General features: G+C 55.5%; 239 protein-coding genes, 1 tRNA gene and 1 pseudogene (1 of these 241 only partly in view). 60 read left to right on the top strand and 181 right to left on the bottom strand.

Going from position 1 to position 230,686, the window contains the following annotated elements:
• Together DFR30_RS03635 and DFR30_RS03630 are read right to left on the bottom strand one after the other, a co-directional pair.
• Positions 1-1,311, bottom strand: the 5' portion of a protein-coding gene (locus tag DFR30_RS03635; protein WP_132971377.1) for a lipid biosynthesis B12-binding/radical SAM protein. 159 nt of this gene lie to the left of the window's left edge; only the first 1,311 of its 1,470 coding nucleotides appear in the window; its start codon is at positions 1,309-1,311; the stop codon falls past the left edge of the window.
• A gap of 23 nt (positions 1,312-1,334) precedes the next feature.
• Positions 1,335-1,739 (bottom strand): cupredoxin domain-containing protein, encoded by a 405-nt coding sequence (locus DFR30_RS03630; protein ID WP_165869079.1) that lies wholly within the window; start codon positions 1,737-1,739, stop codon positions 1,335-1,337.
• Positions 1,740-1,854: 115 nt separating this feature from the next.
• On the opposite strand from DFR30_RS03630, the gene DFR30_RS03625 reads away from it, so the two are divergent.
• Positions 1,855-2,271 (top strand): SRPBCC family protein, encoded by a 417-nt coding sequence (locus DFR30_RS03625; protein ID WP_165869078.1) that lies wholly within the window; start codon positions 1,855-1,857, stop codon positions 2,269-2,271.
• 579 nt (positions 2,272-2,850) lie between these two features.
• On the opposite strand, the gene DFR30_RS03620 is transcribed toward DFR30_RS03625, so the two are convergent.
• Complete coding sequence (locus DFR30_RS03620) at positions 2,851-3,402, bottom strand: hypothetical protein (RefSeq protein WP_132971374.1); 552 nt, start codon at positions 3,400-3,402, stop codon at positions 2,851-2,853.
• A 356-nt stretch (positions 3,403-3,758) separates the two neighbouring features.
• Here DFR30_RS03620 and DFR30_RS03615 point away from each other — a divergent pair, with 356 nt between their 5' ends.
• Together DFR30_RS03615 and DFR30_RS03610 are read left to right on the top strand one after the other, a co-directional pair.
• Positions 3,759-5,261 (top strand): di-heme oxidoredictase family protein, encoded by a 1,503-nt coding sequence (locus tag DFR30_RS03615; RefSeq protein WP_132971373.1) that lies wholly within the window; start codon positions 3,759-3,761, stop codon positions 5,259-5,261.
• 265 nt (positions 5,262-5,526) lie between these two features.
• Complete coding sequence (locus tag DFR30_RS03610; protein WP_132971372.1) at positions 5,527-6,528, top strand: carboxypeptidase-like regulatory domain-containing protein; 1,002 nt, start codon at positions 5,527-5,529, stop codon at positions 6,526-6,528.
• Positions 6,529-6,682: 154 nt separating this feature from the next.
• Here DFR30_RS03610 and msrA read toward each other — a convergent pair whose 3' ends face one another.
• From msrA to DFR30_RS03590, 5 genes are all read right to left on the bottom strand, one after another.
• Positions 6,683-7,174 (bottom strand): peptide-methionine (S)-S-oxide reductase MsrA, encoded by a 492-nt coding sequence (gene msrA, locus DFR30_RS03605; protein WP_207891797.1) that lies wholly within the window; start codon positions 7,172-7,174, stop codon positions 6,683-6,685.
• Positions 7,164-7,625, bottom strand: a complete 462-nt coding sequence (gene msrB, locus DFR30_RS03600) for a peptide-methionine (R)-S-oxide reductase MsrB (protein ID WP_132971371.1) — start codon at positions 7,623-7,625, stop codon at positions 7,164-7,166. Before msrB ends, msrA begins: the two co-directional genes overlap by 11 nt.
• Before the next feature lie 11 nt (positions 7,626-7,636).
• Positions 7,637-8,110, bottom strand: a complete 474-nt coding sequence (locus DFR30_RS14750; protein ID WP_424565398.1) for a flagellin N-terminal helical domain-containing protein — start codon at positions 8,108-8,110, stop codon at positions 7,637-7,639.
• A complete protein-coding gene (locus DFR30_RS14745; protein ID WP_424565397.1) occupies positions 8,028-8,309 on the bottom strand; it encodes a flagellin N-terminal helical domain-containing protein in 282 nt (93 codons plus the stop codon). The genes DFR30_RS14750 and DFR30_RS14745 overlap by 83 nt, the downstream gene beginning before the upstream one ends.
• A 484-nt stretch (positions 8,310-8,793) precedes the next feature.
• Positions 8,794-9,939 carry a Fic family protein gene (locus tag DFR30_RS03590; protein ID WP_132971370.1) on the bottom strand — a complete coding sequence of 382 codons (1,146 nt, stop codon included), beginning with the start codon at positions 9,937-9,939 and terminating at the stop codon, positions 8,794-8,796.
• Positions 9,940-10,324: 385 nt separating this feature from the next.
• Here DFR30_RS03590 and DFR30_RS03585 point away from each other — a divergent pair, with 385 nt between their 5' ends.
• Both DFR30_RS03585 and DFR30_RS03580 read left to right on the top strand, forming a co-directional pair.
• On the top strand, positions 10,325-10,525 hold the full coding sequence (locus DFR30_RS03585) for a type II toxin-antitoxin system VapB family antitoxin (RefSeq protein WP_132971369.1): 201 nt from the start codon (positions 10,325-10,327) through the stop codon (positions 10,523-10,525).
• The gene (locus DFR30_RS03580) at positions 10,522-10,884 is read left to right on the top strand and encodes a type II toxin-antitoxin system VapC family toxin (protein ID WP_132971368.1); all 363 of its coding nucleotides are present in this window, start codon (positions 10,522-10,524) and stop codon (positions 10,882-10,884) included. The genes DFR30_RS03585 and DFR30_RS03580 overlap by 4 nt, the downstream gene beginning before the upstream one ends.
• Before the next feature lie 131 nt (positions 10,885-11,015).
• On the opposite strand, the gene DFR30_RS03575 is transcribed toward DFR30_RS03580, so the two are convergent.
• The 7 genes from DFR30_RS03575 to guaB all read right to left on the bottom strand — a co-directional run bounded on the left by DFR30_RS03575 (position 11,016) and on the right by guaB (position 18,997).
• On the bottom strand, positions 11,016-12,005 hold the full coding sequence (locus DFR30_RS03575) for a phosphotransferase enzyme family protein (RefSeq protein ID WP_132971367.1): 990 nt from the start codon (positions 12,003-12,005) through the stop codon (positions 11,016-11,018).
• 30 nt (positions 12,006-12,035) lie between these two features.
• Positions 12,036-12,869, bottom strand: coding sequence for a class I SAM-dependent methyltransferase (locus tag DFR30_RS03570; RefSeq protein ID WP_132971366.1), 834 nt, complete (start codon positions 12,867-12,869; stop codon positions 12,036-12,038).
• A 27-nt stretch (positions 12,870-12,896) separates the two neighbouring features.
• Positions 12,897-13,268, bottom strand: coding sequence for a transcriptional regulator (locus DFR30_RS03565; RefSeq protein ID WP_207891796.1), 372 nt, complete (start codon positions 13,266-13,268; stop codon positions 12,897-12,899).
• Positions 13,265-14,296 (bottom strand): DUF1835 domain-containing protein, encoded by a 1,032-nt coding sequence (locus DFR30_RS03560; RefSeq protein WP_132971364.1) that lies wholly within the window; start codon positions 14,294-14,296, stop codon positions 13,265-13,267. Before DFR30_RS03560 ends, DFR30_RS03565 begins: the two co-directional genes overlap by 4 nt.
• Positions 14,293-15,336 (bottom strand): hypothetical protein, encoded by a 1,044-nt coding sequence (locus DFR30_RS03555; RefSeq protein ID WP_132971363.1) that lies wholly within the window; start codon positions 15,334-15,336, stop codon positions 14,293-14,295. Before DFR30_RS03555 ends, DFR30_RS03560 begins: the two co-directional genes overlap by 4 nt.
• Positions 15,337-15,910: 574 nt before the next feature.
• Complete coding sequence (gene guaA / locus DFR30_RS03550; protein ID WP_132971362.1) at positions 15,911-17,491, bottom strand: glutamine-hydrolyzing GMP synthase; 1,581 nt, start codon at positions 17,489-17,491, stop codon at positions 15,911-15,913.
• 45 nt (positions 17,492-17,536) lie between these two features.
• Positions 17,537-18,997 (bottom strand): IMP dehydrogenase, encoded by a 1,461-nt coding sequence (guaB, locus tag DFR30_RS03545; protein ID WP_132974364.1) that lies wholly within the window; start codon positions 18,995-18,997, stop codon positions 17,537-17,539.
• Between the two features lie 250 nt (positions 18,998-19,247).
• Here guaB and xseA point away from each other — a divergent pair, with 250 nt between their 5' ends.
• The 4 genes and pseudogenes from xseA to DFR30_RS03525 all read left to right on the top strand — a co-directional run bounded on the left by xseA (position 19,248) and on the right by DFR30_RS03525 (position 22,265).
• The gene (xseA, locus tag DFR30_RS03540; protein ID WP_132971361.1) at positions 19,248-20,591 is read left to right on the top strand and encodes an exodeoxyribonuclease VII large subunit; all 1,344 of its coding nucleotides are present in this window, start codon (positions 19,248-19,250) and stop codon (positions 20,589-20,591) included.
• Positions 20,591-21,454, top strand: a complete 864-nt coding sequence (locus DFR30_RS03535; protein WP_132974363.1) for a M23 family metallopeptidase — start codon at positions 20,591-20,593, stop codon at positions 21,452-21,454. Before xseA ends, DFR30_RS03535 begins: the two co-directional genes overlap by 1 nt.
• An 18-nt stretch (positions 21,455-21,472) precedes the next feature.
• Positions 21,473-21,628, top strand: a pseudogene (locus DFR30_RS03530) (helix-turn-helix domain-containing protein); the annotation flags it as partial.
• A gap of 250 nt (positions 21,629-21,878) precedes the next feature.
• Entirely contained in the window at positions 21,879-22,265 is a 387-nt protein-coding gene (locus DFR30_RS03525) for a helix-turn-helix domain-containing protein (protein ID WP_132971360.1), read from the top strand.
• A gap of 15 nt (positions 22,266-22,280) precedes the next feature.
• Here DFR30_RS03525 and DFR30_RS03520 read toward each other — a convergent pair whose 3' ends face one another.
• From DFR30_RS03520 to efp, 21 genes are all read right to left on the bottom strand, one after another.
• Positions 22,281-22,694, bottom strand: a complete 414-nt coding sequence (locus DFR30_RS03520; protein ID WP_165869077.1) for a hypothetical protein — start codon at positions 22,692-22,694, stop codon at positions 22,281-22,283.
• A 14-nt stretch (positions 22,695-22,708) separates the two neighbouring features.
• Positions 22,709-23,443, bottom strand: coding sequence for an MlaA family lipoprotein (locus DFR30_RS03515; protein ID WP_132971358.1), 735 nt, complete (start codon positions 23,441-23,443; stop codon positions 22,709-22,711).
• 34 nt (positions 23,444-23,477) lie between these two features.
• Positions 23,478-24,872, bottom strand: coding sequence for a ribosome biogenesis GTPase Der (der, locus tag DFR30_RS03510; RefSeq protein ID WP_132971357.1), 1,395 nt, complete (start codon positions 24,870-24,872; stop codon positions 23,478-23,480).
• Between the two features lie 3 nt (positions 24,873-24,875).
• Entirely contained in the window at positions 24,876-26,030 is a 1,155-nt protein-coding gene (gene bamB, locus DFR30_RS03505) for an outer membrane protein assembly factor BamB (RefSeq protein WP_132971356.1), read from the bottom strand.
• Positions 26,027-26,677 (bottom strand): YfgM family protein, encoded by a 651-nt coding sequence (locus tag DFR30_RS03500; RefSeq protein ID WP_132971355.1) that lies wholly within the window; start codon positions 26,675-26,677, stop codon positions 26,027-26,029. Before DFR30_RS03500 ends, bamB begins: the two co-directional genes overlap by 4 nt.
• Positions 26,678-26,734: 57 nt before the next feature.
• Positions 26,735-28,018, bottom strand: a complete 1,284-nt coding sequence (gene hisS / locus DFR30_RS03495; RefSeq protein ID WP_132971354.1) for a histidine--tRNA ligase — start codon at positions 28,016-28,018, stop codon at positions 26,735-26,737.
• A gap of 5 nt (positions 28,019-28,023) precedes the next feature.
• Positions 28,024-28,893 (bottom strand): RodZ domain-containing protein, encoded by an 870-nt coding sequence (locus DFR30_RS03490; RefSeq protein ID WP_132971353.1) that lies wholly within the window; start codon positions 28,891-28,893, stop codon positions 28,024-28,026.
• On the bottom strand, positions 28,883-29,617 hold the full coding sequence (pilW, locus tag DFR30_RS03485; protein WP_165869076.1) for a type IV pilus biogenesis/stability protein PilW: 735 nt from the start codon (positions 29,615-29,617) through the stop codon (positions 28,883-28,885). The genes DFR30_RS03490 and pilW overlap by 11 nt, the downstream gene beginning before the upstream one ends.
• Positions 29,618-29,649: 32 nt before the next feature.
• Positions 29,650-30,729, bottom strand: a complete 1,080-nt coding sequence (rlmN, locus tag DFR30_RS03480; RefSeq protein ID WP_243640667.1) for a dual-specificity RNA methyltransferase RlmN — start codon at positions 30,727-30,729, stop codon at positions 29,650-29,652.
• Positions 30,730-31,072: 343 nt separating this feature from the next.
• Positions 31,073-31,267 carry a Fe-S cluster assembly protein IscX gene (iscX, locus tag DFR30_RS03475; RefSeq protein WP_481557200.1) on the bottom strand — a complete coding sequence of 65 codons (195 nt, stop codon included), beginning with the start codon at positions 31,265-31,267 and terminating at the stop codon, positions 31,073-31,075.
• Between the two features lie 18 nt (positions 31,268-31,285).
• Complete coding sequence (fdx, locus tag DFR30_RS03470) at positions 31,286-31,624, bottom strand: ISC system 2Fe-2S type ferredoxin (RefSeq protein ID WP_132971349.1); 339 nt, start codon at positions 31,622-31,624, stop codon at positions 31,286-31,288.
• 11 nt (positions 31,625-31,635) lie between these two features.
• Positions 31,636-33,510 (bottom strand): Fe-S protein assembly chaperone HscA, encoded by a 1,875-nt coding sequence (hscA, locus tag DFR30_RS03465; protein ID WP_132971348.1) that lies wholly within the window; start codon positions 33,508-33,510, stop codon positions 31,636-31,638.
• A gap of 3 nt (positions 33,511-33,513) precedes the next feature.
• Positions 33,514-34,062 (bottom strand): Fe-S protein assembly co-chaperone HscB, encoded by a 549-nt coding sequence (hscB, locus tag DFR30_RS03460; protein WP_132971347.1) that lies wholly within the window; start codon positions 34,060-34,062, stop codon positions 33,514-33,516.
• Positions 34,063-34,083: 21 nt separating this feature from the next.
• Positions 34,084-34,407 carry an iron-sulfur cluster assembly protein IscA gene (gene iscA, locus DFR30_RS03455; RefSeq protein WP_132971346.1) on the bottom strand — a complete coding sequence of 108 codons (324 nt, stop codon included), beginning with the start codon at positions 34,405-34,407 and terminating at the stop codon, positions 34,084-34,086.
• Positions 34,408-34,420: 13 nt separating this feature from the next.
• Positions 34,421-35,641 carry an IscS subfamily cysteine desulfurase gene (locus tag DFR30_RS03450; protein WP_132971345.1) on the bottom strand — a complete coding sequence of 407 codons (1,221 nt, stop codon included), beginning with the start codon at positions 35,639-35,641 and terminating at the stop codon, positions 34,421-34,423.
• A 38-nt stretch (positions 35,642-35,679) separates the two neighbouring features.
• Positions 35,680-36,828: a cysteine desulfurase family protein gene (locus DFR30_RS03445; protein WP_132971344.1), complete on the bottom strand. Its 1,149-nt coding sequence runs from the start codon at positions 36,826-36,828 to the stop codon at positions 35,680-35,682.
• Between the two features lie 19 nt (positions 36,829-36,847).
• Complete coding sequence (iscR, locus tag DFR30_RS03440) at positions 36,848-37,336, bottom strand: Fe-S cluster assembly transcriptional regulator IscR (RefSeq protein WP_132971343.1); 489 nt, start codon at positions 37,334-37,336, stop codon at positions 36,848-36,850.
• Between the two features lie 216 nt (positions 37,337-37,552).
• Positions 37,553-38,398 carry a serine O-acetyltransferase gene (gene cysE, locus DFR30_RS03435; protein ID WP_132971342.1) on the bottom strand — a complete coding sequence of 282 codons (846 nt, stop codon included), beginning with the start codon at positions 38,396-38,398 and terminating at the stop codon, positions 37,553-37,555.
• Between the two features lie 227 nt (positions 38,399-38,625).
• A complete protein-coding gene (gene trmJ / locus DFR30_RS03430) occupies positions 38,626-39,366 on the bottom strand; it encodes a tRNA (cytosine(32)/uridine(32)-2'-O)-methyltransferase TrmJ (RefSeq protein WP_207891794.1) in 741 nt (246 codons plus the stop codon).
• The gene (gene epmA, locus DFR30_RS03425) at positions 39,359-40,360 is read right to left on the bottom strand and encodes an EF-P lysine aminoacylase EpmA (RefSeq protein ID WP_243640666.1); all 1,002 of its coding nucleotides are present in this window, start codon (positions 40,358-40,360) and stop codon (positions 39,359-39,361) included. The genes trmJ and epmA overlap by 8 nt, the downstream gene beginning before the upstream one ends.
• Positions 40,347-40,916 (bottom strand): elongation factor P, encoded by a 570-nt coding sequence (gene efp / locus DFR30_RS03420; RefSeq protein WP_132971340.1) that lies wholly within the window; start codon positions 40,914-40,916, stop codon positions 40,347-40,349. The genes epmA and efp overlap by 14 nt, the downstream gene beginning before the upstream one ends.
• Positions 40,917-40,958: 42 nt before the next feature.
• On the opposite strand from efp, the gene epmB reads away from it, so the two are divergent.
• Both epmB and DFR30_RS03410 read left to right on the top strand, forming a co-directional pair.
• Entirely contained in the window at positions 40,959-41,963 is a 1,005-nt protein-coding gene (gene epmB / locus DFR30_RS03415) for an EF-P beta-lysylation protein EpmB (RefSeq protein WP_132971339.1), read from the top strand.
• Positions 41,964-42,168: 205 nt separating this feature from the next.
• On the top strand, positions 42,169-43,965 hold the full coding sequence (locus DFR30_RS03410; protein ID WP_132971338.1) for a hypothetical protein: 1,797 nt from the start codon (positions 42,169-42,171) through the stop codon (positions 43,963-43,965).
• A 183-nt stretch (positions 43,966-44,148) separates the two neighbouring features.
• Here DFR30_RS03410 and DFR30_RS03405 read toward each other — a convergent pair whose 3' ends face one another.
• Entirely contained in the window at positions 44,149-44,670 is a 522-nt protein-coding gene (locus DFR30_RS03405; RefSeq protein ID WP_165869075.1) for a GNAT family N-acetyltransferase, read from the bottom strand.
• A gap of 222 nt (positions 44,671-44,892) precedes the next feature.
• On the opposite strand from DFR30_RS03405, the gene DFR30_RS03400 reads away from it, so the two are divergent.
• The gene (locus tag DFR30_RS03400; RefSeq protein ID WP_165869074.1) at positions 44,893-46,980 is read left to right on the top strand and encodes a putative bifunctional diguanylate cyclase/phosphodiesterase; all 2,088 of its coding nucleotides are present in this window, start codon (positions 44,893-44,895) and stop codon (positions 46,978-46,980) included.
• Here the strand turns inward: DFR30_RS03400 and DFR30_RS03395 are convergent.
• Positions 46,977-48,200 carry a DUF1015 domain-containing protein gene (locus DFR30_RS03395; RefSeq protein ID WP_132971335.1) on the bottom strand — a complete coding sequence of 408 codons (1,224 nt, stop codon included), beginning with the start codon at positions 48,198-48,200 and terminating at the stop codon, positions 46,977-46,979. The two genes, DFR30_RS03400 and DFR30_RS03395, sit on opposite strands and share 4 nt — an antisense overlap.
• Before the next feature lie 110 nt (positions 48,201-48,310).
• Here DFR30_RS03395 and DFR30_RS03390 point away from each other — a divergent pair, with 110 nt between their 5' ends.
• Entirely contained in the window at positions 48,311-48,634 is a 324-nt protein-coding gene (locus tag DFR30_RS03390) for a TusE/DsrC/DsvC family sulfur relay protein (RefSeq protein WP_132971334.1), read from the top strand.
• Between the two features lie 32 nt (positions 48,635-48,666).
• Here DFR30_RS03390 and parC read toward each other — a convergent pair whose 3' ends face one another.
• From parC to DFR30_RS03340, 10 genes are all read right to left on the bottom strand, one after another.
• Entirely contained in the window at positions 48,667-50,910 is a 2,244-nt protein-coding gene (parC, locus tag DFR30_RS03385) for a DNA topoisomerase IV subunit A (RefSeq protein WP_132971333.1), read from the bottom strand.
• 71 nt (positions 50,911-50,981) lie between these two features.
• On the bottom strand, positions 50,982-53,513 hold the full coding sequence (locus DFR30_RS03380; RefSeq protein ID WP_132971332.1) for a PilZ domain-containing protein: 2,532 nt from the start codon (positions 53,511-53,513) through the stop codon (positions 50,982-50,984).
• 105 nt (positions 53,514-53,618) lie between these two features.
• Positions 53,619-55,505: a DNA topoisomerase IV subunit B gene (parE, locus tag DFR30_RS03375; protein ID WP_132971331.1), complete on the bottom strand. Its 1,887-nt coding sequence runs from the start codon at positions 55,503-55,505 to the stop codon at positions 53,619-53,621.
• A gap of 61 nt (positions 55,506-55,566) precedes the next feature.
• Positions 55,567-56,145: a CNP1-like family protein gene (locus DFR30_RS03370; RefSeq protein ID WP_165869073.1), complete on the bottom strand. Its 579-nt coding sequence runs from the start codon at positions 56,143-56,145 to the stop codon at positions 55,567-55,569.
• 85 nt (positions 56,146-56,230) lie between these two features.
• Positions 56,231-56,671: an Hsp20/alpha crystallin family protein gene (locus DFR30_RS03365; RefSeq protein WP_132971329.1), complete on the bottom strand. Its 441-nt coding sequence runs from the start codon at positions 56,669-56,671 to the stop codon at positions 56,231-56,233.
• Positions 56,672-56,867: 196 nt separating this feature from the next.
• Positions 56,868-57,788, bottom strand: a complete 921-nt coding sequence (locus DFR30_RS03360; RefSeq protein WP_132971328.1) for a GIDE domain-containing protein — start codon at positions 57,786-57,788, stop codon at positions 56,868-56,870.
• A 17-nt stretch (positions 57,789-57,805) separates the two neighbouring features.
• Positions 57,806-58,390: a LemA family protein gene (locus DFR30_RS03355; RefSeq protein ID WP_132971327.1), complete on the bottom strand. Its 585-nt coding sequence runs from the start codon at positions 58,388-58,390 to the stop codon at positions 57,806-57,808.
• 83 nt (positions 58,391-58,473) lie between these two features.
• The gene (locus DFR30_RS03350; RefSeq protein WP_341539289.1) at positions 58,474-59,085 is read right to left on the bottom strand and encodes a DUF3501 family protein; all 612 of its coding nucleotides are present in this window, start codon (positions 59,083-59,085) and stop codon (positions 58,474-58,476) included.
• A gap of 18 nt (positions 59,086-59,103) precedes the next feature.
• Entirely contained in the window at positions 59,104-60,438 is a 1,335-nt protein-coding gene (locus DFR30_RS03345) for a heterodisulfide reductase-related iron-sulfur binding cluster (RefSeq protein WP_132971326.1), read from the bottom strand.
• A gap of 164 nt (positions 60,439-60,602) precedes the next feature.
• Positions 60,603-61,022 (bottom strand): rubrerythrin family protein, encoded by a 420-nt coding sequence (locus tag DFR30_RS03340; protein ID WP_132971325.1) that lies wholly within the window; start codon positions 61,020-61,022, stop codon positions 60,603-60,605.
• A gap of 249 nt (positions 61,023-61,271) precedes the next feature.
• On the opposite strand from DFR30_RS03340, the gene DFR30_RS03335 reads away from it, so the two are divergent.
• The 6 genes from DFR30_RS03335 (at position 61,272) to folE2 (ending at position 66,345) form a co-directional block, all read left to right on the top strand.
• On the top strand, positions 61,272-61,829 hold the full coding sequence (locus DFR30_RS03335) for a hypothetical protein (protein WP_132971324.1): 558 nt from the start codon (positions 61,272-61,274) through the stop codon (positions 61,827-61,829).
• A 195-nt stretch (positions 61,830-62,024) separates the two neighbouring features.
• Positions 62,025-62,252: an exodeoxyribonuclease VII small subunit gene (locus DFR30_RS03330; protein WP_341539301.1), complete on the top strand. Its 228-nt coding sequence runs from the start codon at positions 62,025-62,027 to the stop codon at positions 62,250-62,252.
• The gene (gene ispA, locus DFR30_RS03325) at positions 62,218-63,138 is read left to right on the top strand and encodes a (2E,6E)-farnesyl diphosphate synthase (protein WP_243640665.1); all 921 of its coding nucleotides are present in this window, start codon (positions 62,218-62,220) and stop codon (positions 63,136-63,138) included. Before DFR30_RS03330 ends, ispA begins: the two co-directional genes overlap by 35 nt.
• 72 nt (positions 63,139-63,210) lie before the next feature.
• Positions 63,211-65,103: a 1-deoxy-D-xylulose-5-phosphate synthase gene (dxs, locus tag DFR30_RS03320; protein ID WP_132971321.1), complete on the top strand. Its 1,893-nt coding sequence runs from the start codon at positions 63,211-63,213 to the stop codon at positions 65,101-65,103.
• A gap of 28 nt (positions 65,104-65,131) precedes the next feature.
• The gene (gene queD, locus DFR30_RS03315) at positions 65,132-65,518 is read left to right on the top strand and encodes a 6-carboxytetrahydropterin synthase QueD (protein WP_132971320.1); all 387 of its coding nucleotides are present in this window, start codon (positions 65,132-65,134) and stop codon (positions 65,516-65,518) included.
• Positions 65,515-66,345 (top strand): GTP cyclohydrolase FolE2, encoded by an 831-nt coding sequence (folE2, locus tag DFR30_RS03310; RefSeq protein ID WP_132971319.1) that lies wholly within the window; start codon positions 65,515-65,517, stop codon positions 66,343-66,345. The genes queD and folE2 overlap by 4 nt, the downstream gene beginning before the upstream one ends.
• 15 nt (positions 66,346-66,360) lie before the next feature.
• Here folE2 and DFR30_RS03305 read toward each other — a convergent pair whose 3' ends face one another.
• The 3 genes from DFR30_RS03305 to thiL are packed head-to-tail and all read right to left on the bottom strand — an operon-like array spanning position 66,361 to position 68,447.
• Positions 66,361-66,972 (bottom strand): hypothetical protein, encoded by a 612-nt coding sequence (locus DFR30_RS03305; RefSeq protein WP_132971318.1) that lies wholly within the window; start codon positions 66,970-66,972, stop codon positions 66,361-66,363.
• A 43-nt stretch (positions 66,973-67,015) separates the two neighbouring features.
• On the bottom strand, positions 67,016-67,495 hold the full coding sequence (locus DFR30_RS03300; protein ID WP_132971317.1) for a phosphatidylglycerophosphatase A family protein: 480 nt from the start codon (positions 67,493-67,495) through the stop codon (positions 67,016-67,018).
• A complete protein-coding gene (thiL, locus tag DFR30_RS03295) occupies positions 67,488-68,447 on the bottom strand; it encodes a thiamine-phosphate kinase (protein WP_132971316.1) in 960 nt (319 codons plus the stop codon). Before thiL ends, DFR30_RS03300 begins: the two co-directional genes overlap by 8 nt.
• A 190-nt stretch (positions 68,448-68,637) precedes the next feature.
• Between thiL and DFR30_RS03290 the strand changes: the two genes are divergently transcribed.
• The gene (locus DFR30_RS03290; RefSeq protein WP_132971315.1) at positions 68,638-69,144 is read left to right on the top strand and encodes a GlcG/HbpS family heme-binding protein; all 507 of its coding nucleotides are present in this window, start codon (positions 68,638-68,640) and stop codon (positions 69,142-69,144) included.
• Positions 69,145-69,177: 33 nt separating this feature from the next.
• Here DFR30_RS03290 and DFR30_RS03285 read toward each other — a convergent pair whose 3' ends face one another.
• The 3 genes from DFR30_RS03285 to DFR30_RS03275 all read right to left on the bottom strand — a co-directional run bounded on the left by DFR30_RS03285 (position 69,178) and on the right by DFR30_RS03275 (position 72,771).
• A complete protein-coding gene (locus tag DFR30_RS03285) occupies positions 69,178-69,525 on the bottom strand; it encodes a hypothetical protein (protein ID WP_132971314.1) in 348 nt (115 codons plus the stop codon).
• A gap of 101 nt (positions 69,526-69,626) precedes the next feature.
• A complete protein-coding gene (locus tag DFR30_RS03280; RefSeq protein WP_132971313.1) occupies positions 69,627-72,191 on the bottom strand; it encodes a putative bifunctional diguanylate cyclase/phosphodiesterase in 2,565 nt (854 codons plus the stop codon).
• A 124-nt stretch (positions 72,192-72,315) separates the two neighbouring features.
• Complete coding sequence (locus tag DFR30_RS03275; protein WP_132971312.1) at positions 72,316-72,771, bottom strand: YaiI/YqxD family protein; 456 nt, start codon at positions 72,769-72,771, stop codon at positions 72,316-72,318.
• A 283-nt stretch (positions 72,772-73,054) separates the two neighbouring features.
• Here DFR30_RS03275 and rhlE point away from each other — a divergent pair, with 283 nt between their 5' ends.
• Entirely contained in the window at positions 73,055-74,380 is a 1,326-nt protein-coding gene (gene rhlE / locus DFR30_RS03270) for an ATP-dependent RNA helicase RhlE (RefSeq protein WP_132971311.1), read from the top strand.
• Here rhlE and cfa read toward each other — a convergent pair.
• From cfa to glyA, 8 genes are read right to left on the bottom strand one after another with little or no spacing between them, the layout of a single operon-like run.
• Entirely contained in the window at positions 74,377-75,504 is a 1,128-nt protein-coding gene (cfa, locus tag DFR30_RS03265) for a cyclopropane fatty acyl phospholipid synthase (protein ID WP_279386912.1), read from the bottom strand. The genes rhlE and cfa overlap by 4 nt on opposite strands.
• 60 nt (positions 75,505-75,564) lie before the next feature.
• Positions 75,565-76,038: a transcription antitermination factor NusB gene (gene nusB, locus DFR30_RS03260; RefSeq protein WP_132971309.1), complete on the bottom strand. Its 474-nt coding sequence runs from the start codon at positions 76,036-76,038 to the stop codon at positions 75,565-75,567.
• 5 nt (positions 76,039-76,043) lie between these two features.
• Entirely contained in the window at positions 76,044-76,520 is a 477-nt protein-coding gene (gene ribH, locus DFR30_RS03255) for a 6,7-dimethyl-8-ribityllumazine synthase (RefSeq protein ID WP_132971308.1), read from the bottom strand.
• Between the two features lie 30 nt (positions 76,521-76,550).
• Positions 76,551-77,666, bottom strand: a complete 1,116-nt coding sequence (gene ribBA / locus DFR30_RS03250) for a bifunctional 3,4-dihydroxy-2-butanone-4-phosphate synthase/GTP cyclohydrolase II (RefSeq protein WP_132971307.1) — start codon at positions 77,664-77,666, stop codon at positions 76,551-76,553.
• 9 nt (positions 77,667-77,675) lie between these two features.
• Positions 77,676-78,347 (bottom strand): riboflavin synthase, encoded by a 672-nt coding sequence (locus DFR30_RS03245; RefSeq protein ID WP_132971306.1) that lies wholly within the window; start codon positions 78,345-78,347, stop codon positions 77,676-77,678.
• Between the two features lie 21 nt (positions 78,348-78,368).
• A complete protein-coding gene (gene ribD / locus DFR30_RS03240) occupies positions 78,369-79,514 on the bottom strand; it encodes a bifunctional diaminohydroxyphosphoribosylaminopyrimidine deaminase/5-amino-6-(5-phosphoribosylamino)uracil reductase RibD (protein ID WP_132971305.1) in 1,146 nt (381 codons plus the stop codon).
• Complete coding sequence (nrdR, locus tag DFR30_RS03235; RefSeq protein WP_132971304.1) at positions 79,507-80,028, bottom strand: transcriptional regulator NrdR; 522 nt, start codon at positions 80,026-80,028, stop codon at positions 79,507-79,509. The genes ribD and nrdR overlap by 8 nt, the downstream gene beginning before the upstream one ends.
• A 28-nt stretch (positions 80,029-80,056) precedes the next feature.
• The gene (gene glyA, locus DFR30_RS03230; protein WP_132971303.1) at positions 80,057-81,310 is read right to left on the bottom strand and encodes a serine hydroxymethyltransferase; all 1,254 of its coding nucleotides are present in this window, start codon (positions 81,308-81,310) and stop codon (positions 80,057-80,059) included.
• A gap of 435 nt (positions 81,311-81,745) precedes the next feature.
• Here glyA and DFR30_RS03225 point away from each other — a divergent pair, with 435 nt between their 5' ends.
• Positions 81,746-83,152 (top strand): cytochrome-c peroxidase, encoded by a 1,407-nt coding sequence (locus tag DFR30_RS03225; RefSeq protein ID WP_132971302.1) that lies wholly within the window; start codon positions 81,746-81,748, stop codon positions 83,150-83,152.
• A gap of 108 nt (positions 83,153-83,260) precedes the next feature.
• Here the strand turns inward: DFR30_RS03225 and DFR30_RS03220 are convergent, their stop codons facing one another.
• Positions 83,261-85,255: an EAL domain-containing protein gene (locus DFR30_RS03220; RefSeq protein WP_132971301.1), complete on the bottom strand. Its 1,995-nt coding sequence runs from the start codon at positions 85,253-85,255 to the stop codon at positions 83,261-83,263.
• A 263-nt stretch (positions 85,256-85,518) separates the two neighbouring features.
• On the opposite strand from DFR30_RS03220, the gene ettA reads away from it, so the two are divergent.
• A complete protein-coding gene (gene ettA / locus DFR30_RS03215; RefSeq protein WP_132971300.1) occupies positions 85,519-87,183 on the top strand; it encodes an energy-dependent translational throttle protein EttA in 1,665 nt (554 codons plus the stop codon).
• A gap of 35 nt (positions 87,184-87,218) precedes the next feature.
• On the top strand, positions 87,219-87,821 hold the full coding sequence (locus tag DFR30_RS03210) for a hypothetical protein (protein ID WP_132971299.1): 603 nt from the start codon (positions 87,219-87,221) through the stop codon (positions 87,819-87,821).
• A 30-nt stretch (positions 87,822-87,851) separates the two neighbouring features.
• Here the strand turns inward: DFR30_RS03210 and DFR30_RS03205 are convergent, their stop codons facing one another.
• The 7 genes from DFR30_RS03205 to dapA all read right to left on the bottom strand — a co-directional run bounded on the left by DFR30_RS03205 (position 87,852) and on the right by dapA (position 98,512).
• Entirely contained in the window at positions 87,852-88,457 is a 606-nt protein-coding gene (locus DFR30_RS03205) for a protein-methionine-sulfoxide reductase heme-binding subunit MsrQ (protein ID WP_132971298.1), read from the bottom strand.
• A gap of 16 nt (positions 88,458-88,473) precedes the next feature.
• A complete protein-coding gene (gene msrP / locus DFR30_RS03200; RefSeq protein ID WP_132971297.1) occupies positions 88,474-89,418 on the bottom strand; it encodes a protein-methionine-sulfoxide reductase catalytic subunit MsrP in 945 nt (314 codons plus the stop codon).
• Positions 89,419-89,563: 145 nt separating this feature from the next.
• Positions 89,564-93,454 (bottom strand): phosphoribosylformylglycinamidine synthase, encoded by a 3,891-nt coding sequence (gene purL, locus DFR30_RS03195; protein ID WP_132971296.1) that lies wholly within the window; start codon positions 93,452-93,454, stop codon positions 89,564-89,566.
• Positions 93,455-93,541: 87 nt separating this feature from the next.
• Positions 93,542-95,569, bottom strand: coding sequence for a HAMP domain-containing methyl-accepting chemotaxis protein (locus DFR30_RS03190; RefSeq protein ID WP_165869072.1), 2,028 nt, complete (start codon positions 95,567-95,569; stop codon positions 93,542-93,544).
• 116 nt (positions 95,570-95,685) lie between these two features.
• Positions 95,686-96,468, bottom strand: coding sequence for an MBL fold metallo-hydrolase (locus DFR30_RS03185; protein WP_132971294.1), 783 nt, complete (start codon positions 96,466-96,468; stop codon positions 95,686-95,688).
• Between the two features lie 3 nt (positions 96,469-96,471).
• Positions 96,472-97,596 (bottom strand): outer membrane protein assembly factor BamC, encoded by a 1,125-nt coding sequence (bamC, locus tag DFR30_RS03180; RefSeq protein WP_165869071.1) that lies wholly within the window; start codon positions 97,594-97,596, stop codon positions 96,472-96,474.
• Positions 97,597-97,621: 25 nt separating this feature from the next.
• A complete protein-coding gene (dapA, locus tag DFR30_RS03175) occupies positions 97,622-98,512 on the bottom strand; it encodes a 4-hydroxy-tetrahydrodipicolinate synthase (RefSeq protein ID WP_132971292.1) in 891 nt (296 codons plus the stop codon).
• A gap of 178 nt (positions 98,513-98,690) precedes the next feature.
• On the opposite strand from dapA, the gene DFR30_RS03170 reads away from it, so the two are divergent.
• Genes DFR30_RS03170 through DFR30_RS03155 form a run of 4 tightly spaced genes read left to right on the top strand, consistent with a single transcriptional unit; the run spans position 98,691 to position 102,250 of the window.
• Positions 98,691-99,773, top strand: a complete 1,083-nt coding sequence (locus DFR30_RS03170; RefSeq protein ID WP_132971291.1) for a galactose-1-phosphate uridylyltransferase — start codon at positions 98,691-98,693, stop codon at positions 99,771-99,773.
• A gap of 15 nt (positions 99,774-99,788) precedes the next feature.
• On the top strand, positions 99,789-100,319 hold the full coding sequence (locus tag DFR30_RS03165; protein WP_132971290.1) for a glycine cleavage system transcriptional repressor: 531 nt from the start codon (positions 99,789-99,791) through the stop codon (positions 100,317-100,319).
• Positions 100,320-100,324: 5 nt separating this feature from the next.
• Positions 100,325-100,804: a peroxiredoxin gene (locus tag DFR30_RS03160; RefSeq protein WP_132971289.1), complete on the top strand. Its 480-nt coding sequence runs from the start codon at positions 100,325-100,327 to the stop codon at positions 100,802-100,804.
• Positions 100,805-100,834: 30 nt separating this feature from the next.
• Entirely contained in the window at positions 100,835-102,250 is a 1,416-nt protein-coding gene (locus tag DFR30_RS03155; RefSeq protein WP_132971288.1) for a PhoH family protein, read from the top strand.
• Between the two features lie 65 nt (positions 102,251-102,315).
• On the opposite strand, the gene DFR30_RS03150 is transcribed toward DFR30_RS03155, so the two are convergent.
• The 7 genes from DFR30_RS03150 to DFR30_RS03120 all read right to left on the bottom strand — a co-directional run bounded on the left by DFR30_RS03150 (position 102,316) and on the right by DFR30_RS03120 (position 110,062).
• Positions 102,316-103,389, bottom strand: a complete 1,074-nt coding sequence (locus DFR30_RS03150) for an AI-2E family transporter (RefSeq protein ID WP_132971287.1) — start codon at positions 103,387-103,389, stop codon at positions 102,316-102,318.
• Positions 103,390-103,393: 4 nt separating this feature from the next.
• Positions 103,394-103,786, bottom strand: a complete 393-nt coding sequence (locus tag DFR30_RS03145; RefSeq protein WP_132971286.1) for a Crp/Fnr family transcriptional regulator — start codon at positions 103,784-103,786, stop codon at positions 103,394-103,396.
• A gap of 8 nt (positions 103,787-103,794) precedes the next feature.
• The gene (locus DFR30_RS03140) at positions 103,795-104,703 is read right to left on the bottom strand and encodes a LysR family transcriptional regulator (protein WP_132971285.1); all 909 of its coding nucleotides are present in this window, start codon (positions 104,701-104,703) and stop codon (positions 103,795-103,797) included.
• A gap of 188 nt (positions 104,704-104,891) precedes the next feature.
• Positions 104,892-106,070: a methyl-accepting chemotaxis protein gene (locus tag DFR30_RS14780; protein WP_132971284.1), complete on the bottom strand. Its 1,179-nt coding sequence runs from the start codon at positions 106,068-106,070 to the stop codon at positions 104,892-104,894.
• 83 nt (positions 106,071-106,153) lie between these two features.
• Positions 106,154-106,747, bottom strand: coding sequence for a methyl-accepting chemotaxis protein (locus DFR30_RS14730; RefSeq protein WP_424565405.1), 594 nt, complete (start codon positions 106,745-106,747; stop codon positions 106,154-106,156).
• Positions 106,748-107,463: 716 nt separating this feature from the next.
• The gene (locus DFR30_RS03125; RefSeq protein WP_207891791.1) at positions 107,464-108,393 is read right to left on the bottom strand and encodes a DUF302 domain-containing protein; all 930 of its coding nucleotides are present in this window, start codon (positions 108,391-108,393) and stop codon (positions 107,464-107,466) included.
• 154 nt (positions 108,394-108,547) lie between these two features.
• Entirely contained in the window at positions 108,548-110,062 is a 1,515-nt protein-coding gene (locus tag DFR30_RS03120) for an OmpP1/FadL family transporter (RefSeq protein WP_132971283.1), read from the bottom strand.
• Positions 110,063-110,357: 295 nt separating this feature from the next.
• Between DFR30_RS03120 and DFR30_RS03115 the strand changes: the two genes are divergently transcribed.
• Positions 110,358-111,719 carry an OmpP1/FadL family transporter gene (locus DFR30_RS03115; RefSeq protein ID WP_132971282.1) on the top strand — a complete coding sequence of 454 codons (1,362 nt, stop codon included), beginning with the start codon at positions 110,358-110,360 and terminating at the stop codon, positions 111,717-111,719.
• Between the two features lie 224 nt (positions 111,720-111,943).
• Here the strand turns inward: DFR30_RS03115 and DFR30_RS03110 are convergent, their stop codons facing one another.
• Together DFR30_RS03110 and DFR30_RS03105 are read right to left on the bottom strand one after the other, a co-directional pair.
• Positions 111,944-112,174 (bottom strand): sulfurtransferase TusA family protein, encoded by a 231-nt coding sequence (locus tag DFR30_RS03110; protein WP_132971281.1) that lies wholly within the window; start codon positions 112,172-112,174, stop codon positions 111,944-111,946.
• 171 nt (positions 112,175-112,345) lie between these two features.
• Entirely contained in the window at positions 112,346-112,720 is a 375-nt protein-coding gene (locus tag DFR30_RS03105; protein WP_243640664.1) for a rhodanese-like domain-containing protein, read from the bottom strand.
• Between the two features lie 56 nt (positions 112,721-112,776).
• Between DFR30_RS03105 and DFR30_RS03100 the strand changes: the two genes are divergently transcribed.
• The 6 genes from DFR30_RS03100 (at position 112,777) to soxB (ending at position 118,585) form a co-directional block, all read left to right on the top strand.
• Complete coding sequence (locus tag DFR30_RS03100; RefSeq protein WP_132971280.1) at positions 112,777-114,300, top strand: beta-barrel assembly-enhancing protease; 1,524 nt, start codon at positions 112,777-112,779, stop codon at positions 114,298-114,300.
• Between the two features lie 286 nt (positions 114,301-114,586).
• The gene (gene soxX, locus DFR30_RS03095) at positions 114,587-114,967 is read left to right on the top strand and encodes a sulfur oxidation c-type cytochrome SoxX (RefSeq protein WP_132971279.1); all 381 of its coding nucleotides are present in this window, start codon (positions 114,587-114,589) and stop codon (positions 114,965-114,967) included.
• A 42-nt stretch (positions 114,968-115,009) separates the two neighbouring features.
• Positions 115,010-115,474, top strand: coding sequence for a thiosulfate oxidation carrier protein SoxY (gene soxY / locus DFR30_RS03090; RefSeq protein WP_132971278.1), 465 nt, complete (start codon positions 115,010-115,012; stop codon positions 115,472-115,474).
• 22 nt (positions 115,475-115,496) lie between these two features.
• Positions 115,497-115,808, top strand: coding sequence for a thiosulfate oxidation carrier complex protein SoxZ (gene soxZ / locus DFR30_RS03085; protein ID WP_132971277.1), 312 nt, complete (start codon positions 115,497-115,499; stop codon positions 115,806-115,808).
• A gap of 52 nt (positions 115,809-115,860) precedes the next feature.
• Positions 115,861-116,697 carry a sulfur oxidation c-type cytochrome SoxA gene (soxA, locus tag DFR30_RS03080; protein WP_132971276.1) on the top strand — a complete coding sequence of 279 codons (837 nt, stop codon included), beginning with the start codon at positions 115,861-115,863 and terminating at the stop codon, positions 116,695-116,697.
• Between the two features lie 133 nt (positions 116,698-116,830).
• Positions 116,831-118,585, top strand: coding sequence for a thiosulfohydrolase SoxB (gene soxB, locus DFR30_RS03075; protein WP_132971275.1), 1,755 nt, complete (start codon positions 116,831-116,833; stop codon positions 118,583-118,585).
• Positions 118,586-118,665: 80 nt separating this feature from the next.
• Here soxB and DFR30_RS03070 read toward each other — a convergent pair whose 3' ends face one another.
• The 5 genes from DFR30_RS03070 to DFR30_RS03050 form a co-directional block, all read right to left on the bottom strand.
• A complete protein-coding gene (locus DFR30_RS03070; RefSeq protein ID WP_132971274.1) occupies positions 118,666-119,580 on the bottom strand; it encodes a YfdX family protein in 915 nt (304 codons plus the stop codon).
• Between the two features lie 167 nt (positions 119,581-119,747).
• The gene (locus DFR30_RS03065) at positions 119,748-120,293 is read right to left on the bottom strand and encodes a hypothetical protein (RefSeq protein WP_132971273.1); all 546 of its coding nucleotides are present in this window, start codon (positions 120,291-120,293) and stop codon (positions 119,748-119,750) included.
• Between the two features lie 316 nt (positions 120,294-120,609).
• Complete coding sequence (locus DFR30_RS03060; RefSeq protein ID WP_132971272.1) at positions 120,610-121,962, bottom strand: APC family permease; 1,353 nt, start codon at positions 121,960-121,962, stop codon at positions 120,610-120,612.
• 103 nt (positions 121,963-122,065) lie between these two features.
• A complete protein-coding gene (locus DFR30_RS03055) occupies positions 122,066-122,794 on the bottom strand; it encodes a Crp/Fnr family transcriptional regulator (protein ID WP_132971271.1) in 729 nt (242 codons plus the stop codon).
• Positions 122,795-123,883, bottom strand: a complete 1,089-nt coding sequence (locus DFR30_RS03050; RefSeq protein WP_132971270.1) for a VIT1/CCC1 transporter family protein — start codon at positions 123,881-123,883, stop codon at positions 122,795-122,797.
• Between the two features lie 178 nt (positions 123,884-124,061).
• Between DFR30_RS03050 and eno the strand changes: the two genes are divergently transcribed.
• Positions 124,062-125,366, top strand: coding sequence for a phosphopyruvate hydratase (gene eno, locus DFR30_RS03045; RefSeq protein ID WP_132971269.1), 1,305 nt, complete (start codon positions 124,062-124,064; stop codon positions 125,364-125,366).
• Between the two features lie 147 nt (positions 125,367-125,513).
• Here the strand turns inward: eno and DFR30_RS03040 are convergent.
• The 15 genes from DFR30_RS03040 to DFR30_RS02970 all read right to left on the bottom strand — a co-directional run bounded on the left by DFR30_RS03040 (position 125,514) and on the right by DFR30_RS02970 (position 137,621).
• Positions 125,514-125,589: transfer RNA gene (locus DFR30_RS03040), tRNA-Lys, on the bottom strand.
• 66 nt (positions 125,590-125,655) lie between these two features.
• Entirely contained in the window at positions 125,656-126,921 is a 1,266-nt protein-coding gene (locus DFR30_RS03035; RefSeq protein ID WP_132971268.1) for a YeeE/YedE family protein, read from the bottom strand.
• Between the two features lie 27 nt (positions 126,922-126,948).
• Entirely contained in the window at positions 126,949-127,635 is a 687-nt protein-coding gene (queC, locus tag DFR30_RS03030) for a 7-cyano-7-deazaguanine synthase QueC (RefSeq protein ID WP_132971267.1), read from the bottom strand.
• Positions 127,619-128,296 (bottom strand): 7-carboxy-7-deazaguanine synthase QueE, encoded by a 678-nt coding sequence (gene queE / locus DFR30_RS03025; RefSeq protein ID WP_132971266.1) that lies wholly within the window; start codon positions 128,294-128,296, stop codon positions 127,619-127,621. Before queE ends, queC begins: the two co-directional genes overlap by 17 nt.
• A gap of 51 nt (positions 128,297-128,347) precedes the next feature.
• Positions 128,348-129,196 carry a tol-pal system protein YbgF gene (ybgF, locus tag DFR30_RS03020; RefSeq protein WP_132971265.1) on the bottom strand — a complete coding sequence of 283 codons (849 nt, stop codon included), beginning with the start codon at positions 129,194-129,196 and terminating at the stop codon, positions 128,348-128,350.
• Complete coding sequence (gene pal / locus DFR30_RS03015; protein WP_132971264.1) at positions 129,183-129,716, bottom strand: peptidoglycan-associated lipoprotein Pal; 534 nt, start codon at positions 129,714-129,716, stop codon at positions 129,183-129,185. Before pal ends, ybgF begins: the two co-directional genes overlap by 14 nt.
• Positions 129,717-129,762: 46 nt before the next feature.
• Complete coding sequence (gene tolB / locus DFR30_RS03010; RefSeq protein ID WP_207891789.1) at positions 129,763-131,070, bottom strand: Tol-Pal system beta propeller repeat protein TolB; 1,308 nt, start codon at positions 131,068-131,070, stop codon at positions 129,763-129,765.
• Positions 131,067-131,933 (bottom strand): cell envelope integrity protein TolA, encoded by an 867-nt coding sequence (tolA, locus tag DFR30_RS03005; protein WP_132971263.1) that lies wholly within the window; start codon positions 131,931-131,933, stop codon positions 131,067-131,069. Before tolA ends, tolB begins: the two co-directional genes overlap by 4 nt.
• 55 nt (positions 131,934-131,988) lie before the next feature.
• Positions 131,989-132,423, bottom strand: coding sequence for a protein TolR (gene tolR, locus DFR30_RS03000; protein ID WP_132971262.1), 435 nt, complete (start codon positions 132,421-132,423; stop codon positions 131,989-131,991).
• A 9-nt stretch (positions 132,424-132,432) separates the two neighbouring features.
• On the bottom strand, positions 132,433-133,107 hold the full coding sequence (tolQ, locus tag DFR30_RS02995; RefSeq protein ID WP_132971261.1) for a protein TolQ: 675 nt from the start codon (positions 133,105-133,107) through the stop codon (positions 132,433-132,435).
• Positions 133,097-133,513 carry a tol-pal system-associated acyl-CoA thioesterase gene (ybgC, locus tag DFR30_RS02990; protein ID WP_132971260.1) on the bottom strand — a complete coding sequence of 139 codons (417 nt, stop codon included), beginning with the start codon at positions 133,511-133,513 and terminating at the stop codon, positions 133,097-133,099. The genes tolQ and ybgC overlap by 11 nt, the downstream gene beginning before the upstream one ends.
• 237 nt (positions 133,514-133,750) lie before the next feature.
• Entirely contained in the window at positions 133,751-133,999 is a 249-nt protein-coding gene (locus DFR30_RS02985) for an EF-hand domain-containing protein (protein ID WP_132971259.1), read from the bottom strand.
• A 276-nt stretch (positions 134,000-134,275) separates the two neighbouring features.
• Positions 134,276-135,649: a sigma 54-interacting transcriptional regulator gene (locus tag DFR30_RS02980; protein ID WP_132971258.1), complete on the bottom strand. Its 1,374-nt coding sequence runs from the start codon at positions 135,647-135,649 to the stop codon at positions 134,276-134,278.
• Between the two features lie 24 nt (positions 135,650-135,673).
• Positions 135,674-136,177: a hypothetical protein gene (locus tag DFR30_RS02975; RefSeq protein ID WP_132971257.1), complete on the bottom strand. Its 504-nt coding sequence runs from the start codon at positions 136,175-136,177 to the stop codon at positions 135,674-135,676.
• Complete coding sequence (locus tag DFR30_RS02970; protein ID WP_132971256.1) at positions 136,170-137,621, bottom strand: HAMP domain-containing sensor histidine kinase; 1,452 nt, start codon at positions 137,619-137,621, stop codon at positions 136,170-136,172. Before DFR30_RS02970 ends, DFR30_RS02975 begins: the two co-directional genes overlap by 8 nt.
• Positions 137,622-137,712: 91 nt before the next feature.
• Between DFR30_RS02970 and DFR30_RS02965 the strand changes: the two genes are divergently transcribed.
• The gene (locus tag DFR30_RS02965) at positions 137,713-138,246 is read left to right on the top strand and encodes a hypothetical protein (RefSeq protein ID WP_132971255.1); all 534 of its coding nucleotides are present in this window, start codon (positions 137,713-137,715) and stop codon (positions 138,244-138,246) included.
• Positions 138,246-138,797, top strand: a complete 552-nt coding sequence (locus tag DFR30_RS02960) for a TlpA family protein disulfide reductase (protein WP_132971254.1) — start codon at positions 138,246-138,248, stop codon at positions 138,795-138,797. The genes DFR30_RS02965 and DFR30_RS02960 overlap by 1 nt, the downstream gene beginning before the upstream one ends.
• A gap of 5 nt (positions 138,798-138,802) precedes the next feature.
• Here DFR30_RS02960 and DFR30_RS02955 read toward each other — a convergent pair whose 3' ends face one another.
• Positions 138,803-139,138 (bottom strand): TusE/DsrC/DsvC family sulfur relay protein, encoded by a 336-nt coding sequence (locus tag DFR30_RS02955; protein WP_132971253.1) that lies wholly within the window; start codon positions 139,136-139,138, stop codon positions 138,803-138,805.
• 179 nt (positions 139,139-139,317) lie between these two features.
• On the opposite strand from DFR30_RS02955, the gene DFR30_RS02950 reads away from it, so the two are divergent.
• Positions 139,318-140,289: a molybdate ABC transporter substrate-binding protein gene (locus DFR30_RS02950; RefSeq protein ID WP_132971252.1), complete on the top strand. Its 972-nt coding sequence runs from the start codon at positions 139,318-139,320 to the stop codon at positions 140,287-140,289.
• 162 nt (positions 140,290-140,451) lie between these two features.
• Here the strand turns inward: DFR30_RS02950 and DFR30_RS02945 are convergent, their stop codons facing one another.
• On the bottom strand, positions 140,452-140,658 hold the full coding sequence (locus DFR30_RS02945) for a hypothetical protein (protein ID WP_132971251.1): 207 nt from the start codon (positions 140,656-140,658) through the stop codon (positions 140,452-140,454).
• 17 nt (positions 140,659-140,675) lie between these two features.
• Positions 140,676-141,116, bottom strand: a complete 441-nt coding sequence (locus tag DFR30_RS02940) for an HIT domain-containing protein (protein ID WP_132971250.1) — start codon at positions 141,114-141,116, stop codon at positions 140,676-140,678.
• A 71-nt stretch (positions 141,117-141,187) separates the two neighbouring features.
• Here DFR30_RS02940 and DFR30_RS02935 point away from each other — a divergent pair, with 71 nt between their 5' ends.
• Genes DFR30_RS02935 through DFR30_RS02925 form a run of 3 tightly spaced genes read left to right on the top strand, consistent with a single transcriptional unit; the run spans position 141,188 to position 144,462 of the window.
• On the top strand, positions 141,188-142,600 hold the full coding sequence (locus tag DFR30_RS02935) for an FGGY family carbohydrate kinase (RefSeq protein ID WP_132971249.1): 1,413 nt from the start codon (positions 141,188-141,190) through the stop codon (positions 142,598-142,600).
• Entirely contained in the window at positions 142,590-143,357 is a 768-nt protein-coding gene (locus tag DFR30_RS02930; RefSeq protein ID WP_132971248.1) for a glycerophosphodiester phosphodiesterase family protein, read from the top strand. The genes DFR30_RS02935 and DFR30_RS02930 overlap by 11 nt, the downstream gene beginning before the upstream one ends.
• Positions 143,335-144,462, top strand: coding sequence for a glycerol-3-phosphate dehydrogenase/oxidase (locus tag DFR30_RS02925; RefSeq protein ID WP_132971247.1), 1,128 nt, complete (start codon positions 143,335-143,337; stop codon positions 144,460-144,462). The genes DFR30_RS02930 and DFR30_RS02925 overlap by 23 nt, the downstream gene beginning before the upstream one ends.
• A gap of 19 nt (positions 144,463-144,481) precedes the next feature.
• Here the strand turns inward: DFR30_RS02925 and ruvB are convergent, their stop codons facing one another.
• From ruvB to DFR30_RS02880, 9 genes are all read right to left on the bottom strand, one after another.
• Positions 144,482-145,519 carry a Holliday junction branch migration DNA helicase RuvB gene (gene ruvB / locus DFR30_RS02920; RefSeq protein WP_132971246.1) on the bottom strand — a complete coding sequence of 346 codons (1,038 nt, stop codon included), beginning with the start codon at positions 145,517-145,519 and terminating at the stop codon, positions 144,482-144,484.
• 95 nt (positions 145,520-145,614) lie between these two features.
• Entirely contained in the window at positions 145,615-147,534 is a 1,920-nt protein-coding gene (locus DFR30_RS02915; RefSeq protein WP_132971245.1) for a bifunctional metallophosphatase/5'-nucleotidase, read from the bottom strand.
• A 188-nt stretch (positions 147,535-147,722) separates the two neighbouring features.
• Positions 147,723-148,325: a Holliday junction branch migration protein RuvA gene (ruvA, locus tag DFR30_RS02910; RefSeq protein WP_132971244.1), complete on the bottom strand. Its 603-nt coding sequence runs from the start codon at positions 148,323-148,325 to the stop codon at positions 147,723-147,725.
• Positions 148,322-148,849, bottom strand: coding sequence for a crossover junction endodeoxyribonuclease RuvC (gene ruvC, locus DFR30_RS02905; RefSeq protein WP_132971243.1), 528 nt, complete (start codon positions 148,847-148,849; stop codon positions 148,322-148,324). Before ruvC ends, ruvA begins: the two co-directional genes overlap by 4 nt.
• Before the next feature lie 3 nt (positions 148,850-148,852).
• Positions 148,853-149,596 (bottom strand): YebC/PmpR family DNA-binding transcriptional regulator, encoded by a 744-nt coding sequence (locus tag DFR30_RS02900; RefSeq protein WP_132971242.1) that lies wholly within the window; start codon positions 149,594-149,596, stop codon positions 148,853-148,855.
• An 80-nt stretch (positions 149,597-149,676) separates the two neighbouring features.
• Positions 149,677-150,777 carry a quinolinate synthase NadA gene (nadA, locus tag DFR30_RS02895; protein ID WP_132971241.1) on the bottom strand — a complete coding sequence of 367 codons (1,101 nt, stop codon included), beginning with the start codon at positions 150,775-150,777 and terminating at the stop codon, positions 149,677-149,679.
• A gap of 295 nt (positions 150,778-151,072) precedes the next feature.
• Positions 151,073-151,516: a dihydroneopterin triphosphate diphosphatase gene (gene nudB, locus DFR30_RS02890; RefSeq protein WP_132971240.1), complete on the bottom strand. Its 444-nt coding sequence runs from the start codon at positions 151,514-151,516 to the stop codon at positions 151,073-151,075.
• 4 nt (positions 151,517-151,520) lie between these two features.
• Entirely contained in the window at positions 151,521-153,353 is a 1,833-nt protein-coding gene (gene aspS / locus DFR30_RS02885; protein ID WP_132971239.1) for an aspartate--tRNA ligase, read from the bottom strand.
• A gap of 84 nt (positions 153,354-153,437) precedes the next feature.
• Positions 153,438-153,707, bottom strand: a complete 270-nt coding sequence (locus DFR30_RS02880; protein WP_132971238.1) for an FmdB family zinc ribbon protein — start codon at positions 153,705-153,707, stop codon at positions 153,438-153,440.
• A 196-nt stretch (positions 153,708-153,903) separates the two neighbouring features.
• On the opposite strand from DFR30_RS02880, the gene DFR30_RS02875 reads away from it, so the two are divergent.
• Positions 153,904-155,706 (top strand): ABCB family ABC transporter ATP-binding protein/permease, encoded by a 1,803-nt coding sequence (locus DFR30_RS02875; RefSeq protein WP_132971237.1) that lies wholly within the window; start codon positions 153,904-153,906, stop codon positions 155,704-155,706.
• Positions 155,707-155,714: 8 nt separating this feature from the next.
• Here the strand turns inward: DFR30_RS02875 and DFR30_RS02870 are convergent, their stop codons facing one another.
• From DFR30_RS02870 to pomA, 3 genes are read right to left on the bottom strand one after another with little or no spacing between them, the layout of a single operon-like run.
• Entirely contained in the window at positions 155,715-156,302 is a 588-nt protein-coding gene (locus DFR30_RS02870; RefSeq protein ID WP_132971236.1) for a PilZ domain-containing protein, read from the bottom strand.
• A gap of 14 nt (positions 156,303-156,316) precedes the next feature.
• Positions 156,317-157,753: a MotB family protein gene (locus tag DFR30_RS02865; RefSeq protein ID WP_132971235.1), complete on the bottom strand. Its 1,437-nt coding sequence runs from the start codon at positions 157,751-157,753 to the stop codon at positions 156,317-156,319.
• Between the two features lie 38 nt (positions 157,754-157,791).
• A complete protein-coding gene (gene pomA, locus DFR30_RS02860) occupies positions 157,792-158,568 on the bottom strand; it encodes a flagellar motor protein PomA (protein WP_132971234.1) in 777 nt (258 codons plus the stop codon).
• A 138-nt stretch (positions 158,569-158,706) separates the two neighbouring features.
• Here pomA and DFR30_RS02855 point away from each other — a divergent pair, with 138 nt between their 5' ends.
• On the top strand, positions 158,707-159,582 hold the full coding sequence (locus tag DFR30_RS02855; protein WP_132971233.1) for an SDR family NAD(P)-dependent oxidoreductase: 876 nt from the start codon (positions 158,707-158,709) through the stop codon (positions 159,580-159,582).
• A 51-nt stretch (positions 159,583-159,633) separates the two neighbouring features.
• On the opposite strand, the gene DFR30_RS02850 is transcribed toward DFR30_RS02855, so the two are convergent.
• The 7 genes from DFR30_RS02850 to rluD all read right to left on the bottom strand — a co-directional run bounded on the left by DFR30_RS02850 (position 159,634) and on the right by rluD (position 166,919).
• Entirely contained in the window at positions 159,634-160,215 is a 582-nt protein-coding gene (locus DFR30_RS02850; RefSeq protein WP_132971232.1) for a porin family protein, read from the bottom strand.
• Positions 160,216-160,436: 221 nt separating this feature from the next.
• On the bottom strand, positions 160,437-163,034 hold the full coding sequence (clpB, locus tag DFR30_RS02845) for an ATP-dependent chaperone ClpB (protein WP_132971231.1): 2,598 nt from the start codon (positions 163,032-163,034) through the stop codon (positions 160,437-160,439).
• A 91-nt stretch (positions 163,035-163,125) separates the two neighbouring features.
• Entirely contained in the window at positions 163,126-163,626 is a 501-nt protein-coding gene (gene def, locus DFR30_RS02840) for a peptide deformylase (protein WP_132971230.1), read from the bottom strand.
• A 3-nt stretch (positions 163,627-163,629) separates the two neighbouring features.
• Positions 163,630-164,151, bottom strand: coding sequence for a glycine cleavage system transcriptional repressor (locus tag DFR30_RS02835; RefSeq protein WP_132971229.1), 522 nt, complete (start codon positions 164,149-164,151; stop codon positions 163,630-163,632).
• 39 nt (positions 164,152-164,190) lie between these two features.
• Positions 164,191-164,979, bottom strand: coding sequence for a ZIP family metal transporter (locus DFR30_RS02830; protein WP_132971228.1), 789 nt, complete (start codon positions 164,977-164,979; stop codon positions 164,191-164,193).
• A 231-nt stretch (positions 164,980-165,210) separates the two neighbouring features.
• Complete coding sequence (gene pgeF, locus DFR30_RS02825; protein ID WP_341539300.1) at positions 165,211-165,942, bottom strand: peptidoglycan editing factor PgeF; 732 nt, start codon at positions 165,940-165,942, stop codon at positions 165,211-165,213.
• Positions 165,943-165,971: 29 nt separating this feature from the next.
• Entirely contained in the window at positions 165,972-166,919 is a 948-nt protein-coding gene (rluD, locus tag DFR30_RS02820; RefSeq protein WP_132971226.1) for a 23S rRNA pseudouridine(1911/1915/1917) synthase RluD, read from the bottom strand.
• A gap of 72 nt (positions 166,920-166,991) precedes the next feature.
• Here rluD and DFR30_RS02815 point away from each other — a divergent pair, with 72 nt between their 5' ends.
• Complete coding sequence (locus tag DFR30_RS02815; RefSeq protein WP_132971225.1) at positions 166,992-167,750, top strand: outer membrane protein assembly factor BamD; 759 nt, start codon at positions 166,992-166,994, stop codon at positions 167,748-167,750.
• A 202-nt stretch (positions 167,751-167,952) separates the two neighbouring features.
• Here DFR30_RS02815 and DFR30_RS02810 read toward each other — a convergent pair whose 3' ends face one another.
• The 4 genes from DFR30_RS02810 to sucC form a co-directional block, all read right to left on the bottom strand.
• Entirely contained in the window at positions 167,953-168,291 is a 339-nt protein-coding gene (locus DFR30_RS02810; RefSeq protein ID WP_132971224.1) for a P-II family nitrogen regulator, read from the bottom strand.
• A gap of 79 nt (positions 168,292-168,370) precedes the next feature.
• Positions 168,371-170,035 carry an NAD+ synthase gene (locus DFR30_RS02805; RefSeq protein ID WP_279386872.1) on the bottom strand — a complete coding sequence of 555 codons (1,665 nt, stop codon included), beginning with the start codon at positions 170,033-170,035 and terminating at the stop codon, positions 168,371-168,373.
• Positions 170,032-170,907 (bottom strand): succinate--CoA ligase subunit alpha, encoded by an 876-nt coding sequence (sucD, locus tag DFR30_RS02800; RefSeq protein WP_132971223.1) that lies wholly within the window; start codon positions 170,905-170,907, stop codon positions 170,032-170,034. The genes DFR30_RS02805 and sucD overlap by 4 nt, the downstream gene beginning before the upstream one ends.
• The gene (gene sucC, locus DFR30_RS02795) at positions 170,904-172,076 is read right to left on the bottom strand and encodes an ADP-forming succinate--CoA ligase subunit beta (protein WP_132971222.1); all 1,173 of its coding nucleotides are present in this window, start codon (positions 172,074-172,076) and stop codon (positions 170,904-170,906) included. Before sucC ends, sucD begins: the two co-directional genes overlap by 4 nt.
• Before the next feature lie 100 nt (positions 172,077-172,176).
• On the opposite strand from sucC, the gene DFR30_RS02790 reads away from it, so the two are divergent.
• The 10 genes from DFR30_RS02790 (at position 172,177) to DFR30_RS02745 (ending at position 182,048) form a co-directional block, all read left to right on the top strand.
• Complete coding sequence (locus tag DFR30_RS02790; RefSeq protein ID WP_132971221.1) at positions 172,177-172,398, top strand: PP0621 family protein; 222 nt, start codon at positions 172,177-172,179, stop codon at positions 172,396-172,398.
• Positions 172,399-172,403: 5 nt separating this feature from the next.
• Positions 172,404-174,005 carry a sensor histidine kinase gene (locus DFR30_RS02785; RefSeq protein ID WP_132971220.1) on the top strand — a complete coding sequence of 534 codons (1,602 nt, stop codon included), beginning with the start codon at positions 172,404-172,406 and terminating at the stop codon, positions 174,003-174,005.
• A gap of 68 nt (positions 174,006-174,073) precedes the next feature.
• On the top strand, positions 174,074-175,417 hold the full coding sequence (locus tag DFR30_RS02780; protein ID WP_132971219.1) for a sigma-54-dependent transcriptional regulator: 1,344 nt from the start codon (positions 174,074-174,076) through the stop codon (positions 175,415-175,417).
• A gap of 356 nt (positions 175,418-175,773) precedes the next feature.
• Positions 175,774-176,217, top strand: a complete 444-nt coding sequence (locus tag DFR30_RS02775) for a pilin (protein WP_132971218.1) — start codon at positions 175,774-175,776, stop codon at positions 176,215-176,217.
• Between the two features lie 237 nt (positions 176,218-176,454).
• A complete protein-coding gene (pilB, locus tag DFR30_RS02770) occupies positions 176,455-178,170 on the top strand; it encodes a type IV-A pilus assembly ATPase PilB (RefSeq protein WP_132971217.1) in 1,716 nt (571 codons plus the stop codon).
• Between the two features lie 3 nt (positions 178,171-178,173).
• Positions 178,174-179,394, top strand: a complete 1,221-nt coding sequence (locus DFR30_RS02765) for a type II secretion system F family protein (protein WP_132971216.1) — start codon at positions 178,174-178,176, stop codon at positions 179,392-179,394.
• Between the two features lie 46 nt (positions 179,395-179,440).
• A complete protein-coding gene (locus DFR30_RS02760) occupies positions 179,441-180,316 on the top strand; it encodes a prepilin peptidase (RefSeq protein WP_132971215.1) in 876 nt (291 codons plus the stop codon).
• A gap of 1 nt (position 180,317) precedes the next feature.
• On the top strand, positions 180,318-180,983 hold the full coding sequence (gene coaE, locus DFR30_RS02755) for a dephospho-CoA kinase (protein ID WP_132971214.1): 666 nt from the start codon (positions 180,318-180,320) through the stop codon (positions 180,981-180,983).
• A 92-nt stretch (positions 180,984-181,075) separates the two neighbouring features.
• Positions 181,076-181,846, top strand: a complete 771-nt coding sequence (gene zapD / locus DFR30_RS02750; RefSeq protein WP_165869070.1) for a cell division protein ZapD — start codon at positions 181,076-181,078, stop codon at positions 181,844-181,846.
• Between the two features lie 7 nt (positions 181,847-181,853).
• Positions 181,854-182,048: a DNA gyrase inhibitor YacG gene (locus DFR30_RS02745; protein WP_132971212.1), complete on the top strand. Its 195-nt coding sequence runs from the start codon at positions 181,854-181,856 to the stop codon at positions 182,046-182,048.
• A 145-nt stretch (positions 182,049-182,193) separates the two neighbouring features.
• Here DFR30_RS02745 and DFR30_RS02740 read toward each other — a convergent pair whose 3' ends face one another.
• From DFR30_RS02740 to DFR30_RS14635, 5 genes are all read right to left on the bottom strand, one after another.
• Complete coding sequence (locus tag DFR30_RS02740) at positions 182,194-182,637, bottom strand: hypothetical protein (protein WP_132971211.1); 444 nt, start codon at positions 182,635-182,637, stop codon at positions 182,194-182,196.
• Entirely contained in the window at positions 182,637-183,620 is a 984-nt protein-coding gene (locus DFR30_RS02735) for a Nudix family hydrolase (protein ID WP_132971210.1), read from the bottom strand. Before DFR30_RS02735 ends, DFR30_RS02740 begins: the two co-directional genes overlap by 1 nt.
• The gene (argJ, locus tag DFR30_RS02730; protein ID WP_132971209.1) at positions 183,589-184,806 is read right to left on the bottom strand and encodes a bifunctional glutamate N-acetyltransferase/amino-acid acetyltransferase ArgJ; all 1,218 of its coding nucleotides are present in this window, start codon (positions 184,804-184,806) and stop codon (positions 183,589-183,591) included. Before argJ ends, DFR30_RS02735 begins: the two co-directional genes overlap by 32 nt.
• Positions 184,807-184,823: 17 nt before the next feature.
• Entirely contained in the window at positions 184,824-187,529 is a 2,706-nt protein-coding gene (gene secA / locus DFR30_RS02725) for a preprotein translocase subunit SecA (RefSeq protein ID WP_132971208.1), read from the bottom strand.
• A gap of 115 nt (positions 187,530-187,644) precedes the next feature.
• On the bottom strand, positions 187,645-188,571 hold the full coding sequence (locus tag DFR30_RS14635; RefSeq protein WP_132971207.1) for a M23 family metallopeptidase: 927 nt from the start codon (positions 188,569-188,571) through the stop codon (positions 187,645-187,647).
• A gap of 36 nt (positions 188,572-188,607) precedes the next feature.
• Here DFR30_RS14635 and DFR30_RS02715 point away from each other — a divergent pair, with 36 nt between their 5' ends.
• Complete coding sequence (locus tag DFR30_RS02715) at positions 188,608-189,048, top strand: DUF721 domain-containing protein (protein WP_132971206.1); 441 nt, start codon at positions 188,608-188,610, stop codon at positions 189,046-189,048.
• Positions 189,049-189,065: 17 nt separating this feature from the next.
• Here the strand turns inward: DFR30_RS02715 and lpxC are convergent, their stop codons facing one another.
• The 18 genes from lpxC to mraZ all read right to left on the bottom strand — a co-directional run bounded on the left by lpxC (position 189,066) and on the right by mraZ (position 207,920).
• Entirely contained in the window at positions 189,066-189,980 is a 915-nt protein-coding gene (gene lpxC, locus DFR30_RS02710) for a UDP-3-O-acyl-N-acetylglucosamine deacetylase (protein WP_132971205.1), read from the bottom strand.
• A gap of 182 nt (positions 189,981-190,162) precedes the next feature.
• A complete protein-coding gene (gene ftsZ / locus DFR30_RS02705; RefSeq protein WP_132971204.1) occupies positions 190,163-191,317 on the bottom strand; it encodes a cell division protein FtsZ in 1,155 nt (384 codons plus the stop codon).
• Between the two features lie 76 nt (positions 191,318-191,393).
• On the bottom strand, positions 191,394-192,629 hold the full coding sequence (gene ftsA / locus DFR30_RS02700; protein ID WP_132971203.1) for a cell division protein FtsA: 1,236 nt from the start codon (positions 192,627-192,629) through the stop codon (positions 191,394-191,396).
• Positions 192,630-192,636: 7 nt separating this feature from the next.
• A complete protein-coding gene (locus DFR30_RS02695) occupies positions 192,637-193,416 on the bottom strand; it encodes a cell division protein FtsQ/DivIB (RefSeq protein WP_165869069.1) in 780 nt (259 codons plus the stop codon).
• Positions 193,406-194,359 carry a D-alanine--D-alanine ligase gene (locus tag DFR30_RS02690; RefSeq protein ID WP_279386871.1) on the bottom strand — a complete coding sequence of 318 codons (954 nt, stop codon included), beginning with the start codon at positions 194,357-194,359 and terminating at the stop codon, positions 193,406-193,408. The genes DFR30_RS02695 and DFR30_RS02690 overlap by 11 nt, the downstream gene beginning before the upstream one ends.
• Complete coding sequence (murB, locus tag DFR30_RS02685; RefSeq protein WP_424565404.1) at positions 194,356-195,252, bottom strand: UDP-N-acetylmuramate dehydrogenase; 897 nt, start codon at positions 195,250-195,252, stop codon at positions 194,356-194,358. The genes DFR30_RS02690 and murB overlap by 4 nt, the downstream gene beginning before the upstream one ends.
• Positions 195,252-195,428, bottom strand: a complete 177-nt coding sequence (locus tag DFR30_RS14225) for a hypothetical protein (protein WP_165869068.1) — start codon at positions 195,426-195,428, stop codon at positions 195,252-195,254. Before DFR30_RS14225 ends, murB begins: the two co-directional genes overlap by 1 nt.
• Positions 195,425-196,870: a UDP-N-acetylmuramate--L-alanine ligase gene (murC, locus tag DFR30_RS02680; RefSeq protein ID WP_132974355.1), complete on the bottom strand. Its 1,446-nt coding sequence runs from the start codon at positions 196,868-196,870 to the stop codon at positions 195,425-195,427. Before murC ends, DFR30_RS14225 begins: the two co-directional genes overlap by 4 nt.
• On the bottom strand, positions 196,870-197,943 hold the full coding sequence (gene murG, locus DFR30_RS02675; protein WP_132974354.1) for an undecaprenyldiphospho-muramoylpentapeptide beta-N-acetylglucosaminyltransferase: 1,074 nt from the start codon (positions 197,941-197,943) through the stop codon (positions 196,870-196,872). Before murG ends, murC begins: the two co-directional genes overlap by 1 nt.
• A 2-nt stretch (positions 197,944-197,945) precedes the next feature.
• Entirely contained in the window at positions 197,946-199,151 is a 1,206-nt protein-coding gene (ftsW, locus tag DFR30_RS02670; protein WP_132971200.1) for a putative lipid II flippase FtsW, read from the bottom strand.
• Positions 199,148-200,512 (bottom strand): UDP-N-acetylmuramoyl-L-alanine--D-glutamate ligase, encoded by a 1,365-nt coding sequence (gene murD, locus DFR30_RS02665; protein WP_243640659.1) that lies wholly within the window; start codon positions 200,510-200,512, stop codon positions 199,148-199,150. The genes ftsW and murD overlap by 4 nt, the downstream gene beginning before the upstream one ends.
• A 104-nt stretch (positions 200,513-200,616) precedes the next feature.
• The gene (mraY, locus tag DFR30_RS02660) at positions 200,617-201,699 is read right to left on the bottom strand and encodes a phospho-N-acetylmuramoyl-pentapeptide-transferase (RefSeq protein WP_132971198.1); all 1,083 of its coding nucleotides are present in this window, start codon (positions 201,697-201,699) and stop codon (positions 200,617-200,619) included.
• 1 nt (position 201,700) lies between these two features.
• A complete protein-coding gene (locus DFR30_RS02655; protein ID WP_243640658.1) occupies positions 201,701-203,056 on the bottom strand; it encodes a UDP-N-acetylmuramoyl-tripeptide--D-alanyl-D-alanine ligase in 1,356 nt (451 codons plus the stop codon).
• Entirely contained in the window at positions 203,053-204,576 is a 1,524-nt protein-coding gene (locus DFR30_RS02650; RefSeq protein ID WP_132971197.1) for a UDP-N-acetylmuramoyl-L-alanyl-D-glutamate--2,6-diaminopimelate ligase, read from the bottom strand. Before DFR30_RS02650 ends, DFR30_RS02655 begins: the two co-directional genes overlap by 4 nt.
• Positions 204,573-206,279, bottom strand: a complete 1,707-nt coding sequence (locus DFR30_RS02645; RefSeq protein ID WP_132971196.1) for a peptidoglycan D,D-transpeptidase FtsI family protein — start codon at positions 206,277-206,279, stop codon at positions 204,573-204,575. The genes DFR30_RS02650 and DFR30_RS02645 overlap by 4 nt, the downstream gene beginning before the upstream one ends.
• Positions 206,276-206,539: a cell division protein FtsL gene (gene ftsL / locus DFR30_RS02640; protein ID WP_132971195.1), complete on the bottom strand. Its 264-nt coding sequence runs from the start codon at positions 206,537-206,539 to the stop codon at positions 206,276-206,278. Before ftsL ends, DFR30_RS02645 begins: the two co-directional genes overlap by 4 nt.
• Complete coding sequence (rsmH, locus tag DFR30_RS02635; protein ID WP_132971194.1) at positions 206,536-207,465, bottom strand: 16S rRNA (cytosine(1402)-N(4))-methyltransferase RsmH; 930 nt, start codon at positions 207,463-207,465, stop codon at positions 206,536-206,538. Before rsmH ends, ftsL begins: the two co-directional genes overlap by 4 nt.
• Before the next feature lie 5 nt (positions 207,466-207,470).
• Positions 207,471-207,920, bottom strand: a complete 450-nt coding sequence (gene mraZ, locus DFR30_RS02630; protein ID WP_132971193.1) for a division/cell wall cluster transcriptional repressor MraZ — start codon at positions 207,918-207,920, stop codon at positions 207,471-207,473.
• Positions 207,921-208,261: 341 nt separating this feature from the next.
• Between mraZ and DFR30_RS02625 the strand changes: the two genes are divergently transcribed.
• Complete coding sequence (locus DFR30_RS02625; RefSeq protein ID WP_132971192.1) at positions 208,262-209,167, top strand: MBL fold metallo-hydrolase; 906 nt, start codon at positions 208,262-208,264, stop codon at positions 209,165-209,167.
• Positions 209,168-209,234: 67 nt separating this feature from the next.
• On the opposite strand, the gene ssb is transcribed toward DFR30_RS02625, so the two are convergent.
• Positions 209,235-209,681 (bottom strand): single-stranded DNA-binding protein, encoded by a 447-nt coding sequence (gene ssb / locus DFR30_RS02620; RefSeq protein WP_132971191.1) that lies wholly within the window; start codon positions 209,679-209,681, stop codon positions 209,235-209,237.
• A gap of 169 nt (positions 209,682-209,850) precedes the next feature.
• Entirely contained in the window at positions 209,851-211,266 is a 1,416-nt protein-coding gene (locus DFR30_RS02615; RefSeq protein WP_243640657.1) for an MFS transporter, read from the bottom strand.
• 47 nt (positions 211,267-211,313) lie between these two features.
• Here DFR30_RS02615 and uvrA point away from each other — a divergent pair, with 47 nt between their 5' ends.
• From uvrA to DFR30_RS02600, 3 genes are all read left to right on the top strand, one after another.
• The gene (uvrA, locus tag DFR30_RS02610; RefSeq protein ID WP_132971190.1) at positions 211,314-214,163 is read left to right on the top strand and encodes an excinuclease ABC subunit UvrA; all 2,850 of its coding nucleotides are present in this window, start codon (positions 211,314-211,316) and stop codon (positions 214,161-214,163) included.
• Positions 214,164-214,330: 167 nt separating this feature from the next.
• Positions 214,331-214,888 carry a hypothetical protein gene (locus DFR30_RS02605; protein ID WP_132971189.1) on the top strand — a complete coding sequence of 186 codons (558 nt, stop codon included), beginning with the start codon at positions 214,331-214,333 and terminating at the stop codon, positions 214,886-214,888.
• Positions 214,833-215,417 carry a TlpA family protein disulfide reductase gene (locus tag DFR30_RS02600; RefSeq protein ID WP_207891788.1) on the top strand — a complete coding sequence of 195 codons (585 nt, stop codon included), beginning with the start codon at positions 214,833-214,835 and terminating at the stop codon, positions 215,415-215,417. The genes DFR30_RS02605 and DFR30_RS02600 overlap by 56 nt, the downstream gene beginning before the upstream one ends.
• 15 nt (positions 215,418-215,432) lie before the next feature.
• Here DFR30_RS02600 and DFR30_RS02595 read toward each other — a convergent pair whose 3' ends face one another.
• The 31 genes from DFR30_RS02595 to DFR30_RS02445 form a co-directional block, all read right to left on the bottom strand.
• Positions 215,433-216,020, bottom strand: coding sequence for a hypothetical protein (locus DFR30_RS02595; RefSeq protein WP_132971188.1), 588 nt, complete (start codon positions 216,018-216,020; stop codon positions 215,433-215,435).
• Between the two features lie 18 nt (positions 216,021-216,038).
• Positions 216,039-216,770 carry an SAM hydrolase/SAM-dependent halogenase family protein gene (locus DFR30_RS02590; protein WP_132971187.1) on the bottom strand — a complete coding sequence of 244 codons (732 nt, stop codon included), beginning with the start codon at positions 216,768-216,770 and terminating at the stop codon, positions 216,039-216,041.
• A gap of 191 nt (positions 216,771-216,961) precedes the next feature.
• Positions 216,962-217,357: a 50S ribosomal protein L17 gene (gene rplQ, locus DFR30_RS02585; RefSeq protein WP_132971186.1), complete on the bottom strand. Its 396-nt coding sequence runs from the start codon at positions 217,355-217,357 to the stop codon at positions 216,962-216,964.
• Positions 217,358-217,381: 24 nt separating this feature from the next.
• The gene (locus DFR30_RS02580) at positions 217,382-218,395 is read right to left on the bottom strand and encodes a DNA-directed RNA polymerase subunit alpha (protein ID WP_132971185.1); all 1,014 of its coding nucleotides are present in this window, start codon (positions 218,393-218,395) and stop codon (positions 217,382-217,384) included.
• Between the two features lie 24 nt (positions 218,396-218,419).
• Positions 218,420-219,046, bottom strand: a complete 627-nt coding sequence (rpsD, locus tag DFR30_RS02575) for a 30S ribosomal protein S4 (RefSeq protein ID WP_132971184.1) — start codon at positions 219,044-219,046, stop codon at positions 218,420-218,422.
• Between the two features lie 15 nt (positions 219,047-219,061).
• On the bottom strand, positions 219,062-219,451 hold the full coding sequence (gene rpsK / locus DFR30_RS02570) for a 30S ribosomal protein S11 (RefSeq protein WP_132971183.1): 390 nt from the start codon (positions 219,449-219,451) through the stop codon (positions 219,062-219,064).
• 24 nt (positions 219,452-219,475) lie between these two features.
• On the bottom strand, positions 219,476-219,832 hold the full coding sequence (gene rpsM, locus DFR30_RS02565) for a 30S ribosomal protein S13 (protein WP_132971182.1): 357 nt from the start codon (positions 219,830-219,832) through the stop codon (positions 219,476-219,478).
• A 118-nt stretch (positions 219,833-219,950) separates the two neighbouring features.
• Positions 219,951-220,064 carry a 50S ribosomal protein L36 gene (gene rpmJ / locus DFR30_RS02560; protein WP_132971181.1) on the bottom strand — a complete coding sequence of 38 codons (114 nt, stop codon included), beginning with the start codon at positions 220,062-220,064 and terminating at the stop codon, positions 219,951-219,953.
• A gap of 21 nt (positions 220,065-220,085) precedes the next feature.
• Positions 220,086-221,444 (bottom strand): preprotein translocase subunit SecY, encoded by a 1,359-nt coding sequence (secY, locus tag DFR30_RS02555; RefSeq protein WP_424565396.1) that lies wholly within the window; start codon positions 221,442-221,444, stop codon positions 220,086-220,088.
• Positions 221,445-221,449: 5 nt separating this feature from the next.
• Positions 221,450-221,884 (bottom strand): 50S ribosomal protein L15, encoded by a 435-nt coding sequence (gene rplO, locus DFR30_RS02550; protein WP_132971179.1) that lies wholly within the window; start codon positions 221,882-221,884, stop codon positions 221,450-221,452.
• Between the two features lies 1 nt (position 221,885).
• Positions 221,886-222,071 carry a 50S ribosomal protein L30 gene (rpmD, locus tag DFR30_RS02545; protein WP_132971178.1) on the bottom strand — a complete coding sequence of 62 codons (186 nt, stop codon included), beginning with the start codon at positions 222,069-222,071 and terminating at the stop codon, positions 221,886-221,888.
• A 3-nt stretch (positions 222,072-222,074) separates the two neighbouring features.
• Entirely contained in the window at positions 222,075-222,581 is a 507-nt protein-coding gene (gene rpsE, locus DFR30_RS02540; protein ID WP_132971177.1) for a 30S ribosomal protein S5, read from the bottom strand.
• Between the two features lie 15 nt (positions 222,582-222,596).
• Entirely contained in the window at positions 222,597-222,950 is a 354-nt protein-coding gene (gene rplR, locus DFR30_RS02535; protein ID WP_132971176.1) for a 50S ribosomal protein L18, read from the bottom strand.
• 19 nt (positions 222,951-222,969) lie between these two features.
• Complete coding sequence (gene rplF, locus DFR30_RS02530; RefSeq protein WP_132971175.1) at positions 222,970-223,503, bottom strand: 50S ribosomal protein L6; 534 nt, start codon at positions 223,501-223,503, stop codon at positions 222,970-222,972.
• A gap of 13 nt (positions 223,504-223,516) precedes the next feature.
• Positions 223,517-223,912, bottom strand: coding sequence for a 30S ribosomal protein S8 (rpsH, locus tag DFR30_RS02525; protein WP_132971174.1), 396 nt, complete (start codon positions 223,910-223,912; stop codon positions 223,517-223,519).
• 29 nt (positions 223,913-223,941) lie between these two features.
• Complete coding sequence (gene rpsN / locus DFR30_RS02520) at positions 223,942-224,247, bottom strand: 30S ribosomal protein S14 (protein WP_132971173.1); 306 nt, start codon at positions 224,245-224,247, stop codon at positions 223,942-223,944.
• A 12-nt stretch (positions 224,248-224,259) separates the two neighbouring features.
• Positions 224,260-224,799 (bottom strand): 50S ribosomal protein L5, encoded by a 540-nt coding sequence (rplE, locus tag DFR30_RS02515; protein ID WP_132971172.1) that lies wholly within the window; start codon positions 224,797-224,799, stop codon positions 224,260-224,262.
• Positions 224,800-224,813: 14 nt separating this feature from the next.
• The gene (gene rplX / locus DFR30_RS02510; RefSeq protein WP_132971171.1) at positions 224,814-225,134 is read right to left on the bottom strand and encodes a 50S ribosomal protein L24; all 321 of its coding nucleotides are present in this window, start codon (positions 225,132-225,134) and stop codon (positions 224,814-224,816) included.
• A 15-nt stretch (positions 225,135-225,149) separates the two neighbouring features.
• The gene (gene rplN / locus DFR30_RS02505) at positions 225,150-225,518 is read right to left on the bottom strand and encodes a 50S ribosomal protein L14 (protein WP_132971170.1); all 369 of its coding nucleotides are present in this window, start codon (positions 225,516-225,518) and stop codon (positions 225,150-225,152) included.
• Between the two features lie 34 nt (positions 225,519-225,552).
• A complete protein-coding gene (gene rpsQ, locus DFR30_RS02500) occupies positions 225,553-225,816 on the bottom strand; it encodes a 30S ribosomal protein S17 (protein WP_132971169.1) in 264 nt (87 codons plus the stop codon).
• Positions 225,813-226,016, bottom strand: a complete 204-nt coding sequence (rpmC, locus tag DFR30_RS02495) for a 50S ribosomal protein L29 (protein WP_132971168.1) — start codon at positions 226,014-226,016, stop codon at positions 225,813-225,815. The genes rpsQ and rpmC overlap by 4 nt, the downstream gene beginning before the upstream one ends.
• On the bottom strand, positions 226,016-226,429 hold the full coding sequence (gene rplP / locus DFR30_RS02490) for a 50S ribosomal protein L16 (protein ID WP_132971167.1): 414 nt from the start codon (positions 226,427-226,429) through the stop codon (positions 226,016-226,018). Before rplP ends, rpmC begins: the two co-directional genes overlap by 1 nt.
• Before the next feature lie 15 nt (positions 226,430-226,444).
• Entirely contained in the window at positions 226,445-227,128 is a 684-nt protein-coding gene (gene rpsC, locus DFR30_RS02485; protein ID WP_132971166.1) for a 30S ribosomal protein S3, read from the bottom strand.
• Positions 227,129-227,153: 25 nt separating this feature from the next.
• Positions 227,154-227,489, bottom strand: a complete 336-nt coding sequence (gene rplV, locus DFR30_RS02480) for a 50S ribosomal protein L22 (RefSeq protein ID WP_132971165.1) — start codon at positions 227,487-227,489, stop codon at positions 227,154-227,156.
• An 11-nt stretch (positions 227,490-227,500) separates the two neighbouring features.
• Positions 227,501-227,773 carry a 30S ribosomal protein S19 gene (gene rpsS, locus DFR30_RS02475; protein ID WP_132971164.1) on the bottom strand — a complete coding sequence of 91 codons (273 nt, stop codon included), beginning with the start codon at positions 227,771-227,773 and terminating at the stop codon, positions 227,501-227,503.
• A gap of 18 nt (positions 227,774-227,791) precedes the next feature.
• Entirely contained in the window at positions 227,792-228,619 is an 828-nt protein-coding gene (rplB, locus tag DFR30_RS02470) for a 50S ribosomal protein L2 (protein WP_132971163.1), read from the bottom strand.
• Positions 228,619-228,915, bottom strand: coding sequence for a 50S ribosomal protein L23 (gene rplW, locus DFR30_RS02465; protein ID WP_132971162.1), 297 nt, complete (start codon positions 228,913-228,915; stop codon positions 228,619-228,621). Before rplW ends, rplB begins: the two co-directional genes overlap by 1 nt.
• Positions 228,912-229,514 carry a 50S ribosomal protein L4 gene (gene rplD, locus DFR30_RS02460; protein WP_132971161.1) on the bottom strand — a complete coding sequence of 201 codons (603 nt, stop codon included), beginning with the start codon at positions 229,512-229,514 and terminating at the stop codon, positions 228,912-228,914. Before rplD ends, rplW begins: the two co-directional genes overlap by 4 nt.
• A gap of 11 nt (positions 229,515-229,525) precedes the next feature.
• Positions 229,526-230,167: a 50S ribosomal protein L3 gene (gene rplC / locus DFR30_RS02455; protein WP_132971160.1), complete on the bottom strand. Its 642-nt coding sequence runs from the start codon at positions 230,165-230,167 to the stop codon at positions 229,526-229,528.
• 10 nt (positions 230,168-230,177) lie between these two features.
• Positions 230,178-230,489: a 30S ribosomal protein S10 gene (gene rpsJ / locus DFR30_RS02450; protein WP_132971159.1), complete on the bottom strand. Its 312-nt coding sequence runs from the start codon at positions 230,487-230,489 to the stop codon at positions 230,178-230,180.
• A gap of 100 nt (positions 230,490-230,589) precedes the next feature.
• Positions 230,590-230,686, bottom strand: a 97-nt coding sequence (locus tag DFR30_RS02445; protein ID WP_078453405.1) for an EF-Tu C-terminal domain-related protein, incomplete at its 5' end; no start/stop codon positions are given.

The raw sequence follows: 230,686 nt of genomic DNA, 5'->3' as shown, positions 1-230,686 counted from the left end.
CGGTGGCTCCATGCCTGGCAACACCCAGTTACCTGCCTCTCGTGCCTGCTGTTGCAGGTAGGCGGGCAGGAAGTCCGCAATAGCGGGTTCAATATAGAACGCCGGGGTGAGTCCGATGTCGCTGCCAGTCATTTTTCCGGTGGAAATCAACTGCCCGGCCAGTGGTGTACCCGGATAAACGCGTACACCTGTCATGGCAACCACCGCCGTTGGCCGCATTTCTCGCAGGGCGTGACAGGTATTTCGAATACTGGATTCTGTTTCACCGGGACCGCCAAATATAAGTGTGTGGCAAACACGCAGCCCAGCATCAAGACAATATTGGTTGGCACGAACGACGGTAGCGGCATCAAATGATTTACCCAGCCGCTTGAGTTGGTCGTTATCCACGGCATCGGTGCCAAGTTCAATACCCTCGCAACCGGCCTGTGCCATGAGTTGCGCCTGTCGCCTGTCGAGCTTAACGGGCGTGGCGTAACAACTCCATCTGACGTTCAGTTTGCGCCGCAGGATTTCCTCGCAAATGCCTTCGACATGACCGCGCGGGAAGTTCAGGATGGAATCAACAAAGAAGACAGGGTGTGGGCCATACTTGAGTAACAGCTCCTCGATTTCGTCAACGACATCACGGGCGTCACGTACACGGAACCGGTTGCCTTCCAGTAACGGGTAGGTGCAGTAGTTGCATTTAAATATGCAGCCGCGTTTGGTCTGGATGTTGCCAGTGCCGCCACGACGCACGTAACGGGCATAATCAAACAGGTGGCGTGCCGGCCGCAGCCCATCGCCTTGATTTGTATCCGTCTTCACGGGAGTTTGAACGTGTATACCGTTTGCATGGTCGTGCTTTCGAGCCAGGACGCCGGGTACAATACCCGGGTCATGATTACTATCCAGTGCATCGAGTAATGTGACAAAGGCCTGTTCACCTTCACCCTTGATGCCGAAATCTGCATCAAGTACCTGCATATAGGCCTCGGGTAAAATCGAAAAACCAGAACCCCCGAGTACGACCATTGCGGGAGTGATATCACGTATCGCATCAATAACTTCCCGGTGCAGGGCCAGGTAGTCAACCGTCAGCGGGTAGGCGGCATTATCGACATTGCGCAGCGACAAACCAATGACGTCCGGTTTGAAGGTTCGAATCTTCTGTTGCAGCGCATGTATTGGCCGACTGCCGAAGCAGAGGTCCGTAACGGCTACCTGGTAGCCTGCCTGTCGAACTGCCGTCGCGATATAGGCAAGGCCGAGCGGAAAAATCGGGTCCGGGATATGCTCCCTGTTAGCAGATACGAGTAAAACCCTCACTCACTTTTATCCTTGTCTGGCCATTACCTGACAATCAGGGTTCCTTCCATGCCACGAGCGCGATGGCTCTTCATGAAGGGCAGTTTTTTGGCGCAGTAAAACGTGTAGGTCCCCGGTTTTTCAGGGGTAAATTCGACCATAGATGTCGAGCCGGCGCTCACATTGATGTCGATATCCAGTCCGGCTGCCGTATCCTGCAGAGTAAAGTTATGTGGGGTGATGCCATCCTTGTTAATCAAGGTCAGGATAACCGGCTGGCTGGACTGGACTTCAATGCTGTCCGGGTCGAAACGGTAGTCCCCGAGCGTCAGGGTAACTGCCTGAGATGTGCCTTCAGCATGTACCTGGAAAGCCAGGGCCGGAAAAAAGAAAATGCCGATTAGAACAAGTATCGGTACAGCGGACTTGCTGAAGACGTCTCTTCTCATGGCGGCCCTCCGGCAACGCATGGTGAAATAACGGCTTGTCGTCGTTACAACGTTTAAAGTATAGGCAATACTTCAGTCCATGCCTTGTATGAGTCCGACCCGGGGGAAAAGTTTCATGGCCTGTGTGAAACAGGCAGGCCGTTTCACCTGCCTCTTGAGCGGCTTGTTCCTGGCAGGCCCGGTAATGGGCGCGGGAGATAGTATCGATGCGGATGGCTGGAGGTTGGTTGAGACGGTTGCCGAAGGCCAGATTTATCACCGTGAAATCGAGGGCTCGTCCGTTCCCTGGGCAATGCTCGTGACGACCTTCGATACCCCGCCCGAACGTGTGCACGCTGTGGTAGTGGATTACGATCATTTTGCGGAATTTATCCCAAACGTTTTCAAAAGCCGGGTTATGGCACATGAGGGCAGGACACAGTGGGTCTATCATCACCTGCATTTCCCCAAACCAATTACCGATCGCATCTATCTCATCAAAAGTACTGATCGTAAATGCCAGGTACAGCAACCTTGCTACCGGGTCGAATGAGCGCTGGATGATTGCTCGTTTCAGGATATTGATTTCTCGGCAGGAATTCAGCCGAATGCGTTCTCGGGGTTCCGGGAAGTGCGATCCACTGACAATCCGAACACCTGCCGTGGTTGCGTAAGCACAGCATCTTGAATTAAACCGTTGGCGCCCGGCAGCCCGATCGAATTTCTGACTGCCGGTATCTCTGCGAATAGAGCGCCACTGAAAAAACACATTAGTAACGAGATTGAAATCGACCAAATAGTCGATAATCGAAAAGATCGCATGGTCGAAATACGGTGAGAAAAAATAACTATGGCAAGTCCTCCAACTTTTCTATCTCGGCCTTCCGGCTGGCCTTAAACGCAAGGAGTGTGGGAAGTATTAACACCCGTTACCTACCAACGTCCATCGCTATTGAAACACCATTTCGCCCTTTTTTCACCTCGGACACGCTGGAATCCTCCCCAGACCGCTGCGTACGACCCGGTGAATTTGCACAACTATACCGATCACCCGTTTGAGTCTCTGAGCCTGCGTCATCGCCATATTTTACTTGGGCTCTTTTATGATCAGGCTCCTTGACCTGCCCCGATTTTATTCCTGCTGCTTGAGGCTGTCGGCTGCCACCTGCAGACGCGATGCCTGTTCTGTCTGCCCGATTTTCTGCAGCTGTGCGATGTACCGCTGCAGGATATTGGCCAGCGAGGCCTGTTCCTTTTCGCTCAGCTGAGCGGACATCGGTAACGTTTGCTCGAGCAGCCGGGCACCTTCCGGCCATCGCCCCTGCCCCGCCAGAATCAGCACCCTTTCAAGTTGCCGGCCGGCGAATTGCAGGCTGCCCGAACCGGACAACGTCTGTTCCAGTGACAGTGACTGGTCAAGCAGCTCAGCCGCTTCTGCGTACTTTGCCTGCTGCCGCTTGATACCCGCCAGCCTGTACAACCTCTCTGACCTGACCTGCGGGGTAAGAATATCGTTTCCTGGTTCTCCCAGGGCACGTTGGCAGTGTTCTTCGGCAAGTTCCAGTGCGCCTATCCCCAATGCCTTTTCACAGACGCTGGCCTCTGCCTCCAGTTGGCTGGCCGCGTTATCGCAGGCACTGGCAAGGCCTGCCAGCGACATGATGATCAGGATTCTGGTTAACACGTAGCTCTACCACTGGATTGTGTCTAAAGCGCGTAGATTACCCTACCGAACTGCGGATGGCACGGCCTTGAGGGGAAAAAATCAAATAAATTCAATAAACTCGGCATACTCACAAAATCTTGATAATTGTTTCGTATACGTATCAAAAACTACAGACAGGGCTGGAAGAATTCTCTAGATTTGTTCTAAGAATCAATCTAACTAGCCGATTCCAGACCAGATTGAACGGGGAACGCGATTTACGGGTGGAAAACAGCAGCAGTGTCCTTGCCGCCCCGGGTACCCCCCGACAGCAGGTTGTCACGACAATTTAACAAGTCCGGTTTAAGGACTTCCATCGATCGGAGGAACACAAAATGACACGCACATCCACTTCTATCGCTGTATTGCTGGGACTTGCAGCGTCACCCTTTAGCGCATTTGCCGCTACCGAAAAACAGTGTCCACCCGGACTCGAGGCGGACTCGCCGACGGTCCCTTTATCCCTGGAACAGACGGACATCAACAGCGGCGCGCTCAGTTTCGACGAGATCAACGATCACGGCGAACTGTTGTTTGTCACCAAGTTCAACACCTGTGACGGCCGCGGCCGTCCCGAGACCACCGGCGGTGGTGCCAAACGTGCTATTCCGACATTTGACGATGAAGGTAGAGCCGTGGGCGCTAACATTGTTGCTAAAACCCGTTCTTCCGCGCCTGACTCTGATGCCTGTGCTGGCTGTCATGCTCAGCCGGAGCCAGGTGGTGCCGGTGACTTCGTAGCCAACGTGTTCGTGCTCGCACAGACACTGGATCCACTCACTCAGGATATCGATGCAACACACGCCAATGACCGAAATACGCTTGCCATGCACGGTTCCGGCCCGATCGAAATGCTGGCCCGTGAAATGACGGTGGAACTGCAAGCCGCGGCTGCCGGTCTGCCTGACGGCGTCCACACCATCAGCTCCAAGGGCGTTGATTTCCAGATCGAGATCTCCGGCGGTGCCGTGGTCGCCACCGATGGCGGTATTGACCACGATCTGATTATCAAGCCCTTCCACCAGGCCGGCAAGGTCATCTCGCTGCGTGAATTCTCCACCAACGCCATGAACCACCACCACGGCATGCAGGCCGAAGAGCGCTTCGATCTGAACCCGGCCAAGGGCTTCGATCCGGACTACGATAACGACGGTTACGAGCGCGAGCTGACCATCGGTGACCAGACTGCGATCTCGATCTGGCAGGCCCAACTGTCCACGCCGGTGCAGGTGAAGCCCAGGGGCAAGGCAGCACGTAAGCAGGTCAGGAAGGGTGAGAAAATCTTCGACGACGTCGGTTGCACATCCTGTCACGTACCGGAAATGGCATTGAGCAGTCGTGACTTTGTCGAACCCAACCCGTTCAACCCGCCGGGCACCTGTGCAGGCGCGGCTGACGGTTGCCCCGATTATTCCTTCGACATGACCAAAGACGGTGACAAGCCACGCCTGAAGAAGGGCCGCAACGGCACGGCCATTATCCGTGCCTATACCGACATGAAACGTCACAACCTGTGTGACGATCCAGGTCCGGGCGCCATCCGCTGGTTCTGCAACGAGGAACTCGCGCAAGGACGTCCGGATGACGCCTTCGAAGGCAAGCCGGGCACCGAGTACTTCCTGACCCGCAAGCTGTGGGACGTCGGTAATACCGATCCCTATGGTCACCGCGGTGACGTTACTACAATCACTGAGGCTATTCTGCTTCACGGTGGCGAAGGTCGTGCCTCGCGCGATGCCTTCGAGGCAAGCTCTGTTGACGATCAGAAAGCCGTTGTGGCATTCCTGAAGACCCTGCAGATCGTACCTCAGGGTGATGATGACGAAGACGACGACTAGCAATAAGCTTATAATAGTATGAGGATCCTGCAGGAGTGACCAGTTGGTCGCTCCTGCAGGTAATCATTGTTCAGAAAAAGGCTGAGAATCAACATAGTCGGGAGATACCACCCGCACCCGGCATAGTTGCTTGCCATGGTGTACCTGATAGACTACTTTCAGTCCTTGCCCGGCGGGAACTTCGTTGTGCTCAAGCGTGTGCTCGTGCACCGAGCCACCACCCTGATTCCCGAAAAAATACAAGAATGATGGGGGAGTTGGATTTATGCGTTTTAATCGAGGAAGGCGATCGTTCCTCCTGGGGACCGCGGCCACGTTTGTTGCCGATTTTGTGCTGCTGGTGCCTGGCTTGCTTTCAGGCAGATCCGTTCGCGCTGCCGGACAGCCCGTCAGCGCCGATTCAACCGTCATCACGGTTGATTCCACAGTTATCGATGTTTCTCAGGGTGCCGCGTCCGGGGCATTGGCACTGGTGACCGGGACCACGTTCAACACATCTGGTACACCGGAACAAGGGGTGCGGGTCAGGGCCCTGGATCCGGCTACACGTAACGAATTCGCCAGGGTGTTCAGTGACGCCAACGGCCAGTACAGCCTCAACCTGGATCCGGGAATTTATGAAATCCGGGCCAACAAATCCGGCTGGGGCGCGATCAGCATTGCAGTAACCGCTGGCGCAGGGGCGACGCACATCGTGGATTTCGGCAACGGTGCACCACCGCCCCCACCCCAGGAGGGAACGGGACTGGTGACCGGGACCACGTTCAATGCATCAGGCACACCGGAACAAGGGGTGCGGGTCAGGGCCCTGGATCCGGCTACACGTAACGAATTCGCCCGGGTGTTCAGTGACGCCAACGGCCAGTACAGCCTCGACCTGGATCCGGGAATTTATGAAATTCGGGCCAATAAATCCGGTTGGGGCGCTACCAGCCTCGGAGTAACTGTCGTCGCCGGAGCGACGCACACCGTGGATTTTGGCAGTGGTACAGCGCCGCCGCCCCCACCCCCGCAGGAAACGGCGCTGTTAACCGGAACCACATTCAACGCATCCGGGGCACTGGAAGAGGCAGTACGGGTCAGGGCCCTGGACCCGGCTACGCGAGACGAATTCGCCAGAGTATTCAGTGATGCCAACGGCCAGTACAGCCTCGACCTGGACCCGGGCACTTATACCATCCGGGCGAACAAACCCGGTTGGGGCGCTATCAGCATGGCAGTAACTGTCGTCGCCGGAGAGATACGGATACTTGATATCAGTCCGTAAGTTGTGCCGTACTGGCGACCCGAGCCATGGCATCCGCCCGCCGGGTTTGGCCGCGGGCACTACCGGCCAGGCTTCCATTCACGGGCCCGGTACACTCAATCGAGTGGCCAGTCCCACGATCAGGCTGGAATAGTCCTGTCGAACCCGACACGTATCAATCCAGCACCCAGTCCGGTCGCGGAAAATGGCAGGTGTAGCCATTGGGCACGCGCTGCAGGTAGTCCTGGTGTTCCGGCTCAGCCTCCCAGAAATCGCCCGCCGGGCTGACTTTGGTCACCACCGCTCCCGGCCAGCGGCCCGATGCATTCACATCCTCGATGGTTTTCAGGGCAGTCTGCCGTTGTTCCTCGCTGGTGTAGAAAATCTCCGAACGGTACGATGCCCCGCGGTCGTTGCCCTGGCGATCCGGCGTGGCGGGGTTGTGAATCTGGAAAAAGAACGCCAGCAGTTTGCGATAATGGGTGACTTCGTTGTCGAACGCGATCTCGATTGCCTCGGCATGGCTGCCGTGATTGCGGTAGGTCGCATGGGCTACATCGCCGCCGCTGTAACCGACGCGCGTGCGCACCACGCCCGGCTGTTTGCGGATCAAATCCTGCATTCCCCAGAAACAGCCGCCTGCCAGAAGTGCCTTTTCAATCGCCATGATTTTCTCCCGTGACCAGCGGAATATATTCCGCGTAGCCCTGCGTCGCCATTTCGTCCAGTGGCACAAAACGCAAGGATGCCGAATTGATACAATAGCGCAGCCCGCCGCGTTCCGAAGGCCCATCGGGAAAGACATGCCCCAGATGACTGTCGCCATGGGTCGAACGCACTTCGATACGAATCATGTTGTGACTTGAGTCGCGCACCTCGTTGATGAAATCATCCGACACCGGCTTGCTGAAGCTGGGCCAGCCACAACCCGCATCGAACTTGTCCGCCGAGGTAAACAGCGGTTCACCGGACACGACATCGACGTAAAGGCCCGGCGCTCCGTTGTGCAGATACTCGCCGCTGCCTGGCCGTTCGGTGGCGCTTTCCTGGGTCACACGAAACTGCTCGGCATTGAGTCTGGCAATGGCTTCCGGGTCTTTTTTATATCGTTGTGCCATGTCCTCACCTGCTAATGTTCGGATTGATGCAGAAACTCCAGAAAAGTACGCGCAATGATTGACTCATGAATGGGCGCATGGAACAAGAAAATAATGATCGCGCCAACATCCACTGTAATGAATATTTGACCACTACCACTACCTAAACCTGCTCCGCCTGGAGGCGGGGAGGATGGGGTAGTGGTGGCCGCCGTCAAATCGGTCATCGCTATTTCTATTTGATTATTGTCCGTACCATCCATCCCTACCTGAAATTTCAGCGTGCTGCCGCTGGACAGCAGGCGCGTACCATTGAACTCAGTGTTCTGCACGATGCGGGAGATTTCCTGAGTAAGCTGGTTGACCTCAGACTGGAGGCCGCTGCGATCCTCCACCGTGTCGTTGGCGGCCTGTACGGCAATTTCACGTATCCGCTGCAGGCTGTCGCTTATCTGTGCCAGGGAATCCTTCTGCCGTTTGCGCAAGGGAAATACCATCGCTGGCATTGCGGATTGCCTGGTTCATGCCGCGGATATCGGCGGTCATGCGTTCAACGCTGAACAAACCAGCCGCATCGTCCCTGGCGCTGTTGATTCGCAGGCCCGAAGACAGCCTCTGGAGAGAGACTTTGACTGACTGTTGAGCACTGGATAAATCGCGTTGCGCAGACAACGAGGCACCATTGGTATTGATAACCAAGGCCATGCTTGTTCTCCGATTCTTGTTTTAATTTAAATTCGCAACACCTGAGTTGCTGCATTTTTATACGCATAGTGGATGTGCCATCGCAGGATGGTACTCACCACTTCAGGGACATCTAACGGCTTGATTGGTGGCAGCTTTAGGGTGTTTGCGAAAACATGCTGAAGTGCGTCGAATATGGAGCCAATTTAGGTGGATATTTTCATCTTGCAGTGGCCCAGATGAGATATGGCCGTATCATGTGCCTGTTGAATACGTTAGTGCTGCAGCTACGGATCAATACTCAGTACCGTTCCTGGCTCAGTTTTCAGTGCAACTCAACATAAATCATTTGTGTAGACGGCCTACCCCCACTCTATTATCAATAAGCCTTTTTTAACTTTTATTTTCAATGATTTATTTTCCTGCTAAATGATAATGCCATGAAAAATACCATCCTCAGAAAATCCTTCTAATTGACACAAAAATCGCTGAATCACACAGAGAATCATTTCCCCTCCGAGCTAAATCCATCCGGCCCGACAACGGTCAACGCGTAACGTGTTGTTCTGCCACCACCCGGTAACGGCATGATAATCCCCTTGACAACCAGATCAGAAAGATCACGGCTGGCCGTTCGGTTGGGGCATTTGGTGATTGCTTCATATTTTTTTGTCGTTATTCCGCCTTCAAAACCCTTACGGCCTTCAGCGAACACCCGCGACACCATCCTGGCCTGCCGGTCATTCAACTGATTACCATAGACTTCATAAAAACGTGTCTTGGTCAGTACAAAGTTTACTTCTTCCCTGGCAATGTCCTGTGCCTTGATTATTGTGTCTGCGAAATAATCCAGCCAAACGTTAACATCCAGGCTTCCACGGCTCACTTTCTCAAGTTGCAAGTAATAGGTTTTTTTGTCTGCCTCTATCGCCGTAGCAAGACAGGCCGTGGTCGGATAGCCAAGAGATTGCGAAAGCGCATGGTCAGCAATCGCCCTGCCGACTCGACCATTACCATCATCGAAGGGGTGAATCACTTCAAACCAAAGGTGTGCAATTCCTGATCTGGCAATCCCAGACATCTCCTTATCCCTATTCGAAGGGCAAGTCTGACTGTACCAGTCGAGGAATCTCGCCATTTCATCAGGCACCCGAGTCGCTGGCGGGGCCTCATAGTAAACCTTTTCCCGTCCGTACGGACCACTCACAATTTGCATTGGAGAAGGATCGTTGCGGTATGCGCCTCTTAAAACAGGCGTGTATCGCTGTTCCGGGACAGCCATGGATTGCCACTTCCCCAGCAGGTCATGCGTCAGGGGTGTCTGCCAGTTCTTGCGTACATCCACCAGCAACGAAGCAGCCCCCGCTGCTTTCTGGTCTGAGTTGTCCGGTAGCGTATCCGATGTAATCAGAGAAAGTAGTGACGACCTGACCGATTCTCTGTCCAGATCCTCGCCCTCAATGGCGCTGGTTTTGATGGCCTCGGAAAGCATCAAGTCAATCGCGGCATCCTCTTGAGATGCCATCGGTAGTGCATCAAAGCTGCCAGCCAGGCGCTCTGAATTTATGCGAAATGCAAGCTCCCGATCTTCGAGTGCTCTCTTGTCATAGCGAAAATCTGGCCAGCCTGGTTGTTGCCATATCCATCTCATGGCGTGATTCTAGCACTTATTCACGCCACATTATAGATATATTTGGCGTGTTTATAGCCCTAAATCACGCCACACTCGTTCGAAAAGCGCATCAAGGTGCAGACCGCTAATACCATGATTACGCCGATGTGCCATGCATGGTATTACTGCCTTCTACGTTACAGCGCGTGGAAAATACCATGAAAAATACCATGTTCGGGAAATGCTACTAATTAACACTAAACATTAAAGCCCTATAGGCCACAAGTCCGCAAGTTCTGTTATCAGTTTTTGTTGATGGCCGTGACCTGGGCGCGAGTCAACCAAATCACCTTGCATAACTTATGCATCTTATATATCATCAATTGATGCTATTATTGATGCTTGGCAGTCAGGAGGGTCACCCATGAGAACCACATTGAATATAGATGACCAATTACTGGAAGAGGCTCAGCGGATTACCGGGGTGAGCGAGAAAGTTGCACTGGTCCGTGAAGGTTTGCGCGCCTTGATTGAACGGGAAAGCGCTCGCCGATTAGCTCGACTGGGAGGAAGTGAGCCCCAACTGAAACCGGTACCTCGTCGCCAATCCGATACCGCAAAGTGATCCTGGTCGATACGTCCATCTGGATTGACCATCTGCGCGCCGGGAATAACCACCTTATCGAATTGCTTAATAGTAACCAGGTACTGCTGCACCCTTTTGTCATTGGTGAACTGGCATGCGGGAATTTGCGCAACCGCGAAGAGATTCTCAGACTGCTGAATGACCTTCCGCAATCGCCTGTCGCCTCTCCGGAAGAGGCATTGCACTTCATAGAACAAAATCAGCTGATGGGAAAGGCTATCGGCTACATTGATGTCCATCTACTGGCTGCAACCGCATTAGCGGAAAATACCCGGCTTTGGACAAGCGATAAGCGACTGAAAAAAGTTACGGTCGGGATGAAACTGGCGTTTGATTAAATACGCGCCAGTGCGCGTATAGAATACCATGTTCAGTAAACCCTTTAATAAATACCAAGCGCGCGCAATTCAGCTATTTGTGGAAGCGCTTATTACGAAGACTGATTTGATTGAAGGTAGGAACCCGTCTTTCAGAAAAGTTCCAAATCCTGAGCAATCTTTCGCAAGCGACTGAAGGCCGCTTCGTAGTACTCGTCATTGAGCCAGCCATCGCCGTGCCGATCCCCTACCCTGGTGCGAAAATCAAGCAGCCAAAGTATTTTGAGCGCCACGAATAGCGTGACATTTCTTGCCGCCTCGTCAGGCAGATACCTGTGCTTGCGGTAACCACGCAGTAAGGCTTTCCAGGCACTATCTTGTTGTTCTGTATCCTGTAATCGTGTACGAATCAAAAACAGCGCAACACCCAGATCATACAGGCGCCAGCCGATGCCGCTATCGGCAAAATCAAACACGGTTATCTCTTGATTGTCTGAGAATACGGCATTATCCATATGCAGATCGCCATGAATGATACCCGTATCTGCCGACTGTCCAGTAAGCTGGGATAGCTTTGTAGTCAGTTGCCCGGCAAGTGTCTGTAGAAAATCGCGGTCTTGTTCTCTATCCAGGAGTCTTGGCAGTACTGATTGTACATTCCGATTGACCATACGTTGGATATCCATATCGCCGCGTACACCGGGCATATTAAGGTCATCGGCCGCACTATGAAATCTGCCGACCCAAGCACCTAACGCTTCCATCTGCGATTCAAATTTGGCATCAATCTGCTTGCCCTGGCCACCACTGAACAATACCGCATAGCGAAGCCCTTCAGGTGCCTGGATATGGTGTATGGTTTCGCCCGCTCGATCAGCGACCGGACACCCGACCGAGACATTTTGCTCTCTCAATGCCTGCAGCAAACGGACTTCACGCTGTATGGCCGCATACTCGGAGTAACACAGCGAATAGATGCGAAGAAAATACAAACTGTCCGCAGCATTGACCCGGTAGGTATCGTTGACACCGTATTTGTGTAACCGGCAACTGACCGGGGAATCCAGCCTGTAGCGCGACAGTATCTGTTCCTGCAATGCCTGCGCTGACAGAATTGAGGCCTGCACCTTAAAGGTGTTCATGTATCAGATCACCGTCCAAGATGGATTCCGTCAGCTCTGGGGCTTTTTCGCATAAACATAGTACTGCGTCGTGTCATTCCAAACCCCTTCTTCAGTATTGCGATGCTCCATTTCCCGAATATAAACATGCCGGGCCCGCTCCAAAACGTCCGGCGGCGTCACGGCCACCGGATGCGGGTACTGCCCGATGGGATAATCCGTCTCATTGATCCAGGCATCGATCGCCTCTTGCAGGCTGAGGTAGTGACCGGATTCGATAATTTTTATATCAATGTCTTCGTAGCCGACCCGGTTCAACAACCCGGTGATAATTTCGACACTGCCATACGGCGAGTGCGCCAGATACTCCACACCCTGGGTCTTGAGCGCCTGGCGGGCCACATAACCCCACACATAACTGGTCTCCGGCCATGCATGGAATCCGATCCGGCCGCCAGGTTTCAGCAATTCGCACCAGTGATTCAGCGTCTGCTGTTTGTCCGTCATCCAGAAAAACGCCGAGGCGCAATAGATGCGGTCGAAATACGCTTGTGTGTGTTGCAGCCGCTCTCCATCTGCCTGAACAAAGCGGACATGGGAAAGGCCCGAATCCTGCAACAGGGCCGTGGCTTTGTTGATCATACCGCTCGAAATATCAACGCCCAGGACTTCGCCTGTTTCACCCACATACTCGGCGGCATGAAAGGCCGCAGCACCGGTACCGGTGCCGACATCCAATACGCGGCCGGCTGCCGGTGGCGGGTAATAGTCGACCAGTTGCTGCGCCTGCTCGCGATGCGGCAGACTATCGTTGTAGTTTTCGCTACGATGATCGTAGGAATCGGTAATCAATTTGTGATAAGCATGAATATCAGACACGGACATGGTTGGCCCTCCGCAGGATCAATGAGTTCATTCGTGCAACAAACGCAGAGAGCCGGTTATGCCATCGGAGGGATCCTGCTCAGTACCGGGTTCCAGATTCAATAATGCATTCAATTGCTGAACATACGACTCAAAAGCGCGCTTGCCGGCGGCGCTCAGCCGGTACTGCGTCTGCGCTCTACCTTTTCCCTGATGCTTACGCGCCAGCAGATACCCGCCGGCCAGCAGTTTTTTTACATGCGCATCCAGATTACCGTCGGTGATGTCGAGCACATTCTTCAACTCAGTAAACGTCGCCTCGCCTCGGGTTGCCAGAAAAGCGGCCAACCGGGTGCGAACCGGTTGATGCAACAGAGTGTCAATGCCTTTCGATGCTGATCGCGTGCGTTCGTCTGTCATGATCCTTTCTCGACGATTGACCTGCGATCACTATCCCAGCACCAGATCGATTTATCCGGATGCAGGTGTACTCCGCCCTTCCAGCGATCCGGGGGATTAAGTTCAATCCAGTTGGCCTCGCTGTTCAGTACTGACCGACCAAACGGTGTTAGCTCAAGCTGCTGTTCACGGAAGGTATCATCCGCTGGCACATCAGGGGGTCGAACAAACGGGCTACCGGACGAAGTTCTCAGCAAGGCATTCTCTACGTTGGTTAGCCCCTCGATAAGGTTCCAGAAGCCCCAGTCACCCAGATACGGTGCAGCCTCCAACTGCTGATGGGCTGCAAACAACCTGCCTGGTCGGACAATACCGAAATCGACCAGTTCCAGAATCTGCCGTTCATGACGTGACAGGCCATTACGGCTGTCGGGAAACTCTTCCAGATGGCGTTCAAGCGCGGCTTTGAGAAACGGCAATACGGACAGGTCCGAGTGCATGAAGGTCTGCAACGGTAAGGGTGTTTCCGAGGTAAACGCCCGCCAACCCTGCTGCCCGAGTGTCAGTTGTTCTTCTGTGACAGGTTGTTCCGACCCAGCCAGCGTTGCCATCTGCTCGGCATTGAGCTGGCCGAGACCATAAAACGGTTCAATGCCCGGGAAACGGTCGATACAGATCAAACCGAGTTCTGTCTCACCCCAGTCAGCTTCGGCAAATCGATCCAGCAATTGCAATAACTGAAGCTGATCGTACAGGTCATGCTCCAGCCAGATCGTCACACGCCTGAAGCGCCGAAAGTCCCGCACCCGATCATCGCGTTCCCGGAACCCCTGCAGAATCACCTCATAGTTGCCAACGGGAGGCTGGGCCAGAAACCGTGCGCGCACCGCTGCCAGTTCGTCCGGGGTGAGCTCGCCCGGCACCGGTCCATCGTGCAGGATATCGCGCCACGGCAGGACAGGTTCGTGAATGCCGGCTGCGCGCATGATTGCGGCAGCACTGTCCCCGTTGGTGATACTGAGCGTGGTTTTTTCCATGGGTGCGCTCATGACTGAATCTGCGACAGCTTGATTTTAAGGTCAACGATGAGCTGGCCGTCTGCGATCTCGGGTTGAAGCGCATTCACCCTGATACGTGAATGCTGTCTCCTTAGCCGACATTCATCTTCGCCGATTCGATAACGACCATCCGGTAGCCCATCGACAAAAACGACATCCAGATCCTTGCTCAGCTGCAGCAGGGGCGCACTATCGGTAACCGATTCAACCGGATCGCCTGATATTGACCAACGTATCGGAACTGATGTTCCCACTGGTAGATGAACAATCCACTCTCCGGTTCGATCCATATTCTGGTCGGTGTATTCGGCAAGTGAGATCGGTTGTCCGGCGGGCGTCTCGACGCGGTCAAACCAATGGATGGCCATAGCCGCAGGCACCAGCACGGCTGCCACCCAGACAAGACTCAAAATCACCTGCATGGCAAATTGGCGCACCAGCACCGGTTTGTCGATAACCAGCGCAAATAAAGGCAGACCCATACCAAACACACTGGCCGCGACCCATTCCTGCTCGATACGTGGCAAACCAACAGCCAGTAACGCCAGTCCAGCGACAATCAGCAAGCCCCCCGCCCAATCCATCGGTTGCGCGGAAAACAGGCCATTGATGAACACCGCAATACCGGCCAGCACGATGGCAATACCCAGAAACACATAATCACCGCCGAAATAGTTGGCGCCGGCATTGACCACAACGATCAGGGCAATCAGTAACCACCAGATTTTGGTGACCTGCCGTTGGACAAACGTGATACTTTCATTTCGCTGACGGCGTTTTTCGCGGGTCAGGTGATAATCCAACAGCCCCACCGCAAAGAGTACGCTTCCGACAAACAGATTCTGGGCGGCAACCCGCATCCAGTGCACGTTCAACCAGGACGCATTAAACAGGTCGTTGGTAAAAATCACCAGCAATGCGGCGGTCAGTCCCCACAGTATCAGGCTGTGCCGCTCTACACGAACACCCTCGTGCCCGGTTTTCATCATGGCGTGGATCTGGTTGAGTGTCTGCTGTGAGGGTGATGACATGATTAAACCCATTTACTCTGTTTTTCAGAGTACCTTCCACTCCGAAAAACAGAGTGTCAAGTGCAATGGAATCTGCTGAAGTGGAATCGGGGTGAAAACCCAGGGAGTGAATCAAGAAAATCGCCTGCTTAACATGCACATTCGCGCACCATTTATAAACTTGCCGGCTTCTGCGAATGGGACTTCGAAGCGCTCGTCTTTACCAGCCGAAATTCAAGCTCATGCTATTTGAGCTCGCTTGTCATAGCGGAATTCCGGCCAGTCAGGTCGTTATCCTATCCAGTTCATGCGGCACATCCATATGCGACGACCTGACGTGTGGCCTTCGGCCGTGGTAGACCTTGTCACTTTGTCATGGCGTGATTATAACCCACAAAAACCACACCCTAGATCAAGAGCGGGTATCAGAACTGTGCTGACTAATACCATGACTGCATCAAATCGCCTCTCATGGTATCGATGCTTTCTCCCTTACTACACGCAAAAATACCATGAAAAATACCATTGATGATGCGAATATATTGTCGATAGAGAGTATTTTTATTATTCTAAATCAATAAGTTATTAATTCTACCTACTCCCACTCAATCGTCGCCGGCGGCTTACCGGAGATATCGTAGGTCACGCGAGAAATACCCTGTATTTCATTGATGATGCGCCGTGAAACGTGATCAAGAAATTCATACGGCAGATGTGCCCAACGTGCGGTCATGAAGTCGATCGTTTCCACGGCGCGTAACGCCACCACGTAATCATAGCGGCGACCGTCGCCGGTCACGCCAACCGACTTGACCGGCAGGAATACGGCAAACGCCTGACTGGTCTTGTCATAGAGATCCTGCTTGCGCAGTTCCTCGATGAAGATGTGATCGGCAAGCCGCAGGATGTCGGCGTATTCCTTTTTGACTTCGCCAAGGATACGCACGCCCAGACCCGGACCCGGGAAGGGGTGGCGATACACCATGTCGTAGGGCAGGCCCAGTTCCACCCCCAGCTTGCGCACTTCGTCCTTGAACAGTTCGCGTAGCGGTTCCAGCAGCTTGAGTTTCATGTGCTCGGGCAAGCCACCGACATTATGGTGTGACTTGATCAGGTGCGCCTTGCCGGTTTTCGCACCGGCCGATTCGATGACGTCCGGGTAGATGGTGCCCTGCGCCAGCCACTGCGCGTTCTTCAGCTTGTTGGCTTCTTCCTCGAAGACTTCAACAAACAGGTTACCGATGATCTTGCGTTTCTTCTCCGGGTCGGACTCACTGCCCAGCGCATCAAGAAAACGTTTTTCGGCATCGATACGGATCACCCGCACCCCCATGTGTTCGGCAAAGGTGGCCATCACCTGGTCACCTTCCTGGTGGCGCAACAGACCGGTATCGACAAACACACAGGTCAGCTGCTCACCAATCGCCTTGTGCAGCAGTGCCGCGACAACAGAAGAATCCACGCCACCGGACAGGCCCAGCAGGACTTCTGCATCACCCACCTGTTCACGCACCGCCTTGATGCTTTCCTCGACGATGTTGTCCGGCGTCCATAACACCTCACAACCACAGATATCGACAATGAATCGCCGCAGGATTCGCTCACCCTGACGCGTGTGTGTGACTTCCGGGTGGAACTGAAGACCGTAGTAACCGCGTTCGTCATCCGCCATGCCGGCAATCGGCGCAGCATCTGTGCTCGCCATGAGTTTGAAGCCCGGCGGCAGCTCGACCACCCGGTCGCCGTGACTCATCCACACATCCAGCAAACCATAGCCTTCGTCACTGGTGTGGTCTTCGATGTCTTTCAGCAGCCGGGTATGTCCGCGCGCGCGTACCTGGGCGTAGCCGTACTCGTGGTGGTCGGCATTTTCAACCTTGCCGCCCAGTTGCGCTGCCATGGTCTGCATGCCATAGCAAATACCCAGTACCGGCACACCCAGTTCGAACACCAGCGCCGGCGCAGTGGGCGCCTCACCTTCTGTCACGGTCTCGGGGCCGCCGGACAGGATAATGCCGTGCGGGTGGAAGATGCGTATTTCCTCGTCTTCCATATCCCAGGGATGTATTTCACAGTACACGCCGATTTCACGCACACGGCGCGCAATCAGCTGGGTGTACTGGGAACCGAAATCGAGAATCAGGATGCGGTGGGAATGGATATCGTGATCAGACACAGTATGGTTCCGTAATGGGTTGTGGCGCGTGGCCACGAAAACCGCTCAGGAGCGATAGTTGGGTGCTTCCTTGGTGATCTGTACATCGTGCACATGGCTCTCGGCCATGCCCGCGCCGGTGACACGTACAAATTCGGGTTTGGTGCGCATTTCTTCGATAGAGGCACAACCCGTGTAACCCATGCTGGAGCGCAGACCACCCATTAGCTGGTGGATAACCGGCTGCAATGGACCTTTGTAGGGCACACGACCCTCGATACCTTCCGGCACCAGCTTGTCGGTCTCGCTACCTTCCTGGAAGTAACGATCACTGGAGCCGGTCTGCGATGACATGGCGCCCAGTGACCCCATACCACGGTAGGACTTGTAGGAACGGCCCTGGTACAGCTCGACCTCACCTGGCGCTTCCTCGGTACCGGCAAACATACTGCCGACCATGATTGACCAGGCACCGGCCACGATAGCCTTGGCCATGTCACCCGAGTAACGTATACCGCCATCGGCGATCAACGGGATACCGGTGCCTTTCAGTTCGTGCGCAACATTGGCGGCAGCCGTTACCTGCGGCACACCCACGCCGGCGACAATACGCGTGGTGCAGATCGAGCCCGGACCGATACCGACCTTGACTGCATCCGCGCCTGCATCAACCAGCGCGCGTGCCGCAGCTGCCGTCGCGATATTACCGCCAATAACCTGCAAATCCGGGTAGTGCTTTTTAACCCAGCTGACCCGGTCGAGTACACCCTGCGAGTGGCCGTGCGCGGTATCCACCACCACCACATCGACACCGGCATTAACCAGCGCGTCAATACGCTCATCGGTTCCGGCTCCAACGCCCACCGCCGCGCCGACACGCAGACGAGCCTGGTCGTCCTTGCAGGCATCGGGCTTGTCGCTGGCTTTCTGTATGTCTTTTACCGTTATCAGGCCACGCAGGCGAAAAGCGTCATCCACCACCAGCACCTTCTCGATACGATGCTGGTGCAGCAGTCGAATGACTTCATCTCGTTCAGCACCTTCACGAACCGTCACCAGCTTGTCGCCACCGGTCATGACAGAGGCCACCGGGGCGTCGAAACGTGTCTCGAAGCGGGTGTCACGGTTGGTGATAATCCCCACCAGCTTGTCACCCTCAACTACCGGCACGCCGGAAATGCCATGCTGCCGGGTCAATTCCAGCACTTCACGAATACTGGTATCGGGTGCAACAGTGATAGGATCCTTGATGACCCCGCTTTCGTATTTCTTGACCCGCCGCACCTGATCGGCCTGCTGTTCGATGGTCATGTTCTTGTGCACGATGCCAATGCCACCTTCCTGCGCCATGGCGATCGCCAGCCGCGCTTCGGTGACGGTATCCATCGCCGCCGAGATCAGCGGCAGATTCAGTTCGATATCACGCGTCAGGCGCGTTTTAAGGCTGACATCGCGGGGCATTACCGAAGAATGTGCAGGTAACAGCAGGACATCATCAAAAGTCAGGGCGTGTTCGGTAATACGCAGCATGCAGGCACCAGGGTCAGGTCGGAAATGAAGCCGCTAATTATAGGTTCCGGCGGCCTCCGGGTAAACCGGATAAATCCTTGTCTGTCACAGGAAAATACCCGATTAGCCCGTCCATCGAACCAGCACCCCTGCCGCAGAGCACTGATCGGCCGCCTTGCACATGCCCGCATCCAGAGCCTGGCGGATATTCCCGGGCCGGAGTAACCCTCAAACCCCACCCCTGCCCCCTTTAAGCTAAAATGCCCCAATGACACAGCCCACCCGTAACATCCTGACGGTCTCTCGCCTCAACCAGGAGGCACGCGAACTGCTCGAAACCGGCCTTGGGCGCCTGTGGGTAGAAGGCGAAATCTCCAACCTCGCCCGTCCCGCTTCCGGACACCTGTATTTCACTCTCAAGGACGCCAGGGCCCAGGTCAGCTGTGCGCTGTTCCGGAATCGTGCCGTGCGGCTGCGCTTTAGCCCGGAGAATGGCGCCCAGGTATTGATCCGTGGCCAGGTCAGCCTCTACGAGGCACGTGGCAACTACCAGCTGATTGTCGACCAGATGGAGGAAGCGGGGGATGGTGCCCTGCGCCGGGCCTTCGAGGAGCTGAAAACCCGGCTATTCAACGAGGGCCTGTTCGACGAGGCCGGTAAGCAACCGCTACCCGATCTGCCTCGCTGTATTGGCGTCATCACTTCGCCGAGCGGGGCCGCCATACGTGATGTACTGACGGTACTGAAACGTCGCTTTCCCGGTATCCCGGTGATTATTTACCCTACCCGGGTGCAGGGCGAAGGCGCGGCAGAAGAAATTGTCGCCGCATTACGCACCGCCAACAAACGCGCGGACTGTGATGTTCTGCTGCTCACCCGGGGCGGCGGCTCACTGGAAGACCTGTGGCCGTTCAATGAAGAGAAAGTCGCCCGCGCCGTTGCCGCCAGCTCATTGCCGCTGGTTTCTGCCGTCGGCCATGAAGTCGACGTCGTGATCACAGATTTTGTCGCCGACGCACGCGCCGCCACGCCCTCTGCCGCTGCCGAGCTGCTCAGCCCGGACAGGGATGAAGTCATCACGCGAGTGAAGCAACTCGCCATCCGCCTCAAGCAACAGGTCACAAGGCGGTTGCAGCGGCAGCACGAGCAATTTGACTGGTTAGTGCGCCGCCTTCAACAACGCCACCCGGGGCACTACCTCGACCAGCAGATACAGCGGCTGGATGAACTTGAACAGCGGCTCAATCGCGCCATGCAGCAACAGATCACCCAGCGGCAGGCCCGGCTGCAAACAGCGTCCGCGAAACTCCGGCAACATCACCCCGGCCGTCTTCTGGAGAGTCTGGAAGCTCGCAACCGGGATTTGGCACAGCGCCTGCGATACTGTATAAATATACAGTTATCGAAATACCGGGGGGAACTGGCCACCCTGTCCCGCACACTGGAAACGGTCAGCCCGCTGGCTACCCTGCAGCGCGGATATTCGATTACACTCGCCGCCAGTAATGGCAGTATTATTACAGATAGTGGCCAGACCAGGCCGGGAGATACGCTGGAGACCCGACTGGCAAAAGGTCGTATTTTCAGCACAGTAACCGATACGGAATCATGATGAGAACCGGACCAACAAAAACCCTGCGCTACCTGCTGGCCACCTGCCTGCTGTATCTGTCGCCTGCCTTTGCGCTACAACTTCCGGAAAACCACCCGGTTCCCGGTGGTATCGCTGTCATTGCACTGAACGGTTACGAGGGAATTACAAAAGCCACCTATAACAACAAACCGGTGATGCTGGTAAAAGATAACGGGGGCAAACCTGCCGCCCTGGTCGGGTTGCCACTGGCCACAAAACCCGGCGAACATAAACTCGTGATTCAGGAACAGACCGGCAAAACAGAGGAAATCACTTTCAGGGTAACGAAACGGGATTATGAACGGCAGTACATCACGCTCAAAAACAAGCATATGGTCAATCCGGAAAAGCGTGACATGACACGTATTGGCAAGGAACAGCGACGTATCCGCAAAGCGCTGGCGAGCTGGTCTCCGCAAGTGCCCGAAACGCTGCAACTGACGCTACCGGTTAATGGCCCGGTAAGCAGCACCTTCGGCCTGCGGCGCTTTTTCAACAACCAGCCGCGTAAACCACACAGCGGACTTGATCTTGCCGCCCCGGAAGGGGCACCCGTCAAGGCCTCTGCCAGTGGTCGCATCGTTGATACCGGTGAGTTCTTTTTCAACGGCAACACTGTATTTATCGATCACGGACAGGGGCTTGTCACCATGTACTGCCACCTGTCCCGTATCGATGTAAAACCCGGCCAGCCGGTACACGGTGGCGACATTATCGGCGCAGTGGGTAAAACCGGGCGCGTCACCGGGGCACACCTCCACTGGAGCGTCAGTCTCAACGATGCCCGTATCGACCCGGAATACCTGCTCCGGGAACCCTTGCCCGGGCAAGCGGCTCACTAACGCAGAAAGCCGCACCAGATGACAAGTGACAGGCCCGCAGCAAATCCTGACATTCGTCAAACCCTGTCATTGAACCTGCGCCTGTTTCGCCTGCTCAATGGCTGGAGTCAGGAACAGCTGGCTGAACACAGCGGGCTGCACCGAACCTATATCGGCGCAATAGAGCGCCGGGAAATCAGCGCCGGCATCGATAACCTGCAAAAGCTGGCCCATGCACTCGGCACATCACCCAACTCCCTGCTGGACCCCATGTGTCGCGATCTGCCGAACGGCATTCGGGAAACCGCACCGGCCTATATAGGCCGACGGAATGCACAAGTCACACTGTCACCTTCACGAAAAATACAGAATGTAGTCGATATGCGGCAATTTGCCCTATTTCGTCTGTGGACGCTGTTCCTCCGCTCCCCTGTAATAGATCCCCATGAAAGCCAATGCAAGGAAGCGGCTGGCCCAGCGAGTGCGATTGATGCGCACCCGGCGCGGCTGGTCACAGGAAGTACTCGCCGAACTCAGCGGACTCAACCGCAGCTACATCGGCGCTGTCGAGCGCGCCGAGCATAATATCGGCCTGGACAATATCGAACGTATTGCGGAAGCCCTTGAAACCGGTCTACCGGAATTACTTGATAGTGCAACGCCGGTAGCTGCCATACCGCCCCCGCCAAAAGCGGGTACCCACACAACAGCTCAATCGCCTGTTATTGTGCACCGAAAAATATTTCTTGAGCTGCTCAGGCAATGCGGTGAGACACATCGCGAACTTGTGCTCGTCTATCTTGAGCGGTGCGGCGTAACGGTAAGGGATTAACGGACTACAAGGCTCTCAGCGCAGCTGGACAACTTCGCCATATTCATGCCGACCTCGCCTGAGATTTTTATACTGACGAATCATAAGTATCATCTTGTCTATCGCTGCTGCATCGATGTGCGTGAGCGCGAGTCCCACCCGAAGTGGAACGCCATCCGGAACCGGATCACCGATCTCGATAAAATTACGCAACCCTTCCACTGCCCGGGAGCCTTCCAGTATTAACCGCTGCAACTCGGCTTTCAGCGTCACAAACTCACAACGCCAAACTACCTCACCCCCTTCGAAAGGACCTGTGAATACCAGTACAGCGTGGTCTTTGGTCTGATCGACAACCAGGCAGGACATGCCGGATTGTTTAAGGTAGCCGGCAAAACGCCGGGCATCTCCATTGCGGAGACCGCTATCCCTTCTTTCCCGCTCTGACATCATCCTGGATTCGCCTAGTCATTGAAGAGTTCGTCATCAAAGAAGTCCGGCTCAGGTGGGTTACCGTCATAAATTTCGAACCAGCGTTTTTGCCGGTAGGCCGTCCTGACCTGCAGGTAGGCATCCACCGAGCCGGCATCAAGTACACGCGAGGCAGAAAGAAGTTCTGAGCGCTTATTCACAGCAAACAGGCTATACCAGCCCAGCCGCACCCAGCCATTTGTCCGCATATTGACCGGTTCCATGGCCCAGGCGGGCGGCAAGCCCGCGGTATCTCGCAGCGTGCTGGGCCCGAGGACAGGTAAAACAAGATACCAGCCTTCTCCGATACCCCAGACACCAAAGGTCTGACCAAAGTCTTCATGGTGTTCCTCCATGCCCCAGGGCGTGGATACGTCAATCAACCCGGCTACACCGAATATGGTATTAAATCCAAAACGCATGGTATCACTGGCGGCCTGTTTCGGTTTCCACTGCAACAGGTCATTGACAATGACAATCGGCTCATAAATATTACCGAAAAAATTGCCAACGCCCGTGCGTACCGGGGAAGGAACATAGTCCCTGTAGTACTCTGCAACCGGTTTGATCAGCTTTCTGTCCAGCGTATCGTTGAACCGGTACACCACACGGTTCGCGCTTTCCAGGGGATCATTGGCTTCTTCATACGGCGATGTCACTGCGCAAGCATGCAGCAGCATAGTGAACACACCCGCCAGTATGATCCGCCCCTGTTTTAGTTTACTCACGTTTTCCACCCGTTCCCGTTGTGGTGCATGATTATTATTTCTTGACGTGTCGCAGCATCCGCTTGCGCTGACGCTGCTGGCGTGGCGTAAGCTTGTTGCGCTTATCCTTGTACGGATTATCACCGGTCTTGAACTCGAACCGTATCGGTGTACCCACAAGTTTCAAAGCCGAGCGAAAATAGTTATTCAGGTAACGCTTGTAAGTATGCGGCAAACGTGAAGTCTGGTTGCCGTGTATCACAATAACCGGCGGGTATTGTCCACCCTGGTGCGCATAACGCAACTTGATCCGCCTGCCCCGCACCAGTGGTGGCTGATGATCATGGACCGCCTTCTCAAGCAACTGTGTCAGCTCGGAAGTCCCCACCTTTATTGAAGCTGACCGGTGCGCAGTTTTTACCGCCTTGTAAAGATCTCCCACACCACTGCCGTGCAGGGCGGATATAAAGTAGCGCTCGGCAAAACCAAGAAACGGCAAGCGCCGGTCCAGCTGGTTCCGGTACCAGTTGCGCTGGTCTTCATCCAGACCATCCCACTTGTTCACCGTCACCACCAGCGCAGTACCACTCTCCAGTATGTGACCGGCCAGCGTCGCATCCTGTTCGGTCACCTCACCCGCATGTGCGTCCAGCACCAGCAATGCCACATCGGCATCGTTTATGGCCTGCAATGTCTTTATGACACTGAACTTCTCAATCGTTTCGCTGACCTTGCTGCGGCGCCGCACACCCGCTGTATCAATCAGCGTATAAGGCTCACCATCACGCTCGAAGTCAATATAGATACTGTCGCGTGTGGTTCCGGGCTGGTCATAAGCGAGTACCCGCTCTTCGCCAAGCATGCGGTTGGTGAGTGTTGACTTGCCAACATTCGGGCGCCCTACCACCGCGATACGAATCCCTTTGTGCGCCCGCTTTTCTGCCTCGACTTCTTCATGTGCCGGGAAATCCGCCAACACCCGGTTAATCAGCGAGGTAACCCCGTGTCCCTGTGTGGCAGCAATCGGCACGGGATCGCCCAGGCCAAGCGCGTAGGCATCGGCAACAATAGCATCAGTATCCTGCCCGTCGGATTTATTCAGGGCAAGCCAGGCGCGCTTACCGCTACGACGAAGGCGCTCGGCAATTTGCTCGTCGCTCAGGTTAAGACCATCACGCGCATCGAGCAAAAAAATGACCGCATCAGCCTCATCGACAGCTTGCCACACCTGATCAGCCATCAAACTGTCTAGCCCCTCCTCACCCCCGACCAGGCCACCGGTATCAACGACCAGGTAGGGGCTGTCGCCGACCCGGCCGTTCCCGTACTGGCGGTCGCGCGTCAGCCCCGGGAAGTCTGCCACCAGCGCATCCCGGCTACGGGTAAGCTGGTTGAACAGAGTCGACTTGCCGACATTCGGCCGGCCGATCAGCGCAATAACAGGCAGCATAATCTACTCGACAGGTTTCAGCCGGTACATCACCAGCTTGCCACCGGCGCCCAGCACCAGCAAGCGGTCACCCAGCGCAACTGCCGGCACAAGAATGCCGGCGCGTTCAACCCGTTCACGACCTGCAAGCGCACCATCGATACGGGATAACAGGTGAATGTAACCTTCAAAGTCCCCGACTGCGATATAGCCACCAACAACTACGGGCCCTGTCAGGAACCTGCGTTGCAGGTCACTGTTCTTCCATAGTGATGCGCCGGTGCGTCGGTCCAGCGCCCACACATTACTGAGTTCATCGGTCACATAGACCTGTTGATAATCAACTGCAATGCCGGCATACGCCGACATCTCCCGGCTCCATAACAGCCGGCCATTTTGAAGCGAGACTGCAGCGAGCTGGCCCTGGAAACTTGCCACATACAGGACACCATCACGCACAACGGGATCCGCATCGACGTCGACCATACGCTGAAGTTCCGAACGCCCGCTCGGTACAGCAACGGCCGCCTCCCACAACTGTCGTCCGGTGCGCACATCCAGGGCTACCAGCTTGCCATTGGCAAATCCTGCCATTAGCAGTCCGCCTTCGACCAGCGGGGTACTGGTGCCCCGCAACGACAACACCGGTACGGTACGGTCATGGATCCAGATACGTTTCCCGCTCTCTGCATCCACACCGGTCAGATTGCCATCGACCGTCTGCACGACGACAACACCCTCGTAAACCCGCGGCACCGAAAGTACTTCGCTCGAAACCGGCGCTGTCCACAACTGTTCGCCAGTTTCCGTATCGAGCGCAAGCACGCGTGCGTCGCTGGTTCCCACCAGCACGAGACCTTCATCCACGCCAGGGCCTGCAGAGACAGGTACATTTATCTTTTTACGCCAGACCGGCTCACCATCTTCAAGCAGGTAGGCTGACACCCGTCCTCTGCGATCAGCTGTGTAGACCCGCTCACCGAAAATTGCAGGAACAAGCTTGACCCGCTGCCCGTCGGTTCCCACACCGGTATCACGACTCCACAGGCTGCGCAGGGTCAGCTGCTCGTCAAACTTCTGCAGTTTGGCCGGCGGCTCACTGTTATCCTTGTCACCAAACCAGGAACAACCGCCCAGCAACATCAGTGCAAAAATAGCAAATACTGCATTTCGCATCATTGTGCCGCTGCATCCTTGCCTGCCAGGTTTTCATACTTCACCCGCAGATAAGCAACATTGGGCGCTGTAGCCGGAAGCAAGGCCAGCGCATCGCGATACGCGGCAGCAGCCGACGCCGTTTCACCCTGCGCAAATGCAAGGTCACCTTCAAGCTCTGCGTAAATAGCCTGGTATTCACCGACGCCTGTGGTTTCTGCCAGTACCTTCGCGGCCTGAGAGTAGTCCTTTTCATCTATCAGTACGCGCACCAGCCGGCTTCGTGCAATATTTTCGAGCTGGGGTGTCTTGGCGTGTTCCAGCGCCCACTCAAGCTGGGCTTGTGCAGCAGCCAACTCGCCGTCCTGGACAGCAAGTTTTGCAAGCACCAGGGCTGCCAGTACTGCATAACCCGAACCGCTGGACTGACTGATCAGTTGGCTGGCCTGGTTGCGAACCATTTCCAGATCATTCTGTTTCAAAGCCGTCTGCATCACGGCATAACTGTTTGATGCGTTTTCTGCCTGGGTATCCTTCCAGTTCATCCAGGCCCTGGCACCGAATATCAGTGAAAGCCCCAGTAATGCACCTGTGATCAGCGAACTGCCATTCTCTTTCCACCATTTTTTCAGGCTTTCGATTTGTTCTTTTTCCGACGCATGAACGTCCATCGGACTGTCTCCTCATTGTGACTGGCAGATATCAACCGGATACCTGCCAAACTGAAATTAATCTGTCCCGTGACCGAACAACTGCGCAACATGCACGGGGAGATCATCGAATAATACCGACTGCTGCTCACTGCGCTCCCTTAGCGGCTTGATCCCTGCCTCGCCACGCACCACTTCATCTTCACCGATGACCAGTGCGTACTGCGCACCACTGCGGTCGGCCTTCTTGAACTGGCTCTTGAAACTGCCGCCGCCGCAATGTGTCTGCACACGCAACCAGGGCAAGCTGTCACGTAGGCGTTCGGCGATCAGGAACCCTTCCCGTTGCGCCGAATCACCCATGGCGACGATATAGAGGTGCGGCTCGGCAGCAGGGAACACCGCCTGCTGGTTTTCCAGCAGCGCAATCAGACGCTCAAGTCCCATGGCAAAGCCCACGGCCGGAGTGGCCCGACCACCCAGGTACTCCACCAGTGCGTCGTAACGCCCGCCTGCACAGACGGTACCCTGTGCGCCCAGCTGGTCAGTAACCCACTCGAAAACTGTACGGCCATAATAATCAAGTCCACGCACCAGCCTCGGGTTGATCTCATAAGCCACACCGGCTGCATCCAGCAGCGAAAGAAAAGCTTCAAAATGCGCTTTTGAGTCATCATCAATATAATCAGACAACTGCGGCGCTTCACCGAGCAACGCCTGTATATCCGGGTTCTTGCTGTCCAGTATACGCAGTGGATTGGTTTCCAGCCTGCGCTGGCTGTCGTCATCAAGCTGCTCGAAATTCGCCTTCAGGTATTCAACCAGTGCGGCCTTGAAGCGGGTGCGCGCCTCTACCGTACCGAGCGAATTCAGTTGCAACGTAACATCACCCAGTCCCAGGCGTTTCCAGAATCGCGCTGTCATGATGATCAGTTCGGCGTCGATATCGGGGCCTTCCAGACCAAAAACCTCGACACCAACCTGGTAGAACTGACGATAGCGCCCCTTCTGCGGCCGCTCGTGCCGGAACATCGGACCGGTATACCAGAGTCGTTGCACCTGGTTGTTGACCAGTCCGTGCTGTATGCAGGCACGTACACAACTGGCTGTTCCTTCGGGACGCAGTGTCAGGCTGTCGCCGTTGCGATCCTCAAAGGTATACATCTCTTTCTCGACTATATCTGTCACTTCGCCGATCGAGCGTTTGAAAAGCTCGGTTTTTTCGACAACAGGCATGCGAATTTCGCGGTACCCGTACGATGACAGCACCTCTCGCAATGTATCCTCGACAAACTGCCAGACCGGTGTCTGGTCTGGCAAAATATCATTCATGCCACGAATGGCTTGCAAGGTATTCGACATTATTATCAGTTTTCCAGCTTGATACGTGCGACCTTGCCACGCTGGTAGGGGGTCAGGTCAACAGGCTTGCCACGCCACGTCATCTTCACCCCTGGCGCATTGCCGAGCAAAATATCGATCGGGGGCTCTGCCCGTACAATACGCTCGGTACCGGCATGCTGCGTCCCGACAACCAGTTTGCGCTGTCGTGATGTCATTTCAACCCAGCTATCCTCGGTAAAGCGCAGCACAAGTTCGGCCGGGCCCTGTGCTTTTGTCCGAACCACTTCTTTTGTAGTATCCGGCACCGCAACTGACGGCGCTTGCGCACGCTCCGGCTCCGGCGGTTTTTCCGTCAAAAATACGTCTGGTGCTTCTTCACTTCCCTCTTCAGGTAATGGCAATGCACCCGCATCAGGCACCTGGGTATCCGAAGGGGGAAGCTGTAACGAGTTGTCGACTGGCTGGCCACCCTGTCCTGACCAAAGCCGTTCCAGTGCGGGCGCGCCGTACAGCAGTACCATACCCAGCACCAGCAGAATCAGTCCCCACATCAGCACACGGCCAAGCGGGATGGAGGGCACGCGATAATGCTTGCGCGCAACCTGTCTTGGAACCGGTCGATGTTCTGTCGCCTGGGGCAATCTTGCAACCAGCGCGGCCTCGTCCAGGCCAACACAACGCGCATAGGAACGCACGTAGCCACGGATAAAAGCAGCGGCAGGCAAGGCAGCCTCATCGCCAGCCTCAAGCGCCTGGATCACTTCAACACGCAGGTGCAGCTCGGAGGCAACTTCGCCCATCTCCATTCCGGCTTCTTCGCGCCCCTTTGACAAGCACTTGCCAATGGCAGAAAGACCGCTTTCGGCCGACTTTTCCGTGTCGTTATCGACCACTTTGCTTACGCTCCCAATCAACCAGCAGGCCAGCCTCTTTGGAATCGGGATAGCGGTTTCTCAACAACAACGCATAACTGGACTGTGCATCAGAGTCACCCAGCGCCTGTTCTGCCAGTACCCCGTACCACAGGAACTCGGGCGTCAGGGGATCTACCTCCTGCAATCGCTGCAGGTAAGCGCGCACACCCAACCAGTTCTTGCGCACAAAATTGATGCGCGCCATCTCGCGCAATGCCGGCTTGTACTTCGGATTCACTTTTAAAGCCTTGCGGAAATATTCTACTGCCTTGTCCTGTTTTGACTGACGGAGAGCACACAACCCGGCATTGGTCAGTGTCGTTTCTGGCCGACGATACAGGGGATCCTTCAGTGCCGTGGTGAACATCCGGTCGGCTTCTTTATAGCGGCCGCTGCGACACAGGAACTGACCATAGTTATTCAGGGTAAGGGAATCTTTCGGGTCAAGGGCATAAGCCTTCCGGTAGTGTTTCTCGGCCTGCTTTTCCTCACCCAGACGCTCGTAGAGCACTGCAATCGCCGAATGTGCAGGCTGGTAGGACGAGTCCTGCCGGACAGCCTTCTCCAATGCTTCCATGGCAGGCTCGTACATCCCTTCACGCATATACCCGACACCCAGCCGTGTATTGGCTGAAGCCGGTGTCTGGTGACCGTCGCGTGTAGCTTGCCCCGCCGGTGTACATGCCGACAGCGCCAATACCATGACAATACACCCTGCTACGAACCGACTCACCATTACGATAGATCCCCTGTTACTTCAATTCCCATCCGTTCACGGCGTCGCGTCCGGTCCGTGAAGTCCCCCGCCAGTTGCCCGCAGGCTGCGTCGATATCATCACCACGGGTTCTCCGGGTAATGGTAACAATGCCGGCGTTATGCAGAATATTTCTGAAGCGCTCGATCTGTTGCTCGCTGCTACGCCGGTAACGTGTACGCGGGAACGGATTAAACGGAATCAGGTTGACCTTGGAAGGCACCTTGCGCAAACGCTTTGCAAGCGCCCTGGCATGCCGGTCACTGTCATTCACACCGTCCAGCATGACGTACTCAATGGTAATTCGACGTCGCCCCTCACCTACATATTCCTTGCAGGCCTGCAGGACTTCGTCGATATGGTACTTGATGTTGAGCGGCACCAGCTTGTTGCGCAGCTCATCATCCGGCGCATGCAGTGACAGTGCCAGAGAGATATCTGACTCCTCTGCCAGGCGTTTCAGTCCGGGCACAACTCCCGCCGTACTGAGTGTTACGCGTCGCTTGGACAGGGCGTAGGAGAAATCGTCCTGCATCAATGACACGGCGACCATGACATTATCAAAATTCAGCAAAGGTTCGCCCATACCCATGAAGACAACATTGGACACAGGCAATATGTCATCCATGGCCAGTAAACGTGAGGCAGTCCATAGCTGACCAATGATCTCCGCTGCCGTGAGGTTCCGGTTAAAACCCTGCTGAGCAGTTGAACAGAAACTGCAATTAAGCGCGCAACCGACCTGTGAAGATATGCACAAGGTGGCGCGTTCCGCTTCAGGGATATAAACACTTTCGATAGAATTTCCGTCATCCAGTTCGAACAGCCATTTGCGTGAACCGTCGGCAGACTTCTGGTCGGCAGCCACCCTCAGGCCACGCACTTCGGCATCCTGCTTCAGGCTGTCGCGCAACTTTTTACTGAGATTGGTCATTTCGTCAAACTCACTGACGTTCTGCTGGTAGATCCACTTCAGCAGTTGCTGGGCACGAAACGGCTTTTCGCCACGCGCAGCGAACCATTCGGCCAGCGCCGGACGATCGAAATTCAGCAAATTCATCTTGTCTGTCATACTGCCAACGTTGAGTCTGTGCCTTACCCGCGCGCCTCTATGTAAAATGCCGGGAAATCTGAAACTTAGCTAATAAAGCTGAATCGGGTAGTGTACCTGTTCCGAAGGTGAACAGGCAATCGGGGATCGGCGCAGCTGGAGGCGAACACTTCGCCAGGAAGCTGCTGGGCGCCTGATTGTAATAATTTGATAAATAAGAGAATATTACAGAGTTATGTGTGTTTCGCTATGGCCAGCCGGGGCAGGGTGACAGAAACATACTGACCCGAAGCATTCTGGAGCCCGGCGTGCAGGCCACCTTGCCTGCAGCCAGCTTCGACAAAGCACTGAACTACTCGCGCTCCTCGATCCAGGCCATCTGGATGGCTTCCAGGATCTTCTCACCGGAATGCTCGGGATCGTCATCAAACTCATCGAGCCCGATTACCCACTCGCGCAATTCGGTAAAACGTACTGCCGTCGGGTCTATATCCGGGTATTTTTCGTCCAGCTCAATAGCAATATCGAGTGAATCGATCCATTTCAGTCCCATGGCGCCTGTCCTCTAGTGATTTTCACTGACCATGTTGATGGTGTACTTGGGAATTTCCACCACCAGGTCTTCATTATCCACCTTCGCCTGGCAGCTAAGGCGTGAATCGGGTTCCAGACCCCAGGCCTTGTCGAGCAGGTCATCCTCATTTTCGTCAGATTCTTCCAGTGAATCGAAACCTTCCCGCACATACACATGGCAGGTGGTGCAGGCACAGGATTTCTCACAGGCGTGTTCGATCTCGATACCATTGGCCAGCGCAGCGTCACAAATTGTGGTGCCGGGCTCAGCCTCGACCACCGCGCCTTCCGGACAGATCTCTTCGTGTGGCAGGAAAATAATTTTTGGCATAGTACCTTGCTCTATTTGAATTCATCGACAGCGTGGCCGGTCATGGCCTTGCGGATGTTGGCATTCATGCGGCGATCCACGTACACGCTGCTTGCGGCTTCGAGGTTTTCGATGGCCTGTTTAATGGCACGGTGGTCATCACCATCGCGCGCCGTGCGCAGCTCATCGACAGCTGCATCGATTTTTGCCCGCTCATCGTTATCCAGGAACTCGTTACCGTCTGTATCGAGAGCGGCCTGAATGGCTTCCAGTACACGATCAGCCTCCACCTGCTGCTCACGCAGGCGCCGCGCCTCCATGTCGTCTTTTGCATGCTCCATAGAGTCACGCAACATGCTTTCCACCTCGGCATCCGTCAGCCCGTAGGAAGGCTTGACCTCGATGTGTGTCTGCACACCACTGGTTTCCTCTCGCGCGGTAACACTGACCAGCCCGTCGGCATCAACCTGGAAGCTGACCAGGATACGTGCTGCACCAGCCGCCATTGGCGGAATATCACGCAATTCGAATCGCGCCAGTGAGCGGCAATCCTCGACCAGTTCGCGCTCGCCCTGCACCACGTGCAGTGCCATGGCTGTCTGGCCATCCTTGAAAGTAGTGAACTCCTGGCCACGCGTCACCGGGATAGTGGTGTTGCGTGAAATGATTTTTTCCGTCAACCCACCCATGGTTTCGATACCCAGTGACAGTGGAATGACATCGAGTAGCAGCATCTCATCATCCGGCTTGTTGCCGGCCAGGATATCCGCCTGGATGGCGGCACCCACAGCAACCACCTTGTCAGGATCGATGTCCACCAGTGGTTCGCGCTCGAAAAATTCACCCACCCTGGAGCGCACTGCCCGCACCCGGGTGGAACCGCCTACCATCACCACCCCGGCAATATCTTCGCGATCGACACCGGCATCGCGTAATGCACGGCGACATGGCGCCAGCGTCTTTTTGATCAGTGGCGCGATGATCTCGTCCAGCTGCAAGCGTGTCAGCTCCCCTTGCCACAGGCTGTCGTCATCGAGTTTCAGCTCGATGATGGTTTGATCCATGTCAGTCAGGGCTTCCTTGGCACGACAGGCTTCATGCAACAAGCGGCGCTGCAAACCATGATCAGGACTACCCGCAATACTGGCCTGCCGCATTATCCACTCGGCAATGAGGCGATCCATATCGTCTCCACCCAGCGCACTGTCCCCGGCCGTGGCCAGCACTTCAAACACCCCCTGGTTGAGACGCAGTACAGAAACGTCGAATGTTCCGCCACCCAGGTCATAGACAACAATAACGCCATCCGAGTCCTTGTCGAGACCGTAAGCCACGGCTGCTGCCGTTGGCTCATTGAGCAAACGCATGACATTGAGACCGGCCAGCTTGCCTGCATCCCGGGTTGCCTGGCGCTGGGCATCATCGAAATAGGCCGGCACAGTAATCACCACACCGGTCAGCTCACCACCCAGCGTCGATTCGGCACGTTCACGTAGTACCCTGAGAATTTCGGCGGACACCTGTACCGGACTCTTGTCACCTGCAACGGTACGAATCAACGGCATACCGGACCCGGCGGCTACGAACTCATAGGGCAGTTCGGTACCGAGGCGTTTTATGTCATCAACCCCGCGCCCCATGAATCGCTTCACAGAAACAATGGTGTTGAGCGGGTCTTGTGCAGCCTGTTCATACGCAGACCGCCCGACATCAACGCTACCGTCTTCACGGTAGTGGACGACAGAAGGCAGCCGATGGCGACCTTGTTCGTCCGGCAGGGTCTCGGCCACACCATTGCGCACGCTGGCAACCAGCGAGTTGGTGGTGCCAAGGTCGATACCTGCTGCCAGGCGATGCTGGTGGGGCGCGGTCGACTGGCCGGGTTCGGAAATCGTCAGTAATGCCATAGGTCAGAGAAGTTCGTCTTCGAGGTCAGCTTCCAGTTCCTGCACTTCATTTTGCAGGCGGGTAAAAAACTGCATTTTCTGCACCAGCGCAACAGCCTGTTCGATATCACCTTCATCGGTATCGAGCACCTGCGCAAGTTCACTTTCCAGCGCTTTATACAGTGCGTCGATCTCTCTGGCCAGTACATCGAGTGCGTCCAGGGGGTCATCCACCGCATGGATTTCACCAAGCCGTTCTCGCAACTCCATCTGCTGCATAAGAAATGCCGGGTCGGCCTGCATGGTCTGCTGGTCGTCGATACTTCGCCCGCGCAATTCCAGCAGGTAGCGCGCACGCTTTAACGGATGCTTCAACGTCTGGTAGCCTTCGTTGATATGCGTCGCATGCTGCATGGCAATGCGGCGCTCCTGCTCTCCGGCACTGGCAAACCGGTCCGGGTGAACACTACGCTGCAGATCCCGGTAGCGCTCATCCAGCGCCGACCGGTCGAGGGCATATTGCTGCGGCAGGGAAAACAGCTCGTAAAAATTCTGCGTCAATACTGACGACATGGAAAATACCCCGCCGCCGGACTAGATAGTGAAACTTTCGCCACAACCACACTCGTCCTTGACGTTGGGGTTGTTGAATTTGAAGCCTTCATTGAGGCCTTCCTTGCCAAAGTCGAGTTCAGTGCCGTCGAGATATAACAAACTCTTGGGGTCCACGATAACCTTCACACCATGGTCCTCGAACACGGTATCCGTATCTTCGACCTCGTCCACGAACTCAAGCACATAGGCCATACCGGAACAACCGGATGTACGCACACCGAGTCGCAGGCCCACACCCTCGCCTCGCTGATCAAGAAAACTCTTGACGCGTTCCGCAGCAGCTTCTGTCAGAGTAATCGCCATAATATCTCTCTCCTCAGTGCGCAGCCCACTGGACGGAGTCCAGGTCAATGCCATCCTTGTACATGTCCCAGAGCGGTGAAAGGTCGCGCAATTTCCCGATTTTCTCGCGCACCAGTTTAATCGTGTAGTCGATTTCTTCTTCCGTCGTGAAGCGACCGATAGTAAAGCGGATTGAACTGTGCGCCAGCTCGTCATTACGCCCGATCGCACGCAACACATAGGATGGCTCCAGGCTGGCGCTGGTACAGGCAGAACCTGACGAGACCGCCAGATCCTTGAGCGCCATGATCAGGCTTTCGCCTTCGACAAAGTTGAAACTGATGTTGAGGTTACCCGGAATACGATGGTCAAGATCACCATTGACATAGACTTCCTCGATATCCCTGAAACCCTCATAAAGCCGGTCACGAAGTTTGGCGAGACGCACATTTTCCTCGGCCATTTCATCCTTCGCGATACGGAAAGCCTCACCCATACCGACAATCTGGTGGGTCGGCAGGGTGCCGGAACGCATGCCGCGCTCATGACCACCACCGTGCATCTGTGCTTCCAGGCGAACGCGGGGTTTGCGTCGCACAAACAATGCGCCCATACCCTTGGGGCCGTATATCTTGTGGGCCGAGAAGGACATCAGGTCAACTTTCATATTCTGCAGGTCGATTTCGACCTTGCCTGCGCTCTGTGCGGCATCGACGTGAAACACGATTTTGCGATCACGACAGATTTCACCTATGGCAGCGATGTCCTGGATTACACCAATCTCGTTGTTGACGTGCATGACACTGACAACCGTGGTGTCTTCGCGCATTGCAGCCTTTAACTTTTCAAGGTCCAGCAACCCGTTGGTCTCCGGGGTCAGGTAAGTCACCTCAAAACCTTCGCGCTCAAGCTGGCGGCAACTGTCCAGCACCGCCTTGTGCTCGGTCTTGACTGTAATTATGTGCTTGCCCTTCTTGGCGTAAAAATGCGCAGCGCCCTTGATTGCCAGGTTATCTGACTCGGTTGCGCCACTGGTCCAGACAATTTCTTTCGGGTCAGCATTAACCAGCGCGGCCACATTGCGGCGCGCTTCCTCAACCGCCTTGTCAGCTTCCCAGCCGAAACTGTGCGAGCGCGACGCCGGGTTACCAAACTTGCCGTCCGGCGTCAGGTAGCTGCACATTTTTTCGGCAACACGCGGGTCGACCGGCGTTGTCGCAGAGTAATCGAGATAAATTGGCGTTTTTACAGTCATGATTCATTACACCTGAGATTCAAGTTACATTTCCGGGATTACCAGCCGGCAACCTGTCCGGCCTTCTGGACCCATTGCTGTTGTTGCCCGATCTGGTTCAACACTGCGTCGATATCCTGCTGCGTGGTATCACGCCCCAGGCTGATGCGAATGGCACCGCGTGCGAGTACCGGCTCAACACCCATAGCCAACAGCACATGGCTGGCTTCGTTGTTACCGCTCGAGCAGGCAGAGCCACTGGAGACCGCGATACCCGCGCGATCAAGCTGCATCAGCAGCGCCTCACCATCGATTCCGTTAACCGCCAGCTGTACTGTATTGGGCAAGCGTTCTGCCTGTTGCGCAAATATCGTTATCTGCGGGTAGCGCGCCAGGCCAGCCTCCAGCGCATCACGCAGGCTTCGCAGGTATTCGCTGTCCGATGCCTGTCGCTGCAGCGCCAGTTCCGCTGCCGCACCAAAACCGACAATACCGGCCACGTTCTCCGTTCCGGCGCGGTAACCGCGCTCCTGGCCACCACCATACTGAAGTGGCGTCAGTTCCAGCGCCTTGTCGTACACCAGGGCACCAACACCCTGCGGTCCATAAATCTTGTGCGACGACAAGCTCATCAGCTGCACGCCACTGTCAGCAAAATCTGCCGCCAGTCGGCCGACCGCCTGGACAGCATCGGTGTGCATGACAGCGCCAGCCCTGCGTGCATAATCTGCAATAGATGCAATGTCCTGTATGGCGCCGGTTTCATTGTTTGCCATCATCACCGACACAAGTCGGGTGTCAGCCGTAATATTCTGTTGCAGTGCCGCTTCCGTCACCCGGCACTGTGTATCCACACCCAGCAAGTCTGTCTGCCAGCCGCTATCTGCCAGATGCCGGGCCATCTCCAGCACCGACGGGTGTTCAATCGAACTCACCGCAATACGTCCAGGTGTACGCCCGGCGGTTACCGCGTGCAGGGCCAGATTGTTGGCCTCGGTGCCACCACTGGTAAAAATCACCTGGGAAGGCTGCACTCCGACCAGCTGCGCCACCTGTTCGCGAGCGGCTTCGATCATGGCCCGTCTGGCACGCCCAAACTGATGTGTGCTGGAGGGATTGCCCGGCAAACCATCCATGCAGGCCAGCATGGCATCTCGCACCGGTCCGGCGAGTGGCGTGGTGGCGTTGTAATCGAGATAGCATTTCATGCCTGCTGCCCCGTCCGCGTCAGCGCGACTCCAAAGTCGGGGCCGGGCGCACAACATCAACCTCAAGCTCATGCTTTACAGCTGTTCCGGTACCCGCAGACCCCGAAGTATCCTGCTCAACCAGTTGGGCCAGTGAAATGTCACTCAGGAATGTAAAAATCTGTTCACTGAGTTCCGTCCACAAATCGTGGGTCAGGCAGCGCTGCCCGCCCTGGCAGTTCTCCTGCCCTCCGCAGCGCGTCGCGTTGACACTTTCATCAACTGCAGCTACCACGTCGGCGACCGCAATATTTGCTGCGTCCCCACTCAACAGGTAACCGCCACCGGGGCCGCGGGTACTGGACACCAGTCCATTGCGGCGCAAGCGAGTGAAAAGTTGCTCCAGGTACGAGAGAGAAATGCCCTGTCGCTCGGAAATTGCCGACAACGTGATCGGTCCCTGGTTCGCGTGCAGCGCCAGATCCAACATTGCCGTAACGGCGTAGCGCCCCTTGCTGGTCAATTTCATGCCAACCTGCCTCTATTCAAGCCTTGGAAAACCTTGCTAAAGTGCCATAACTGAGTAAAACAGTCAAGAATTACCAACCCGCCGGAAACAGGGGTTGCAGGGGACTGACAGACAACACATTGATGTACAGGGACATCCCTCCCGCAACGAGGGAATTTGGGCGATTCTAACCAGCAAGATCATACTCCGGGCCGCTATTCCTGCCGCCAGACCCGGTCAATTCGCTTTGCTGTCATCCTCGCTGCCAGAATTTTCATCCGCCACGGATTCCGGCTCATCTTCACCGGTTTCGATGGGAGGCGTAGCGCAGGTCGCCTGGCTATCCAGCTCGCAGGCGCCAAGATCCGGCATCTGCATATCCCCCACCTCGGCGCCGAGACTCTTCAAACTACGGCACATCTCTTCCAAACGCTTGTCCATGACATGAATGTGGTCGAGCATGTTGTTGATCGCATTGGCGACCGGGTCAGGCATGTCCTGTGTACTACCATAGGCATCGAAGCCCATTTTCCTGGCAATGGCCTCGCGGCGCTTTTGCTGGTCAGTGCGCGTACCACCTACCACGCGCCCGGGCACACCAACTACCGTGGAACCTTCGTGGATATCCTTGACGACAACAGCGTTGGAACCAATACGGACATCATCACCGATAAGAATTGGCCCCAGCACCTTCGCGCCTGCACCAATCACCACGTCATTACCCAATGTCGGGTGACGTTTACCCTTCTCCCAGCTGGTACCACCCAGTGTGACACCGTGGTAGAGGGTGCAGTCATCCCCGATCTCGGCAGTTTCGCCAATAACCACTCCCATGCCATGATCGATGAAGAAACGTCGCCCGATAGTCGCCCCCGGGTGGATTTCGATACCGGTAAGCCAGCGGGTGAGATTGGACAGCACCCGGGCCAGCAATGGCAGCCCGTTGTTCCACAGAACATGCGTGAGACGGTGCATCATCACCGCATGAAAACCCGGGTAGGTGGTAATAACTTCAAACCGGGTGCGCGCGGCCGGGTCGCGATCAAATACGCAGTTGAGGTCTTCCCGCATTCGCTCCCACATAAATCACCCGGTCCGGAAATAAGCAGTTCATTATAGGCACCTTCTGCCAGCGCGCCAATTCATCCGGTTTTGAACCCGCTTCATTCCGATGCCTTGATCCGAAAGATTTACTGCCCGTAATGAAGCCCGCAGGGTCGCTACGGGCATTGCGGAGCCATCTCTGTCAGGCTGGCGCGAGACGTGAAAAGATGGCTTCGCTTCGCTCGCAATGACACCCGTCTGGCAGGTTAACCGGAGTTTTCCGGGGCTTTCCGGTTTGCGGCCGTCAGGATACCGCGCAGGATATTGATTTCGTTCTGGTCCGGACGGGCGCGGTTAAAAAGCCTGCGCAGGCGGCGCATTAACTGGCGGGGGTTATCCGGATCAAGGAACTCCAGCTCGACCAGCGTCTGCTCCAGGTGCCGGTAAAACTGCTCCATTTGTTCGGATGTGGCGTAATCCCTGTCGATGTCAGACTGTGAAGTGCCGGCGCCAGCCAGTGCAGCCACACGCAATTCGTAACAAATGACCTGTACAGCAGCAGCGATGTTCAGTGAAGGATACTCAGGGTTCACCGGTATCTGCACCAGATAATGACAGAGATCCAGCTCTTCATTGGTCAGACCGGTACGTTCACGACCAAACAAAATCGCCACCCTGCCGGTATCCGGGTGGGTGCATACCTGTTCCGCACAACGCCGGGGATCCAGTATCGGCACTGGCAGTGAACGGCTACGCGCACTGGCACCGACAACCAGTGTCGCGCCAGCGATTGCCGCCTCAATAGAATCAAACTGTCGTACAGCAGCCAGCACATCGTCTGCACCTGAGGCACGCGCTGTGGCCTCGGCACAGGGAAACTGTTTGGGATTGACCAACCGCAGATCCCGCAGGCCCATGTTTTTCATGGCGCGTGCGGTCGCACCGATGTTGCCGGGATGACTGGTTTCGATCAGCACGACAGCCGGTTGCAGCATGTTTTCAGACATGGTCCAGACCAAACGGCATAACAGCATCGATTGCAGATGCACCGGTAGCGAGCATCAGTAAACGGTCAAACCCAAGCGCCACACCACTGCACTCCGGCAGACCGTGCGCGAGCGCGCCGATCAGGGCAGCATCTACCGGCATTTCTGCCTGTCCGCGCTGTACACGGCATCGGTTCTCTGCCTCAAATCGCTGCGCTTGCTCTTTTGCATCTGTCAGTTCGTGAAACCCGTTTGCAAGTTCTACACCGCCGGCATACAGCTCGAAGCGCTCGGCCACCGGGTAGCGCCCATTCCTCACCCGCGCCAGTGATGCCTGCGACGGCGGATAGTCATATACAAACTGTGTTTTGTGGCCGAGCCGCGGCTCCAGCCAGTGCGTCACAACCAGGTCCAGCCAGCCGTCCCGATCTGTATCATCAAGGGCCGGTAATGTCTCTATTCCAAGCTTTTCCGAGGCAAACCCCCGGAATGCGCAGGTATCATCAAGCCAGGGATCGAGTCCGGTTTCTTCTAAAAACCAGTCCCGGTAACCGATGCGACGGGCAGCGCGATAATCGACCAGCCCGTCAAGGACCTCGACCAGCAAGTCATCTATTTCGTCCATCAGCGCATGATGGTCAAACCCCGGCCGGTACCACTCCAGCATCATGAATTCAGGATTATGCCGCGCACCGTGCTCGCCGTTACGGAACACGTGCGCAAGCTGGAAAATCGCTCCACTTCCTGCGGCAAGTAATCGCTTCATGAAGAACTCGGGGGAACTGCACAGGTAAAGTGGCTTGCCATGTGCCGCTCCGGGTCCGGTGTAATCAGTCTGAAAGGAGTCAATGGCCGGATCGGTTGTAGCCGCCGATGCCAGTTGCGGGGTATCAACCTCCAGCACATTCCGCTCATGGAAGAAACCGCGGATACGCGCCATTACTGTGGCCCGCAACAGCAGCACTTTCTTACTGGCACCGGGTCGCCAGTCTGCAGGGATATCAGTCCCTGGCACGGCCGACGTATTCGCCGGTACGGGTATCAACCTTGACGATTTCTCCGACATCGATGAACAGCGGGACGCGCACTACCGCGCCGGTCTGTAGCGTAGCCGGCTTGCCTCCGCCGCCCGAGGTATCACCGCGGACCCCGGGGTCGGTTTCCGTGACTTCCAGTTCCACAAAGTTTGGTGGCGTTATACTAATCGGTACACCGTCCCACAGGGTGACCAGGCAGGAGTCCTGCTCCTTAAGCCATTTCTTCGCCTCGGCCACTGCCGCTTCACCGGCGGCTATCTGCTCATAGCTGTCCGGATCCATGAAGTGCCAGAACTCGCCATCGCTGTACAGGTACTGCATATCGGTTTCCATGACATCCGCCGCTTCCACTGTCTCACCCGATTTGAAAGTACGCTCAATGACCCGACCGGTCTTGAGATTGCGGATTTTCACCCGGTTGAATGCCTGGCCCTTGCCAGGCTTCACAAACTCGTTTTCAATGATGGAACAGGGGTCGTTATCGAGCATAATCTTCAGACCGCCCTTGAATTCATTTGTACTGTAGGTCGCCATGGAGCACCTTGTGTTGTCGATATCAGGAAAAACTGGAGCCGTATGATACCGCGAAGCCTGCAACGGCAACAGCCGCCCCTCTGGCAGACGCTGCTGGGCCAGTGCATCACCGATGTGGAAACACTGTGGGAACTGCTGGATTTGCCACGGGCCCTGCTGCCAAAGGCAAAAAGTGCTGCACGGCAGTTTCGCCTGCGCGTACCGGTCGGCTTTGTACAACGCATGCGCCGGGGCGACCCCGATGACCCCCTGCTCAGGCAAATACTGCCACTCGGCGAGGAACTGGTCGAAGCACCCGGCTACGAAGTCGACCCGCTGGAGGAACAGAATGCCATGCCGGTCCCCGGCCTTCTGCACAAATACCCCGGGCGCGTATTACTGACGCTGACCGGTGCCTGCGCGGTGAACTGTCGCTATTGCTTCCGCCGTCATTACCCTTACAACGAAGCCAATCCGACCCGCGAACACTGGCCCGCCACACTGGACTACCTGGCACAGCGCGAACAGATCAGTGAGGTAATTCTAAGCGGCGGCGACCCCTTGACGCTGACTGATGCCCGACTGAAGGATATGGTCGAGGAGCTGGAACTGATCCCCCATCTGACTACGCTGCGACTACATAGCCGCGTTCCGGTTGTGCTGCCGGAACGCGTCGACAGTGCATTGCTCGACTGGATGTCGACCACCCGTCTACGCATCGTCGTGGTGATCCATTGCAACCATGCCAACGAAATCAACGCTGTGGTGGCAAGCGCCATGCAGCAAATGAAAGCAGCCGGCGCCACCTTGCTCAACCAGTCCGTCCTGCTGCGGGGTGTGAATGATGACGCTATAACCTTGTGCAAGCTTGGCCAGCGACTGTTCGAGGCCGGCGTCCTGCCCTACTACCTGCACCAGCTGGACCCGGTTCAGGGTGCCAGCCATTTCGCTGTCAGTGATATAGAGGCACAACAACTGATGGGAAAAATACGTTCCCTGACATCGGGTTACCTCATTCCACGACTGGTCAGAGAAATACCCGGAGAAAGCGCGAAAATCCCCCTCTAGTACATCCCGGCAACAAGCCACCGAAAAAAACACCCCTGTATCCCGGTTTTTATTCGTATTGAACAGGCATACCCCTGACGTCTCGCAACACCCTGCGGCTATTCAGTTTTCCCGCGACATGACGATAGCCCGGATACGGGATGCCATTATGGCAGCAGCACGCCTGCTTCCCGCCATGCAAAAATAACCAGCGGACGAATTGCCCATGCAACTTTCAGTACCGAACCGTACCAGCCCGAAAAACGGCTCATTCGACAGCCAGCCAAGCAGTGTAAAAAACTGGATTGAGCGCCTTCCCATGGCCAATGTGGGAGAAACAACTAAATTGCTGTTCGAGGCACTGAACGATCTCAACCACCAGGATATTCCTGCCCAGCAACGCTTCAAGACGCTTGAACTCCTCCAGGAACCGGTTCGCTTCGTCACAGACCACATGAAAAAACACGTTGTCGGCAAACCACTGCCGCCAATGATGAAAAATCTGAAGATTGCACATCTGTCACGTGAAATCACCCATGCGCTGGCCACCGGGTACAAGGTGCTGGTTATGGAGCAGATTGCCGGCGTAGGCCGCAAGGACAGGAAGTTGCTGGTCACTGCCATTCACCGGTCAGTAAAGCTGCTTGGTGTCGTGTTGCTTAAAGCCTTCCAGGTTTACGAGCCTTACCCGGAATCGGTCTGGCTGGAAATTCATTCGTTATATCGCTACGCAGAAAGCAACGGCCTGCATCGCAATAAAGTCATGGACGTTGTTGCGGCCGTTCAACACACATCAACTGTCACAGACTGCTACAAACAAATTTTACTGCTCGCGCTGGCCTGCCCTTATCGCCTTCGCCATGGTGAAGCTGAAGATATCTATAATGCACTGGAAGACTGGGCAAAATTCAGCGACCTTAAAATGCTCGAAGAAAAACCGAACGCACTCTTTTCCGTAAATCTGGATAGCGATGAGCCTCCCAGTTATCTTGTCCTCAGGGATACCAACGAGAATTGCGGTACTACCCGAACCCTGGATACAGGCCGCCTTGCAGAGCATGCCCGCAAGGCCATAAGCGAAACCCGGGAAAGTCGCCCGACCGGCATTAAACTGTCCACAATCAAGCACCTGATGCTGGTATGGGGTGTTATGCCAAAACGCCGTTATTCCCGTGTAAAAGACCAGTCACAGGTCATCGTGTCGATGGGGTTGAGTTCTATCCACTATTTTGTCAGTGGCGAGGCCGTCTTCAACCAGACACCCGTCAGCAAAAAGTGTCACACCGATCTTTCCGCCGACCCGGGGCCCGTCCCGCATATTCAGGAACCTGCCAGCTTTGGCGCACGTGATGTAAGGGCAAGCGAAGGTAATATGCCTGACGTGTGGGAAATGAACTACCGGATTGAAGGAGAAGCGCTGCCCTCCAATCTGGAAACGGCTGTAGCCCGTGCGGCTTCCGGGATGCAGATCAACACCAGCCACCGCACCCAGAACTGGAAAATGGTCAATATCAGCGCCGGCGGATACTGCCTGTTGTGGGACAACCTTGAAACCACCCGTGCCCAGGTAGGCGAATTGCTGGGAATCCGTGAAGAAAGTGACCCGGATACATTTCACTGGCGGCTGGGCGTAATTCGCTGGCTGAAATTTGCCGACAAACGCGGGCTGGAACTCGGTGTACAAATGCTGTCACCGGGCGCCGTTGCAATTGCCGGACAGCCTGAACAGCGGGGAACGAAAAACCATGAATTTACCCGCGGCTTGCTGCTACCTGAAATTGCCAGCATACAGCAGAGCGCAACCCTGTTGCTGCCCTCACCACCCTTCAGGGTCGGTGACTCGGCCGTTATCAACTGCCATGGAAAAAATGTCCGCGTTGAGCTGACAAAACTGGTGGAGAACACCGGCAGCTTTGCCCAGTTCCAGTTCACGGCACTGGGCGAAATAAAGCTCCCCGGTCAAAAGAAACCCGCTTCAAAAACGATGAGTAGCGACTTCGATGATGTCTGGGAGCTGTTGTAGCCTTGACACCGGTCCATACCGGATAGCAGGAAAACAGAGGCTTTTCCAGGGAACCTCTGATTAATCCGTCATGCCAGCGCAGAGCCTGTGCCGGACTCGATCCGGTACCGGCATCCATCTCATTGAAACCACCGGATTCTGGCATACGCCAGAATGACGGAATATGAATTAATCAGAGTTCCCCTAGAATAATGCCTTGAACAAGTCGGGATACTCGACAACTCCCCCACCTGACAGGGCACCATCGACCAATTCCATTGCCGTCAGGGCATCATCCGGTATTGGCAGATTACAGGTCACGCCCCATTCAGATGCCGGCCTGAATCCGAAGCGCAAGTAATAATCGGGGTGCCCGGCCACCACGATGGCGTTGTAGCAAAGCGGTTTGGCTCGTGCAACGGCAGCATCGATAAGTTCCGAGCCAATACCCCGGTGTGATTGCGAGGGCACGACCGACATCGGACCCAGTGCAAGTATTTCGCTTTCACCCTGATCGGAAACAAGCTTGACCCTGGACAACACCACATGGCCAACAATACGGCCATTGAGCTCTGCCACCAGCGACAGGTCCGGTATGAAGGTTGGTGACTTTCGTAATTCACCAATGAGTTGCGCCTCGGCCTCACCTTCAAAAGCACTGAGATTCACGACATCAATCGCGCTGAAGTCGTCGGGAGTTTCAGCCCGCACCCTGATCTGTTGCATACCCTGTCCCCGGCTGGTCCTGTGCGGCCTCATAGGCTGGCCGTATGTCTTCATGCTAGCAGGAAACCTGTTTATGTAAAAGGGGTTACGACGCCAGCAGGAATGGCTATTTGGTCACGATCAGGAGGTAAAGAATGTAGCCCATGCTGCCGAAACAATGTAAGCGCACTACCAGCCAAAACAGCTGGCGAGAAAAAACTGAATTCAGGAGCACTATACCCTATGGACAAGGACCAAACTCTGCGTCTGCTGATCGTTGAGGAATCCCGCAACGATGCAGAAGCCCTTGCCAATATCCTAAGAAATGCCGGGCAGGCATCCCGCCTGGACTATGCTGAAGACTGTAATGGCATAAATACCCTGCTGGACAAACATATTCCGGATCTTGTGCTGTGTGCCATGGGACTGGAATCGGCATCACTCCCCGATATAGCCGCTCTTCTGAAACAACGTGAAGTCCCTGCTCCATTGGTCGCTATCGGCGAAACAGCCGATGAGGCTGAAATTATCGAGGCCATGCGTCAGGGTGCGTCCGACCTGTGTTCTTACGACCAGCCCGAGCACCTGCAACTGGTTGCCCAGCGCGAACTACGCCAACTCAGCTCAACCAGCAAGGGTCATAATTTCGAAGCCCGTTTCCACGAAAGCGAGAAGCGCGCCCGCTCGCTGATGGAAAGCTCACGTGATGCCATTGCCTACGTACACGAAGGCATGCATATCTTCGCCAACAGTTCCTACCTGGAAATGTTTGGTTTTGAAAACATCGATGAGATTGAAGGCACGCCGATTCTCGATATGGTTGCACCGGAAGAGCACGGAAAATTCAAGGAATTTCTGCGCAATTTCAGCAAGGAAGAAGCCACGGAAGATTCATTGAAGACACACGGACAGCTGCCTGACGGGAAACAGTTCGATGCTTTAATGGAGTTCTCTCCTGCCAGCATTGAAGGCGAGGCCTGTACACAGATCATCATTCGCAACCAGGCAGGATCCAGCAAGGAGCTTGAACAAAAAATCAAATTCCTCAGCAAACAGGATGTACTCACCGGCCTGTTTAATCGCCAGTACTTTATCGAAGAGCTTGAGCTGGCTGTTACAAATGCCGTAAGCGGTTCGGAAAATGCCGCGTTGATTTACCTGCTGGTAGACAACTTCAAGGACATCAAGGATAACATTGGCATAGGTGCGGCAGACATGGTCATCAGCGACATCGCCGACCTGATGCGTGAGCACACACAGGACACTGATATTGTCGCACGCTTTGGTGATCACTCTTTCGCCATCCTGCGCAAGGATTGCGACCACGAATCAATTTCTGCATTAGGGGGAAATCTTCGCCAGTCTATCGAAGACCACATTGCCGACATTGAAGGAAAATCAATAACGACAACCTGCAGTATCGGCATGAGCATTATCAGTGAAAGTTCGCCGTCAGCTCACGAAGTTATTTCCCGTGCAGACCTGGCCTGTGAGGTTGCCCGTTCCTCGGGCGGTAACAAGATCCATTTGCACAACCCGGTGGTCGACGAGAAAATCGGCAAGGAACGCGACCAGCAAATGCATGCCTTGATAAAGGATGCACTGGAACACAACCAGTTCCGGCTGCTTTTCCAGCCAATTGTCAGCCTGCAGGGCGATACCAGTGAGAAATACGAAGTCCTGCTGCGCATGATTAACGATGAGGAAGAACATATTCTGCCCAGTCAGTTCCTGCCAATTGCCGAGCAAACCGGTCAGACTGCAGAAATCGACTTTTGGGTTATCGAGAATGCTATCAAGACGCTATCGGAACATCGCTCACAGGGCTCAGACACCCAGTTTTTTATCAAGGTCTCGGGGCAAACACTGCTGGATGAAAAACTGGTGGATTTTGTCAGTAACAGCCTGAAAGAACATCGCCTGCCGGGTGACGCACTGGTATTCGAGCTCTCCGAAAAAATCGCTTCCCAACATCTGAAACAGGCGAAAAGCTTTGCCAAGGCATTGCAGGAACTGCACTGTAAATCCGTACTGGAGCACTTCGGCACCAGCCCGAACTCCTTCCAGTTACTCAAGCATATGCCGGTCGATTATCTGAAGATAGATGGTTCTTTCATCCACAATCTGGCCAGTGATACTGATAACCAGGCAATGGTGAAATCGATACTGGACACTGCCAATTCGATGAACAAGCAATGTATTGCAGAATATGTTCAGGATGCACACAGCCTGGCTGTTCTCTGGCAGAGCGGCATCAACTTTATCCAGGGTAACTTCCTGCAAGAGCCAAGCGAAACACTCAGCTACGATTTCACCGGGGAAGTCGCCTAGTCGAGTACGTGCGAAACCAGCCCGTCTGCCAGCTTGGGCTCGAACCAGGTTGACTTGGGCGGCATCACTTCGTTGGCATCGGCCACCGCCATAAGGTCTTCCATGGTCGTGGCGAACATGGAAAATGCGACAGCCATCTCACCACTGTCCACGCGTTTCTCAAGTTCACCCAGGCCGCGGATCCCACCGACAAAATCAATGCGGGGGTCAGTACGCGGGTCACTGATATCCAGCACCGGTTCCAGCAGGTTGTCGGCCAGCAGACTGACATCGAGGCGCGCCACCGGGTCTTCGGGAATTCGTTCCGGGTGGATATTCAGGCGATACCACTGGCCTCCAAGGTACATTCCAAACTCTCCCGGCCGTGATGGCGATACCGGTTCCGCAGACTGGTTGACGTCATACGCTGTGGCAATCTTCTCCAGCAGCTGCATTTCACTCAGTCCGTTGAGATCTTTAACCACCCGGTTGTAATCCAGGATCTTCATCTGTTTGTGCGGGAAAATCACTGACAGGAAATAACGGCTCATGGCATCGGGTGGACCATTTTTGCTGGCCGCCACGCGTGATGCCGCTGCCGAACGATGGTGGCCATCAGCAATATAAATCGCCTCCATCGCCTCAAACCCGTCCGTGAGTCTGTCGATGGTTGCCGGGTCATCGAGCACCCAGAAGGTATGCCCGATACCATCGTCTGCAACCAGGTCATATTCCGGTGGGTTATTTGTTGCCGAGTCAATCAGCGCATCAATATCGTCCTGTGACCGGTATGCCAGCAGAACCGGGCCGGTCTGTGCATTCAGTGCCTCGATCTGGCGCACGCGATCATCCTCCTTGGCGGGACGGGTAAACTCGTGCTTGCGAATACGGTTTTTGTCGTAATCGGCAACGGATGCAACGGCAACCAGCCCGGTCTGTACATGATCTCCCATGGTCAGACGGTAAACGTAATAGACCGGCTTGTCTTCGCGCCTGAGCACACCCTCCGCGACCAGCTTGTTGAGGTTTTCCGCGGCCTTGGCATATACCGCAGGATCATAAGGATCTGTGCCCGGCGGCAGGTCGATCTCAGCCTTTGAAATGTGCAGGAAGCTCAGTGGGCGGTCAGCTGCCCGTTCGCGGGCTTCCTCGCTATTGAGAACATCGTAGGGCGGCGCAACCACATCGTTGGCGCGTTCTGGTACCGGCCGCAGGCCGGCAAAGGGACGAATCAGGGACATAGCACCTTATCCTGGCTGAAAATGAACGGTCGCCATTCTACCCGCACGCTGCCGCCAGCGCACTGACTATACTTAAAGCGGGTATCAACAGAACGCAGAGGAGCACTATCATGGGACAACAACTGCGAAACGTGCCGCGCGATGAATCCGGGCTGTTATGCGACCCACACGACTGGACGCCGGAGCTTGCCCGGGAGCTTGCCCGGGAAGACGGAATTGAAGAACTTTCCGAGGAGCACTGGCGACTTATCGAGTCTTTGCGCAACTACTATGCAAAGTACCATGTCCCCCCCTCCAGCACCCGGATCTGCCACGACACACATCTGACAGCAGAAGCCACGCATCATCTGTTCCCGAATTGCCTTGAAGCCTGGCGAATTGCCGGCCTGCCGGATCCAGGAGAAGAGGCAAAAGCCTACCTGTCAGCCGAATAATTTACCTCTGTGTCTACAGGGTGACGGCGGCTCTATTCAGCAAATGCCCTGTCGACCCGCTGCAGGCCACGTGGCAGTTTCTTGCCCTTGCGGCCCCGATCCCCCTGGTATAGCGCCAGCTCTGAGGCTTTCAGTTTCAGGTGCCGTTTACCCGCATGCAGAACCAGCGAACCATTCTGCGGCACGCTCACCACGGCGACCATACGCTCCTCGCCGGCGGCCAGTTTCTTCGCATTGACACCCTGGATCTTGATACCTTTACCGCGATTAAGGCGCGGCACTTCCACAGTCGGGATAACCAGCATATGGCCCTGCAGATCAATGGCCGCCAGCTGGTCAGCTTCCGGGTCGACTACCGGAACCGGTTGTAGCACTCGCGCATGCTTCGGCACCGACAGCACGGATTTCCCGGCCTTTGTACGCGCATACAGATCACCGATGCGAGCCACGAAACCATAGCCGGCATCGCTCGCCAGCAGATACAGGCTGTCTGCATCCCCGGCCATAACACCCACAAAATGAGCACCGTCCGGCGGGTTAAACCGGCCGGTCAGCGGCTCACCCTGACCACGTGCCGAGGGCAGGCTGTGAGCAGTCAGCGTATAGGCCCGGCCTGTAGAGTCAAGGAATACGACCTGCTGGTTACTACGGCCCTGCGCTGCTGCGAGAAAACTGTCACCGGCCTTGTAACTGAGCGCTTCAGGATCGACTTCGTGTCCCTTAGCAGCACGCACCCAGCCTTTCTCCGACAATACAATGGTTACCGGGTCACTGGGTACCAGCGCAGTATCATCCATAGCCTGCGCGGCCGGACGACTCACCAGCGCAGAACGGCGGTCGTCACCGAATTTTTCGCTATCGGCGGTAATTTCTTTTTTTACCAGCGTGCGTAAACGCTGTTTAGATGACAGGGTCTTCTGCAAACTGTCACGTTCGGCAGCCAGCTCTTCCTGCTCACCACGGATTTTCATTTCTTCCAGTTTTGCCAGGTGTCGGAGTTTGAGGTCCAGAATGGCATCCGCCTGCCGCTCGCTGAGTTTGAATCGTTTCATCAGCACCGGTCGTGGCTCATCTTCGCCACGGATAATGGCAATAACTTCATCGATATTCAGGTATGCGACCAGCAAGCCATCAAGGATATGCAGACGATCGAGCACCTTGTCGAGACGATACTGCAAACGCCGCGTCACCGTGCCAACCCGGAATTCCAGCCATTCTTTCAGCAGCGTGCGAAGGTCCTTGACAGCCGGACGGCCGTCCAGCCCGATCATATTCATATTGACGCGGTAACTGCGCTCCAGATCGGTTGTCGCGAACAGGTGCAGCATGATGGTATCGATATCTACCCGGCTGGAACGCGGTACAATAACCAGCCGGGTTGGATTTTCGTGATCGGATTCATCGCGCAGATCTGCAACCATCGGTAACTTCTTCGCCGTCATTTGTGCCGCAATCTGCTCCAGCACCCGTGCGCCAGATACCTGCCAGGGCAATTCGGTGACAACAATATCCCCACTCTCCGACTCGTAGCGTGCACGGATTCGTACGCTACCACTCCCGGTATGGTACGCGCGCACCAGATCATCACGCGGCGTAATAATATCTGCCCCTGTCGGGTAGTCGGGACCCTGGATATATTCACACAGGTCATCCACTGTCGCCTTAGGCTTCTCCAGCAGGTGAATGGCGGCGGAAGCCACCTCGCGCAGGTTATGTGGAGGGATATCTGTCGCCATCCCGACGGCGATACCGGCTGCGCCATTCAGTAGCACCACCGGAAGGCGTGCGGGCAGCAGGATCGGTTCCTGCAAGGTACCGTCGAAGTTGGCCGTCCAGTCAACAGTTCCCTCACCCAGTTCGGCCAGCAGGACTTCTGAAAAGGCCGAAAGACGTGCCTCGGTATAGCGCATGGCTGCAAAGGATTTAGGGTCGTCCTGCGCACCCCAGTTGCCCTGCCCGTCAACCAGGGGGTACCGGAAAGCAAAGGGTTGCGCCATATGCACCATAGCTTCGTAACAGGCAGTATCACCGTGTGGGTGAAACTTGCCCAATACATCGCCTACCGTACGTGCCGATTTTTTAAACTTGGCCCGTGCCGACAGGCCGAGCTCGGACATAGCGTAGACAATGCGCCGCTGTACCGGCTTCAGGCCATCGCCGATGTGTGGCAGGGCACGATCGAGAATGACATACATGGAATAATCCAGGTATGCCTTTTCGGTAAAGGTGTGCAGTGGCAGCGTTTCCGTGCCTTCGACAAGAGTATCTGTGGACATACCGGTTCCGTCATTCAGTACAAGGACCGGGCCATTGTACCGATGCAGGCGCTGGAAGGTGAACCCGTGTTTTAGGACTCCGGCTTCACAAGCCCTCGCCGGGCCCCCGACTGGCGGGAGATATCGATGACTTCACCGCATCCCACTACGGAATGCGCCAGGTCCGAGAGCTTGATCGCACGATGCTTCGACTGCTCCCTCACTGAAGCAACCAGCTTGTCGACTGACTTCTCATCCAGAGCATGAACAAACGTAGTCACAATCTTCAGACAACGCCAGTCCTCCCTCCCAACCAGTTGCTGGAGGTAGGTCTCACGCCCGGCATCACTGGTAAAATCGAGTTCGGTCGCGGCATGGATATAAGTCTCACCGGTTTCCTCATCCCGCTCCCGATACAGATACAGCTCAAGCTCAAAGGGTGCCGGAGGCTCCTGTGATGCCTTCTGCCGACGGACAAGAATCTGAATCGCGTCATACAAGGTTGTGACAACACGACGATCGTTGACGCAACGGAAATCGTGCCCGCTTTCGGTCTCAAAGAAATCAAGCAGTTTGTTGCCACCTTCCGGGACACCCACAAATTGCAGATGTGCGCCACCTTCCGCATTTCGACCCAGGAAAAACGGAATGGTAGGCGTATTGGCGGCCAGTAGCGACTCGTACAACCTCGATGTTGTTGCACTCCAGATATCACCGGTATCCACGCCAAGCTTGTGCTCATTCTTGGTGATCAGCTCAACGAAGAATTCCTTGAGACCTTCTTTCGCACTACCCAGAACACGCTCCAGCATGATCACCGTGCCCTCGTCATTATTGACCGAGTTGACCACCAGGTAGGGAATATCCATGAGGTTGGCACCGGACTTCTTCTGCTGCAGGGACACCAGCCCCACCTTGACCGGCGCACCGGGCTTGACGGCAAGGCACTTGTTCAGCTGAATACGAATCCCCCGCGTTGAAATGTCCTTTGACAACCCCTCCAGGCTGCGATCACCGATTTTCACGTCCACACGGGTCTCGGCCAGATAGCGATCTTCACGACGCCGCTCGACATAGCCAAAGCGCACCAGGTCAGTCTTGAGTAACTCGCGTGAAGGATCCAGTGATTTTTTCACCCCGCCATCTGAAAGATTCCGGCATTCGGGACCAACCCAGGCTTGCAGTCCATCAATCGACTTATCATTCATGGACAGGCCCGTGTACTTATGGGTCATATCCACCACGTAGGCGACAAAGAACAGGCGCGCCAGCTGCTCACGCAATACCTTCATCCGGGATTCAGACTTGTATTGCAGACGTTGCGAGATTTCATCGATTTTCTTACCTGATGCCTGCAGTAACGGCATACTGCCGACCTGCACTTTCACAACACTGTATTCCGGCTGACTGGCGGCGTAATAGATGAAGCGGTAGAAATCAGCATCTGTTGCAAACTCGAAATCAGCTGCAGAATGCAGGCGTAAGCGGTCATCACCATCGCCCTTGTGGCGATACATCGCCATGACAAACTCACCCTTCTCCGCCAGCCGCTCAAGCCGCGCCGGGAGAGCAAGGGGACTGAAGTCATAATTATCAACATCCGTACAGAAGAAACGCGCCAGGTAGGTATTGCCCTCACTCATGGCAACCGCCTGCACGCGTAAAGTATCTGCCCCGGTTTTCTCGACAAATACCGGCAGCTGGGTGATACTTTGCGCATGGCAGCGCTCGTAATACCAGCTCAATGTCGACGTATACTCATCATCCACATCCAGCTTGTAGCGTCGCCGGTTTTCCTCGATAAATCCTGAAATAAAATCTGAAAACCCGGCCGGCCCGTCAAGATCCACGCGGCGCAGAAACAGGGTGCTATCAGCTTCATGCGTTTGGATACGGACAACCCGATATAGGACATCATCGAACTGTACATTGCCTGCCTTGTCGTGCAGGCCAGTCAATGATACCTGGAGTTTCTGGTCTTCCTGGAAGGTGGTCAATCCTTTAATGCGAACCTGGATACCACAGACAGAAATATCACGGGTGATACCATCGCTACGAATGTTGCCGCTCTGTAACCTTACCTTGGAGGCGAACTGGAGACGGGGATGGTCTCTCTTGCGAAAGTACCCGAGTGGCAACGATTCAGGATTGTCCGCAATAACCGGTTGTATATCCTCAACAGCGTCAACGCCATCCACCCTGGCACGTTCACGCGCAGCATCACGCGTTCTCTGCAGGCGTCGTTTTTCAATTTCCTGACGGCGAAGTTCTGCTTCATCACGTGCATTTATCTGCGCCTGAAGCGTGTGTGCTCCCCCGACAATTGACTCAAAAGTGCCGACGGTATACACGCCGTTGTTCTCGTGCAGGCCGCGTTCGAACATCTGGAAGGAAAGATCATCAAGATAATGGATACGATCATTGAAAGCATAACGCCGACATTCGCCAGCCACCTTTCCGCGCATGTCGATAGTCTGGAAACAGGGGCGGGTAAGACGGGATTCTTCAACACGCCTGAGAAAATGCCCGGTATCCGAATCCTCGACGACGATCTCGGTAACCAGCTCCTTTTGCTCCGAGGTCGTATCGGCACGCCTGAAATGCTTGACGATTATCTCGCCCATATCTCTCCCGTAACCCCGGGCCACAAAAGCTTCAGGGCACCGTCAATTCTTTCTGTGTTTTCATAGAGTTAAGTCAGGCCTGCAATGCTGCTGGCCGATGCTGAACTATATATCGGCAAGATTGCCGTTTTTCTCAAGCCAGCTTCGGCGATCAGGCGCACGCCCCTTGGCGAGCAACAGGTCGAGAATACAGTGACTGTTATCACCTGGCTCAACCGTAAGCTGCACGAGACGGCGGGTATCCGGATCTATAGTGGTTTCACGTAGTTGCATGGGATTCATTTCACCCAGGCCCTTGAAGCGCTGCACGTTAATCTTGCCCCTGATGCCTTCTGCGGCAATCCGGTCCAGCACACCCTGTTGCTCCGCATCATCGAGTGCATAGAACACCTGCTTGCCAACATCTATACGGTACAGTGGCGGCATGGCGACAAACACATGGCCTGCCTCGACCAGGGGCTGGAAATGGCGCAGAAACAGAGCGCACAACAAGGTCGCAATATGTGCACCATCCGAGTCTGCATCGGCCAGGATACAGATTTTGCCATAGCGCAGGTTCTTCAGCTCGGGGGAACCAGGCTCTACGCCAATGGCCAGGGTAATATCGTGCACTGTCTGGGAAGCCATCACTTCGGAGGAATCGACTTCCCAGGTATTGAGGATCTTGCCACGCAAGGGCATGACCGCCTGAAACACACGGTCGCGCGCCTGTTTGGCAGAACCACCGGCCGAATCACCTTCAACCAGAAACAGTTCGGAGCGTGCCAGGTCATTGTTGCTGCAATCCGCCAGTTTGCCGGGTAATGCCGGACCACTGGTCACCTTCTTGCGCACTACCTTCTTGCCTGCACGTTGCCGGGTCTGCGCATTCTGTATTGCCAGCTGGGCAATCTGCTCACCGGCCTCGGTGTGCTGATTGAGCCACAGGCTGAAAGCATCCTTGACCACACCGGAGACGAAGGGTGCACACTCCCGCGAAGACAGCCGCTCCTTGGTCTGGCCGGAAAACTGCGGCTCGCGGATTTTTACAGAAAGAATATAGGCGCAGCGTTCCCACACATCATCCGGTGCCAGCTTGATACCACGCGGCAGCAGGTTCCGGAATTCGCAAAACTCGCGAATGGCCTCGGTCAACCCCATACGCAAACCATTTACATGTGTACCGCCCTGCGCGGTCGGGATAAGGTTGACGTAGCTCTCGGTAACCAGCTCGCCACCCTCCGGCAACCATGCCAGGGCCCACTCGGCTGCTTCTTCATTACCTTCCATGCTACCGGTAAACGGCTCCTCGGGGATACGAACTGCATCACCCAGCGCATCGACCAGGTAATCGCGCAAGCCATCCTCATAGTACCAGACCTCTTTCTCACCACTTTTTTCATCGATCAGGGTGACTTCCAGTCCTGGACTCAACACGGCCTTGGCGCGCAGTACATGCTTCAGTCTGGGCAGTGAAATCTTTGCCGAATCAAAAAATTTCGGATCGGGCCAGAAACGAAGGGTTGTACCGGTATTCTGCTTGCCGACCTTGCCCACTTCGTCCAGGCCGGACACCTTCTCGCCATTTTTGAATGCCAGGTTGTATTCCTTGCCGTCCCGTCGCACCCACAGTTCCAGGTGCTTCGATAACGCGTTCACCACCGACACGCCAACACCATGCAGGCCACCCGAGAAACGGTAGTTTTTATCCGAGAATTTACCGCCGGCGTGCAGCCGTGTGAGGATAACTTCGGCACCGGAAACGCCTTCCTCAGGATGGATATCCACCGGCATACCACGGCCATTATCCTTCACCTGCAGGGAGCCATCCTTGAACAGTGTCACCGCGATCTTGCTGGCGAACCCCGCAGTTGCCTCATCGACACTGTTATCAATAACTTCCTGGGCGAGATGATTCGGCCGGGCGGTGTCAGTGTACATCCCCGGGCGCTTGCGGACCGGGTCCAGGCCGCTCAGGACTTCAATGGAGGCGGCATCGTATTGGCTGGCCATGACGTTTCAGACTTCGTGAGTTGATCAGGGCGCCCATGCTACAGAAAGCGCCGCGCTTGTTCTATTCCTCTTCGCCATAGAAAAAATTATCAGGATTTGGCGCACGCAAGCGCCGGAGCACAGGGCCCGGCTTGCCAGGCGCTGGCGACGGGCAGATAAAATGGTCGTACAAAACTTTCAGATAAGCTTCCGCTCCACGTTCGCCACCACGGATATAGCGCCAGCGCGAATTCATCGCCAACTGAAACCCGGCCTGCCCTCCAAAGGCATAGCGACGGTACTGTCCCCTCGAACAGCGTATTCCCTCATAAATCACATTGGTTGCACCGGATCTTGATTTAATAATAGCGGTATAGCGTACTACACCGTCTTTTCCGACACTGACGGAGGCCGGATCAATCAATAACCGGAACGGATAATTTTTTAGCAACAGGTCAACTTCTATCAGGTCACGGGATTCAACATCCGGGTAGGCGGGCAGTACCAGTCCCTGCTCCTCCCAGGCTTTACCCTCGACAAAACCGGCGCTGCCCTCCTCACCGTACAAATCACCAAATACAGGATCCTCGCCAGCAGCCGTCACGGACAGGACGACACAACCCAGCACAAGAACCCCGGCGTACCCTATATTCTTGATCATCATCACCACCGGAATATCGACCAGCAGAGTGTAACAAAAAACCCCGGCCAGAGGCCGGGGCTGTCGAGGAACTGCCAGGTATTGATCAGCTCTGTACTTCGATGCGCTTGGGCATCACCTTGGTCTGCTTGGGAATGATGATTTCAAGCACGCCATCCTTGCATTTGGCACTGATAGCCTCAGCATCAGCACCATCGGGCAGGCTGAAACGACGGTAGAAATTGCCACGTACGCGTTCGATGCGTTTGTAGCCTTCCCGCTCTTCCTCGTTTTCAATCTTGCGCTCACCCCTGATAGACAGAACACCGTCTTCCATATTGACTTCAATGTCCCTGGCTTCTACGCCAGGCACATCCGCATGGATAACATAACGGTCATCTTCTTCCTTGATATCCACTGCCGGCACCCAGTCACTGGTTGCAAGCGGACTTCCCTCTTCGCCATAACGGTTGGTATCAAGCATACGGCTCATCTCGCCCTGCAATTGGTTCAAAAGACTCCAGGGTTCGTATCTCACTAAAGACATGGTTGCATCTCCTCTTCAAGAATCCACTTCGCGTGATACCGGCATGGCATCCGCTGATGACTGAAAAATGGGAACGCCTCACCCCATTTTCAAGTCCTGCAGTGATTTTTTTTCGCCCGCATGCAGATCCGCACCCGGTGGCTTAAAATTGCTTTTCATGAGGAAAAAGCCCCCGGCAGGAGGAAGGCCGCTACAATCAGAACCTGACAGAGAACATAATCAGTAAAATTGCACAGGCTATCGAAAATCCTGCCAGGGCAGCAACAGCACGTCGTCGGTAACGGCTGGATAACAGGGGCTGTGGACGCGCAGCCATCAGAAAGGGATAGCGATCCGATTCACCGGCACGCACACAGTTCAGGGCAGGTTCGGCGGAGCGCCTTGCACGATCCTGAACAACCTCCCGGTGTGCTGACTGGCGAGCCTGTGCCCATTCATTCTCGTCGATGCCACCGTCGCCATTGCTGTCAAAGCGGTCCACGAGAACACCCTGATCCTGCTTCCATCGTCGCAGCAGAGCCAGAACTTCTTCACTGACACTGCTGTCGGTGCTGCGAATCGTGTCAAACCAGCCCAGCAAGTAGAGATAACCTTCATCGATACGCTTTTCCTGATAACGGTATCGCCTTCCAACCAGCTGCCCGAACAAACCACGCTTTTGCCTGCCTGCTGTCGGCCGTTGACTACTGCCGTACCATGTCTTGCGTGCCGATTCGGTGACATCTGCACCTCTTGGGTCGACAAGGCATTCACCTGTTTCATCATAAAAACAGAACGGGGTTTCACTGGTACCCGATTCCACTTCAACCCAGTTTGTCGAGTTCCGCGATCCCCGGCGCTCCTCATCGATACGGAAGCTGTACCAGACACAGGGTAGCCCCGTCAGTGGCGCCAGGACCTGCTGCCCGGGAAAACAGCGCGCAGAACCTTCCAGCTCCACGTAGCCCTGCGGGGCCGATCGAACCTTTGCAGTTGGCGTATCTTCAATAATGCGGGCGCTCTGGAAGTTTTTCCACACCAGCCAGAAACACCACAGGGCAGCCACGAGGGTGAACAGCACAAACAGTGTAAAATGCAGCGTCGATATCGTCTTGAGATCACCCAGGATACCCGACATAGGAGGGATAACCGGCTTCAGCCGTTGAACAGACGACCGACATTTACATCGGCAGTCTCTTCGTCACTGAACTCGAGTAATTCGAAAGGCCCAAAACCGAATTTGCTGGCAATGATGACATCCGGAAACTGTTCGATACGGATATTATTGAGGTTGACGCTTTCGTTATAGTACTCACGCCGGTCGGCTATGCTGTTTTCCAGGGCCGAAATACGATCCTGCAAATGCTGGAAAGTCGTATCCGCCTTAAGGTCCGGGTAGGCCTCGGCCAGCGCAAACAGGTTGCCCAGTCCCAGCCGAAGCCGGGATTCGGCGGCCCCCAGTGCCGGCATATTTCCACCTTCCCGGGCCTGCGCGACCTGCGATCGGGCCTCCATGACTTTCTGCAACGTCTCCTGCTCGTAACCCATGTACTGCTTGCAGACTTCCACCAGCTTGGGTAATTCATCATGACGTTGCTTGAGCAGGACGTCGATATTTGACCAGGCCTTGGATACATTGTGTTTGAGCGAGACCAGCCGGTTGTAGATCTGGATGCCGTACACCAGCACGACAACCAGTACAAGCCCGATGACAATCCAGAAAATGCTCCCTGTGCTCATGCTGTACTCCCTGTGTATTTAGGTGAACCTGCAGGGGAGTTTAACGGCAACTCGTCGTTTTTTCTTGAAAAAGTGACTGGTGGTCAGTCGAGATCAACTACCAGGGCAGCGCGTATATTTTCTGGCAGTGGCTCCAGCTGAACCGTGTAGGCAGCATGGCTGATACCCGCACCGAGAGCAGCACCCTGTTTGGCGGCCGCCACCATGTCAGGCGTCAGCTCAAAGCGCATAAAATGTACCGAGGAGGTCTTCTCCTCGTTTTCACGCTCCAGGTCTTCGTCGGCAATCGCAAACACCGGATCGAAACCCTCGACACGTAACCACACCTCGTCCTCGATACCTTTCAGTTCGGCCAGCTTGTTGCGCCGCACATCTTCATCCGGCACCTCGATCATAAAGGTGGCCTTCAGGTTACTGCCATCCGGAATCAACGGATTGTACGCATCCAGTTCTTCCTGGATACCTTCACTTTCAAAGATGCGCTCAACGCGCAACATTTCCTGGATCTGGTACTGCATGGTCAGGCGATCTTCAAAGTAGAGCGCCGCTATATCACCCAACGGCAAACGACGATTCTTCTTGTGTGCCATCAACTGCTGACGAAACTCGTTACGCAGGGTCGAGTATTCTTCCAGACTATAAAGATCCGAACGTGAAAGTTTTTGCATGGAGGCCTCGCCTTCGATTGTTTTCATGTCAGTTACCGGGCAATGTCAAATGCCGTACGCCATACGCAACAGCTTGAGCGGGTGGTCCGGCGCCTTGCCATTCTCCAGCCCGTTCTCGATCTGGTGACCGGCCATCGGGCAGTCACTGGAATAGTGGTCAGGGCTTGCCTTCTGCACACGGTTCACGACAGGCTTGCCAATCTTCATGGAAATTTCGTGGAACTCTTTTTTCACTGCGTAGGTACCATCGTGCCCCGAACAACGCTCGATGGCATCGACGCTGGTATCCGGCACCAGTTGCAACAGCTCGCGGGTTTTCATACCGATATTCTGTACACGCAGATGGCAGGCAACGTGATAGGAAATATTACCGAGGCTGTGACTGAAGTCCGTTTTCAACAGGTCATGCTTGTGACGGATCATCAGGTACTCGAAGGGATCATAGATAGCGTCACGCACCTTCGCCACATCCTCATCATCCGGGAACATCAGCGGCAGCTCCTGCTTGAACATCAACACACAGGAGGGAACCGGTGCGACAATGTCCCATCCCTTGTCAACCAGGGAAACCAGCTGTGGTATGTTTACCTCTTTCGCTTTCTCCACGGCCTGCAGATCACCCAGCTCCAGCTTGGGCATTCCGCAACAACGCTCGGTATCCACCAGGCGCACAGGGATGTCGTTGTGCTCAAATATTGCAATCAGGTCTTCCCCAAGATCCGGCTCGTTGTAGTTGCCGTAACAGGTGGCAAACAACGCCACCTTGCCTCGCGTCGGACCGGCTTCGGGAGCAGCATTAGCGTCCTGGTTTCGGGTAATCTCCACGCGACTGCGCAACTTGTCACTGTGGTACTCAGGCAAGTGCGCATCGGGATGGACTTCCAGCAACTCTTCCAGGACGCGCCGCCCCACCTTGTTATGGTTTACGGCATTGACGACGCCGCTGACCACGGGAATACCGGCAAGCATGCCAACTGTGTCGGTTGAACTTAAAATCCGGTCACGTACCCGCGTCTTGCCCTGCGCATGTTTTACCGCCTTGGCGCGCAACATCAGGTGCGGGAAATCGACATTCCATTCATGCGGCGGCACATACGGGCACTTGGTCATATAACACATGTCACACAGGTAACAGTGATCCACCACCTGCCAGAAGACGCGCTTGTCCACGCCATCGAGTTCCATGGTTGATGATTCGTCAATGGCGTCAAACAGGGTGGGAAATGCATTACAAAGACTAAAGCATCTTCGACACCCGTGACAGATATCGAACACCCGCTCAAGCTCCTGCACCAGCAGGTTTTCATCGTAGAAATCAGGGTTTTTCCAGTCCAGCGGGTGACGAGTAGGGGCTTCCAGATTGCCTTCACGAACAGACATCGCAAATCTCCGGGCTATTCAGGGTGGCCCGGGGCGGGCCAGAAAATTCGGGGCTCCCCGCACCGGCGCGTAGCGCCGGGAGGGAAATCGGGCCGGGAAAACACCAGGAGGGTGTTCCCGGCCCTACCGGTTTCTTCATCAGAAACCGGCAGCAGACACAGCCATCAGTCGTCCAGTGCGTCCAGCGCCTTCTGGAAACGATTGGCGTGTGAACGCTCGGCCTTGGCCAAAGTCTCAAACCAGTCGGCAATCTCGTCAAAACCTTCATCACGTGCAGCCTTGGCCATCCCCGGGTACATATCGGTGTACTCGTGAGTCTCGCCGGCAATAGCCGCCTTCAGATTATCGCTGGTGCCGCCGATCGGCAGACCGGTTGCCGGATCACCCACCGCTTCCAGGTACTCCAGGTGACCGTGGGCGTGACCGGTTTCACCTTCGGCAGTGGAACGGAACACAGCAGCAACATCGTTATAACCCTCAACGTCAGCCTTGGCTGCAAAATACAGGTAACGACGGTTAGCCTGAGACTCGCCGGAAAATGCAGCTTTCAGATTGTCTTCGGTTTTACTTCCTTTCAGGTCCATGTTTGGTGCCTCCGGATAGATGAAAAAATCGTTCGTGTCGCTATTTAGACTGAATCTAAACTGGGGAAGAATTTAGCTCAGTATCTTGTGTCTGTCAATTGCTTATTCACGCACCATAATACAGGTGTTAGTGTTGACTTGTCGGTGTTTTTCGACTCACCGGTGACCCGCTTTTATGCCCGGCAGCGCCGACGATCCAGGATACCCGGGTAAGCCAGCCGGCACCTGAACTTTTGTGGCAGATTACAGATGATAAGGAGTTTCAAGGATATTTTGATTTACACCGCGATCGTCCTGTTCGCGTCGATTGTGTATTTCGTATATGTCTATACAGTCTATCCGCCAATACCTGAGCGCGAAACATTTCTCAGCGAGATGGGAGAGAGCTTTGGCGAGGCCGGGTTATGGGCGTTGCTGTTTATTTACGCGCGCACCCTGTTGAAACTGGTGATGGGCAAAGGCGCGCTTGCAAAGCGCTTGCTTCCGGACTATTCCCCACCCGCCACCGCATCGCTTTTCCAGCATTTACTGGGTTTTTTAGATAGAACCCACGTCTACGTCGGAATCGCAACAGTGGCAATTATCCTGTTGCACATTGCACTGATGGGAACCGCACCTATGCGGGTTTTGTTCTTTCCGGCTGTGTTGGCGCTGGTCATCTGGCAAGGGTTATTTGGCATGTTCCTTACATGGCGGTATTCGCCAATAGAGTTAAAGAAACTCTCCTACCTGGTTCACGCCCAGCTTTTCACAGGTGTCATGATCGGCATATTCGCCTATTTCGGGCACCTGCTGATTGATAGTTGAGATGCAGTGCCCGCTTTGACACGGGATATTGCCGAGGGGCAAGTTATGGGCAAAGGTGGTCTTTCATTGGGCATACACGGAACAGATCCGGGAGGGGGTGGGTGACATGGCGGGCATGTTTGACCTTCCCGACCCGCACTTGTAACGTACGCTCCCGGATAACGGAGAGCCGACGTGGCAAAACGCAGCAAGAAAATGCCTGACTTTGAAACAGCCCTCGCGGAGCTGGAAAGCCTGGTCGAACAAATGGAACAGGGTGACCTGAGCCTCGATGAGTCGCTGAAACAGTTCGAGCGCGGCGTACAACTCACTCGTGCCTGCCAGACCGCGTTAAAAGAAGCCGAACAAAAAGTACAAATCCTGCTGGAAAAGGATGGCCAGGCAGCGCTTGAGCCTTTCCAAAGTGACACAGACCCTGACTGACCTGGACAGCTTTCTGGCTGACTGCCAGCAACGCGTTGAAGCAGCGCTCCGGCAATTCCTGCCCGATACGGATACACTCCCGACACAGCTGCATGCCGCCATGCGTTATGCCGTGCTTGATGGTGGAAAACGTATTCGCCCGGTACTGGTGTATGCCGCCGGCCATGCGCTGGGCGCCCGCGGCAAACAACTCGATGTCGCCGCCTGTGCCATCGAGTGTATCCACGTATATTCTTTAATACACGATGACCTGCCGGCCATGGACGACGATGACCTGCGCCGCGGCAAACCCAGCTGCCACAAAGCATTTGGTGAGGCGGAAGCCATACTGGCCGGCGATGCCCTGCAGGCCCAGGCTTTTTACCTGCTGTCCCACGCGGACATGGGTGGTATACCGGCACCACAGAGACTGGCCATGATCGAACGCCTCGCGTTGGCCTCCGGCTCGCGCGGTATGGTCGGCGGGCAGGCCATAGACCTGGCGGCTGTGGGCAAAACGCTGGGTATCGCCGAACTGGAAGATATGCACATTCACAAAACCGGTATGCTGATACGTGCTGCTGTGCTGCTGGGTGCGCTATGCGCTGAGAATGCCGACGAAACCCTGACACGCGCGCTCGACCACTATGGCAAGTACATCGGACTGGCCTTCCAGGTGCAGGATGACATACTTGACGTCACCGGCAATACCGAGCAACTGGGTAAGCAGGCGGGTGCCGATCGCGCCCTGGACAAACCCACCTACCCCGCCCTGCTGGGGTTGGCAGGGGCCCGCGAACGCGCCCAGGAGCTGCACAGTGCCGCTCTCGAGGCACTGTCCGATCTGGACGAAAACGCCGATCCGTTGCGCTGGATTTCACAATATATTGTCGAACGGAGCACCTGAAGCAGGTCGATTTGCTTGCCTCGCAGCCCGTCAACACCGATAATTGACCGCTTCCCTGCCGTCCAGCGTTGCATGAAAACTGTAGACCCAAACAGCCTGTTGAACCAGATCGACTCACCCGCAGATCTGCGCCTCCTTGACATGGCCCAGTTACGCGCACTGGCGCGTGAATCCCGCCAGTTCATGATTGAATCGGTGTCGTCCACCGGTGGCCATCTGGCGGCCAACCTGGGTACGGTGGAAGTGACACTCGCACTGCACTATGTTTTCAATACGCCGGATGACAAGCTGGTGTGGGATGTGGGCCACCAGAGCTACCTGCACAAGATTATCACCGGCCGCCGGGAGCAGATGAGCAGTATCCGCCAGAAAGGCGGGCTGGCCGGGTTTCCCAAGCGCGATGAAAGCCCTTACGACGCCTTTGGAGTCGGGCATTCCAGCACCTCTATCAGCGCCGCACTGGGTATGGCTATTGCCGCTACACAGGAAGGCAACAACCGGCGTGTAGCCGCCATTATCGGTGACGGCGCCATGACGGCCGGTCAGGCCTTCGAGGCGCTTAACCACGCCGGTACGCTGGATGCCAATCTGCTGGTGGTACTGAATGATAACGACATGTCGATTTCGCCCAATGTCGGTGGCCTGTCCAATTACCTGGCGCGTATTCTGTCCGGTCGCACCTACGCCACCATGCGCGAAGGCAGTAAAAAAGTCCTGCAGAAAATGCCCACCGTATGGGAGCTGGCGCGACGTGCCGAAGAACACATGAAGGGCATGGTTATACCCGGCACCCTGTTTGAAGAACTTGGCTTCAATTATATTGGCCCTATCGACGGCCATGACCTGGACGCAGTTGTTACCACCCTGCGCAATGTGCGCCAACTGAATGGCCCGCAACTTCTGCACGTTGTCACCCGCAAGGGCAAAGGCTATGCCCCGGCAGAAAACAACCCCTGCAAATTTCACGGCATTGGCAAATTTGATCCTGAAACGGGCGAAAGTCAGGGTGGTGGCACTCCCACGGGGAAAACCTACACCCGCGTATTCTCGGACTGGATCTGTGACATGGCCCTTGCCGATGACAAGTTGGTCGGTATTACACCGGCCATGCGTGAAGGCTCCGGGCTGGTGGGATTTTCCGAACAGTTCCCTGATCGTTACTTTGATGTCGGTATTGCCGAGCAACACAGTATCACCCTGGCTGCCGGACTGGCCTGTGAAGGTATCAGACCGGTGGTCGCGATCTACTCCACATTCCTGCAGCGTGCCTACGATCAACTGATCCACGATGTCGCCCTGCAAAACCTGCCCGTTCTGTTCGCCATAGACCGGGGTGGACTGGTCGGGGCGGACGGGCCGACCCACTCGGGTAATTTCGACCTGAGTTTCCTGCGCTGCATCCCCAACATGCTGCTGATGGCACCAGCTGACGAAAACGAGTGCCGCAAGATGCTGTCGACCGGTTTCAGGCATGAGGGGCCAGCAGCCGTGCGTTACCCGCGGGGTACCGGGCCGGGCGTGGAGGTCGATTCCGACCTGGATACCCTGGAAATCGGTAAGGCGCAGGTATGCCGCAAAGGTAAGGATGTGGCCCTGCTGGCCTTCGGCAGCACACTGACCGCAGCGCTTGAAGCCGGGGAAAAACTGGATGCCACCGTAGTCAATATGCGCTTTATCAAGCCTCTGGACGAAGCCTGTGTATGTGAGCTGACGGCTAACCACCGCATGTTGGTAACACTGGAAGACAACGCTATCAGCGGTGGCGCCGGTAGCGCAGTAGCCGAATCCCTGGCTGCCCACGACATCACTATCCCCTTGACTCACCTTGGAATTCCGGATCATTTCATTGAGCACGCCAGTCGTGAGGAGCAGCTCGCCGAATGTGGCCTGGATAGCGACAGTATTTACCACAGGATCCAGCGGGAACTGGCGGCACGAATTGCAACGCTGCGTGCGGTCGACTAAAATCCTACCTTTTCAGTCAGGAATTAGTGTGGCCGCCTGTTATACCCTGAAAATTGTTACGGACTTCGCCTCTGCGCATACTCTGCGTGAGTACCCGGGCGCCTGTGCGCGTATGCATGGCCACAACTGGAAAGTCGAAACCGAAGTTCGCGCCAGTTCGCTGGACAAGATGGGCATGGGCGTGGACTTCAAGGTCATCAAACAGGCCACCCGCGACATCGCGGCCAAACTGGATCATCGCTACCTGAATGATCTGGAGCCATTCACTGACATTAACCCGACAGCTGAAAACATCGCCGCATATTTTTACCAGGAACTGTCGGCGCAACTGAACAACGAAAGCATCCGCGTTCATGCTGTCACGCTATGGGAAACTGAACGCGCCTGCGTGCGTTACGCTGAGGATGAATCATGAGTAAATCAACGGCTGCCACCGTCAACAACCCCATTGCTGACGTACAGAACAGCGCTGACACCCGCCACATCGCCATCGACAAGGTCGGCATCAAGGACATTCGCCACCCGGTGCGGGTAAAAGACCGCAGCGAAGGCGAACAGCACACCATTGCCAATTTCAACATGTACGTGAACCTGCCGCACAATTTCAAAGGTACACACATGTCACGCTTCGTGGAAATTCTCAACCTGCACGAGCGCGAAATCGGCGTCGAGTCGTTCAAGGAAATGCTCGGCGAAATGGCCGAACGTCTGGAAGCCGAAGCCGGTCACATCGAGATGAGCTTCCCTTATTTCATCAACAAAACCGCGCCGATATCGGGTGTACAAAGCCTGCTCGATTACGAGGTTTCCTTTATCGGGGAAATCTCCGACGGTAAACCAAAAATGAAAATCAAGGTCATCGTACCGGTCACCAGCCTTTGCCCCTGCTCGAAAAAAATCTCGGAGCGCGGCGCACATAACCAGCGTTCACACGTAACAGTCACCGCTACCACGCGTGATTTTGTCTGGATAGAGGAACTGATCGACATGGTCGAGGGCCAGGCTTCATGTGAACTCTACGGCCTGCTCAAACGCCCGGATGAAAAATACGTCACGGAAAAAGCCTACGACAACCCGAAGTTTGTGGAAGACATGGTGCGGGATATCGCCGCTGCGTTGAATACAGATGACCGTATCAGCGCCTATATCGTGGAATCAGAAAACTTCGAGTCCATACACAATCACTCGGCCTATGCGCTGATCGAACGCGACAAGGAAAAGGATCAACTGGTCGACAGTTGATTGTTGCAAACGTTCTCAGGTCGCTCCTGCGAACAGGTAGGCAATCCCGCCCGCAAACAGCGCCGGAGGCAGCATCCGGTAACGCGGCAACTGCTCCAGCAGTTTAAGTATTACCATGCCGAAGAAGATGCAGAAAATATAAACCGGCACTACCCGGAAAGATGTCAGGTGATAGACATCGGAGGGAAGATAATACGCATAATAGTTATTCATCAGCTGCAGAAACAGAAGATTACCACTAACCTCAAAGACAAAAGGTGCCTCGAAGCTGACAATCAGAGCCTTGGTACCGGTGCTGCTCCAGCGACCTCCCAGCTTCAGATCCAGAGACTGACCGGTAAAGTAGAGGTGTACGCCGTAAGCAGTCCACACGAAAGCGGCCAGCGCCGAGACGTTGCTGTCGTGTAGCGGAAAGACCCGGTATTCCCACAGTTTGCCACCAAACAACTGCTCGTAAAGCGGATTGATCAGCGATTCAGCCACGACCGCAAGCAGGAGAACCGCCGATGCTGTCAACGCAAGCCGGTAGCCATCAATAACCAGCCGTCCACCTATCAAATAGCGATTGATAGCAAACGAGGCCGCTATCAGCGCCAGTGAGAACAGTAATGCAGAAAATATTTCCATATGAAATGCCGTATCAGCAAATACTCCAGGCTTCCAGAATAAATCAGACGACCAGCTTGGCAACCCACAGCACCACAACCACCATCAGGCCCGCCAGTATGTCATCCAGCATGATACCGAGGCCACCGTGCACTTTTTTATCAACCCAGCCAATCGGCCAGGGCTTCCATATATCGAAAAACCGGAACAATACAAACCCGGCCAGGATACCGGTCCAGCCCTCGGGGGCCATTATCATAGCGACCAGGTAACCGGCAAATTCATCCCAGACGATACCGGGATGGTCATGAACGCCCAGTGTTTGTGATGCACGTTGACAGATCCATACGCCGGCCAGCGAGATAAGCACTGTTGCCGTCAAATATCCTGCGAAACTCAACTGATCCAATAGCAGAAACAAGGGGACCGCCACCAGCGTACCGGCTGTTCCCGGTGCACGTGGCGAGAGCCCTGAGCCGAAGCCGAATGCCAGCCACAAAACAGGATCGGAAAAAACCCTCCGTGTATCGATGCGCTCAGTCATGGTTGTTTGCGAAATGATCGAAACCCCCGACCTTCAGCGTACAGGGCGAACCGTCCTCGTGCACACAGCGAATACCCGGTTGTGGCTCGATAATACCGATTTCTGCAATAGATACCGCGCTATCTTCTGCTGCCTGGTATACCTGCTCAACACGATCAGCATCTACGGTAAAACATAATTCGTAATCATCCCCGCCATTCAGCTGGCAGGTCAGCGCAGACTCAACATCCAGTGACAGTAATGCCTGTGAACGCGGGATGGCATCAACATTTATCTGTGCACCACAAGCACTGGCATCCAGCATATGCTGAATGTCAGCCAGTAGCCCGTCGGACACATCAATCGCCGCCTCGGCAACACCCGCCAGTGTCATACCCAGGGCAATTCTTGGCTCCGGCCGGTTCAGGCGGGCAAGCAACGCTGCTTCAACTGCTTCACCTGCCTGTAACTGCTGCAAGGCAAATGCCGCATCACCCGGCGTGCCGGTAATAAAAATATGTTGCCCGGGTTTTGCTGCATCACGTCGCAGTGCCCTGGCGGCATCGACTTGCCCCTGTACCTGCACCGTCATCGAAAGTGGACCGCGCGTGGTATCCCCACCCACCAGCGCCACATGAAACCGGTCTGCCAACGCAAAAAAGCCTTCAGCAAACCCGGACAACCAGGCTTCATCAGCTTTCGGCAGGGTCAGCGCCAGTGTCGCCCAGCGCGGCTGCGCGCCCATTGCAGCGAGGTCACTGAGGTTAACGGCCAGGGCTTTATGACCAATACTGACCGGATCGGTCTGATCGGGAAAATGGCGACCGGCAACCAGCGTATCCACAGCCACCACCAGCGCACTTCCCGCATCCGGCATCAGTATTGCGGCATCATCACCGATACCCAGCAACACACCCGGTGCGGCCAGCTCACGCTGAAAAAACCGGTGAATAATTTCGAACTCAGAAACCATCAGGAAATTGTTTCGCCAGATCTGGCCAGTATCCGGCTTTGCTCCCTGTCATTGATCTCTGTCTCGCAACCACAATCAGGCACCGAACACACCTCGCAAATTCAAAGACACAGTCTAGCATCCGCGGCACTTGTGGCCTACGTGCACAACGCGGGATAATTCACCCCAATTCAGCCAGGGAGACAGTACCATGCCACACTACATACCACGTTCAGGGAACAGCCTGTTGCTTGCCCTCATGCTTGGCAGCACAAGCACATGGGCCGCCGATATTCTGGTACAACGCACCATCGGTATGGAACTGGCCCGGGATGTTGTCAACGAGGCAGTACTTGCCTGCCGCAAGGCCGGTTACCAGGTCAGCGCTGTCGTTGTTGACAAGGATGCCTCACTTCGTGCGGCACTGCGCGATGATGCTGCACCCCGGTTCACCCTGGATATTTCACAACGCAAAGCCAACATGGTCATCATGGGCGGCACCGAAAGTGGTGCTGTGGTAGAAAACCGCTCTGATATCCGTAACGAGCTGAACCAGATTGATGGCCTCATCATGTTAAAGGGCGGGCTACCGATCATTGTTGGTGGTTACCTGGCTGGTGCAGTCGGTGTCAGTGGTGCACCCGGTGGCGACAAGGACGAGAGCTGTGCGCGAGCAGCACTTGAAGCACTTGAAGATCGTATCGCTTTTTCAGACTAGACCCCAGATCTGGTCGGACAGCATGGGCAGACTCTAGGCGGCCCAGCCCTTGAAAATACTGCGCACGATTTCCCCGAGGAAGTTAATATAGGCCCATACGAAAACTGAAACAGCTATCAGGCCAATCAAGCCGAGCAAAATGGTGAGTCCTTCCTCTCGCCGCCAGCCTCGCTGTATCCAGTAGCCCTGTAAGCCAGCAGCACCTGCACCAGCACCTGTGACCAGGATAATATCCTTGTTCGGCAAGTCCATCGGCAGAAGAAAAATAAAGAAGAAAATGAATGCCACACCCAGCGGGATAAGCGAGAATAACCACAGCCCGACTTCTTTCTCGTCACGATGTGACTCTATAAGGTGCTCGATCTTGTCCGGTACGTGCACGGTATGCCCTCCAGGACGACATCTCGGCCCCCAGCAGAGGCGAGTACGGTGAGGATAATTCTAGCTGATCAGGCAAAACTGTCCAGTCCGGGCTACCGGATTTATGCAACATCTCCGGCTTTGTGTAACGCCGTAACCCTGTGTGACATTTCACGAAGCCAGCCTCCCAGCTTGACCGCAGGCAAGGGTTTACACACATGGAAACCCTGGACCAGATCACAGCCTTGAGACTGTAATTGTTCCAGCACCTTCCTGCTTTCAACACCTTCTGCGACCACGGTGAGGCCCAGATTATGCGCGAGATCAATAGTGGAATGCACAATCATGGCATCGTTCTCATCATGGCCCATGTTGATAACAAAAGACTTGTCGATTTTAAGTTCCTTGACCGGCAGTTTTTTCAGGTAAGACAATGAGGAAAAACCTGTGCCGAAGTCATCGATTGCAATACTGACCCCCATTTCCTTGATGCGCGACAACAGCTGTGCTGCATTGTTCAGGTCAGACATCATGGCACTCTCTGTAACTTCAAGTGTCAACTGTTCCGGATGGGTACCGGTTTCGGTCAAGAGACCATGCACCACTTCCGGCAAAGTGGTGTCACGCAGATCATAAGCTGAAAGATTTACCGCCACACCAATATCAATGCCATCTCTGCGCCAGTCTGACAACTGCCGCAAAGCCCGCGCAAGTACCCAGCGCGTCAATTGCTGGATAACACCGGTCTGCTCAGCCATGGGAATAATCCGTCCCGGTGGCACCATGCCATGTTCAGGGTGCTCCCAACGCAACAAGGCTTCCACAGAACTGACCGACTGATTAACGAGGTTTATTTTTGGCTGGAAATGAAGATCGAGGTGGTCATTACTTATGGCATCCTTGAGATCCTTGACCAGCTGCAAACGCAGCAAGCTGTTTTCATCCTGGGTATCATCATAAAATACCGTGCGTTTCCCGGTATGTTTTGCCGTATACATGGCAACATCTGCATGGCGCATCAGAACCGATACATCGATCCCGTCTTTGGGGTAGATAGCCACACCCACACTACCACCGACATAGAGTTTGTGACCACCAACCTGGAATTCCTTCTCCAGCGCCCTGGCGATAGCCACAGATGTCCTGGCACAATCACCCTGGTTGGTACACTGAAGGATGACCGCAAATTCGTCACCACCCAGGCGCGCCGTTAAACCGCAGTCTCCAATAGCCTCGGATAATCTCTTTGAAACGGCCTGCAGTATCAGGTCACCAACCGGATGGCCGAGCGTATCGTTAATTTCCTTGAAGTGGTCCAGATCCATTATCATCAGACCAACATTCCGGTCAAGCCGGCTTGCCTTTTTCAATGTCTCGGTCAGCTCTTCAAGCAGATAAGCCCGGTTCGGCAAGCCGGTCAGGCTGTCGTGCAAAGACTGGTATTCCAGTGCCAGGCGGCGGCGCTGCACATCGCTGCGCATATTTTCAAATGCTGTAACCAGCTGTTGTATTTCCCGTGTCCTGGCCTCCGGCACTTCGAAAGGTCGATCGGATTTAACATCGACATCCAGCGACAAGGCATGGGAGATACGCGCTATAGGGCCGAGGAGTATCCGGTCCAGCACGGTATAACCGCTAATCACCAGGACAAAAAGCAATCCGGCGAGCACCCACAGGGTCACACTCACCGTTCTGCCGGCTGTTCTCAGCTGATCAACTTGCTGATTGGATTTTTTCTCAACCGCCAGCTCTACCGCCAGTAATGCCTGCCAGATATTATCAAATAATGGCTGCACAATATCCCGTAAAAAGGGCAAATCAGTGCGCCAGTCATCAGAAGAGTACATGGCACTGACTTTCTGAAAGTATTCATACCAGTTTTCGGAATTTAGCCGCATCACCGCAAGTGCATCACTGGTCTGAAAACCAAGATCACCGCTTACATCCATTTTGGTGAGTTGTCGGAGGTTCTCCCTGATCTGCTGGTAGAGTAACCTGACATTGTATGACTGCCTGGCCATACCTTCCTGACTGGCTGTAAATGCCCCGAAACGGTTGGCCACCATCACTCGATAAAAACCGATCATTTGCCGCCAGCGGTCACGGACCCCGTTCAGCAGAAGAAACTCCTGTGATGCGAGAATATTGCTGTTATCGCTGACGAGTTCCGAGAGCGCCAGGTTAACTGCCGTCACAAACGCGTCATTGGCTGGCAGCATGAAACCAGACATCAGGTGCATGGCCGGATGTAGCTGCTGCGGGTCGTTTCGAATTTCCATCAAATGGTCAAGCTGCAGCTGCAGCTTGCCAAGTTTCTCTTTGAGTTGTATGGCCTTCTCTGCACTTCCCTGGCTACCAGATTGAATTTTTGCGAGTTCGGCAGCTTTTTCCCTGGCTTCCCTGATTTCCTGGAGTACTTGTTTCTGAATATCATCCGATGGCGAAATCATGTACCTCTGAAGGGCAAAATTAGTCTGCCAGACTGAACTGCGTATAGCAGTGCCGAGGGACTGGATATTGTTTCGCAGCTGCAGGCTGCTGGTGGAAGACTGCGTCGCCTTGCCCAGCATCCATACCGCCCAGCCGACTGACAGGGTAACAACAATCACGACTGCCAGTGCCACAACCAGATACCGGCCGCTCAAGGTATTCAGATCAAGCCATTTTCCCGGTTTCCTGTCGGCCACTACTAACCCCTGCTATTTCCTCAGAGTTACCCACCACAAGTCATCGACCGACAAGAAAAATACTTTAGACATCCACGGGTTAAGCAACCTACAGGTTTACCATCCTGTCAAGTTTACCGCCGCTCTAGCCCGGCTTCGCGAGCAATCGATCCAGCTGGTTGGCAAATGCCTGGCGGTCGGCCTGACTGAAGGATGCGTGCCCGCCGGTATCAATCCCGCTACTGCGCAGGGTGTCCATGAAATCCCGCATATTGAGACGTTGACGAATATTCTCTTCCGTATAAAGCTCACCACGCGGATTCAGCGCACGGCACGCTTTCGCGACGACTTCAGCCGCCAGTGGAATATCCGCTGTTATCACCAGATCACCGACTTCGGCATGCGCTACGATATAGTTATCGGCTACATCGAAACCGGCGCCGACCTGGATAGCGCGAATGTGGCGGGACTTTGGAACCTGCAGTGGCTGGTTGGCTACCAGCATCAATGGCACACCCGTCCGCTCTGCAGCACGGAACAGTATTTCCTTGATGACTTTAGGGCAGGCATCGGCATCAACCCAGATCTGTTTCAGACGCATTGTTATCCCGGCAAATGCAACATCAGAACCATTATACGGACCTGTATGCCTTCCCTCATAATCAAAATTCCCGCCCAACACAAATTTCTGGTAGAATAACCGCATTCCGGGTGCCTGACCGGTTAGCACCCATTTGAGCGGCCATGAAAAGCTGCCGGAATGTCTTGAGCCGTTTGCCCGCTTTACCGGGCCTCCCGCAAGCAAGAATCCCTTTATCCAGCCCGAACCGGCTCCCGCCAGCCAATGCTGCCTATGGGAGGGCAAGACTGGAGTTATTACCCCAATGTCATTTGATACCCTCGGCCTGTCGGCCGAACTCCTGCGTGCGATCAGCGAGCAGGGCTACAGCGAACCTACACCTGTTCAAAGCAATGCAATTCCTGTCGTACTCGAAGGCAAGGATGTCCTGGCCGGTGCGCAAACCGGCACCGGTAAAACAGCCGGCTTTACCCTGCCTCTGCTGCAGCGTCTCAGCAGCAGCCCTGCTGACAAAGGTCGCCGCCCGGTGCGCGCACTGGTGCTGACGCCAACACGGGAACTGGCCGCCCAGGTCGCTGAAAGCGTGCAGACCTATGGCCGTCACCTGCCGCTGAAATCGGCCGTCATTTTTGGCGGAGTCAAGATCAACCCGCAAATCGAGAAACTGCGCCGCGGTGTCGATATTCTGGTGGCGACACCGGGACGCCTGCTGGACCATGTCAGCCAGAAAACAGTTGATCTGTCACAGGTCGAAATCCTGGTGCTCGATGAAGCAGACCGCATGCTCGATATGGGCTTTATTCACGACATCCGTAAAGTGATGGCCCTGTTACCCGATAAACATCATCGTCAGACACTGCTGTTCTCTGCCACTTTCTCCAATGAGATCAAGCAACTCGCCAACCGTCTGCTCGACAACCCCGAACTGATAGAAGTGGCGCGTCGCAACACCACTGCCGAACGTATCGAACAGAAAGTCTATCCTGTCGACAAGCTGCGCAAACGCGAGTTGTTGAGCTTTTTGATCGGCTCACGCAACTGGCGACAGGTGCTGGTCTTCACCCGCACCAAGCACGGCGCCAACCGTCTTGCCGAACAACTTGAAAAAGACGGGCTGACTGCTGCCGCAATCCACGGCAATAAAAGCCAGGGGGCACGTACGCGAGCGCTGGCCGGCTTCAAGAGCGGTGACGTGCGCGTACTGGTTGCCACCGACATTGCTGCGCGTGGGCTGGATATAGACCAGTTGCCGCATGTAGTGAACTACGAGCTGCCCAATGTCCCGGAAGATTACGTGCATCGTATTGGCCGTACCGGTCGTGCCGGCAACGAAGGCGAAGCCATTTCTCTGGTATGCATCGACGAGCACAAATTGCTGCGAGACATCGAGCGGTTACTGAAGCGCGAAATCCCGAAACAAGTACTGGAAGGCTATGAGCCGGACCCGAGCATCAAGGCAGAACCGATCCAGAACGGTCGTAATGGCAAGGGCCACTCCAGACAGGGGCACCAGGGTGACAACCGTAATCGTGGCAACGGCGCGTCCAAAAGACCGGGCAGTGGCCGGCATAAAGCACCTGCAGCGCGTGCCAAATCCAGGCAGAGGCAGCCACAGGCCGGCAGAGGTTAGCGGATAGACGTATAACCGCCCTCCACTCCTTTCTTGCTATAAACAATTTGCCACAGCTGGTTTCGGCGCGCCCGCGCCGAACCGGCTGATGACAGCAGAAAATAGCGCCACATGCGATAGAAACGGTCGTCATAGCCAAGGCTGTCAAGCTGCTCCCGGTGCTCATCGATATTCGCCATCCACGCCATCAGGGTCGGGTCATAATGGGTGCCCATATTGTGCAGGTCTTCCATGATGAATACGCCACTGACCGCCTTGTCGATCTGTTCCGGGACGGGAAGTACACCACCTGGGAAAATGTATTTATTGGTCCAGGGATCAACATCCGTGGCTCGCGTGTTTGTACCTATGGTGTGTAACAGAAACAGGCCATCATCTTCCAGGCAACGCTCCACCATTTTCATATAGGTGCGATAGTTTTTCGGGCCAACATGTTCGAACATGCCGATTGAGATTATACGGTCGAAATGCTCATTGACATCGCGATAGTCCTGCAAGCGCAGATCAACATCGAGATCCTTGTAGCGTTCCTGTCCATATGCAATCTGTTCCCGGGAAACCGTCACGCCGACCACCTTGACGCCATAACGTTCGGCCGCAAAGCCGGCAAAACTGCCCCAGCCACAACCGATATCAAGTACCCGCATACCGGGTTCCAGGCCAACCTTGCGGCATACCAGGTCGAGTTTGGCTTCCTGTGCATCGCTCAGGTTATCGGCATCTTTCCAGTAGCCACAGGTATAGGTCATGCGCGGGTCGAGCATGCGTTCGTAAAGATCATTACCCAGGTCGTAGTGACGCTCGCCGATACGGAACGCCCGGTTATGACTTTGCATGTTAACCAGTTTTGACCAGATAACAGGCCACAGCAGTTTCAGCGGCGAAATGGCGTGCTCAAGGTCTGCCCGTAGTAAGCGGTAAATCAGGACATCAAGTGCTTCACAGTCCCACAGGCCCTGCATGTAGGTTTCACCAAGGCCAAGCGCTCCGCCACTCAACAGTTTCTGGTAGAAACGCGTGTCATTTACCTGGATGTCGTGTGGCTGGCTGCCGTTGATTTCGATATCGGCAAGCTCAACAAGGCCACGGATGGCGGCTTCGGCTTTATTCATATCCAGCTCCAGTGCCTGGGTAGCGGCATGGTAGTGTTGAGCCCGACATTCAAGGCAGATTGAAGGAGCGCATTACTTTTTCAGCAACCCGCTCCCACCTTCACCCTGGGGGTGCTCCACGGCGCGTAACTTGCGTGCGGTCTGGTCCAGCACGCCATTCACATACTTGTGTGCCTGCTCGGCACCGAACTTTTTGGTGAGGTTAACCGCCTCGTTAATAATAACCTTGTACGGCACGTCAATACGGGTCATCAACTCATAACTTGCCATGCGTAACACCGCGCGTTCGACAGGATCTATTTCTTTTACCGGGCGATCGAGATATGGCGCGAAAGCCGCTTCAACTTCATCGAGTTTTGCCGGTATCCTGTGCAACAGCTCGTTGAAATAATCGGCATCGGCTTTTTCAAAGCCCTCTTCTTCAACGAACTGGGCTTCGATGTCTGACAGGTTGTTATCCGACATATCCCACTGGTAAAGCGCCTGCATGGCAAGCCGGCGCGCACGGGTACGTTGTGCAGCCTGGGGTTTTGCGGGCTGGTTCATACGCTTTACTGACCGATCTCGCGCAGCACGTTGACCATCTCGATAGCGGACATGGCTGCCTCGTCACCCTTGTTGCCTGCCTTGGTGCCGGCACGCTCGATAGCCTGTTCGATACTGTCCACGGTGAGCACGCCAAAGGTCACCGGAATATCATGTTTCATCGACACACTGGAAAGTCCCTTGGTACATTCACCGGCGACGTATTCGAAGTGAGGTGTTCCACCACGAATAACCGCGCCCAGCGCAATAATGGCGTCGTAACGTTTGCTGGCTGCAAGCCGGTTCGCGGCCAGTGGCATCTCGAAAGCCCCCGGCACGCGGACAATCGTCAGATCCTTGTCTTCCGCGCCGTGGCGCTTCAGTGTATCAATTGCACCGCTCAGCAGACTTTCCACAACAAAGCTGTTGAAGCGCGCCACCAGTAGCGCAATGCGCGCGTTACGAATATTAAGATTACCTTCAATTTCCTGGATGCCACTCATGACAGTCACTCCGCATTTCAATGTTTGAATTTATTTCCGGTCGTCGACGTATTCGACAATTTCCAGCCCGAAACCGGACAGACCGTGTTCCACTTTGGGTGCACTCAACACGCGCATCTTCTGCACACCGAGGTCGGCCAGAATCTGTGCACCGATGCCGTGGGTACGAAGCTCGTGCTGTTCTTCGTGCTTCAGCGCTTCGCCGGATTTTTCGTGCTCGTCATAGCTTCGGATACGTTGCACCAGGTCGCGTGGTGTCTCGTGCTGCCCCAGCACAACAACGACACCCTGACCATTTTCATTGATACGATGCATCGCATCACGTAATGGCCAGCCAATGTCCTGCATCTGTGCACCGAACAGGTCACCCAGCGCATTCTGTACGTGCACACGCACCAGGCTAGGACTATCGGGTGAAACCTCGCCCTTCACCAGCGCCAGATGCAGTCCTTCATTGACGATATCCTGGTAGGCATACAGGCGGAACGTCCCGCACGCGGTCGGCAAATTACACTCCGCCACCCGTTCAACACTTTTCTCGTTGGCAATTCGATAGTGGATCAGGTCAGCTATGGTGCCGACTTTCAGGTCGTGCGTTTCGGCAAATTTCTCAAGGTCCGGGCGGCGTGCCATGCTGCCGTCTTCATTGAGAATCTCGACAATCACCGCCGCCGGTTCCTGTCCCGCCAGACGGGCCAGGTCACATCCAGCCTCGGTATGACCGGCGCGTGTCAGCACACCGCCCGGCTGGGCCATTAATGGAAAAATATGGCCTGGCTGGACAATGTCCTGCGGTTTGGCCTCCCGCTTGACTGCCGCCTCGACGGTGCGCGCCCGGTCATAGGCGGAAATTCCGGTTGTCACACCCTCGGCCGCTTCGATGGATACAGTAAAATTCGTTGCCAGCTGCGCCTGATTGTCGGCCACCATCAGTGGTAACGACAGTTGCCGGCAGCGTTCACGCGTCAGCGTCAGGCAGATCAGGCCGCGCCCGTACGTTGCCATGAAGTTTATATCTTCCGGCCGGACGAGACTGGCAGCCATCAGCAGGTCGCCCTCATTCTCACGGTCCTCGTCATCCATGATGACAACCATCTTGCCTGCACGGATATCTTCGACAATCTCTTCGATGCTGTTCAGTTTCATAAACCGGTTTTACCTGTCTGCTGCGCCCGTAAAACCGCAACGTTGTAAAAGTTCTTCCGTTATCCCTTCGTGGCCCGGTTGTGCGGCACGCTGGCCAAGCAGCAGGCGTTCCAGGTAACGGGCAATAATATCCACTTCCAGGTTGAACGTTTGTCCGGGCCGAAGCTCACCCATGGTAGTTTCTGCCAGTGTGTGCGGCACGATATTCAGCTCAAACCCGGCACCGTCAACTGCATTGACGGTCAGGCTGATACCGTCGATACACACCGAGCCCTTGGCGGCAATATAGTGCGCCAGGTTATCCGGTGCGCGCATGTGAAAGCGCACCGAGCGCCCGTCTTCGTGCCGCGATATAACTTCACCGAGGCCATCGACATGACCGCTGACCAGATGCCCTCCCAGCGGGGTGGAAAGTGTCAGTGCCTTTTCCAGGTTTACCCGGTCGCCGGTTTTTAATTCACCGGCGCGGGTACAGGCCAGGGTTTCAGCGGACACATCAGCCCAGAAACCGTCCCCGGGCAAGTCCACGACTGTCAGACATACACCGCTGGTGGCAATGCTGTCACCAATGGCAACATCGTCGAGTGCAAGCTTGCCGGTACGTATGCGTAAACGCAGGTCATCGCCCTTTGGCTGCAGGGCGGCGACTTCACCGACTGCCTGTATGATACCGGTAAACATGTTATGTGTTCGCCTGTCCTGTCAATCCCGTGCAGGCCGCAGGGTTAGCCGTAGTGTATCGCCGACCTTGCGCATATCCTGCCATTGTAAAGCAATACGATCCTGCATCTTTTCCAGCCCGGGCAGATGAAACAGGCCGCGCGCCCCATCACCCATCAGGTGTGGCGCAAGGTACAGCACCAACTCATCAACCAGCCCGGCAGCCATAAATGCTCCCGCCAGTGTCGGGCCGCATTCGAGCAGCACTTCGTTCATTTCACACGCTGCCAGCTCTGCCAGCACGGCTTGTGGTGACGGCTGACCGTTGTGCGCCTCAACAAGGCAAACCGTAGCACCCGCCTTCTCCAGCGCACTGCGTGCTGCGGTATTCTCACTCACCGTCATCACCAGCGTTTCACCCGGCAATGACAATAGCCTTGCCCCGGGTGACAGGCGCAGCTGGCTGTCCAGCACCACGCGCCAGGGCTGGCGCAGCGGTTCCACGCCGTATAACTGCGAGGCCTCCAGCCGTACATTCAGCGATGGATCATCGGATATAACAGTACCTGTGCCCGTCATGACCGCAGAGCTTCGTGCCCGCCAGCGTTGCACGTCCTGTCGAGCTTCCGGGCCACTGATCCACCGACTCTCACCCGATGCCATGGCGGTGCGACCATCGAGGCTGGCAGCCAGCTTCACCCGCAACCAGGGCCGTCCACGCTCCATGCGCGAAATGAAACCGGGGTTCAGCTCACGCGCCTGCGCTTCCAGCAAGCCGGATTCAACGCTTATCCCGGCCTTGCGCAAACGCTCGATACCCTGACCGGCCACCTGCGGATTCGGATCCTGCATAGCGACAACAACGCGCGCCACACCGGCCTCGACCAGTGCGTCTGCGCAAGGTGGTGTGCGCCCGCTATGACTGCAGGGTTCCAGCGTCACATAAACCGTTGCTCCGCGGGCACGCTCACCCGCTTCTTGCAGGGCATATACTTCAGCATGCGGCTCACCGGCACGGCGGTGCCAGCCACGCCCAAGCACTTCACCTCCGGCAACAATCAAACAGCCGACATTCGGGTTCGGATGTGTACTGTAAATACCACGGCAGGCCAGCTGCACGGCCTCGGCCATAAAGGCATGATCAGCTGCATCGAATACGGCTGTATCCACCGGCGACGCCTCAGGCATCAGGCGTGTTTTCCTCTTCATCCGGCAGCAGCGGCATCTGGTCACGCTTTTCTTCCGGCGTGGGCCCCTGCTCAAGGCGCTCGATCTCGTCGCGGAATTCACTTACGTCCTGGAAGCTGCGGTACACCGAAGCAAAACGCACATAAGCGACCTGGTCAAGATTACGCAATTCATCCATCACCCATTCACCTAACTGGCGTGACGGGATCTCACGCTCACCACAGGCCTGCAAGCGGTGTTGAATACGACTGATACCGGCTTCCACACTTTCTGTATTAACCGGGCGTTTTTCCAGCGCGCGCAACACACCGGTCAGCAGTTTTTCCTCGTTGAACGGCTCGCGCGTCCCGTCACTTTTTATAATGTGCGGCATGACCAGCTCAGCCGATTCGTAGGTCGTAAAACGGTCTGCACAGGCGACGCATTCACGGCGACGACGCACCTGCATGCCCTCGCCTGCAAGACGCGAGTCAATGACCTTGGTATCCATGTTTCCGCAGAACGGGCAGCGCATGCGTGGTCAGTCTCCGTGGAGCAACGGGCTAGCCGTACACCGGAAAGCGTTTACAGACATCCAGCACTTTCGCTTTGACCTGCTCGATGATATCGGCGTTGTCCACATCGTCCATGATGTCACACATCCAGCCTGCCAGCTCGCACACTTCAGCTTCACCGAAGCCGCGGGTTGTGACAGCCGGCGTGCCCACACGGATGCCACTGGTCACAAACGGTGACTGGGGATCGTTTGGTACGGCATTCTTGTTGACAGTGATATTTGCGGCACCCAGCGAAGCATCCGCCTGCTTGCCGGTGATACCTTTGGCTATCAAATCGACCAGGAACAGGTGGTCGTCGGTACCCCCGGAAACAACGTTGTAGCCACGATCCAGAAATACCTGCGCCATGGCACGCGCATTGGCCTGTACCTCGCCCTGGTAGTCCTTGAACCCGGGCTGCAACGCTTCCTTGAAGGCTACGGCCTTGGCAGCAATCACGTGCATCAGCGGACCACCCTGAATACCGGGGAATACCAGTGAGTTGAGCTTCTTTTCAAGATCCGGATTGGACTTCGCGAGGATCAGACCACCACGTGGACCACGCAAGGTCTTGTGCGTCGTTGTCGTCGTTACATCGGCAATCTGGACAGGGCTGGGATAATGCCCGGTTGCAACAAGGCCGGCAACGTGCGCCATGTCGACAAACAGAAAAGCATCCACGGAATCGGCAATCCTGCGACAACGCTCCCAGTCCACGACGCGTGAGTAAGCGGAAAAGCCGGCCACTACAACCTTGGGTTTGTGCTCCAGCGCCAGAGCCTGCATATGATCGTAGTCTATCTCGCCGGTGTCGGTATTCAGACCGTATTGAACAGCGTTGAACACCTTGCCGGAAAAATTCACTCTGGAACCATGCGTCAGGTGACCACCATCGGCAAGACTCATGCCGAGTATGGTGTCCCCGGGTGAGCAAAGCGCGAGGTATACCGCCGCATTGGCCTGTGAACCGGAGTGAGGTTGCACATTGGCATAATCGGCGCCGAATAATTGTTTGGCACGGTCAATAGCCAGCTGCTCGGCCACATCGACATGCTCACAGCCACCGTAGTAGCGCTTGCCCGGATAACCCTCGGCATATTTATTGGTCAGCACGCTGCCCTGTGCCTCCATAACACGCGGACTGGCGTAGTTTTCTGACGCAATCAGTTCGATGTGTTCTTCCTGGCGAACCTCTTCGGCGGCAATGGCGGCGGCAAGTTCGTCATCGAACCCCTTGATGGTCATTTTCTTGCTGAACATTCGGCTTCCCCGACACGGCTGAAAAGAGGCGAATCATACTGGAATCAGGGCGTTTCGCCCAGCCATCAGGCTTTCGCCGGCCCCCTTGGGCATATTGCCGCAGAGACAGCCTCAGTACGCAACATTTATCACTTAACTAACTGTTTTATCTAAATATGAATAAATATCTCCTGCCTGGTACCGGAAGTTACATACAGCAAAAATCAGATCATGCCATTGCTCATCCTGGACTGAGACTAAGACTAAAACCAGGGCAAGTCCTCAGCGAAGGGCGCTCACGGTTTTATACACGACCTATACAAGACCATTGTCCAGTCCTTTTGCATGGAGGGATAACCGCTGAAATCCGGCTGTTAGAAAAACCTTCCTGATTTACCTGCCACCTGTTGGAAACATGTGCTTCGTCCCGGAGATGAAGCAGAGGAGAAATAACCAATGAAATTAACGACAGCTATTACTACAGCCTCGATCGCGACGCTGCTGCTGGCAAGCAGTGCCGCGTACGCCGGAAGCAAAGGCAAAGGCAAAGAGAAAAAAGACGATGTACTACCGGATCCGGTGACAGACATGGACTTCCGCGACCCGAACGCGGAAAAAGTGGAGCTGGGCAAAAACCTGATGTTCGACAAAATTCTTAGCGGCAACATGAATATATCCTGTGGTACCTGCCACCACACTCTGACAGACACCGGTGACGGGCTGTCCCTGCCTGTTGGTGAGGGCGCTGTCGGATTAGGCGTGACACGCGACACCGGTAACGGTGATGATGCCGTCCACGAGCGTGTGCCACGCAATGCACCTCCGGTATTCAACCTTGGTGCGAAATCGTTCACAGTCCTGTTCCACGATGGGCGTGTAGAGGTAAACCCCTCCTTCCCCAGCGGGTGCAAGACACCGGCTGGCGGAAATCTGCCTGACAACCTCGAAAATGTATTAGCCTGTCAGGCCATGTTCCCGGTAACTTCTGCAACAGAAATGGCTGGTCAGGCGCCAGAGAATGAAGTCGCCATCGCTGCCGCAGCCGGAAATCTTGCCGGCCCGGGCGGAGTCTGGGAATTACTGGCCCAGCGCCTGCAGGCGATCCCGGAATACGTGGACATGTTCAGGGCCGCCTTCCCTGGTGAAATTTTTGATGCATCGGATATTACTTATGCGCATGCAGCCAATGCAATTTCAGCCTTCGAGGGTGTGAACTGGCGTGCCGACAACAGCCCCTTTGACCTGTTCCTGCGCGGTGATGAGGATGCCATGAGTGAGAATGCCCAGGACGGCATGGAACTGTTCTACGAAGGTGACGAGAACGGTAACAGTTGCGCTTCCTGCCACAGTGGCCCGTTCCAGACCGACCTGCAGTTCCATGCTATCGCCATGCCCCAGGTCGGCGCCGGTCGTGGCAGTAACAGTCCGGGCAAAACCGGTGGACATGAAGACTTCGGTCGTCAACAGGTCACTGGCGAAGAAACCGATATCCTGAAGTTCCGCACACCTACACTGCGCAACGTAGCACTGACAGCACCCTACGGTCATGCCGGCGCCTATAACACACTGCGTGCGGTTGTAGAACATCATGTGGATGCGGTTAATGCACTCAGCAACTATGACCGGTCCCAGGCCGTACTGCCATCACGTGATGATCTCGATGCTCTCGACTTCATCACCATGGATGATCCAGACCGTGTTGCTTTCATTGCAGACCACAATGAACTGCCACCACTGGGCTATGACGATGAAGACGTCGATCGCATCCTGGACTTCCTGAATGCACTGACTGACCCTTCCAGCATTGACCTGCGTGATGATTCACCGAAGCGCGTTCCAAGTGGTTTAACACTGGCTGAGTAGTCAGGCATGGTTAAACAGTATTCGGGGTCAGCCCTTATCGACAGGTGCAAAACCGGTTGACAGGGACTGCCCCCATTTTCTTTTTTCCCGGCATGCGGTCCAACTGGCCTACCAGGCTCTTCTTTGCCCGGCTTCTGAATGCAGGAAAGCAGGATCTGATATCACTGCGTCATCGAGAGGCTGTGGACGAGCAATACCATACCCCTGCGCATAGTCAACACCGAGCATTCTGACCTGTTCAAGGATGGCTGGATTCTCCACAAACTCTGCTATCGTTTGTTTGCCCATGACATGACCAATATCGTTGATGGACTTGACCATGGCGCGACTAATAAGATCATCGGCAATCTCCCTGACAAAAGATCCGTCAATCTTAAGGTAGTCTACCGGCAGACGTTTGAGATAGGTAAACGAAGACAGGCCCGAGCCAAAATCATCCAGCGCAAACTGGCAGCCCAGGTCCTTCATGGCCTCCATAAATTCGATTGCCGACGAAAGATTACTGACAGCGGCGGTTTCTGTAATTTCGAAGCACAGTTGCCCCGGGCTTACTGCGCTGGCCGACAACTTGTCTACAATACTGTTCAGTAGTGGCCCGTCCGACAGCGACTGCCCGGAGAGATTAATCATAAACACCGGCAGGCCCGCATCTGATCGCCTGGCTTCCAGCCAATCAATGGCATGCAATACAACCCAGTGATCGATGGCCGCCATAAGATTATAACGTTCTGCTGAAGGGATAAATGAACCTGGCTGTACCAGGGTGCCATCAGCTGCGATCATGCGAACCAGTATTTCTACCCGGGGAGACAGGGATTGCTCCTGCCGGACCGGAACCACAGGCTGGTAATACAGACAGAAGCGATCCTGTTCGAGTGCATCCTTGATACGGCTAATCGTATTAACCTCACCACGATGCCGAATGATATCCTTGTCGTTGGTGGCTGCGATATTCACCCGGTTGCGCCCCGCCTCTTTTGCCATATAGCAGGCTGTGTCTGCTGTACTAAGGACAGCGGCAGGATTCATTTCGTCGGACCTGACTGCAACAATACCGACACTGGCACCTGCCGTAAACGTTCTCCCATCCCAGAAAAAGTGAAAATCCTCAACGGTTGAACGTAACTCCTCGCCAATATCTGCCGCTTTTCCCAGTGGGCAATCCATCAAAAGTATTCCAAACTCATCTCCACCCAGGCGGGCAAGAATATCCGACTTGCGCAGCTTTGATTTCATGACTATTGCAAGCTGGCGCAGAAACTCATCTCCTGCAAGATGTCCACAGCTGTCATTAATGATCTTGAACCGGTCAAGGTCCATATAGAGCAATGCATGCTCACGGCCATCCGAGGTTGCAAGACCAATAAGATATTCAAGGTGCCTTTCAAATTCGCGACGGTTAATCAATCCTGTCAGTACATCATGGCTGGCCTGGTAGGAGATACGCCGGTTTTTTTCCGCTATCCTGTGTATCACCAGCCATGCTATTACGATGGCAAAGAGCAGCGCAATGACCGCCAGCGCAAACATTTTGTGGCGTGTTTCCTGGTAATGGGCAGCTGACATATCGATAGCAGTTTCAGCATTCTCCTGCTCGAGATTAACCAGCTCATCAAGTAGCTTGAGCAATTGCACCTGGCTAGCGGCAGCAACCTGCATTGCAGCATCAATTTCCTTTTCTGGCACGCCTTTCAGCAACAGCTCTGCTGCATATTCATTATCGGGTTGCGCACGCAGAGCAAATTCGCTCAGCTTGCGGTGAATTTTGATCTCCCGGGCATCCATTTTCTTTGATATCAGCAGCTCGCGCGCACGACTGTACGGCCCGGCATAACCAAGAAAACGAAGGTGTTCTTCATCACGTTCAAAAGGGTCTGCCGTTAGCCGCATGGTCTTGAGGCTGATGGCACGAAGACGTATAGCATCGCGCATGGTATTGGCCGCGGCGGTCTTTGCGTTGGTTTCCTCAACCAGACTGGAAATACTGTTATTAAGTGCCTGCATCTGCTCCAGGGCAATAAAAACCAGCATAAACATCAACGCCAGGACTGCACCAAAGCCAAGGCTGATGATTGTTTTCGTATTATCCCCTGCTAAGCTCACAGAAATTGCCCGGTTTCGTACTCTGAGCCGTTTTATCGGCTATCTGGCTATTTATTTAAGGTTTTTCTATTTCTGCCATGTCACATAACAGGGCGGATCCGCCACAAAAGGTATAATTACCCGACTCGGGCATTACACATTGCCTGACCCGTTTGCCAGGATCTTATCAGGCCTGCACTACTCCAGGTCCACAGATAGTGACTCAACCTGGCAGCACACAACCGGTATAATGTCCCGAGTTTATCTCCAGCCGGTGAGGACACATGGCCCAGTACGTCTATACAATGAACCAGGTTGGCAAGGTTGTGCCGCCCAAGCGCGAGATTCTGCGTGATATTTCCCTGTCTTTTTTCCCTGGCGCCAAGATCGGCGTGCTGGGCCTGAACGGTTCCGGAAAATCCACATTACTGCGCATCATGGCCGGCATAGACACCGAAATTAATGGTGAAGCTCGCCCACAGGCCGGTATCAAGGTCGGCTACCTGCCACAGGAACCGCAACTCGACGAAAGCAAGGACGTGCGCGGCAACGTTGAAGAAGCGTTATCGGATATCACTGATGCACAAAAACGCCTCGATGAAGTCTATGCCGCCTACGCTGAGCCGGATGCTGATTTCGATGCGCTGGCGGCCGAACAGGCGAAGCTGGAAAATATTCTGCAGGCTGGTGACGGGCATAACATGGAACGCACGCTGGAAGTTGCCGCAGATGCACTGCGCCTCCCGCCATGGGATGCCGGTGTCAGCAAACTGTCCGGTGGTGAAAAACGGCGTGTAGCCCTGTGCAAGCTTCTGCTCTCCAAGCCTGATATGTTGCTGCTCGACGAACCGACCAACCACCTCGACGCCGAAAGTGTGGCCTGGCTGGAACGTTTCCTTCTTGAGTACCCGGGTACCGTGGTGGCCGTAACCCATGATCGTTACTTCCTCGACAACGTTGCTGGCTGGATTCTTGAGCTGGATCGTGGCCACGGCATTCCCTGGGAAGGCAACTATTCTTCGTGGCTGGAACAGAAGGAAAATCGCCTGGAACAGGAAGAAAAATCCGAAAGCGCCCGCCAGAAGGCCATGAAGGCCGAACTGGAATGGGTTCGCAGCAACCCCAGGGGACGCCACGCCAAGAGCAAGGCGCGCCTAGCGCGTTTCGATGAACTGGCCTCACAGGAAGCACAGAAACGTAACGAAACCAAGGAACTCTACATACCACCCGGGCCGAGGCTCGGCGAACTGGTGGTCGAAGCCAACCATATTCGCAAGGGCTTTGGTGACCGGTTATTGATCGATGACCTGAGCTTCCGCCTGCCACAGGGTGGCATCGTAGGCATCATTGGCCCCAATGGCGCGGGCAAGACTACATTGTTCCGCATGTTGACTGGCCTGGAGTCCGTCGACGAGGGTGAGCTGCGCATAGGCGAGACTGTGGAGCTGGCCTATGTCGACCAGAGCCGTGACGCACTGGATGACAACAAGACGGTGTGGGAGGAAATATCAGACGGTCAGGACATCATTACCATAGGCAAGTACGAGGTCAACTCGCGTGCGTATGTATCACGCTTCAACTTTGGCGGCACCGAACAGCAGAAACACGTCGGCAAACTGTCCGGTGGTGAGCGTAACCGCGTACATCTCGCCAAGTTGCTACGTAGCGGCGGCAACCTGCTGCTGCTCGATGAACCTACCAACGACCTTGACGTGGAAACACTTCGCGCACTGGAAGAAGCGTTACTGGACTTTCCTGGCTGTGCCGTGGTTATCTCGCATGATCGCTGGTTTCTCGACCGTATCGCCACTCACATCCTCGCCTTTGAAGGTGACAGCCAGGTGACCTGGTTCGAGGGCAACTATGCCGACTATGAGGAAGACCGGAAACGCAGACTGGGCGATGAAGCCAGCCAGCCGCACCGCATCAGGTACAAGCGACTTCACTAGACCGTGTTTCGACTTTGTGAAAAAAGGAGAGAATCATGTTTGAACTGAACAGTGCATTGAAAGCCACCGGTATTGCGGCAGCTATCTTTATGCTTTCCGGACCGGGCTATGCAGATGACATCGAAGACTCTATCAACGAGGCGCTGGAGTATTACCATGACGGTGAATACAAGGATGCAGTTGAAAGCCTGAACTATGCGACGCAATTGATCCAGCAAAAGAAAGGCGGCGAACTCGAGGCATTTCTTCCCGAACCCCTTGACGGATGGAGTGCACAGCCTCCCTCGTCCCAGGCTGCTGGCGGCGCCATGTTTGGTGGTGGCGTAACGGCAGAACGCACATACAGCAAGAACGCCAGCTCGGTTACTGTAAGAATAATCACTGACTCACCGATGATGCAGGGCATGATGATGATGTTTTCTAACCCGATGTTTGCTGCCTCTGACGGAGGCAAACTGGAACGGGTCGGACGCCAGAAAGCCATCGTCAAGTTTGACAGCGACAACAGACAGGGTGAAATCAATATCGTCGTTGCCAAACGCTTTCTTGTAACGATTGAAGGCAACGACGTCAGCGCAGAAGACCTGAAGGCTTATGCCGAAGCCATTGATTACAAAAAGCTGAAGGATATGCCATAGCCGCCTCCACGCCCCCCTGAACAAAGGGGGTCAGGACGCGCAGTTCTCACCGGCCACCCGGCCGGTCAAGGCTTTACGCCTTACCCTCAAGAGCAACAGCAGCGCGAGCACTCCACCGTACACCAACGGCTCCAGCACATCGGCCTTGACCAGCCACCAGAAATGCACGACGCCCAGCAAGGGGATAACATATGCGAGGCGATGCAGCCGCTTCCAGTTTCGTCCAAGCCGGCGCATCATCATATTGTTTGATGTAACCACCAGCGGCAACAATAAAACGAACGCCAGCATACCAATGGTAATAAATGGCCGGTCCAGGATGTCCAGCCAGATCTCGCCCCAGTCGAAAAACTGGTCGAGCCACAGGTAGGTAACAAGGTGCAGCGTTGCATAGAAAAACGCAAAAATCCCGAGCATACGCCGCACCCTGACCATCCAGCCCCAGCCAAACAGGCGTTTGATCGGGGTAGCCATCAGCGTTATCAACAGGAACCGCAATGTCCACTCGCCGGTTGCATCAGCCACTTCATCAATCGGGTTCGCGCCCAGCCGGTCTGTCAATAACTGCCAAACAAGAACCACAACCGGCAGCAGGCATAACAGAAAAACCAGCGGCTTTAGTATGCGTTTTTGCATATTGCGAACCACCCGGCTAGAAATACTTTTTCAGGTCCATACCTGAATACATGGCAGCAACCTGCTCTTCGTAGCCATTGAACATAAGCGTCTTGCGCTTTCTGAGTTCTCCGATACGCCGTTCACGCTTCTGGCTCCAGCGCGGGTGTGGAACATTCGGGTTTACATTGGAATAGAAGCCATACTCACGCGGACCGGCCTTCATCCACGAACTGGTCGGTTGTGTTTCCCGAAAGCGGATTTTCACAATTGACTTGATACTTTTAAATCCGTATTTCCAGGGCACCACCAGGCGCAGGGGGGCACCATTCTGGTTAGGCAGTGTTTCGCCGTATAACCCTACCGCCATAAGAGTGAGCGGGTTCATGGCTTCATCCATACGCAGCCCTTCGCGATACGGCCAGTCCAGTACACGCCGCCGCTGACCCGGCATCTGTTTCTTGTCGTACAGGGTTTCAAATTCCACAAACCTGGCTTTGGAGGTTGGCGCGAAGCGCTTGACCAGATCGGCCAGGGGGAATCCAATCCACGGGATTACCATCGACCAGCCCTCCACGCAGCGAAGCCGGTATATACGTTCTTCCAGCGCATGCGGGGCCAGAATATCTTCCAGCGAAAATGTGCCCGGTTTTTCACATTCACCAACAACTTCTACCGACCAGGGATCGGTTTTCATCCGGTGTGCGGTTTTGAAAGGGTCAGACTTGGAAACACCGAACTCGTAGAAATTGTTATAGGTCAAAACGTCCTTGCGGTCGGTTTTGTTCTCATCGGTGCTGAACGGGCCATCCTTCACCTCACCGATAGTTATGGCTGCCGACGCAGACGGCAGCCATAACGAACCTGTCAGTGCTGCCCCGGCAACGGCAAGCCCGGATTGCATGAACTTGCGTCGCTGCTGATATATTTCGTATGGAGTAACATCTGACTCGTCAAGATCGGCTGGTTTTCTGATCAACACAGTTCTACCCTCTGGTCTGCACGTTGAGACTGCGCCCTGAAGAGCAAGTTCCTCGCCCGGACCCGCTGCAGGCCCTTTAAACACAGGCTTACCTGTAGTGTAGCGACTTGCGGGCAGAAGTCTTCACAGAATGGTCACGAACGCACTAACCAACCTGGTAACGCGCATTACGGAACATCCGCAACCAGGGGCCATCCTCACCCCACTCGTCAGGACACCAGGAATGCTGTACGCCGCGGAATACCCGCTCCGGGTGCGGCATCATGATGGTGAAGCGCCCGTCATCGGTTGTCAGACCGGTAATACCGAATGCCGAACCGTTGGGATTGTGTGGGTAAGCTTCGGTAGCCTCGCCATAGTGATCTACGTATCGCAATGCGACGTGTCCGCTGTCCAGAACCGCCTGCGCCTGCTCACGTGAAGTAAATGCGGCCCGACCTTCACCGTGTGCTACGGCAATCGGCAGATGGGAGCCGGCCATGTCCTTGAGCAAAACTGATGGCGTATCGAGTATTTCAACAAGTGAATAACGCGCCTCGAACTGTTCGGACAGGTTACGCTCGAAACCTGGCCAGTGCGCAGCACCTGGAATGATATCCCGTAAGCCGGACATCATCTGGCAACCGTTACACACACCCAGCCCCCAACTGTCGTCACGATCGAAAAACGCACTGAAGGCATCACGGGCACCGGCATTGAACAGGATCGATCTTGCCCAGCCCTGTCCTGCGCCCAGTACGTCGCCGTAGGAAAAACCACCGCAAGCTACCAGGCCGCTAAAACCGGACAGATCTGCTCGCCCGGTAATAATGTCGCTCATGTGTATATCACGGCAGTCAAAGCCGGCCGCTGTAAATGCAGCGGCCATTTCCAGCTGCCCGTTCACACCCTGCTCACGCAGGATAGCCACCCTGGGCGCCACACCCACCGCGATCATGGGGGCGGCAATGTTATCTTCCGGGTCAAAACTGATACGTGGCTGCATACCGGGATCACTACTGTCGAGCAGTGCAGAGAACTCCTGTTCTGCACATTCCGGGTTGTCCCGCAGAACCTGCATCTGGTAACTGGTTTCCGACCATGCGCGCTGCAAGTCTATGCGTTTTTCATCAAACAGCGGTTTGCGTGCCCGGGTAAAGACAATGCGATCATCATCACGCAAGGCACCAATGACATGGCTGTATCGCCCCAGACCGGCTTCGCGCAGGGTCTCCAGTACTGCGTCAGTGTCGCAATGTCGCACCTGCAGCACCGCACCCAGCTCCTCACTGAAAAGCGCGGCGCGACTGTCATCACCGAGTTCGTCAAGCTGAACTTCCACTCCGTAATGACCGGCAAAGGCCATTTCACACAGCGTGGTAAACAAGCCACCGTCGGAACGATCGTGGTAAGCCAGCAGCAGGTCATTCTGGTTGAGGTCCTGGATAGCGGCGAAGAAACTCTTCAATGCATCCGGGTCGTCGAGGTCAGGCGCATGATGACCAACCTGCTTGTATGCCTGGGCCAGTGCCGAACCGGCCAGCCGGTTACGCCCTTTGCCCAGATCAACAAGCACCAGGTCGGTATCGCCGCAATCAATACGCAACTGCGGCGTCAGGGTTTTACACACATCGCTGACCGGTGCAAAACCGGTCACGATCAATGACAAGGGACCAGTGACCGAACGTGGCTCGCCATCTTCCTCCCACACTGTCTTCATCGACAGGGAATCCTTGCCCACCGGGATACAAAGGCCAAGTCGTGGACACAGCGCCTCACCGACGGCGCGCACCGTATCAAACAGGCCGGCATCTTCCCCCGGATGACCGGCAGGTGCCATCCAGTTGGCCGACAGACGAATGCTGGATAATGACTCGATACACGCGGCGGCCATATTGGTAATGGTTTCGCCGACCGCCATACGTCCCGAGGCCGGCGGATCGACCAGTGCCACCGGTGGACGCTCGCCCATTGCCATGGCTTCACCACGATAACTGCGGTAATCGGCACAAGTTACGGCTACATCTGCAACCGGCACCTGCCAGGGTCCGACCATCTGGTCACGTGTCACCTGTCCGGTCACAGAACGGTCGCCAATCGTAATCAGGAACTGCTTGCTGCCGACCGAAGGCACACGCAGCAAACGATAGGCGATTTCTGTCAGATCATCCGGCAGTTCCAGGTCGGGTTTGCTGAAAGTACGATGGTGAACATCGCGCAACATTTTAGGCGGCTTGCCCAGCAAAAGAGACAGCGGCAGATCAATGGGCGTATTGTCGAAATATCCGTCCCCCAGCACCAGCTGTGGCTCCAGCGTCGCCTCGCCCAGCACTTCAACGGGGCAGCGTTCACGTTCGCACAGCGCCTGGAATTCCTCGATACGCGCATCCGATACTGCCAGCACATAACGCTCCTGCGACTCGTTACACCAGATTTGCATGGGAGACATACCCGGCTCGTCGTTGGGAATGGCACGCAACTCGAAGCGGCCACCGCGCCCGGCATCATTCACCAGTTCCGGTACTGCATTGGACAAGCCGCCTGCGCCAACATCGTGAATAGACAGAATCGGGTTGTCTTCGCCCATTTCCCAACAACGGTCAATGACTTCCTGGCAACGGCGCTCCATTTCCGGGTTGCCCCGCTGTACCGAGGCAAAATCCAGGTGCTCGGCGCTCTCACCGCTGGATACAGATGAAGCTGCGCCACCACCAAGACCAATCAACATGGCGGGTCCGCCGATCACTACAATCTGGCCGCCGGCAGGAATGTCCTGTTTTTCAATGTGCTGTTCACGGATATTGCCGTAACCACCGGCAATCATGATGGGCTTGTGATAGCCACGCACTTCCTCGCCTGCCGGCCCCGGTACGCGCTCCTCGAAAGTGCGGAAGTAGCCGCACAGGTTAGGTCGACCAAATTCGTTATTGAAGGCCGCGGCACCCAGCGGCCCATCGATCATAATTTCCAGCGCAGAAACAATTCGTGCCGGCTTGCCGTAATCGGTTTCCCACGGCTGCACGAAGTCCGGTATCCGCAGGTTGGACACGGAAAAGCCGCTCAGCCCAGCCTTGGGCCTGGCACCGCGCCCGGTAGCACCTTCATCACGGATCTCACCGCCGGAACCGGTTGCTGCGCCCGGGAAAGGTGCTATGGCAGTCGGATGGTTATGTGTTTCTACTTTGATCTGTATGTGCGCAGCTTCATGGTGCTCACGATAAGCACCGGAATCAGCGTCGATAAAAAAGCGCTTCGCCGGATTGCCCTCGATAACAGCTGAGTTGTCATGGTAGGCGGACAGCACGCCGTCGGGGCTGGCCCGATGCGTAGCACGGATCATGTTGAACAGGGTGGTGTCCTGCGGTTTGCCGTCAATGACCCAACTGGCGTTGAATATCTTGTGGCGACAATGCTCGGAGTTCGCCTGTGCGAACATCATCAGCTCGACATCAGTGGGATTACGGCCCAGTGCAATAAAGCTTTCTACCAGGTAATCGATTTCATCACCTGATAACGCCAGCCCCAGCGACCTGTCTGCTGCCAGTAAAGCATCACGGCCACCCTGGAGAATATCCACGCGACTCAGCGGCGCCGGCTCGGCATGACTGAATAACGCCTCGGCATCCTCCGCACGTGTCAGCACCGACTCGGTCATACGATCGTGCAGAATTGCCAACAGCGATTCCAGCGTATCACCATCCAGGGTGACCCCTGCCTCAAGACCCAGGTCAAAACTGATCCCTCGCTCAATACGCGACACATTCAACAGCCCGCAGTTATGGGCGATATCGGTGGCCTTGCTCGACCAGGGAGAAATAGTGCCAATGCGTGGAACAACCCAGAACCGGTGTGCTGCCTGCCTGACGCTGGGGTCTGCCCCGCCCAGCAGCTGTTCAAGCACCTGCCATTCGGCAGGCGTCAGATCCTGCTCCGGCTCCACGAAATGAACGTAGTGAGCTTCCAGCCCCGTAACACCGGCAGCGATCTGCTGCACACGTTCGAGCAATTTACGGATTCGGAAGGATGAAAAGGCAGGTGCGCCAGCAAGCTGCAACATGGGCTTTCCCGGTCAAAACGAAAGCACGCTATGATACGGGATGGTCGGGAGGTGGTACAGCCGCACGCAGGCGGCTGGCTGTTTTTCTTAAACCTTGAAGCGGTCCACAACAGCCTTAAGCCGAACCGCTGTGCCCGTCAGCTCGGATAATTCCTCGTGACTGGCTGACATTAAATCAGCATTCTCGGTTTCTGTGGCAGATATGGTCTCCACGTTGTGCGCAATCTCCTGACTGGCCTGGGACTGCTCACGGGCGGCCTGGGCAATTTCCACCACCATATCGTTCATCAGGTTGACGCTTTCCGACATGCGTGAGATCACCCGCTCGGCATCTGAAACCGTATTCGAGACCGAGCCACCGGCCTCAGCCACCTGCTGCATGGTGGAAACCAGCGCCTGGCTGGACTTGCGATTACTGTCGAGCAATTCGTGGATACTGGCCGTAGACTGCTGGGTTTTGGATGCCAGTTGACGCACTTCGTCAGCCACCACGGCGAACCCACGCCCGGCTTCGCCGGCACGCGCCGCCTCGATGGCCGCGTTCAGTGCCAGCAAATTGGTCTGTTCGGCAATCTCGTTGATTACCCCGACCATGGATTCCATGGCACGCCCCTTTTCCTCAATCGTCGCAACACTTTCCTGCAGACGCTTGACTTCATTTTCCATCACCCCGGCCTTGCCCGCCATTTCACGCATGGCGCCGTTCCCTTCACTGGCCTGCTCGCGCGCTTTCTCGGCTTCACTGGCTGCCGTTTCTGCATTACGCGCAATATCTGCACTGGTTGCCGACATTTCTTCAGTGGCAGCTGCCGTACCGCGTATACGTTCAGCCGCGTCGGTGACATTCTTGTGTACGGTACCGATGCGCTCGCTGGATTGCTGCGCACTCCCCAGCACCTGCTCGGAAACAGCGGCTATCTCCAGCACCATCTCCTGCAAACCACCCATCATCTGGTTGAAATAACCGGAGGTTTGTCCCAACTCATCTTTCGAGGCAAGCTTTGCACGCTGGGTCAGGTCGCCCTCGCCTTTTGCCATATCTTCGAGAATATCCCGAAGACGCAGGATCGGAGAAACAACCTGGCGTCCAGCCAGCATCATGACGGCAATGCCAATAAACAGTGATACGGCCAGCAGAATGCCAATGAAGGAAGTACTGCCCTGAAGGTCACTTAACACGTCATCACTGGCGGTCATCGCAAGCTGACGCTGCCCTTCTACTACCCCATCAAGTTCATTATTAATTTCAGCAAGAAGTGGTGAAACCTCGTTACGGATTAGACTGACATCGGTGCGCCAGCCCCCTTCAGCAGCAATTTTCTTCAAGCCTTCAAACAAACCGGAAAATTTCTTCTTGAGATCGGTGAAGCGTGCCACTCCGTCTTCCTGCTCGAATGTCAGCTCGCCTTCATAGGAAGACAGCTTGTTGAGTTTCTGGTCAGCAAGCCCAGTATAAAGTTCTATTTCCTCGAGTGAACTGTTACTGCGAAAGGCAATGTAAGCACGCACACCATTCATTACATTGGCCCAGGCATAACGCAATTCATGAATCTCGTTAAGCAATTTCCGCCGTCTGGGCGTCACATCCTCTTCAAATTCACTGCTGATCATTTCGCTGGTAATCTGCAACATTTCCTGGCTGACAGGATTCAGGTTTCTCGCCGCATAACCCACACCAGCCAGATTTGTCTTGTTGTCCTCCGCCAGCGCAATCATGCGATCCCGGTAACCGGAAAAACGTTCCACGAGTGCTCCAAGATGAGCGACATGATCCGCCAGTTCGGCATTGTTCTGTTCGGCAGCCTGCTCTGCCAGATCAGACATAGCGGCCTCGACCTGTTCCAGCGACTCGCCGTATTCCACCCGGCTGGTATTTTCCCGGGTGAGCAGATAGGTGCCAAGCGCAGCCGAAGCCTGCGCCAGCGAGCGTGACAACGACTGCGATGCCAGCATAGTGGGCTGCACCTCTTCCACCATACGGCTGAATTCATCTTCAATCTGGAAAAGGCTTCGCCAGGATACCGTTGATACGGCAACCGTCAGGGCCAGTAATAGACCAAAACCACCCCATACCTTGCTGCGGATAGACAACCGGGAAAACACTTCATACTTCACTATTTCAGCCCTCGGACCCCGCGAATCACGGCCTTGCCAGGATGGCCAGCCGTTTCCTGTCACGCGCTCTCAATGCACACGGGTTAGTGGCAAATTGCTGAAAATCTTGAGTCAGGTCAGTTCGGTAGCAACCTGTTCTGGATGAGGTTTTTCCAGGGGATACCGACCAGCTGGTCGGCGATGTAAATGTCCACATTATGCCCACCAAGCGCATTTTCTACGTGCTCGCGTGCCAGCTCGGGATGATTATTTTTTTCACTAAGATGTGCGGCCACCAGCTGTTTCAGGCGGCCCAGATCAAGCCGCCCGAGCAGATCAGCTGCCTGGGCATTACTCAGATGGCCAAAATCACCACTTACACGAGCCTTGAGCCCAAGTGGATAAGGCCCATCCGCGAGCATGTCGGGATCATGGTTGAACTCAAGAATCAGGGCATCCAGCCCTTCCAGCGCCTCCACCATATGGCGGGTGATACTGCCGGTGTCCGTCAGCAATCCGAGCCGGTACTGACCGTCAGAAAATACAAACTGGCAGGGCTCGCGGGCATCATGGGGAACAGGGAAAGGCTGAATTTCAATGTCGCCGATACTAAAAGACTGATGGCTGTTGAAAATATTCAGCTCGGCGACTTCGCCACCCTGGTGCATGGCTTCAGTCCCCGAGGTCATCCACACCGGGGTACCATGACGGCGTGAATACCTGGCGACACCGGAGATGTGGTCACTGTGTTCGTGTGTTACCAGAATTGCATCAATGCTGTCAGGTGAAATTCCGAGCTGCTGCAACCGTTTTTCGGTTTCCTTGCAGGAAAATCCGCAATCGATCATCAGGCAGGTGGCGCGCACCTCAACCAGTGTTGCATTGCCGTGGCTGCCACTACCCAGTGAAGCAAAACGCATCGCCTATCTCAGTTCCTCGTAGAGCAGCGTCAGAATACGAACAGGGGTAACGGTGGTTTCAGCTTCACCTTTTTCGTTCAGAACCATCACGCGTGTATCCGCTCCATCATCAACCAGTTTGATCTGGTAGGTGGTTACCTTGTCGGTTTCATCATCTGACCAGAATGCCAGTTTCGACAGGAACCCCTTTTTCTGTTGTTTCAGCGGATCGTTGTAACGCACGAAATAGGTGCCCGCTGAACGGTCCCGGTCCTCGACAGCAAAATCAATCCGGTCCAGCGTGATACCGACGCGGCGCCAGGCTTGTGGAAAGCTGTCGTGAAGTACCAGTACCGGCTGCCCGTCACCCAGCTTGGTCAATTCCGCCTTGTCAGGTGCAGGTTGCTGTGATGAAAGCAGTTGCTCGGCACGCTGTGGTGTGGCGCCAAGATAAACCATCATCTGCTTCAGCATTTCCGATTCCAGGCCAGGATCGCTGGGCCGCGGTTCCCAGACAGTGGTCTGGATTTCGTCAGTGCGACCTTCCAGTTTTTCCTGTAACCCCTTGTGGGTAATATAGATCTCGGTAGTACCCGGCTTTTCGCCGGACTCCAGGCGCATCCGGTAACGATCGCGTAGCGAAGATGAATAGGCACTCTGGAAGACACGGCTGATAGTGTTACGAATAATATCGCCGGGGGCATTCACCTGGCTATCCACCCAGTCGGTCTCCAGCACCCCGAGTTCCGGATTTTCACGGCTAATCAGAAACCCCGAATCAAGCCAGAACTGTCTTGCCCGATTCCAGACTGTGGCCGGATCACCTTTGATAACCAGCCATGCGCGATCCTTGTCACGCTCAATACTCATATCTTCCGGTGTTGGCAACACCTGCCCGCTGGCGCTTTTACGTGTCTGGGTGGCACTGTTATAACCGGACAGCGTAGCGGCTCCGTCATGTACTACCAGGGCGTCATTGACCGGGGTCGAGGTAAGGTCAGGAGGTACATCCAGCGCCGATTCAGTTTGTGTTTTTTTGTAGTCCCCGCTGCGATCCGGAAACATCCGGTCCAGCGTGCCGCACCCGGACAGACCGGACAGCAACAGGACAGGCAACAGGATACGCAGGGCAATGAAATTTTCTGGCATAGATAAAGGTCCGCTTGTTTTCGATTCAGGCATTGGAAATCTCGTGCACGCCGGCCTGACGCAATGCCTCGCGAACCGGCTGATAACATTCTGGCGATAATGGCGTCATGGGCAGACGCAGGCCCGGCGGAATCATCCCCATTTCGTGCAAAGCCCATTTGACCGGGATCGGGCTGGACTCAATAAACAGGTCGCGGTGCAGGGCACGCAGCGTACTGTCGATTTTCTCCGCCGTTTCGCGATCACCTGCCAGCGCAGCCGCACACATATCATGCATGGCTTTTGGTGCCACATTGGCGGTCACGGAGATATCCCCCCTGGCCCCCAACAGGATCAGTTCCATGGCGGTTGCATCATCTCCGCTGTACAGATCCAGCCGGTCGCCACAGCGCTCCAGGATCTCCCTGCCACGCTGCAGATCACCGGTGGCTTCCTTTATGCCGACTATATTGGCGACAGGCGCAAGGCGCTCAACGGTTTCCGGCAACATATCGCACACCGTTCGCCCCGGCACGTTGTACAGGATCTGGGGGATTGGCACCGCCCTGGCTATGGCCATGTAGTGCTGATACAACCCTTCCTGTGTGGGTTTATTGTAATACGGCACCACCAGCAAGCAGGCGTCGGCGCCGGCCTCCATACCACAGCGGGTCAAATCGATGGCTTCCTGGGTGGAGTTTGCACCTGTGCCGGCAATAACCGGTATACGTCCGGCCACCATGGCAACAATGCGGCGCAGCAGTGCGCAGTGCTCTTTTTCATTAATGGTCGCAGATTCGCCCGTCGTACCCACGGCCACAATAGCATCGGTGCCTGCGGCAACGTGGAATTCGACAAGACCTTCAAGGCTGTCCTCGTCGATCGCACCATCCTCGCGCATGGGCGTGACCAGTGCCACCATACTGCCGTGAAACATCGAACTCTCCACCATGAAAATCTAGCCGCATGTTACGTTTCCACCCCGCTGCTGACAAGCGCGGGCGACCCTCTGCCGCCGCCTGATTAGTCCAATTAATACCGGATTCAGCAACCCTTGGTTTCCATCTCGCGCTGGGCGATGATAATTAGCCTACCTTACCAACTGGCAAAGCATTATGAGCGATCAGCCCGATACTATCCGCGAAATCCGCATCAACCCCATCGTTCCCAGTGAATCTGTACTGGTATCCACCGCCCGCGGCATGCGGCCGCGCAAGGAGGAAGCGCCTGCCCCGCGCGACACGCGCAAGCACGTGGACCGCTGCCCGTTCTGTCCCGGCAATGAAGCAATGACCCCGCCTACCGTCGCGGCAAGCCCGGAAACCGGAGACTGGCAGGTGCGGGTGGTGGAAAACCTCTACCCGGTTCTGGGTGACGAAAGCAACTCCGGCAACCTGGTATTCGGACTGCAGCAGGCTATCGACGGTTACGGTCGCCACGAAGTCATAATTGACCACCCGGAGCACGGTATTGCCCTTCACGAAATGTCCGAGGAGCACCTGTTTCGTCTGATCGGGATGTACCGGGACCGCATCCGCGCCCTGTACGACGCCGATGCACGCATACAATATGTCCTGGTCTTCAAAAACTTCGGCCCTGCCGCCGGCGCCAGTATCGCGCACACCCACAGCCAGGTCATCGCCATGCCGGTGGTGCCCGAGAATGTATACAACGAGGTTATTCACAGCCGTCAATATTTCGAGAAGAACCGGCAGTGTATTTTCTGCTCACTGATCGACGAAGCACTGACATTTGAGGCCAAGATCTATGACCGTGAGTCTGGTTCGGTGCGGCGTAAAATCGACGTTGGCCAGTACGTGATCGAGCGTGGTGAGCACTTTGTTGCCATTAAACCTTTTGCCAGCCGCTACGAGTGGGAAGTGCACATCCTGCCTTTGCAGCACGCCAGCGATTTCATCGAAATTAACGACGCGCAGCGCGAAGACCTGTCGCGAGTACTGAAACGCGCCATGGCACGACTGGACGCCGTGATCGGCGGGGCACAGTACAATTTCTTCCTGCACTCACTGCCGCACAACAATGATTTCAGTCACTGCCAGGACAGCTATCACTGGCATATGGAGATCTGCCCACGCACCAGCATACCGACCGGCTTCGAGCTGGGATCAGGTCTTTTTGTCAGCACTATCAGCCCGGAAGAAGCCGCCGAACAGCTACGTGCCGTGGTACTGGATTAGTGGTAGGCTGCACGCATGAATAACCAGTTGGTGATAGCTGCGCTGGGCGAGGACAAGCCCGGACTGGTCGACCGCCTGTCAGGCTGGGTGACAGACAGTGGCTGCAACATTGCCGACAGCCGAATGACTGTGCTGGGCGGTGAGTTCGCTGTGCTGCTGCTGGTGACCGGCAACTGGAACAACCTTGCCAAACTGGAAAACCAGTGTGACGCGATGCAGGACCAGCTGGGCATGACGCTGCACATCAAGCGTACCGAGCAAAGACCTGCCGAAGGCGATTACCTGCCCTATGGTGTGGATGTGGTTGCCCTCGACCACCCTGGCATCGTCCATAACCTGGCCAGCTTCTTTTCCCAGCGCAACATCAACATCCAGGACCTTTCCACCTCGACCTATGCCGCCGCGCATACCGGCACGCAGATGTTTGCGGTACACATGGTGCTGGATGTACCCGCCAGCACCCATATCGCCACCCTGCGCGAGGAGTTCCTGGACTTTTGCGACCGGCTGAACCTGGATGCCGTGATCGAGCCTGTAAAAGGATAAGCACCATGCCTGCTGTACAACTCAACAAGAAAGTCCCTGACTTCAGCGCCGAGTCGACCGGTGGCACTTTTCGCCTCTCTGACCACAAGGGCAAAAATGTGGTGATTTATTTTTACCCTAAGGACAACACTTCGGGCTGTACACTGGAAGGCCAGAATTTCCGTGACAATATTGCGAAGTTCCGCCGCAACAAGACCGTGGTAGTCGGCGTATCACGTGACAGTCTTGCCTCGCATGAAAAGTTCAGGACAGAGCAGGCGTTCCCTTTTGAACTGATATCGGACAAAGATGAAGCCCTGTGCAAACTGTTCGATGTCATCAAGGAAAAAAACATGTACGGAAAGAAAGTAATGGGCATAGAGCGCAGTACCTTCCTGATAGACGCCAGCGGAAAATTGCGTCGTGAGTGGCGCAAGGTCAAGGTCGATGGTCACGTCGATGAAGTACTCGAAGCCGTGCGCGAACTGAACCGCGCCAACCCTTAAACCCTGCACAGCGAGGAACAACCGCCCTCCATGATACAGGCTGACACTGCCGCCAAACGCCTTTTTATTCTCGACACCAACGTGCTGATGCACGACCCGACATCCCTGTTCCGCTTCAAGGAGCACGACGTCTACCTGCCCATGGTGGTACTTGAGGAAATGGACGCCGGCAAGAAAGGCGTTTCGGAAGTCGCCCGCAACGTACGCCAGGTCAGCCGTTTTCTCGACGAGCTGATGCGCGACATCACCACGGAGCAAATCGAACAGGGAATTCCGCTGGTCACACGTGGGCTGATCGAAGACCTGCAGCAGGAACAAAGCGGACGGTTGTTTTTCCAGACTCATACGCTGAAGGCCGCCCTGCCGGACGTACTCCCGGGCAACCGCCCGGACAACAGTATTCTCGCCACGGCGCTGGCGCTGCAGAATGAGCACCCTGATGTAACCGTCACACTGGTGTCCAAGGATATTAACCTGCGCATCAAGGCTGCCGTACTGGGCATACATGCCGAGGATTATTTCAACGACCAGGTGCTGGAAGACGTCAACCTGCTGTACCCCGGCCTTACCGAGCTGCCGGAAGATTTCTGGCAGGCGCACAGCGATACACTGGAATCCTGGCAAAAGGACGGTCGCAACTATTACCGCGTTCACGGTCCACTGGTGGAATCCTGGAATATCAATGAATGCGTCTATATTCCCGGCGACCAGGGCTTTGAAGCCCTGGTCAGGGACGTCGGCCATGACAGCGCCATCCTGGAAACCGCTATCGACTACCGCGGGTCAAGACATACTGTCTGGGGCATCAGCGCACGCAACCGCGAACAAAACTTTGCCCTGAACCTGTTGATGGATCCGGAAGTTGATTTTGTCAGCCTGGTGGGTACGGCCGGTACCGGCAAAACGTTGCTGGCACTGGCAGCCGGTCTGACACAGACACTGGAAGAAAACCGCTACAAGGAAATCATCATGACCCGCGTCACTGTGCCGGTGGGCGAAGACATCGGTTTCCTGCCCGGTACCGAGGAAGAAAAGATGACGCCGTGGATGGGCGCACTGATGGATAATCTGGAAGTACTGACACGATCTGACGTAGGCGGTGACTGGGGACGCGCCGCCACCAACGACCTGCTCAGTAACCGGATCAAGATCCGCTCCATGAATTTCATGCGCGGACGCACCTTCCTGAACAAGTACCTGATTCTTGATGAAGCTCAAAACCTGACGCCCAAACAAATGAAAACCCTGGTGACACGCGCCGGGCCGGGCACCAAGGTGATTTGCCTTGGCAACGTCGCACAGATTGATACGCCCTATATCACCGAAACCAGCTCCGGTCTTACCTACGTGGTGGACCGGTTCAAGAACTGGGCACATAGCGGGCACATTATCCTCACCCGCGGTGAGCGTTCACGACTGGCGGATTACGCGTCAGACACCCTGTAAAAAAATAACAACCCCGTCATTCCGGCGGATGCCGGAATCCGGAAAACCTGACAGAGCGCTGAACTTCAAGCCGTGGAAGCGTCTGTTTCAGGCAAAGGTTTCTTCGGCCATGCCTTGAGTACCGCCTGTACCAGGGTAGCCAGTGGAATGGCAAAAAACACACCCCAGAACCCCCACAAACCGCCAAATACCACGACCGCGATAATGATGGCGACCGGGTGCAGATTGACCACTTCGGAGAACAGCAGCGGCACCAGGATATTACCGTCCAGCGCCTGGATCACGCCGTAGGCCAGCAAAACATACCAGGAGTCACTGCTCCAGCCCCACTGGAAGAAGGCGATTGCAGCGATCGGCAAGGTTACTGCGGCTGCGCCGATATAGGGAATGATGACCGAGAGGCCCACCAGGGTCGACAACAGTACCGCATATTGCAGACCCATAATGGTAAACGTGATATACGACACGCCACCGACAATCAGTATTTCCCACGCCTTGCCACGCACGTAATTGGCAATCTGCACATTGACGTCCTGCCATACCCGCGTTGTCAGCGCCCGCTCTTTCGGCAGGTAACCCTGAAACCACTCGATAATGCGCTGCTTGTCCTTGAGAAAAAAGAATACCAGTAAAGGGACCAGTATCAGGTAGACCATAATCATCATGATGCCGAACACTGACGCCATGGACACTGATACGACCCGCTGCCCAAGACCGCCCAGTTCGGCACGGATAGCATTCATCAGGTCAGCAACCTGCGCCTCGCTGACCAGGCCGGGATACTGTTCCGGCAGGTGCATGATTACGTCCTGACCCTTGCCGATAATATTAGGCAGTTGCTGGAACAGCTGCGTCACCTGGTAGGAGAGCTTCGGCAGTAGCCCCAGCAGCGCAAAAACCAGCACAATGATAAAGACCAGGAACACCAGGATAACAGCGACCAGGCGCGGAGCACCCAGTCGCTGCATTGCTGTAACCACGCCTTCCAGCAGATAGGCCAGCACCAGAGCTGCCAGCACTGGCGCCAGCATTTTGCCCATGGTGATAACCACCACAAAACCCAGCAGCAACACCAGCGCCAGAATGACAACCTGGGGATCCGAGAAATGGCGCCGGAACCACTGACGGATAACTTCCATTCGCTCAGTCCGAGTCCTGTTTAAGTGTTTCGTAGGCTTCCTGAAAGACGCGCTCCAGCTCGGCAATGACCTCACTGGCCTCGCGCCCGTGCAGTACATGCTGTGTCATCAGGTCTGAAGTCACGCCGAGCATCTTGTTCTTGCCCAACATAGGATAGGTTTTTGACAGCCGTTTCAGTGCCGCAACCACGCGCTCGTTTTCGGGTGCTTGAATGTGCTCGGGCTCGGGGATTTCGACCGGCTCATCCCTCACCGGATCAGTGCTCCCCTGCGCGGGAAAAGAAAACCCGGGCTCGCGCCCCAACAGGAATTCTGCAAAGCTGGCAACCGCCGACTGGTCTGTCGGCGAGAGTTTTTCAAGGGTTTCTAAAAGGACTTTCTTTCTTTCGTCATCCATACGTCGTTTTATACAACGTCAGGATGTGATTTGCAGTAGTTTCTTGCAAACTCAAGCAATTCATCCATGGCACGGTGGCGAAATTTCTGTTTCTGGTGCACGAACGAGAATGGCCGCTCCAGCGCAGGCTCGAGGTTCAGCTTGACCAGCGTCCCGAGCTTGAGTTCCTTCTGAATGGTTGCCAGCGACACAATCGAAACCCCCATACCGGCCTCCACTGCACCCTTGATCGACTCCGGACTACCCAGCTCCATCGACAGGTGCACCTGTCCCGGCGCAATACCAAGACCGTTCATATACTCGGCGATTACTTCTCGCGTTCCGGAACCTTCTTCACGGCAAATATACGGGTATTCGAGCAGATCCTTTATTCCCACCACACCACGCTCGGCCAGATGGTGCGAAGGTGACACCACGGCCACCAGCTGGTCCACGCGACACACTTCCACTACAAGATTCTTGTTCATGACCGGCGATTCCACCACACCCAGATCGATAACGTTATTCTCAACCATGTGTACGATACCGTCGGAGTTCGATACTTTGAGCTGAACATTGACGTCCGGGTATTTCTTTTTGAAATCTCCCAGCAGGGCGGGCAGCATGTACTCGGCTATTGTAGTGCTGGCTCCGATCATAAGGATGCCGCTGACATCACCGGTCATGTCCTTGATGGCATTTTCCATTTCCGCATACAGATCGAAGATACGACCGGAAAAATCGAATACCCTCCTCCCTGCTTCGGTCAGGCTGATACGGTTATGGGTACGGTCAAACAGGCGAGTGTTGAACTGCTCTTCCAGCTGACGCACCTGGAAGGTGACGGCCGGCTGTGTCATGTGCAGACTATCCGCTGCCTTGGTGAAACTCAAAAGACGGGCAACTGTATGAAATACCTGCAATCTGCGATCTGACATGTTTACGAACCCTTCTTTGCACCCTGGTGCCAACTAAATTTTTTTCGAGCCAATAAAATTTATTGATCCGGGCGCGAACAATACAGCACAAAAATCCTTTTTGCATGCCTTTTCACCCCTCCCAAAAGGGATAAAAAAAGCCGGACGGTTTCCCGTCCGGCTTACCGGTTTTCGGTTTACAGCAGGCTCTACAGTTTGAATTGGGCCATCAGTTCCTGCTGCTCTGCTGCAAGGCGCGCCAGCTCTTCACTCGCCTGGGCTGTCTGCTTCGCCCCTTCGGCTGAACGGTCAGACACCCCACGGATGTTGTTCATATTTGACTGCATCTCAGCTGCCACCGAGCTCTGTTCCTCGGCAGCACTGGCTATCATGGTATTCATATCATTGATATTCGACACGGCACCGGCTATTGAAGCCAGTGCTTCGGCAACTTTTTCGACATGATCTGAACTACCCTGGGCCTTGGACTGAGCGCCTTCCATCACCTTGACGGCATTGACAGCGCCATCCTGCAGACGCTGGATCATGTCATGAATTTCCTGGGTCGAGGTCTGTGTACGGCTGGCCAGAGTACGCACCTCGTCCGCCACCACAGCGAATCCGCGCCCCTGTTCACCGGCACGGGCTGCCTCAATAGCCGCATTAAGCGCAAGCAGATTGGTTTGTTCAGCGATACCCCGAATAACATCAAGCACGGAACCGATATTCTCGCTTTCTTTCTCCAGGTTACGAATCACCTGAGCGGCAGAATCCACTTCACCCAGCAGGACATCAATGCCACCTATGGCTTCTGTTGCAACCAGCGCGCCGGACTTCGCGTCGTGGTCTGCATTATCAGCGGCTCTCGACGCTTCGGCCGCACTGCGCGCCACTTCCTGAACTGTCGAGGTCATTTCATCCATTGCCGAGGCAATACTGTCAATTTCTGACTGCTGCTGTTGTATGCCACGGCTGGTTTCATCCGTGATGGTAGATGTTTCTTCGGCTGCAGCTGCCAGCTGGGTTGTTGCCCCGCTGATCTGCCCGATCATGTTACGCAAATTGGCCGCCATCTGATTGAAGGCACCAACGATTTCACCAATCAGGTCGTTGCTCTGCATCTTGCATTCATGCGACACATCATTCTGGCTGATGGCATTGGCGATTTCTGAAATTCGTTTCAGGCGTTTCAGCAAGATTACATTTACCAGCCAGTAGTTGCTTACACCGATGAAAGTACCCGCCATCAAGCACGCGCCCAGGAACCAGAAAAACATGCCCTCCTTGATATCGACAAATATTTCAGCAAAGAACGGGAATATTGCGCCGGTAAGTAGTCCAAAAAATATACTTGATATCAATAGATTGCGGAGTATGCTGGGTTTCATAAAACGACACTCAGTCCTTTAGGTGAATATTCAGTCCGTGCCAACTGGCACTTGTTCTTTGTGGCGGCCAGTCGCCATTGGACTTAACGGAAATTACCGCTCAATTTGTCGGCAAGTTTGTGCAGGTCTTCCGCCATGGATCTCAGGCCATTGCTTTCAAGCCTTGATCTCCGCTCGTCGGCAGAATGTTCCATACGATCACCCAACAGTTCTACCACACCACGCTGGGCATCGGTCAGTGCGTTAATCTCTGTGGTCGCCGATTCAATTGCAGAGATTTCCCCGCCAATTTCTGATAATGCAATACAAGCCGTTTCAATCAGTTCCTCACAAACCGTCGCCTGACCATCACCTTCAGCCACCACCGAAACCACTTCCCGCGCGCCGGTCTGGATTTGTTCGATGATCGCCTGGATTTCATGTGTCGCATTCTGCGTGCGCCCCGCCAGGTTGCGGACTTCGTCGGCGACCACGGCGAACCCCCGCCCTTGCTCGCCGGCTCTGGCTGCCTCGATAGCAGCATTCAGTGCAAGCATATTGGTCTGCTCTGCAATACCGCGTATAACGCTGAGTACATTTCCCACGTTATCCACAAAACCGTCCAGCCGCTGCATGGCATCGCGGGCATTCCCGAGTTCGCCACTGAGCATCGCCATTGAACCCAATGCCTCGGTCATGGCGATATTACTGTCATTGGCGCATTTACTGGCGTGCGCAGAGGCTTCAGTTGCCCGCACTACACCGTTTGAAACCTGTTTAACAGAACCGTCAAGTGTCGATACGGCTTCATTGATCTCCGAAGCATCTTTTTCAGCCTGCTCACTCGCCTGGTTCAGGTTATCAACGACACCTCGCGCTATGCCTGTCGCGTCACCGGAGAAGCGTGCAATGACGCTGGCCTGCTCCTGAACCAGATCGGTAATTGCATTACAACTCTCAGCCAGCCTGGCTGGCATGCCCTGTTTGGTACCGACATCAAGATGAGCCGTGAAATCACCTTCCCTGCAAGCTGACATAAAGGAAGCCAACGCGTCAGCCCAGGCAACCTGCGACGTCAATATCAATCTTGAAATAAAGAACCCGGCCACCGAACCGGTCAGCGCAGCCAGCAACGCTGATGAATATACCGTGACAGAAACACCGGTCAGCAGCAGCATGACCAGTGTTATCACAAGGTCAGTTCCAGACTTGCCACCAAAGCGTACAGTAAATATTTTTCTGGCCTGACCCGGCATATGATTTCCCTGATTTAGCGATTACAGTTCTGTAGTAATAACTGATAACGGCTGGAAAACACACATCTTTACAGTAAAATCCATTTCCGGATAAACATAAAAAAACCCCTGCAAGCAGGGGTTCAAAATTGACTCACGAAACCCGGTCTCTTTCAGGCTTATTTGCCACCTGCAGCAGCACGAAGTGCTTTTTCCACGGCTTTCGGACTGGGCATGATATTCATGAAGCTGTTAGAACCCATCATCTTCAGATCGGGGCGGTGCAGTGCCATACGGAAACGCATGTGAAGCGCAACTACCTTGTTGCCATCGACCAGGATTTCATAGGGAAGGTAGGCCGTTGTTTTCAGTTCTTCAAAGTCGACGTTGTCCATAATCCATGCATCATCCATGTTTTCGTCACCCTTTTCTCCGGCCTTCCGCGCGACACCGAATACTGTGACATCGTTGGGCAGATCCAGACGATAAACCTTGGTCACACCACCCACACCGGCCGCCAGATTTTTCTCAATTGCGTCCACTGCCGCCTTGTGGCTGTCATATTCGGCCAATTCGAGCACATCATCGAAGTACTCCATACCAAAGGTATAGTGGTACTTGCGCAATTTACGCGCTGACAAGCCCTTCTTTGAGCCAAATGTTTCGATCGCACCCAGTGAACGACGGAGCGCGTCATTGACACCTTCCAGGTCCGTCTTTAGCCGGTAGGCCTTGGCGATATAGATGGGATTCGGATAAGCCACCTGGACCTCGTCACCCACCTTGGTAATACCAATGCGCCACGGTGCTGCAAAGCCACCCAGTTTGGACATGGATGCCGCCTTGACCAGTTCGTCATTGGTAACAATGATTACGTGGGCCTTGTCGACATGCGTTCCCTCATAAGGCGTAAATTCTCCAACAATCCGGAAGCCCTCGGACTTCAGCTTGTCACGCGTTTCATTGACCTTGGCATCGAAATCCGCTGGCCCCTTGAACGCCAGAACAAAAGGTTTGAATTTTTCGGCGGCCTGGACTGCGCCGGATAGCGGCAACAGTGCCACCCCGACCAGCATGAAAATTGAAAACAGACGTTTAATATTAACCATACTCCTCTCCTTGACTCCTGATTTTTTACTCATCGGATTCAGTCTAAACAACATACACCTGTATTGCGACCGCATATGTTGTACAAAAAGGGCCGTGACATCACGGCCCTTTTTTCTAACTGGATATCTTGCATAAAGGTCTCACAGACACCAATCAGAACTTCCACGCATAGCTGGCTTCGACGGAGTTCTGGGACATGGCATTTTCCGCAGAGAAACCAAAGCCCGCAAACCCACCCGTACCATTGTAGTCATAATCCACACTGTTGCGGAAAGCATGCATGTAGGCCACCGTCAACTCACTGGTGGTCGACGGATTGTAGGTAAACCCGACAGTAGCATGCTTCTCGACGACGGCAGGTGCCAGTACGTTAAACAATGCCTGGTCCTCGTCGTAAGGTACTTCTGCAAAGTTGTAGCCGGCACGGAACGTCCACTTGCTGTTATGCATGTAGTTGATACCCACCTTGTACACGGTGATATCGTCCCAGCCAAAACCCCAGCCGTCATTCGTACCCAGCGGATTCGAGATAGCTGCAGGGTTTCCAACCAGCGCACCCACAAATGCATTCATGAACTCATCTGCCGTCGGGCCGTCATTGTTGATGGCCGCCACATCACTGTAGTTGATGCGGGTAACATCTGCCGCAATGGTCAATTTGGATGAAGGATGAATGGCAATGCCGACACCGTAGGTCGACGGGATATCAAAATCACCTTTCTCGGCAAACAGGCCGGCGTAGTCGTCAAAGGCCTCCATATTCAGCTTACTGGTATAGGAAGCGCCGATTGAAAACATACCAAACGTACCCTGGTAACCGACCCGGGCACCGTAACCCCAGGACTCATCGTCACCGTTGTTGGTCACTTTGCCCGGGTCACTGGAGAATGCCTGGAACAGGCCCACCCCGTAAGCGCGGAAACGCTGGTAGGCGATGATCGGTGAGAAACCGACCGAGTTATTTGCATTGATCTTGTATGCAATGGTTGGCGTGATCAGCAACTGTGACAGGTTAACACCAAGCGAGGGTGCCGTGTTCGGGTTCAGGTACAGCGCCGCCAGGTTCGGGTCCATGACTGCCGCAGGCACCGGGGGGCCAAATGCACCAACCTCGAGCGCACCAGCAAAACCGGAGGGACCGCCCGGCTGAAATGCCCCCGTTGAGGTATCACCGATCACTGGCGCAAATGCTGTGGTAAAGATATTGCCGGTTCCACCATTGGCGCTTCCGTAACGCGTATTCATGCCACCGTTGGCAACAACCGACAGCCCGAATGTCATGTTGCCGCCCCCATCCATCGAAAGACCGAAGTTCGGTACTGCGAACAAAGTGGCACCGCTGTCTTCACGACTTTCCATGCCCTGGCGGATACCGTTACCGAGATCCCCAACCAACAGACCTCTGGCATCAACTTCGGATTCACGCTGACTCGGGCTGAATAATTCAACGCCGGCATCAACACGGTTCCCCATACCTGCCAGAGCCGCAGGATTAACCGCTGCAGCGAGCGAGTCCTGACCGAAGGCCATACCTGCGCCTGCCATGCCCCGGTTCTTTGAACCATAACCGATTTTGAAATACCCGTTGGTGGCATTAGCCAACGGCGCTGTTATCAGCGCGGCCGCCACTGCGGCGGATGTCAATGTACCTTTCAGGATGGGTTTCATAAGTCCTTTCCTCTCTTAAAAAGAATTTGTCTATCTCGTATGGCGCCTGCATTACGTTGTATTTTTACAACACCTGGTTGGGGTGTACGCTACAAACATGTAGCAGAAAGGGGCAGGCTGTCAATTCCCCATTTCCTGAAAAGCAAGTTTCATGCCTGCTATTATATATAAGAGTTTCATGATACTTAGCCATTTTTCTGAAAGCAGTTTTACGTGGATTTGACTTGTATTACGGCGGCTGCGGACGATATGCTGCAAATTCGTAGCGGCCACACAACAATCAGAGGAGCTTCCGATGCTGAATCCGAAAGCCAGAATCCCGTCACTTAAACTTGCCACCGCCGGAATACTGGCCTTGGTGGCTCCCGGCGCCATGGCAGCAGGCTTTGCGCTCATCGAACAAAGCGCCAGTCAAATGGGCAATGCCTTTGCCGGTAGCGCGGCAATCGCCAATGACGCATCAACGATTTATTTCAATCCCGCCGGCATGACGCGACTACCTCGACAAGTGGTTGGTGGTCTGCACCTTGTGGCGACCCAGGCCGATTTCAGTGGCAACGCAACCACACCGGCAACTACACCGGTAACAACCGGCGGCGATGGTGGAAATGCCGGCGGACTTGGTGTCGTTCCCAATCTGTACTACACAACACCACTTAATAACCAGCTCATGTTTGGCCTTGGTATCAATGCCCCGTTTGGTCTTGCAACCGAATACGACGATGACTGGGTCGGTCGCTACCAGGCCATCAAGTCGGAAGTCATCACAATCAATATCAACCCTTCTATTGCTTTCAAGGCCACCAACTCACTGTCTGTCGGTTTAGGTGTGAGCTTTCAGTATATGGAAGCAGAGCTGACACAGGCGATTGACCAGGGCAGCCTGTGCACCCCGATCCTGGCCCAGCTGCAGGCCGCTGGTGTACCTGGCGCAGACCCGGCAAGCTGTGCCGGCCTGCTGCCGGAGGGCGCCGATGGTTTCGCCAAGGTTCAAGGTGATAACTGGGCCGGTGGCTTCAATTTTGGCCTGCTGTACGAACCATCTGCCAGCACCCGTATCGGCTTTAACTACCGCTCCAAGGTCAAGCAACAACTGATAGGCGATGGTGATTTCTCCAATACGATTGCCCAGATTGCCCCGTTCGGCATTTTCGTGGACACCGATGTCAGCGCCAGTGTCGACCTGCCCCAGACAGCTTCACTCAGTGCTTACCACGACATGAACAACCAGTGGGCCGTTATGGCTGATGTCACCTGGACCGGCTGGAGTTCATTCGATGAGTTACGCATTGAATATGACTCATTCCAGCCCGACACTGCCATTGATGAAAGCTGGAATGACAGCATGCGGTATGCTGTCGGTGTCAACTACCGGCACAATAACCAGTGGCTGTTCCGCGGTGGCGTTGCCTTCGACGAAAGCCCCATCCCCAATGATGAACACCGGACCGCGCGCATACCGGGTGAAGACCGCACCTGGGTTTCGGTTGGCTTTGGTTACCAGATGAGCCCCGCACTGGGCATCGATGTGGGCTACTCACACTTGTTTGTGAAAGAGCCAAAAACGGATCACGGCACTGCCACCACTGGCACTATTTCAGGCGATTACGATGCCAGCGTGGATATTCTCAGCGCGCAGCTGGTGTGGAATATCTAGGGAACCTCAGATTGATCCGTCATGCCGGCGTAGGCCGGCATCCATCTCGTTGAAACCACTGGATTCTGGCATACGCCAGAATGGCGGAATATGAATTAATCAGAGCTCCCCAGGACAATTGTCTATATGTGAAATATGGCCCCGGCAGTGCCGGGGCTTTTTTTGCCAAAAAAAAGCGGCGTGGGGAGTAATCCCCACGCCGCTTTTTATGGAATTGCCGCAGCTTACGCTTTCTTGATCAGAAACTCGTATTTACCGCCAGCTTCCTTGGATTCGATCAGCTCGTTACCGGTCTGCTTGGCGAAAGCTTCAAAATCTTTCACAGAACCCGGGTCGGTCGCAATGATATGCAGCACCTTACCACTGTCCAGTGTTCCGAGTGCCTTCTTGGCGCGCAGGATCGGCAGCGGGCAGTTCAGGCCGGATGCGTCTAATTCTTCGTCAAAATTTGCCATCGTAAAGTGCTCCTTAACGTGTTTTCAATTTATAAATAGTTTGGTGGTCAGTCTCGAAGGCCCGTACTTATAAGGTAAGTAATCTTCAAACGCAAGCAAAAAGCGCCCTGATATCCCTTTCTGGATAGCTGACATTCGACCACAGATACGGGAACTTGCACTCTTCCTGTCTCATCGGGCAGCAGCCACGACACCCGCCTCTGGTGACTCTATCGGGTAGCCCTGACGATACCAGTCGACAATGCCACCTTGCAGGTTAATAGCGTGATCAACACCTTGCTGCTGCAAAAAGGCGCAAACCTGCGCCGATCGTGCGCCTGTTCTGCAATAAAAAACGATTTTCCCGGGTTGTCTCAGCGCTTCGAGCCGTAATGGCACCAGGTGCATCGGCATGGCTTCTGCACCCGGAAGCATGCCCTGCGCCATCTCGTTGGCACTGCGAACATCGATCAGCCTGAAACTTTCAGCCCCGTTTCCGATCATATCGGAAAGCTGTGATGCATTAATTTCCTGTATCCCGTTCATCGTCTCACCTATATTAGTCATTGTTAATATTGTTGGGGTGATTTGTTTTATTGTCAACCCAACCTGACCGGGCTTTCATGTATCGTCAACCAGAGCATTCTTTAAACCATCGCCTTGGCGCCAGCCTGACGCTGGGTTATTCTGCGCTGCGAATGATACCGCGCGTCCTCCAGCTGGTTGCCCTGACATTGCTGTCAGGGGGCCTCCCGCAGATTGCCCATAGTGAGATATCTGCCGACCAGCTCCCGGATTTCGGCGATTCCACGGGCGCATTGATTTCTCCGGTTCAGGAGCAGGCGCTGGGCGAGGCCTTCATGCGCAGCATACGCAGTCAGGCAACGCTCGTATCCGACCCTCACATCAACCGCTATATCCGCCAGCTCGGCGCCCGACTGGTCACCCACAGCGACACACCAAGCTACCCGTTTACATTTTTTGTTGTCGACGACCCGTCGATCAACGCATTTGCAGGGCCCGGGGGACGCATAGGCGTCCACACAGGGCTGATACTCGCCGCTGAAAACGAGAGCGAGCTGGCCGGCGTCATGGCACATGAAATCGCCCACGTCACCCAGCGCCACCTGTTACGCGCTTACGAATCAGCACAGCAACTCAGCCTGCCTACAGCGGCTGCAACCATTGCGGCAATCCTGCTGGGTGCCGCCACCGGCAGCGCCGATGCCGGCATAGCCGCCGCTTCTGCCGTACAGGCAGGCAGCATCCAGCAACAATTGAATTTCACACGCGCCAACGAGAAGGAAGCCGACCGAATCGGCATCCAGACCCTTGCACGCTCCGATATCGACCCCTTCGGCATGCCGGCCTTTTTTGAGCGCTTGTACCAGACGACGCGACTGTACGGTGCAGCCAGCATCCCTGAATTTCTCAGTACTCACCCGGTGACCGCCGACCGTATTGCGGAATCGACCGAGCGGGCAGGCAAATACGGCCATGGCAAACAACGAGACACACTGGAATTTGAACTGGTCAAGGTGCGCCTCGCCGTACAACAGTCCCGCGACCCCGGCAGCCTGCTGCGCAGCTTCAAGGCAAACGCAGGGCCGGCCCAACGCTATGGCATAGCACTTGCCAACTGGCGTACGGGCGACAAAAGCACGGCGCTGAAACAGCTCGCTGTATTGAGGAAATCTGATCCTGACCGCATCCTGTACCGCACCACCCAGGCCCGGCTGCTGATGGAGGACGGCAAAACCCAACAAGGACTGGAGCTGTTCGAGGACACCCTGCGCCTCTATCCCGGTGACCTGGTGGTTGGCCAGTACTACGCAGAAGCCCTGCTGATCGCCGGCAAGCCCGATGAGGCGCGCAACGTCATTCTGGCACTATTGCGTAACGAAAATGCCAGAACACCGCCGATCTACAAGCTTTGGGCACGTGCCGCCAGCGCCCACGGTCCCACCTGGGAAACCCGCTTCGCCTCTGCCGAACTCTATGCCATGAACGGTAATCTGCCGCTCGCCGTCGACCAGCTGGAACAGGCCCTCAAGCTGAAAGGGCTGAATGACTATGACCGCGCCCGCATACAGGCCAGACTGCATGATCTTAAATCTGCTCTCGCCAAACGCGCAGAACGGGAATAAAACCCCGGCGACCCCCGTCTTCGCGTCTAGTAACTTGAGAAAATACCCGATTCACGACCTGAAACACGAATTCGACCGGACCCTCAAAGCGTTGCTATAAATCATTATCAGCAAACGCCGCAGCAACTGCTTTGACTCGCCGTAAACAGAGGGCTATAGTCGCGAAAGCATTGGGATTATTGCAGGTTCACAATAACGTGCATGGCTTAGCAGCCGCGCAAAATTCGCCAGATAACTGGCAAAACAAGTACACTTTTTTTAAATGCGCATTGTAAGGAGGATAAAGATGCGGAAATTCCCCAGCATCCTGAAAACAGCAAGTTCTGTGCTGGCGATTGCGAGCAGCCTGGCGCTGCTCCCGGTCACCGGCACCGCTGCCGAGGCACAAACCGCCTCGGTCACTGAACAGGGAAAAGCCCTGTCATTCGACCGCAAGAAAGGCAACTGTCTCGCATGTCACCAGATCGAAGGTGGCAAGCTGGCCGGTAACATCGGCCCGCCACTGATTGCCATGAAAGCACGCTACCCTGACAAGGCAAAGCTACGCGCGCAGATCTGGGATGCCACCAAGGCCAACCCCAACACGATTATGCCACCCTTCGGGCGCAACAAGATTCTCAGCGAAAGCGAGATCGATAAAATTGTCGAGTTTATCTACACGTTATAAACAGCGTGCAGTTCAATACCAGGAGAGATACCAGTGATTAACATGAAACGCAGAACCTTCCTGAAAGGCTCCGTAGCCGCAGGCGCAGTCAGTGCCGCTGTGGGTGCAGGCCTGTTAACCCCGCGAGCCGTTCTGGCCGCCTGGCCAACAAATGCATTCCAGGCAACCAGTGTAGACGCTGCACTCGACGCACTAGCCGGCTCACATGCCATGCAGGCTTCGGACAAGGTTCAGATCGATGCACCGGATCTGGGCGAAAACAGCGCAGTGGTACCGGTCAAGGTCACCAGCCAGCTGGCTGATATCGAATCTATCAGCATTATTGTCGACAAGAACGCATCACCACTGACCGCTTCCTTCATCCTCGGCCCGGGCGTAGAGGGCTTTGTCAACACGCGCATCAAGATGGGCAAGACATCCAACGTCATTGCTGTCGTCAAGGCGGGTGGCAAGCTGTACAGCGCGCAGAAAGAGGTCAAGATCACCATCGGTGGTTGTGGCGGTTAACCAGGATTCAGAGGAAAGAAACATGTCAACTATCAAGATTCGGGCAAAAGCCGGCGACAAGGTTACCAAGGTCAGTGCACTGATCGAGCACCCCATGGAAACCGGCCTGCGTAAAGACAAAAAAACGGGCAAGAAAATTCCTGCCCACTTCATCCAGGAGGTGGTCTGTGAGCTAAATGGCACTGTTGTGCTGACAGCGCTGTGGGGGCCTGCAGTTTCAAAGCGCCCATTCCTGCAGTTCAAGGTTGAAGGCGCCAAGAAGGGCGATACCATCAAGCTGAGCTGGGTCGATAACAAGGGCGAGAAAGACTCCGCCGAGGCCAAGATTGCCTGATGCTGATCAGACAATCCAACCGACCAACACCCCATACGGAGGCAGACAACTCATGAAAAAACTGCTCACCATCGCCACGACCCTCGGCCTGATGTTTTCAGGATCAATCGCGGTTCAGGCTAGTCCACAGCAGGATCTGAAAGAATTCCGCAGCTACTTTGCCAAGCGGTTCCCCGACGTTCCCTTCCAGGAATTTGTCAACGGCGTGTACGCCATCGACAAGGCTTCCCGGGCGCAATGGGAATCCATTGAAGAGTTTCCACCCTACGAACTCAGTATCGACAAGGGCAAGAAGCTGTTCGAAACCCCGTTCGCAAACGGCAAGACCTATGCAAGTTGTTTCCGCAACGGCGGCATGGGTATCAAGCAGGACTACCCCTACTTTGATACCAGTAGCGGCAAGGTCGTCACACTCGAAGGCGCGATCAATGACTGTCGCGTGAAGAATGGTGAAAAGCCACTGGGCTGGAAGAAAGGCAAGATAGCCGATATTTCCGCCTACATGGCCTACACCTCACGCGGGAACAAGACCAACGTCAAAATTCCGGCTGACACGGCTGCCATGGCAGCCTACGAACGTGGCAAAAACCACTTCTATGCCAAACGCGGACAGCTGAACATGTCCTGTGCAGACTGCCACCAGTGGAATGCAGGCAACCGCATTCGTGCCGACCTGTTGAGTCCAGCACTCGGTCAAACGACCCACTTCCCGGTTTACCGTTCCAAGTGGGGAGCGCTTGGCACCATCCACCGTCGTTACGGCGGCTGTAACAAGCAGGTTCGCTTCAAGCCTTTCAAGGCACAGAGTGATGAGTACAAGGCACTTGAATACTTCCACACCTATATGAGCGACGGTCTGGAACTCAACGGCCCGGGGGCTCGCAAGTAATCGCAAGCCACCCCGTAAAGCCCGGTCTCTGACCGGGCTTTTTTGTTTATGCCAATAGGAATAAACTTGCCTCGTTCGCGTCTTTTCAGACAACTTTTACAACTGCCTGCACCAAAACCCGGGAAGACCAAATATGAATATCAGTCGTCGTGAATTTCTCCAGATGCTCGCCGTTGCGAGTGCTTCAGGTATTTCCCTGAGTGCCTGCGACTCGGATGCACCCGCCCCCTCTGCCGGCGTGACGCCTTCGTCAGCGCCTCTGCAGCCCTACGAGATGCTTCCCTATGGGAATGTCTCCCTGATGCACTACACAGATTGTCACGCACAACTACAGCCCATTTATTTCCGCGAACCGAATATCAACCTCGGTATCGGTAACATGCGTGGCCAGCCGCCACACCTGGTCGGAGAGAAGTTCCTTGCCTACTACGGCATCAAGCCAGGTTCGCGCGAAGCCCATGCCTTCACCTATCTGAATTTTACCGAGGCGGCAAAAAAATTCGGCAAAGTCGGCGGCTTCTCCCACTTCGCCACACTGTTGAAGAAAGTGCGCGCACAACGCCCCGGGGCGCTGCTGCTGGACGGTGGTGACACCTGGCAGGGCTCCGGCACCTCGTACTGGACCAATGCCCAGGACATGGTCGATGCCCAGAAGCTGCTCGGCGTGGACGTCATGACCGCCCACTGGGAAATGACCTACGGCGCAGACCGCGTCACCGAGATCATCGAGAAAGATTTCAAGGGACAAATCGACTTTGTCGCCCAGAATATTTTCAGCACCGAGTGGGAAGAGCCTGTCTTCAAGCCCTACGTAATAAAGGAAATCAACGGCGTCCCGACTGCCATCATTGGCCAGGCCTTCCCCTATACGCCTATCGCCAACCCCCGCTACATGGTACCTGACTGGAGTTTCGGCATTCGCGACGAGCGGATGCAGAAAATGGTTGACCAGGCCCGCGGTGAGGGCGCACAGGTCGTCGTCGTGCTGTCACATAACGGTATGGATGTCGACCTGAAGATGGCTTCACGGGTTACGGGTATAGACGCCATTATGGGCGGGCACACGCACGATGCCATTCCCCGTCCGGTCATCGTCGACAACGCCAGTGGCAAGACACTGGTGACCAACGCCGGCTCCAATGGCAAATTCCTTGGCGTACTCGATTTCGACGTCCGCAACAGCAAGGTGCAAGGCTACCGCTATCACCTGATGCCGATCTTCTCCAACCTGCTGGAAGCAGACAACGAGATGGAAACGTATATCAATAAAATGCGCAAGCCCTATGAAGCCAGGCTGGCTGAAGAACTGGCCGTCACTGATGAGCTTCTGTACCGTCGTGGCAACTTCAACGGCACGTTCGACCAGCTTATCTGTGACGCACTGATGGACGTTCAGGGCGCAGAGATATCACTGTCACCAGGCTTCCGCTGGGGCGTAAGCGTGTTGCCGGGCGAGGCCATTACTTTCGAGCACGTGATGACACAGACAGCCATTACCTACCCTACTGTCACGCTCAATAATACGACCGGCACTCGCATCAAGGAAATCCTCGAAGATGTTGCCGACAACCTGTTCAATAAAGACCCCTACTACCAGCAGGGTGGCGACATGGTGCGCGTTGGTGGACTGAAATACAGCATCGACCCGAACGCCGCCATGGGCTCGCGCATCAGTGACATGGAACTGGATGGCAAGCCGATCAGTGCCAGCAAGGAATACTCCGTTGCCGGCTGGGCCAGCGTTGGTCAGCCGCTTGAAGGCAAGCCGATCTGGGACGTGGTCAGCGAATACCTGCGCGACAAGAAGACCATCTCGCACATGGAACTCAATGAACCAAAGATCAAGGGTGTCGAAGGCAACCCTGGCTACGCGCCGGTCAAATCATAACCAGCTGAGAAGATACCCCGGCCTGTCCATTGCCGCTCCTGTAGCGAATGCGGCAACGGATCAGCCGGGATTTTTCTAATCTACTTCTTTTCCTTGCCACTGGTAAATTTGTCGACCAGCTTGCCAAAGCCATTTTTCACGTCATCGAACAGCTGCCCGGTTTTACTTTTACCCTTGAGTGCTTGCTCAATATCCTCGATATTTTTCTTTAACGTCTTGTAGTCATCCTTTGTGTCGTAAAAATAACCGAGCTGCCTGGCAATTTCCAACTGCACTGAGGCATATTCCAGATCTCTAAGCGCCTCGTCCTTGTCAGATGCCTGCACGGCCATGGCATCCTCGATAGCACCCTGCGCCAGAACCACAGGCAGCGGCATGACCAGCGTATCTTTAACCAGTGTTCCCATGGCTTCAATCAGCGTTGCCCGGGCTTTCCGGCTCTGGTTAGCCGTAATTTCCCGCACTGCACGCTTGATGGCATCAGGGTAGGTTTCCATCGGGATATATATTGTTTCAGTAACAACTTCACTGCGCATTCCGCTCAGCAACGCGCGCGCGCCCTGTACATCACCACTTTCCAGCAAGTCATCCACTGCATCAAGATCAGCTTTAACCTGTTTCGGTGTCGTAATCAGCTCATAAGTCCTGACCTCAGTGGCTATAGGAATCAATTTGAGCGACGGATTGGCCGCCATAGCTACTTCAAGTTTGCCACTGGCTATCTCGAGCTTTTTGACGGCCACATCTTTTTTACCGTCTTTCAGCAAGCTAATAGCTTCATCAACCGACTTGAGTGCTGCCATTGCTTCAGCACTGAACTTCTCCTGCTTTTTTTCTGCGGCCTTTTCAGCCTGGGTAACCGCACCCTGTTTGACGACATCTGGCTGCACAGCGGCGACCGACATGTTATTCATTACTACCAACGGAACACTCAAAACACCAGCCAGCACCCAGCCGGGCAAAATTCCACGGGTTTTGCCATTCGAAATATCCATTCTTCAGTTCTCCTGTTAAATACCGTTATGCAAGGCACACTGCCTGCCTGGATGCTAATATCAGGGACAGTAAAATTCTGTCATCTGAATGACAGTTGGAAAGAAATTGAGGATGATTTCAGGCTGAAGTTCTACCTGCCTGACGGGCAGCAGCTTTCCCGCCCCGGTTACGCCCGCCTGCTGAAACGCGAGATAAAGTGGTGAAGAACCAGGAAAAATATAGCCAGCAGAACTAACACCCACAGGTACCGCTCGATGTAAGCCAGCACCAGCAGACCTGCCGCAAGGAAAATCCCGGCAAGTCTGAATACCCAACCCATACGAATACCAGCAACAAAGGTCGACAGCGCGAATAACAACAACAGTATCAGACCGGTCGTTTCATTATTAAGACGGCCAATCTGCTGAATAACAAACACCATCTGTGCCGCCGCCAGCAATGCCAGCCATTGCAGACCATGATTCCAGAGCACCGTTACCCAGGGGTATTTACCATTACGAACATGTGGCCACTCGGTCACCAGGCTGGCAATGAAAAATACCGGCACCATGGCCATCCAGTAGGTGTGACTGCGGGCAGGGGATATATTGGTTATTGCGACACCAATAAAGGAGCAACCCAGCAATACGAACAGTGTAACCAGATCAACGAGGTGGCGAGCTGAGTTGTCATGGCTTGTTTTTACCGGATTACCTGTTTCAGACTCAGACATTATTTATCTCCTGTAACCCGCTTATAGACTCATCGCGCCAGGTCGCGATGCTACCCGGATAACGCTGCCGCAACCTTACCTGATGACCCACATCAAGGGATGTCACTTGGGTTGCAGACAACACATCCTGTCAACACGCCACACTTCAGCTACTGAACCCGTGTTCTACGTAACCACCCTGCACCTGGCAGCCAGTCGCGGGGCAACAGCGCTACAACCGAACAGGCAGATGGCTTTGCCGAAGTCTTTCCCTAGCACAAGTTCGTAATTGTCAGAATACTACAGGCGCTCAGCCATGGCGTGTAATCACACCCCTTTAACGTTCCAGTCTTTTTAAGCTGTTTTCTTCCAACGTCTTGAGGGTTGACACAATTTGCCTGCCGACTGTTCTGTTGTTCAAGAGACGCAGCAACACCTCAAAAATGAATGCCAGGAAAAATATTCCGGCAATATAATAAATGATATGCGGCATGGACTTCGACGTGTACGCGATAGCGAACCACGCCGCGCCGAATGTTCCTGTGACGGCAGCCATAATCCACCAACGATTTGCGCCCGTCTGTTTGTACTTGAAAAGATGCCCTGTATGGGTAAAGCCCTGAATCAGAAGAACTGCAATGGCGGCGATTGTTGCCACCTGCCCAAGATTAAAAAACAGGATCAGCGGCGTTATCAGCAATGCGGAGATTATCAGACCCTCCGTATTGTGGAAAATATTGTAGTCGTAGACTTCGGGAAGATCGCCATCCTTGGCCAGGGTATAACTGATCTGCGTCACAGCATAGAGCGTAGCATTGATTGCAGATGCTGTGGCCAGGAGTGCTGCTGCTGCCATAATCCTGAACCCCCACGCACCAAAAGCGGGTTTCGCAGCCTCAGCAAGCGCGTAATCCTTATCCTTGACAATGGTATCAAGTGGCAAATTCCCAAACACAGCAATCGTAACAGCAATATAAAGCACCGCTACCAGTCCGATTGCCCAGAACATGGCCCGAAGCATTGTTTCTTTCGGGTCTTGCATATCTTCAACGCTGTTAGTAATAACGCTAAAGCCCTGGTAGGCAAAAAAAGTAAGCCCCAGCGCGTAGAAAATATTGACAAGCTCCGGTGCCTTGTCAATAACCAGATTCGAGGGATGTATAAAAAACAGGGCCGCGACTGCAAAAGCAATCAACACGGCCAACTTGATAACAACAATGATATTTTCCGCCCTGGCAACCAGTGCAGCGCCAATGAGATTTATACATACAAAAAACAGCAGGATTCCGATGCTAAAAAGATTACTGTACAGCGGCGTAACACCTTCACTCATATAAGTGGCTGCATAGGTACCAAAGGATTTTGCCACAGCGGCGAGCGCAACCAACTGGGCAAAATAAAACAAAATGCCCAGCGAGCCGGATAAAACACCCTCACCATAACCCTGCACCAGGTATTCAATAATGCCACCACGGCTCGGGTAGTAAACTGCAAGTTTACTCAGAGAGTAACCGCATAACAGTGCAATGATTCCACCCACCAGAAAAGAAACTGTGACAAGGCTCCCCGCTATGGCGCCTGCTTCACCAATCACGATAAATATCCCGGCACCCACCATGGAACCGATACCAAGGAAGACCGCACTCAAAAGACCAAACGCCTTCGTTTCAGATTTTCCCTGTTTGTTCATTATATACCTTCATAGTTTCCGGGAGCGGGTTATCAACCTGGCATTAGCTGTTGCAGTGAAAACGAAATCGGGTGTGGAACCTGAAAATTTATGCTTGTCTCTATCATTCGCGTGACAAAAACTTTTCGGCCTTTTCTTTCAGCGCTCCCAGCTCGGCTACCACCAGATGATGGGAGTCACGATCCAAAATGCCCTGATTACGCATTGCCCTAAGATGCTTGTTCACTACCTGCCGTGTCGCGCCTATCATATGCGCAAGCGCATCGTGATGCAGGTCATGGATCAGTCTGACGGAATGACCACCTTGCCCGGAGGATGCACCAGGAATGGTGTGGCGTAAAATCAGCCGGGCCAGCCGGGTCAAGGTATCTTTTGTAGCAAGATCTGTTGCCAGTTCCTCGATTGTGCGCATCTGCTCCCCCAGGTAAGGCAGAAAGTTCCGGTTGAACTCCGGGTGCAAGCTTATCCATTCACGCACGGTTTGCCTGGGTGCGCTGAGCAGTTGAAGATCGTCAAGTGCCACTGGTAAAATTTCGTGCGGTTGATTATCCAGCAGCGATATAACATCAAATCCATCCCCCGGACCCAGTAAAAAAAGCGTTATACGGTTTCCCGATGCAGCGTCGATACGTTGAATTTTAACGCGGCCATCAATAATCAGGTAGAAACGCTCTGTTAACGAAACCCCGCCTGTCACAACACCCTGACGCCAGGTCGTGTGGTGAAACTCCCCCAGCATATCGGCCAGGATTTCATCTGACAGCCCGCTGAATACCGGTGATTGTGAGAGTTTTTTCTTATAATGCAGATAAAGTGGTGAGTCTGTCTTCATTCAGACCCCCACACCGAACAGTGCTTGCATGATGTATCCAAACAGGTAGGCGAGCCCCGCAGCAGAAAACCCGGACACGACCATCTCCATAATCTTGCCACGCAGTGATATACCGGATACCAGTGCAATCATAGCACCGACCAGGGCAAGCGCCAGACCGGCAAAACCAATGGAACCCAGCACTGCCTGCTGCGATGAGTCAGCCAGGAAATAGGGCAATACCGGGAAGGCGACACCGAACAAATAGGCGCCACCGGTAAAGAAAGCCGAACGCCACTCATTCTCAGGGCTGTCCTGGAACAGCAGCTTCGTCAGTACGTCCTGCTGCGTACCAAGACGCTCGGCAACCTCAACACTGATATCCTCGGGAAGACCCGAGCCTTGCAGTCGCTCGCGGTATTCCTCCACGGCGCGCTGCGGTGATACAGCAAACAGGATTTCCATTCGTGCGCGTGTACTTTCATTAATCTGGCGCTGTGAACGCACGGAGATGAAAGCCCCTATACCCATTGATAGTGCACCGGCAACGCCCACTACCAGTCCGCTGACAGCCACTAGCAGAAGATTGCCGGCATAGGCGGCTGAAAGACCGGTCACGGTACCGAGAATCTCGACCAGCCCGTCGTTCATGCCCAGCACGAAATCCCGCACGTTGCCCAGTGCCGAAGCATTCTGCTCCTCGCGAAAGCTCGATTCGTGTTCAAGCTCGTCGATAATGATGTCACGCAGGCTATTGCGCTCCTCATCGTTCAATACGCCCTCATTCCATACCCGGTAATAGGTATGGGCGGCGCCCGTTTCACCCAGCTCCAGTGCCGATACCAGCCATACCGGTCCGACCAGCCGTAGCAACAGTTGCAGCACCCACAATCGCAGGCGTTTTGGCTGAACTTTCGGTACCAGCTGGTCATGCTGACGTAGCAGTCCGGCCCAGAAATTCGCGTGATGCAGCTCCGTATCTGCCACGCGCTGTAACAGTTGTGCCAGGTGCGGGTCGCGTACACCCCCGGCCAGCGTGCGGTAAGTGATGTGGTCATTCATCTCATCGAGATAAAAATGCCGCGCCTGCGCACAAAAAGTGGTGTTCATACAACCAATGTGCGATAACAGCGGGCAAGCGGGGCCGGGGAACAGTCGCGTGAATGTATAAAAACGTATGGCATACTGCCATTCTTTATGATTACCGCAGATAATGCAAAGCAGTTGAAGAGACACATGAAGGCGCCGCGTTCTACGGTTGGCCCGGTGTAACAATGGAGGTTGTTCCATGGACAGCGCGATCACCGGACTTCATGCCCGGGAAATACTGGACTCACGTGGCAACCCGACGGTTGAAGTTGAATGCACACTGATGTCCGGCATGGTCGCACGTGCCGCTGTGCCTTCCGGTGCCTCTACCGGCAGCCGTGAAGCTGTTGAATTACGAGACGGTGACAAGACACGTTTTCGCGGCAAGGGCGTTACTCATGCCGTGGCCAACGTCAATGGAGAAATTGCTGCAGCGCTGATGGGCAGTGATGTACGACAGCAGGCGGTGATCGACCACACCATGATTGCGCTGGATGGTACTGCCAACAAGGGTCGGCTGGGCGCCAACGCCCTGCTTGGTGTTTCACTGGCGGTTGCCCGTGCCGCCGCCATGCACAGTGGCCTCGCACTGTTCCAGTATCTGGGCGGCCCAGGCGCCACGCGGCTGCCAGTACCACATATGAATATACTCAACGGCGGCGTGCACGCACACTGGCAGGGTGCTGACTTCCAGGAATTCATGATCGCGCCTTTCGGTGCGAGCAATTTCCATCAGGCCCTTGAATGGGGCAGCGAGATTTACCAGACATTGCGGGACCTTCTGGAAGACAAACAGTTGTCCGTCGGCGTGGGTGACGAAGGGGGTTTCGCCCCGCACGTCAGCTCCAACGAGGAGCCCTTCGAATTAATTACCCAGGCTATCCAGCAAGCTGGTCTGCGGCCGGGTACGGATGTTGGAATCGCCTGTGATCCAGCATCCAGCGAATTTTTCAAAGACGGTCACTACCGGCTGCGCCGCGAGGGACGCGTCCTGACAGCGATAGAGATGGTAGATTACTGGGATAAGCTCGCGCAACATTACCCGCTGGTGTTACTGGAAGACGGCATGGCTCAGGATGACTGGGAAGGCTGGAAGCTTCTAAACCAGCGTCTCGGTTCACGTATCGAACTGGTCGGCGATGATATTTTCTGCACAAACCCGGAAATCATCGCACGTGGCATCAAGGAAAACATTGCCAACGCAGTATTGATAAAACTCAACCAGATTGGCACCCTGACAGAAACCATCGCCGCCACCCGACTGGCGCGCAACCACGGCTGGGGGGCCTTTGTGTCACACCGTTCCGGCGAGACGGTAGACAGTTTTATTGCAGACATGACCGTAGCCCTGGACAGTGGACACCTCAAGACCGGGGCACCGGCCCGCGGTGAGCGGGTTGAAAAGTACAACCAGCTGTTACGCATCGAAGAGCAGCTCGGCAATGCTGCCAGTTATGCCGGCGCCAGCGCCTACGTTCGTCCACCTGTCGTTGCGATGTTATGACAAACCCCTGGAAGAGCAGTCATATATTTGCAATAGTCCCAGCGCAGAATAAGCAGTGAGTGTACTGCGGAGTATGACATCATGGTTCGTGACACCGATCCGCCACAAAAGTCGGGGCTCGGAAAGAGCCCCGGAACTGTTTTATTTTGGTGGGTCGTATAGGATTCGAACCTATGACCAATTGGTTAAAAGCCAACTGCTCTACCAACTGAGCTAACGACCCGGAAAGCCCGGCATGATACCGAACCGGCCAAAAATGACAAGCCCGGGCCGTTGGCAGGCTACCTGACTAGACCGCTTCAAGCCGTCGTAGCGCCTTGGGTAACAGATGCATGTCAACCAGTGAGGTCAACAGCGCCGCCGCAAAGCTGGCGTCGTCCTCATACACCATTTTGTAGTACTGGATCTTCATTGTCAGAGCACTACCCAGAACTATACCGATAAAAGCAATAAACGACCCCAGCGCCAGGGTGGAAATACCGGTAATACCCTGCCCTATGGTGCAACCCAGTCCCAGCACACCGCCAAATCCCATCAGGATGGCACCAATAAAATGATTGAAGAAGTCCCTGAGCGAAACGAACCATTCAAAACGGAAACTGCGACTCAGCAGCGACCAGAGCATGGAACCAAGGATCACGCCAGCGACAGCCATGACACCAAAAGTCAGGTACGCGGAATTAAAACCGGACACGGTATAACCGGCTGTCTGCCCCATGGGATTGATAAAGGTAAAAGACTGCGGCATCAGGGGTCGGGTGTCGGCTGGCTTCCCTTCATCCGTATCAGCGACGAAATCCCACTGCTGGGCAAAAGATTGCAGGGTGTATTGCTCACCGTCGATGTCGATCTGCACATTACTGGTCACGTACCAGGCAGCCAGTACTGCCAGACCGACAGCCAGTCCACCCAGCACATTGTCGAAACTGCCACGGAAACTGCGTGAACTGAAGACAATAAATAACAGCAATACCCCCAGTGCACCCCCAATGATCATGCGTGCATTTGCGGCACCTTCACTGCCGGCGACCAGTGTTCCAAGATCCTGGCTGGAACCCAGCTCAACCGCCAGCGGGCGAATCCAGTTATAGAAAAGGACGGTAAACAGCGTCTGATCCGAATCGGGAAACGGGTTGACCATGAAATAGGCAACCACCGCAATGACTGCAAATACCAGGATCGATTTGAAATTACCGCCACCAATACGCACCAGGCATTTGTTGCCGCAACCACTGGCCAGCGTCATGCCAATGCCAAACATAATACCGCCCAGCAGGTTTTCGGCCCAGATTAACTGCGATCCGCGATACGGCGGGAACGAGGCGTCGGCATTAACCAGCCCGTAGGGTTCCAGGGCGGTCACGCCCAGCACAGCGATTGCAATGGCAAACAACCAGGCGCGGAATCGACCGGTATCACCTATATTGACCCAGTCAGACACCGCGCCCATGGTGCAGAAATTGGTTTTATTGACGATGGCGCCCATCAGCAGCGCAATCGCAAAAACAGCCCAGAGAAAAAAGGACTGCGCGGAGACAAAACTGTCAAATGTCATAACGTGGGTTCCTCTGAATGAATCTGATCATGACCGGTAGTCTGTTGGGTCATCAATTCCCGCTACAGCAAAGCCTGCGGCCCGCAACCGGCAGGAGTCGCACTTCCCACAGGCCCGCCCGGCATTGTCGGCAGCGTAACAGGAGATGGTTAGCCCATAGTCTAGCCCAAGACCGACCCCGGTACGGATGATTTCGGCCTTGCTCATCTTGATGAGCGGAGCCCGTACCGTGAAATTACCACCCTCTACACCTGCCCGGGTTGCTAGCCGACAAAGACGCTGGAAAGCCTCAATATATTCCGGCCGGCAGTCCGGGTAGCCGGAATAATCGACCGCATTTACACCGATAAACAGGTCCCACGCACCCAGCACTTCAGCCCAACCAAGCGCCAGGGAAAGAAAAACAGTATTGCGCGCAGGCACATAGGTGACCGGAATACCTTCAGCAGACTGCTCCGGCACCTCAATTTTCGCGTCTGTCAGTGCTGAGCCACCAAACGCCCCAAGATCCAGGGGAATTATCTTGTGTTCAACGACGCCGATTGCATTCGCCACCCGCTGCGCTGCCTTGAGTTCCGCACGGTGCCGCTGTCCATAATCCAGGCTCAAAGCATAACAGGCGAAGCCCTGCTCACGCGCCAGTGCCAGCGTCGTGGCTGAATCCAGCCCGCCAGACAACAGGACCACCGCTTTGCGCTCAGCGGCCTGGCTCATCGCCCCACAGAATTTTATGTAGCTGAATCTGGAACCGCACCGGGAGTCGGTCTGCAATGATCCATTCGGCCAGCGTAGCAGCATCCTGCTGACCAAACGCCGGCGAGAAAAGCACCTCGCAGTGTCGGTCAATAGCGTGCTGCTCCAGCATCTGGCAGGCCCAGAGGTAATCCTCGCGATTACAGATCACGAATTTCACCTGGTCACGCGGCACGAGATACTTCAGATTTTCAAAGCGGTTTTTATCGACTTCCCCTGAAGCGGGGGTCTTGAGATCCATCACTTTCATGACGCGCGTATCGACCTGGCTGATGTCCAGTGCACCACTGGTCTCGAGCGAGACCCGATATCCCGTCTCACACAGCCGTTCCAGCAGCAGCAGGCTGGCAGGTTGCGCAAGAGGCTCCCCTCCCGTCACTGTGACGTGCTTCACCTGGTAGTCTCCTACCCGGGATACAACATCACTGGTTGCCATAATTTCGCCGCCACGAAAGGCATATGCTGTGTCGCAGTACTGGCAACGTAACGGACAGCCGGTCAGACGAATAAACACCGTAGGCAAGCCGATAGTGGTCGATTCGCCCTGCAGGGAAATAAATATCTCGCTGACACGGAGCCGCTCAGCCGGCTGATGCGATGAAGTGTGAAGAACAGGCTGCATGCCATTATCTTACCACTAAAGCGCTTACAGCGGCCCTGCCGGTGACAGGCGCTATTTTGCCGGGATATGGCCTTCCTGCTTCATCCGGTCCAGGCGTTTCTGTGCCAGCCTGGCAGTGGAACTGTCAGGGAAACGCTTTACCACCTGCCCAAGCAAGTCTGCTGCGGCCTTCCAGTCCTTCAACTCGTAATGGCTATAGCCCATTTTCAGCATGGCCCCCGGTACTTTGGGGCTATCGGGAAAGCGCTCCAGCAGCTTTCCGAATTCTTCCAGCGCCGCCCTGAAGTCTCGTGTGACATAGTAGACCTCACCCAGCCAGTACTGCGCATTGTCGGCGTAACTGCTGCCCGGATATTTCTTCAGAAATTCGCGAAATGCCGAAGCAGCCTCGTCGTAGCGCAGCTCATTGAGGATGGCCAGCGCATTGTCGTAATCCTTGCGCTCAGCGGCCGGATCCAGTGTGGACACCGGGGCCACTTTCACAACGCTTTTATCCGACGCGGGCAAGGGTGCCGAGGAAGCTGCCGGAGTAACCGCAATACCAGCCACAGGCGGCTTTACACTCCCCGACGAGATCACGGCGGCTCCTGTTTGTGCCGGCACACTGCTCTGTACACCGGCTGTTTCCAGGCGGTGCAAGCGCCGATCGATGTCGACATACAGATCACGCTGCCGTTTCTTCAGGCTGTCCATCTCATGTGCCTGCACTTCCAGCTCGCCACGCAGCTGCTGCACTTCTTTCTGCAACACCGCAACCTGGTCAGACAGTTCAACCAGTCCCCTGCTGTCCAGCTTTCGTTCCAGTTGCTGAATACGGGTTTCCAGTTCTGACTTGCTGACCGACCAGGCCGGCGTCGAAAACAACAGGCCGGCTATAATGATGCTTCTAGTAGCCCACATAAACCAGTTCCACGCGACGGTTCATACTCCAGGCCGATTCATCGTGACCCTCGACAGCGGGCTTTTCCTCGCCATAGCTGACGGTGGTAATCTGCTGTGGCGAGACACCCTGAAACTCCAGCATACGGCGTACGGCCTGTGCGCGACGCTCCCCAAGCGCAATATTGTATTCGCGCGCGCCACGTTCATCGGTATGTCCTTCAACCGAAACCTTGACGTCCGGGTTAGCGGATAAAAATGCCGCATGGGCGGCAATCAGCGCCCTGTCCTGTTCCGCGACCTCATCGCTGTCATAGGCAAAGTAGATTACCCGCTGCGATAATGGGCTGTTGGGGTCTGACAATGAGTCGATGCTTAAATCGCCATAGCCGGTAGCACCACTCGTGGTTGCACCTTCATAACCACCAGACGCTCCCCGATCCTCGACAGCTACATCACCTTCCTTGCTGCCACCGGTCGAACTACATGCCGCAAGCCAACCCAGCGTGGCCATAACCAGCAAAAATTTTATCAAATTCATTGTTACGCTCCTTTACCTAAAATTAAACAGGGAATCCAGTCTGTACTCAACGCTGCCGGTTATAAGGCGACCATACCGGCTCTCTCACATCACCTTTCTGAACACTCAAGCGTTGCCGAATGCGGCCATCGCTGGAGACCGCCGCCAGCACACCGCGACGGTCTGCCTCGGTGGCATAAATAATCATACTGCCATTGGGCGCGAAACTGGGGGATTCATCCAGTTTGCCGTCACTCACCACGCGCAGCAACCCGCTGTCCAGGTCGAGTACGGCAATGCGATAACGACCACGATCTCCGCTCACCATCGCAAGCTGACGTCCGTCCGGTGAAAAATCTGCGCTGGCGTTGTAACTGCCTTCAAAGGTCAGGCGCTTCGCCTGCCCACCACTCGATGCCATCCGGTACAGCTGCGGGCTGCCGCCCCGGTCGGACGTAAATACTATACTGCTTCCATCCGGTGACCAGGCCGGCTCGGTATCGATCGCCGGGCCAACAGTCAGGCGCTTCAACTGGCCGTCTTTCAGCCGTAGCGTGTAGATTTCCGGGTTGCCGTCACGTGACAGGGTCAATGCCAGCCGGCTCCCGTCCGGTGACCAGGCCGGCGCACCATTAATGCCCTCAAACCCGGCCACCTTGCGCCGCTTGCCGGTCGAGGCATCCTGAATGAAGACGGAAGCACGGCGCTTCTCGAAGGAGACATAAGCCAGCTGGCGACCATCCGGCGACCAGGCCGGCGACATCAACGGCTCGCGCGAGGTCAGTAACGTTCTCGCGTTGAACCCGTCGCTGTCGGCGAGCAACAGACGGTATTCCTTATGGTCCGCTTTCTTCTCTGCCTCGACATAGGCAATGTGCGTTGCAAACGCGCCCGGCTCGCCAGTCAGCTTTTCATAAATAATGTCGCTGACACGGTGGGCGACATATCGCAGCTGGGCTGCCGTGGCGGGAATACTGTGACCTGTTATCTGACGCCCACGATATACATCGAACAGGCGGAACTGGATGCGATACTTGTCATCACCGGCTGTCTCGACCTTTCCAATAACCAGGTTGTCCACGCCCAGTGTTCGCCAGTCCTGGAAACGGACCTGCTTGATATCACTTGGTTTTGACAGCATATCGCGTTCATCGACAGGCGCAAAACGACCGCTGCGCGCAAGGTCGGCCGCAATAATGCCGGATACATCCTGCGGTGGCGGATAACGGTTATTACTGGTATCGAATGGCACCACCGCGATCGGTGCAGCGCCTTCCATACCCTGAGTGATTTCAATCGTCAGCGCTGCATGCGCAACACCAGACAGCAGCAGCGAGACGAAGAACGACAGTTTTACCAAAGCTTGTATTTTCATGAATCAGGATTGAACTCAAACGTTATTGAACGAAATTTCTCCATCACCTCGGGATCCGGCGGTACCGGCAGGGGCGATGCCTTGAATACGGCCGCCTCCACCGAACGGTCAAATGCCGCATTGCCACTCCCACGTACAATCTTTACATCAACCACCTCACCGCCAGGAATCAGCCTGACGTTCACCACACACGACAGGCTTGAACTGCCAGCGGAGGGGCGAATCCAGCTTCGCTGTACCTTTTCTTTTATGTACAGGCCGTACTCGTCAATCATACGCTGCATTGCCGAGTCGCGCTGCGCGCGTAAACGTTCCTGCTCGGCTGCCAGGCGTTCCCGCATTTCGGCCTCGGCCTTTTGTCGCGCCTCTTCCGCCTTGCGCTTCTTTTCAGCCTCGGCCTTTTGTCGTGCTTCTTCCATCTTACGTTTCTTTTCGGCCTCGGCCTTTTTGCGTACTGCCTCGGCCTTGCGTTTCTTTTCAGCCTCGGCCTTTTTGCGTACTGCTTCAGCCTTGCGTTTCTTCTCGGTCTCGGCCTTTTTTTTCAACTCGGCCTTACGCTTCTTTTCAACTTCTGCCTGTTTATGCGCTGCCTCGACCCGTTGTTTTTTCTCGGCTTCCGCCTTGCGTTTTTCTTCGGCGAGCTGCTTCTTTTCCTGCTCGCGCTTCAGCCGCGCCTGCTCGGCACGCTGCTTTTCCTGCTGCCTGGTCGCCTCGAGCTTCTTTTTGCTCTCAACCTCTGCATCCAGCTTGCGTGCATCAATCGCGATTGCCTGTATCGGTGCCGGCTTGCGCGCAGTACTGGGCGACGGACTCCAGTCCAGACTGAACATCAGCACCGCGAGCAGTGCAAGATGGGCAAGCACGGCATAGATAAAGGATCGCGGATATTTACGCAGAAATCGCAGTAGCTCGCGAATCTCAGCCTCCCCCTCCAGATACGGGTTCGGTCACCAGACCAACGCGCCTGGCGCCTGCCTGCTGTAGCAATGCCATGGCAGCCACCACCCGACCGTAATCAACGTCGGCATCACCACGTACCATCACTGTAGCATCCGGACGTCGCCTGAGGACCGCACTGGCACGCTCTACCAGCGTACCCTCATCAATCGGTTGCTCAGGATCATCGCCAATGTTGAGAAAATACCGCCCGTCGGCATCAATTGTCAGCACCAGCGGATCTTTCTGGTCACTGTCCATGGGCTCGGCATCGGCCTGCGGCAATTCAACATCCACGCCCTGGTTCAGTAATGGTGCAGTGATCATGAAGATAACCAGCATAACAAGCATGACATCAATGTAGGGAACAACATTGATTTCTGACATCGGTCGTTTGCGCTGGCGTTGTCTGGCCATAATACGTAATCAGTTATGCGCCTGACGCTGAAGGATGGTGGAAAATTCTTCGAGGAAATTGTCGTAGCGATTTTCCAGCCGCTCGACATCGTTGGAGTAACGATTGTAGGCAATAACTGCCGGAATCGCCGCGAACAGACCCATTGCCGTGGCAATCAACGCCTCGGCTATACCCGGCGCCACCATCGACAAGGTTGCCTGGTGAACATTGGCGAGCCCCCGGAAAGCATTCATAATTCCCCATACAGTGCCAAACAGACCCACATAAGGACTGGTCGAACCCACGGTTGCAAGAAATGACAGATGAGTTTCCAGTTCATCGACTTCACGTGACAGTGCAACCCGCATGCACCGCTGGGCGCCCTCGACCACGGCCATCGGGTCAACACCGTTTTGCTTGCGCAGACGGGTAAATTCCCTGAACCCTGCCACAAAAATGCTTGGCAGCCCACGCAACGACTCACCCTTTTGCGCGACCTGATGATACAGCGTCGCCAGGTCACCACCCGACCAGAAACGTTCCTCGAACGCCTCGGCTTCCTCGCGCGCTTCTGCGAGGGCAGTGCGCTTGCGGAATATCATGGTCCAGGACATCACCGAAACCGCCAACAGGAGGAACATGACCATCTGTACTACGAGGCTGGCGCCACTGATAAGACTGAAAAACGATAGATCAGCGGACATCTTTCAGTGCCTCCAGGACAAAAACGGGGATAGGGGATGGGCGGAAGGATCCCGCATCGACACAGGCAATCCTGATCTTCCCGCTACATAGTATGGATGATTCGCCCTCTCGGCGAACCTGCTGGTCAAACATCAGACTGGCACGCCGTTGCTCACTGACGGCGGCGCTCACTTCGAGGGCATCGTTAAACCTCGCCGGCTTGTGGAAGTTGACCTGGACAGAGTGCACGGTAAACAGAACACCCTGTTCGGTTCGCAACCTGTCCTGTTCGAAACCCAGCGCCCGCAAACATTCTGTACGCGCACGCTCCATAAATTTCAGGTAATTGGCGTAGTAGACCACGCCACCACTATCGGTATCTTCGTAATACACTCGAACCGGCCAGGTAAACTGCGACAAACTCATCCCTCTCAAGACCACAGCGACACAAAAAGATTCCTGACGCAACGCCGGGCATCAATACAAAACATCAGCAGCATAGCTTACCGGCGCAGCATTTGCTTTGCACCTGTAGCGACGCAGGATAAAAAAAACGCGGTCTGGGGGACCGCGTATTTCCCATGGGCGGGAACAGAAGCCTGATTATCACCAGGAGGAAAACTGACTATCCCGCTGCTCGACACATGCAATTGCTACCACAGTTCATCTGTCCTGCCTGACCTGTGTGTATTCACCCTTGTCCAGCAAACCGTCACGGTTACTGTCAGCCGTATCGAACGCACGCTCCACGCCCGTAATAGAACGGGCCTCAACGCGGCTTACATAGCCATTGTGATCACTATCAAGATGTATGAATGCCACCAGTCCGCGCTCATCGACCGACACAACCGTATCGGCGTACGCGTGGGCTGCCGCAATACACGACAGAACTATTCCTGCCAGCACTTTCATAAACACTCCTCAGTTCTTGTTTGATGTTTTTACAGAGTGCGGCAGCAAGGGATATGCCAGCTTTGAAAAAGCACCGCAGCACAGCCGCTTGCCCAAAGATTTTTCGCTCAACAGTAGAAATTTCGGCCAGAACCGGCAGATTTCGTTACCTTCTGACGACAGAAGTAACGCATTAGCTTAAATCTATATTGTTAACAATAAGCTGAGGTGTCTCTGTATCCCGACAATTTGAGCCGCGACCCGCACAAGCAGGCCGCCGGTCACACAGCAATGCATTCAGGTCGCCGCGCGGGCACCCTTGAACTGGGAGGGATTCAGATGGTGTTTATGTAAAAGCTTATAGAACTCGGTACGGTTTCGCTTGGCGATACGTGCGGCCTGACTGACATTACCACTGGTAATCTGCAGTAGCTGGGTGAGGTATTCACGCTCAAAACGCGAACGCGCATCGGCGAATGCCGGCATTTCCTCGTTCGCTTCATCACGCAATGCACGTTGTACCAGGCTGGCCGGAATCAGCGATGTGGTGGTAAATGCCACAGACTGCTCCACTACATTGTAAAGCTGGCGGACATTCCCCGGCCAGGGCGCCGACAGAAGCGCCTCCATGGCATCCGGCGCAAAGCCTTTAACACCCTTGCGAGAGGCGTCCTCAAGACTGTGTAATACATGATTGGCCAGCAGAGGGATATCCTCGCGACGCTCGATGAGTGACGGGATATCCAGCGTAACGACATTCAGACGGTAATACAGGTCTTCACGGAAGCCGCCGCCCTTGCGCAACTCGTCCAGATCCCGGTGGGTTGCCGAAATGATACGAACATCCACCGGAATTGAATAGGTTGACCCGACCGGCCGAACGGTGCGCTCCTGGATAGCTCGTAATAACTTGACCTGGAAACTCATAGGCATATCGCCGATCTCGTCGAGGAACAACGTACCGCCTTCGGCGGCCTGGAACAGGCCCTTGTGCTCGCGCGTGGCACCGGTAAAAGACCCTTTGGCATGACCGAAAAATTCGGACTCGAACAGGGTCTCCGGAATCGCGCTGCAGTTAACCGCAATAAATTCTCCGTCAGCGCGCGGACTGGCACGGTGTATGGCTTTCGCCAGCACTTCCTTGCCGGTACCGCTCTGACCATGAATAAATACACTGGCACCGCTTGAAGCCACCAGCCTTGCCTGCCCAAGCAGGTCTTCCATCAACGGGCTGCGGGTTATAATACCCTGACGCCATTCAGCGACAGCCGAGGCTTCGGAACGGTTCTGTTGCTCACCGGTAACACGAAGCGCGCGAGTCACCTGCTCAAGCAGATCCTGGCTATCGAACGGTTTGGTCAGGTAGCCAAACACACCACGGCTGGTCGCATTGACGGCATCCGGGATGCTGCCGTGGGCCGTGAGAATGATCACTGGCAGCGCCGGACTGCTCCGATGAATCATGTCAAACAGCGTCATGCCATCCATGCCATCCATCCGTAAGTCCGTGATTACCAAGTTAGGCTGGAAGGTCGGGATCTGTGCAACTGCTTTTTCCCCGCTTTCAACAGCCGTGACTTCATAGCCTACTGCTGACAGGCGCATGGACAACAACCGCAACAGGGCGGGGTCATCATCTACTACCATGACACGATAACGACATGCGCTCATTTCTACTCCTTCTAACCTTATTGGTCAGTTACGCTGCTGGATACTTTGTTCAATGTTGGTTAGCTCTTGCAACTGTCGTTCCAACTCTTCCACGCGCGTATCAGCCTGCTTCAATCCGGATTTCAATTCGTTGATTTTATCACGGGACCACAACTGTTCCTCGACAATCTGCTCCAGCAAAACCGCCAATGCTTTGGCGCTATCACTCGCCCTGCTGGTGTCCAGTCCTTTTAGCAGTGTCAGGGCACGGGGTTGATCACGTACTGACTTCGGGCCTTCTGCCAGCAGCAGAGACAACCGTAAGCGACTGCGTGGTGTAGGAAATTTTGCAAAATCACGCTCGCGGGTCTGCAGCGTACGCTGCAGCATGTCGTCCGGCAGATCTCGAATACGGTTCCACTCTTCCAACCAGTAAGCGGCATCGTCCACGCGCACGGCCAGAGGAACCGGGCCATCAGTGCGTTGTACGGTTACCGGCGCACAGCCAGAAACCAGAACAAATACCATAAATATTAAGGCCTTACTCACCTACAACCTCCGTTCGGTGTATCGGTAGCACGACTCTAAGGCATGCTCCGGTGTCTTCACTTTCTATAACTTCAATATAGCCGCCATGCGCCTGGGCATATTCACGCGCAATAGACAATCCAATTCCTGTACCACGTACGTGGCCATTTGATGACGAGGACCCCTGATAGAAGACATCAAAAATGCGTCGTCGTTCCTCCTCTGGTATGCCCGGTCCGGAATCAGCCACTTCCAGCACGGCCTGCTCGCCATGGCATTCGAGCTTTACCCGCAGCCGCCCTTCAACAGGGGAGAACTTGATAGCGTTGGACAGCAGATTGTCCACCAACGTTTGCAATTTTTTACGGTCACCGTCCAGCTCGACCGGCTGTAGTGACACATCCAGCAGCAGCTGACGCGCCAGTACGGCTACCTTGTGGTCCTCCAGTACTGACTCGATCACCCGGTGTAACGGTACCACGCTGAGCTTGAGCTGCGCGGCGCTGGAACTGGCGACATTGAAGTCAAGCAGGTTCTCGATAAGTTTCTGCAACTGCAGGCTGTTATCCCTCAAAATCGCCACAATCTCGCTCTGCTGTGCATTCAAACTGCCAACTGACTGCTCTGTCAGCAACTCGGCACCCTCGCGGAGTGCTGTCAGCGGGGTTTTCAGCTCGTGGGAAATGTGGCGCAGGAAGCGGTTTTTCTCCTGCTCGACCTCAAGCAGACGCATACGCATCCAGTCCAGTCGTTCACCGAGCTGCTCCAGGTCGCGTGGGCCTACGATATGAGCGGAACGGGAAAAATCACCGTCGCCAAGCCGGCGAATAGCCCGATCCATCTGCCGGATAGGACGCGTGATAAGAACAGTGAAAAATACCGTCAGGATAAGTGCCGCCGGCACCAGCGCCATGGCCTGCACGATCAGGCCTCGCTGCAACCCTTCGCCTTTGGCGTCCAGCCGATCCACTTCGCGCTCGACCAGCTGGCGATTATCAACCAGCATTTTGCGCGCATCACGCGTCAGCTCACGAAAACCATCAACTGCAGAACGCACTTCCGGCGCGTCATGTGGAAATCCCGCCATTAAGGCCTCATTCATGGAAGCTTCAACGGTTTCGATCATTTCCAGCCGCTGGCGCTGCAACTCAGACAGGTTCAGAACCGCGAGCCGGCGCGCCGCATCGAGAAACTGCTGGTGATACTCCCGGTAGACTTCCAGCAGCTTGCTTTCGCCGGTCACCTGGTATTGACGCGCATTACGCTCCATGGCCGTAATAGCCTCGACCAGCAGCTGGCTACTCTGGGTAGCGCGCACCGTGGCAAACAGGGCGCGCTGCCCCTGGGCCACCAGCTGGTCGACTGACCAGGTAGCGTGAAGCAGCGCCGCCAGTAGCGGAATCACCACCAGCGCAAAGCCGACCAGCAGTAATCGTCGAATCGATTTGGGGCGATACAAACGCAAGACAAGACACCTCAGGTTAAATGGACGCCTATTGTCGGTGAAAGACCGGCAAATTTGAAATACCACCTGTGTTTTCAGGTAGTATCACCCTATGAAATCGCCCATCACACTGCTGTTGCTCGGCTTGCTCACCGTTACAGGGCTGCCTCTGTACGCTGCAAAAAAAGCTGACGTCGAGTTACAGTTCAAACCACGTACACCTGACCAGATGAGCGCTTTCTATGAGGCGCGCGGCTTCCCGGATGCCATGATCAAGCCGCTCCATGCACAATGTTTTATTACCGTACGAGTCACTAACACCGGTCAGGATATCGTCTGGCTCGATCTGGCCCGGTGGACATTTACTGCCAACGGCAAACCCCTGCAGCGCTATCATCGCAATTACTGGCTTGAAAAGTGGAAAGACATGGGCATGCCTGCTGCAAACCGATCAACATTCCGCTGGACCCTGTTGCCAGAACTTCTGGACTACCAGCCGGGAGAGAGCGAGGGTGGCAACATTATCCTGCCCCGCGTGAAAGGCCCTATCCACCTGCACGCCGAATTCGCGACCGGTAAAGAGGGAAAGGGGCCAGCGGTGAAACTTGATTTCGATAACCTGCGCTGTGTAGAGAATATGTCCTGATGCGCCTTTCACTCCCTCTCCTGCTGCTGACCCTGCTATTCATACTGCCGGTTGGTGCCGACAGCGGAAATATCAAGCCGCCCACCGGCATCCGTGTGTACGCCATCGGCCCGGCACCTGACTTTGAACTTGATGATATGGATGGTAACCGCGACAGCCTTTCCAGCGGACAGGGACAATGGGTGTTCCTGCACTTCTGGGCCAGCTGGTGCGGGCCCTGCCGAAAGGAAATGCCCGCTATCCAGCGAATGGCCCGGCTGATGGAAAACCAGCCCCTGAAAATCCAGCTCGTTAATACTGCCGAGGACGAAGATACTGTGTTCAGCTTTCTGGGAGGCGTTGCGCCAGACATGACAACGCTGATGGATCGGGACGGTGAAGTCACAGAAGTATGGAAACCCCGTGGTTTACCTGCGACCTACCTGATCGACCCTCAGGGACAGGTTCGTTACCAGGCACTCGGGGGGCGCCCATGGGACCAGCCCGAGTACCTGGGATTCCTCAAGGCGCTGGTGCGCAGTGCGTCCGGTACCACGTATGACTCACCCTGAAAAAATCAGACGACGCTGCCAAACCCCCGGTCAATCGCACCAGCCGGAACCTCGAGGCCGGCAAGTCGGCAACCCTGTGCAACGGGCCCACCCGGAAAGAGTCCGTACAGGTACTTGATACCGCCCTTGTCGTGGAAATGCTCATCCAGCGCATCGCACAGCTCCCGCACACTGATACGCATAGCCTCCCTGCGAGAATAGTACTCCTGCAGGGCATTCAGCTCTTCCCAGTGATCGTCACTCATATCCAGCCCTTCTTCACGGGCAATCTCAAGCGCCTCCTCAGGCGACCAGTTTTCCGGCGCATAAGGGAATGTTAATTCTCGACCCACTACTGCCATAGCTATTTCTCCCGTAGTCAGTTCACACAGGCGCAAGCTGCGCACCCTGAAAAAAGCATAGCAGCTTTCGGATATTTCGCCTGCCTGACTGACGGGAATATTTTGCGCCCTGCCGCCATCTTTATAAGACTAACCATAAAGATGACAAGAATAACCACAGAACCAGACGAGGAGCAGACATGAAGAATCTTGCCAGAAGCCTACGTTCCGCCCTGATATTTCTACCGATCCTGTTAGTTACATCACTGAATGCGCAGGCCGCCAAGGATGCCGGCCAGGGGCACGACTACCGTACTTTCCACAGCAATGACACTACCGACTACGGGAAAATCGGCGATTCCTACACGGCCGACCTGGTGATGTACCTGGCAGGCAACCAGTTCATGGTCATGGAAGATCTGATCGGAGATTTTCAGAAAAAACACCCCGATATCAAAACGGTTTACGTGGAAACCATCCCACCGGGGCAGATACTCAAGCAACAGCTACTCAAGCAGGGACAGATTAACGGTACCAATACCGCCATGAACCCCGATCTGTACGCCAGCGTCAATCTTGGGCACCTTAAAAAGCTGAAAGGCAAGGGTATGATGGACCAGTACATCATCTATACCCATAACAAACTGGAGCTGATGGTCGCTGAAGGCAACCCGAAGCACATCAAGGGCCCTGAAGATCTTGGCCGTGATGACCTGGTGCAGTCACACCCGAATCCACTGACCGAAGGTATTTTCAAGTTCTACGGCGCGGAAATGCTCAAGGACCTTGGGCTGTATGAAAAAGTCACCGGTAACGCCATGTGCAAAAGCTGCTGGGCCGTGCCGGGAAAAACCTGGTTTACCTCACGCCATCACCGTGAAACCCCGCACCGCATTGAAACCGGGGAAGCCGATGTCGGTATTGTATGGGCTACCGAGGTTGTTCACGCCAAAAAAGAAGGTCGTAAAATTGATGGTGTGGCCATTCCCGCACCCTACAACAAGCAGGACAAGGTCGGTTATGCCATTGGCGCCCTGAAGACCGGCCGCAACCCGGCGAATGCCAGAACCTTCCTCGACTACCTGGCAAGCGATGCTGCACAGAACATCTATGCCAACCATGGATTTATTAAAGCCACTCCCGATGAATTAAAACTGAAAGCTATCCCCTGAGCGCAACTGATATCGTAAAAACGTTGCCGGGCGTCGCCAGGCCAGGAAAGCCTGGCGACTACCACAGCTTCAGGTATATGCACTATACCTCCGGAAAAATGAAGCCTCCGGACCGGGGTGGCACTATTACGGTATAACATTACCCGCTTCCACAGGAGTAATTTATTCCTGCTTGCGCAGCTTCTCGTCACGCTGTTGCCGGGCATCCATCAGGGTTTGTTCGACGCCACGCGCCTTCTCCAGCGTGTCAACCTGGTCCTGCCACACATGTTCGGGCTTATCAGCCGCCGACTCTGTAGCGTCATCTGACGGGGATGAGCAGGCCGAGGCCAACCCGGCCAGGCACGCTATGATGATCCATCTCTGCATCGCAGTTCTCCTGTTGGTTATTTATCTGTCAACTCATCTGCAAACCACTTTCGTACGGAATCCACCCTTTGCTGCAGGTCTGCTTTTTTGTAGGGTACTGCTGCACTGTGCCCCCATACCGGCCCGGGCCATGCAGGATCATCAATGAAACGTGCAATATGATGCACGTGCAATTGTGGCACCAGGTTACCCAGTGCACCGATATTGATTTTGTCTGCCGCGTATTTTTCCTTCAGGTAACGCGAAAGTTGTGCGGATTCCCGCCACAACTGCTGTTGCTGCGTTTCGCTGAGTTCAAACACCTCTGTCACACCGGCACGCGTGGGAACCAGCACAAACCAGGGATAACGCGAATCATTCAGCAACAGCAACCGGCACAGCCGCAAATGGCCAACCGATATGCAATCCTCCGCCAGGCGCGGGTGCAGTTTAAAATCCTCGTCCAAGTGCTGCTCCATGTGTGGTCTCTGACCTGCTTTGTACGCCTGCCCTCTTCTGCATTCAAGCTAATGGCGTTATCGTTAGCGCCATGGACTATGTGCTCGCGATTGACCAGGGGACTCACGCCAGCCGGGCGCTGCTGTTTGATGCAAACGGCAAACGGGTTGCCGGCCACCTCATCCCCGTCACCCTCAACAGGGCACAGGTGAACCGGGTGGAACAGGATCCTGGTGAAATACTTGATTCTGTCACCGAAGCAGTCAGGCAAACCCTCCAGTCACTCCCACCCGGGGAACGCGATCGCGTCCATGCCTGTGGCATTACCACTCAGCGCTCCACCGTTCTGGCGTGGCAGGCAAATGGTGCACCGCTGTCCGCTGCTATTAGCTGGCAGGATACCCGCGGAGCACCGCTTGTCACCGCACTTCAGCCACACGCTACCGCCATCCGTGAATGTTCCGGCCTGCCACTCTCCGCCCACTATGGCGCCAGCAAGCTGCACTGGTTACACCAGTTACTGGCCAGTGAACCGGAACTTCGACTCGGCCCACTGGCCAGTTTTTTGCTCATGCATCTGACGGGTGGCGGCCATGTTGTCGATCACAGCAATGCCCAGCGGATGCAGCTGATGGACATCTCTTCCCTCGACTGGTCAAACCAGCTTGCTGACTGGTTCCAGCTTCCACTCCACAACCTTCCGGAATGTCGACCTGTTGTTACTGACTACGGGAAGCTTGTCGACAGCGATATACCGATAACCGCAGTGTGTGGCGACCAGAATGCAGCCTGGCACAGCAATGGTGTGCCTGCGCATGGCTGCGCACGAATCAACCTGGGGAGTGGCGCATTTATTCTGGCTGCGCAACCGCCGAATGACGGGATACCCGAACTCCTCAGCAGCTTGTCCTGCAGCGATACACAAAATGCGGAGTGGCTGATCGAGGGCACGGTAAACGGTGCCGGCAGCGCATTACAATGGTTTTCGGAACAGTACGGCGTCAATGATTTAACCGCCCGACTCCCCGAGTGGCTGGCAGACATCACCTCACCACCGCTGTTTGTGAACAGCACAGGTGGCCTGGGATCCCCCTGGTGGCGACCACAAACGGAACAGAAATTTGTCCCGGAAAACCCCGCACTGACGAAAGCGGAACGCGCAGTTGCCGTCATCGAAAGCATCCTGTTCCTGCTTCAATATAATCTGCAATATATGCTGCGCGTAACAACGCTGGAGCACCTCCAGGTCAGTGGCGGTCTCTCACATCTCGACGCGCTTTGCCAAAAGCTTGCCAACCTGTCGCAACGACCGGTCGAACGATCTGACGATCCCGAAGCGAGCGCTCGTGGCGTTGCCTGGCTGGCGGGTGGACAATCAGGCGACTGGTCTGCACGGGGTGAAGCGCCAGTATTCTACCCCCGGGTGGACGCCCCCTTACTGGATCGTTACCGAAAATTTGTTGACCTGCTGGACCAGCAAGCGGGTACTCCGAATGACAACTGAAAACATACCCTGGCTGGTTGCCCACCGTGGCGATATGCGGGAATACCCGGAAAACAGCTGGCCAGCCCTGCAAGCGGCCGTCGAAGCAGGTGCCTGCTGGCTGGAGTTCGACATACAAATGTGTGCCGATGGCACATTCGTGCTGCTACACGATGCCGACTTCCGGAGAACCGGCGAAGATACACGCAGCGTGTTCAATCTGGACGCTGCGGACTGCCGTGATATCAGCGTGCATCAAGCAGATAAATTTGGTGACCGGTTCAAACCTGCAGTAACTCCGTTACTGGATGAAGTACTGACATGGCTCTCTGAGCAGACCAATGTGCGGGCCATGGTGGAAATAAAGACCGAAAGCCTGGATCACTTTGGACGAGAGAATGTAATATCCACCTTGCTGGAAACCTTGCATGGACATTATGATCGTTGCGTACTTATTTCTTTCGACGACACTGCACTGCATCTTGTCAGTCATACAGACCCGTTACAGATCGGCTGGGTACTGCACCGCTATAATGACGCGCAACGGAAACGCGCCGAACAACTGAACCCGGATTACCTTATCTGTAACCAGAAGAAAATACCCTCGGACGAACCTCTGTGGAGTGGCACCTGGCAGTGGATGCTCTATGACATTCTGGATCCACAACAGGCACTGGGCTGGGCACAGCGCGGCATCCGCCTGATCGAAACCGGCGATATCACGCGCCTGATAAAACATCCGCTACTGGCCAGAAATGCCTGCCGCCACGATGTGTGATGTTCTCGTTATCGGTGCCGGGATACACGGCGCCGCTGTGGCCTATGCGGCCGCACTCCAGGGCTATAGTGTTCGCGTAATTGAGCAATTCAGCCACGCAGCGGAAGGTACATCGAGCCGTTCGTCAAAACTGATCCACGGCGGCCTGCGCTACCTGGAATCCGGCCAGTTCAGGCTGGTACGCCAGTGCCTGCAGGAACAACGCACCCTGCTAAAGGAGCGTCCGTCACTGGTGACACTCACCCCGTTCTATATACCGGTCTATGCAAGTACCACGCGCCCGCCCTGGAAAATTGCTGCCGGACTGTGGCTATACCAGCTGCTTGGCGGCCACCGTTTTACCCGGCTACCCGAAAGCGACTGGGATACGCTGGACGGGTTGAATACGGGCGGACTGCGTGCAGTATTCCGCTACTTCGATGCGCAAACCGATGACCGCGAACTGACCCGCGCCATACTTCATGATGCCGGCACGCTTGGCGCGAAAGTCTCTTTTAACACGATATTTGAACAAGCCATCTGCGAACCGGCAGCTTGCCAGATAACGTGCTGTGGGCCGGCAGGAAAAGAAACCCTTACCGCCAGGGCAGTAGTCAATGCCAGCGGCCCGTGGGTTAACCGTGTCCTTGAACACATTACACCCCGGCAAACACCTGTGGATATTGAACTGGTTCAGGGCACACACATCATCGTGCCAGGATCATTGAAACAGGGAATCTACTACCTGGAGGCACCGCAGGACCAGCGCGCTATCTTCATCATGCCCTGGCAGGACCGGATCATGATCGGTACAACTGAAACCCACTACCAGGGGGACCCGGCCGATGTTCACCCACTGGAAGAGGAACAAACGTACCTGCTCGATGTATACAACCATTATTTCAACAGCAAGCTGGATACCAGCGATGTTATCGAGGCCTTTGCCGGCCTGCGCGTGTTACCGGCCAGTCATACAAAGGTGTTCAATCGCTCAAGAGATACCATGCTTCACTACGACGAAAATACACCGCGCCTGCTGAGTATTTACGGGGGCAAGCTGACCTCGCATGCCCATACGGCTGCTGAAATCATGAAGCACCTGACGAAGCTATTACGAACAGGTTAAGCAACCTCTCTACCGCAAGTCAGCCGTCGATTAAAGGCAATGCTTCACCTTCCGGTCTGGGCGGCTTGAGTCCCAGTTGCAACCAGGCATGACGGGTCGCCATTCGGCCGCGCGGGGTGCGTATAATAAAACCCTGCTGGATCAGGTAGGGTTCCAGCACATCTTCGATCGTACCTTTCTCTTCACCTATAGCGGCAGCCAGGTTTTCCACACCTACCGGGCCACCATCGAATTTTTCGATAATGGTTCGCAGCAGGCGCCGATCCTGGCTGTCAAAACCCTGTGGGTCGACATCCAGCATGTTCATGGCAGCCTCTACCACATCGGCCGTCACCTTCCCCTTCGCCTTGATCTCGGCAAAGTCGCGCACCCGGCGCAGCAGACGATTGGCAATACGCGGTGTGCCCCTGGAACGTGAGGCCAGCGCGCAGGCGCCGGCCTCATCGATTTCAATACCAAGAATATGTGCAGAGCGTTTCAGAATGACCGCCAGGTCCGTTGCATTATAGAACTCCAGCCGCTGCACGATGCCGAAACGGTCCCGCAATGGCGAGGTCAGCAATCCTGCGCGGGTCGTCGCACCCACCAGCGTGAAGGGCGGCAGATCTAGCTTGATGGAACGCGCCGCCGGTCCTTCCCCGATAACAATATCCAGCTGATAGTCTTCCATGGCCGGGTAGAGAATTTCCTCGACCACCGGGCTGAGACGATGAATCTCATCGACAAATAACACATCGTGCGGTTCGAGGTTGGTCAGCAAGGCCGCCAGATCACCCTGTTTTTCCAGCACCGGTCCGGCACTGTGGCGCAAGTTGGCGCCCATTTCATTGGCGATAATGTGCGCCAGTGTGGTCTTTCCCAGACCTGGGGGGCCAAAGATCAGCACGTGATCGAGCGCATCTTTACGCCGCCGCGCTGCCTCGATAAAGACTTCCATCTGCTCGGTCACCTGCGGCTGGCCGACATAGTCAGCCAGCTGCTTCGGACGAATGGCGCGATCCACAGCCTCGTCCTGTGACGAGGCTGTGGCGGTAACAATGCGATCCGGTTCAATCATGCGTATGAGGATACCGGTTCACCCGTTACGGGTACAGCACTGACAAAGCCAGACCGTACAGCTGCCGGAAAAGCTCCCCCCGGGGGGAATGGGGTCTATTGCACACCCTCAAGCGGCTGGATAAAGGGCGTCAGTGGCCACATCGGCGTGGAATTGAGATCGACGATATCCTGGCGCCCGGCATCGAACAGTACACCCGTCGAAACACCTTCGATCAGCAGGTCGATAATCGACCAGGGCTCTCCTGTGCCGGTAGCGAGTAACGCGGCAACATTATTGAACCCGCTGTGACGGCAGAGAATATCGCGTGGCTCGATCGGTCGTTTACAGCCAGTGACTGTCACCAGTGTCGAATCCGTGATCAGTTCGCCACTATCCTTCAGGCGCATTTCCAGCACACGCTGACCATCGGGGTTGGCGAGGTTAACAGTCAATTGCAGACCTGACCAGCCTTCCAGCCAGCCACCACGCTGGCGGAATGCGTCGGGTGAAAAGGTACTGCTCAATGACTCTTCCAGGATCTCCTTCAGGCGCGCGCCGGCAACCTCAGCGGTCGCCAGTGTGAACATCAGCGGATAGAACCGGTAAATATCTTCCAGCGTAATATCACCGGTCGCCAGGGTATTATCTTCAAGCATCACACCGGACGCCACTTCAGCATCAAAACGGAATCCCGGATTCATGGCCAGATCCGTTTGACCATAGTTACGCATAATGTCCGTCATGGCATTGTTGAAGGTATTTTGCAGGGCGCCACGACGGTCCAGGCTGGTGTCCGTGTAGCCAACCACCGTGTCAAGCGGTTTTACCAGTGCCAGCAGACTGTTGGGCATGGGATCTGAAAATTTAATATCGGCCGCCATAAACGGTGCACGCGCCTTGCGAACCAGGGCGGCAACCGCTTCATCTTCCGGTAATGTACTGTCGATAGTCAGCAACTCCCAGTTACGCCCGGTAACCTTGCCGCCCTCAACAGTAATATCCATCCGCCCGAGGTAACCATCATTACCCGCCTCGACTACCAGCGCACCACTCCCGGAAACCAGGGGTTCAAACGTTGCTTCGTGCGTATGCGCCGAGAAGAATACATCGACCGCACCGTTATCGACTATCTGGGCAAGACGGAAATCCTTGTGGATACCCAGCTCTGACATCACCACCACGATATCAGCACCCTCGTTACGCAAGGTTGTTGCATACTGGTTAACCAGATCCCGGTAGGTCGCTTCAGCCTCGGCAGATGTCTGACCGTCACCGGCAAAATCAAACAGCGGCGCAAGCAGCGGATAGACAAACTTTACAATATCGGAGGTAAGACCAATGAAGCCTACCTGCACGCCATTCACATCTTTCATCAGGGTCGGCGGGAGAACAGTCTCACCGGTCAGACGCGACGTCATGTTGGCAGCCAGGTTGGGGAAGTTCGGTTTTTTTATGGCTGTGAATGTTGGCATGAGCTTATCGGCAATCATTTCTGCCGGTAGCAGAGCTGTATCCGTATAGCGCAAGCGGAATACCACCGAGCTGTAGCCAAAATCCCAGTTTCCCGGCACACCGACGTCAATACCCAGCGCATTGACTGGATCAACAATGGCGTTACCCAGCGTAAACATGGCCTCGGCACCGCCGTGATAGGTATCACCGATGTTCATTAACACACTGTCGGGGTTTTCTGTGCGAATACGCTGGATCAGGGTCGCCATCCGGGCCAGGCCACCACGTTCAACAATTTTTGATTCACCCTGTGTATCAACGACCCGATCCTGGTGGGGTGTCAGGTGAGCATGCAGATCATTCATATGCATAAAGGTTACTGTGGTACCGGTTACCACAGTACCGCTGTTGCTGTTGCTGTTGCTGTTGCCGGTATCCGAACCCGTACCTTTACTGCCAATGACGCCGCTGGACTGCTCAGCTGCAGTCGCATCCTGTGAGGCTCCGCCACCGCCGCAGGCTGAAACCAGTATTGATAACGCGGCCGCAGCAGCGAGTTTTGTAAATGAAGAAAATTGCATGACGTATTCAGCCTCTCAGACACTCCGCCGGTATTGGCAGGGTGATGAAGACTAGAGGGAGCGAAGCAGCACGAATGTGACAATGTCACCAGCCAGGCAGAGTTTGGACGACTGGCCATGTCGCCAATTAGCGAATTACATACCCGGCAGGTAAAAAATGCGGAATTGCCAGAAAACCTGCTGGTTTATTACTTGACCATGGACTGCAGGGCGCTGCGGATAATCGCTTCCGTGCCCAGATCATCGACATCGACAGCCCGCACCATGCGACTGGCATCGGCCGGTTTGTAGCCGAGTGCCACCAGTGCGCTGACGGCTTCTTCCACCGGGTTGAGCACGTCTGCCAGCGGCTGTTTTCCACCCGCCACGCCGACACCCGAAGTATCCCAGTCTGCGAGCCGATCCCGCATTTCCACCACCAGGCGCTCGGCGGTTTTCTTGCCAACACCCGGTAACTTGACCAGGGCGGCGGTATCACCGGCCTGCACACAGCCGGCAAACAGGCTGGCTTCCATACCGGACAGGATGGTCAGCGCCATTTTTGCGCCCACCCCGTTGACCTTGATCAGTGTGCGGAACAGGGTGCGATCAGACAGTTTGCTGAAACCGTACAGCGTGTGCGCATCTTCCCGCACGGCAAGGTGTGTATAAAGCCTGACCGGCTCACCCACCGCAGGCAGATCGTAGAAGGTTGTCATTGGCGCTTCGATTTCGTACCCCACGCCCTGCACTTCAATCAGCAGAGAAGGTGGCTGCTTGTCGCGCAGTACGCCGTGCAGGTAACCGATCATCGCAGCCGCCCGCCTGCCAGACCGGTGGCACCGGACACCCGATCGAGCGCGCCCTGCTGGTAGCTGTGACAGAGTGCAATCGCCAGTGCATCCGCAGCGTCCGCCTGCGGCGTTTTACTGAGGTTGAGCAACACGCGCACCATGTGCTGAACCTGCGCCTTGTCTGCGCCGCCCTTGCCGACTACGGCAAGCTTGATTTCACGTGGCGCATATTCCGCAACCGGAAGATCGCGCGTCACGGCTGCACAGATGGCTGCACCGCGCGCCTGCCCCAGTTTCAGGGCCGAATCGGCATTACGGTGCATGAAGACATTTTCGATGGCCAGTTGCTGTGGTTCGTAGCTATGCAGTAGTTCGCTGAGTTCACGGAAGATCAGTCCCAGTTTGTCCGGCAGACTTTTACCGGTCACCTTCAGGCAACCGCTGGCAATATAACTGGCCTTGCGCCCGTCACTGTCGATCAGCCCGTATCCCATCAACCGTGAGCCGGGATCGATACCAAGGATGCGGGTCGTGGCGCGCAGGATCTAGAGCTCCGCGAGAATGTCGTCGGCGATGTCAGCGTTGGAGAAGACATCCTGCACATCGTCCAGCTCCTCCAGTACGTCGATCATACGGATCATTTTTTCGGCATCATCCTTGTCCAGCGGCGTGGTGTTCTCTGCGCGCTGGGTAACTTCGGCCTGCTCCGGCTCGAAACCGGCCTCGATCATCGCTTCCTTTACGCTGATAAACTCTTCCGGGGTGGTCAGCACGTCGATAGAACCGTCATCATTGGTCAGTACATCATTGGCGCCAGCTTCCAGCGCAGCTTCCATGATGGCATCTTCATCGCTGCCCGGTGGGTAGCTGAGGATACCGGTCTTGGCGAACTGAAACGCCACCGAGCCGCTGGTACCGAGATTACCGCCGGCCTTGGTGAAAGCGTGCCGCACTTCGGATACCGTGCGATTGCGATTATCGGTAAGGCAATCGACGATCACAGCCACACCGCCCGGGCCATAGCCCTCGTAGCGGATTTCATCGAAATTTTCGCCATCCTGGGCACCCGCGCCGCGCTTGATGGCACGCTCGATGGTGTCCTTGGTCATGTTGGCGCCGAGTGCCTTGTCGACAGCCAGTCGCAGGCGTGGATTGGAGGCCGGGTCCGGCTCGCCCATCCGTGCTGCAACGGTAATCTCGCGAATCAGCTTGGTGAATATTTTGCCGCGCTTGGCGTCCTGCGCCTTTTTACGGTGCTGGATATTGGCCCATTTACTATGTCCTGCCATGACTGCCTCGTCGTCAAATAGTGCAATGACAGGAGTCTAGCACTGACCGGCCGGCCGCGTCAGTGGCCTGGCGCAGAGGCTCAGGGTGAGATATCCAGCATGCGCTGCAACGCCGAACGCGCCATAGCGGCTTCCTCAACCGGCACGCTGATACGGTTGACCGGGTTCCCCTCGACCAGATTTTCCAGCACCCACAGCAGATGCTGCGGATCGATACGGAACATGGTCGAGCACATACACACCGTCGGTGACATGAAATGCACCGATTTGCCTTCGGCCTTGCACTCATCGTGCAGCCGATTGACCAGGTTCAGCTCGGTACCGACCAGCCAGCGTGTACCCGCTTCGGAATCATGGACGGTCCTGATGATGTATTCAGTCGAACCCACGAAATCCGATGCCTGGCAGACTTCAAAACTGGCTTCGGGGTGAGAGATGATTTTCGCATCCGGGTACTTTTCCTTGAAGCGCTCGATGTGTGACACATCGAACATCTGGTGCACCGAACAGAATCCTTTCCACAAAATCATTTTCGCATCGAGGATCTGTTGCTTCGTCAGACCACCCATGGGCAGGTCAAAGTCCCATACCACCATGTCCTCAAGCGGAATATCCATGTTGTAACCGGTATTGCGCCCCAGGTGCTGGTCCGGGAAGAACAACACCTTCTCACGCCGCGAGAATGACCATTCCAGCACATGCCGTGCATTGGTCGATGTACAGACGATACCGCCGTGACGGCCGCAGAACGCCTTCAGGTCTGCTGCAGAATTGATATAGGTTACCGGGGTAACCTGCTGGTCGGGGTCAAGCACCTGCGAAAGTTCCTGCCAGGCACGCTCCACCTTGGCCAGGTTGGCCATATCCGCCATGGAACAGCCGGCGGACAGGTCCGGCAGAATGGAGATCTGGTCTGGTCGCGACAAAATATCCGCCACCTCGGCCATGAAATGTACACCGCAAAAAACGATGTACTCGGCCTTCGAGTCGGCCGCCTGGCGTGATAGTTTGAGAGAATCACCGGAAAAATCGGCATGCCGGAAGACTTCATCGCGCTGGTAGTGGTGGCCGAGGATCACCAGCCGCTCGCCCAGCTTTTCCTTTGCCGCGAGAATACGCGCCTCGCAGTCTTCATCGGACAGCGAGGTATAGGGATCGACGTCTATTGCATTTACAGCCATTTCAGGGCGAATCTCGTTGATTTCACGGGTTCAATTCTCTTTTATCGAGAGATTTTGCGCAACCATACTAAATGGAGTAGTTCCTGTGCCTGATTTCGTCCCGGGCGGGTTGAGGCTTTCCGGTGAATCGGTGCAGCGGAGCATCGCAGCGTAATGCGGAACAAGAGAGCCCTGTTTGAGTGGTTTCGCAGAAACCGCGCGTTTGGGCGAACGCCGCGTTACGCGAGAAGCGCAGGGTAGCCGCGTAGGGGCAAACCGTTGAACCGGATAGCCTCAACCAACCGGTGCTTGCCACCTAACGCCGAAAAACGACGAACTTCTCTATCGCCTGCCGGTTGGTAGAAGAACTGGCCTTGAGTGCCGCATGCCGCGCCGGGAGCCAGCGCAGCTGACGGTGTTCATCGGGGTTGAGGGTGATATCGACCTGTTCCGGTAGCTCCACCAGATAAAGATGTTCTGTGTTGTATTGTTCTTCCGGTGCATAGCGGTCCCGCCAGGCCGGCAGAATACGAAATCGCACTGTTTTTTTACCATCAGCCAGCAACTCACTGACATCCAGCCCGGTTTCCTCACGAACTTCCCTGATTGCCGCCTCACGTGGCTGCTCGTCCCATTCCAGGCTGCCGGTAACCGACTGCCAGTAGTCCTCTGGCTGGCGACGTTCCATCAGCAGCACATCGCCGGCTTTGGTGTAGATAACAACCAGGACGGATTCGGGGCGCTTGTAGTCGTGATGCATAGGCTCAGGAGGCGGGTGTTTCCTTTTCGACAGGTTTGCGCAGGCGCACATTCAGTTCACGTAACTGCGCATCGGAGACTTCTGAGGGTGCATTGGTCAACGGGCAACTGGCGGTCTGCGTTTTCGGGAATGCCATGACTTCGCGGATCGAGCTTGCACCGCTCATCAGCATTAACAGACGATCCAGGCCAAAGGCCAGTCCACCGTGCGGCGGGCAGCCGTATTTCAGCGCCGTCAGCAGGAAGCCGAACTTGTCCTCTGCTTCCTGGTCACTGATACCCAGCAATTCGAACACGTGCCGCTGCACCTCGGTGCGGAAGATACGCATAGAACCGCCACCAACCTCGGTACCGTTCAGTACCATGTCGTAGGCCCGCGAATGGCAGGCGCCGGGATCTGTCTCGAGCAAATCCAGGTGCTCTTCTTTCGGTGCGGTAAAGGGGTGATGCAAGGAAGTCCAGCTTCCCCCAGGGGACCCTCTCGACTGCTCCGCAGTCTCACCTCGCCCGCTATCCCCGCCTTTCTCGAACATCGGGAAGTCCACCACCCAGAGGGGTTTCCAGTCGCCTTCCATCAGTCCCCGGTCTTCAGCGAGCTTGACGCGCAGGGCACCCAGCGCTTCATTAACGATGTGCGCCTTGTCGGCACCGAAGAACACCAGGTCACCATCTTCGGCACCGGTGCGCTGCATGAGAGTGTCGACCGCTTCGTCCGGCAGGAATTTGAGGATCGGCGACTGCAGGCCTTCGCGGCCTTTGGCCCGTTCGTTGACCTTGATGTAGGCCAGACCACGTGCGCCGTAGATGCCGACGAATTTGGTGTAGTCGTCGATTTCCTTGCGTGTCAGCTCACAACCTTTGGGCAGACGCAGCGCCGCAACGCGACCTTCCGGATCGTTGGCGGGGCCGGAAAATACCTTGAACTCGACGGCTTTCATCAGGTCGTCGACATCGACCAGCTCCAGCGCCACACGCAGGTCCGGGCGGTCGGAGCCGAAACGCAACATGGCTTCCTGGTAGGTCATGCGCGGGAACGGGTTGTCCAGTTTGACACCCAGCAGCTTGTCGAACAGGCCGCGGATCATTTCTTCCATCAGCGTCATGATCTGGTCTTCATCCATGAACGCTGTCTCGATATCCAGCTGGGTAAATTCCGGCTGGCGATCGGCGCGCAGGTCCTCGTCGCGGAAGCAGCGTACAATCTGGTAGTAGCGGTCCATACCGGACATCATCAATAACTGTTTGAACAGCTGCGGTGACTGCGGCAGGGCAAAAAACTCACCCGGGTGAGTACGGCTGGGCACCAGGTAGTCACGCGCACCTTCCGGCGTGGCACGTGTCAGGATCGGTGTTTCGATATCCAGGAAACCGTTGCTGTCGAGGAAATAACGCAGTTCCCGGGTCACCTCGGAGCGCAGGCGGATACGCTGCAGCATCTCCGGGCGACGCAGGTCGATGTAGCGATAGCGCAAGCGGTGTTCTTCCGACACGCTGTCATCGTCCAGGTGGAATGGCGGCGTCTCCGACGCATTGATAATGGTCAGCTCCTTGCCCAGTACCTCCACTTCACCGGTGGCCATGTCCGGGTTCTCGGTACCCTCAGGACGACGGCGTACACGGCCTTTTACCTGGAGCACATACTCGCTGCGCACACGCTCGGCAGTGGCGAATGTCTCTTCGGTATCGGGGTCGAACACGACCTGTACACGACCTTCCCGGTCGCGCAGATCGATAAAAATCACCCCGCCGTGGTCACGGCGGCGGTGTGCCCAGCCGACCAGTGTCACCTCGGCGTCGAGGTGGCTCGCATTCAGTTCACCGCAGTATTGTGTTCGCATGTCAGTCTTCAGTATTTCCAGATAACGCCGCGCCGGAGCGGCGGGCAATGGGCTTGTCAGGCCCCGGTCATTGACCGGGGTTGTTTACTTGCTGTCCCCCGAAGAGGACTTGCCGGAAGAATCCCCGCCGGTTTTGGACTTGCTGTCTCCCTTGGCGACATTCTTGCGGTCCTTGCTCTTGAAATCGGTCTCGTACCAGCCGCTGCCCTTGAGACGAAACCCGGCGGCAGATACTTTTTTCTGCAAGGTCGGCTTGCCACACTCGGGGCATACCGTCAGCGGTTCATCGCTGAGTTTTTGCAGCTTTTCCATTTCCAGGCCACATTCAGTGCATTGGTATTCGTAAATCGGCATGATTCTAACTCCGGATTCAGGCTCCCGATTTCAGCAAAGCGCGCAAGTATACCAGCCAAACCGTGCTGATGCCGCCGTTTTGCCGGCTTCGGGTACAATTCGGCTGCGCCTGCATGGCAGGCACGCCACAGACACGGGAAATGTGGTGACAATCAACCCTTGCATCAACCCGACAACCACGGAAACCTGAAAATCCATGCACAACCGGCATACTGAACTACCAGACACTGACGGTAATGATCTGAAAACGCTGCGATCTCTCGCGCCTTTTTTGTGGGAATACCGGGTGCGGGTAGTGCTGGCACTGACCTTTCTGATCCTGGCCAAGGTTGCCAATGTCGGTATTCCGCTGATGCTGAAGGGTATTGTCGACGCACTGGACCGCGACAACATGCAACTGGTGCTGCCACTGGGTCTGTTGCTGGGTTACGGCGGGCTTCGTCTGGCAAGTTCCCTGTTCAACGAACTGCGCGACGCCGTATTTGCGCGGGTTCGCCATGGCGCCATGCGCAAGGTGTCGGTTCGTGTGCTGGAACACCTGCACCGGTTATCATTGCGCTATCACCTGGAGAGGAAGACCGGTGGCATTTCACGCGATATCGAGCGCGGTACGCGCAGTGTCAGCTCGCTGCTGAACTACATGGTGTTCAGTATTCTGCCTACCCTGGTGGAAGTCACCCTGATCGCCGGCATCCTGCTCAAGCAATACAGCGTGTGGTACGCCGTCATTACGTTTATCTCCGTGATGACTTATATCTTCTTCACCTTCCGCATCACCGAATGGCGAATGAAGTACCGGGTAAAGATGAATGCCTCCGATTCGAGAGCCAATACCCAGGCCATCGACAGCCTGATCAACTACGAAACCGTTAAATACTTCGGTAATGAACCGCACGAACTGGCGCGCTATGACACATCACTTGCGGAATGGGAAGACGCTGCGGTAAAAAGCCAGACTTCGCTATCGGCGCTGAATGTGGGCCAGGCATCGATCATTGCGCTGGGCGTTACATCGATCATGATCCTGGCCTCCAGTGGCGTGGTTGAAGGTGATCTGAGTATCGGCGACCTGGTACTGATCAATGCTTTTCTGCTGCAGTTGTTCATACCCCTTAACTTCCTTGGCATTGTCTACAGCCAGCTCAAGCATGCCATTGCAGACATGCAGCTGATGTTCGATGTACTGGAAAAACGCCCGGAGATCGAGGACGCGCCCGATGCCGTACCTTTGAAATTGCGTGATGGTGAGGTGCGATTCGACCGTGTCAGCTTTGCCTATGACCCGGACCGCCCGATTCTCAGGGAAGTCAGCTTTACTATTCCTGCCGGACACAGGGTCGCGGTGGTTGGTCCCAGCGGGGCAGGTAAATCCACACTCGCGAGATTGCTGTTCCGGTTTTATGACGTCAATGGAGGGTGCATTCTCATTGATGACCAGGATATACGTTCCGTTACCCAGCAAAGCCTGCGCGCAGCGATTGGCATTGTTCCGCAGGACACTGTGCTGTTTAACGACACCTTGCGCTACAACATTGGCTATGCACGCACAGACGCCAGTTTCGAAGAAATTCAACAGGCCGCAAAGCTTGCCAATATCCATGACTTCATTATCAGTCTGCCGAAGGGTTATGACACCGTGGTGGGTGAGCGCGGACTGAAGTTATCAGGTGGCGAAAAACAGCGCGTCGCTATCGCCCGTGCCATTTTGAAAAACCCGAAAATCCTCGTCTTTGACGAAGCCACCTCCAGCCTCGACAGCCACTCCGAGCAGATCATTCTGGAAAGCCTGCGCAACGCAGCACAGAACCACACCACACTCGTTATCGCACACCGTCTGTCGACGATTATCGACGCGGACCAGATACTGGTGATGCAGGACGGGAAAATCGTCGAACAGGGAAGTCATGGTCAGTTACTTGGCCACGCCGGCGTGTATGCGCATCTCTGGGAACTGCAACAACAGGAAGAGGAAAAACAGGTCGCCGGCCAGGTGCCTTGACCGGGAAATCAGTCGTCGTTTTCGGTGCGTTGCCTGCGTAGCTGTTCGGTTTCTCTCGCCATGATATGCCGCACCAGCAGCTCACGATCGGTTTCCTTCAGGTGCTCGTACTCTACCGCAATTTGCCAGGGATACTGCGGATTCCCGTCTTTCACACGCTCGCAGTGGACAACCCGGCTGATCGTCAGAATGCCGACCAGTGACGGGAACAACACCATGCGCAATTCCAGCAGACTACCAACCGGCAGCTCATGTTGTGCACGGAATGCCACGCCGCCTGCACTCAGGTTTACTTCCCGCGTGTCATGCTGCTTTTCTTTTATTTCCTCCGAAACAAACAACTGGGCAATCATGTTGAGTTTCTGATCAATGGCCTGCAGACAACGCGCCAGCTCGGGCGATTGCGCCTGCACCTTGTGTATCAGGTTCATCATCTGCCGGGTAGTGGCGGTAAAGCTGGATGCCGCTGTAAACCGGTCTACCAGTTGAGACTGGATCTTTTCCAGTAACTGATCGACTTCATCATGATCGATCAAACGGTAGTCAAGCGCCACCTCGTCATCGATCCGGAAAAACTCCCTGCGTTCATCACTCATATATATATCCTGAACTACTTGCTGCCGCCCAGTTTGATTCCCAGTCCGGACGACGGTTTTGATGTTTTTTCCTCAACCTTTTCCGGTGCCGGCCTGTTTGCCCCGCCCGCACGAACACCCTTTACCGCCTTTGGCTTTGTCGCAGGTCGTGTAACGCGTTTAACTCCACCAGCCGCTACAGGTTTTTTACCCTTCATCCTGGCAACCGGCTTTTTCACCGGTGCCGGCACTGCGCCAGTTTGCGGTGTAACGGGGGTGGATGGCAAGGTGGCCGAGATATCTTTCCCGTCCTCGTCCTCGCCCTGCTGAAGAATAATCTCTACCCGGCGGTTCTTTGCCCGGTTGGCCGGAGTCGTGTTCGGCACCATCGGTTTGGTGTCGGCAAAACCCTGGATCAGGAAGCGACTGGAAGGGATATCGGTAGCCAGCATCATTTCGTGCGCCACAGATACTGCACGTGCGGATGACAATTCCCAGTTGGACCGGAAACGTTCGGTGTAGATAGGAATATTGTCCGTGTGGCCGGCAACAATAATCTTGCCTTCCGAGCCTTTGAGAATTTCCGCCACTTTAGCCAGAATCGGCCGGAATGAGCCTTTCAAATCAGCATGCCCGGAACCAAAGGAGGCTTTTTCACGCACCCGGATAATTATCTTCTTCCCTTCGACTTCAACATCCACACCACCTTCCTTGATCTCGCGACCAAGGGCATTACTGATCAGTCTGGCGCTATGCTCAAGCTTCTTGCGACGCTTTTCTTCCGCTTTGGTCCTGATCAACTCTTCCAGTGATTTGTTTTCAATCGCTGTTACAGCCTTACCCTGTGCGGCAGCCGTATTCGCCTCCATTTTCAACTTCTCCTTGAGGCGGACTTCCGCCAGCGCCTTGGCCTTTGCAAGCTCCTTTTTCTGGGTATCCGTCAAACCTTCAGCCTGGGAGAGCTGCTTACCTGCCAGCGACTGCGCCTGGTCGCCATTCTTTTCGCCCGCGGTCTGGTCGGCACGTTGCCCGGCTTTCTGGCCAGCCTGATTGTCTGCCATGTTTGCCGCTTTCTCATGGGGTTTTAAGTTCCGGGTCTTGTCCGGGGTATGTTCGCTCTTCGGCGTCGGCACAGGACGCCGACGCTCCTTGCCGAGATCGAGATTCACATGCAGGTCATTTGTCGTCATCTGGCGGATGACATTCATAATCGTGGGCTCAGGCCGACCGGGGCTGAACTCACGGGCAATGACGTTGATACCCTTGGGCGGCTCCCTGACCTTGATATCACGCTGCACACCGAATGCATTTTTCATCGAGCCTGCCATTTCCTTGTACTTGGAGACGTCCATTTCGGAAAAAGACAGTAACAACACAAAGAAGCACATCAACAACGACATGAGATCGGCAAAGGTCATGACCCAGGCGGGCAGACCCTCTTCAACCTGTTTTGCGGGGGCTTCGTCAGACATTCTCAACTGTCCCTGTTGATCCCGGAACCCGGGTTCCGTCAGGCTGCATCGGCGCTGGCTTCGCCGACACTTTCACGCTTGGTCTCCGGAAGGTAGGTCTTGAGCAGTTCTTCCATGACGCGCGGGTTGAGACCTTCCTGGATCGAGCTGATTGTTTCCAGGATCAGCGCCTTGTTCAGCCGCTCGTCCTGGCTACGCAGGGCCAGCTTGTCAGCAATGGGGAGAGCAAAAACCGTAGCGATAATTGCGCCATACAAGGTCGTCAACAAGGCTACCGCCATGGCCGGTCCAATAGACTTGGGGTCATCCATCGCTGACAGCATCTGTACCAGACCAATCAGCGTGCCGATCATGCCCATGGCCGGTGCCACGTCACCCATAGCCTTGAAGATCGCCTGGCCTCTTTCATGGCGTTCGATGGTCAGGTTGATATCCTTGCTGAGCATGGAACGTACAAACTCGGGTTCGTGACCATCGACGCACATCTGAATTCCACGTTTCAGAAACTCGTTCTGAATATCCTGGCCTTCCAGGCCCAGCACGCCTTCCTTGCGCGCAATGTTGGCCAGTGCCACACCTTCTTCTATCAACTGGGACGGATTATCGGTCTTGCCAAAAAAAGCCTTCATGGCGATTTTGAATGCCCCGAAGAAATGCCCGATGGGGAACTTGATCAGTGTGGCGAACATCGTGCCAACCACCACAATCAGCAGCGAAGGAACATTGACAAAGAGTAGGACACTCCCGCCGAGCACCATTGCCATAGCAATGATGCCGATAGCGCCAAGCAGGCCGATCAGAGTGGCGAGATCCATGAATTGTTACTCCATTAACGATAGGCTAGAAATTCATATACGCTATATCGCCGCAACAGGGCGTTTCTTGAATGGACAGGCGGTCAGCCCGGAAATCCCACACAATCAGGAATAGTTTGTAAACTGAAAGGCTTAGACATGACTGAACTATCCTCGCGGGAACGGTCGGTACTGATTACAGGCTGTTCCAGTGGTATTGGCTATTGTGCTGCCCACACGCTCCACAAGTGTGGCTATCGCGTTATCGCTAGCGCAAGAAACATGAATGATGTCATGCGGTTGCAACAAGAGGGCCTGGATTGCATTCAACTGGACCTGGACGACACAACCTCGATTGCTGCAGCGGTGGACGAAGTCGAGGCAAGAACCGGGCGACACTTGTACGCGCTGTTCAACAATGCGGGATTCGGACAACCGGGGGCCGTCGAGGACCTGCCGCGAGACGTCCTGCGCGCCCAGTTTGAAACCAATGTGTTCGGCACCCTGGAACTGACCAATCGCATCCTGCCCTGGATGCGCGAAGCGGGGGAAGGCCGCATTATCCAGAACAGCTCGGTGCTGGGGTTCGTGTCACTGGCTTACAGGGGGGCCTACAACGCCAGCAAATACGCCCTCGAGGGATTATATGACACGCTACGCCTGGAACTTGCCGGTAGTAACATCTTCCCGGTATTGATCGAACCCGGCCCCATCACCAGTCGTTTTCGTGAAAATGCCTTTGCCGCTTACCAGCGCAATATCGATACCGTGCACAGCGTACACCGTGAAGCTTACCTCGCGACAGAAAGACGCCTGGAACAGAAAGGTCCGGCCGTTCCTTTTACCCTCCCCCCTGAAGCCGTAGTAGACAAACTGCTCAAGGCACTTTCATCGCCTCGCCCAAAAGGCCGCTACTACGTCACTTTCCCCACCTACCTGTTTGGAACGCTCAAGCGTTTCCTGACAACGCGGGGGCTGGACAGAGTGCTGCTGAAGGTTTCACGGAACGAGCAGGGGCAGAAACCCCGGACATAAAAAACCTGCCGGCATTTCTGCCGACAGGTCGGGTTGTTGCATCACAAAAAATCAGAAGTTCAGACGCAGTCCTGCAAAATACTCATCGATTTCACTGCCAAAGGTAGCATTTGCTGTTGCTGAAAATGCCTTGCTAATCTTGAACACGGCTCCGACGGTGCCAAAGTCGTCATCGATATCACCGGACAGGTACTTGTAGCTGGTGTTGACTTCCAGCTTTTTTACTACCTGGAACCGTACACCGGCTTCGTAAATAGCGCCGGCATCATTGAACGTACTCTGGTTACTGTTAAATTTGGCATTAAATCCCAGCACATCGGCGAATATATCCAGCTTGTCCATCAGCTTATAGTGTCCCCGACCGCCGACACGAAACTCGGTCAGATCCAGATTGTCGCCAGGTATATCGCTCGTATTGCCACGCCGAAAACCTGCGCGCAAGGCAAACATGTCGAATATGCCAAATGAGGCATCGACCACCCCGTTATCAAAATCGACGCCATCACCATCAATTCGCTGGTAACCCACATCGGCATAGCTGTAACTGAAGCCTTTTGCCGCCATAACGGCCGGTGACAAAGCCAGCACCAGTGAGCCGGCAAGCACAGTCGCCAGGGTTTTCTGTAGTTTCATGTTTCCTCCTCCATGCTATTTTTATGTTCTGGCGTGCGCCAAATACGGGGCCATACTACGGATTAGCAGGTCTACCTTCAAGCGGGAATATGCACCATGAAAGCGCCAGGATGATGTTACAGACCCCCTGCAACCTACTGAATTTCAATTATTTAACGCCCAAAAAAAGAAAACCCTGCCCGAAAAACCGGACAGGGTTGTTTCAACGGGGGCAGCCTTTATCAGGCCGCGCTGGCCTGGGTTTCACCCTTGTCGAATACCAGCGTATCGTCCTTGACATCCACCTGGATGATTTCTCCGGGATGGAAACGGCCCGCCAGGATTTCCTGTGCCAGCGGATTCTCCAGCTGTTGCTGAATAGCCCGCTTGAGTGGCCGCGCACCGTAGACCGGGTCGAAGCCTGCCTCGCCAAGTTTGTCGAGTGCCGCCTTTGACAGCTCCAGCCCAAGATCGCGCTCGGCAAGCCGTTGCCGCAGGTACTCGATCTGGATGGTCGTGATCGCACGAATCTGCTCCCGCCCCAGCGGATGGAAGACCACCACATCATCGATGCGGTTGATGAACTCGGGCCGGAAATGCCCCGCCACCACGTCCATAACGGCTGACTTCATACGGTCGTAGTTATCTTCGCCGGCCAGATCCTGGATCTGCTGACTGCCGAGGTTCGAGGTCATCACGATAACGGTGTTGCGGAAGTCGACTGTACGGCCCTGACCATCGGTCAGGCGACCATCATCGAGCACCTGCAGCAGCACATTGAAGACATCCGGGTGCGCTTTCTCCACCTCGTCCATAAGAATCACGGAGTAAGGTTTGCGGCGCACAGCCTCGGTCAGGTAACCCCCTTCCTCGTAGCCGACATAGCCCGGTGGCGCACCGATCAGGCGTGCCACGGAGTGTTTCTCCATGAACTCGGACATATCGATACGCACCATGGCTTCCTCGGTATCGAACAGGAACTCGGCCAGCGCCTTGGTCAGCTCGGTCTTGCCGACACCGGTCGGACCGAGGAACAGGAACGAGCCATTCGGCCGGTCAGGGTCTGACAGCCCGGCGCGGGAACGGCGGATCGCATCCGAGACCGCCTTGACGGCTTCAGCCTGACCGACCACGCGCTTGTTCAGTTCCTCTTCCATGCGTAGCAGCTTGTCACGCTCGCCTTCAAGCATCTTGTTAACCGGTATACCGGTCCACTTGGATACCACTTCGGCAATTTCCTCTTCGGTGACCTTGTTACGCAACAAGGTCATTTCCTGCATCTCTGCCTGGGATGCCATTTCCAACTGTTTTTCCAGCTCGGGGATACGGCCGTACTGCAACTCACTGGCACGCGCCAGGTCACCGGCACGCTGCGCAGTTTCCAGCTCCATACGGGCGCGCTCCAGTTCTTCCTTGATATGAGAACTGCCCTGCACAGCGGCCTTTTCCGATTTCCAGATTTCTTCCAGGTCGGAATACTCCCGCTCCAGCTTGTCGATTTCTTCCTGCAGGTTGGCAAGGCGTTTCTGGGACGCTTCATCCGTTTCCTTCTGCAACGCCTCGCGCTCGATCTTGAGCTGGATCAGTCGGCGCTCCAGCTTGTCCAGCGATTCCGGCTTGGAATCGATTTCCATACGAATACGCGACGCTGCCTCATCGATCAGATCAATGGCCTTGTCAGGTAACTGGCGATCGGTGATATACCGGTGCGACAGTGTTGCGGCTGCAACGATCGCCGGGTCGGTAATATCGACGCCATGATGCACCTCGTAGCGCTCTTTCAGGCCACGCAGTATCGCAATGGTATCTTCCACACTCGGCTCATCGACCAGCACTTTCTGGAAACGACGTTCCAGCGCAGCATCTTTTTCAATGTACTGACGGTACTCGTCCAGCGTTGTGGCGCCCACGCAGTGCAGCTCGCCGCGCGCCAGTGCCGGCTTGAGCATATTGCCCGCATCCATGGCGCCTTCGGCCTTGCCGGCGCCAACCATGGTGTGTAATTCATCGATGAACAGGATAATCTGTCCTTCCTGCTTGGAGAGATCGTTCAGCACGGCTTTCAGACGTTCCTCGAACTCGCCGCGGAATTTGGCGCCGGCAATCAACGACCCCATATCCAGGCTCAGCAGGCGCTTGCTTTTCAGCCCCTCAGGCACTTCACCATTGACGATACGCTGTGCCAGCCCTTCCACAATGGCGGTCTTGCCGACACCGGGTTCACCGATCAGCACCGGGTTGTTTTTGGTGCGGCGCTGCAGCACCTGTATGGTTCGACGAATCTCGTCATCGCGACCAATAACCGGGTCGAGCTTGCCCTGCTCGGCACGCTCAGTCAGGTCGATCGTGTATTTTTCCAGTGCCTGGCGCTGATCCTCGGCGTTCGGGTCGTCGATCTTCTGCCCACCGCGAACATTTTCGATGGCCTTTTCAATCAGGCTCTTGCTGGCACCGGCCTCGCGCAATGCTTCGCCAACCGGGCCCTTGTCCTCGACCGCAGCAAGCACGAAAAGCTCGGAGGAGATGTACTGGTCGTTGCGCTTCTGCGCCAGTTTGTCGGTCAGGTTAAGCAGCCGCGTCAGGTCATTGGAAATGTGGACGTCGCCCTCACTACCCTCTACTGTGGGCAGGCGATCCAGCATTTCACCCAGGTGTGAACGCAGCAGGTTGGCGTTGACGCCGGCCTGGGTCAGCAGGTGGCGAACACTGCCGCCTTCCTGGTCCAGCAAGGCGACCATGACGTGCACGGGTTCGATCTGGTTGTGGTCACGACCGACGGCAAGGCTTTGCGCATCGGAAAGCGCCATCTGGAATTTGGAAGTCAGTTTGTCCATCCGCATGATTTGGGTTCTCCCGTTGAAATTCTTTGATGGGACAGCATATGGGGGGCCGGAAACCGGATTTCAAGCAGCAAATGACCGCCAGACGCTGTTACTTGTAGTTTTTGCGCTGGAACAGATCCTGGCGGCGACTAACCAGCCGATCGAGGAACAGCAGACCATCAAGATGATCCAGCTCATGCTGTATGGCACGCGCCTCGAAGCCCTCCATATCAAAGGATAGCGGATTTCCATCGCGATCGAGCGCGTCCAGGTGGATTTTTTCCGCCCGCAGCACATTACCGGTGTATTCAGGCACGGACAGGCAGCCCTCGCGTCCCATGACATGCCCTTCCCACTCGGTAATTTCCGGGTTTACCAGGACCAGGTGGCCGTGACTGGCGGTTTTCTTGCGCCCGGACACATCGACAATCAGCACGCGTTCGAACCAGCCGGTCTGCGGGGCCGCAATACCCACCGCGCCCGGACCGGCAAGCCGGGTTTCTTCCAGCGCATCGATTTTCTCCTGCAAAGCGCCGTTGAATTGCCCTACCGGCACGGAAAGCTGGCGCAGGCGTTCATCGGGGTAGATCAGGATATCGAGAACAGACATAAGTCAGCCGATCAGGGTTTCAACAGGCTGGACATCAACCTTGACACCCTCGGCCTGCAACGGCGCCAGGGCATCTTTTATTGCCTCAACACCCTGTGCTGCCACGCCTTCGATTTGCAGAATATAAATCGGGTCGGTTTCACTACCGCCAACAACCGACTCCAGGTCGAGAATATTCAGTCCCGCATCCGCCGCCCGTGAAGTGACCCGGGAAACAATCCCGGTACGATCCGCACCGTGCACCAGGATACGCACGTCCGGCACCGGACGCTGGCTCAGGCCGGCCTGAACCGGGTCAACGTGCAATACCAGGGAAAGATCCTTCAGGACGGGTTCAAGCGCCTTGCGCAGCTGTGCTTCACCTGCATCGCTTTGCACCAGCATCATCACGGTAAAGTTCTCACCGAGGCGGATCATCGAAGTCTCGCCCAGGTTGCACCCAGCCTCGAACAGCGCAGACGTCACCTTCGCCACAATACCCGGCTGGTCCTTGCCCACCAACGTCAACATGTACCAACTTGCCATCAGTATCGCCCTTTCCTGTAACCTGGAGTCAGAAGCTCCCTAGTGTAACGTTGAATGCGCCAGGTAAATCAACCCGACACCTGAGCCAATCAAAAGCATCTGCTTGATCGTGGCACTGAACTCGGCGCGCTTGTGCAGGCCAGGGATCAGATCGGCAACGGCCACATAGATAAAACTCGACGCTGCAACCGCCAGCACATACGGAAGCAAAGGCTGCAACGTACTCAGGCTGTAATAGGCCAGAACACCGCCGACGATAGTCGTCAGGCTTGACAGCATATTGAACAGGAAAGCACGCGAAGTACTGAAACCACTGTGCAGCAATATGGCAAAGTCGCCGACTTCCTGTGGAATCTCGTGGGCTGCCACAGCCAGCGCCGTGACCACACCCAGGTGTATGTCAGTCAGAAATGCCGCACCGATCAGGATGCCGTCGATGAAATTATGCAGACCGTCACCAATCAGGATCAGCGTACCGGCTGCCGCATGATGCACGTCATGATCGTGCAGATCCGGAAGATGGATTTCGCAATCTTCATGATGACAGTGACGCCATAGCACCAGTTTTTCCAGCACAAAGAAACCGAACAGCCCGAACAGCACGGTCGCCGTAATACCGTGGTAATTCCCATCCTGCACACCTTCCAGCGCATGCGGCAATAGTCCAAGCAGGGCCGCGCCCAGCAAAGCGCCGATAGCGAAACTGACCGCGTGCGGCAACAGGCGGCTGCGTGTTTTTTCCGGTAACAGCAGGAACAGCCCTGCCGCCAGCACGCTGAGAACACCGCCCAGCAGGGTGAATACCAGTATCCATTGCAACAAGGTCATTTATTTATCCATCCAGGAGTATCTGTTTTTTCCATTGTCTTGATTTGTCAATGCGATGCCTTGACCCGCAAGGGTAAGGTACCCGTAATGAAGCCCGGAGGGATTCTATGGGCAAAGCGAAGCAATCTCCATTCGTCCGGCACCAGGCAGGAGAGATTGCCACGGCGCTGCGCGCCTCGCAATGACGGGACACACGAACATCGTCCGCTTCGCGACAATGGGCTGCACTGCTCAGGAACTTAACCAGATCAATGTGGCCATGCGACCGGTTACACCATCGCGGCGGTAGGAGTAGAAATCGCGGTCCTCGGTAAACGTACAGCGGTCACCACCATAGACAGCCGATACGCCGACGCCTGCCAGGCGAATACGCGCCAGATGATACAGGTCTGCCAGCCAGTGGCCGGGGGAATACAGGGTGAATGCATCGGCAGACTGCGTGTGCCGGGCAACGAAAACGCTACGCACCTCGTCACCGACCTCGAATGCCTGTGGACCGATAGCAGGCCCCAGCCAGACCAGCAGCTCTGCAGGATCAATCCCCATCACCTGCACAGTCCGCTCGAGCACGCCCGCCGCCAGGCCACGCCATCCGGCATGCGCTGCAGCCGCGCAACGCCCGGAACGCTCGCAGAACAATACCGGCAGGCAGTCTGCGGTGAGGACTGCGCTTACCTGGCCTGACCCGCGTACGATACTGGCATCTGCTCTGGGAGGCTCAATCTGTGGCACGGCACGGCTATCCCGGCCCGGTTGGGAGGCATACAACGCCACCTCTGCAACATCATCACCCTGTACCTGCTTCAGCCACAGGGGTTCGGCCGGCAATTGCTGTGACTGATGCAGGTGGCGCCGGTTTTCCTGTACAGCGAGCGGGTCATCTCCCACATGATCAGCCAGGTTCAGGCTGGCCCAGGGACCACGGCTTACGCCGCCCTTACGCGTAGTTGTCAATGCCTGCACATTTTCAGGGGCCGGCCAGTCCGGGTAGATCACGATTTCGCTCTCACAACATCGAGCAGGACAGCAAAGTCTTCCGGCGGCTCCACTTCCCAGCTTACCGTTTCACCGCTTTGCGGGTGAACGAATGCCAGCCGCCTGGCATGCAGGGCCTGTCGCCTGAAATGCTGCAAGGCCTCGCGCAGGCGCTCCGACGCGCCGCGTGGTATACGCAGCCTGCCGCCATACACCGGGTCACCGACCAGCGGGCAGTGAATGTGCGCCATGTGTACACGGATCTGGTGGGTCCGCCCGGTCTCCAGTCGCACCTGTACCAAGGTGTGTGCCGTGAAACGCTCGAGCACCCGGTAATGACTGACCGCAGGCTTGCCCGACTCAACCACTGCCATACGCAGGCGATCCTTCGGGTGTCGGCCAATCGGAGCATCGACCGTACCACCGGCCGTGAGCACGGTGTGTACCAGGGCAAGATACTCGCGACCGACACTGCGCGCCTGCAACTGCCCAACCAGCGAGGTGTGTGCCTCCAGCGTGCGTGCGACCACCATCAGGCCACTGGTGTCCTTGTCGAGGCGATGCACAATACCGGCACGCGGCACGGTTGCCAGCGCCGGGTCAAGATAAAGCAACGCATTTTGCAGGGTACCTGCCCGGTTACCGGCAGCCGGATGCACAACCAGACCCGCCGGTTTGTTGATGACCATCACCTGTTCATCCTGGTAAACAATATCAAGTTCGATATTTTCCGCTTCGACAGCCCCTTCTTCCTGCAACTCCGCGCGAACCTCAACCGCCTCGCCACCCAGCACCCGCTGCCTGACCGTGGCCGGTTTTCCGTCCAGTAAAACATGCCCCTGCTTCGTCCATTGCTGGAGACGGCTGCGGGAATACCGGGAAAAAAGCTCGGCCAATACCTGGTCGAGGCGCCTTCCGGCAGCCTGTTCGGGAATAGTTCCGTTGAGATAAATCGTTTCAGACATGGAATCAGGTGGCCAACAGCCGGCTCGCGGCCTTACAATTAGGTTCGATTTTCAAAACCGGAAAAATGGCAGATGCACTGGTTACGCCTTATACCGCTTCTGGCGGCATTATTCACCCTCGGCTGCGCAACGACCGCCGAAGACGAGCTGGGAAATCTCTCGGCCAATGAACTGTATAAACGCGCCAAGGATGCGCTCGCCTCGTCGGATTTTGAAACCGCCATCAACACCTTCGAGAAGCTGGAAGCCCGTTACCCGTTCGGAAAATATGCCCAGCAGGCACAGCTGGAAATTGCCTATGCCTACTACAAATATGATGAGCCGGATTCAGCCATTGCCGCGGCGGACCGCTTCATTCGCAACAACCCGGGTAACAAACACCTGGATTACGCCTATTACCTTAAGGGATTGGCCAACTATACCCGCGGCATGAGCCTTGTCGATCGCCTGGCAAATCGCGACCCGTCAGAACGTGATACACGCGCCCTGCGCGATGCATTCAGCGATTTCACAACCCTGGTACAGAAATTTCCCGACAGCCACTACGCGGAAGACAGCAAAAAACGGCTTATCTTCCTGCATAATCAGCTGGCACAATATGAAATCAATGTCGCCCGCTATTACATGCGCCGTGAAGCCTGGGTTGCAGCTGCCAACCGGGCACGTTATGTAATCGAGAACTACCAGCGCACACCGGCGGCCCGTGAGGCATTGCAGGTACTGGTCGTGGCCTACACCCGGATGGGCATGACCGATCTGGCCAAGGACGCGCAGCGTGTGCTGGACCGGAATTTGCCCGCGATCCCCGTGTCGGGGAAAGCTGCACCGTAAACCGGGAAAGTTTTAGAGAGCCTCTGACTTGATTCATAATTCACGTCATTGCGAGCGAAGCGTGGCAATCTCATACAATGGAATCAGTCTGTTACAGATTGCCGCGCCACTTCGGCCCATAGAAGCCCTACGGGCTTCATTACGGGTACCTTACCCTTCAGATCAAGGCATCCTCGCAATGACGAAGTAGTCAGAGTTTCCCTTAAATAGCGTCGGCGTCGGTTTCACCGGTACGTATACGCACAACCCGCTCCACTGAAGAGACAAAAATCTTGCCATCACCAATCTTTCCGGTACGCGCGGCATTGGTAATGGTTTCCATGCACCGCTCCAGATCGTCTTCCTTCACCACCACCTCCAGCTTCACCTTGGGCAGGAAATCAACGACATACTCCGCACCACGATACAGCTCGGTATGTCCCTTCTGACGACCGAAACCCTTGACCTCGGTTGCAGTCATACCGGTGATGCCAATCTCGGACAATGCCTCGCGCACGTCATCCAGCTTGAAAGGTTTGATAATGGCTTCGACTTTTTTCATAGGGTTGTTCCCCTGGTTTTTACGTAATCCGGCTGCCAACCATACTAAAAGCGTCGGCAGGAATCGAATACTAAATCGGTCATTTACCGTTTCGCCTCAGCTGTGCGTTGAGGAACCCGGAAGTGATCGGGTAGCGGCGGTCGCGCCCGAAAGCCCGCTTGCTGATACGTATGCCGGGTGGTGCCTGGCGGCGTTTGTATTCATTACGATCGACCAGGGTGGCAACCCGCCGCACCATTTCGGCTTCAAAGCCCAGCGCAATCAGCTCACGAACCCCCAGATCCTGCTCGATATAGCCTTCGAGGACCGGATCGAGGAATTCATAGGGCGGCAGTGAATCCTCGTCCTTCTGATCTGGCGCCAGTTCTGCGGATGGCGGACGCTCAATGACACGCCGGGGGATTACCGGGGCGATTGAATTCCGGTATTCCGACAGGCGATACACCAGCAGCTTGGGCACATCCTTGATCGGCGCAAACCCGCCCGCCATGTCGCCATAAAGCGTGGCGTAACCCACAGACATCTCACTTTTGTTGCCCGTCGTAAGCAGAATACGTCCCTGCTTGTTGGATAACGCCATCAGGATCACACCTCGACAACGTGCCTGGATATTTTCTTCTGTTGCATCAGGCTGTGTTCCTGCCAGTGCATCGGACAGAACATCAAGAAAGCTGTTGAACGGTGGTTCAATAGAAATTTCCTGGTAGGCCACGCCCAGCGCTTCAGCTTCGGCGCGTGCATCTTCCAGGCTCATCTCAGCGGTATAACGTGATGGCATCATTACTGCCTGTACGCGGTCTGCGCCGATGGCATCCACCGCTATAGCCAGCGTCAGGGCTGAGTCAATGCCACCGGACAGGCCGATAATGGCACCACTGAAGCGGTTCTTTTCGATGTAGTCGCGAACGCCCAGCACCAGCACCTTGTAAATGCTTGCCTCTTCATCGGCGCGCGCCGACACTTCACCGGGTAATACTTCAATACCACTGTCACCTGGCGCGAAATCGACCGGGTACAACCCTTCCTCGCAGGCCGGTGCACGAACGGCTGTTGCCGCGTGACGGTCGAGCACGAATGACTCGCCATCAAAGACCAGTTCATCCTGCCCGCCTGCCAGGTTGACGTACACCACGGGGCAATCCGTCTCACCCACGCGCTCTGCCACAACGGCCTCACGTTCATTGGACTTGCCGGTATGAAAAGGTGAGGCATTCAGGTTCACCAGCAATTGTGCGCCAGCATCAGCCGCAGCACGCGCCGGTTCCGGCGTCCAGATGTCTTCGCAGATTGTCACCCCAATGTGTATTCCGGCGACTTTCGCCACACAGAATCCGTCACCGGCTACAAAATACCGCTTCTCATCGAATACGTTGTAGTTGGGCAGGTGGCGCTTGCGGCAACAGGCGACCATTTCACCCTGATAAATTACCGACGCACTGTTGAACCGCCCGGCAGGTGTCTGTTCAGGATGTCCGACCAGCAAATGTATGCCCTGCACCTCGGCACAAAGCCGGTCCAGCCCTTCGGACACCATCTCGTGCAGGGCCGGCCTGAGCAGCAGGTCTTCAGGGGGATAACCGGTTAGTGTCAGTTCCGGGAAAACAATCAGGTCGGCGCTCAATTCATCGCGCGCGCGGGTGGCGCACGCGATGACGCGCGATACATTACCCGGCACATCACCGACACACAGGTTGATCTGCGCCATCACCAGCCGTAAGGCGGACGCCCGGGGTCGCGTACTCACGATCCCGCCAGCAGTTCCTGCATGCGCACACCCATGTCAGCGGGAGAACGCACGACTGTCGCACCGGCTTGCTCCAGCGCAGCAAACTTGGCATCCGCAGTTCCCTTGCCACCACTGATAATAGCGCCCGCATGGCCCATTCGTTTGCCGGGCGGAGCCGTCACACCCGCAATATAGGCAACCACCGGCTTGTTCATGTGATCCGCAATGAAGGCAGCAGCATCCTCTTCGGCACTGCCACCAATTTCTCCGACCAGGATCACTCCTTCGGTATCCGGGTCACGCTCAAAGCGTTCCAGGCAATCGATAAATTCCAGTCCGTGAACAGGATCACCACCAATACCCACGCAGGTGGTCTGCCCCAGTCCCGCCTGGGTGGTCTGGTACACCGCCTCATACGTCAGGGTGCCTGAGCGCGACACAATACCAACGCTACCGGGCTTGTGAATGGCGCCGGGCATGATACCGATCTTGCATTCACCCGGGGTAATGATGCCCGGGCAGTTGGGGCCGACCAGGTGAACCTGACGTCCCGCCAGCGCGGCCTTGACCTTGACCATATCCAGCACCGGGATACCCTCGGTGATACAGACGATTACCTCGATGCCGGCGTCGGCAGCCTCCAGAATGGCGTCGGCAGCAAATGCCGCAGGCACATAAATCATGCTGGCATTGGCAGCGGTTTCATCAACTGCATCTTGCACCGTATTGAATACCGGCAGTTCAAGGTGCGTCTGGCCGCCCTTGCCCGGCGTCACCCCACCGACCATTTGCGTTCCATAGGCCAGCGCCTGTTCAGAATGGAATGTGCCCTGCTTGCCAGTGAACCCCTGGCAAATGACGCGTGTGTTCTTATCGACAAGAATACTCATGATGTTTGCCCGGCAGTCGCGGCAACGACTTTCTGCGCTGCATCGGTCAGCCCTTCGGCTGCGATAATGCTTAAGCCTGAATCTGCAAGCCGCTGCTTGCCCTGGTCCACGTTGGTACCTTCCAGCCGCACCACGACCGGAAGCTCAACACCGACTTCCTCCACCGCCTGGATAATACCCTCGGCAATCAGGTCGCAACGCACGATGCCGCCAAATATATTGACCAGGATGGCACGCACCTTGGTGTCGGAGAGGATCAGTTTAAAGGCCTCCGATACCCTGTCAGCTGTTGCCCCGCCGCCTACATCGAGAAAATTGGCCGGCTCACCGCCGTGTAACTTGATCAGGTCCATGGTCGCCATGGCGAGGCCTGCACCGTTAACCATGCAGGCGATGTTGCCGTCGAGGGTGATGTAGTTCAGCCCGTGTTCGCTGGCGGCACGCTCTTTTTCATCTTCCTGGGTCGGGTCACGCAGGTCGCTGGTGGCCGGGTGCCGGTAAAGCGCGTTATCTTCAATATCCAGTTTGGCATCCAGCGCCAGCAGTTCGCCGTCACGCGTCACTACCAGCGGGTTGATCTCCACCAGGCTTGCATCTTCCTGCTCAAACAACCGGAACAACCCGCCCAGCATACGGGTAAACGCCTTGACCTGGTCTCCCGCAAGGCCCAGGCCAAAGGCCAGGTTCCTGCATTGATAGGGCTGCAGTCCGACGGCCGGGTGTACGGCCTCTGTGAGAATGGCGTCAGGCTGACTCGCCGCAACCTCTTCGATATCCATACCCCCGGCACGCGATGCCATGACCGTGATACGTTCCGATTGCCGGTCTACCAGTAAGCCGAGATACAACTCACGATCAATATCCACACCGCCTTCCACCAGCAGGCGATGGATGGGTAAACCGGGTTCGCCGGTCTGTCTGGTGACCAGCCGGCCGCCGAGCAGTTCATCGGCAAACTGACGAACCGCGTCAATGTCATCCAGCAGCTTCACTCCGCCGGCCTTGCCGCGCCCACCGGCATGTACTTGCGCCTTGACCACCCAGCGATCGCCACCCAATGATTTGGCGGCTTCGGCAGCGGCAGGTGCAGATTCCACCATTCGACCATCCGGGACGGGAACCGCATAGTTGCGGAACAGTTGCTTGGCCTGGTATTCGTGTAGATGCATGGCAGGTTCCTGAATTCGAAGGCCTGTATTCTGCGGAAAGAGCGGGGGTGGAGTAAAGCCTTACTGGCAGCCCGTGACATATAAGGTACACTAGACCACCATGTTCGGCATACGCGTACTCATTTTTTTACTCGGCATCGCACTGGTGGTGTGGATCCTGTTCCGGCTGGCGCGTAGCCCGTCGATTGAGAAGCCCGGGAAAAAGCAGGTCGATGACATGGTGCGCTGCGCGCGCTGCGGCACCTTTGTGCCACGCAGTGAGGCTATCCATGAAGGTGACCGCGACTACTGCTCCACGCAGCACCGGGACGAGGATCGCTGACACGTATGGCAAAGCCTGCCAACCCTGATAACGCACAAATAGAAACCCGTATCGTCTGGCAGCGACTCCGCCTGCTGACCTTCTACCGCCTGATCCTTGCCGGCCTGCTGGCAGTCCTGTATTTCGCCCTGCAGGACAGCAACCCGTTTGGTGTCCAGGATCACGGCCTGTTTCGTTTCACGCTACTGGCCTGGCTGGTATTCAGTCTGGCTGCCGGTACCGCCACCCGTCTGGAGCGCCCCGGTTTCCGCTTCCAGGCCATGGTACAGTTATTCACTGATATCGGCGCACTGTCCCTGTTGATTCACGCCACCGGTGGCGTCTCCAGCCCACTTACCGCCCTGCTTGTCATTACCATTGCAGTTGGCGCCCTGCTGCTACCGGGGCGTATGGCGTACCTGTTTGCCGCCGTAGCATCCATCGCCCTGCTACTCGAAACCGGCGTCTCACTGCTGGAACTCGAGAACACCAGCATCAGTTCCGTCACCCGTGCCGGGCTGATGGGCCTGGTACTGTTCGCAACTGCCGCCCTGGCGCATGTGCTCGCCATCCGACTGCGAGAGAGCGAGGCACTGGCGACACAACGCGGAATTGATCTCGCCAATCTCCAGCAACTCAACCAGTATGTCATCCACCAGTTACAATCCGGCATCCTGGTGGTTGATCCGGATGGTGTGGTCCGACTCGCCAATGACCGGGCACGCGCACTGCTGAATCTCAATACCGCTGAAGGCCAGCCGCTCGGCAAACTATCCCCGGCACTCGCTGAACAGATCGAGCGATGGCATGACAACCCGGCGCTGCAACCGGAAAGTATTCAGGCTGGCGCCTCTGGCGCCGACCTCACACCGCGTTTTGCCCGCCTGGAAACATCGCAGGGTTCGGGTACGCTGGTACTGCTGGATGACGATACGCTACTGGCACAACAAAGCCAGCAGCTCAAACTCGCCTCCCTGGGACGCATGAGCGCCAGTATTGCACACGAAATTCGCAATCCGCTTGGCGCCATCAGTCACGCTGCGCAGTTACTGTCCGAGTCCGGGTCGTTGAATGGCGGTGACAAACGACTCACGGAAATCATTAACAACCACAGTCGACGTGTGAATGAAATCATCGAAAGCATACTGCAACTGTCCCGGCGTTCGGTCAGCCAGCCACAGGAGCTGCGACTGGGTGAGTGGCTGCGACTGTTCCACGGTGAGTTTATCGAAACCGAAGGTGCAGACGCAGCACGTCTCGTTCTGGACATCGGTGACGACGAGCTGAGCATAGAATGTGACCCAGGCCACCTTCGCCAGGTACTTTCCAACCTCTCTAAAAATGCGCTGCGCCATTCTCCCGAACAGGCCACGGTGGAATTACGCGCCACGGGGAACCATGCCGGCAGGGTCCGAATCGAAATACTGGACAATGGCCCGGGTATAGACCGGGAGGTTGCTACGCAAATCTTCGAGCCGTTCTTTACCACGGAGAACAGCGGTACCGGTCTGGGCCTGTATATCGCCCGCGAACTCTGTGAACAAAACCGCGCACACCTCAGCTACCACCGGCGCAGTGAAGCAGGTGGCAGCTGCTTTCGCATTGAATTTTCCGCCAGCAATGGTTAATCCAGCGCCAACCACCTCTGATAGAATACCGTCATGCACACACCCCTGAAACAGGCCCGACTACTGCCATGAGCACACCACTGGCCCTAATCGTCGATGATGAACCGGATATCCGTGAGCTACTGGAGCTGACGCTGGGACGCATGAACATCGACACACGCTCTGCCGCCAACGTCACCGCGGCCAAAGAGATGCTGGCCAGCGAACAGTTCGATCTATGCCTGACCGACATGCGCCTTCCGGATGGCGACGGCCTGGAGCTGGTAGAGTTCATCCAGCAGAAACAACCCGACCTGCCGGTCGCAGTCATCACCGCACACGGCAGCATGGAAACCGCCATCCAGGCACTGAAGGTTGGTGCTTTCGACTTTGTCTCCAAACCGGTTGATCTCGGCGTACTGCGCAACCTGGTCAATGGCGCACTCAAGCTCAGTGAGTTCCCGGAACGGGACAGACGCAGCCGCGACACCCTGCTGGGCGAATCGGCCGTCATGCAAACCATTCGCCACACCATTGCCAAACTGGCACGCAGCCAGGCGCCGGTCTATATAAGTGGTGAATCCGGCACCGGCAAGGAACTGGTGGCCCGGCTGATCCACGCCAAGGGGCCACGTTGCGAGCAGCCTTTTGTACCCGTCAACTGTGGCGCCATCCCTTCCGAGCTCATGGAAAGCGAGTTCTTCGGACACCGCAAGGGCAGCTTCACCGGCGCATCCGCTGACAAGGAAGGCCTGTTCCAGGCCGCCAACGGCGGTACCCTGTTCCTGGACGAGGTCGCCGAACTGCCGCTGTCCATGCAAGTGAAGCTGCTGCGCGCGATTCAGGAAAAAGCCGTGCGCCCCGTTGGCGAGCAGAAAGAAAGCCCGGTTGATGTTCGCGTGCTGTCCGCCACCCACAAGAACCTGGCCGGCCTGGTCGAGGCAGGCGTATTCCGGCAGGACCTTTTTTACCGTATTAACGTAATCGAACTTACCGTCCCTAACCTGCGTCAGCGCCGTGAGGATATACCGCAGCTGGCCGAGCACATCCTGGCACGACTCTCACCCGACGACAGCGGCACGCGACTTGGGGCAGAAGCACTGAATACCCTGCAGCGCTACGCCTTTCCCGGCAACGTGCGTGAGCTTGAAAACATCCTCGAACGCGCTATCACCCTCTGCGAGGGCCATGAAATCCAGCCTGCCGACCTGGCCCTGCCAGAAACCACAGATGCCATCGAAACAAGCCATGACGAACCCCTGGCCACACCGCCCGAAGGTGTGGCGCTGGAAGAATACCTTGAAAATATCGAGCGACAGGCTATCCTCAAGGCGCTGGATCAGACCGGGAATAACAAGACCGCTGCCGCGAAACAGCTTGGCATCACCTTTCGCGCCATGCGCTACCGCCTGAAAAAACTCGGTCTGGAGTAGAACTAAAGTGACGCATTGCGTCACATTCAGTGAAACATCGCGTCAGACTGACGCGGACGATCAGGGAAGATCGTGACACATTATCCAGGGAGGAACTGCAAATGCCCCACCACACCTGACACCCCCAATCACGCTATCTGCTTGTCGCAGAAATAAATTAAAGAAGCCCGGGCCCGCTGCCGTCAATGATTTGCACGCAGCGCCACGGACCTGGCACGCCGCCTGCATTAAACAGGACAAGCCAAGCAACTGGTCGGCCTTGCCAATGACACGACGTCAGCCGCAGGGAAGCACGGCAGGGCTTCTGTTTTAACAACGCTATTTGACAATACGTTAACGTTTAAGAGGATTTACTCATGAAGAAAGTACAACAGGGCTTTACACTTATCGAACTGATGATCGTTATCGCGATCATCGGTATTCTGGCCGCGATTGCACTGCCGGCTTATCAGGATTACACCATTCGTTCAAAAGTAGGTGAAGGTGTATTGCTTGCGTCAGCAGCTAAAATCGCTGTTGCGGAAACAGCCTCCTCTCTTGGCGGTCTGGCTAACGTCACAGCCGCAAATTCCGGCTACTCCTTTCCTGCTGCTGGAACTGATTACGTGGCCAGCATTGCCATTACTGATGCTACCGGCGTGGTCACAGTGACGATGGGCGGAACTAAAGGCACTGGTGCAACTGTTGAGCCTGTAATGACGATGACGCCGACACAGGCCAACCCAGAAGATCCGATCACCTGGGTATGCGCAACCACATCAGGTGAGTTCAAACATGTGCCTGCCAACTGCCGTAACTAAGCACTCAATGTTGGTAAACATCCGGGGTTAACCCGGTAGGAAAGCCCCTCTGGTGTCAGAGGGGCTTTTTGTCTTTACTTGATTTAGTAAAGTTTGGTCCAGTTTTGACGACATATTAAGATAGCTGGCCTGATCCCGAATCGCTCCATGTTAAGGAGAAACCTAAACCCTTGTGGGCTTGGCCATATTGCGAAACAGATCACGGATTTAACATGACGAGGCAGGGATATTTTTGATATGGCAACATCAACACCTACATCGCAGCTAGGCGGACTTGCCAAAAGACTTGTGCTTGATGGACTACTCGTGGACGATATGGCCCTCGAAGCACATGAGCGAGCTCTTAAAAAAAACGAGCCATTCGTTACTTATCTCGTAGATAATAAAATACTTGATGGATCTTCTATTGCCTCAGCTGCATGCCAGGAATTTGGCATCCCGCTGCTTGATCTTGATGCAATGGATCTAGATGCAGCACCAGTATCTCTTGTTGATGAAAAGCTTATACGGCAACACCGATCTCTCCCTCTATTCAGGCGTGGAAATCGTCTTTTTGTTGCCGTTTCTGACCCAACAAACCTTCAGGCACTGGACGAAATAAAGTTTCATACCGGTATAAGTACAGAAACCATTCTGGTTGAGGATGATAAACTTAGCAAAGCTATCGACCTAGTACTGGACAGTGCTGACACATCCATGTCGGACTTACTCGATGAGGATCTGGATAATCTGGATATCGAGGGCGGTGAAGACGCTGGAACACCCGATGACTCGATAGATGCTGACATTGATGACACGCCCGTTGTTCGCTTTGTCAACAAAGTTCTACTGGATGCCATAAACAAGGGTGCATCTGATATCCATATCGAGCCCTATGAACACGAATTCCGTATCCGCTTTCGTCAGGATGGCGTTTTACACGAAATTGCAAATCCCCCAATATCCATGGCAACCCGCCTGGTTTCACGAATTAAAGTAATGAGCAAAATGGATATTGCAGAACGGCGCGTCCCACAGGATGGACGCATCAAGATGAAGCTCTCCAAAAAACGGGCCATCGACTTCCGCGTTAACAGTTGCCCAACCCTGTTTGGCGAGAAAATGGTGCTGCGTATTCTCGACCCGACCAGCGCACAACTCGGCATCGATGCGCTGGGCTACGAGGAAGACCAGAAAGAACTGTACATGCACGCACTGAACAACCCGTACGGTATGATTCTGGTAACAGGACCGACAGGTTCGGGTAAAACGGTTTCACTCTATACCGGTTTGAATATTCTCAACACACCGGACCGGAATATCTCGACCTGTGAGGATCCGGTAGAAATCAACCTGACTGGTGTCAACCAGTGCCATATGAACCCCAAGGCCGGACTCACGTTTGCAACCGCCCTGCGCGCTTTCCTGCGCCAGGACCCCGATATCATTATGGTAGGTGAAATTCGTGACCTTGAAACGGCAGAAATTGCCATCAAGGCCGCACAAACCGGACATATGGTCATGTCGACCCTTCACACTAACGATGCCCCACAAACCCTGACAAGACTGGCGAACATGGGCGTGCCGAGCTATAACATTGCCTCATCCGTGAATCTGATTATTGCCCAGCGCCTTGCGCGCCGACTGTGTAACAACTGCAAGAAACCGGTAGATATCCCCAAGCATGCACTGATTGAAGAAGGTTTCCGGGAAGATGACATCGATGGCATCACACTCTATGAAGCCGTGGGTTGCGACCAGTGTGCAGAGGGATATAAAGGGCGCGTCGGTGTTTATCAGGTCATGCCGGTATCCGAAGCGATGGGTCGCATTATTATGGAAGGTGGTAACGCCATACAGTTAGCCGACCAGGCCAGATCAGAGGGTATTGCTGATTTACGTGAATCCGGCCTGAAAAAGGCAAGCCAGGGCGTCACCAGCCTGGAAGAAATCAACCGAGTAACCAAGGACTAGATCATGGCAACAGCAGCGATCAAACCCAGCGTATTTACATGGGAAGGCAAAGACCGGAAGGGCAACAGGGTCAAGGGCGAAGCTCACTCGACCAACCCTTCCATGGTGAAAGCAGACTTACGCCGGCAAGGAATAAACCCGACCAAGGTTCGTAAGAAGTCTGCGCTTTTCAGCTCCGCCAAAAACAACAAAATCCTCCCAAAGGATATTTCAGTTTTTACTCGTCAGCTTGCCACCATGATGTCTGCTGGTGTTCCACTAGTACAATCATTCGAGATCATAGGCCGTGGACACGAAAACCCTGGAATGCAGGAACTTGTCCTGGCAATAAAAGCAGATGTCGAATCCGGAGCAACTCTGGCCGACGCACTCAGGAAACACCCCGCACATTTTGACGAACTGGTGTGCAACCTTGTATCCGCTGGCGAGCAGGCAGGCATCCTGGAAGGGCTCCTGGATAAGATCGCAACCTACAAAGAAAAAACCGAGGCCATGAAGGCCAAGATCAAGAAGGCATTAACCTACCCGGCAGCAGTTGTTGTTGTTGCATTTGTAGTTACTGCCATACTACTCATCTTTGTAGTACCACAGTTCGAAGCCTTATTTTCAGGATTTGGCGCAGATCTCCCCGCCTTCACACGGCTGGTTGTCGATCTGTCTGAATGGATGCAAGCGAACTGGTGGATGGCGCTTCTTGGTGTTGCCGGTATGGTTTATGGGTTCAAGGAAGCCAAACTTCGATCTCCCAAGGTCCGTCATACACTAGACCGCTTAATTTTGAAAATGCCAGTTGTTGGGGAAATCGTAACCAAGGCTATAATTGCACGTTATGCACGAACACTTTCAACCATGTTTGCGGCCGGCGTCCCACTTGTCGACGCAATGGAGTCAGTTGCGGGCGCTGCGGGCAATGAGGTCTACAGAATTGGTATACTCCAGATGCGTGACAATGTCGCGACCGGGCAGCAATTACAAATGTCAATGAACCAAACAGGGCTTTTCCCAAACATGGTTGTACAAATGGTTGCCATCGGCGAAGAGTCCGGCTCACTGGATGCCATGCTGAGTAAAGTTGCAGACTTCTACGAAGCAGAAGTCGATGATGCTGTGGATGGACTCAGCAGCCTGCTGGAACCCATCATCATGTCCGTCCTTGGCGTTTTGGTCGGCGGCCTGATCGTTGCCATGTACCTCCCAATCTTCAAAATGGGTTCTGCTATCTAGAAAAACCACTCCCCACGGCAGGGCTGCCGTGGGGTAAACTCCCCCCATGGAACTCATCTCACTACTCGAAAACAACTTCGCGTTCTTTATCGCCACTGTCTTTGTGCTTGGCCTGGTGATCGGCAGTTTTCTGAATGTCGTCATTTATCGCCTGCCGGTCATGATGGAGCGGGAGTGGAAAACCCAGGCACGGGAATACATGGGAGAGGACGGAGCGGCTGACGAGGATGAGCCGTTATCACTGTCCAGGCCGGCCTCGCGTTGTCCATCGTGTAACCACAAGATCCATTTCTACGAAAATATCCCGGTAGTCAGTTACCTGCTGCTGCGCGGAAAGTGCTCGTCCTGCAAGACCGCCATTTCGCTGCGCTATCCGCTTGTCGAACTTATGACGGGTGTCCTCAGCGCAGTCGTCGCCTGGCATTTCGGCTTTGGCTGGCAGGCCGGTGCAGCCCTGCTGCTGACCTGGGCGTTGATCGCGCTGAGCATGATCGATATTGATCATCAGCTGTTACCCGACTCGATCACTTTGCCGTTTCTCTGGCTTGGCCTGCTACTGAGCCTGTTCCCGGTTTTTGCCGATATGCGCGACAGCCTGATCGGCGCCATTGCCGGCTATCTTTCGCTATGGACGGTCTACCAGGTATTCAAACTGGTCACTGGCAAGGAGGGCATGGGTTATGGCGATTTCAAACTGCTTGCCCTGCTGGGTGCATGGATGGGCTGGCAGGCACTGCCGATGATCGTACTGTTGTCCTCAGCGGTGGGTGCCGTGCTGGGTGGCGCGATGATACTCATTCAGGGGCGCGACCGTGCCCAGCCGATCCCGTTTGGCCCCTACCTGGCCATCGCGGGCTGGATCGCCCTGCTCTGGGGTGACCGCATCTCGCACGCTTACCTGCGCTGGTCGGGCATGGCCTGATATGGGTTGCCGGCTGCGTATCGGTCTGACCGGCGGCATTGGCAGCGGCAAGAGTGAAGTCTCTCGCCTGTTTGCCGGGCGCGGCGCCACAATCATTGATACGGATGTTATCGCCCGGGAGCTGGTCGAGCCGGGGCAGCCAGCCCTGCAGGAAATTATCAATACTTTTGGTGCTGACCTGCTGGACAACGAGGGCCGGCTGGATCGTGCCCGGCTACGCGCGCAGGTATTTGCCAACCCGGAGAAACGCCAGCATCTCGAAGCCATCCTCCACCCCCGTATTCGCGCCCGTGCGCTCGAACTTGCCGATGCGGCCGATACACCCTACTGTCTGTTGGTTATCCCTCTGCTGGCAGAAACTGGTGAGGTAAGACCCGGAACGGGCCAAGAAGGTCGCCTGGGCGAAAATGGCTATTCGCTGGACCGCGTACTGGTCATCGACACGCCAACCGAAAAGCAGATCGAACGTGTCGCCGCGCGAGACCCGCTTTCCCGCCAGGAAATCGAAGCTATCCTGAACAGTCAGTCAGATCGCCAACAACGCCTCTCCATCGCAGATGACGTGATTGTGAATGACAGCGACCTGGCTCACCTGGAAAGTGAAGTCAGGCGGCTGGACAGGCAATATCACCAACTGGCTGATGGCCCGGACGCACGGACGCCCTGACCAACCTGTCTGTCGCCAGCCGGCTACATTTGCGCCCTACCGCTGACTGGTGGACAATAGCGCAGCCCTAGCCACCCCGAATTGCGCGCCCGGTGAAACAAAAAATCTTTTATGAACAACCGCTGAACGAGCGCATCCGCACTTTTTTGCGGCTGGAATTCCTGTTCGCCGAGGCTGCGCACCACTTGCGCGGCAAAAGTCACTGGGACAGCCGTAGCACGCTGACGTCGCTGCTGGATGTTATGGCGATATTTGGCCGCACTGATCTCAAAACCGAAGTGCTGAAAGAACTGGAGCGTCATGCAGGCACCCTGACGCGGCTGGAAAAAAACCCGGATGTCGACCGAAAGCGCCTTGGTGAAACGTTGGGAGAGCTGGAAATCCTGACTGACCAGCTACACAGCAATGGCGGCCCGATTGCGGCATCGCTCAGGCAAAATGAATTTCTGTCCGCCATCCAGCAGCGCTCGGCTATCGCCGGTGGCACCTGTGATTTTGACCTGCCCGGTTATCACTTCTGGCTGGAGCAGCCGGCTGCACAGCGCACTCGCGACCTGGCCGAATGGCTGAATCATTTCGAGGCGATCGCCCGCGCCATCCAGCTTATTCTTATGCTGATCCGGGAAAGCGCCTCTATCAAGCCGGTGGTTGCCGAAAACGGTTTCTTCCAGAAAACGCTCGACCCCAATCTTCCTTGTCAGCTGGTGCGTGTGTCGATTGACCGCAAGGTACCGTACTTCGCTGAAATCAGCGGCGGCCGCCATCGATTTACGGTGCGTTTTCTCTACACCTCGGAGGAAGACGGGCACCTTCACCAGACCACAGACAATATCCCCTTCGAGCTGGGCTGCTGTGTGATATAAAGCAGGCATGGCCAGACAGGAAACACCCCGCAAGACGATCCCCTGCCCGACCTGCAAGAAACCGGCAGTGTGGGACAAGAGTAACCCCTGGCGGCCTTTCTGCAGCGAGCGCTGCCGTTTGATTGATCTCGGTGACTGGTTCGATGAACGCAACCGGATTCCCGATGACCGCCCTCCGGACGACTTCGACCCGGGGCACTGATTTATCCGTCATTGCGAGCGCAGCGCGGCAATCTCCCACAGTCTCGCACCAGGTCAAACAGATTGCCGCGCTGCGCTCGCAATGACGGGTGTGGGGGGATTACTTCGCCGACGGTGAACGCATAACAGGATCGAAACCACCCTGGCTAATTCCCCAGCGTGAAAGGCACGCTCAACCGGGAATGCCTGCCCTCAGCCTGTACATCAAACACCGCAATCCAGTCACTGCGCCCGGACGTACAGATGGGCAATGTGATATCAGCCTGCCAGCTGCCTGCATCCGTTTTCAGTAAACGATATCGGTTCTGCCCCATCTCCATACCCTGCATTTCCAGGCTGACCGTCACTGATTCCAGTGTTGTATTACTGGATAGTGAAACATTGAATGGCTTGAGCGCCGAGCGGTGTGGCGCCATGCGCACCGTGACCGATAACCCGGTATCGTCCCGGCCGGCGCAACCTTCGCGCACATCACAACCGCTACCAAGCCGCAGGGTTTGCACGGGTGGTGCTTCGGCGCTCTTTTCACTACAGGCCGTCAACGCCAGGCACAACAAAACCAGCTGCCCGCAGGTATGAATACGCGACATCAGCTTTCCCACAAGGCGCGAATGGCGGCAATACCCTGTGCACCGTGTGTAATCGCCTCATCGAGGTCAGCCGGCGCCATACCGCCCAGGGCATAAACGGGCATGGCGCAGGCATCAACCAGACTGGCAAAGACCTCCCAGCCAAGCGCCGGTGCATCGGGATGGCTGGCTGTGGGTTTTACGGGCGAGAGCAGTGCAAAGTCAGCCCCGATGGCCTGCGCATGCACCAACTCTCCTGCCGAGTGACAAGATGCACCGAGCAGCAGCTTGTCAGGCAGACCCCGCTCGTTCACCTGCTGCAGGCGCTGACTACTGAGCTGGATACCGTCGGCACCCAGTTGCAGGGCCAGGCTTGCGTCTGCATTCAATAACACCCGCGCCCCGCTATGCCGACACCGTTCAATGACCTGCTCAGCCAGTGACTGATAGGCCTTGTCACCCAGACGTTTAGCGCGGAGTTGCACCAGCCGGATGCCTTCATCCAGCCGACGTTGTAACTGTGCAAAAAAGGCATCGTGGTCATCACCGGGATCCGGCGTAATCAGGCAGGCAGAGGGCAGCTGCAGGGCGCGGATAATCGGCAGGTTGGCGGCCGGAAATGCCCGTTCACCCAAGTCTTCGATGTGCGCCCACTCGACAGCCTGTCCCTCGCGGCCGTGTGGCTGGCCTTCGAAAGAATCCACGCGCCAGACGTCGAGCAGCACGCTGCGATCTGTATAGCGATGAGGGACACGTATCAGCGGCCTGCGGGTACCAATGCGAATACCCAGCTCTTCGTGTATCTCTCGCTCCAGCGCCGCTTCAACCGACTCGCCGGGCTCACATTTTCCACCTGGAAACTCCCACAGACCTCCCTGATGAGCGCGCTCGGGACGACGTGCCAGCAATACCCGCTGCGCATCGTCAACAATGGCGGCAACGGCCACGTGAAGTGTTTCGGGATCGTTCGGGTCAGGAACGGTAGTCGGCGTTGATACTGACATAGTCGTGGGAAAGATCACTGGTCCAGATTGTTTCACTGGCCGCGCCGCGACCCAGTGCAATACGAATAAGAATTTCGTCCTGGTTCATGACGCGCTGTCCGTCTGCCTCGGTGTAGTCTTGCGCCACACCGCCATCACGAACAATACAAACGTCATCCAGCCACAGTTCTACCTGCTCGATATCCAGCTGTGACAGGCCGGCGCGTCCAACCGCTGCCAGTATGCGCCCCCAGTTCGGGTCGCTGGCAAACAATGCCGTTTTCACCAGTGGAGAATGCGCAACCGTATAAGCCACTTGCAAGCACTCGGCGCTGTCATGCCCGCCTTCCACGCGAACGGTTACAAACTTGGTCGCACCCTCGCCATCGCGCACAATGAGCTGCGACAGCCGGGTACTGACTTCACTGACGGCAGCACAAAAGGCCGGGTAGTCCGGGTGGGCATCATCCAGCACAGCGGCACCCGATGCACCGGTCGCTACCAGCACACAGGCATCGTTGGTCGAGGTGTCGCCATCCACCGTGATCCGGTTGAAGGACTGTTCTACCGCCTGCTGTATACAGTTTTGCAGGGCAGAACTTTCGACTGCGGCATCAGTCGCAATGTACGCCAGCATGGTGGCCATGTCCGGGCGGATCATGCCGGAACCCTTGGCCATGCCGGTGAGGGTTACCGTCTGCCCGTCAATCGACAGGGTTAACGACACGCCTTTGGCTACTGTGTCGGTTGTCATGATGGCGTGTGCGGCAGCCGACCAGTTATTTTCCGACAGGTTGGCCAGCGCGCCATCCAGTGCAGACTCGATGCGTTGCACGGGCAGTCGCTCGCCAATTACACCGGTCGAAAACGGTAATACCTGTGCGGCATCACAGCCGGCTCGCTTCGCCAGCGCCGCACAACTTCGCCGCGCATCATCAAGCCCGGGCGCACCGGTACCTGCATTGGCGTTACCGCTGTTGATTAACAAGTAACGGGGAGCGTGTTGCGCCAGGTGTTCTCTGGCGACAATAACGGGGGCAGCGCAAAAGGCATTTCGGGTAAACACCGCCGCGCAACGGCTCCCTTCGGCCAGCTCCATAACAACCAGATCGTCACGACCTTCATAGCGAACCTGCGCAGCCTGTGCCGACAACCGGACGCCGGCCACTGCAGACAGTTCCGGTAACTCGCTATATCCAACCGGCATGGCCTAGACGTCGTACCTCAACTCAACTTGCCGTGGCACTGCTTGTATTTCTTGCCTGAGCCACAGGGGCAGGGTTCATTGCGTCCGACCTTTCGGTCGCCACGCACAAACGGCTGGTGCTCTTCAGCTTCATCGGCGGGCAGCTCTTCACCTTCCGGCATGGCACTCGCCTCATCGTGACGGAAGTCCATGGGTGCGGTTGAACGTCGTTGTTCTTCCACCGCTTCGACATCCGACTCGTTCTTGACCTGAACCTTGGAGAGAATACCGATCACATCCAGCTTGATGCGCTCCAGCATATCGGTGAACATCTCGAATGCCTCACGCTTGTATTCCTGCTTGGGGTTCTTTTGCGCATAGCCACGCAGGTGAATACCCTGGCGCAGATAGTCCATAGCCGCCAGGTGTTCTTTCCAGGCCTGGTCCAGCACCTGCAACATGACAGCCTTTTCGAAGTGCCGCATGGTTTCACTGCCGGCCAACTGCTCTTTTTCTTCGTGTACGCGTTCCAGTTCTTCAAGCAGTTTTGCACGCAGGGTTTCTTCATGCAGGTTGTCATCGGCATCCAGCCAGCCCTGGATATCGAAGCGCTGCCCAAACTCGGTTTCTATTGCGTCCTCGAGTTCGGCAATCTTCCACTGCTCGTCCATACTGCCCGGCGGGATGTAGTTGTTGATAACCGAGTTCAGCACATCTTCACGGATCGCCTTGATGGTGTCAGAGACATCATCGGTCGACATCAACTCGTTGCGCTGGGCGTAGATCACCTTGCGCTGGTCATTGGCGACATCGTCGAATTCCAGCAGGTTTTTACGAATACCGAAGTTGTGCCCTTCTACCTTGCGCTGTGCATTCTCGATGGCCTTGCTGACCCACGGGTGTTCGATAGCCTCGCCTTCCTGCATACCCAGTTTCTGCATCAGGCCCGACACGCGCTCGGATGCAAAAATCCGCATCAGGTTGTCTTCAAGCGACAGGTAGAAACGGCTGGAACCGGGATCACCCTGGCGACCGGAACGACCGCGTAGCTGGTTATCGACTCGCCGGGATTCATGGCGTTCGGTACCGACAATGTGCAGACCGCCGGCTTCCAGCACCTGCTTGTGGCGCGTTTCCCATTCTTTACGGATACGCGCTTCCGTGTGTTCATCAGGGTTATCGAGCGCAGCCAGCTCGACGTCCAGGTTGCCGCCCAGCACGATATCCGTACCACGGCCAGCCATGTTAGTGGCAATCGTTACCGCGCCGGGGCGTCCCGCCTGTGCCACGATATGCGCTTCACGCTCATGCTGCTTGGCATTCAGCACTTCGTGGTCAACGCCTTCTTTCTTGAGCAACTTCGACAGGTATTCGGAAACTTCTATCGAAGTCGTGCCCACCAGTACCGGCTGGCCACGTTTGCGACAGTCGCGGATGTCCTCGGCAACCGCATCAAATTTTTCTTTCTCTGTGAGGAAAACCAGGTCACCCATATCGTTGCGGATCATCGGTGTATTGGTAGGGATCACCACCACCTCGAGCCCGTAAATCTGCTGGAACTCCGGCGCTTCGGTATCAGCGGTACCGGTCATGCCGGACAACTTGTTATACAGGCGGAAATAGTTCTGGAAGGTGATCGATGCCATGGTCTGGTTTTCGTTCTGGATCTTCACCCCTTCCTTGGCTTCCACGGCCTGGTGCAGACCTTCCGACCAGCGCCGGCCCGGCATGGTGCGGCCGGTAAATTCATCGACGATCACTACCTGACCGTCCTGCACAATATATTCGACATCGCGGTTATAGAGTGCCAGTGCGCGCAACGCTGCATTCAGGTGGTGCATCAGGCTCAGGTTGGCAGCGTCGTAGAGGCTCTGGCCTTCTTTCAACAGGCCGCGTTTTTCCAGCAACTCTTCTACGTGCTGGTGACCCTCTTCCGTAAAATGGATCTGTTTCTGTTTTTCGTCGATGCTGTAATCGCCGGGACCGTCTTCTTCTTCCTGTTTCACCAGTTCCGTGACCAGGTCTTTCATGACGGTATACAATTCGGAGTTATCGTCGGTGGCACCGGAAATGATCAGCGGTGTACGCGCTTCATCAATCAGGATGGAGTCCACTTCATCGACGACTGCTGCATTGAGTTCCCGCTGCACCTTGTCTTCAAGCCGGAACGCCATATTGTCGCGCAGGTAATCGAAGCCGAATTCGTTGTTGGTACCATAGGTAATGTCAGCCGCATAAGCTGCGCGCTTCTCGTCGCTGTTCATACCCGCCACGGCCACGCCGGTCGACAGTCCAAGAAAACCGTACAGTTTTCCCATCCACTCGGCATCCCGGCTGGCAAGATAGTCGTTCACTGTCACAACATGTACACCCTTGCCGGACAGCGCATTGAGATAGGCAAACAGGGTGGCGACCAGCGTCTTGCCTTCACCGGTACGCATCTCGGCGATCTTGCCTTCGTGCAACACCATGCCGCCAATCAGCTGAACATCGAAGTGGCGCATATTCAGAATCCGGCGAGAAGCCTCGCGGACGACGGCGAAGGCTTCCACCAGCATCTGGTCAAGTGTCTCGCCATCCTGGTAGCGCTGACGGAATTCATCGGTGCGGGCGCGCAGCTCGTCATCGCTGAGTTTTTGCACTTCAGGCTCAAGTGCATTGATTTTATTTACGTTTTTTTGGAGGCGCTTAAGAATTCGGTCATTCCGGCTACCAAAAACCTTACGCAGTATCGTTGTAACCATGATGTATGCGGGAAATCCGTTAATGTATTGGAAAATCTGGAGCAGGCATCATACCGCATTAGCCGCCCGCGGACAGGACTTCACGGTTTCTTCACCTTGACAGAAGGCCTGGTGTCTAGCGGCTGGCGCGGACGAACTTGGTAGGATTGATCTGACGCCCGTTTTTCAGGACTTCGTAGTGTACGTGCGGGCCGGTAGAACGACCGCTGGAACCCATCAGGGCGATCTTTTGCCCGGGCTTGATCTTGTCACCGGCCTTTACCAGGATCTCTTTGCAGTGCCCGTAGCGGGTGGAATAGCCCTTGCCGTGGTTAATCTCAACCAGCTGGCCATAACCGTAACGCTTGCCGGCCCAGGTCACAACACCGGCCGCTGTAGCGACAATGTCGGTTCCCATCTGGCCCGCGAAATCAATACCCTTGTGCATTTCCCGCCGACCATTGAACGGGTCGGTGCGCATGCCATAGTAAGAGGACAGCCAGCCCTTGGAAATCGGCTGTCCAGCCGGCGAAACGGCATGGCTGAGTTCGCGACGACTTACAACCTGCTCCAGCAATTCCAGCTGGCGGGCACGGTCATCCATCTGCATGGCCATATCATCCAGCGCCTTGAGAAAATCAGGGGTTTTCAGTAACTCGGCATCAGCCGGGTCAACCGGACCACCCTGGGCCGGCAGCTGGTCAAAATCGAATTCGGATTTCTTCAGGTGGGCAATCTGCTTTACCCGCTGGCCCAGTGCTTCAACTCTCAACATCTGTGCCTGCATTTGACCCAGCCGGACTGCCAGTGCATTTAGCTGGTCCTGCGCTTCATTACGCACCAGATCCAGATCCTGCTTTTGCTCATCGAGGAGTACCTGCCACTGTGCACCACCCTTGGCGACAACCTCGGGCTGACGCGCCGTACCCAGAGAATACCCCAGCTGGCCAACTCCGAGCAGAACACCCAGTAATGCCAGTGTGGCGGGAACCCAGACCAGTGGTCGATTCAGCTGAACGCTGCCGGACTTGCCGTATTTTGTCGTGTAGAGTAAAAACTTCATTGATTGTGCTTACCCGAATAATCCTGGTTGAAACTGATGCGTCAAAATAACGCCTTCACATGTGCAAAAATTCTTGGCAAAGCCGAGCTGCCGTTACTGCAGCGCGCCCGCAGCCTGCAACGTCTGGAACAGGCCGCACTACGTCTGTTACCCGATGATCTAGCCGCGCATTGTAGTGTCATGAACCTCAAAAATGAAATCCTGATACTCGGCGTGCCATCACCGGCCTGGGCAGCGCGCCTAAGATTCGCCGCTCCGGACTTCACCAAGCAACTGCAGTGCCAACTTTCCCTGGCGGTTACCGGAATAGAGGTTCGGGTTATCCCGGAAACACTTGATATTCAAGCCGTTAGCAAGAAACCTGAAGGCCTGTCCATGCACAACGCTACACTGCTGGCACAGACGGCGGAGGATGTTGATCACCCGGGACTGCGCGAAGCGCTATACCGATTAGCGGCAAAAGCACGCGAATCCTGAGCCTTTCGGCAAGAATTTCAAACAGATGCGATTTGTGGCAGATTAAGCCAGTGTGGTGCCCGTGCGGCATTACCGAAACTGCTCAGTTCCCAGGCACCGGGAGAAGCCAGTAACTCACACAACAGGCGGTTATTCAGTGCATGCCCGGATTTATGCCCGGTAAATTCGCCGATCAGACTGTGACCGAGCAGGTAGAGATCACCAACGGCATCCAGCACCTTGTGTCTGACAAATTCGTCCTCGTAGCGAAGACCGTCCTCGTTCACAACGCGGTAGTCATCCAGCACGACGGCATTATCAAGACTTCCACCCAGCGCCAGATTATTTTCACGTAATTTTTCGATATCACGCATAAAACCGAAGGTTCGTGCCCGGCTGACTTCGCGAACAAAGGAACTGTTTGAGAAGTCTATTTCCGAGTGACGGCTGTCGCCTTTGAACATCGGGTGTTTGAAATCAATGGTAAAACCTACCTTGAAACCCTTGAAGGGAGAAAACCTTGCCCATTTGTCGCCCTCTCTCACCTCGACTGTATCCAGTATACGCAGGAACTGCTTGGCCTTGCGCTGCCCCTCGATACCAGCGGACTGAATCAGGAACACAAAAGGTCCCGCGCTGCCGTCCATAATCGGCACTTCCGCTGCGCTGAGATCCACAATCGCGTTATCGATACCTAACCCGGAAAATGCTGACAGCAAATGTTCCACAGTGGATACACGGACATCACCGGACATCAGGGTTGTCGATAGCCGGGTATCACCCACATTGGCGATTCTGGCCGGAACCGCCACCGGCGGGTCAAGATCGATCCGGCGAAATATGATCCCCGTATCGGGCGGGGCAGGTCGCAGTGTCAGGTAGACCTGCTCCCCACTATGCAGGCCGACACCCTTCGCACGGACGATATTTCTCAAAGTTCTCTGACAAATCATATTTTTCGAGCAAGCTGCACAGCGCTCGCCTTCTCATCGTTTTCAGATTATGTAAATGCCGTCAGAGTCTACCATACCCCCCCGGCATCACCCGAAAAACCTGGCCACACATGATTTTCAACCGGCCAGCCCTTTACATAAGGCTAACCTCCCCGAGATAAAAACACATGGTCACGGCGGGGTTAGTCCGCCTGGCGCCGCAGAAAAGCCGGAATATCAAGGTAATCCAGGTCATCGGCTGAGGCCGGCGGCGGTGTCGGGTCGCCGGAAGCTTTTTTGCGAATCACTGCAGGACGATCCAGTTCCGCATAATCCACTTCACCGCGTTTGTTCCGATGTACCAGTTGTACCGGCTCAGGCTTTTCCTCGACCCCGGTTTGTTCGGCGCCCAGGCCGGTGGCCACCACGGTTACCCTCAGTTCGTCGTGCATGTCAGGGTCAATGACTGTGCCGACCACGACGGTGGCATCTCCGGAGGCAAATTCCTTTATGGTGTTGCCGACTTCCTCGAACTCGCCGATCGACAGGTCCAGGCCTGCTGTAACGTTAACGAGTATGCCATGCGCACCCATTAAATCGATGTCTTCCAGCAACGGACTGTGAATTGCCGCTTCGGCAGCTTCGCGGGCCCGATCCTGCCCAGTCGAAGAACCGGAGCCCATCATGGCCATACCCATTTCCGACATCACTGTGCGAACGTCTGCAAAGTCGACATTGATCAGACCCGGCCGGGTAATCAACTCGGCGATACCCTGTACTGCACCCTGCAATACACCATTGGCCGCCTTGAAGGCATTCAGCAGACTGATGTCCTTGCCCAGTACCGACAACAGCTTTTCATTGGGAATGGTGATCAGGGAATCAACGTATTGCCCCAGCTCCTTCAAACCGCGATCTGCAACACTGAGACGTTTACCACCTTCAAACGGGAAAGGCTTGGTTACAATAGCGACGGTAAGAATACCCATCTCCTTGGCCACCTGTGCAACCACAGGCGCTGCCCCGGTTCCGGTTCCTCCGCCCATACCGGCGGTGATAAACAACATATCGGATCCCTCGATACACTCAACCACGCGATCACGATCTTCCATAGCCGCCTGCCGACCAATATCCGGGTTGGCACCCGCACCAAGTCCCTTGGTGATACTGTTTCCCAACTGCAATGTGGTGCGGGCATTCATGTTGGTAAGTGCCTGCGCGTCTGTATTGGCGCAGACGAACTCAACACCTTCAATATCGGCCTCAACCATGTGCTGGACGGCATTGCCACCACCACCCCCGATACCGATTACCTTGATAACAGCATTCTGACTGTATGAATCCATTAGCTCAAACATGATGACTTCTCCTCTCTAATTTATATCCTGAAAACTTCGCGTTCCGTTAAAAACAAATCTGTGTCCCGACCTGAACCTAGAAGTTGCCCTGAAACCAGCTTTTCATTCGTTCCCACACTCCGCGCATACCTTGACCTATCTCTGCATCAAAATTTCGACGGGTGCGATTCTGATGACCAAACAGCAACAACCCGACACCCGTCGCATAAATCGGGTTGCGCACGACATCAACAAGTCCTGTAATACTTTGTGGCACGCCAAGGCGCACCGGCATGTGGAATACTTCTTCTGCAAGATCCACAAGGCCTTCAATCTTTGAACTCCCGCCGGTCAGTACAATACCGGCGGCAATAAGGTCCTCGAATCCGCTACGCCGCAACTCAGCCTGCACCAGCGCGAGCAACTCTTCATAACGGGGTTCAATAACCTCTGCCAATGTCTGTCGTGCCAGGCGGCGCGGGGGGCGGTCGCCGACACTTGGCACTTCAATATTTTCATCGCTGGATGCCAGCTGGCGCAGCGCACAGGCGTACTTGATTTTGATGTCTTCGGCGTATTGGGTGGGGGTCCGCAACGCGACCGCAATGTCGTTGGTCACCTGGTCCCCTGCAATAGGAATCACTGCTGTGTGACTGATCGAACCTTCAGTAAACACTGCGATGTCAGTGGTTCCACCACCAATATCAACAAGGCATACACCAAGGTCTTTCTCGTCCTCGGTCAGCACCGAGTAACTGGAAGCGAGCTGTTCCAGGATGATGTCGTCCACTTCCAGCCCACAACGCCGCACACACTTGATAATATTTTGCGCAGCACTGACCGCGCCCGTCACCATATGCACCTTGGCTTCCAGGCGCACACCGCACATACCGATCGGCTCGCGAATACCATCCTGATCGTCGATAACATATTCCTGCGGCAGGATATGGAGCATCTTCTGGTCTGCAGGTATCGCAACTGCGCGCGCAGCATCAATAACACGCTCCACGTCGCTCGGCGTCACTTCCTTGTCTCGAATTGCCACGATCCCGTGCGAGTTAAGGCTGCGAATATGACTGCCTGCAATGCCCGCATACACAGAGTGAATCTGACACCCTGCCATCAACTCCGCTTCTTCCACAGCACGCTGGATGGAATGCACAGTCGACTCGATATTTACTACCACACCCTTCTTCAGCCCCTTGGATGGATGCGAACCAATACCGATAATATCGATTCCGCCATCTGGCGAAATTTCACCGACAATGGCAACTACCTTCGAGGTGCCGATGTCGAGTCCGACAATCATGTTTTTCTCTGATTTCTTTGTCATACGGTATTCAACCGGTACTTTTAGCCTGTTTGTTCATCGACTGCCAGCGCACTGCCACACCATTGCTGTAGCGTAAATCTACTGACACCACCCTGCCGCTCCCTGCCGCCATAATCTCCGGGTAAGCACGAATAAAACGCGCCACTCTTTGCAGTGGATCACGCCGGCCCAACTCCATTTTCAATCCGTTATTCAACGTCACATGCCAGGCGCGTCGCGCATCCAGCTGCAACCGGACAACTTCAAGTTGCAACGGCCGCAAGGACTTGCGCATTTGTGCAAACATGGATAACACCCTTTTCTCATAGCCATCCGGCCCCGCCAGCCAGGGCAAGCCGGCTATTTCCACGTGGGCCTGCGGTGAAAAATATTCGCCACGCGGATTCAGAAAACCCGTTTCACCCCAGCGAACCACGGGCTGTTGCTCACGAATGTGGACCTGCACCAGGTCCGGCCATACCCGGCGCACCGATACCTGTTCGACCCATGGCCGCGCCTGCAGCTGCGACTGGATTTCTCCCACCTGCACACTGAAAAAACCCTGTTTTGTCATTGGCTCAAGAAACGATTGCAATACATCGGCATCAAGATGGTTCAAGTCGCCCTCGATTTGCACGTTCTGTACTGGCCAGGCACTCGGGTCCTTCATCCACTCCAGCATCAGCGCCAGACCGGCAACACTGCTGCTAACGACCAGCACAACAAAAACCGGGCGCAACCAGAACGACAAAGGCTTGCGTGCCGGCTTCTGCCTGCGCCTCGCCTGCAGTTTGCGTTTAGCCGCCACAGGCTTTACTCCCGTCCAGTGCCGTCTCGAGAATGCGCCATACAAGTTCTTCCATATCCCACCCATGCTGCTTTGCCGCCATAGGCACCAGGCTGTGGTCGGTCATGCCCGGCACAGTATTCACCTCGATCAGCCAGGGCGCCTCATCTTCATCGAGGAACAGATCCACCCGTCCCCAGCCACTCGCACCCACAGCATCAAATGCCCGTTGTGATAATTGCTGTAGTTCCAGCTCACGTGATGCCGGCAGACCGCAGGGACAGTGATACTGCGTACTATCGGACTGGTACTTCGCCTCATAGTCATAAAATTCCCGTGGCGTCTCCAACCGGATCAGTGGCAGCACAACATCACCGACAATAGCCGTTGTATATTCCTCACCACTGACCCAGCGCTCCGCCATAACGTTATGGTCGTACTTGTCAGCTTCTCGCCACGCCCGCTCAAGTGCTTCCGGTTTTTCGACACGTGCCATGCCGATGCTGGAGCCTTCGTGCACCGGCTTGAGCATCATTGGAAAACCAATGCGTTGCGCTGCGCTTTCAAGGTCCTGTTCAGATGCCAGCATGTTGAAGTCGGGGGTAGGCAAACCCAGCCCCTGCCACACATGCTTGGCGCGCTGCTTATCCATAGCCAACGCCGACCCCAGCACGCCGCTTCCTGTGACAGGTATATCAAGATAATCAAGAAGCCCCTGCAACACACCGTCTTCACCACCACGGCCATGAACAATATTGAATGCGCAATCAAATGCACCAGCCTGCAATTGCGGAACAAAATTCGGCGATCCGGCATCTACAGCAACAGCATCTATGCCTTTTGACAGCAATGCACCGAGCACGGCTTTTCCACTCCGCAGCGAGACCTCGCGTTCGGCGGAACAGCCGCCCATCAACACGGCAACTCTCCCGAATACTGCGGGATTGCTGATGCTTTCATTCACGCAAACACTCCGATAATGCGAACTTCCGGCTCCAGACGCACGCCATGTACCTGCGCCACTCTTTCCTGCACATAACGTATCAGCGCTTCAATATCTTCCGCCTTCGCTTCTCCAAGATTTATAATGAAATTGGCATGCTTCTCTGATACCTGCGCATTACCGATACGCTCACCCTTCAGCCCACAGGTATCGATCAAACGTGCAGCAAAATCATTGGGGGGGTTACGAAACACCGAGCCGCAACTTGGCAGACCGGTCGGCTGGGTTGCGGATCGCTGCTCCAGTAGCGCCTTGATATTTTCAAGCGCAGCCTGGGCATCACCCGGCTCCAGCTGCAGTTCTGCAGAGACAAACCACTCGTCTCGCAAACCGGTCACCGTGCGGTAGGACACATCAAAATCACTACGATCGCGCAAATGTAATTCACCATGGTGGTCCAGCATTTCCACTCGCGCTACCAGCGGCCAGGTCTCACCACCGAAAGCGCCTGCATTCATGGCCAGTGCGCCACCCATGGTGCCGGGGATGCCAGCCAGAAATTCCGCACCGGTCAGCCCGGCGCGCGCCGCAAAACGCGCCACCTTGTTGCAGGCAACACCTGCACCGGTACGTACTATGTTGTCATCCAGCTGTTCCAGACTGTCGAGGCCACCGAATGGCAGGATGACGGTGCCACGCAAACCACCATCACGTACCAGAATATTACTGCCCAGCCCGATCCACTCCAGTGGTTCGTCCTCCGGCAGGCTGGCAAGAAAAGTCTGCAAATCTTCAAGGTCGGCAGGCCGGTAACAGCGGTCTGCCGGGCCACCTACACGCCAGCTGGTGTAAGCCGACAGGGGTTCGTTGAATTTCAGTTCACCGCGCAACACTGGCATCGATTCTGCTGTCATCATGATTCGTCCCTATCCTCCTCACGCCGGGGTTGTTCACGCCCCGCGATGTTTGCCCCGGACTTGATCTCGCTTCCCGGCAATACCCCGGATACGCATCGAACAATCCAGCGACGGCTTTGCAGGCGTTCACCGCAGCCCATGTGAAAACGCATTCGATCGTTATCAGAACTCATCCATCCACTCCCTGATTGTCACCGAGCACCGCCGGCAAGGTCGCCGCTACGGCGCCGATGGAGCCGGCACCAAGCGTTAACACTACGTCACCGGGTTTAAGCAGGTCCTTCAAAATAGAGGGCAGAGTTTCAACATCTTCGACAAACACCGGGTCAACCCTGCCACGTCCGCGCACCGCCCGGCACAGGGCACGCCCGTCGGCACCGGTGACAGGCGATTCGCCGGCTGCGTACACCTCGGTTATCAGCAACAGGTCACAATTGACCAGCTCCTGTGCAAAGTCGTCGAACAGGTCAAACGTACGGCTGTACCGATGAGGCTGGAACGCTACCACCAGGCGCCGCTCAGGCCAGCCATTACGCACCGCGTCCAGTGTGGCTGCAATTTCCCGCGGATGATGACCATAGTCGTCGATCAACAGCACCGAGCCGCCTTCGATCCCGACTTCGCCGTTGATCTGGAAGCGCCGACCGATCCCTTCAAATGTTTCCAGCGCATGCTGGATAGCGGCATCCGCCACATCCAGCTCACGCGCCACCGCAACGGCCGCCAGGGCATTCAGAACGTTATGCCGACCCGGAAGATTAAGGACAACACTCAGTACCGGGTGGTCCTTCTGGTGTATATCGAAGGACATCTGTTGCCCCTGCTGGCGCAGATTTACAGCGCGGATATCGGCATCCTCGGCATCGATACCGTAACTCCGCACCTGGCGGGTAAGCTCAGGCAGCACGTCCCGTACATTGGGATCATCGACACACATTACTGCCAGACCATAGAAAGGCAGGTGATGTAAAAACTCGACAAAAGTCTGGCGCAGGCGACGGAAATCACCCTCGTAGGTTGACAGGTGGTCAGCGTCTATATTTGTAACAACCGCCAGCATGGGCTGCAGGTACAGGAATGACGCATCACTTTCGTCAGCCTCGGCCACCAGGTATCGACTGCTGCCCAGCCGCGCATGACTGTTTGAGCTGTTAAGGCGACCGCCAATAACATAGGTCGGATCCAGCCCGCCTTCTGCCAGCAGACTGGCGACCAGGCTGGTCGTTGTCGTCTTGCCGTGTGTTCCGGCGACGGCAATGCCATGACGGAACCGCATGATCTCAGCCAGCATTTCGGCGCGCGGAACTACCGGGATACGACGTTCACGGGCCGCCCTGACCTCCGGGTTATCTTCATTAACTGCTGTAGATACCACGACCACGTCGCAGTCAGCGACATGACTCGCGTCATGGCCAAACCAGATACGCGCGCCCTGTAGTGCCAGCCGCCGGGTAACAGCATTCTCACGCAGGTCGGAACCACTGACCTTGTACCCCAGATTCAGCAACACTTCAGCGATCCCGCCCATACCGGCACCACCAATACCGACAAAATGCGCACAACGGATACGTCCCATCGTTTCTGACTGCACCGGCAGCTGCTGTGGTGCTGTCATCATGCCGCCTCCTGCCAGCCAGTGGCACGAATGCAATACATCGCAACCTGCTGCGCTGCATCCGGCATGGCGTGCTCGCGGGCGCGTTTTGCCATACCCGCGAGACGCCCGGGCTGTTGTAACAAATCCAGTTCCTTACGTAACCGTTCAACAGTCATTTCTGACTGCGCTACCAGACAAGCCGCGCCGGCATCGACCAGATAACGCGCATTACCGGTCTGATGGTCATCGACGGCATATGGATAGGGCACCAGTATCGAAGCCACACCCGCTGCGGAAAGTTCGGCAATCGTCATGGCCCCGGCACGACACAACACCAGGTCGGCCCACTGATAGGCTTGTGCCATATCATCGATGAAGGCATCGAGGCGCACATCGACTCCGGCTTTTGTATAGGCACCACGCGCTGAATCGACAAGCTTCAGGCCGGTCTGGTGCCAGACTTCCGGCCGCTGCGCCTTCTCGATCAGCGCCAGTGCGGCGGGAACGGTTTCATTGAGTGCTGCCGCTCCGAGGCTACCGCCTACCACCAGCAGGCGCGGGCGCCGGTTTGCCGTATCGGGTTCGTGGAACGGCAGTTGCGCGATGTCATCACGAACCGGGTTCCCGGTATGAATCGCGCCGCGAAGGCTGCCGGGGAACGCTTCCAGCACCGGGCTGGCGAGTGGTGCCAGTAACCGGTTGGTCAGACCCGCCACGGAATTTTGTTCATGAATAACCAGCGGCCGGCGCAGCAACCAGGCCATCAACCCACCGGGGCCGGTCGTGAACCCACCCATGCCCAGCACTGCCGCGGGCCGTACACGCAGCATGACGAGTGCGGCCTGCATCAAGGCCCCCAGCAACATAAAGGGGGCCAGCAGCTGCCGAAGACGTCCTTTGCCACGCAACCCTGTTACGTTGACCCAATGCACCGGAATACCGGTTGGCGGCACCACGCGCGCCTCCAGTCCGGCCTGCGTACCCAGCCATTCAACCGGCCAGCCACGCTTCTGCAATTGCTCTGCGACAGCGAGTGCCGGAAATACGTGCCCACCGGTGCCGCCAGCCATGATCAGGATCGGGCGCTGCATATTCATCGCACCCTCCTGCGGGGATGCATGGATATCCCGGAAGCCGGCAGGCTGTTGACCGTACAACGTGTTTCGTAATCAATACGCAATAAAAGTGCAATGGCAACGCAGGTCACCAGCATGCTACTGCCCCCGTAGCTCATCAGCGGCAACGTCAGGCCCTTGGTTGGAAGCAGGCCGGTATTGACGCCAACATTGATCAATGCCTGTAATCCCAACCAGGTTCCGATGCCATATGCGAGATAGGCCGCAAACAGATTGCCGCCTTGCTCAGCGACAGAGGCAATACGATAGGCGCGCAACACAATAAACAGGTACAGGCCGAGCAGCACCAGGATGCCAACCAGGCCCAGCTCTTCGGCCAGCACGGCAAATACAAAATCCGTATGCGCTTCCGGTAAATAGAACAGCTTCTGCACACTGGCGCCAAGACCCACGCCGAATAACTCGCCACGACCGATTGCAATCAGTGACTGGGTCAGCTGGAAGCCGCTGTTGAACGGATCCGCCCATGGATTGAGGAATGTTGTCAGACGCTCCAGACGGTAGGGAGAGGAAATGGCCAGTGCGGCAAATCCAGCAACAGCAACACCGACCAGCGCAGCAAACTTCCACAAACTGACACCGGCCATGAACATCATCACAAGGGCTGCCGCCAACATGACTACAGTCGCGCCAAAGTCAGGTTCTACCAACAGCAAGACAGCCGCCACCAGTAACAGTGCCAGCGGCTTGATAAAGCCTGCACGCGTTTCACGCACTGCCTCACCGTGCCGCACCAGGTAACCCGACATGTAGATCAGTGCCAGCAACTTGGCCGGCTCCGACACCTGCAGGCGGAACACTCCCAGATTGATCCAGCGGGTACTTCCGTTTACCTCAACACCGACACCCGGCACCAGGACAACCACTAACATCAGGATAGCGAGCAAAATGCACAACAGGCTGCACTGCTCCCACCAGGCCAGCCTGATACGCAACACCAGCAGCCCCAGCCCAAGCCCCATCAGCAGGTATATCGTTTGACGTATGGTGAAATGCAAGGTGCTGACGCCGAGCCGCTCTGCAACCGGCATGGAAGCTGATGCCACCATGACCAGCCCCAGGGAAAACAAAATCGCTACGGCGGTAAGCAGGGCAAAATCCAGTCGCGGGCAGGCTGCACCACGACGTACCGGCATATCGGGCAATAGCAGCGCCAGGCTCATTCGAACATACCTCGCAATGCCTGTACGAAACATTCACCGCGGTGCTGGTATCCCCTGAACATATCGAAACTGGCACAGGCCGGTGACAGAAGCACAGTATCCCCCGGTTGTGACCGGGCTGCGGCGAGCCTGACTGCCTCTTGCATGTCAGTTGCATGACTGACAGGAATACGTCCCTGCAATACAGATTCAATTTCGTCAGCCGCTTCACCCATTACCACCACATGGCGTACCCGCGCATCCAGCCCTGCTGCCAGCTCAGTGAAGTCTGCGCCTTTGCCCTGACCACCGGCGATCAATACCAGCGGCCCCTCGAAGCCCTGTATGGCGGCCAGTGCAGCGCCAATATTGGTTGCCTTGGAATCATTGAACCAGCGCACGCCCTGGTACTCACCCACCCACTCGGTACGGTGTGGCAGGCCCTGAAATTCACGCAATGCTCGCAACATCGCCTCAACCGGTAAACCAGCTGCAGCGCCAAGCGCCAGCGCCGCCAAGGCATTGGCGAGGTTATGACGACCCGGCATACGCAGTTCTGCAACAGGCATTAATGCCGTATCTCCACAAGCAATCCACATCTCACCATCCATGGTGCGCAGCCCGTAGTCTTTGCCTTTCGGCTCTGTCACGCCAAAACTGACTACAGGCGCATGCTCATGGGCAAGTGCCGCGGCATATTCATCGTCACGGTTGACCACCTGCAAACGGGCGTGATGAAAGATGGTCTGCTTGGCCTTTGCGTAGTCGCCAAGAGAGTCATAACGATCCATGTGATCCGGGCTGACATTCAGCACGACTGCTGCAAGGCATGACAAGCTCTGCACAGTCTCCAGCTGAAAACTGGATAATTCCAGCACGTACAGGTCCGGCTCGTCCTCCTTAAGCAGATCAAGGGCCGGCACACCGAGGTTTCCCCCGACACGAACACTACGCCCTGCCTGTTGTGCCATAAGACCCAGTAGTGTGGTCACCGTACTCTTGCCATTGGAACCTGTGATACCGATAACCGGCGCGCTGGCATGCCGCGCAAACAGTTCAATATCCCCGATCACTTCCACGCCACGCGCTCGCGCATCGACCAGTAACGGTTCACGCAATGAAACACCGGGACTCACCACAATACGCTCAGCCCGTTCGAACGCCTGTTTGTCGAACCCGCCAAGGAACAGGGCCACATCAGGCAATTCCCGCTGCAGGGTTTCCAGTCCGGGGGGCTGCTCGCGACTGTCGGTCACCGCTACCGGCACACCGATGTGCGACAGAAATCGCGCGCACGACACACCGGTAGTGCCGAGTCCGACCACCAGAGTACGCAATACCTGCTGCATGTCCTGTTCCATGATGTTTGTTACTGCCAACATTCCCGTTCTAGTGACCTGTCAAAGGATGACCAGCAATACGGCGATTACCGCAAAGGTCAAACCCACCAGTACAATCTGACTTTTCTCGTCCATCTATACTCCTCTCAGCGCAACTTCAGCGTCGCCAGACCGCTCAGCACCAGGATTACCGTGATAATCCAGAAGCGCACAATAACGCGTGGCTCCGGCCAGCCTTTGAGTTCAAAGTGGTGATGCAGCGGCGCCATGCGGAAAATACGCCGCCCGGTTAATTTGAATGACGCCACCTGCAGAATGACCGACACGGTCTCCATGACGAACACACCGGCCATCAGAAAATACACCAGCTCCTGGCGCACCAGGACCGCAACTGTGCCAAGTGCCGCGCCCAGCGCCAGGGCACCTACATCTCCCATGAAAACCTGCGCGGGATAGGCGTTGAACCACAGGAAACCAAGTCCGGCGCCGACGATCGCGCCACAAAACACCACGACTTCACCCACCTCACGAATGTAGGGAATGCCAAGGTATTTGGCGTAGTAGACATTACCTGTGGCATACACAAACACGGCCAGCGCACCGGCAATCAGTACAGTGGGCAGAATTGCCAGCCCATCAAGGCCATCAGTCAGGTTAACCGCATTACTGGAACCGACCACCACGAAATAAACCAGCACGATGTACCAGAGGCCAAGTGGCACCGCCACGTCCTTGAAGAAAGGCACGATCAACTCTGTTTCCACCGGGGACTGTGCAGCGTAGTACAGATACAGGCCTGTAATGATTGCCGCCAGTGACTGCCAGCTGTATTTTGCTGCTGCAGACAACCCCTTGCTGTTACCGTAGACAATCTTGCGGTAATCATCGACCCAGCCGATGGCGCCGAAACTCAATGTGACCAGCAACACAACCCAGATGTAACGATTACCAAGGTCGGCCCATAAAAGTGTAGAGACCGCTATTGCTACCAGGATCAGCGCACCCCCCATGGTCGGTGTACCGGCCTTGGACAGATGTGACTCGGGGCCGTCATCCCTCACTTGCTGCCCGATCTGACGAAAACTCAACTGACGGATCATCACAGGACCGACCACGAAAGACAGTAACAATGCTGTCAGCACACCCAGAATGGCGCGCAAGGTCAGGTACTGGAAGACGTTGAAACCACTATGGAACTGGCTCAGGTAATCGGCGAGATAGACCAGCATATCAGGCCGCCTCCCCGCTGTGTTCGCACAAGGCATCGACGACACGCTCCATATGCATGGCACGTGACCCCTTGACCAGTATGGTGACACCTGGATGCAACTGCTCACGCAAGCGACTTACCAGCGTATCCTGCGACTCAAAGGCTTCACCACCTGCACCAAAAGTCTCTGCAGCGACAGCCGCCAGTGAGCCCAGTGCAAACAGATAGTGCAGACCTGCGTTACGTGCATACTCACCCATCTGCCGGTGCAAGGCTTCACCGGCATCTCCAAGCTCACCCATGTCACCCAGCACAAGCCAGCATTCATCATTACTGTCAGCAAGCAACTCCAGCGCAACAGCAAGTGAACCCGGATTCGCGTTATAGGTATCATCAATCAGTCGCGCACCCTGCAAACCCTTGCGCGGCTGCCAACGGCCTCCAACGGCCTGCATGGAAGACAAGCCACGCGCAATAGTTTCAGGCGACAACTCCAGCGCAATCGCAGCCGCACTCGCGGCCAGCGCATTCATGACATTGTGCCGACCCGGCAGCGGCAACCGGAACGCTACATCACCGGACAGCGTTTGAAGCCTGATATCACTGCCATCCAGATCTCCCTGCCAGCTGGCACGCACATCCGCATCAGCTTCAAGACCGAAGGTAATCACCTTGCGCGAACCGGCCAGCGATAACCACAACCCGGCATAGGCATCATCTGCATTGATGATGCAAACAGCACTATCAGGCAAGCGCTCAAATAACTCGCCTTTTCCGCGCGCAACGCCATCCAGATCACCAAAGCCTTCCAGGTGCGCCTCCGCGGCGTTATTAACCACTGCAACAGTGGGTTTGACGATATCCGCCAGGTAAGCAATTTCTCCCGGATGATTGGCGCCAAGCTCTATCACTGCATAGCGGTGTACTTCGGACAATCCGGACAGCGTCAACGGCACACCGATATCATTATTCAGGTTCCCACGCGTCACCAGCGTTTCACCACAGGAACGCAAAATCGCTGCAATCATTTCCCTGACCGAGGTTTTGCCATTACTACCTGTCACGGCAACAACCGGCAGCTCGAACCGTGATCGCCAGTACGCCGCCAGCTGACCCAGCGCATGACGTGTATCCTCGACCTCGACCTGCGGCAATGGCATTTGTACAACATGACTGACGGCCGCTGCCACCGCGCCTTCATGCTGCGCTTGTTGCAAGTAATCATGGCCATCAAAATTCGGCCCCTGTAGAGCCACGAACAAATTTCCTTCACAGATCGTGCGAGTATCCGTGCTCAGGCCGGTAAAAGTGACGTTCTCTCCATGCAAAACGCCTTTCAACACACGGGCGACTTCGGATAGCGGCATACTCATCATGCCTCGCCACCTCTCAGCCACTCCGCTACAAAACGGCGGTCGCTGAAGACTGTTTTCATATCACCGATCTGCTGAGTTTCTTCGTGCCCCTTGCCTGCGATTAACACCAGGTCGTCTTTTCCAGCGCCCGACAGTGCAGCACGAATCGCCGCACCCCGATCTTCAATACGGGTTGCACATTGTGGTTGCGTTATACCCGCCATAATCTGCGTCATGATATCCTGCGGCTTCTCATGACGCGGGTTATCGCTGGTTATAATGACCCGGTCCGCATAGTGGCCGGCAACAGCACCCATCGCCGGACGCTTGCCTGTATCACGGTCTCCGCCAGCGCCAAACACACACACCAGCTCACCCTTGCAATGCGGGCGGAGCGCCTTTAACACGGCCTCGAGCGCAGCGGGGGTATGCGCGAAATCAACCACGACGTTCGGGCGCCCCGACTCACTGAACAACTCCATTCGTCCCGGCACGGTTTCCACCTGCGACAGCCGTTGCACGGCATCATCCAGCGACAAACCGGAAGCCAGCAGGGCACCAAGCGCTGCAAGCAGATTTTCTGCATTGAAATCGCCCAGCAACCGGGTTTCAAACTCCGCCTTGCCGAAGCTTGAGTCCACACTCAGCGCCATACCTTGTGGCAAGACAGACAGTGAACGTAGCAACAGCCACTCATCAGCCAGCGGTTTTGTATCAACTCGCGCCTGCCAGCTGATGACCCGAACATGGTCTGCCAGTCCGGCCGCCAGTTCTTGCCCGAAAGGGTCATCAGCATTGAGTACGGCGCACTGCAGCCCAGGCGAGCGGAACAGGCGGCGCTTGGCATCGGCATAAGCCTTCAGGCTACCGTGGTAATCAAGGTGATCACGGCTGAGCTGGGTCAGCACTGCGGTATGAAAATGAACGCCGGCGCAGCGATACTGCTCCAGCGCATGCGATGAGACTTCCATCGCAAGTTGCGTTACACCGAGGTCGCGCAATGCTGCAAGTTCTTCCTGCAGGCGCAAGGCATCCGGTGTGGTATGTGTCGGTACACTCAGGTCGCCATACACACCGTAACCCAGTGTCCCCAGCAGGCCGGCCGGCTTTCCCGGCCGCGACAGGGCCCGGGCAATAAAATGGCTCACCGATGTCTTGCCATCCGTACCTGTCACGCCAATTACATGCATGTCACGCGAGGGTCCGGCATAGAAGCGGTCGGCAATTTCACCAAGCTGACGGGCAAGCCCGGCAACCGCTATGGCCGGCACAGGAACATTCGCGAGCAGGGCATCAGCGCCCTGACAACCTTCAGGGTCATAAACCACTGCCACGGCACCCTGCCCGACAGCCTGCGCCAGAAACTCCAGTCCATGCACCTGCAATCCTCTACAGGCCAGGAACAGGTCACCAGGCTGTATGCTACGACTGTCTGTCGCTATACCCTGCACAGTGACGTCGGCAGACACACTGACATCAGCCAACCCTGCCAACAGGTCAGTGAGCGATACGCCATGCGGAGAAGCATGTGCCGCCATCATGTCGGACCCCCCTGCCTGTCACGCTGCGTATGCAATAACTGAATGTCATCCGGTGTAACGTTAAGCAAGCGCAATGCGCCCGCCATGATGCGGGAGAAGGCCGGGCCGGCTACCAGCCCGCCAAAATGCTCGCCATTACGTGGCTCATTGATCACAACGGCGATCACCAGCTCCGGTTTGCTGGCCGGCGCCATGCCGGCAAATACTGAAATATATTTATCTTCCGCATAGCCACCGGCTATGGACTTGTGCACTGTTCCGGTTTTGCCTGCCACCCGGTATCCAGGTACAGCGGCCTTAGGTGCGGTCCCTCCCTTATGCACCACAGCCTCCATCATGCCTCGCACGCTGCGCGCCACTCCCGGCGAATAAACCACTTCACGCAGCGGCTTCTGCTCTCGCTTCAACAGGGTTACCGGCACGCGATATCCATCATTTGCGAATACGCTGTAAGCCTGCGCCAGCTGCATCGCTGTCACAGAAAGCCCATAGCCGTAAGCGAGTGTTGCGCGCTCGATATCGCGCCATCGATGGTAGTTGGCCATATGGCCATCCGCTTCACCGGGAAAGCCGCTGCCTGTGGACACACCAAAACCGGCCTCTGATAAAAATCCCCACAGGGTTTCCGGCTCCAGTGACAGCGCAATCTTGCTGGCCGCCACGTTGCTGGACTTGCGTATAACGCCGGTCATGTCCAGCACACCATAGTCATGCATGTCACGAATGGTGTGTACACCTACCTGAAACATACCCGGAGAGGTATTGATCTGCGTATCAGCACGGTATTTCCCGGTCTGCAAAGCAGCCGCGATAACAAACGGCTTCATTGTCGATCCCGGCTCGAAGACATCGGTAACGGCGCGATTGCGAAGCTTTCCCGGTTTCAGGCGCTTGCGATTGTTCGGGTTGAAAGAGGGTTGATTGACCAGGGCCAGCACCTCGCCCGTATGATTGTCGAGCACAACTACCGATCCTGATCGGGCATGATGCTGGGTGACGGCTGCCTTCAGCTCACGATAGGCCAGGTACTGGATACGACGATCGATGCTCAGCGACAGATCACGACCCGGGTGCGCAGAACGTATATTCTCCACATCCTCGACAATCTTACGCTGGCCATCCTTGATCACACGCTTGGCCCCCGGCTCACCTGTAAGCCATTCGTCATAAGCCAGCTCCAGTCCTTCCTGACCACGATCATCCACATTGGTAAAACCGACCAGGTGACCGGCTACCTCACCTGCCGGGTAATAACGACGGTATTCACGCTGCAGATAAATGCCATGTACGCCCAGCGCCATAACCTGCTGCGCCCGATCAGGTGCAACATGTCGACGCAGGTAAACAAACTCACGATCCTTGCGTTGGCCAATCAGACGCTGCAGCTTGTCCACATCCAGCGCCAGTAACTGCGCCACCCGCGACATCTTGCTGGGCGAAGCAACAAGCTCCTGAGGGTTAACCCATACCGACTTCACCGGCGTACTGATGGCCAGCGGCTCACCGTTACGATCTGTAATCATGCCCCTGTGCGCAGGCACCGGCACGATGCGCAAATGACGCGCATCACCTTGCTCCTGGAGGAAAGCCTCATCGACCAGCTGCAGCTGGGCACTACGCCCTGCAAGCACAGAGAAGCCAACCAGCATAAGCCCGATTAAAACGAACCGTCTCGCCCGACTGATATGTGGTTTGCGCGTCATGGTTTCAGGATCATCACCTGTTGTGCACCGGGTATATGCATCCCCAGCCGTTCCCGCGCAGCCGATTCGATCTTGCCGTGCGTGGTATATGTACTTTGCTCAAGCTGTAACTGCCCCCATTCCACATTCATGGCGTCGCGCTCACCCTCAAGCTGTTGCAGCTGGTTGAACAGTTTGCGGCTTTCATGCCGCGACCAGGCAGCACTCATGGCACTTACAATTACCGCAACCAGCAACACAGGGAAAAGCAACGCCCTCATACGATTCGCTCTGCTACACGCAATACCGCGCTGCGAGCGCGTGGGTTGATATTAATTTCAGCTTCATCAGCACGAATCTGCTTGCCTACCGGCTTCAGCTTCGGCGCATAACCTTCCGGGATCACCGGGAAGTCCGGTGGCAGCTGTGGACCACGGTGCTGCTCGCGGATAAACCGCTTAACGATACGATCCTCGAGCGAATGGAAGCTGATCACCGCCAGCCGCCCACCGGGTGCCAGCACCTCGACTGCCTGCGGCAAAACGGCCTCAAGGTCTTCCAGCTCCCGGTTAATGAAAATACGTATTGCCTGGAAGCTGCGTGTTGCAGGGTGCTTGTGACGTTCGCGGCCGGGGGCGGCTGACTGAATCAGACTGGCGAGCTGCAGTGTGGTCGTAATTGGTGACTCGTCACGAGTGTTCACAATCGCACGCGCAATACGGCGCGAAAACCGCTCCTCGCCGTACTTCCACAGCACATCGGCAATTTGCTGTTCCGGCGCCTGCGCCAGCCACTTGGCTGCACTGGGGCCTGCCTGCGGGTTCATACGCATATCCAGGGGTCCCGCCTGCATGAAGCTGAAACCGCGCGCGGCGTCATCGAGCTGCGGTGACGACACACCAAGATCCAGCATGATTCCATCCACTCGCCCCTGCCAGCCAAGGGCTGACACTTCGCTCGCCAGGTTGTCAAAGCTGCCTTCGCGCATCAGTAACCGCGCCTCGCCGGAAAACCGGCTGGCCGCAAAAGCCAGAGCGTCAGGATCCTTGTCGAAGGCCAGAAGCCTCCCTTCGGGGCCGAGCTTTTCCAGAAGCGCTGCCGCATGTCCGCCACGTCCAAAGGTTCCATCTATATAGAGGCCATCCGGTTTCACCCGGAGTGCGTCCAGTACCTGTGCCAACAGTACCGGCTGATGCTGGTGACTCATCGCTGTTACAACGTCAGCGATTCAAGAGGGGACGGCTTGTCACTGTCTTCTGCACGCCCCTTCCAGCTACTACCGATATTCATCCAGGTTTCGTCATTCCAGATTTCAAATTTCTTGCCTACGCCCACCAGTGCTACCGCCTTGTCCAGCTCGGCAAAATCGCGCAGGCGCGGCGTCAGTAGAATACGGCCATTTCCGTCCATCTCGACTTCTGTGGCATAACCGACCAACATACGCTGCATGTCGCGCGTACGGCGATCCAGGTTCGGGGTATTGATAAGACGGTGTTCGATTTGCTCCCACTCGGGCTGGGGATAAAGCAACAGGCAGCCATCATCGTGAACCGTCACCACCAGGCGGCCCTCGTAGCGTTCACCGATTTCGCCGCGGTAACGGGTTGGCAAGGCCAACCGCCCCTTGGCATCGAGCTTGACTGTGCTACCACCTCGAAACACCGGACTCCCCTCGACCTCCTCGATTTTCCACTAAATTCCACTGATTCCCACTTTTCGACACTATAGGTAGCAAATCCCCACCTTGTCAAGGTAAGAAATGAAAAATCCTGCTTTAAGGACAGTAACTTAGCGATGATGGACAGGGGTGGTGGATTTATCACCAGATCACAAAATGAGGTTTAAACAGGAAATCAGATAGTTGCTACAGCTTGCTACGGAAATGCTTCAACTTTGAGTGCAGAATAGCCAATAGTATATAATTATTTCTATGTATGGTTAAATTCTAATTATCTATTTATACTAGCCTAAATCAAATTTAATCTCTGAAAGAGACCCCCAACATGGAAATAAAGGCCTTTTTTGATACCCGCACGTCCACATTGACCTACGTGGTCTATGACCCGTCCAGCAAGGATGCCGTCATTATCGACACGGTGCTTGACTACGACCCCGTTGGATCAAAAGTCTGGACCGAGTCAGTTGATAAAATCCTGGCTTTCCTTGACGGGAATACGCTGACGCCACATTTCGTTCTGGAAACCCATGCACATGCCGACCACCTGTCAGGCGCGCAGATGATCAGGGAGGCTTATCCTGAAGCGCAGGTTGCTATCGGGGAACGCATTACTATCGTTCAGGACGTCTTCAAGAAAGAACTCAACTTGCCGGATACCTTCCTCACTGACGGCAGCCAGTTTGACCGCCTGCTCAAGGAAAACGAAACAGTGCAGGCCGGCACACTCAACTTCTCGGTCATCTTTACGCCGGGGCATACCCCTGCCTGCGCCACTTATCGTTTCGGTGACGCCATCTTTACCGGCGACACCCTGTTCATGCCGGATGGCGGTACAGGTCGCTGCGACTTCCCCGCAGGCAGCGCAAAAGACATGTATCACTCTATTACGCAGAAGCTATATACGCTGCCGGATGAAACACGCGTATTCGTGGGACATGACTACCAGCCAAACGGACGCGAGCTGGACTTTGAAACAACCATTGGCGAACAGAAAAGAAACAATATCAATCTGAACGAAGGTATGAGTGAAGAGGAATTCATTCGCTTCCGGAACGAACGCGACAAGGAGCTCAGCGCCCCGAAACTGCTTTATCAAAGTATCCAGGTGAATGTCGATGCCGGCTCATTGCCGAAAAGCGAAGCCAACGGCAAACGTTTCCTGAAGATACCGATTAACATCTTCCGCCCCGATACCAGTGCTGAAAGCCTGGAACTCGACAAGGTCGGCTGAAGCCGGAGCACAGGAATAAAAAAGGCCGGCGAATGCCGGCCTTTTTTATTCCGTCCGGCAAACACTGTCAGAACGGAATATCATCATCGAAGTCACCTCCGCCTGCTGCCGCAGGCGCAGCAGCAGGTGCCGACTGTGAAGCCGATGCACCACCGAAGTCTGCACTGCCTCCACCACCACGTCCGCCAAGCATTTGCATCTCGTTGGCAATAATTTCGGTGGTATAGCGATCGTTACCATTCTTGTCCTGCCACTTGCGAGTCTGCAGCTTGCCCTCAATATATACCTGTGAACCTTTCTTAAGGTATTCACCGGCAATCTCGGCCAGCCGACGGAAGAACACGACGCGATGCCACTCGGTCTTTTCCTTGTTCTCACCACTCTGTTTGTCTTTCCAGGTTTCGCTGGTTGCCAGCGTGACATTCGCTACCGCATTGCCGTTAGGCATGTATTTCACTTCCGGGTCAGCGCCCAGATTACCCACCAGAATGACCTTGTTTACGCCTCTTGCCATGTTTTACTCCTGTCCGGGAAGCGCCGTCCCTGCGCTTCCTCTGTAATATTTTTGTGTGCCGTGTACTTCAACCAGCGGCCATGATAACGGCTGATCGCGCCAGTTCCCAGCCCGCCGTCGAAGTGGCGTGGACGGTTCGAGCGGAGCCGTGTAAGCCATTGATTTCCAGTCAGCCCCGGTTCTCGACGACAGCATCCAGTACATCCTCGTCGAGCAGTCGTGGGTCAACTTTCAGGTAGGCGACCTCGTCTTCGGCAATCACTACCACCTCAGCCACGCCTGGCACTGCAGTAATGCGCCGGGCAAGCTGCCGGGCCGCATCCGGGTCCAGCGCCCCGATTCTGAGTAAGCGGGTGTTCAGGTATCCCGGCGCTTCCATCCCCAAAGCCAGCACCAGCCACGCCAGCGCCACAACCGCACAGAACAGAAACACCGAAGACAGGCCGAAGCGTCCGTGTAACCACCCCCCGACCGTACCACCGACAAAGGCACCGAAGAACTGGGCGCTGGAATAGAAGCCCATGGCAGTCCCTTTGCTGTCCGGCGGCGCCATCTTGGCGATCAGCGAGGGCAACAGGGCCTCGAGCAAATTAAATGCTGAATAAAAGATGAACAATCCAATACCTATTGCCAACACCTGGTTATGAAACCTGAACAGGACGAGTTCTGCCAGCGCCACAACGATGACCGAGACAACGAAGACCTGCTTCATCCGTTGATGCTTCTCGGCCTGGATAATAAAAGGCACCGCCATTGGCAGAGAAAGCAGTAATACCGGCAGATAGACTTCCCAATGCCTTGACGCATCCAGCCCGGCCAGGTCACGCAATGCCAGTGGCAACACCACGAAACTGGCGGTCAGGATCAGGTGGAGCGAGAAAATGCCGGCATCCAGCCGCAGTAGCTGCGGGTTGCGCAACACGCTGGTAAACTGTTCGGGTACCGCTTCGGCATCGCGTCGCACTCTCGAAACCACCGGGTTTGGCACGATCAGCAGGATAACTGCAATACCTCCCAGCGCCAGCACAGCCGTCAGCCAGAAAATTCCCGGCACCCCTATCCAGCTATTCAGTAACGGCCCCAGCACCATGGCAACGGCAAATGATGCGCCGATGCTCATACCGATAATGGCCATGGCCTTGACCCGGTGTTCCTCGCGGACAAGATCCGCCGTGAGCGCCATGACGGCAGCGGCAATCGCACCGGCACCCTGCATGGCGCGCCCTGCAATAACGCCCCAGATCGTGTCGGCACTGGCCGCCATGACACTACCAAGGGCAAACACCAGCAAACCGAACACTATTACCGGCTTGCGTCCGATACGATCCGACAACAATCCGAACGGAATCTGCAGGAAAGCCTGGGTCATGCCGTAGATACCGATCGCCAGACCGGCCAAAGCCGGCGTTGCACCCTCCAGGTGCTCGGAGTACAGGGCAAAAACCGGCAGGATCATGAACAACCCCAGCATCCGTAAGGCATAGATGCCCGCCATGGAGGCAGCGGTACGCGCCTCCGCCCGGGTCATGCTCTGGTCAGGGGGCGTGGTCTCGTTCACAAAACAGATTTCCCTTTGGTCAGCCATCACGAAACGCCGTATAGTATCAGGTTGCCCAATTTGCCGGAAACAGTATGGATACCATTCGCCTGCGCGGTGCGCGCACGCACAATCTGCAAAACGTCGACCTCGACCTGCCGCGTGACCGGCTGATCGTGATTACCGGCCTGTCCGGCTCCGGTAAATCCTCGCTGGCGTTCGATACCATTTATGCGGAAGGCCAGCGCCGTTACGTGGAATCCCTGTCCGCCTATGCGCGCCAGTTCCTGTCGATGATGGAGAAACCCGACATCGACCATATCGAAGGTCTTTCGCCGGCCATCTCTATTGAACAGAAGTCCACTTCGCATAATCCACGCTCGACAGTCGGCACCATTACCGAAATTTACGACTACCTGCGCCTGCTGTTTGCACGCGTCGGCACACCACGTTGCCCCGAACACGGCATCACCCTGGAAGCACAGACCATCAGTCAGATGGTTGATCACGTGCTGGAACAGGCTGACGGCTCGCGCTGGATGCTGCTGGCTCCGGTAGTCCAGGATCGCAAGGGTGAACACCTGGCGTTACTTGAAGAGCTGCGCGCTCACGGTTTTATACGTGCACGAATTGATGGCGAAGTGGTGGAACTGGACGATCCGCCTGAACTGGACCTGCGCCGCAAGCACAGTATCGAAGTGGTAGTCGACAGATTCAAGATCCGTGACGACCTCAAACTACGGCTTGCCGAATCCTTTGAAACCGCACTGCGTCTCGCCGATGGTCTGGCGCGGGTAGTCAATATGGACGACAAGGCAGAGGTCACATTTTCCGCCAAGTTCGCCTGCCCGAAATGCGGCTATTCACTGACTGAGCTGGAACCCCGGCTGTTCTCGTTCAACAACCCGATTGGCGCCTGCCCGACCTGTGATGGACTTGGCGTCCAGCAGTCTTTCGACCCGAAGCGCGTGGTTGCCAACCCGCACCTGAGTCTGGCCGGTGGTGCAGTACGCGGCTGGGACCGGCGCAACGCCTATTATTTCCAGCTCATCAGCTCGCTGGCGGATCATTATGGCTTCGATATTGAAACACCGTTCGATGAGCTGGAAGAACACATCCAGCAAATTATTCTGTACGGAAGTGGCCGTGAGCAAATCGAGTTCCGCTACATCAACGAACGCAACGGCATCAAGGTCAAGCGGCATCCCTTCGAGGGCATTCTGCGCAACATGGAACGGCGCTACCGCGAAACCGAATCAAACGTGGTGCGTGACGAACTGGCACGTTATCTGAGCACGCACCCCTGCCCTGAATGCGAAGGAACACGCCTCAACCGGTCAGCGCGCAACGTATTCGTCAATGACTGCACGCTTCCGAAAATTGCAGCTCTGCCGGTAGGTGAAGCGAGCGATTTTTTTGCCGGCTTGCAACTGCCTGGCCGACGTGGCGCCATTGCCAAAAAAATCGTCAAGGAAATTCGTGACCGTCTGGATTTCCTGGTCAATGTCGGGCTCAACTACCTGTCACTGGAACGTAGCGCCGACACCCTGTCTGGTGGTGAAGCACAGCGCATTCGCCTCGCCAGCCAGATTGGCGCCGGGCTGGTCGGTGTCATGTATATCCTCGATGAGCCTTCCATCGGCCTGCACCAGCGCGACAACCAGCGACTGCTCAACACGCTGACTTTCCTGCGTGACCTCGGCAACACCGTCATCGTGGTCGAGCACGACGAGGATGCCATCCGCTCCGCCGACCACCTGGTCGATATGGGCCCGGGCGCCGGCATACACGGCGGCAGGATCGTGGCGCAGGGTACCCCGGAGGACGTCATCAACAACCCGGCATCGCTGACCGGGCAATATTTGAGTGGTGCGCGGCGTATCCACGGACCGGACCAACGCACACCCAATGACCCACAGCACCAGCTGCGTATTCTCAAGGCCAGTGGCAACAATCTGAAAGATGTGGACCTGGACATCCCGGTTGGCCTGATGACCTGTGTCACCGGCGTTTCCGGCTCCGGCAAGTCCACCCTGATCAACGATACGCTATACCGGCTCGTGGCGGCGGAACTGAATGGCGCCAGCACCGAACCAGCCCCGTATGCTTCAGTGGACGGACTTGAACAGTTCGACAAGGTGGTGGACATCGACCAGAGCCCCATCGGTCGCACACCGCGCTCAAACCCGGCCACCTACACCGGCCTGTTTACACCTATCCGCGAACTGTTTGCCGGCACCCAGGAGTCTCGTTCACGAGGCTACAAACCGGGACGGTTCAGCTTCAACGTTAAAGGTGGCCGCTGCGAGGCTTGTCAGGGCGACGGCGTTATCAAGGTTGAAATGCATTTCCTGCCTGACATCTACGTCCCTTGCGATGTCTGCAAGGGCCAGCGCTATAACCGCGAGACGCTGGATATTCGTTACAAGGGGCGCAATATCCACGAAGTGCTGGAAATGACAGTTGAGGTCGCAGCAGAATTTTTCAGTGCCGTACCGGTAATTTCACGGAAATTACAAACCTTGCTGGATGTTGGACTTTCCTACCTGCGCCTCGGGCAGAACGCCACCACGCTGTCCGGCGGCGAAGCGCAACGCGTCAAGCTGTCACGTGAATTATCCAAGCGTGATACCGGCAAGACCTTGTATATTCTTGACGAACCTACCACCGGACTGCATTTCTACGATATCGAACAACTGCTGCGCGTACTGCATCGCCTGCGTGACCACGGCAACACTGTAGTTATCATCGAACATAACCTGGACGTCATCAAAACAGCGGACTGGGTGATCGACCTTGGCCCGGAAGGCGGGAATGGCGGTGGCGAGATTATCGCCACCGGCACACCGGAACGGGTCGCGGACAGTAAAATCTCGCACACCGGGCACTTTCTTCGCCCGATACTGGAGCGGGAACGAAGTGATTCCGATACAGATGCCGCCTGACCGATGCGGGTACCGTCTGAGAAAAAAATCCTGCTTCATCAAAGCGCCCTTGTCATTGCGATGCCTTGAACTGAAGGGTAAGGTATCCGCAATGAAGCCCGGAGAGATTGCCGTGCCTGGCTCGCAATGACAGTGCGCCGGTAATTTCATGCTCCCCGCGAGGAAACATGCGCTACAGCCCAATCATAATCTGCCTGCTCTGGCCGTTACTTGTAAACGCGGCCGAAGTGCAGCGTGAATTCAACCCGCAATCCGGCATAGAGCGCATCCAGGTGGAACACCCTGGATTCAGCCTGCGACTGTTGCCCCTGTCACCCGATTATGTCGCTGCCGTGTTCAGTGCACGTGGATTGCCGGAAGATATTGTCGATACCACGCGAGACTACTGCACCTTCGGCACCATTCTGAAGAACACCGGCCATCAGCCATTACATTACAACCTGTCCGACTGGCGCTACGTTACACCCGACGGCAAAACGCACCACCTGAAAACCAAGACACAGTGGCTTGAAGAGTGGAAAGACCGCAGTCTCGCATTCCGCTGGGTACTCCTGCACGAGGAGCAGACCTATCAACCCGGCGACTGGGGACAGGGATTCACGACCGTACCACTACCGGCAGGTAGCGTTTTTGACCTGTACTATTCCTGGACGCAGGGAGATAAAACCCATGAAGAAAAAATCGAAGCTGTTCACTGCGCACCGGCGAAAACACCCGATGCGTAATTTCCTTACCGCCGCCGCCCTGGTACTGACCTGTTTTGCGTCTTCGACATCCTATGCGGCGCTGGGACATACACTGTCACGATTGCCCACACCCGTTCCTGCCCCGGACTTCACCCTGGAAGACATGGATGGCGAGAAATACACGCTGTCATCACTGCGTGGCAAAGTCATCATGATCAACTTCTGGGCAACCTGGTGCCCGCCTTGCCGGGAAGAAATTCCGTCCATGGAGGCTGTGTACCAGTCACTGCGCGATAAAGATTTTATTGTGCTGGCGATCAACCAGTGGGAATCCCCGGACCACGTTTTTTCCTATATGGGACAACTGGATGTATACCCGACCTTCCCCATCCTGTTTGACCGCGACAGCAGTGTTTCGGACAGTTACGGCGTAAAAGGTCTGCCTACCACCCTGTTGATCGACAAGCAGGGGCGTGTTGTCTACCGCGCCGTGGGGGGGCGCAATTTCAATCACCCTGACGTTCGCGCGCTGATTCAGCAGTTAATCGATGAAGCCGGTAGCAAATAACACCTGTCACGCCGGTCAGCCACGACCCGTTGTCTCACTGGCGTTTTCTACAATCTGTTCTGCGATTTTCTGAAGCCCAATATCACTTTCACGATCCAGTTCGCCAATCAGATCTGCCCGAATCTCAACCGTCAATCTGGCCAACGAGTCAGTCAACTGGTCTGATTCAATTGCGGAAACCGCACCGTCCACTGCAGCGCGATTGAACACACGCAAAAACTCCTGGTACTCCTCGAGCACTGCCGGGGCTGCAAATATTGCCAGCCGATGTGTCGTAAACTGCAAGCGCACCAGGTCCCTGTCAGTGACTTCCTTTGACAACACTATCTGTTCTATCTGATTAATCAGTTCTTCGTAGGTCCGCGTCTTCAAATCGATAAATTTAACACTCTGCTCTTTATCAATTTCCACCGCAGACTGTTTATTGAGGAGCGCTGCAGTAATAAGAATGGTTGCAACTGTCCCCAGGATGATAAGTACGATCTCCTGGGTGAAAGGTGTGCTGTCAGTTACCCTGTAGGCATAACGCAGGTACGCATAACCGCCTACCACAACGACTGCGGTCAGAAATAAAAGCAACAGGTTATCTCCAAGCTTTTTCACACGCCCTCCTGCATCATGTCAGTTCGATACGATTCTGATGGTATCGCCAACGCGAATCCCCGTCTTTTCCGAAGCGCCTGCCTGGTTCATGGCAATTTCCACCAGCCCATTTGAATTTCTATACCAGAAAAGCCGGCCAGGCCCGGCCTCGGCAAAGGTTCGGGTGTACTGACATTGATAACCGGCAACCTCGAGCACGGTCGTCTCCGGCAAATCTGTCGCCGTCAGCCCGGTAATGGCATTGCTGAAACTGTCGAGATATATCACTTCAGACAACTCATCGGGCCAGTCCGGCATAACCAGCGCTCCGGCCTCGATCGTTTCAATTCCATCATCAACCCCCTTCGCCAGTCTTGCAGCGACCGGTGCAAACAGATCACGCCCATGAAAACTGTCAGATAACTGATCGGGGCGCCAATGGATTTCCTTTGTTGTTATTTCCTCTCCACGATTGAGCAGCACACTAAAGAGCCCGTTGTCCGGCCCGACAAACCAACGCCTGTCAATCTGCAAGGCAAGTGCCCTGCGATGAGTCCCCACACCAGGATCAACCACACACAGACACACCGTCCCCTCGGGAAGATACTGCGTGTAGGCCGGTAGCAGGTAGGCGGCGGCCTTCACGTTACAGGCCGGGAGATCGGGAAACAGATCAACCACATCCACGCCAGGCGCTTGCGCGTGAATAACAGCCCGCATCTGGCCAATGTATGGCCCGGAAACACCGAAGTCGGTCATGATTGCGATCATGGTGACATGCTATGACCCACCCGCTGCCACTTCAATAGCCAATGTCGTCATGCCGGTGCAAACCGGCATCCAGTGCGCCGGGACGATGGATTCCGGCTTCCGCCGGAATGACGATGCGTTACGGTGTAGACTCATTCAGGCACAAAAAAGCCGGGCGTTGCCCGGCTTTCAGGATACGGCAGTAACAGAGTCTATTCGTCGACAGCCTCGAACGCTTCACCATCGGTTTCCGGACGGTCGACCAGCTCCACCAGCGCCATAGGGGCCTTGTCGCCGGTCCGGTAACCCATTTTCAGGATACGCAGGTAACCACCAGGACGATCCTTGTAACGCGGGCCGAGTTCATTAAACAGCTTGGTCACGACGTCACGATCACGCAAGCGGGAGAATGCCAGGCGACGCTTGTGCACGCTGTCAGTCTTGGCCATGGTGATCAAAGGCTCTGCGACACGACGCAGCTCCTTGGCTTTCGGAAGGGTTGTCTTGATGACTTCGTGATTCAGCAGTGACGCTGCCATATTACTGAACATGGCCTTGCGGTGACTGCTGTTACGATTCAGTTTTCGTCCACTTTGACGGTGACGCATTGTTCTATACCTACTCTAAAAGTCTTACAGGGCAGAAACGGGCTGTTTCTCGCTTTCCTTGAGTCCTGCCGGTGGCCAGTTCTCCAGGCGCATGCCCAGTGACAGTCCACGTGATGCCAGGACATCCTTGATTTCAGTGAGTGACTTCTTGCCAAGGTTCGGGGTCTTGAGCAGCTCGACTTCGGTGCGCTGAATCAGGTCACCAATGAAGTAAATGCTTTCTGCTTTCAGGCAATTGGCCGAACGGACCGTGAGTTCAAGGTCATCAACCGGGCGCAGCAGAATCGGATCAACGTCCGCTTCAGGCGCTTCCTGGGTAACTTCTTCCTTACCTTGCAGATCGACGAACACGGACAATTGATCCTGCAAAATTGTTGCTGCGCGACGTATGGATTCTTCAGGATCAATGGTTCCGTTGGTCTCGATATCGATAATCAGCTTGTCCAGATCGGTGCGTTGTTCAACACGCGCTGAATCCACCGTGTAGGAAACCCGGTATACCGGCGTGAAGCTGGCATCCAGACGAAGTGCGCCAACATTGGTGCTTTCTTCTTCATCCTGGTCGGCGCGTGCCTTGGCGGGTACATAGCCACGGCCCATTTCCACGTTCAGCGTCATGTTCAGCTCGCCTTCCTTGGTCAGGTTGGCGATGACATAGTCGGGGTTCACCACTTCAACATCGTGATCAAGGGTGATATCGCCCACAGTAACAGCGCCCGGACCCTTCTTGCTCAGTCTCAGCGCGGCCTTGTCGCGATTATGCATCTTCAATGCAACACCCTTCAGGTTGAGCATGATTTCCATCACGTCTTCCTGCACACCCTCGATCGAGGAATAGGAATGAAGCACACCGTCTATCTCGACGCTGGTAACAGCACAACCCGGCATGGACGACAGCAGGATACGACGCAGGGCATTGCCCAGTGTGTGACCAAAACCGCGCTCAAGCGGCTCCAGCACGACTCGCGCAGTACGCTCGTTTACAGATTGCACGTCTACAATACGTGGCTTCAGGAACTCGGTAACCTTGCCCTGCATGAATAGCCCTCTTAAGCTGTTGCTTTACTTGGAGTACAACTCGACAACAAGATGTTCATTGATTTCGGCTGGCAGATCGGAACGCTCTGGAAGCGCCTTGAACACGCCCTCCATCTTTTTCGCATCCACGTCAATCCAGTCTACAAAGCCGCGCTGCTCGGCAACTTCAAGTGCAGACTGCACGCGCAACTGCTTACGTGATTTTTCCGCAATCGCCAGATTATCATTCGGCCTGACCTGGTAGGACGGGATGGTTACCCGTCGACCGTTCACGGTAATAGCATTGTGACGTACCAACTGGCGCGCTTCGGTACGGGAAGCCGCGAAGCCCATGCGGTAGACCACATTGTCCAGACGACCTTCCAGCAGCTGCAGCAGATTTTCACCTGTGGAGCCTTTCTTGCCGGCAGCAGCCTTGTAATAGTTGCGGAACTGGCGTTCCAGCACACCATAGATACGACGCATTTTCTGTTTTTCGCGCAACTGGGTCGCGTAGTCAGACAGGCGCGTACGACGCTGCCCATGCTGACCTGGCGGGAATGGACGATTCTCGATCGCACATTTCGCGGTGTAACATTTCTCGCCTTTCAAAAATAACTTGGTGCCTTCACGACGGCACTGGCGACATTTTGGTCCTGTGTACTTGGCCATTTGCTCTCCTCCGCCTTACACGCGTCGCTTTTTGGGCGGACGACAACCGTTGTGCGGAATCGGGGTCACATCGGTAATGTTGGTAATTTTGAATCCGGCATTGTTCAGGGCACGCACGGCAGACTCACGACCAGGTCCCGGACCCTTCACCTCGACCTCGAGATTCTTGAGACCGAATTCCTTGACCACTTCACCCACACGATCAGCAGCAACCTGTGCAGCAAACGGTGTGCTCTTGCGAGAGCCGCGGAAGCCGGAACCACCTGAAGTGGCCCACGCCAGCGCATTACCCTGGCGATCGGTAATGGTCACGATCGTGTTGTTGAACGACGCGTGAATGTGGGCGATACCATCAACCACATTCTTTTTGACCTTTTTCCGCGTACGAGTCGGTGCTTTTGCCATGTTCTATCTACCTGTTACGAATACTTATCGACGAATCGGACGACGCGGGCCCTTGCGGGTGCGTGCGTTGGTGCGCGTGCGCTGTCCGCGCATGGGCAGGCCACGACGGTGACGCATGCCACGGTAGCAACCCAGATCCATCAGTCGTTTGATGTTCATGGACACGGTACGGCGTAGATCACCTTCCACCGTGTACTTGGCCACTTCGCTACGAATGTTCTCGATCTCTGGCTCGGAAAGATCCTTGATCTTCGTGTCCGTGCCGACACCCGTCGCTTCACAAATTTTCTTCGCCGTCGTGCGGCCGATTCCATAAATGGATGTCAGCGCAATCACTGCGTGTTTCTGCGGCGGTACATTAATCCCGGCTATACGAGCCATGAATCTGATCTCCTCAACGGGACAAAGCGGTCTGCGTGTCGCGAAACGCGCAAGAATACCGGATTTTGCCCCTTATTTCAATCCAAAACCAAACAATTAGTAACGTTTGACGCCTGTATTAACCCTGACGCTGCTTGTGGCGGCCATCCTTGCAGATAACCCGGACCACGCCCTTGCGACGGACAATTTTACAGTTGCGGCAAATGCGCTTTACTGATGCACGTACTTTCATGTTTCACCTGTTAAATCAGCGCTAACGCAATAGCCCGGAGCGACCCTGGCCCTTGAGGTTAGCTTTTTTCATCAGACTCTCATACTGGTGAGACACCATGTGAGACTGAACCTGGGCCATAAAGTCCATAACTACGACCACGATAATCAAAAGGGACGTACCACCAAAGTAGAAAGGCACGTTCCAGTACAAAATCAAAAACTCCGGCAACAGACAGACCGCGGTAATGTAGATTGCGCCTGCCAACGTCAGGCGCGTCATCACGCCATCGATGTACCTCGCCGTCTGTTCACCCGGACGAATACCCGGGATAAATGCACCCGACTTTTTCAGGTTGTCAGCGGTTTCCTTCGAATTGAAGACGATCGCCGTGTAAAAAAAGCAGAAGAAAATAATCGCCGCTGCATAAAACAATATATACAGGGGCTGTCCCGGCGATAGCGCCGAGGAAATATCCTTCAGCCAGCCAAATCCTTCATTGCTGCCGAACCACTGACCCGCTGTTGCCGGGAACAGGATGATGCTCGACGCGAAAATCGGCGGGATGACGCCCGCCATGTTCAGCTTCAACGGCAGATGCGTGCTCTGCGCCGCGTACATCTTGCGGCCCTGCTGCCGTTTTGCGTAATTCACCGTAATACGTCGCTGACCGCGTTCGACAAACACCACGAACGCCGTCACTGCAACCGCCAGTGCAAACAGGAACAGAATGCTCAGCGTGTTCATCTCACCGGTCCGCACCAGCTCCAGTGAGCCGCCGATCGCCGCTGGCAAACCGGCAACAATACCCGAGAAAATGATGATCGAGATGCCGTTACCGATACCCCGTTCTGTTACCTGCTCACCCAGCCACATCAGGAACAGTGTTCCTGTCACCAGGCAGGCCACTGATGAAATAACAAACGGCAATCCCTGCAAAATGACCAGTGGCTGCCCGCCAACCATCTGCCCCTGCAGCGCGGTCGAAATACCGATAGCCTGGAATGTAGCCAGTACAACGGTACCGTAGCGCGTGTATTGCGTAATCTTGTGACGACCAGCCTCGCCTTCTTTCTTCAACTGCTCCAGCGTCGGCACGGTATACGACAGCAGCTGCATGATAATCGACGCCGAAATATACGGCATGATACCCAGCGCAAACAGTGACAACCGCTTCAGTGCGCCACCCGAGAACATGTTAAACATGTCCAGGATCGTGCCTTTTTGCTGCTCGGCCAGAATTTCCAATACAACCGGGTCAATACCCGGCAGCGGGATAAATGACCCGATGCGGAAAACCAGGATCGCGCCCAACACAAAGAAGATGCGCTGCCGCAGCTCCTTCAGTTTGCCGATATCACCGAGACCCCCGGTCAGACCTGCTGCACCAGCGCCTGCCACCCGGATTAATCCTCTACCTTACCGCCGGCGGCTTCGATGGCTGCGCGTGCACCCTTGGTCACACGCAAACCCTTCACCGTAACCGCCGTAGTGATTTCACCGGATGCAATAATTTTTGCAAACAGCGTACTTTGTTTGAGGACACCTGCCGCCTTAAGCGAATCGAGATCTACAGCGCCATCTTCAACAGCGCCCAATTCGTGCAGTCGCACTTCCTCGGTCACCATAGACTTGCGCGAAGTAAAGCCGACTTTCGGCAAACGTCGCTGCAGGGGCATCTGGCCACCTTCGAAACCGATCTTGTGGAAACCACCAGAGCGGGACTTCTGACCCTTGTGGCCGCGACCACCGGTCTTGCCCAGACCGCTGCCGATACCACGGCCGACGCGTTTGCCGTCAGGGCGGCTACCCTCTGCGGGTTTCAGTGTATTCAGGCGCATATCAGATATCCTCTACCTGTAACAGGTACGAAACCTTGTTGATCATGCCGCGATTTTCCGGCGTATCAATTACCTCGACTGTATGACGAATCCGGCGCAGGCCGAGTCCGGCTACACACGCCTTGTGTGATTTCAGTCGACCACTGGTGCTCTTCAGCAGAGTCACCTTTAATTTCTTGTCTGCCATGGCTTACCCCAGAATCTCATCGACCTTTTTGCCGCGTTTGGCTGCCACCATTTCAGGGGAGCTCATTTCGGCCAGGCCTTTCATGGTTGCACGAACAACATTGATCGGGTTGTTGGTGCCGATGCATTTCGCCAGCACATCACGCACACCGACAACTTCAAATACGGCGCGCATGGCGCCGCCAGCGATAATGCCGGTACCTTCAGAGGCAGGCTGCATATGCACCTTGGCGGCACCGAAGGTAGCGGTGATCGGGTACTGGAGCGTGCCGTCCTTGAGGGCGACCTGCTTCATGTTCTTGCGGGCATTTTCCATCGCCTTCTGTATGGCGACCGGAACTTCGCGCGCCTTGCCGCGACCGAAACCAACCTTGCCTTCGCCATCGCCGACCACGGTCAGGGCTGCAAAGCCAAATTGACGGCCACCTTTAACAACCTTGGCAACACGATTAATTCCGATCAGCTTTTCATTCAGACCGTCGGTGTTCGTCTGGTTCTCGACATTCGCCATAGTGCAACCCTTAAACTAGAATTCCAGACCGTTTTCACGCGCGGCATCCGCCAGCGCCTTCACTCGGCCGTGATATTTAAAACCGGAACGGTCAAACGCGACCGCAGAGATACCAGCAGCTTTAGCCCGTTCTGCAACCGCCTTGCCGATCGCTACTGCTGCGTCGGTATTGCCGGTGCTTTTGACGTCCTTGCGCAACTCTTTGTCCAGGGTCGATGCACTGACCAGAACCTTGTCGCCGCTTCCATCGATGACCTGCGCATAAATATGACGCGGGGTACGGTGGACACACAGACGCGGCCTGCCGAGTTCGCGGATCTTGGCGCGGGTCTTGCGAGCGCGCCGCTGTCGTGATGCTTTCTTGTCCATGCTGATACCTTCGAATTAACTATTTCTTCTTGGCTTCTTTACGCACGATAATTTCATCGACGTATTTGACGCCCTTGCCTTTATAGGGTTCAGGCGGACGATAGGCACGAATTTCCGCAGCTACCTGCCCGACCTTCTGTTTGTCCATACCCTTTACGATAACGTCTGTCTGACTCGGCGTTTCAACTGTCACACCTTCCGGCACGGCATAGTCAACCGGATGCGAGAAACCCAGTGTCAGATTGAGCTTCTGGCCCTGCGCCTGGGCACGGTAACCAACGCCGACCAGTTGAAGTTTCTTTTCAAAACCTTGCGTGACGCCAATGACCATATTATTGATCAGGGCACGCGTGGTTCCCGCCATCGCCATCGCAGCCTTTGAGCCGTCTTTCGGCGCAAAGGTCAGCACGTTGTCATTTTGCTCGACTTTTACCGAGGCATGTACATCACGCTGCAGTGAGCCCTTGGTTCCCTTGACGGTAACCTCCTGACCACTGATGGCGAATTCGACGCCTTTTGGCAATTCAACCGGATTTTTTGCAACTCTGGACATGGTTATTTACTCATCAGGATACGTAGCACAACACTTCACCACCTTCTCCGGCAGCGCGTGCGGCACGATCACTCATAACACCTTTCGAGGTTGAGACAATGGCAACACCCAGACCACCCATGACTTTGGGCAGCTCATCTTTTGCCTTGTAGATACGCAAACCGGGACGACTGATTCGCTTCAGCGTGTCTATAACCGGCTGGCCATCATAATATTTGAGCGAAACATTCAGCGACGGTTTTCCGTCCTCGTCCTGCTCACTGAAATCAGCGATATAGCCTTCGTCTTTCAACACGCTCGCAATGGATTGCTTGAGCTTTGAAGAAGGCATTGACACCGTTACCTTGCCCGCCCGCTGGCCGTTACGGATGCGGGTCAGCATGTCGGCGATAGGATCTGTCATCATAATCTGCGTACCTCTATCTGAATTCTGCGCTGTTACCAGCTGGCCTTGACCAGGCCAGGCACATCGCCCTGCATGGCATGTTCACGCAGCTTGTTACGCGCAAGACCAAACTTGCGGTAGTAACCGTGCGGGCGACCGGTAATGCGACAACGATTGCGCTGACGGCATGGACTGGCGTTACGTGGCAGTGCCTGCAACTTCAGCTGAGCCTCGTAGCGCTCCTCTTCAGACTTGCCCGCATCGGCGATGATCGCCTTCAGCGCCGTACGTTTTGTCGCGTATTTCTTGACCATCTTGGCGCGTTTGATTTCGCGCTGGATCATGGATTGTTTGGCCATCGTGCCTTTTCCTCAGTTCCTGAACGGGAAGTTGAACGCTGCCAGCAGCGCACGACCTTCCTCGTCGGTTTTTGCCGTGGTAGTGATATTGATATCCATACCACGCAAGGTATCAATCTTGTCGTAATCGATTTCGGGGAAAATGATCTGCTCACTCACGCCCATGTTGTAATTGCCTCGGCCGTCAAAAGACTTCGGGCTCATCCCGCGGAAATCACGTACACGCGGAATCGCAATGGAAACCAGGCGATCCAGGAACTCGTACATGCGTTCCCGACGAAGCGTCACCTTACAGCCAATAGGCCAGCCTTCCCGCACCTTGAAGCCCGCCACGGATTTGCGCGCATTGCGCACAATCGGTTTCTGACCGGAAATTTTTGTCATATCTGACACTGCGTGTTCCATCACCTTGCGGTCACCGAGTGCTTCACCAACACCCATGTTAATGGTGATCTTGGTAATGCGCGGTATCTCCATGGAGTTCTTGTACTCGAACTGCTCCTGGAGCTTGCCGATAACTTCGTCGTGATACTGTTTTTGCAACCTGGCCATCTTCAGCTACTCTCTCAGACGTCTACGACTTCGTCGTTAGACTTGAATACTCGCACCTTGCGTCCATCTTCCAGCGTACGGAAGCCAACGCGGTCACCTTTTTTGGTCTGCGGGTTGTACAACATAACGTTGGACACGTGAATCGGCATCTCTTTCTCGATGATGCCACCGGAAACACCCGCCTGCGGATTGGGCTTGGTGTGCTTCTTCACGATATTGACGTTTTCCACAATCAGCTTGTCAGCTTCAGGCAGTACCTTCAGCACGTTACCGCGCTTGCCGTTATCCTTGCCTGTCATCACAACGACATCGTCGCCTTTACGTATCTTGCGCATAATCCTGACTCCCGCCTACAGCACTTCAGGTGCAAGCGAAATAATCTTCATAAACCGTTCACTGCGAAGTTCGCGCGTAACCGGGCCAAAGATGCGGGTACCGATCGGCTCGAGCTTGGCATTCAGCAGTACCGCTGCATTACCATCGAAGCGGATCAGGGAGCCGTCAGGGCGACGTACACCCTTGGCAGTACGCACCACAACAGCGTTGTAGACCTCACCCTTCTTGACCTTGCCACGAGGGATCGCCTCTTTAATACTCACCTTGATGATATCGCCGATACCGGCATAACGTCGGTGCGAGCCGCCCAGTACCTTAATGCACTGGAGACGACGGGCGCCGCTGTTATCTGCGACATCCAATTTGGTCTGCATCTGGATCATGACTTAACCCCGTTCAAGCAATTCTTTGGTTCAATCAGCCAGCAGGCCGATCGACGACTTCAACCAGTGTCCAGGATTTATTCTTGGACAGCGGTCGGCATTGTTTAATGGATACCGTATCACCGGCGCGGCATTCATTGTTTTCGTCATGAATGTGCAGCTTGGTTGAACGACGGATGTACTTGCCGTACAGCGGATGGCGCACCTTGCGCTCAACCTTCACCACTGCACTTTTTTCCATCTTGTCGCTGACGACCAGGCCGGTCAGCGTACGGATTGTCTTGCTGTCTTCACTCATGCCGCTTCACCTGCTTTGGCCTTCTCGTTCAATACGGTTTTGATACGCGCGATGTCGCGGCGTACCTTTTTCACCTGATCAGGACGTGTCAGCTGACCGGATCCCTGCTGCATACGCAGATTGAACTGCTCCTTCAACAGGCCATCAAGCTCAAGCTTCAGCTCATCGGCTGATTTCGCACGAAGATCACTCGCGTTCATCACATCACCGTCCGGTTAATAAAGGTGGTACGCACCGGAAGTTTCGCAGCAGCAAGCTTGAAAGCTTCCCGCGCCAGCTCTTCCGACACACCTTCCATTTCATAGAGCACACGACCAGGCTGAATTTTGGCAACCCAGTATTCCACATTACCCTTACCCTTACCCTGACGAACCTCAATAGGCTTTTTGGTGATCGGCACATCGGGGAACACACGGATCCACAATTTGCCACCACGTTTTACGTGGCGGGTAATGGCACGACGCGCTGCTTCGATCTGGCGGGCAGTAAGCTGACCGCGCGTAGTCGCCTTCAGGGCGTATTCGCCGAAGCTGCATTTGTTACCGCTAAGCGCCAGACCACGGTTGCGGCCCTTCTGCTGCTTGCGAAATTTTGTTCTCTTGGGCTGTAACATTTCTTCGCGACTCCCTTATTTGGCACCGGCCGCTTTCTTGGCAGGCTCGGGCTCAACGTTCTGCTCATCGCGATCAAGGATTTCACCCTTGAACACCCAGACTTTCACACCAATCACACCGTAGGTGGTATTGGCACGCGTCACGCCATAGTCGATATCGGCGCGCAGCGTATGCAGCGGCACACGACCTTCGCGGTACCATTCGGTACGTGCGATTTCAGCACCATTCAGTCGGCCGGCGACCATGATCTTGATGCCCTCGGCACCCAGACGCATGGCGTTACCAACGGCGCGCTTCATGGCGCGGCGGAACATAATACGACGCTCCAGCTGCTGCGCAACACTCTCGGCAACCAGCTGCGCCTCGATTTCGGGTTTGCGAATCTCTTCTATATTCACATGAACCGGCATACCCATCTTCTGCGACACCAGGGCGCGAAGCTTTTCGATATCCTCGCCTTTCTTGCCGATCACGATGCCCGGCCGCGCCGTGTGCACAGTGATGATTGCATTATTCGCCGGGCGTTCGATCTGGATGCGGCTCACAGACGCATGTTTCAGCTTCTGCTTGATGAAATCCCGCACTTCGATATCGAGGTTCAGGAAATCTGCATAATTCTTCGAATCTGCATACCACTTCGACGTCCAGTCCTTGACGATGCCGAGGCGAATACCTGTTGGATGTACTTTCTGGCCCATGCCGTACTCTCTTCTCTACTCGGGACTACTGCTGTTCAGCAACAGTAATCTGGATATGACTCGTGCGTTTCAGAATCTGGTTGGCACGGCCCTTGGCACGTGCGTTCCAGCGCTTGAGGGTGCGCCCCTCATTCACACAAATCTCGGAAACTTTCAATTCGTCCACGTCCGCACCTTCGTTGTGCTCGGCATTGGCAATCGCCGATTCGAGCACCTTGCGCACCATGTGGGCAGCTTTCTTGTTGCTGAATGTCAGCAATTCAAGCGCTTTCTCGACAGGCAGACCACGAACCTGGTCAGCGACCAGCCGGGCCTTCTGCGCAGAAATACGCGCGTGACTCAGTTTTGCAGACGCTTGCATAATCTTTACCCTTATTTGGACTTTCTGTCCGCGGCGTGACCCCGAAAGGTACGCGTCACAGCGAACTCACCCAATTTGTGACCCACCATGTTCTCGTTGATCAGAACCGGCACATGCTGGCGACCGTTATGTATAGCGATGGTAAGGCCAACCATATCGGGTAACACCATGGAACGCCGCGACCAGGTCTTGATCGGTTTGCGGCTGTTGCTGCTCACAGCTTCATCAACTTTCTTCGTCAGATGAAGATCAATGAAAGGTCCTTTTTTTACGGAACGTGGCACTGTCTTTAACCTCTGTCGTTACTTCTGATTGCGACGGCGGACAATCATGTTGTCCGTGCGCTTGTTTTTCCGGGTCTTGTAACCCTTGGTCGGCATGCCCCAGGGGCTCACCGGATGTCGGCCACCGGAGGTGCGGCCTTCACCACCACCGTGCGGGTGATCGACCGGGTTCATGGCAACACCACGGACGGTCGGGCGAACACCGCGCCAGCGGGTAGCACCTGCCTTGCCCAGTGAACGCAGGTTATGCTCGGAGTTGCCGACTTCACCAATGGTGGCACGGCAATCGACCGGCACCTTGCGCATTTCGCCGGAGCGCAAACGCAGGGTAGCGTGCTGACCTTCACGCGCCACCAACTGTACGCCGGCGCCTGCACTGCGGGCAATCTGCCCACCCTTGCCCGGCTTCATCTCGACGTTGTGCACAACCGTACCCATCGGGATGTTGCGCAGCGGCAGCGCACTGCCCGGCTTGATCGGCGCATCAATACCGTTATGTATCTCGGCGCCCGCGTAAATGCCCTTCGGCGCGAGAATGTAACGACGCTCGCCATCGGCGTACAACACCAGTGCGATGTGCGCACTGCGGTTCGGATCATATTCCAGACGCTCTACGCGACCCGGCACACCGTCCTTGTTGCGCTTGAAATCGATAATACGATAGCGCTGACGATGTCCGCCACCACGATGACGTGTAGTGATGCGGCCCTTGTTGTTACGGCCACCGTTCTTGTTTTTCTTTTCAAGCAACGGCGCCCAGGGTTCACCCTTGTGCAATGCTTTCTCAACAACCTTGACGACAAAACGGCGTCCGGGTGATGTCGGTTTTGACTTGACGATAGCCATTATTCTGCGCCCGCGAAATCGATGTCTGAACCTTCAGCCAGTGTGATGTATGCCTTCTTCCAGTCGGAACGGCGGCCCATCGTCTGCCCAAAGCGTTTTACCTTGCCCTTGACGTTCAACAGCTGCACGCTGGTGACTTTTACGTCAAACATTTTTTCCACCGCCTTGCGCACTTCAGGCTTGCTGGCATCGCGCAGCACCTTGAAGACATACTGACGGTTGAGGTCGGCCGCACGCGTGCTCTTCTCAGAGACCACCGGACCCACCAGAATTTTGCTCAATCGCTCGGTATTCATACGAGCCTCTCCTCAAACTGCTTCAGCGCAGCAACGGTCATCAGCACCTTGTCAAAACCGACCAGACTGACCGGATCAGTAATTGACGTGTCGACGACATCAACCTTGTGCAGATTGCGTGCGGCCAGGTACAGATTTTCATCCGGATCCTCGTGAACGATCAGTACGTTACCGAGATCCATGCTATTCAGTTTGGCGACCAGCTCTTTCGTCTTCGCAGAACTGACCGCGAATTCGTCAACCACGACCAGGCGGTCCTGACGGACCAGCTCTGAAAGGATCGAACGGATGGCCGAGCGATACGCCTTTTTATTGACCTTTTGCGAGTAATCACGCGCACTTGCCGCAAACGTCACACCACCGCCACGCCATAGCGGGCTGCGGATTGTACCAGCACGCGCGCGTCCTGTCCCCTTTTGTCGCCAGGGCTTGGCGCCGCCGCCACTGACTGCGGAGCGATTCTTCTGCCCGGCGTTGCCGGAACGCCCTGCCGCCATGTAGGCCACCACAACCTGGTGCACCAGGGTTTCATTGAATTCCTGCCCAAATACTGCCTCGGCAACGTCCAGGCTCGAACCACCATGCATATTGATATTCATGTCCGACCCCTTTACCGCGCCTTGACCGCGGGCGTAACAATCACGTCTCCGCCGCGTGAACCCGGCAGTGAACCCTTGACCAGCAACAGGTTGCGTTCGGCATCGACACGAACCACTTCCAGATTCTGTTGCGTGCGTCGCGCATTACCCATGTGACCTGCCATACGCTTGCCCTTGAACACGCGACCCGGCGTCTGACACTGACCGATGGAACCCGGCGCACGATGCGACAGCGAGTTACCGTGGGTAGCATCCTGCATAGAGAAGTTGTGACGCTTCACACCGCCGGCGAAACCCTTACCAATCGTCGTGCCGGCAACATCGATTTTCTGGCCGGCTTCAAACAGGTCTACACCCAGCTGCTTGCCAACTTCGATGTCATCACCTTCACCGTCACCCAGGCGGAATTCCCATAACCCGCGACCCGCCTCGGTACCTGCTTTAGCGAAGTGCCCGGCAGCCGCCTTGTTCACGCGCGATGCGCGGCGTGACCCGGTTGTAACCTGGTAAGCCCGGTAGCCGTCGGTGTCCTGACCCTTGATCTGGGTGACACGGTTCGGTTCGACTTCGATGACTGTGACAGGTATCGACTCACCGGCATCTGTAAAGATGCGGGTCATACCTGCTTTTCTACCAATTAATCCGATTGCCATTCCTGCGCCCTCAGTTCAGTTTGATTTGCACGTCAACGCCGGCCGCAAGGTCCAGCTTCATGAGTGCATCAACGGTTTTGTCTGTGGGATCCACAATGTCCATCAGACGCTTGTGGGTGCGGATTTCGTACTGATCGCGGGCGTCCTTGTTGACGTGCGGCGAAATCAGGATGGTGAACCGCTCCTTCTTGGTCGGCAACGGAATCGGACCGCGCACTTGCGCACCGGTACGACGAGCTGTTTCGACAATTTCACGTGCTGACTGATCGATCAAGCGATGATCGAACGCTTTCAGCCGAATGCGAATTCTTTGATTTGCCATGTCAACCTCTAAAAAGAACTGGAACAGCGTTTAATCCGTTCCGATTGCGGTAGAACCGGGAACAGAATTGAATGCTGTCCCCATCCTCACCATTGTTTAATTACTCGATGATTTTTGCGACCACGCCGGCGCCGACGGTACGGCCACCTTCACGAATCGCAAAACGTAATCCTTCTTCCATCGCGATCGGTGCAATC

Source organism: Thiogranum longum (assembly GCF_004339085.1).
GTDB lineage: Bacteria > Pseudomonadota > Gammaproteobacteria > DSM-19610 > DSM-19610 > Thiogranum > Thiogranum longum.
The sequence above is the reverse complement of the archived record's forward strand: the minus strand, read 5'-3'. Positions and strand labels throughout refer to the sequence as shown.

Coding starts and splice junctions, on each gene's coding strand:
- ribH (WP_132971308.1), bottom strand. CDS start 76,520: ATGAGTGGCATCCAGGAAATTGAAGGTAATCTTAATATTCGTAACGCG.
- DFR30_RS03625 (WP_165869078.1), top strand. CDS start 1,855: ATGGCCTGTGTGAAACAGGCAGGCCGTTTCACCTGCCTCTTGAGCGGC.
- DFR30_RS03350 (WP_341539289.1), bottom strand. CDS start 59,085: ATGAAAACAATCGAAGGCGAGGCCTCCATGCAAAAACTTTCACGTTCG.
- eno (WP_132971269.1), top strand. CDS start 124,062: ATGGACAGCGCGATCACCGGACTTCATGCCCGGGAAATACTGGACTCA.
- DFR30_RS02880 (WP_132971238.1), bottom strand. CDS start 153,707: ATGCCGATTTACGAATACCAATGCACTGAATGTGGCCTGGAAATGGAA.
- sucC (WP_132971222.1), bottom strand. CDS start 172,076: ATGCATCTACACGAATACCAGGCCAAGCAACTGTTCCGCAACTATGCG.
- folE2 (WP_132971319.1), top strand. CDS start 65,515: ATGAGTAAATCAACGGCTGCCACCGTCAACAACCCCATTGCTGACGTA.
- rplW (WP_132971162.1), bottom strand. CDS start 228,915: ATGAATACCGAGCGATTGAGCAAAATTCTGGTGGGTCCGGTGGTCTCT.
- DFR30_RS02855 (WP_132971233.1), top strand. CDS start 158,707: ATGACTGAACTATCCTCGCGGGAACGGTCGGTACTGATTACAGGCTGT.
- DFR30_RS02835 (WP_132971229.1), bottom strand. CDS start 164,151: ATGGCAAGTTGGTACATGTTGACGTTGGTGGGCAAGGACCAGCCGGGT.
- rplB (WP_132971163.1), bottom strand. CDS start 228,619: ATGGCTATCGTCAAGTCAAAACCGACATCACCCGGACGCCGTTTTGTC.
- rpsE (WP_132971177.1), bottom strand. CDS start 222,581: ATGGCGAATGTCGAGAACCAGACGAACACCGACGGTCTGAATGAAAAG.
- DFR30_RS03210 (WP_132971299.1), top strand. CDS start 87,219: ATGTTTGAACTGAACAGTGCATTGAAAGCCACCGGTATTGCGGCAGCT.
- rhlE (WP_132971311.1), top strand. CDS start 73,055: ATGTCATTTGATACCCTCGGCCTGTCGGCCGAACTCCTGCGTGCGATC.
- ruvB (WP_132971246.1), bottom strand. CDS start 145,519: ATGATTGAACCGGATCGCATTGTTACCGCCACAGCCTCGTCACAGGAC.
- ribBA (WP_132971307.1), bottom strand. CDS start 77,666: ATGAAACTGAACAGCATCGAAGAGATTGTCGAAGATATCCGTGCAGGC.
- bamB (WP_132971356.1), bottom strand. CDS start 26,030: ATGATGCGAAATGCAGTATTTGCTATTTTTGCACTGATGTTGCTGGGC.
- rpmD (WP_132971178.1), bottom strand. CDS start 222,071: ATGGCAGACAAGAAATTAAAGGTGACTCTGCTGAAGAGCACCAGTGGT.
- DFR30_RS03585 (WP_132971369.1), top strand. CDS start 10,325: ATGAGAACCACATTGAATATAGATGACCAATTACTGGAAGAGGCTCAG.
- DFR30_RS02605 (WP_132971189.1), top strand. CDS start 214,331: ATGCGCTACAGCCCAATCATAATCTGCCTGCTCTGGCCGTTACTTGTA.
- DFR30_RS03630 (WP_165869079.1), bottom strand. CDS start 1,739: ATGAGAAGAGACGTCTTCAGCAAGTCCGCTGTACCGATACTTGTTCTA.
- DFR30_RS03445 (WP_132971344.1), bottom strand. CDS start 36,828: ATGAAATGCTATCTCGATTACAACGCCACCACGCCACTCGCCGGACCG.
- DFR30_RS03355 (WP_132971327.1), bottom strand. CDS start 58,390: ATGAGCACAGGGAGCATTTTCTGGATTGTCATCGGGCTTGTACTGGTT.
- aspS (WP_132971239.1), bottom strand. CDS start 153,353: ATGCGAACACAATACTGCGGTGAACTGAATGCGAGCCACCTCGACGCC.
- rpmC (WP_132971168.1), bottom strand. CDS start 226,016: ATGAACGCGAGTGATCTTCGTGCGAAATCAGCCGATGAGCTGAAGCTT.
- DFR30_RS03555 (WP_132971363.1), bottom strand. CDS start 15,336: ATGTCATCACCCTCACAGCAGACACTCAACCAGATCCACGCCATGATG.
- DFR30_RS02945 (WP_132971251.1), bottom strand. CDS start 140,658: ATGCAGAGATGGATCATCATAGCGTGCCTGGCCGGGTTGGCCTCGGCC.
- hisS (WP_132971354.1), bottom strand. CDS start 28,018: ATGTCGAATACCTTGCAAGCCATTCGTGGCATGAATGATATTTTGCCA.
- parC (WP_132971333.1), bottom strand. CDS start 50,910: ATGTCCACAGATACTCTTGTCGAAGGCACGGAAACGCTGCCACTGCAC.
- DFR30_RS03390 (WP_132971334.1), top strand. CDS start 48,311: ATGGGACAACAACTGCGAAACGTGCCGCGCGATGAATCCGGGCTGTTA.
- DFR30_RS02925 (WP_132971247.1), top strand. CDS start 143,335: ATGCCTGCCGCCACGATGTGTGATGTTCTCGTTATCGGTGCCGGGATA.
- DFR30_RS03395 (WP_132971335.1), bottom strand. CDS start 48,200: ATGTCCCTGATTCGTCCCTTTGCCGGCCTGCGGCCGGTACCAGAACGC.
- DFR30_RS02940 (WP_132971250.1), bottom strand. CDS start 141,116: ATGGAGCAGCACTTGGACGAGGATTTTAAACTGCACCCGCGCCTGGCG.
- DFR30_RS03100 (WP_132971280.1), top strand. CDS start 112,777: ATGTATCGTCAACCAGAGCATTCTTTAAACCATCGCCTTGGCGCCAGC.
- rpsJ (WP_132971159.1), bottom strand. CDS start 230,489: ATGGCAAATCAAAGAATTCGCATTCGGCTGAAAGCGTTCGATCATCGC.
- rpsN (WP_132971173.1), bottom strand. CDS start 224,247: ATGGCCAAACAATCCATGATCCAGCGCGAAATCAAACGCGCCAAGATG.
- rplC (WP_132971160.1), bottom strand. CDS start 230,167: ATGGCAATCGGATTAATTGGTAGAAAAGCAGGTATGACCCGCATCTTT.
- soxX (WP_132971279.1), top strand. CDS start 114,587: ATGCGGAAATTCCCCAGCATCCTGAAAACAGCAAGTTCTGTGCTGGCG.
- DFR30_RS03120 (WP_132971283.1), bottom strand. CDS start 110,062: ATGAAACCCATCCTGAAAGGTACATTGACATCCGCCGCAGTGGCGGCC.
- DFR30_RS03245 (WP_132971306.1), bottom strand. CDS start 78,347: ATGTTTACCGGTATCATACAGGCAGTCGGTGAAGTCGCCGCCCTGCAG.
- dapA (WP_132971292.1), bottom strand. CDS start 98,512: ATGTTTCACGGCAGTATGGTGGCACTGGTCACGCCCATGCGCGAGGAT.
- DFR30_RS03560 (WP_132971364.1), bottom strand. CDS start 14,296: ATGAGCGCACCCATGGAAAAAACCACGCTCAGTATCACCAACGGGGAC.
- DFR30_RS14780 (WP_132971284.1), bottom strand. CDS start 106,070: ATGAAACCCAGCATACTCCGCAATCTATTGATATCAAGTATATTTTTT.
- DFR30_RS02985 (WP_132971259.1), bottom strand. CDS start 133,999: ATGAAAGTGCTGGCAGGAATAGTTCTGTCGTGTATTGCGGCAGCCCAC.
- murG (WP_132974354.1), bottom strand. CDS start 197,943: ATGCAGCGCCCGATCCTGATCATGGCTGGCGGCACCGGTGGGCACGTA.
- rplE (WP_132971172.1), bottom strand. CDS start 224,799: ATGGCCAGGTTGCAAAAACAGTATCACGACGAAGTTATCGGCAAGCTC.
- DFR30_RS03615 (WP_132971373.1), top strand. CDS start 3,759: ATGACACGCACATCCACTTCTATCGCTGTATTGCTGGGACTTGCAGCG.
- DFR30_RS02775 (WP_132971218.1), top strand. CDS start 175,774: ATGAAGAAAGTACAACAGGGCTTTACACTTATCGAACTGATGATCGTT.
- DFR30_RS02765 (WP_132971216.1), top strand. CDS start 178,174: ATGGCAACAGCAGCGATCAAACCCAGCGTATTTACATGGGAAGGCAAA.
- DFR30_RS03575 (WP_132971367.1), bottom strand. CDS start 12,005: ATGAACACCTTTAAGGTGCAGGCCTCAATTCTGTCAGCGCAGGCATTG.
- DFR30_RS02625 (WP_132971192.1), top strand. CDS start 208,262: ATGGAAATAAAGGCCTTTTTTGATACCCGCACGTCCACATTGACCTAC.
- DFR30_RS03185 (WP_132971294.1), bottom strand. CDS start 96,468: ATGCGTTTTGCTTCACTGGGTAGTGGCAGCCACGGCAATGCAACACTG.
- DFR30_RS03065 (WP_132971273.1), bottom strand. CDS start 120,293: ATGTCTGAGTCTGAAACAGGTAATCCGGTAAAAACAAGCCATGACAAC.
- queE (WP_132971266.1), bottom strand. CDS start 128,296: ATGCAGCCTGTTCTTCACACTTCATCGCATCAGCCGGCTGAGCGGCTC.
- DFR30_RS02830 (WP_132971228.1), bottom strand. CDS start 164,979: ATGACCTTGTTGCAATGGATACTGGTATTCACCCTGCTGGGCGGTGTT.
- DFR30_RS03115 (WP_132971282.1), top strand. CDS start 110,358: ATGCTGAATCCGAAAGCCAGAATCCCGTCACTTAAACTTGCCACCGCC.
- ybgC (WP_132971260.1), bottom strand. CDS start 133,513: ATGAGTTTGTCGCAGTTTACCTGGCCGGTTCGAGTGTATTACGAAGAT.
- DFR30_RS03535 (WP_132974363.1), top strand. CDS start 20,591: ATGAGAACCGGACCAACAAAAACCCTGCGCTACCTGCTGGCCACCTGC.
- DFR30_RS02740 (WP_132971211.1), bottom strand. CDS start 182,637: ATGTCGCGTATTCATACCTGCGGGCAGCTGGTTTTGTTGTGCCTGGCG.
- ybgF (WP_132971265.1), bottom strand. CDS start 129,196: ATGTGGGCTACTAGAAGCATCATTATAGCCGGCCTGTTGTTTTCGACG.
- pal (WP_132971264.1), bottom strand. CDS start 129,716: ATGAATTTGATAAAATTTTTGCTGGTTATGGCCACGCTGGGTTGGCTT.
- DFR30_RS03170 (WP_132971291.1), top strand. CDS start 98,691: ATGAGCGATCAGCCCGATACTATCCGCGAAATCCGCATCAACCCCATC.
- ssb (WP_132971191.1), bottom strand. CDS start 209,681: ATGGCAAGAGGCGTAAACAAGGTCATTCTGGTGGGTAATCTGGGCGCT.
- DFR30_RS03105 (WP_243640664.1), bottom strand. CDS start 112,720: ATGACTAATATAGGTGAGACGATGAACGGGATACAGGAAATTAATGCA.
- def (WP_132971230.1), bottom strand. CDS start 163,626: ATGTCTGTTCTCGATATCCTGATCTACCCCGATGAACGCCTGCGCCAG.
- DFR30_RS03225 (WP_132971302.1), top strand. CDS start 81,746: ATGAAATTAACGACAGCTATTACTACAGCCTCGATCGCGACGCTGCTG.
- rlmN (WP_243640667.1), bottom strand. CDS start 30,729: ATGAATTTGCTGAATTTCGATCGTCCGGCGCTGGCCGAATGGTTCGCT.
- DFR30_RS03610 (WP_132971372.1), top strand. CDS start 5,527: ATGCGTTTTAATCGAGGAAGGCGATCGTTCCTCCTGGGGACCGCGGCC.
- ftsZ (WP_132971204.1), bottom strand. CDS start 191,317: ATGTTTGAGCTAATGGATTCATACAGTCAGAATGCTGTTATCAAGGTA.
- ettA (WP_132971300.1), top strand. CDS start 85,519: ATGGCCCAGTACGTCTATACAATGAACCAGGTTGGCAAGGTTGTGCCG.
- clpB (WP_132971231.1), bottom strand. CDS start 163,034: ATGCGGATGGACAAACTGACTTCCAAATTCCAGATGGCGCTTTCCGAT.
- rsmH (WP_132971194.1), bottom strand. CDS start 207,465: ATGAGTCACCAGCATCAGCCGGTACTGTTGGCACAGGTACTGGACGCA.
- DFR30_RS02900 (WP_132971242.1), bottom strand. CDS start 149,596: ATGGCAGGACATAGTAAATGGGCCAATATCCAGCACCGTAAAAAGGCG.
- DFR30_RS02810 (WP_132971224.1), bottom strand. CDS start 168,291: ATGAAAAAAGTCGAAGCCATTATCAAACCTTTCAAGCTGGATGACGTG.
- DFR30_RS03360 (WP_132971328.1), bottom strand. CDS start 57,788: ATGTCGGGTATCCTGGGTGATCTCAAGACGATATCGACGCTGCATTTT.
- DFR30_RS03035 (WP_132971268.1), bottom strand. CDS start 126,921: ATGACATTTGACAGTTTTGTCTCCGCGCAGTCCTTTTTTCTCTGGGCT.
- DFR30_RS02790 (WP_132971221.1), top strand. CDS start 172,177: ATGTTCGGCATACGCGTACTCATTTTTTTACTCGGCATCGCACTGGTG.
- DFR30_RS02645 (WP_132971196.1), bottom strand. CDS start 206,279: ATGACGCGCAAACCACATATCAGTCGGGCGAGACGGTTCGTTTTAATC.
- msrB (WP_132971371.1), bottom strand. CDS start 7,625: ATGGCACAACGATATAAAAAAGACCCGGAAGCCATTGCCAGACTCAAT.
- DFR30_RS02715 (WP_132971206.1), top strand. CDS start 188,608: ATGCGTCAAAATAACGCCTTCACATGTGCAAAAATTCTTGGCAAAGCC.
- rpsM (WP_132971182.1), bottom strand. CDS start 219,832: ATGGCTCGTATAGCCGGGATTAATGTACCGCCGCAGAAACACGCAGTG.
- der (WP_132971357.1), bottom strand. CDS start 24,872: ATGCTGCCTGTTATTGCGCTGATCGGCCGGCCGAATGTCGGCAAGTCG.
- DFR30_RS03450 (WP_132971345.1), bottom strand. CDS start 35,641: ATGACTGTAAAAACGCCAATTTATCTCGATTACTCTGCGACAACGCCG.
- iscA (WP_132971346.1), bottom strand. CDS start 34,407: ATGGCGATTACTCTGACAGAAGCTGCTGCGGAACGCGTCAAGAGTTTT.
- DFR30_RS03165 (WP_132971290.1), top strand. CDS start 99,789: ATGAATAACCAGTTGGTGATAGCTGCGCTGGGCGAGGACAAGCCCGGA.
- DFR30_RS03400 (WP_165869074.1), top strand. CDS start 44,893: ATGGACAAGGACCAAACTCTGCGTCTGCTGATCGTTGAGGAATCCCGC.
- DFR30_RS03070 (WP_132971274.1), bottom strand. CDS start 119,580: ATGGATATTTCGAATGGCAAAACCCGTGGAATTTTGCCCGGCTGGGTG.
- pomA (WP_132971234.1), bottom strand. CDS start 158,568: ATGGATCTCGCCACTCTGATCGGCCTGCTTGGCGCTATCGGCATCATT.
- DFR30_RS03205 (WP_132971298.1), bottom strand. CDS start 88,457: ATGCAAAAACGCATACTAAAGCCGCTGGTTTTTCTGTTATGCCTGCTG.
- DFR30_RS02870 (WP_132971236.1), bottom strand. CDS start 156,302: ATGAGTGATGAACGCAGGGAGTTTTTCCGGATCGATGACGAGGTGGCG.
- DFR30_RS03590 (WP_132971370.1), bottom strand. CDS start 9,939: ATGAGATGGATATGGCAACAACCAGGCTGGCCAGATTTTCGCTATGAC.
- hscB (WP_132971347.1), bottom strand. CDS start 34,062: ATGTCGTCAGTATTGACGCAGAATTTTTACGAGCTGTTTTCCCTGCCG.
- rpsQ (WP_132971169.1), bottom strand. CDS start 225,816: ATGAGTGAAGACAGCAAGACAATCCGTACGCTGACCGGCCTGGTCGTC.
- rplO (WP_132971179.1), bottom strand. CDS start 221,884: ATGCGCCTGAATACACTGAAACCCGCAGAGGGTAGCCGCCCTGACGGC.
- DFR30_RS02735 (WP_132971210.1), bottom strand. CDS start 183,620: ATGTCAGTATCAACGCCGACTACCGTTCCTGACCCGAACGATCCCGAA.
- rplV (WP_132971165.1), bottom strand. CDS start 227,489: ATGCAAGCGTCTGCAAAACTGAGTCACGCGCGTATTTCTGCGCAGAAG.
- DFR30_RS03145 (WP_132971286.1), bottom strand. CDS start 103,786: ATGGATGACGAAAGAAAGAAAGTCCTTTTAGAAACCCTTGAAAAACTC.
- DFR30_RS03300 (WP_132971317.1), bottom strand. CDS start 67,495: ATGACTGAGCGCATCGATACACGGAGGGTTTTTTCCGATCCTGTTTTG.
- DFR30_RS03110 (WP_132971281.1), bottom strand. CDS start 112,174: ATGGCAAATTTTGACGAAGAATTAGACGCATCCGGCCTGAACTGCCCG.
- soxY (WP_132971278.1), top strand. CDS start 115,010: ATGAAACGCAGAACCTTCCTGAAAGGCTCCGTAGCCGCAGGCGCAGTC.
- ftsL (WP_132971195.1), bottom strand. CDS start 206,539: ATGAGGGCGTTGCTTTTCCCTGTGTTGCTGGTTGCGGTAATTGTAAGT.
- ribD (WP_132971305.1), bottom strand. CDS start 79,514: ATGCCTGAGGCGTCGCCGGTGGATACAGCCGTATTCGATGCAGCTGAT.
- DFR30_RS02745 (WP_132971212.1), top strand. CDS start 181,854: ATGGCCAGACAGGAAACACCCCGCAAGACGATCCCCTGCCCGACCTGC.
- DFR30_RS14225 (WP_165869068.1), bottom strand. CDS start 195,428: ATGAGTTCTGATAACGATCGAATGCGTTTTCACATGGGCTGCGGTGAA.
- DFR30_RS03405 (WP_165869075.1), bottom strand. CDS start 44,670: ATGCAACAGATCAGGGTGCGGGCTGAAACTCCCGACGACTTCAGCGCG.
- DFR30_RS02850 (WP_132971232.1), bottom strand. CDS start 160,215: ATGAAACTACAGAAAACCCTGGCGACTGTGCTTGCCGGCTCACTGGTG.
- murD (WP_243640659.1), bottom strand. CDS start 200,512: ATGTTGGCAGTAACAAACATCATGGAACAGGACATGCAGCAGGTATTG.
- DFR30_RS02615 (WP_243640657.1), bottom strand. CDS start 211,266: ATGGCTGACCAAAGGGAAATCTGTTTTGTGAACGAGACCACGCCCCCT.
- uvrA (WP_132971190.1), top strand. CDS start 211,314: ATGGATACCATTCGCCTGCGCGGTGCGCGCACGCACAATCTGCAAAAC.
- rplQ (WP_132971186.1), bottom strand. CDS start 217,357: ATGCGTCACCGTCAAAGTGGACGAAAACTGAATCGTAACAGCAGTCAC.
- DFR30_RS03520 (WP_165869077.1), bottom strand. CDS start 22,694: ATGTCAGAGCGGGAAAGAAGGGATAGCGGTCTCCGCAATGGAGATGCC.
- DFR30_RS02780 (WP_132971219.1), top strand. CDS start 174,074: ATGAGCACACCACTGGCCCTAATCGTCGATGATGAACCGGATATCCGT.
- purL (WP_132971296.1), bottom strand. CDS start 93,454: ATGTTGCAGCTTGCTGGCGCACCTGCCTTTTCATCCTTCCGAATCCGT.
- rplD (WP_132971161.1), bottom strand. CDS start 229,514: ATGAATATCAATATGCATGGTGGTTCGAGCCTGGACGTTGCCGAGGCA.
- DFR30_RS14730 (WP_424565405.1), bottom strand. CDS start 106,747: ATGACCGAGGCATTGGGTTCAATGGCGATGCTCAGTGGCGAACTCGGG.
- DFR30_RS14745 (WP_424565397.1), bottom strand. CDS start 8,309: ATGGCCTTGGTTATCAATACCAATGGTGCCTCGTTGTCTGCGCAACGC.
- DFR30_RS02935 (WP_132971249.1), top strand. CDS start 141,188: ATGGACTATGTGCTCGCGATTGACCAGGGGACTCACGCCAGCCGGGCG.
- DFR30_RS03055 (WP_132971271.1), bottom strand. CDS start 122,794: ATGAAGACAGACTCACCACTTTATCTGCATTATAAGAAAAAACTCTCA.
- DFR30_RS03155 (WP_132971288.1), top strand. CDS start 100,835: ATGATACAGGCTGACACTGCCGCCAAACGCCTTTTTATTCTCGACACC.
- DFR30_RS02590 (WP_132971187.1), bottom strand. CDS start 216,770: ATGATCGCAATCATGACCGACTTCGGTGTTTCCGGGCCATACATTGGC.
- DFR30_RS03140 (WP_132971285.1), bottom strand. CDS start 104,703: ATGTCAGATCGCAGATTGCAGGTATTTCATACAGTTGCCCGTCTTTTG.
- iscR (WP_132971343.1), bottom strand. CDS start 37,336: ATGAAATTGACCAGCAAGGGGCGCTACGCCGTTACGGCAATGTTGGAT.
- rplN (WP_132971170.1), bottom strand. CDS start 225,518: ATGATCCAGATGCAGACCAAATTGGATGTCGCAGATAACAGCGGCGCC.
- lpxC (WP_132971205.1), bottom strand. CDS start 189,980: ATGATTTGTCAGAGAACTTTGAGAAATATCGTCCGTGCGAAGGGTGTC.
- DFR30_RS03380 (WP_132971332.1), bottom strand. CDS start 53,513: ATGGGCGAGATAATCGTCAAGCATTTCAGGCGTGCCGATACGACCTCG.
- bamC (WP_165869071.1), bottom strand. CDS start 97,596: ATGCCAGAAAATTTCATTGCCCTGCGTATCCTGTTGCCTGTCCTGTTG.
- pilW (WP_165869076.1), bottom strand. CDS start 29,617: ATGGTATTGGCGCTGTCGGCATGTACACCGGCGGGGCAAGCTACACGC.
- pilB (WP_132971217.1), top strand. CDS start 176,455: ATGGCAACATCAACACCTACATCGCAGCTAGGCGGACTTGCCAAAAGA.
- DFR30_RS02875 (WP_132971237.1), top strand. CDS start 153,904: ATGCACAACCGGCATACTGAACTACCAGACACTGACGGTAATGATCTG.
- dxs (WP_132971321.1), top strand. CDS start 63,211: ATGAAAACTGTAGACCCAAACAGCCTGTTGAACCAGATCGACTCACCC.
- epmB (WP_132971339.1), top strand. CDS start 40,959: ATGATACCGCGAAGCCTGCAACGGCAACAGCCGCCCCTCTGGCAGACG.
- xseA (WP_132971361.1), top strand. CDS start 19,248: ATGACACAGCCCACCCGTAACATCCTGACGGTCTCTCGCCTCAACCAG.
- DFR30_RS03570 (WP_132971366.1), bottom strand. CDS start 12,869: ATGTCCGTGTCTGATATTCATGCTTATCACAAATTGATTACCGATTCC.
- DFR30_RS03365 (WP_132971329.1), bottom strand. CDS start 56,671: ATGTCTTTAGTGAGATACGAACCCTGGAGTCTTTTGAACCAATTGCAG.
- coaE (WP_132971214.1), top strand. CDS start 180,318: ATGGGTTGCCGGCTGCGTATCGGTCTGACCGGCGGCATTGGCAGCGGC.
- DFR30_RS03410 (WP_132971338.1), top strand. CDS start 42,169: ATGCAACTTTCAGTACCGAACCGTACCAGCCCGAAAAACGGCTCATTC.
- tolR (WP_132971262.1), bottom strand. CDS start 132,423: ATGGCCAGACAACGCCAGCGCAAACGACCGATGTCAGAAATCAATGTT.
- rpsC (WP_132971166.1), bottom strand. CDS start 227,128: ATGGGCCAGAAAGTACATCCAACAGGTATTCGCCTCGGCATCGTCAAG.
- DFR30_RS03160 (WP_132971289.1), top strand. CDS start 100,325: ATGCCTGCTGTACAACTCAACAAGAAAGTCCCTGACTTCAGCGCCGAG.
- sucD (WP_132971223.1), bottom strand. CDS start 170,907: ATGAGTATTCTTGTCGATAAGAACACACGCGTCATTTGCCAGGGGTTC.
- DFR30_RS02965 (WP_132971255.1), top strand. CDS start 137,713: ATGAAATCGCCCATCACACTGCTGTTGCTCGGCTTGCTCACCGTTACA.
- trmJ (WP_207891794.1), bottom strand. CDS start 39,366: ATGTCTGAAAACATGCTGCAACCGGCTGTCGTGCTGATCGAAACCAGT.
- soxA (WP_132971276.1), top strand. CDS start 115,861: ATGAAAAAACTGCTCACCATCGCCACGACCCTCGGCCTGATGTTTTCA.
- DFR30_RS03290 (WP_132971315.1), top strand. CDS start 68,638: ATGCCACACTACATACCACGTTCAGGGAACAGCCTGTTGCTTGCCCTC.
- rpmJ (WP_132971181.1), bottom strand. CDS start 220,064: ATGAAAGTACGTGCATCAGTAAAGCGCATTTGCCGCAACTGTAAAATT.
- rpsD (WP_132971184.1), bottom strand. CDS start 219,046: ATGGCCAAGTACACAGGACCAAAATGTCGCCAGTGCCGTCGTGAAGGC.
- DFR30_RS03345 (WP_132971326.1), bottom strand. CDS start 60,438: ATGTCTGTTCGTGAAGGCAATCTGGAAGCCCCTACTCGTCACCCGCTG.
- tolQ (WP_132971261.1), bottom strand. CDS start 133,107: ATGTCCGCTGATCTATCGTTTTTCAGTCTTATCAGTGGCGCCAGCCTC.
- DFR30_RS03330 (WP_341539301.1), top strand. CDS start 62,025: ATGCCTGACTTTGAAACAGCCCTCGCGGAGCTGGAAAGCCTGGTCGAA.
- DFR30_RS03050 (WP_132971270.1), bottom strand. CDS start 123,883: ATGAACACCACTTTTTGTGCGCAGGCGCGGCATTTTTATCTCGATGAG.
- soxZ (WP_132971277.1), top strand. CDS start 115,497: ATGTCAACTATCAAGATTCGGGCAAAAGCCGGCGACAAGGTTACCAAG.
- DFR30_RS02655 (WP_243640658.1), bottom strand. CDS start 203,056: ATGATGAGTATGCCGCTATCCGAAGTCGCCCGTGTGTTGAAAGGCGTT.
- tolB (WP_207891789.1), bottom strand. CDS start 131,070: ATGAAAATACAAGCTTTGGTAAAACTGTCGTTCTTCGTCTCGCTGCTG.
- DFR30_RS02955 (WP_132971253.1), bottom strand. CDS start 139,138: ATGGCAGTAGTGGGTCGAGAATTAACATTCCCTTATGCGCCGGAAAAC.
- hscA (WP_132971348.1), bottom strand. CDS start 33,510: ATGGCATTACTGACGATTTCCGAACCCGGCCAGTCGACCGCGCCCCAC.
- secA (WP_132971208.1), bottom strand. CDS start 187,529: ATGGTTACAACGATACTGCGTAAGGTTTTTGGTAGCCGGAATGACCGA.
- DFR30_RS02930 (WP_132971248.1), top strand. CDS start 142,590: ATGACAACTGAAAACATACCCTGGCTGGTTGCCCACCGTGGCGATATG.
- ruvA (WP_132971244.1), bottom strand. CDS start 148,325: ATGATCGGTTACCTGCACGGCGTACTGCGCGACAAGCAGCCACCTTCT.
- DFR30_RS03525 (WP_132971360.1), top strand. CDS start 21,879: ATGAAAGCCAATGCAAGGAAGCGGCTGGCCCAGCGAGTGCGATTGATG.
- nudB (WP_132971240.1), bottom strand. CDS start 151,516: ATGCATCACGACTACAAGCGCCCCGAATCCGTCCTGGTTGTTATCTAC.
- cysE (WP_132971342.1), bottom strand. CDS start 38,398: ATGTGGGAGCGAATGCGGGAAGACCTCAACTGCGTATTTGATCGCGAC.
- rpsK (WP_132971183.1), bottom strand. CDS start 219,451: ATGGCAAAAGCACCGACTCGTACGCGGAAAAAGGTCAAAAAGAATGTG.
- DFR30_RS03150 (WP_132971287.1), bottom strand. CDS start 103,389: ATGGAAGTTATCCGTCAGTGGTTCCGGCGCCATTTCTCGGATCCCCAG.
- DFR30_RS02960 (WP_132971254.1), top strand. CDS start 138,246: ATGCGCCTTTCACTCCCTCTCCTGCTGCTGACCCTGCTATTCATACTG.
- msrA (WP_207891797.1), bottom strand. CDS start 7,174: ATGGCGATTGAAAAGGCACTTCTGGCAGGCGGCTGTTTCTGGGGAATG.
- DFR30_RS03335 (WP_132971324.1), top strand. CDS start 61,272: ATGATAAGGAGTTTCAAGGATATTTTGATTTACACCGCGATCGTCCTG.
- rplR (WP_132971176.1), bottom strand. CDS start 222,950: ATGGACAAGAAAGCATCACGACAGCGGCGCGCTCGCAAGACCCGCGCC.
- DFR30_RS03370 (WP_165869073.1), bottom strand. CDS start 56,145: ATGATCAAGAATATAGGGTACGCCGGGGTTCTTGTGCTGGGTTGTGTC.
- rplF (WP_132971175.1), bottom strand. CDS start 223,503: ATGTCCAGAGTTGCAAAAAATCCGGTTGAATTGCCAAAAGGCGTCGAA.
- DFR30_RS02815 (WP_132971225.1), top strand. CDS start 166,992: ATGCACTGGTTACGCCTTATACCGCTTCTGGCGGCATTATTCACCCTC.
- DFR30_RS03305 (WP_132971318.1), bottom strand. CDS start 66,972: ATGGAAATATTTTCTGCATTACTGTTCTCACTGGCGCTGATAGCGGCC.
- parE (WP_132971331.1), bottom strand. CDS start 55,505: ATGGCCAGCCAATACGATGCCGCCTCCATTGAAGTCCTGAGCGGCCTG.
- argJ (WP_132971209.1), bottom strand. CDS start 184,806: ATGCCGGTTGGATATAGCGAGTTACCGGAACTGTCTGCAGTGGCCGGC.
- DFR30_RS02580 (WP_132971185.1), bottom strand. CDS start 218,395: ATGCAGGGCAAGGTTACCGAGTTCCTGAAGCCACGTATTGTAGACGTG.
- thiL (WP_132971316.1), bottom strand. CDS start 68,447: ATGGTTTCTGAGTTCGAAATTATTCACCGGTTTTTTCAGCGTGAGCTG.
- nrdR (WP_132971304.1), bottom strand. CDS start 80,028: ATGCGCTGCCCGTTCTGCGGAAACATGGATACCAAGGTCATTGACTCG.
- DFR30_RS02785 (WP_132971220.1), top strand. CDS start 172,404: ATGGCAAAGCCTGCCAACCCTGATAACGCACAAATAGAAACCCGTATC.
- DFR30_RS02760 (WP_132971215.1), top strand. CDS start 179,441: ATGGAACTCATCTCACTACTCGAAAACAACTTCGCGTTCTTTATCGCC.
- DFR30_RS03565 (WP_207891796.1), bottom strand. CDS start 13,268: ATGACAGACGAACGCACGCGATCAGCATCGAAAGGCATTGACACTCTG.
- fdx (WP_132971349.1), bottom strand. CDS start 31,624: ATGCCAAAAATTATTTTCCTGCCACACGAAGAGATCTGTCCGGAAGGC.
- DFR30_RS02950 (WP_132971252.1), top strand. CDS start 139,318: ATGAAGAATCTTGCCAGAAGCCTACGTTCCGCCCTGATATTTCTACCG.
- DFR30_RS14750 (WP_424565398.1), bottom strand. CDS start 8,110: ATGCCAGCGATGGTATTTCCCTTGCGCAAACGGCAGAAGGATTCCCTG.
- DFR30_RS03125 (WP_207891791.1), bottom strand. CDS start 108,393: ATGGTTAATATTAAACGTCTGTTTTCAATTTTCATGCTGGTCGGGGTG.
- DFR30_RS03060 (WP_132971272.1), bottom strand. CDS start 121,962: ATGAACAAACAGGGAAAATCTGAAACGAAGGCGTTTGGTCTTTTGAGT.
- DFR30_RS03500 (WP_132971355.1), bottom strand. CDS start 26,677: ATGGACGTTCATGCGTCGGAAAAAGAACAAATCGAAAGCCTGAAAAAA.
- murB (WP_424565404.1), bottom strand. CDS start 195,252: ATGACAGCAGAATCGATGCCAGTGTTGCGCGGTGAACTGAAATTCAAC.
- rplP (WP_132971167.1), bottom strand. CDS start 226,429: ATGTTACAGCCCAAGAGAACAAAATTTCGCAAGCAGCAGAAGGGCCGC.
- mraY (WP_132971198.1), bottom strand. CDS start 201,699: ATGCTGGTCTATCTCGCCGATTACCTGAGCCAGTTCCATAGTGGTTTC.
- nusB (WP_132971309.1), bottom strand. CDS start 76,038: ATGAACCAGCCCGCAAAACCCCAGGCTGCACAACGTACCCGTGCGCGC.
- DFR30_RS02915 (WP_132971245.1), bottom strand. CDS start 147,534: ATGCAATTTTCTTCATTTACAAAACTCGCTGCTGCGGCCGCGTTATCA.
- murC (WP_132974355.1), bottom strand. CDS start 196,870: ATGACAGCACCACAGCAGCTGCCGGTGCAGTCAGAAACGATGGGACGT.
- DFR30_RS02865 (WP_132971235.1), bottom strand. CDS start 157,753: ATGTCTGACGAAGCCCCCGCAAAACAGGTTGAAGAGGGTCTGCCCGCC.
- glyA (WP_132971303.1), bottom strand. CDS start 81,310: ATGTTCAGCAAGAAAATGACCATCAAGGGGTTCGATGACGAACTTGCC.
- DFR30_RS02600 (WP_207891788.1), top strand. CDS start 214,833: ATGAAGAAAAAATCGAAGCTGTTCACTGCGCACCGGCGAAAACACCCG.
- DFR30_RS14635 (WP_132971207.1), bottom strand. CDS start 188,571: ATGAAGTTTTTACTCTACACGACAAAATACGGCAAGTCCGGCAGCGTT.
- rluD (WP_132971226.1), bottom strand. CDS start 166,919: ATGTCTGAAACGATTTATCTCAACGGAACTATTCCCGAACAGGCTGCC.
- nadA (WP_132971241.1), bottom strand. CDS start 150,777: ATGGCTGTAAATGCAATAGACGTCGATCCCTATACCTCGCTGTCCGAT.
- queC (WP_132971267.1), bottom strand. CDS start 127,635: ATGAGCCAGGCCGCTGAGCGCAAAGCGGTGGTCCTGTTGTCTGGCGGG.
- DFR30_RS02980 (WP_132971258.1), bottom strand. CDS start 135,649: ATGAGCGCATGTCGTTATCGTGTCATGGTAGTAGATGATGACCCCGCC.
- efp (WP_132971340.1), bottom strand. CDS start 40,916: ATGGCGACCTACAGTACAAATGAATTCAAGGGCGGTCTGAAGATTATG.
- DFR30_RS03275 (WP_132971312.1), bottom strand. CDS start 72,771: ATGCGTCTGAAACAGATCTGGGTTGATGCCGATGCCTGCCCTAAAGTC.
- ftsA (WP_132971203.1), bottom strand. CDS start 192,629: ATGACAAAGAAATCAGAGAAAAACATGATTGTCGGACTCGACATCGGC.
- rplX (WP_132971171.1), bottom strand. CDS start 225,134: ATGCGCAAGATACGTAAAGGCGACGATGTCGTTGTGATGACAGGCAAG.
- DFR30_RS03340 (WP_132971325.1), bottom strand. CDS start 61,022: ATGGACCTGAAAGGAAGTAAAACCGAAGACAATCTGAAAGCTGCATTT.
- ftsW (WP_132971200.1), bottom strand. CDS start 199,151: ATGAGCCTGGCGCTGCTATTGCCCGATATGCCGGTACGTCGTGGTGCA.
- soxB (WP_132971275.1), top strand. CDS start 116,831: ATGAATATCAGTCGTCGTGAATTTCTCCAGATGCTCGCCGTTGCGAGT.
- DFR30_RS02650 (WP_132971197.1), bottom strand. CDS start 204,576: ATGATGGCGGCACATGCTTCTCCGCATGGCGTATCGCTCACTGACCTG.